The sequence below is a fragment of the Actinomycetospora chiangmaiensis DSM 45062 genome, assembly GCF_000379625.1.
GTDB classification, from domain to species: domain Bacteria; phylum Actinomycetota; class Actinomycetes; order Mycobacteriales; family Pseudonocardiaceae; genus Actinomycetospora; species Actinomycetospora chiangmaiensis.
The window spans coordinates 57,054-287,739 of the sequence record NZ_KB903240.1 but is presented as its reverse complement, the minus strand read 5'-3'; the positions used below and the strand labels follow the sequence as shown (position 1 = coordinate 287,739).

At 74.1% G+C, this 230,686-nt stretch carries 211 protein-coding genes, 1 tRNA gene and 5 pseudogenes (2 of these 217 only partly in view); 154 read left to right on the top strand and 63 right to left on the bottom strand.

Annotated elements, in window-relative coordinates:
• Positions 1–256: the 3' end of a histidinol-phosphate transaminase gene (locus A3CO_RS0118415; protein ID WP_018333715.1), read on the top strand. 860 nt of this gene lie to the left of the window's left edge; only the last 256 of its 1,116 coding nucleotides appear in the window; its start codon lies off the left edge, out of view; the stop codon is at positions 254–256.
• Here the strand turns inward: A3CO_RS0118415 and A3CO_RS0118410 are convergent.
• Entirely contained in the window at positions 247–819 is a 573-nt protein-coding gene (locus A3CO_RS0118410) for a helix-turn-helix domain-containing protein (RefSeq protein WP_018333714.1), read from the bottom strand. The genes A3CO_RS0118415 and A3CO_RS0118410 overlap by 10 nt on opposite strands.
• 59 nt (positions 820–878) lie before the next feature.
• Here A3CO_RS0118410 and A3CO_RS0118405 point away from each other — a divergent pair, with 59 nt between their 5' ends.
• From A3CO_RS0118405 to hisI, 11 genes are all read left to right on the top strand, one after another.
• Positions 879–2,453 carry a bifunctional NAD(P)/FAD-dependent oxidoreductase/class I SAM-dependent methyltransferase gene (locus tag A3CO_RS0118405; protein WP_018333713.1) on the top strand — a complete coding sequence of 525 codons (1,575 nt, stop codon included), beginning with the start codon at positions 879–881 and terminating at the stop codon, positions 2,451–2,453.
• A gap of 23 nt (positions 2,454–2,476) precedes the next feature.
• Complete coding sequence (gene hisB / locus A3CO_RS0118400) at positions 2,477–3,082, top strand: imidazoleglycerol-phosphate dehydratase HisB (RefSeq protein ID WP_026204744.1); 606 nt, start codon at positions 2,477–2,479, stop codon at positions 3,080–3,082.
• A 30-nt stretch (positions 3,083–3,112) separates the two neighbouring features.
• Entirely contained in the window at positions 3,113–3,274 is a 162-nt protein-coding gene (locus tag A3CO_RS38755; protein WP_018333711.1) for a hypothetical protein, read from the top strand.
• 90 nt (positions 3,275–3,364) lie between these two features.
• Positions 3,365–4,036 carry a class I SAM-dependent DNA methyltransferase gene (locus tag A3CO_RS36060; RefSeq protein WP_051085995.1) on the top strand — a complete coding sequence of 224 codons (672 nt, stop codon included), beginning with the start codon at positions 3,365–3,367 and terminating at the stop codon, positions 4,034–4,036.
• A gap of 24 nt (positions 4,037–4,060) precedes the next feature.
• The gene (gene hisH / locus A3CO_RS0118385; protein ID WP_018333709.1) at positions 4,061–4,699 is read left to right on the top strand and encodes an imidazole glycerol phosphate synthase subunit HisH; all 639 of its coding nucleotides are present in this window, start codon (positions 4,061–4,063) and stop codon (positions 4,697–4,699) included.
• 99 nt (positions 4,700–4,798) lie between these two features.
• Positions 4,799–5,236, top strand: a complete 438-nt coding sequence (locus A3CO_RS0118380) for a YciI family protein (RefSeq protein WP_018333708.1) — start codon at positions 4,799–4,801, stop codon at positions 5,234–5,236.
• Between the two features lie 22 nt (positions 5,237–5,258).
• On the top strand, positions 5,259–5,690 hold the full coding sequence (locus A3CO_RS0118375) for a YciI family protein (RefSeq protein ID WP_018333707.1): 432 nt from the start codon (positions 5,259–5,261) through the stop codon (positions 5,688–5,690).
• Positions 5,687–6,976, top strand: a complete 1,290-nt coding sequence (locus A3CO_RS0118370) for an RNA polymerase sigma factor (RefSeq protein ID WP_018333706.1) — start codon at positions 5,687–5,689, stop codon at positions 6,974–6,976. Before A3CO_RS0118375 ends, A3CO_RS0118370 begins: the two co-directional genes overlap by 4 nt.
• A 19-nt stretch (positions 6,977–6,995) precedes the next feature.
• Positions 6,996–7,739, top strand: coding sequence for a bifunctional 1-(5-phosphoribosyl)-5-((5-phosphoribosylamino)methylideneamino)imidazole-4-carboxamide isomerase/phosphoribosylanthranilate isomerase PriA (gene priA / locus A3CO_RS0118365; RefSeq protein WP_018333705.1), 744 nt, complete (start codon positions 6,996–6,998; stop codon positions 7,737–7,739).
• Positions 7,740–7,761: 22 nt separating this feature from the next.
• Positions 7,762–8,535 carry an imidazole glycerol phosphate synthase subunit HisF gene (gene hisF / locus A3CO_RS0118360; protein WP_026204743.1) on the top strand — a complete coding sequence of 258 codons (774 nt, stop codon included), beginning with the start codon at positions 7,762–7,764 and terminating at the stop codon, positions 8,533–8,535.
• A 41-nt stretch (positions 8,536–8,576) separates the two neighbouring features.
• Positions 8,577–8,918 (top strand): phosphoribosyl-AMP cyclohydrolase, encoded by a 342-nt coding sequence (gene hisI, locus A3CO_RS0118355; RefSeq protein WP_033414663.1) that lies wholly within the window; start codon positions 8,577–8,579, stop codon positions 8,916–8,918.
• Here the strand turns inward: hisI and A3CO_RS0118350 are convergent.
• Complete coding sequence (locus A3CO_RS0118350) at positions 8,902–9,867, bottom strand: LysR family transcriptional regulator (RefSeq protein WP_018333702.1); 966 nt, start codon at positions 9,865–9,867, stop codon at positions 8,902–8,904. The two genes, hisI and A3CO_RS0118350, sit on opposite strands and share 17 nt — an antisense overlap.
• Before the next feature lie 72 nt (positions 9,868–9,939).
• Between A3CO_RS0118350 and A3CO_RS0118345 the strand changes: the two genes are divergently transcribed.
• The 9 genes from A3CO_RS0118345 (at position 9,940) to A3CO_RS0118305 (ending at position 23,563) form a co-directional block, all read left to right on the top strand.
• Positions 9,940–10,893 carry a DMT family transporter gene (locus A3CO_RS0118345; protein ID WP_245561530.1) on the top strand — a complete coding sequence of 318 codons (954 nt, stop codon included), beginning with the start codon at positions 9,940–9,942 and terminating at the stop codon, positions 10,891–10,893.
• A 23-nt stretch (positions 10,894–10,916) separates the two neighbouring features.
• Positions 10,917–12,491: an anthranilate synthase component I gene (locus tag A3CO_RS0118340; protein ID WP_018333700.1), complete on the top strand. Its 1,575-nt coding sequence runs from the start codon at positions 10,917–10,919 to the stop codon at positions 12,489–12,491.
• On the top strand, positions 12,488–13,108 hold the full coding sequence (locus tag A3CO_RS0118335; protein ID WP_018333699.1) for a Trp biosynthesis-associated membrane protein: 621 nt from the start codon (positions 12,488–12,490) through the stop codon (positions 13,106–13,108). Before A3CO_RS0118340 ends, A3CO_RS0118335 begins: the two co-directional genes overlap by 4 nt.
• Positions 13,109–13,201: 93 nt before the next feature.
• Positions 13,202–14,011, top strand: a complete 810-nt coding sequence (gene trpC, locus A3CO_RS0118330) for an indole-3-glycerol phosphate synthase TrpC (protein ID WP_018333698.1) — start codon at positions 13,202–13,204, stop codon at positions 14,009–14,011.
• Positions 14,011–15,306: a tryptophan synthase subunit beta gene (trpB, locus tag A3CO_RS0118325; RefSeq protein ID WP_018333697.1), complete on the top strand. Its 1,296-nt coding sequence runs from the start codon at positions 14,011–14,013 to the stop codon at positions 15,304–15,306. Before trpC ends, trpB begins: the two co-directional genes overlap by 1 nt.
• Positions 15,303–16,124, top strand: a complete 822-nt coding sequence (gene trpA / locus A3CO_RS0118320; protein WP_018333696.1) for a tryptophan synthase subunit alpha — start codon at positions 15,303–15,305, stop codon at positions 16,122–16,124. The genes trpB and trpA overlap by 4 nt, the downstream gene beginning before the upstream one ends.
• A gap of 74 nt (positions 16,125–16,198) precedes the next feature.
• Entirely contained in the window at positions 16,199–17,290 is a 1,092-nt protein-coding gene (gene lgt, locus A3CO_RS0118315) for a prolipoprotein diacylglyceryl transferase (RefSeq protein ID WP_084682072.1), read from the top strand.
• Between the two features lie 173 nt (positions 17,291–17,463).
• On the top strand, positions 17,464–22,062 hold the full coding sequence (gene gltB, locus A3CO_RS0118310; protein ID WP_018333694.1) for a glutamate synthase large subunit: 4,599 nt from the start codon (positions 17,464–17,466) through the stop codon (positions 22,060–22,062).
• Entirely contained in the window at positions 22,055–23,563 is a 1,509-nt protein-coding gene (locus A3CO_RS0118305; protein ID WP_018333693.1) for a glutamate synthase subunit beta, read from the top strand. Before gltB ends, A3CO_RS0118305 begins: the two co-directional genes overlap by 8 nt.
• A 113-nt stretch (positions 23,564–23,676) precedes the next feature.
• Here A3CO_RS0118305 and A3CO_RS0118300 read toward each other — a convergent pair whose 3' ends face one another.
• Complete coding sequence (locus A3CO_RS0118300) at positions 23,677–24,477, bottom strand: peptidylprolyl isomerase (RefSeq protein WP_018333692.1); 801 nt, start codon at positions 24,475–24,477, stop codon at positions 23,677–23,679.
• A 106-nt stretch (positions 24,478–24,583) separates the two neighbouring features.
• Between A3CO_RS0118300 and A3CO_RS0118295 the strand changes: the two genes are divergently transcribed.
• Together A3CO_RS0118295 and hisS are read left to right on the top strand one after the other, a co-directional pair.
• On the top strand, positions 24,584–25,276 hold the full coding sequence (locus tag A3CO_RS0118295) for an MBL fold metallo-hydrolase (protein ID WP_018333691.1): 693 nt from the start codon (positions 24,584–24,586) through the stop codon (positions 25,274–25,276).
• A 13-nt stretch (positions 25,277–25,289) separates the two neighbouring features.
• A complete protein-coding gene (gene hisS / locus A3CO_RS0118290) occupies positions 25,290–26,558 on the top strand; it encodes a histidine--tRNA ligase (RefSeq protein WP_018333690.1) in 1,269 nt (422 codons plus the stop codon).
• Positions 26,559–26,568: 10 nt separating this feature from the next.
• Here the strand turns inward: hisS and A3CO_RS0118285 are convergent, their stop codons facing one another.
• Entirely contained in the window at positions 26,569–27,450 is an 882-nt protein-coding gene (locus A3CO_RS0118285) for a hypothetical protein (RefSeq protein ID WP_018333689.1), read from the bottom strand.
• Between the two features lie 211 nt (positions 27,451–27,661).
• Between A3CO_RS0118285 and A3CO_RS0118280 the strand changes: the two genes are divergently transcribed.
• Positions 27,662–29,329, top strand: a complete 1,668-nt coding sequence (locus A3CO_RS0118280; protein ID WP_018333688.1) for an NAD-dependent malic enzyme — start codon at positions 27,662–27,664, stop codon at positions 29,327–29,329.
• Between the two features lie 63 nt (positions 29,330–29,392).
• Here the strand turns inward: A3CO_RS0118280 and A3CO_RS0118275 are convergent, their stop codons facing one another.
• Together A3CO_RS0118275 and A3CO_RS0118270 are read right to left on the bottom strand one after the other, a co-directional pair.
• Positions 29,393–30,778, bottom strand: a complete 1,386-nt coding sequence (locus A3CO_RS0118275; RefSeq protein ID WP_018333687.1) for a hypothetical protein — start codon at positions 30,776–30,778, stop codon at positions 29,393–29,395.
• Positions 30,779–30,852: 74 nt separating this feature from the next.
• Entirely contained in the window at positions 30,853–32,220 is a 1,368-nt protein-coding gene (locus A3CO_RS0118270) for an acyl-CoA dehydrogenase family protein (protein ID WP_018333686.1), read from the bottom strand.
• Positions 32,221–32,305: 85 nt separating this feature from the next.
• Here A3CO_RS0118270 and A3CO_RS0118265 point away from each other — a divergent pair, with 85 nt between their 5' ends.
• The 4 genes from A3CO_RS0118265 (at position 32,306) to A3CO_RS0118250 (ending at position 37,765) form a co-directional block, all read left to right on the top strand.
• The gene (locus tag A3CO_RS0118265) at positions 32,306–33,895 is read left to right on the top strand and encodes an Rv2578c family radical SAM protein (RefSeq protein WP_245561529.1); all 1,590 of its coding nucleotides are present in this window, start codon (positions 32,306–32,308) and stop codon (positions 33,893–33,895) included.
• 122 nt (positions 33,896–34,017) lie between these two features.
• Entirely contained in the window at positions 34,018–34,431 is a 414-nt protein-coding gene (locus A3CO_RS0118260) for a PPOX class F420-dependent oxidoreductase (RefSeq protein WP_018333684.1), read from the top strand.
• Positions 34,432–34,478: 47 nt separating this feature from the next.
• Positions 34,479–36,341, top strand: a complete 1,863-nt coding sequence (gene aspS / locus A3CO_RS0118255) for an aspartate--tRNA ligase (RefSeq protein ID WP_018333683.1) — start codon at positions 34,479–34,481, stop codon at positions 36,339–36,341.
• 173 nt (positions 36,342–36,514) lie between these two features.
• Positions 36,515–37,765: a hypothetical protein gene (locus tag A3CO_RS0118250; RefSeq protein WP_018333682.1), complete on the top strand. Its 1,251-nt coding sequence runs from the start codon at positions 36,515–36,517 to the stop codon at positions 37,763–37,765.
• An 11-nt stretch (positions 37,766–37,776) separates the two neighbouring features.
• Here A3CO_RS0118250 and A3CO_RS0118245 read toward each other — a convergent pair whose 3' ends face one another.
• Together A3CO_RS0118245 and A3CO_RS0118240 are read right to left on the bottom strand one after the other, a co-directional pair.
• A complete protein-coding gene (locus A3CO_RS0118245) occupies positions 37,777–38,967 on the bottom strand; it encodes an aminotransferase class I/II-fold pyridoxal phosphate-dependent enzyme (protein ID WP_018333681.1) in 1,191 nt (396 codons plus the stop codon).
• Positions 38,967–39,446 carry an Lrp/AsnC family transcriptional regulator gene (locus A3CO_RS0118240; protein WP_018333680.1) on the bottom strand — a complete coding sequence of 160 codons (480 nt, stop codon included), beginning with the start codon at positions 39,444–39,446 and terminating at the stop codon, positions 38,967–38,969. Before A3CO_RS0118240 ends, A3CO_RS0118245 begins: the two co-directional genes overlap by 1 nt.
• A 106-nt stretch (positions 39,447–39,552) precedes the next feature.
• Here A3CO_RS0118240 and A3CO_RS0118235 point away from each other — a divergent pair, with 106 nt between their 5' ends.
• From A3CO_RS0118235 to A3CO_RS0118175, 13 genes are all read left to right on the top strand, one after another.
• Positions 39,553–40,986 carry a replication-associated recombination protein A gene (locus tag A3CO_RS0118235; RefSeq protein WP_018333679.1) on the top strand — a complete coding sequence of 478 codons (1,434 nt, stop codon included), beginning with the start codon at positions 39,553–39,555 and terminating at the stop codon, positions 40,984–40,986.
• Between the two features lie 259 nt (positions 40,987–41,245).
• Positions 41,246–41,650 carry a DUF948 domain-containing protein gene (locus A3CO_RS0118230; RefSeq protein ID WP_026204739.1) on the top strand — a complete coding sequence of 135 codons (405 nt, stop codon included), beginning with the start codon at positions 41,246–41,248 and terminating at the stop codon, positions 41,648–41,650.
• Positions 41,647–41,961: a hypothetical protein gene (locus A3CO_RS0118225; RefSeq protein ID WP_018333677.1), complete on the top strand. Its 315-nt coding sequence runs from the start codon at positions 41,647–41,649 to the stop codon at positions 41,959–41,961. The genes A3CO_RS0118230 and A3CO_RS0118225 overlap by 4 nt, the downstream gene beginning before the upstream one ends.
• A gap of 126 nt (positions 41,962–42,087) precedes the next feature.
• Entirely contained in the window at positions 42,088–44,814 is a 2,727-nt protein-coding gene (gene alaS, locus A3CO_RS0118220) for an alanine--tRNA ligase (protein ID WP_018333676.1), read from the top strand.
• 2 nt (positions 44,815–44,816) lie between these two features.
• Positions 44,817–45,266, top strand: coding sequence for a Holliday junction resolvase RuvX (ruvX, locus tag A3CO_RS33000; protein WP_018333675.1), 450 nt, complete (start codon positions 44,817–44,819; stop codon positions 45,264–45,266).
• Entirely contained in the window at positions 45,263–46,909 is a 1,647-nt protein-coding gene (locus A3CO_RS0118210) for an endolytic transglycosylase MltG (protein WP_018333674.1), read from the top strand. The genes ruvX and A3CO_RS0118210 overlap by 4 nt, the downstream gene beginning before the upstream one ends.
• The gene (locus tag A3CO_RS0118205) at positions 46,909–47,769 is read left to right on the top strand and encodes a shikimate dehydrogenase (RefSeq protein ID WP_018333673.1); all 861 of its coding nucleotides are present in this window, start codon (positions 46,909–46,911) and stop codon (positions 47,767–47,769) included. Before A3CO_RS0118210 ends, A3CO_RS0118205 begins: the two co-directional genes overlap by 1 nt.
• Positions 47,770–47,869: 100 nt before the next feature.
• On the top strand, positions 47,870–48,478 hold the full coding sequence (locus A3CO_RS32995; RefSeq protein WP_033414653.1) for a prepilin peptidase: 609 nt from the start codon (positions 47,870–47,872) through the stop codon (positions 48,476–48,478).
• Positions 48,479–48,503: 25 nt separating this feature from the next.
• Entirely contained in the window at positions 48,504–49,739 is a 1,236-nt protein-coding gene (aroC, locus tag A3CO_RS0118195; protein WP_169510961.1) for a chorismate synthase, read from the top strand.
• Positions 49,736–50,260 carry a shikimate kinase gene (locus A3CO_RS0118190; RefSeq protein ID WP_018333670.1) on the top strand — a complete coding sequence of 175 codons (525 nt, stop codon included), beginning with the start codon at positions 49,736–49,738 and terminating at the stop codon, positions 50,258–50,260. The genes aroC and A3CO_RS0118190 overlap by 4 nt, the downstream gene beginning before the upstream one ends.
• A complete protein-coding gene (gene aroB, locus A3CO_RS0118185) occupies positions 50,253–51,347 on the top strand; it encodes a 3-dehydroquinate synthase (protein ID WP_018333669.1) in 1,095 nt (364 codons plus the stop codon). The genes A3CO_RS0118190 and aroB overlap by 8 nt, the downstream gene beginning before the upstream one ends.
• A 31-nt stretch (positions 51,348–51,378) precedes the next feature.
• Complete coding sequence (locus A3CO_RS35015) at positions 51,379–51,948, top strand: protein-L-isoaspartate O-methyltransferase family protein (protein WP_018333668.1); 570 nt, start codon at positions 51,379–51,381, stop codon at positions 51,946–51,948.
• A gap of 16 nt (positions 51,949–51,964) precedes the next feature.
• A complete protein-coding gene (locus tag A3CO_RS0118175) occupies positions 51,965–52,672 on the top strand; it encodes a DUF2267 domain-containing protein (protein WP_026204737.1) in 708 nt (235 codons plus the stop codon).
• On the opposite strand, the gene A3CO_RS0118170 is transcribed toward A3CO_RS0118175, so the two are convergent.
• The gene (locus tag A3CO_RS0118170; protein ID WP_018333666.1) at positions 52,669–53,559 is read right to left on the bottom strand and encodes an EamA family transporter; all 891 of its coding nucleotides are present in this window, start codon (positions 53,557–53,559) and stop codon (positions 52,669–52,671) included. The two genes, A3CO_RS0118175 and A3CO_RS0118170, sit on opposite strands and share 4 nt — an antisense overlap.
• A 76-nt stretch (positions 53,560–53,635) precedes the next feature.
• Here A3CO_RS0118170 and A3CO_RS0118165 point away from each other — a divergent pair, with 76 nt between their 5' ends.
• Entirely contained in the window at positions 53,636–54,523 is an 888-nt protein-coding gene (locus tag A3CO_RS0118165) for a LysR family transcriptional regulator (RefSeq protein WP_018333665.1), read from the top strand.
• Positions 54,524–54,526: 3 nt separating this feature from the next.
• Here the strand turns inward: A3CO_RS0118165 and A3CO_RS36055 are convergent, their stop codons facing one another.
• Entirely contained in the window at positions 54,527–55,360 is an 834-nt protein-coding gene (locus tag A3CO_RS36055) for a hypothetical protein (RefSeq protein WP_157647679.1), read from the bottom strand.
• Positions 55,361–55,412: 52 nt separating this feature from the next.
• Here A3CO_RS36055 and A3CO_RS0118155 point away from each other — a divergent pair, with 52 nt between their 5' ends.
• From A3CO_RS0118155 to nusB, 3 genes and pseudogenes are all read left to right on the top strand, one after another.
• Complete coding sequence (locus tag A3CO_RS0118155) at positions 55,413–56,540, top strand: M24 family metallopeptidase (protein ID WP_245561528.1); 1,128 nt, start codon at positions 55,413–55,415, stop codon at positions 56,538–56,540.
• A 51-nt stretch (positions 56,541–56,591) separates the two neighbouring features.
• Entirely contained in the window at positions 56,592–57,155 is a 564-nt protein-coding gene (efp, locus tag A3CO_RS0118150; RefSeq protein WP_018333662.1) for an elongation factor P, read from the top strand.
• Positions 57,155–57,577, top strand: a pseudogene (gene nusB / locus A3CO_RS0118145) (transcription antitermination factor NusB); the annotation flags it as partial. The gene efp and the pseudogene nusB, both read left to right, overlap by 1 nt.
• A 233-nt stretch (positions 57,578–57,810) precedes the next feature.
• Here the strand turns inward: nusB and bldD are convergent.
• On the bottom strand, positions 57,811–58,299 hold the full coding sequence (gene bldD, locus A3CO_RS0118140) for a transcriptional regulator BldD (protein WP_018333660.1): 489 nt from the start codon (positions 58,297–58,299) through the stop codon (positions 57,811–57,813).
• Positions 58,300–58,644: 345 nt separating this feature from the next.
• On the opposite strand from bldD, the gene pyrR reads away from it, so the two are divergent.
• The 34 genes from pyrR to tpiA all read left to right on the top strand — a co-directional run bounded on the left by pyrR (position 58,645) and on the right by tpiA (position 96,753).
• Positions 58,645–59,229 carry a bifunctional pyr operon transcriptional regulator/uracil phosphoribosyltransferase PyrR gene (gene pyrR, locus A3CO_RS0118135; RefSeq protein ID WP_018333659.1) on the top strand — a complete coding sequence of 195 codons (585 nt, stop codon included), beginning with the start codon at positions 58,645–58,647 and terminating at the stop codon, positions 59,227–59,229.
• A gap of 29 nt (positions 59,230–59,258) precedes the next feature.
• Positions 59,259–60,215, top strand: a complete 957-nt coding sequence (locus A3CO_RS0118130) for an aspartate carbamoyltransferase catalytic subunit (RefSeq protein WP_026204736.1) — start codon at positions 59,259–59,261, stop codon at positions 60,213–60,215.
• Positions 60,212–61,507, top strand: coding sequence for a dihydroorotase (locus A3CO_RS0118125; protein WP_018333657.1), 1,296 nt, complete (start codon positions 60,212–60,214; stop codon positions 61,505–61,507). The genes A3CO_RS0118130 and A3CO_RS0118125 overlap by 4 nt, the downstream gene beginning before the upstream one ends.
• Positions 61,504–62,634: a glutamine-hydrolyzing carbamoyl-phosphate synthase small subunit gene (gene carA / locus A3CO_RS0118120; RefSeq protein WP_033414598.1), complete on the top strand. Its 1,131-nt coding sequence runs from the start codon at positions 61,504–61,506 to the stop codon at positions 62,632–62,634. The genes A3CO_RS0118125 and carA overlap by 4 nt, the downstream gene beginning before the upstream one ends.
• Before the next feature lie 4 nt (positions 62,635–62,638).
• Positions 62,639–66,001, top strand: coding sequence for a carbamoyl-phosphate synthase large subunit (gene carB / locus A3CO_RS0118115; RefSeq protein WP_018333655.1), 3,363 nt, complete (start codon positions 62,639–62,641; stop codon positions 65,999–66,001).
• Positions 65,998–66,942, top strand: a complete 945-nt coding sequence (pyrF, locus tag A3CO_RS0118110) for an orotidine-5'-phosphate decarboxylase (RefSeq protein ID WP_018333654.1) — start codon at positions 65,998–66,000, stop codon at positions 66,940–66,942. The genes carB and pyrF overlap by 4 nt, the downstream gene beginning before the upstream one ends.
• Before the next feature lie 193 nt (positions 66,943–67,135).
• Positions 67,136–67,453, top strand: a complete 318-nt coding sequence (gene mihF / locus A3CO_RS0118105; RefSeq protein WP_018333653.1) for an integration host factor, actinobacterial type — start codon at positions 67,136–67,138, stop codon at positions 67,451–67,453.
• Positions 67,450–68,106 (top strand): guanylate kinase, encoded by a 657-nt coding sequence (gmk, locus tag A3CO_RS0118100; protein ID WP_018333652.1) that lies wholly within the window; start codon positions 67,450–67,452, stop codon positions 68,104–68,106. The genes mihF and gmk overlap by 4 nt, the downstream gene beginning before the upstream one ends.
• Positions 68,103–68,387 carry a DNA-directed RNA polymerase subunit omega gene (rpoZ, locus tag A3CO_RS0118095; protein ID WP_018333651.1) on the top strand — a complete coding sequence of 95 codons (285 nt, stop codon included), beginning with the start codon at positions 68,103–68,105 and terminating at the stop codon, positions 68,385–68,387. The genes gmk and rpoZ overlap by 4 nt, the downstream gene beginning before the upstream one ends.
• Positions 68,388–68,428: 41 nt before the next feature.
• On the top strand, positions 68,429–69,646 hold the full coding sequence (gene coaBC, locus A3CO_RS0118090; RefSeq protein WP_018333650.1) for a bifunctional phosphopantothenoylcysteine decarboxylase/phosphopantothenate--cysteine ligase CoaBC: 1,218 nt from the start codon (positions 68,429–68,431) through the stop codon (positions 69,644–69,646).
• A gap of 186 nt (positions 69,647–69,832) precedes the next feature.
• Positions 69,833–71,011, top strand: a complete 1,179-nt coding sequence (metK, locus tag A3CO_RS0118085; RefSeq protein WP_018333649.1) for a methionine adenosyltransferase — start codon at positions 69,833–69,835, stop codon at positions 71,009–71,011.
• Between the two features lie 198 nt (positions 71,012–71,209).
• Positions 71,210–73,270: a primosomal protein N' gene (locus A3CO_RS0118080; protein ID WP_051086002.1), complete on the top strand. Its 2,061-nt coding sequence runs from the start codon at positions 71,210–71,212 to the stop codon at positions 73,268–73,270.
• Positions 73,271–73,328: 58 nt separating this feature from the next.
• Positions 73,329–73,907 (top strand): peptide deformylase, encoded by a 579-nt coding sequence (gene def, locus A3CO_RS0118075; RefSeq protein WP_018333647.1) that lies wholly within the window; start codon positions 73,329–73,331, stop codon positions 73,905–73,907.
• Positions 73,908–74,864 carry a methionyl-tRNA formyltransferase gene (gene fmt / locus A3CO_RS0118070; RefSeq protein WP_018333646.1) on the top strand — a complete coding sequence of 319 codons (957 nt, stop codon included), beginning with the start codon at positions 73,908–73,910 and terminating at the stop codon, positions 74,862–74,864.
• Positions 74,861–76,321 (top strand): RsmB/NOP family class I SAM-dependent RNA methyltransferase, encoded by a 1,461-nt coding sequence (locus A3CO_RS0118065; protein ID WP_018333645.1) that lies wholly within the window; start codon positions 74,861–74,863, stop codon positions 76,319–76,321. The genes fmt and A3CO_RS0118065 overlap by 4 nt, the downstream gene beginning before the upstream one ends.
• A gap of 24 nt (positions 76,322–76,345) precedes the next feature.
• Positions 76,346–77,035 (top strand): ribulose-phosphate 3-epimerase, encoded by a 690-nt coding sequence (gene rpe, locus A3CO_RS0118060; protein ID WP_018333644.1) that lies wholly within the window; start codon positions 76,346–76,348, stop codon positions 77,033–77,035.
• Between the two features lie 122 nt (positions 77,036–77,157).
• Positions 77,158–77,802 (top strand): riboflavin synthase, encoded by a 645-nt coding sequence (locus A3CO_RS0118055; RefSeq protein WP_018333643.1) that lies wholly within the window; start codon positions 77,158–77,160, stop codon positions 77,800–77,802.
• Entirely contained in the window at positions 77,799–79,064 is a 1,266-nt protein-coding gene (locus tag A3CO_RS0118050) for a bifunctional 3,4-dihydroxy-2-butanone-4-phosphate synthase/GTP cyclohydrolase II (protein ID WP_018333642.1), read from the top strand. The genes A3CO_RS0118055 and A3CO_RS0118050 overlap by 4 nt, the downstream gene beginning before the upstream one ends.
• Positions 79,061–79,567, top strand: coding sequence for a 6,7-dimethyl-8-ribityllumazine synthase (gene ribH / locus A3CO_RS0118045; protein ID WP_018333641.1), 507 nt, complete (start codon positions 79,061–79,063; stop codon positions 79,565–79,567). Before A3CO_RS0118050 ends, ribH begins: the two co-directional genes overlap by 4 nt.
• Positions 79,564–80,046, top strand: coding sequence for a PH domain-containing protein (locus A3CO_RS0118040; RefSeq protein WP_157647678.1), 483 nt, complete (start codon positions 79,564–79,566; stop codon positions 80,044–80,046). Before ribH ends, A3CO_RS0118040 begins: the two co-directional genes overlap by 4 nt.
• Positions 80,043–81,059: a quinone-dependent dihydroorotate dehydrogenase gene (locus tag A3CO_RS0118035; protein ID WP_018333639.1), complete on the top strand. Its 1,017-nt coding sequence runs from the start codon at positions 80,043–80,045 to the stop codon at positions 81,057–81,059. Before A3CO_RS0118040 ends, A3CO_RS0118035 begins: the two co-directional genes overlap by 4 nt.
• Before the next feature lie 49 nt (positions 81,060–81,108).
• Positions 81,109–81,801 carry an HAD family hydrolase gene (locus tag A3CO_RS0118030; RefSeq protein WP_018333638.1) on the top strand — a complete coding sequence of 231 codons (693 nt, stop codon included), beginning with the start codon at positions 81,109–81,111 and terminating at the stop codon, positions 81,799–81,801.
• Positions 81,802–81,864: 63 nt separating this feature from the next.
• Positions 81,865–82,338, top strand: a complete 474-nt coding sequence (locus A3CO_RS32980) for a Rieske (2Fe-2S) protein (protein ID WP_018333637.1) — start codon at positions 81,865–81,867, stop codon at positions 82,336–82,338.
• Between the two features lie 16 nt (positions 82,339–82,354).
• Positions 82,355–85,432 (top strand): DEAD/DEAH box helicase, encoded by a 3,078-nt coding sequence (locus tag A3CO_RS0118020; RefSeq protein ID WP_018333636.1) that lies wholly within the window; start codon positions 82,355–82,357, stop codon positions 85,430–85,432.
• Positions 85,422–86,270, top strand: coding sequence for an SWIM zinc finger family protein (locus tag A3CO_RS0118015; RefSeq protein ID WP_018333635.1), 849 nt, complete (start codon positions 85,422–85,424; stop codon positions 86,268–86,270). The genes A3CO_RS0118020 and A3CO_RS0118015 overlap by 11 nt, the downstream gene beginning before the upstream one ends.
• A gap of 18 nt (positions 86,271–86,288) precedes the next feature.
• Positions 86,289–87,014, top strand: coding sequence for a PIG-L deacetylase family protein (locus A3CO_RS0118010; RefSeq protein ID WP_245561527.1), 726 nt, complete (start codon positions 86,289–86,291; stop codon positions 87,012–87,014).
• A 751-nt stretch (positions 87,015–87,765) separates the two neighbouring features.
• The gene (locus A3CO_RS32975) at positions 87,766–88,326 is read left to right on the top strand and encodes a MarR family winged helix-turn-helix transcriptional regulator (protein ID WP_018333633.1); all 561 of its coding nucleotides are present in this window, start codon (positions 87,766–87,768) and stop codon (positions 88,324–88,326) included.
• 134 nt (positions 88,327–88,460) lie between these two features.
• Entirely contained in the window at positions 88,461–90,515 is a 2,055-nt protein-coding gene (gene uvrC, locus A3CO_RS0118000; protein ID WP_018333632.1) for an excinuclease ABC subunit UvrC, read from the top strand.
• Entirely contained in the window at positions 90,512–91,393 is an 882-nt protein-coding gene (gene rapZ / locus A3CO_RS0117995; RefSeq protein WP_018333631.1) for an RNase adapter RapZ, read from the top strand. Before uvrC ends, rapZ begins: the two co-directional genes overlap by 4 nt.
• On the top strand, positions 91,390–92,541 hold the full coding sequence (locus A3CO_RS32970) for a gluconeogenesis factor YvcK family protein (RefSeq protein WP_018333630.1): 1,152 nt from the start codon (positions 91,390–91,392) through the stop codon (positions 92,539–92,541). The genes rapZ and A3CO_RS32970 overlap by 4 nt, the downstream gene beginning before the upstream one ends.
• Entirely contained in the window at positions 92,532–93,545 is a 1,014-nt protein-coding gene (gene whiA / locus A3CO_RS0117985) for a DNA-binding protein WhiA (RefSeq protein ID WP_018333629.1), read from the top strand. The genes A3CO_RS32970 and whiA overlap by 10 nt, the downstream gene beginning before the upstream one ends.
• A 126-nt stretch (positions 93,546–93,671) precedes the next feature.
• Complete coding sequence (gap, locus tag A3CO_RS0117980; protein WP_018333628.1) at positions 93,672–94,688, top strand: type I glyceraldehyde-3-phosphate dehydrogenase; 1,017 nt, start codon at positions 93,672–93,674, stop codon at positions 94,686–94,688.
• Positions 94,689–94,725: 37 nt separating this feature from the next.
• Positions 94,726–95,970, top strand: coding sequence for a phosphoglycerate kinase (locus A3CO_RS0117975; protein WP_018333627.1), 1,245 nt, complete (start codon positions 94,726–94,728; stop codon positions 95,968–95,970).
• The gene (gene tpiA, locus A3CO_RS0117970) at positions 95,971–96,753 is read left to right on the top strand and encodes a triose-phosphate isomerase (RefSeq protein ID WP_018333626.1); all 783 of its coding nucleotides are present in this window, start codon (positions 95,971–95,973) and stop codon (positions 96,751–96,753) included.
• 150 nt (positions 96,754–96,903) lie between these two features.
• Here the strand turns inward: tpiA and A3CO_RS39695 are convergent, their stop codons facing one another.
• Complete coding sequence (locus A3CO_RS39695) at positions 96,904–97,086, bottom strand: hypothetical protein (protein ID WP_018333625.1); 183 nt, start codon at positions 97,084–97,086, stop codon at positions 96,904–96,906.
• A gap of 143 nt (positions 97,087–97,229) precedes the next feature.
• A pseudogene (locus A3CO_RS39690) lies at positions 97,230–97,616 on the bottom strand (hypothetical protein); the annotation flags it as partial.
• Positions 97,617–97,654: 38 nt separating this feature from the next.
• Here A3CO_RS39690 and secG point away from each other — a divergent pair.
• From secG to A3CO_RS0117950, 3 genes are read left to right on the top strand one after another with little or no spacing between them, the layout of a single operon-like run.
• Positions 97,655–97,891, top strand: a complete 237-nt coding sequence (secG, locus tag A3CO_RS0117960; protein ID WP_018333624.1) for a preprotein translocase subunit SecG — start codon at positions 97,655–97,657, stop codon at positions 97,889–97,891.
• 47 nt (positions 97,892–97,938) lie between these two features.
• Positions 97,939–98,283, top strand: coding sequence for an RNA polymerase-binding protein RbpA (locus A3CO_RS0117955; protein WP_018333623.1), 345 nt, complete (start codon positions 97,939–97,941; stop codon positions 98,281–98,283).
• A gap of 20 nt (positions 98,284–98,303) precedes the next feature.
• A complete protein-coding gene (locus A3CO_RS0117950; protein ID WP_018333622.1) occupies positions 98,304–99,584 on the top strand; it encodes a TrpB-like pyridoxal phosphate-dependent enzyme in 1,281 nt (426 codons plus the stop codon).
• 28 nt (positions 99,585–99,612) lie between these two features.
• Here the strand turns inward: A3CO_RS0117950 and A3CO_RS36050 are convergent, their stop codons facing one another.
• Together A3CO_RS36050 and yczR are read right to left on the bottom strand one after the other, a co-directional pair.
• Positions 99,613–100,377, bottom strand: a complete 765-nt coding sequence (locus A3CO_RS36050; RefSeq protein ID WP_169510960.1) for a class I SAM-dependent methyltransferase — start codon at positions 100,375–100,377, stop codon at positions 99,613–99,615.
• A gap of 115 nt (positions 100,378–100,492) precedes the next feature.
• Positions 100,493–101,968, bottom strand: coding sequence for a MocR-like transcription factor YczR (gene yczR / locus A3CO_RS0117940; protein WP_018333620.1), 1,476 nt, complete (start codon positions 101,966–101,968; stop codon positions 100,493–100,495).
• 116 nt (positions 101,969–102,084) lie between these two features.
• Here yczR and A3CO_RS0117935 point away from each other — a divergent pair, with 116 nt between their 5' ends.
• Positions 102,085–102,351 (top strand): hypothetical protein, encoded by a 267-nt coding sequence (locus tag A3CO_RS0117935; RefSeq protein WP_157647677.1) that lies wholly within the window; start codon positions 102,085–102,087, stop codon positions 102,349–102,351.
• Positions 102,352–102,413: 62 nt separating this feature from the next.
• Here A3CO_RS0117935 and pgl read toward each other — a convergent pair whose 3' ends face one another.
• Genes pgl through tkt form a run of 6 tightly spaced genes read right to left on the bottom strand, consistent with a single transcriptional unit; the run spans position 102,414 to position 110,542 of the window.
• Complete coding sequence (pgl, locus tag A3CO_RS0117930; protein WP_018333618.1) at positions 102,414–103,193, bottom strand: 6-phosphogluconolactonase; 780 nt, start codon at positions 103,191–103,193, stop codon at positions 102,414–102,416.
• Positions 103,190–104,143, bottom strand: a complete 954-nt coding sequence (locus tag A3CO_RS0117925; RefSeq protein WP_018333617.1) for a glucose-6-phosphate dehydrogenase assembly protein OpcA — start codon at positions 104,141–104,143, stop codon at positions 103,190–103,192. The genes pgl and A3CO_RS0117925 overlap by 4 nt, the downstream gene beginning before the upstream one ends.
• A complete protein-coding gene (gene zwf, locus A3CO_RS0117920; RefSeq protein ID WP_018333616.1) occupies positions 104,140–105,675 on the bottom strand; it encodes a glucose-6-phosphate dehydrogenase in 1,536 nt (511 codons plus the stop codon). The genes A3CO_RS0117925 and zwf overlap by 4 nt, the downstream gene beginning before the upstream one ends.
• Entirely contained in the window at positions 105,672–107,318 is a 1,647-nt protein-coding gene (locus A3CO_RS0117915) for a glucose-6-phosphate isomerase (protein WP_245561526.1), read from the bottom strand. The genes zwf and A3CO_RS0117915 overlap by 4 nt, the downstream gene beginning before the upstream one ends.
• Positions 107,315–108,436, bottom strand: coding sequence for a transaldolase (tal, locus tag A3CO_RS0117910; RefSeq protein ID WP_018333614.1), 1,122 nt, complete (start codon positions 108,434–108,436; stop codon positions 107,315–107,317). Before tal ends, A3CO_RS0117915 begins: the two co-directional genes overlap by 4 nt.
• 30 nt (positions 108,437–108,466) lie before the next feature.
• Positions 108,467–110,542, bottom strand: coding sequence for a transketolase (gene tkt / locus A3CO_RS0117905; RefSeq protein ID WP_026204733.1), 2,076 nt, complete (start codon positions 110,540–110,542; stop codon positions 108,467–108,469).
• A gap of 511 nt (positions 110,543–111,053) precedes the next feature.
• Between tkt and A3CO_RS0117900 the strand changes: the two genes are divergently transcribed.
• Positions 111,054–112,010 carry a heme o synthase gene (locus A3CO_RS0117900; RefSeq protein WP_018333612.1) on the top strand — a complete coding sequence of 319 codons (957 nt, stop codon included), beginning with the start codon at positions 111,054–111,056 and terminating at the stop codon, positions 112,008–112,010.
• 66 nt (positions 112,011–112,076) lie between these two features.
• Here the strand turns inward: A3CO_RS0117900 and A3CO_RS0117895 are convergent, their stop codons facing one another.
• The 5 genes from A3CO_RS0117895 to mptB are packed head-to-tail and all read right to left on the bottom strand — an operon-like array spanning position 112,077 to position 117,331.
• Positions 112,077–113,039, bottom strand: a complete 963-nt coding sequence (locus tag A3CO_RS0117895) for a quinone oxidoreductase family protein (protein WP_026204732.1) — start codon at positions 113,037–113,039, stop codon at positions 112,077–112,079.
• Positions 113,040–113,050: 11 nt separating this feature from the next.
• Complete coding sequence (locus A3CO_RS32960) at positions 113,051–113,977, bottom strand: COX15/CtaA family protein (protein WP_018333610.1); 927 nt, start codon at positions 113,975–113,977, stop codon at positions 113,051–113,053.
• A gap of 58 nt (positions 113,978–114,035) precedes the next feature.
• The gene (locus A3CO_RS0117885) at positions 114,036–114,815 is read right to left on the bottom strand and encodes an ABC transporter permease (RefSeq protein ID WP_018333609.1); all 780 of its coding nucleotides are present in this window, start codon (positions 114,813–114,815) and stop codon (positions 114,036–114,038) included.
• Positions 114,812–115,735 (bottom strand): ABC transporter ATP-binding protein, encoded by a 924-nt coding sequence (locus tag A3CO_RS0117880; protein ID WP_018333608.1) that lies wholly within the window; start codon positions 115,733–115,735, stop codon positions 114,812–114,814. Before A3CO_RS0117880 ends, A3CO_RS0117885 begins: the two co-directional genes overlap by 4 nt.
• Positions 115,736–115,744: 9 nt before the next feature.
• Positions 115,745–117,331 carry a polyprenol phosphomannose-dependent alpha 1,6 mannosyltransferase MptB gene (gene mptB, locus A3CO_RS0117875; protein ID WP_245561524.1) on the bottom strand — a complete coding sequence of 529 codons (1,587 nt, stop codon included), beginning with the start codon at positions 117,329–117,331 and terminating at the stop codon, positions 115,745–115,747.
• Between the two features lie 176 nt (positions 117,332–117,507).
• On the opposite strand from mptB, the gene A3CO_RS0117870 reads away from it, so the two are divergent.
• From A3CO_RS0117870 to A3CO_RS0117840, 7 genes are read left to right on the top strand one after another with little or no spacing between them, the layout of a single operon-like run.
• Positions 117,508–118,284 carry a helix-turn-helix transcriptional regulator gene (locus tag A3CO_RS0117870; protein ID WP_051085994.1) on the top strand — a complete coding sequence of 259 codons (777 nt, stop codon included), beginning with the start codon at positions 117,508–117,510 and terminating at the stop codon, positions 118,282–118,284.
• Positions 118,281–119,714 carry a Fe-S cluster assembly protein SufB gene (gene sufB, locus A3CO_RS0117865; protein WP_018333605.1) on the top strand — a complete coding sequence of 478 codons (1,434 nt, stop codon included), beginning with the start codon at positions 118,281–118,283 and terminating at the stop codon, positions 119,712–119,714. The genes A3CO_RS0117870 and sufB overlap by 4 nt, the downstream gene beginning before the upstream one ends.
• The gene (gene sufD, locus A3CO_RS0117860; RefSeq protein WP_018333604.1) at positions 119,711–120,967 is read left to right on the top strand and encodes a Fe-S cluster assembly protein SufD; all 1,257 of its coding nucleotides are present in this window, start codon (positions 119,711–119,713) and stop codon (positions 120,965–120,967) included. Before sufB ends, sufD begins: the two co-directional genes overlap by 4 nt.
• 36 nt (positions 120,968–121,003) lie before the next feature.
• Entirely contained in the window at positions 121,004–121,783 is a 780-nt protein-coding gene (sufC, locus tag A3CO_RS0117855) for a Fe-S cluster assembly ATPase SufC (RefSeq protein WP_018333603.1), read from the top strand.
• On the top strand, positions 121,780–123,087 hold the full coding sequence (locus A3CO_RS0117850) for a cysteine desulfurase (RefSeq protein ID WP_018333602.1): 1,308 nt from the start codon (positions 121,780–121,782) through the stop codon (positions 123,085–123,087). Before sufC ends, A3CO_RS0117850 begins: the two co-directional genes overlap by 4 nt.
• Positions 123,088–123,102: 15 nt before the next feature.
• Positions 123,103–123,576 carry a Fe-S cluster assembly sulfur transfer protein SufU gene (gene sufU / locus A3CO_RS0117845; protein ID WP_018333601.1) on the top strand — a complete coding sequence of 158 codons (474 nt, stop codon included), beginning with the start codon at positions 123,103–123,105 and terminating at the stop codon, positions 123,574–123,576.
• Positions 123,573–123,971 carry a metal-sulfur cluster assembly factor gene (locus A3CO_RS0117840; protein ID WP_018333600.1) on the top strand — a complete coding sequence of 133 codons (399 nt, stop codon included), beginning with the start codon at positions 123,573–123,575 and terminating at the stop codon, positions 123,969–123,971. The genes sufU and A3CO_RS0117840 overlap by 4 nt, the downstream gene beginning before the upstream one ends.
• A gap of 253 nt (positions 123,972–124,224) precedes the next feature.
• On the opposite strand, the gene A3CO_RS0117835 is transcribed toward A3CO_RS0117840, so the two are convergent.
• From A3CO_RS0117835 to A3CO_RS0117820, 4 genes are all read right to left on the bottom strand, one after another.
• Positions 124,225–125,217: an adenylate/guanylate cyclase domain-containing protein gene (locus A3CO_RS0117835; protein WP_018333599.1), complete on the bottom strand. Its 993-nt coding sequence runs from the start codon at positions 125,215–125,217 to the stop codon at positions 124,225–124,227.
• The gene (locus A3CO_RS0117830; RefSeq protein ID WP_018333598.1) at positions 125,214–125,660 is read right to left on the bottom strand and encodes a universal stress protein; all 447 of its coding nucleotides are present in this window, start codon (positions 125,658–125,660) and stop codon (positions 125,214–125,216) included. The genes A3CO_RS0117835 and A3CO_RS0117830 overlap by 4 nt, the downstream gene beginning before the upstream one ends.
• A gap of 93 nt (positions 125,661–125,753) precedes the next feature.
• Positions 125,754–126,992: a lycopene cyclase family protein gene (locus A3CO_RS32955; protein WP_018333597.1), complete on the bottom strand. Its 1,239-nt coding sequence runs from the start codon at positions 126,990–126,992 to the stop codon at positions 125,754–125,756.
• Positions 126,968–127,351, bottom strand: coding sequence for a hypothetical protein (locus tag A3CO_RS0117820; RefSeq protein WP_018333596.1), 384 nt, complete (start codon positions 127,349–127,351; stop codon positions 126,968–126,970). Before A3CO_RS0117820 ends, A3CO_RS32955 begins: the two co-directional genes overlap by 25 nt.
• Positions 127,352–127,479: 128 nt before the next feature.
• Between A3CO_RS0117820 and A3CO_RS0117815 the strand changes: the two genes are divergently transcribed.
• The 9 genes from A3CO_RS0117815 (at position 127,480) to A3CO_RS0117775 (ending at position 137,757) form a co-directional block, all read left to right on the top strand.
• Positions 127,480–129,102, top strand: coding sequence for an ABC-F family ATP-binding cassette domain-containing protein (locus tag A3CO_RS0117815; protein WP_018333595.1), 1,623 nt, complete (start codon positions 127,480–127,482; stop codon positions 129,100–129,102).
• A 194-nt stretch (positions 129,103–129,296) separates the two neighbouring features.
• Positions 129,297–129,509 (top strand): helix-turn-helix domain-containing protein, encoded by a 213-nt coding sequence (locus tag A3CO_RS0117810; RefSeq protein ID WP_026204731.1) that lies wholly within the window; start codon positions 129,297–129,299, stop codon positions 129,507–129,509.
• Positions 129,510–129,769: 260 nt separating this feature from the next.
• On the top strand, positions 129,770–131,617 hold the full coding sequence (locus tag A3CO_RS0117805) for an ABC transporter ATP-binding protein (protein WP_425393418.1): 1,848 nt from the start codon (positions 129,770–129,772) through the stop codon (positions 131,615–131,617).
• A 163-nt stretch (positions 131,618–131,780) separates the two neighbouring features.
• Entirely contained in the window at positions 131,781–133,157 is a 1,377-nt protein-coding gene (gene egtA / locus A3CO_RS32950; RefSeq protein ID WP_018333592.1) for an ergothioneine biosynthesis glutamate--cysteine ligase EgtA, read from the top strand.
• Positions 133,154–134,488: an ergothioneine biosynthesis protein EgtB gene (egtB, locus tag A3CO_RS0117795; protein WP_018333591.1), complete on the top strand. Its 1,335-nt coding sequence runs from the start codon at positions 133,154–133,156 to the stop codon at positions 134,486–134,488. Before egtA ends, egtB begins: the two co-directional genes overlap by 4 nt.
• A 5-nt stretch (positions 134,489–134,493) precedes the next feature.
• Positions 134,494–135,252 (top strand): ergothioneine biosynthesis protein EgtC, encoded by a 759-nt coding sequence (gene egtC, locus A3CO_RS0117790; protein WP_026204730.1) that lies wholly within the window; start codon positions 134,494–134,496, stop codon positions 135,250–135,252.
• Between the two features lie 93 nt (positions 135,253–135,345).
• Entirely contained in the window at positions 135,346–136,329 is a 984-nt protein-coding gene (gene egtD / locus A3CO_RS0117785; RefSeq protein ID WP_018333589.1) for an L-histidine N(alpha)-methyltransferase, read from the top strand.
• Complete coding sequence (locus tag A3CO_RS0117780) at positions 136,329–136,844, top strand: class I SAM-dependent methyltransferase (protein WP_018333588.1); 516 nt, start codon at positions 136,329–136,331, stop codon at positions 136,842–136,844. Before egtD ends, A3CO_RS0117780 begins: the two co-directional genes overlap by 1 nt.
• Positions 136,807–137,757: a DMT family transporter gene (locus A3CO_RS0117775; RefSeq protein ID WP_018333587.1), complete on the top strand. Its 951-nt coding sequence runs from the start codon at positions 136,807–136,809 to the stop codon at positions 137,755–137,757. Before A3CO_RS0117780 ends, A3CO_RS0117775 begins: the two co-directional genes overlap by 38 nt.
• Here the strand turns inward: A3CO_RS0117775 and A3CO_RS0117770 are convergent.
• The 3 genes from A3CO_RS0117770 to A3CO_RS0117760 form a co-directional block, all read right to left on the bottom strand.
• Positions 137,738–138,139, bottom strand: coding sequence for a hypothetical protein (locus tag A3CO_RS0117770; RefSeq protein WP_026204728.1), 402 nt, complete (start codon positions 138,137–138,139; stop codon positions 137,738–137,740). The genes A3CO_RS0117775 and A3CO_RS0117770 overlap by 20 nt on opposite strands.
• A gap of 42 nt (positions 138,140–138,181) precedes the next feature.
• Entirely contained in the window at positions 138,182–139,408 is a 1,227-nt protein-coding gene (locus A3CO_RS32945) for an FAD-dependent monooxygenase (RefSeq protein ID WP_018333585.1), read from the bottom strand.
• 155 nt (positions 139,409–139,563) lie between these two features.
• Positions 139,564–140,136, bottom strand: a complete 573-nt coding sequence (locus A3CO_RS0117760; RefSeq protein ID WP_018333584.1) for a TetR/AcrR family transcriptional regulator — start codon at positions 140,134–140,136, stop codon at positions 139,564–139,566.
• A 161-nt stretch (positions 140,137–140,297) separates the two neighbouring features.
• On the opposite strand from A3CO_RS0117760, the gene A3CO_RS0117755 reads away from it, so the two are divergent.
• From A3CO_RS0117755 to A3CO_RS0117735, 5 genes are all read left to right on the top strand, one after another.
• Positions 140,298–141,788 (top strand): aldehyde dehydrogenase family protein, encoded by a 1,491-nt coding sequence (locus tag A3CO_RS0117755; RefSeq protein WP_026204727.1) that lies wholly within the window; start codon positions 140,298–140,300, stop codon positions 141,786–141,788.
• The gene (locus tag A3CO_RS0117750; protein ID WP_033414637.1) at positions 141,785–143,350 is read left to right on the top strand and encodes an APC family permease; all 1,566 of its coding nucleotides are present in this window, start codon (positions 141,785–141,787) and stop codon (positions 143,348–143,350) included. Before A3CO_RS0117755 ends, A3CO_RS0117750 begins: the two co-directional genes overlap by 4 nt.
• Before the next feature lie 4 nt (positions 143,351–143,354).
• A complete protein-coding gene (locus A3CO_RS0117745; protein WP_018333581.1) occupies positions 143,355–144,923 on the top strand; it encodes a GMC family oxidoreductase in 1,569 nt (522 codons plus the stop codon).
• Between the two features lie 190 nt (positions 144,924–145,113).
• The gene (locus tag A3CO_RS0117740; RefSeq protein WP_018333580.1) at positions 145,114–145,962 is read left to right on the top strand and encodes a siderophore-interacting protein; all 849 of its coding nucleotides are present in this window, start codon (positions 145,114–145,116) and stop codon (positions 145,960–145,962) included.
• A gap of 71 nt (positions 145,963–146,033) precedes the next feature.
• The gene (locus A3CO_RS0117735; RefSeq protein WP_157647675.1) at positions 146,034–146,732 is read left to right on the top strand and encodes a hypothetical protein; all 699 of its coding nucleotides are present in this window, start codon (positions 146,034–146,036) and stop codon (positions 146,730–146,732) included.
• A gap of 54 nt (positions 146,733–146,786) precedes the next feature.
• Here A3CO_RS0117735 and A3CO_RS0117730 read toward each other — a convergent pair whose 3' ends face one another.
• Entirely contained in the window at positions 146,787–149,609 is a 2,823-nt protein-coding gene (locus tag A3CO_RS0117730) for an aconitate hydratase (protein ID WP_018333578.1), read from the bottom strand.
• A gap of 345 nt (positions 149,610–149,954) precedes the next feature.
• Between A3CO_RS0117730 and A3CO_RS40105 the strand changes: the two genes are divergently transcribed.
• The 6 genes from A3CO_RS40105 (at position 149,955) to fabI (ending at position 156,222) form a co-directional block, all read left to right on the top strand.
• Positions 149,955–151,286 (top strand): NlpC/P60 family protein, encoded by a 1,332-nt coding sequence (locus tag A3CO_RS40105; protein ID WP_157647674.1) that lies wholly within the window; start codon positions 149,955–149,957, stop codon positions 151,284–151,286.
• 78 nt (positions 151,287–151,364) lie between these two features.
• Entirely contained in the window at positions 151,365–152,432 is a 1,068-nt protein-coding gene (locus A3CO_RS0117720; protein ID WP_018333576.1) for an AAA family ATPase, read from the top strand.
• 191 nt (positions 152,433–152,623) lie between these two features.
• Positions 152,624–153,583 carry a DUF58 domain-containing protein gene (locus A3CO_RS0117715; RefSeq protein ID WP_157647705.1) on the top strand — a complete coding sequence of 320 codons (960 nt, stop codon included), beginning with the start codon at positions 152,624–152,626 and terminating at the stop codon, positions 153,581–153,583.
• On the top strand, positions 153,583–154,551 hold the full coding sequence (locus A3CO_RS0117710; RefSeq protein WP_018333574.1) for a VWA domain-containing protein: 969 nt from the start codon (positions 153,583–153,585) through the stop codon (positions 154,549–154,551). Before A3CO_RS0117715 ends, A3CO_RS0117710 begins: the two co-directional genes overlap by 1 nt.
• Positions 154,552–154,662: 111 nt before the next feature.
• Complete coding sequence (fabG, locus tag A3CO_RS0117705; RefSeq protein WP_018333573.1) at positions 154,663–155,367, top strand: beta-ketoacyl-ACP reductase; 705 nt, start codon at positions 154,663–154,665, stop codon at positions 155,365–155,367.
• A gap of 87 nt (positions 155,368–155,454) precedes the next feature.
• The gene (gene fabI, locus A3CO_RS0117700; RefSeq protein ID WP_018333572.1) at positions 155,455–156,222 is read left to right on the top strand and encodes an enoyl-ACP reductase FabI; all 768 of its coding nucleotides are present in this window, start codon (positions 155,455–155,457) and stop codon (positions 156,220–156,222) included.
• A gap of 152 nt (positions 156,223–156,374) precedes the next feature.
• Here fabI and A3CO_RS0117695 read toward each other — a convergent pair whose 3' ends face one another.
• Positions 156,375–157,076: a M50 family metallopeptidase gene (locus A3CO_RS0117695; protein ID WP_018333571.1), complete on the bottom strand. Its 702-nt coding sequence runs from the start codon at positions 157,074–157,076 to the stop codon at positions 156,375–156,377.
• 146 nt (positions 157,077–157,222) lie between these two features.
• On the opposite strand from A3CO_RS0117695, the gene A3CO_RS0117690 reads away from it, so the two are divergent.
• Positions 157,223–158,293, top strand: coding sequence for a ferrochelatase (locus A3CO_RS0117690; RefSeq protein ID WP_018333570.1), 1,071 nt, complete (start codon positions 157,223–157,225; stop codon positions 158,291–158,293).
• A gap of 69 nt (positions 158,294–158,362) precedes the next feature.
• Here the strand turns inward: A3CO_RS0117690 and A3CO_RS0117685 are convergent, their stop codons facing one another.
• A complete protein-coding gene (locus A3CO_RS0117685; protein WP_084682037.1) occupies positions 158,363–159,154 on the bottom strand; it encodes a hypothetical protein in 792 nt (263 codons plus the stop codon).
• 211 nt (positions 159,155–159,365) lie between these two features.
• Here A3CO_RS0117685 and A3CO_RS0117680 point away from each other — a divergent pair, with 211 nt between their 5' ends.
• Genes A3CO_RS0117680 through A3CO_RS32940 form a run of 6 tightly spaced genes read left to right on the top strand, consistent with a single transcriptional unit; the run spans position 159,366 to position 165,586 of the window.
• Entirely contained in the window at positions 159,366–160,157 is a 792-nt protein-coding gene (locus A3CO_RS0117680; RefSeq protein WP_033414636.1) for a DUF3097 family protein, read from the top strand.
• Positions 160,158–160,182: 25 nt separating this feature from the next.
• Positions 160,183–160,614, top strand: coding sequence for an NfeD family protein (locus A3CO_RS0117675; protein ID WP_018333567.1), 432 nt, complete (start codon positions 160,183–160,185; stop codon positions 160,612–160,614).
• 2 nt (positions 160,615–160,616) lie between these two features.
• Positions 160,617–161,801, top strand: a complete 1,185-nt coding sequence (locus A3CO_RS0117670) for an SPFH domain-containing protein (protein ID WP_018333566.1) — start codon at positions 160,617–160,619, stop codon at positions 161,799–161,801.
• Between the two features lie 9 nt (positions 161,802–161,810).
• The gene (locus tag A3CO_RS0117665; protein WP_018333565.1) at positions 161,811–163,466 is read left to right on the top strand and encodes a glutamate--tRNA ligase; all 1,656 of its coding nucleotides are present in this window, start codon (positions 161,811–161,813) and stop codon (positions 163,464–163,466) included.
• 27 nt (positions 163,467–163,493) lie between these two features.
• Positions 163,494–163,988, top strand: a complete 495-nt coding sequence (locus tag A3CO_RS0117660; RefSeq protein ID WP_245561521.1) for a PH domain-containing protein — start codon at positions 163,494–163,496, stop codon at positions 163,986–163,988.
• Positions 163,985–165,586, top strand: a complete 1,602-nt coding sequence (locus A3CO_RS32940) for a PH domain-containing protein (protein WP_018333563.1) — start codon at positions 163,985–163,987, stop codon at positions 165,584–165,586. The genes A3CO_RS0117660 and A3CO_RS32940 overlap by 4 nt, the downstream gene beginning before the upstream one ends.
• Here A3CO_RS32940 and A3CO_RS40100 read toward each other — a convergent pair.
• The 4 genes from A3CO_RS40100 to A3CO_RS0117635 form a co-directional block, all read right to left on the bottom strand.
• Positions 165,559–167,517, bottom strand: coding sequence for an HNH endonuclease signature motif containing protein (locus A3CO_RS40100; protein WP_084682035.1), 1,959 nt, complete (start codon positions 167,515–167,517; stop codon positions 165,559–165,561). The genes A3CO_RS32940 and A3CO_RS40100 overlap by 28 nt on opposite strands.
• 60 nt (positions 167,518–167,577) lie before the next feature.
• Positions 167,578–168,306, bottom strand: coding sequence for a TSUP family transporter (locus tag A3CO_RS0117645; RefSeq protein WP_018333562.1), 729 nt, complete (start codon positions 168,304–168,306; stop codon positions 167,578–167,580).
• Positions 168,307–168,396: 90 nt separating this feature from the next.
• Entirely contained in the window at positions 168,397–169,863 is a 1,467-nt protein-coding gene (locus tag A3CO_RS0117640; RefSeq protein ID WP_018333561.1) for an NAD-dependent succinate-semialdehyde dehydrogenase, read from the bottom strand.
• A gap of 69 nt (positions 169,864–169,932) precedes the next feature.
• Positions 169,933–171,384 (bottom strand): NAD-dependent succinate-semialdehyde dehydrogenase, encoded by a 1,452-nt coding sequence (locus tag A3CO_RS0117635; RefSeq protein ID WP_018333560.1) that lies wholly within the window; start codon positions 171,382–171,384, stop codon positions 169,933–169,935.
• A gap of 101 nt (positions 171,385–171,485) precedes the next feature.
• On the opposite strand from A3CO_RS0117635, the gene A3CO_RS32930 reads away from it, so the two are divergent.
• Positions 171,486–173,018, top strand: coding sequence for an FAD-dependent oxidoreductase (locus A3CO_RS32930; protein WP_157647673.1), 1,533 nt, complete (start codon positions 171,486–171,488; stop codon positions 173,016–173,018).
• 43 nt (positions 173,019–173,061) lie between these two features.
• Positions 173,062–173,379, top strand: coding sequence for a hypothetical protein (locus tag A3CO_RS0117625; RefSeq protein ID WP_026204723.1), 318 nt, complete (start codon positions 173,062–173,064; stop codon positions 173,377–173,379).
• A gap of 135 nt (positions 173,380–173,514) precedes the next feature.
• Here A3CO_RS0117625 and A3CO_RS32925 read toward each other — a convergent pair whose 3' ends face one another.
• Both A3CO_RS32925 and A3CO_RS32920 read right to left on the bottom strand, forming a co-directional pair.
• Entirely contained in the window at positions 173,515–174,174 is a 660-nt protein-coding gene (locus A3CO_RS32925; RefSeq protein ID WP_018333558.1) for a TVP38/TMEM64 family protein, read from the bottom strand.
• A 42-nt stretch (positions 174,175–174,216) separates the two neighbouring features.
• Entirely contained in the window at positions 174,217–174,828 is a 612-nt protein-coding gene (locus A3CO_RS32920) for a putative glycolipid-binding domain-containing protein (RefSeq protein ID WP_018333557.1), read from the bottom strand.
• 62 nt (positions 174,829–174,890) lie between these two features.
• Here A3CO_RS32920 and A3CO_RS32915 point away from each other — a divergent pair, with 62 nt between their 5' ends.
• From A3CO_RS32915 to A3CO_RS0117590, 5 genes are read left to right on the top strand one after another with little or no spacing between them, the layout of a single operon-like run.
• The gene (locus tag A3CO_RS32915) at positions 174,891–176,072 is read left to right on the top strand and encodes a hypothetical protein (protein ID WP_018333556.1); all 1,182 of its coding nucleotides are present in this window, start codon (positions 174,891–174,893) and stop codon (positions 176,070–176,072) included.
• Between the two features lie 7 nt (positions 176,073–176,079).
• Complete coding sequence (locus A3CO_RS32910; protein WP_018333555.1) at positions 176,080–176,703, top strand: DUF4129 domain-containing protein; 624 nt, start codon at positions 176,080–176,082, stop codon at positions 176,701–176,703.
• Positions 176,700–177,827, top strand: a complete 1,128-nt coding sequence (locus A3CO_RS0117600) for a DUF4350 domain-containing protein (RefSeq protein WP_018333554.1) — start codon at positions 176,700–176,702, stop codon at positions 177,825–177,827. Before A3CO_RS32910 ends, A3CO_RS0117600 begins: the two co-directional genes overlap by 4 nt.
• A complete protein-coding gene (locus tag A3CO_RS0117595; protein ID WP_018333553.1) occupies positions 177,824–178,774 on the top strand; it encodes an AAA family ATPase in 951 nt (316 codons plus the stop codon). The genes A3CO_RS0117600 and A3CO_RS0117595 overlap by 4 nt, the downstream gene beginning before the upstream one ends.
• Positions 178,774–180,096 (top strand): DUF58 domain-containing protein, encoded by a 1,323-nt coding sequence (locus tag A3CO_RS0117590; RefSeq protein WP_018333552.1) that lies wholly within the window; start codon positions 178,774–178,776, stop codon positions 180,094–180,096. Before A3CO_RS0117595 ends, A3CO_RS0117590 begins: the two co-directional genes overlap by 1 nt.
• Here the strand turns inward: A3CO_RS0117590 and A3CO_RS0117585 are convergent.
• On the bottom strand, positions 180,093–181,055 hold the full coding sequence (locus A3CO_RS0117585) for a stage II sporulation protein M (RefSeq protein ID WP_018333551.1): 963 nt from the start codon (positions 181,053–181,055) through the stop codon (positions 180,093–180,095). The genes A3CO_RS0117590 and A3CO_RS0117585 overlap by 4 nt on opposite strands.
• A 35-nt stretch (positions 181,056–181,090) precedes the next feature.
• Between A3CO_RS0117585 and A3CO_RS32905 the strand changes: the two genes are divergently transcribed.
• Positions 181,091–181,840: an RDD family protein gene (locus tag A3CO_RS32905; RefSeq protein WP_018333550.1), complete on the top strand. Its 750-nt coding sequence runs from the start codon at positions 181,091–181,093 to the stop codon at positions 181,838–181,840.
• A 4-nt stretch (positions 181,841–181,844) separates the two neighbouring features.
• Here the strand turns inward: A3CO_RS32905 and A3CO_RS0117575 are convergent, their stop codons facing one another.
• A complete protein-coding gene (locus tag A3CO_RS0117575; protein WP_026204722.1) occupies positions 181,845–184,049 on the bottom strand; it encodes a heavy metal translocating P-type ATPase in 2,205 nt (734 codons plus the stop codon).
• Positions 184,050–184,107: 58 nt separating this feature from the next.
• Here A3CO_RS0117575 and A3CO_RS0117570 point away from each other — a divergent pair, with 58 nt between their 5' ends.
• The 3 genes from A3CO_RS0117570 to A3CO_RS0117560 all read left to right on the top strand — a co-directional run bounded on the left by A3CO_RS0117570 (position 184,108) and on the right by A3CO_RS0117560 (position 187,726).
• Positions 184,108–184,548, top strand: coding sequence for a hypothetical protein (locus A3CO_RS0117570; protein WP_018333548.1), 441 nt, complete (start codon positions 184,108–184,110; stop codon positions 184,546–184,548).
• Entirely contained in the window at positions 184,545–186,386 is a 1,842-nt protein-coding gene (locus tag A3CO_RS0117565; RefSeq protein ID WP_018333547.1) for a cytochrome c oxidase assembly protein, read from the top strand. The genes A3CO_RS0117570 and A3CO_RS0117565 overlap by 4 nt, the downstream gene beginning before the upstream one ends.
• Positions 186,387–186,532: 146 nt before the next feature.
• Positions 186,533–187,726, top strand: a complete 1,194-nt coding sequence (locus tag A3CO_RS0117560; protein WP_018333546.1) for an MFS transporter — start codon at positions 186,533–186,535, stop codon at positions 187,724–187,726.
• On the opposite strand, the pseudogene A3CO_RS40230 reads toward A3CO_RS0117560, so the two are convergent.
• The 3 genes and pseudogenes from A3CO_RS40230 to ilvA all read right to left on the bottom strand — a co-directional run bounded on the left by A3CO_RS40230 (position 187,721) and on the right by ilvA (position 189,887).
• A pseudogene (locus A3CO_RS40230) lies at positions 187,721–188,184 on the bottom strand (VOC family protein). The gene A3CO_RS0117560 and the pseudogene A3CO_RS40230 sit on opposite strands and share 6 nt — an antisense overlap.
• Complete coding sequence (locus A3CO_RS0117545) at positions 188,181–188,615, bottom strand: helix-turn-helix transcriptional regulator (protein WP_018333543.1); 435 nt, start codon at positions 188,613–188,615, stop codon at positions 188,181–188,183. Before A3CO_RS0117545 ends, A3CO_RS40230 begins: the two are co-directional and overlap by 4 nt.
• A 3-nt stretch (positions 188,616–188,618) precedes the next feature.
• Entirely contained in the window at positions 188,619–189,887 is a 1,269-nt protein-coding gene (gene ilvA, locus A3CO_RS0117540) for a threonine ammonia-lyase IlvA (protein WP_018333542.1), read from the bottom strand.
• Between the two features lie 171 nt (positions 189,888–190,058).
• Here ilvA and htpG point away from each other — a divergent pair, with 171 nt between their 5' ends.
• From htpG to A3CO_RS0117525, 3 genes are all read left to right on the top strand, one after another.
• Positions 190,059–191,978, top strand: coding sequence for a molecular chaperone HtpG (gene htpG / locus A3CO_RS0117535; RefSeq protein ID WP_018333541.1), 1,920 nt, complete (start codon positions 190,059–190,061; stop codon positions 191,976–191,978).
• Positions 191,979–192,042: 64 nt separating this feature from the next.
• Positions 192,043–193,068, top strand: a complete 1,026-nt coding sequence (locus tag A3CO_RS0117530) for an LLM class flavin-dependent oxidoreductase (RefSeq protein ID WP_018333540.1) — start codon at positions 192,043–192,045, stop codon at positions 193,066–193,068.
• Positions 193,069–193,140: 72 nt separating this feature from the next.
• Entirely contained in the window at positions 193,141–193,989 is an 849-nt protein-coding gene (locus tag A3CO_RS0117525; RefSeq protein WP_157647672.1) for an NUDIX hydrolase, read from the top strand.
• Here the strand turns inward: A3CO_RS0117525 and A3CO_RS0117520 are convergent.
• The 5 genes from A3CO_RS0117520 to A3CO_RS0117500 all read right to left on the bottom strand — a co-directional run bounded on the left by A3CO_RS0117520 (position 193,973) and on the right by A3CO_RS0117500 (position 198,392).
• Positions 193,973–194,362: a tautomerase family protein gene (locus A3CO_RS0117520; protein ID WP_018333538.1), complete on the bottom strand. Its 390-nt coding sequence runs from the start codon at positions 194,360–194,362 to the stop codon at positions 193,973–193,975. The two genes, A3CO_RS0117525 and A3CO_RS0117520, sit on opposite strands and share 17 nt — an antisense overlap.
• 40 nt (positions 194,363–194,402) lie before the next feature.
• Positions 194,403–195,623: a cytochrome P450 gene (locus tag A3CO_RS0117515; protein WP_018333537.1), complete on the bottom strand. Its 1,221-nt coding sequence runs from the start codon at positions 195,621–195,623 to the stop codon at positions 194,403–194,405.
• 70 nt (positions 195,624–195,693) lie between these two features.
• On the bottom strand, positions 195,694–196,389 hold the full coding sequence (locus A3CO_RS0117510; protein ID WP_018333536.1) for an alpha/beta fold hydrolase: 696 nt from the start codon (positions 196,387–196,389) through the stop codon (positions 195,694–195,696).
• 138 nt (positions 196,390–196,527) lie between these two features.
• A complete protein-coding gene (locus A3CO_RS0117505; protein ID WP_026204720.1) occupies positions 196,528–197,304 on the bottom strand; it encodes an enoyl-CoA hydratase/isomerase family protein in 777 nt (258 codons plus the stop codon).
• Entirely contained in the window at positions 197,301–198,392 is a 1,092-nt protein-coding gene (locus A3CO_RS0117500) for a cation diffusion facilitator family transporter (protein WP_018333534.1), read from the bottom strand. Before A3CO_RS0117500 ends, A3CO_RS0117505 begins: the two co-directional genes overlap by 4 nt.
• Here A3CO_RS0117500 and A3CO_RS39660 point away from each other — a divergent pair.
• Positions 198,391–199,128, top strand: a pseudogene (locus A3CO_RS39660) (DUF899 family protein); the annotation flags it as partial. The gene A3CO_RS0117500 and the pseudogene A3CO_RS39660 overlap by 2 nt on opposite strands.
• 34 nt (positions 199,129–199,162) lie before the next feature.
• Here the strand turns inward: A3CO_RS39660 and A3CO_RS39655 are convergent.
• Genes A3CO_RS39655 through A3CO_RS0117480 form a run of 3 tightly spaced genes read right to left on the bottom strand, consistent with a single transcriptional unit; the run spans position 199,163 to position 201,839 of the window.
• Positions 199,163–199,957, bottom strand: coding sequence for a YwaF family protein (locus A3CO_RS39655; protein WP_018333532.1), 795 nt, complete (start codon positions 199,955–199,957; stop codon positions 199,163–199,165).
• A complete protein-coding gene (locus tag A3CO_RS39650) occupies positions 199,954–201,144 on the bottom strand; it encodes a hypothetical protein (protein ID WP_018333531.1) in 1,191 nt (396 codons plus the stop codon). Before A3CO_RS39650 ends, A3CO_RS39655 begins: the two co-directional genes overlap by 4 nt.
• On the bottom strand, positions 201,141–201,839 hold the full coding sequence (locus tag A3CO_RS0117480) for a LysR substrate-binding domain-containing protein (protein WP_084682029.1): 699 nt from the start codon (positions 201,837–201,839) through the stop codon (positions 201,141–201,143). Before A3CO_RS0117480 ends, A3CO_RS39650 begins: the two co-directional genes overlap by 4 nt.
• On the opposite strand from A3CO_RS0117480, the gene A3CO_RS0117475 reads away from it, so the two are divergent.
• Positions 201,838–202,227 carry a DUF5997 family protein gene (locus tag A3CO_RS0117475; protein WP_018333529.1) on the top strand — a complete coding sequence of 130 codons (390 nt, stop codon included), beginning with the start codon at positions 201,838–201,840 and terminating at the stop codon, positions 202,225–202,227. The two genes, A3CO_RS0117480 and A3CO_RS0117475, sit on opposite strands and share 2 nt — an antisense overlap.
• Before the next feature lie 50 nt (positions 202,228–202,277).
• Here A3CO_RS0117475 and A3CO_RS40225 read toward each other — a convergent pair whose 3' ends face one another.
• Both A3CO_RS40225 and A3CO_RS0117465 read right to left on the bottom strand, forming a co-directional pair.
• A complete protein-coding gene (locus tag A3CO_RS40225; RefSeq protein WP_026204719.1) occupies positions 202,278–203,201 on the bottom strand; it encodes a cold shock domain-containing protein in 924 nt (307 codons plus the stop codon).
• Positions 203,202–203,288: 87 nt separating this feature from the next.
• Positions 203,289–203,372, bottom strand: a tRNA-Leu gene (locus A3CO_RS0117465).
• Between the two features lie 75 nt (positions 203,373–203,447).
• On the opposite strand from A3CO_RS0117465, the gene A3CO_RS0117460 reads away from it, so the two are divergent.
• The 3 genes from A3CO_RS0117460 to A3CO_RS0117450 are packed head-to-tail and all read left to right on the top strand — an operon-like array spanning position 203,448 to position 206,466.
• Positions 203,448–204,764: a M20/M25/M40 family metallo-hydrolase gene (locus tag A3CO_RS0117460; protein ID WP_018333528.1), complete on the top strand. Its 1,317-nt coding sequence runs from the start codon at positions 203,448–203,450 to the stop codon at positions 204,762–204,764.
• Positions 204,758–205,513, top strand: coding sequence for an SDR family oxidoreductase (locus A3CO_RS0117455; RefSeq protein ID WP_018333527.1), 756 nt, complete (start codon positions 204,758–204,760; stop codon positions 205,511–205,513). The genes A3CO_RS0117460 and A3CO_RS0117455 overlap by 7 nt, the downstream gene beginning before the upstream one ends.
• A 2-nt stretch (positions 205,514–205,515) precedes the next feature.
• Positions 205,516–206,466: an NADPH:quinone oxidoreductase family protein gene (locus A3CO_RS0117450; protein ID WP_018333526.1), complete on the top strand. Its 951-nt coding sequence runs from the start codon at positions 205,516–205,518 to the stop codon at positions 206,464–206,466.
• A 146-nt stretch (positions 206,467–206,612) separates the two neighbouring features.
• On the opposite strand, the gene A3CO_RS0117445 is transcribed toward A3CO_RS0117450, so the two are convergent.
• Complete coding sequence (locus A3CO_RS0117445; RefSeq protein ID WP_026204717.1) at positions 206,613–206,828, bottom strand: DUF5703 family protein; 216 nt, start codon at positions 206,826–206,828, stop codon at positions 206,613–206,615.
• Between the two features lie 68 nt (positions 206,829–206,896).
• Positions 206,897–207,883: an aldo/keto reductase gene (locus A3CO_RS32885; RefSeq protein WP_018333524.1), complete on the bottom strand. Its 987-nt coding sequence runs from the start codon at positions 207,881–207,883 to the stop codon at positions 206,897–206,899.
• Positions 207,884–207,966: 83 nt separating this feature from the next.
• Between A3CO_RS32885 and A3CO_RS0117435 the strand changes: the two genes are divergently transcribed.
• The 6 genes from A3CO_RS0117435 (at position 207,967) to A3CO_RS32875 (ending at position 213,209) form a co-directional block, all read left to right on the top strand.
• Positions 207,967–208,800, top strand: a complete 834-nt coding sequence (locus A3CO_RS0117435) for an undecaprenyl-diphosphate phosphatase (protein ID WP_026204716.1) — start codon at positions 207,967–207,969, stop codon at positions 208,798–208,800.
• A gap of 33 nt (positions 208,801–208,833) precedes the next feature.
• A complete protein-coding gene (locus tag A3CO_RS0117430; protein ID WP_018333522.1) occupies positions 208,834–209,556 on the top strand; it encodes a histidine phosphatase family protein in 723 nt (240 codons plus the stop codon).
• A gap of 70 nt (positions 209,557–209,626) precedes the next feature.
• The gene (locus A3CO_RS0117425; RefSeq protein WP_026204715.1) at positions 209,627–210,196 is read left to right on the top strand and encodes a DUF3090 domain-containing protein; all 570 of its coding nucleotides are present in this window, start codon (positions 209,627–209,629) and stop codon (positions 210,194–210,196) included.
• A gap of 10 nt (positions 210,197–210,206) precedes the next feature.
• Complete coding sequence (locus A3CO_RS0117420) at positions 210,207–211,037, top strand: SCO1664 family protein (RefSeq protein WP_018333520.1); 831 nt, start codon at positions 210,207–210,209, stop codon at positions 211,035–211,037.
• Position 211,038: 1 nt separating this feature from the next.
• Positions 211,039–211,974: an MBL fold metallo-hydrolase gene (locus A3CO_RS32880; RefSeq protein ID WP_018333519.1), complete on the top strand. Its 936-nt coding sequence runs from the start codon at positions 211,039–211,041 to the stop codon at positions 211,972–211,974.
• Positions 211,971–213,209: an MFS transporter gene (locus A3CO_RS32875; protein ID WP_018333518.1), complete on the top strand. Its 1,239-nt coding sequence runs from the start codon at positions 211,971–211,973 to the stop codon at positions 213,207–213,209. The genes A3CO_RS32880 and A3CO_RS32875 overlap by 4 nt, the downstream gene beginning before the upstream one ends.
• A gap of 270 nt (positions 213,210–213,479) precedes the next feature.
• On the opposite strand, the gene A3CO_RS38225 is transcribed toward A3CO_RS32875, so the two are convergent.
• Positions 213,480–213,641, bottom strand: a complete 162-nt coding sequence (locus A3CO_RS38225) for a hypothetical protein (RefSeq protein ID WP_157647671.1) — start codon at positions 213,639–213,641, stop codon at positions 213,480–213,482.
• 254 nt (positions 213,642–213,895) lie between these two features.
• Here A3CO_RS38225 and A3CO_RS0117400 point away from each other — a divergent pair, with 254 nt between their 5' ends.
• The 5 genes from A3CO_RS0117400 to eccB all read left to right on the top strand — a co-directional run bounded on the left by A3CO_RS0117400 (position 213,896) and on the right by eccB (position 220,661).
• Positions 213,896–215,350, top strand: coding sequence for an ATP-binding protein (locus tag A3CO_RS0117400; protein ID WP_051086001.1), 1,455 nt, complete (start codon positions 213,896–213,898; stop codon positions 215,348–215,350).
• Entirely contained in the window at positions 215,340–217,319 is a 1,980-nt protein-coding gene (locus tag A3CO_RS0117395) for a VWA domain-containing protein (protein WP_018333515.1), read from the top strand. The genes A3CO_RS0117400 and A3CO_RS0117395 overlap by 11 nt, the downstream gene beginning before the upstream one ends.
• A gap of 285 nt (positions 217,320–217,604) precedes the next feature.
• The gene (gene mshC / locus A3CO_RS0117390; protein ID WP_026204712.1) at positions 217,605–218,855 is read left to right on the top strand and encodes a cysteine--1-D-myo-inosityl 2-amino-2-deoxy-alpha-D-glucopyranoside ligase; all 1,251 of its coding nucleotides are present in this window, start codon (positions 217,605–217,607) and stop codon (positions 218,853–218,855) included.
• 27 nt (positions 218,856–218,882) lie between these two features.
• Complete coding sequence (locus A3CO_RS0117385; RefSeq protein ID WP_018333513.1) at positions 218,883–219,239, top strand: DUF2237 family protein; 357 nt, start codon at positions 218,883–218,885, stop codon at positions 219,237–219,239.
• 3 nt (positions 219,240–219,242) lie between these two features.
• Complete coding sequence (eccB, locus tag A3CO_RS0117380) at positions 219,243–220,661, top strand: type VII secretion protein EccB (RefSeq protein WP_018333512.1); 1,419 nt, start codon at positions 219,243–219,245, stop codon at positions 220,659–220,661.
• A gap of 22 nt (positions 220,662–220,683) precedes the next feature.
• Here eccB and A3CO_RS0117375 read toward each other — a convergent pair whose 3' ends face one another.
• The gene (locus A3CO_RS0117375) at positions 220,684–221,541 is read right to left on the bottom strand and encodes a PAC2 family protein (protein ID WP_084682065.1); all 858 of its coding nucleotides are present in this window, start codon (positions 221,539–221,541) and stop codon (positions 220,684–220,686) included.
• 127 nt (positions 221,542–221,668) lie between these two features.
• Here A3CO_RS0117375 and metH point away from each other — a divergent pair, with 127 nt between their 5' ends.
• The 4 genes from metH (at position 221,669) to hisG (ending at position 227,313) form a co-directional block, all read left to right on the top strand.
• Complete coding sequence (gene metH / locus A3CO_RS0117370) at positions 221,669–225,214, top strand: methionine synthase (protein ID WP_026204711.1); 3,546 nt, start codon at positions 221,669–221,671, stop codon at positions 225,212–225,214.
• Complete coding sequence (locus tag A3CO_RS0117365; protein ID WP_018333509.1) at positions 225,211–225,891, top strand: HAD family hydrolase; 681 nt, start codon at positions 225,211–225,213, stop codon at positions 225,889–225,891. Before metH ends, A3CO_RS0117365 begins: the two co-directional genes overlap by 4 nt.
• Before the next feature lie 104 nt (positions 225,892–225,995).
• The gene (locus A3CO_RS0117360) at positions 225,996–226,277 is read left to right on the top strand and encodes a phosphoribosyl-ATP diphosphatase (protein ID WP_084682025.1); all 282 of its coding nucleotides are present in this window, start codon (positions 225,996–225,998) and stop codon (positions 226,275–226,277) included.
• Between the two features lie 52 nt (positions 226,278–226,329).
• Positions 226,330–227,313 carry an ATP phosphoribosyltransferase gene (gene hisG, locus A3CO_RS0117355; protein WP_018333507.1) on the top strand — a complete coding sequence of 328 codons (984 nt, stop codon included), beginning with the start codon at positions 226,330–226,332 and terminating at the stop codon, positions 227,311–227,313.
• Positions 227,314–227,517: 204 nt separating this feature from the next.
• Here the strand turns inward: hisG and A3CO_RS37060 are convergent.
• Together A3CO_RS37060 and A3CO_RS0117345 are read right to left on the bottom strand one after the other, a co-directional pair.
• Positions 227,518–228,207, bottom strand: a pseudogene (locus A3CO_RS37060) (thioesterase family protein); the annotation flags it as partial.
• Between the two features lie 113 nt (positions 228,208–228,320).
• Positions 228,321–229,199 (bottom strand): RecB family exonuclease, encoded by an 879-nt coding sequence (locus A3CO_RS0117345; RefSeq protein ID WP_018333505.1) that lies wholly within the window; start codon positions 229,197–229,199, stop codon positions 228,321–228,323.
• A gap of 153 nt (positions 229,200–229,352) precedes the next feature.
• On the opposite strand from A3CO_RS0117345, the gene A3CO_RS32870 reads away from it, so the two are divergent.
• Together A3CO_RS32870 and A3CO_RS37055 are read left to right on the top strand one after the other, a co-directional pair.
• On the top strand, positions 229,353–230,267 hold the full coding sequence (locus A3CO_RS32870) for a DUF559 domain-containing protein (RefSeq protein ID WP_157647670.1): 915 nt from the start codon (positions 229,353–229,355) through the stop codon (positions 230,265–230,267).
• 323 nt (positions 230,268–230,590) lie between these two features.
• Positions 230,591–230,686, top strand: partial view of a tRNA (adenine-N1)-methyltransferase gene (locus A3CO_RS37055; protein WP_425393417.1) — the start only. Its footprint extends 816 nt past the window's final position; the window shows 96 of its 912 coding nt (coding positions 1–96); its start codon is at positions 230,591–230,593; its stop codon lies off the right edge, out of view.

Below are 230,686 nucleotides of genomic sequence, written 5' to 3'. Positions count from 1 at the left end.
GACGCTGTCCCGCGAACGCGACCGGATCGCGGCGGCGCTGACGGAGCTGGGGTACGCGGTGGTCCCGTCCACGGCGAACTTCCTGCTCTTCGGTGGCCTGCCGCACGCCGACGCGCACGCCACGTGGCAGGCCTTCCTCGACGCGGGGGTGCTGATCCGCGACGTGGGGATCCCCGGGCACCTGCGGGTCACCGTCGGGACCCCCGCGGAGAACGACCGGTTCCTCGAGGTGAGCGCCGCCCTGCGTCAGGTCTGACGCGTCCGGATGTGCGCCCGCTCGCCCTGGGGCCCGAACAGGGCGAGGATCTCCGCCGGCTCGTCCCCGCCGTTCGCCATCGCGTGCGGGACGTGGGTGTCGAACTCGACCACCTCGCCCGGACGCAGCACGACGTCGTCGTCACCGAGCCACAGCCGCACCTTCCCCGACAGCACGTAGGCCCACTCGTACCCCTCGTGGGACTGCTGCTCGAGGTCCCGCCCGGGATGGCCCACGGGCATGATCAGCTTGTAGGCCTGCAGGCCCCCGGGCCGACGGGTGAGCGGGAGCATCGTCAGGCCGCCCCGGTGCACGGGCCGCATCCGTACCCGCGGATCGCCCGTGGGCGGCGCGTCCACGAGCTCGTCGAGCGCCACCTGGAACGCGCGCGCCAGGGGGAGCAGCAGCTCCAGCGTCGGCTTGCGGCCGCCCGACTCCAACCGCGACAGCGTCGACAGCGAGATGTTCGTCGACGCGGCCACGTCGGTCAGCGTGAGGTTGCGCGCCGTGCGCAGCGCCCGCAGCCGCGGACCGACGTTGTCGAGGATGTCGGCGTCGTCCATGTTGCCGTTATAGCAAGAACATTTGCCGATCGGCCACGGTCGGGCGCAGAGTCGTCGCCATGACCGAGAACTGGGACGTGATCGTGGTCGGCGGCGGGACCGCCGGCCTGGCGGCGGGGCTGACGTTGGCCCGTTCCCGACGGCGGGTGCTGGTCGTCGACGCGGGCGAGCCGCGCAACGCCCCCGCCGCCCACATGCACAACTACCTCGGCCGCGAGGGTGCCTCGCCGGCCGCCCTGCTCGCCGACGGGCGGGTGGAGGTCGAGTCCTACGGCGGGGTGGTCCGGCGCGGTGTGGTCACCGCCGCCGCATCGTCGGCGGCCGGCGGCTTCGAGGTGACCCTCGACGGCCCGGGCGAGCGGAGCGACGGGGGGACGACGCGGAGCGCCCTCCACGCCCGACGGTTGGTCCTCGCCACCGGGGTCGTCGACGAGCTGCCCGACGTCGAGGGCCTGGCCGCGCGGTGGGGCCGCGACGTCCTGCACTGCCCGTACTGCCACGGCTGGGAGGTCCGCGACCGGCGGATCGGGATCCTCGCGACGAGCCCGCTCGCACTGCACCAGGCGCAGCTCTTCCGGCAGTGGAGCGACGACGTGGTGCTGTTCGCGAACGACGCCCTCGACCTGGGCCACCACGCCCACGACGAGCTCGCCGCCCGGAACATCGAGGTGGTCGGGGGCAAGGTGACCCGGCTCGTCGTCGGGGACGCCCTCGAGGGCGTGGAGCTCGCGGACGGCTCCCGGGTGGCGGTCGACGCGCTCGCGGTGGCGACGGTCGTGCACGCCCGCGGCGAGGTCGCCGCGATGCTCGGGCTGCCGCTGGTCGAGATGCGGACGGGGGACGTCGTCGTCGGCGAGCACGTCGCGAGCGACGCGCAGGGCCTCACCGCGGTGCCCGGGGTCTGGGCGGCCGGCAACATCACCGACCTGCGCGCCACCGTGATCGTCGCGTCGGCGCAGGGGGTGGCGGCCGCGGCGGCGGTCAACGCCGACCTCGTCGCGGAGGACGTCCGGCTCGCCCTGCACGCGGGCCGGGACGGCAGCCCGGAGTTCTGGGAGCGGTTCTACGCCGAGCGCGACCAGGTGTGGAGCGGGCGGGTGAACGCCGCCGTGGCGGCGACGGCGGAGGCGCTCACCCCGGGCCGGGCGCTCGACCTCGGCGCCGGGGAGGGCGGGGACGCACTGTGGCTCGCCGAGCGGGGGTGGGAGGTCACTGCCACCGACGTCTCGCAGACCGCCTGCGACCGGATCGCCGGGCGTGCGGGCGACCGGCCCCTCACCACCGAGCGGCACGATCTGACCGAGACCTTCCCGGCGGGGGAGTTCGACCTGGTGACCGCGTCGTTCCTGCACTCGCCGCACCCCGACTTCCCGCGCACCGCCATCCTGCGGCGCGCGGCCGCGGCGGTGGCGCCGGGCGGGACGCTGCTGGTGCTCGGGCACGGCCGGCTCGCCCCGTGGTCGTGGGACCCGTCGCTGCGCCTGCCGACGGCGCCCGAGGTCCTCGCGTCGCTGGAGCTCGGGCCGGAGTGGGAGGTCGTGCGGGCGGCATCGCCGGAGCGGGTGGCCACCGGGCCCGACGGGCAGGAGGCGACGATCACCGACGAGATCGTGGAGGTCCGGCGGCGGCCGTGAGCCGGTGCGTCACACTGGAGGGCATGAGCCGCACCGGGCGCGTGGAGCGCGTGACCAAGGAGTCGAGCGTCCTCGTCGAGATCGACCTCGACGGGACGGGACGCACCGAGGTCGCCACCGGGGTGCCGTTCTTCGACCACATGCTCGACGCGCTCGGCAAGCACGGCAGCTTCGACCTCGTGGTCCGGGCGACCGGCGACGTGGAGATCGACGCGCACCACACGGTGGAGGACGTCGCGATCGTCCTCGGGCAGGCCCTGCGGCAGGCCCTCGGCGACAAGTCCGGCATCCGCCGCTTCGGCGACGCCTGGATCCCGATGGACGAGGCGCTCGCCCAGGCCGTCGTCGACGTCTCCGGTCGCCCGTACTGCGTGCACACCGGGGAGCCCGAGCTGATGACGGGCTTCGTGGTCGGCAACAACTACCCGACGGTGCTCAACCGGCACGTGTTCGAGTCGATCGCCTTTCACGCCGGCATCGCGCTGCACGTCCGGGTCACCGGTGGGCGGGACCCGCACCACATCACCGAGGCCGAGTACAAGGCGATCGCGCGGGCCCTGCGCGCGGCCACCGAGCCCGACGCCCGGTTGCACGGCGGGACCGCGTCCACCAAGGGCGTCCTGGGTTAGGCGAGCGAAGCGACGGGAGGGAGATTCAGCGTGAGCGGGGCCCAGCTCCTGGCCCTCGGCCTGCTCCTCCTCGCGGGTTTCCTCATCGGCGGCGTCATCAGTTTCGGCCGCGAGCGGCGCTGGATCCCCGCCGTGGTCCTGACCCTGCTGGCGGTCGTCGCGGCGGTCGCCGGAGTGCTGCGCCTCGTGTGATCCGGCTCCCCGGGTGGTGGTCGGTGGTGCGCGGTTGAAGTCCCGTCCCCGGGGAACCAGGAACGGGACGCGAGGCACGGGGTGGTGGGCGTGGAGACGCAGCAGGGCGGCCGGAAGGCCGAGCACTTCGGGGCGCGGGCGCGCGCGGCCACGGACGCGTCCGAGGCCCGTGAGGTCTACGACGAGTGGGCCCCGACGTACGACGAGGACCTCGGCGGCCCCCACGGCGACGACTACCCGCTGCCGGGGATCGTGGCCGACGTCGTCGCCCGGCTCGACGAGCCCGAGACCGACGTGCTCGACGCGGCGTGCGGCACCGGCCTGGTGGGTGCGGCCCTCGCCCGTCATGGGTTCACCTCGGTCGACGGGCTCGACGTCTCGCCGCGGATGATCGCCCACGCCCGGCACCGCCGCGTCTACCACGACCTCGGGCCGGCGGACCTCACGCAGCGGCTGCCCGGCGCCCCCGACAAGTTCGGCGTCGTGACGTGCGTGAACGCCCTCGAGCCGGGCCACCTCCCGGCCTCGGCGCTCGTGGAGTTCGCCCGGGTGGTGCACCGGGGCGGGCACATCGTCCTCACGGTGCACACCGAGGGCTGGGCCGAGATCGAGCACCACCTGCGCCGCCTCGCCGCACGCCGGATCGCCCGCATCGTCGAGACCGGCGAGCAGCCCCTGCACCCCTCGACGGGCGCGTCCCACGTGGTAGCCGTGCTCGAGGTGGTGGCGGCGTCGGCCCCGACGACGGGCCCGGGCTGGTAGGTCCGCGCCGCTAGGCTGGGGACCATGTCGACTCCACCCCACGTCGTCGTCCTCGACTACGGGTCGGGCAACCTGCGGTCCGCGGAGCGGGCGCTGGAGCGGGCGGGCGCCAAGGTCGAGGTGACCGCCGATTCCCGGGCCGCCATCGACAGCGACGGGCTCGTGGTCCCCGGGGTCGGCGCGTTCGCGGCCTGCGCGGCCGGGCTCCGGGCCGTCGGCGGCGAGCGGATCCTCGAGCAGCGGCTCGCGGGCGGCCGCCCGGTGCTGGGCATCTGCGTCGGGATGCAGGTGCTCTTCGAGCGCGGCGTCGAGTTCGGCGAGGAGGCCGCCGGGGCCGGGCAGTGGCCGGGCACCGTCGAGAAGCTCCACGCCGACGTGCTGCCGCACATGGGCTGGAACACCGTCTCGGCCCCCGCGGACTCGCAGCTGTTTGCCGGCATGCCCGCCGACGAGCGCTTCTACTTCGTGCACTCCTTCGCCGCGCGGCGCTGGGAGCTCGAGCCCGTCGAGCCCTTCACGCCCCCGAAGGTGACGTGGGCGCACCACGGCGAGGACTTCGTCGCCGCCGTCGAGAACGGGCCGCTGTGGGCCACGCAGTTCCACCCCGAGAAGTCCGGCGACGCGGGGCGTCGGCTGCTGGAGAACTGGCTCGCGGTGCTCTAGGAGTTCTCCCGACGCCGGGTGTCGAAGGCCGGTCCGCCCGTTCGACGTGGGGGTGCGGGCCGGGAGTCACCCGGCCGCCGAGGACGCGAGGAGCATCCGATGCGCTACATGATGATCATCCAGGCCCCCGAGTCGGCCTTCCCGACCGACCCGGCCGCCATGAACGAGTCCTTCGAGTCCATGGGTCGGTACAACACCGAGCTGGTCGAGGCCGGGGTGCTGCTCGCCGCCGAGGGGCTCGCATCGAGCGCCGAGGGCTTCACGGTGACGAAGGACGACCCGGCCTCGGAGTCCGCGATCGTCACCGACGGGCCGTTCACCGAGGCCAAGGAGCTCATCGCGGGCTTCTGGATCCTCGACGTCGCGTCCCGCGTCGAGGCCGAGCAGTGGGCGCGGCGCTGCCCGGTCGGTCCGGGGGTCACCCTGGCGGTGCGGCGGGTCCACGAGTTCCGCGAGTTCGCCGACATCGCGCCCGCCGAGGTGATCGACGGCGAGGCGGCGCTGCGGCAGCGCATCGCCGAGCGCAACGCGCGTTGACGGACCGGGCAGGATGCCGCCCATGCGTTTCATGCTCGTCCTGACCTACGACGAGGCCGAGGCCGCCGGCCGCCCGCCCGAGCCGGAGATCTTCGAGGAGATGGGCCGCTTCAACCAGGCGATGGTCGACGCGGGCGTCCTCCTCGCCGGTGAGGGCCTGGCCCCGAGTGCCCAGGGCGCGATCGTGGCGTTCTCAGACGGCGAGGAGGAGCCCACCGTCACCGACGGCCCGTTCACCGAGCTCAAGGAGCTGATCGGCGGCTTCTGGATCCTGCGGGTCGACTCCCTCGACGAGGCCGTCGGCTGGGCCCGTCGTGCCCCCTTCCGACACGGCGAGCGCGTGCAGATCCGGCGCGTGTTCGACCCCGAGGACTTCGCGGGCGTGGCCCCGGAGGAGGTCATGGAGTCCGAGGAGCGGATGCGGGCGCAGGTGGCCGAGCAGCACGGGTCATGACGACGACGGGGCCGCGCGATCCGTTCGCCGTCCTCGACGCCGTCTGGCGAACCGAGTCGGCGCGGATCGTGGCCGGGGTCGCCCGCGTGGTGCGCGACGTGGGCCGGGCCGAGGAGCTCGCGCACGACGCCCTCGTCGCGGCCCTCGAGCAGTGGCCCGGCGAGGGCGTCCCCGACAACCCGGGCGCGTGGCTGGCCGCGACGGCGCGGCGCCGGGCGATCGACACGATCCGCCGCGAGCAGACGTTCGCCCGCAAGGCCGAGGAGGTCGGTCGGGCGGAGTCGCACCGGGTCGCCCCGGACGCGGCGGACGTGGTCGCCGACCCGACCCGGACGGTCGGCGACGACGTGCTCGCGCTGCTGTTCGCGACGTGCCACCCGGTGCTCGCCCGGGAGTCGCGGGTGGCGCTGACGCTGCGGCTCTTCGGCGGTCTGACCACCGACGAGATCGCCCGCGGCCTGCTCATCGCGTCCACGACCGTCGGGCAGCGCATCTCCCGCGCGAAGAAGCGGCTCTCCGCCCAGGGGGTCGAGCTGGAGATCCCCTCGGCGGAGGAACTGCCCGCCCGGTTGGGCGCCGTGCTGGAGGTCGTCTACCTCGTCTTCAACGAGGGCTACACCGCGACGGCGGGCGCCGACTGGGTCCGTCACGACCTCTGCGACGAGGCCATGCGGCTGGGTCGCCGCCTGGCGGCGCTGCTGCCCGACCGGGCCGAGGTGCACGGCCTGCTCGCCCTCATGGAACTGCAGGCCTCGCGGTTGCGGGCGCGCACCGGCCCCGACGGCCGTCCGGTCCTGCTGGCCGACCAGGACCGTGGGCGCTGGGACCGGCTGCTCATCGGGCGCGGGCTCGCGGGACTGGCACGCGCCCGGGCGCTGGGCGGCGCCGACCCGTACACCCTGCAGGCCGCGATCGCCGCCGAGCACGCACGGGCCGGCAGCGTCGACGCCACCGACTGGGCCCGGCTCGCGGAGCTCTACGGGGAGCTGGCGGCGGCGTCCCCGTCCCCGGTGGTGGAACTCAACCGGGCGGTCGTCGTCGGGAAGGCGTCGGGTCCGGCCGCGGCGCTGGCGATCGTCGACGGGTTGCGGGAGACCCCTGCCCTCGCCCGCTACCACCTGCTCCCGGCCGTCCGGGCGGACCTGCTCGTGCAGCTCGATCGCCCCGCCGAGGCCGCCGCGGAGCTCGAGCGCGCGGCCGGGCTCGCGTCCAACCAGGCCGAGCGGGATCTCCTGCGACGACGGCTCGAGGATCTGCGGGAGGCCTCGCTCGGGGGTCGGGCGTGACCACTAGGCTCACGGACCCGTGAGCTTCGACCTGCTGCCCGCCGTCGACGTCGTCGACGGCCAGGCCGTCCGCCTCGTCCAGGGCGAGGCGGGCACCGAGACCGGCTACGGCGATCCCCTCGACGCGGCCCGCGGCTGGGTCGACGACGGCGCGGAGTGGATCCACCTCGTCGACCTCGATGCCGCGTTCCGGCGGGGCTCGAACGCCGAGCTGCTGGCCGCCCTCGTCGAGCAGGTGCCGATCAGGGTCGAGCTGTCCGGCGGCATCCGGGACGACGACTCGCTGCGCCGGGCCCTCGACACCGGCTGCGCCCGGGTCAACATCGGGACCGCCGCGCTCGAGGACCCGGCCTGGTGCGCGAAGGCGATCGCGGAGTTCGGGGACCGCGTGGCGGTCGGCCTCGACGTCAACATCCGGGACGGGGAGCACCGGCTCGCCGCCCGCGGGTGGGTGTCGGACGGCGGGGACCTGTGGGACGTCCTCGCCCGTCTCGACGCGGAGGGGTGCGCCCGCTACGTCGTCACCGACGTGGGCCGCGACGGCACGCTGACCGGCCCGAACACCGACCTCCTGGCGGCGGTCTGTGCGCGGACCGACGCGCCGGTGGTGGCCAGTGGCGGGGTCGCGACCCTCGACGACGTGCGGGCGCTCGCGGCTCTCGCCCCGCAGGGTGTGGAAGGCGCGATCATCGGCAAGGCCCTCTACGCGGGGGCCTTCACCCTGCCCGAGGCACTCGACGCCGCGGCCCGTCCGGCCCGGTAGGCCGACTCAGTAGGCTGATCGCATGGGTGTGGCCGTCCGTGTGATCCCGTGCCTGGACGTCGACGCCGGGCGCGTGGTCAAGGGCGTCAACTTCGTCGACCTCCGCGACGCCGGGGACCCGATGGAGATGGCGCGGCTCTACGACGCCGAGGGCGCCGACGAACTGACCTTCCTCGACGTGAGCGCGTCGTCGGGGGAGCGGGAGACGACCTACGACGTGGTCCGCCGGACCGCCGAGCAGGTGTTCATCCCGCTGACGGTCGGCGGCGGGGTGCGGACGAACGAGGACATCGACAAGCTGCTGCGGGCCGGCGCGGACAAGGTCGGCATCAACACCGCCGCGATCGCCCGCCCGGAGTTCCTCGGCGAGTCCAGCCGCCGGTTCGGGTCGCAGTGCATCGTGCTGTCCGTGGACGCCCGGCGGGTGCCGGCGGACGGGAGGCCGACGCCCTCGGGGTTCGAGGTGACGACCCACGGTGGCCGGCGCGGCACCGGCATCGACGCGCTGGAGTGGGCGCAGCGGGGGGCGGAGCTCGGCGTCGGGGAGATCCTGCTCAACTCGATGGACGCGGACGGCACGAAGAACGGCTTCGACCTGGAGATGCTCCGGCGGGTGCGGTCCCTGGTGGACGTGCCGGTGATCGCGTCCGGGGGAGCGGGCGCGGTCGAGCACTTCGCCCCGGCGGTCGAGGCGGGCGCGGACGCCGTGCTGGCCGCCAGCGTGTTCCACTTCGGCATGATGCGGATCGGCGAGGTCAAGGACGCGCTGCGGGAGTCCGGGGTGGAGGTCCGATGACCACGACCGGAGACGCGGCGCAGCGGAGCTCGACCGGCGTGATGACGCCCGAGCTCGCCGCCCGCGTGCGGTGGAACGCCGACGGCCTGGTGTGTGCCGTGGTGCAGCAGTACGACACCCGCGAGGTCCTCATGGTGGCGTGGATGTCGGACGAGGCCCTCACCCGCACCCTGGAGACCCGCGAGGCCACCTACTGGTCCCGGTCCCGCCAGGAGCTGTGGATCAAGGGCGCCACGAGCGGGCACACGCAGGCCGTGCACGAGGTGCGGCTCGATTGCGACGGCGACACCGTGCTGGTGCTGGTCGACCAGCAGGGCGCGGCGTGCCACACCGGCGACCGGACCTGCTTCGACGCCGACGTGCTGCTCACCGACGAGGGCTGAGCGGGGACTCCCGGGCGGTGGTGCCCGGGACGTGCGGGGCGTACGGCGCCGTGGCGGCCACCGTCGTGCGCAGCGCCGCGACGGCCGCCCGCACCGCCGGGGTCTCACGGTCCGACCGCCACACGGCGTCGACCGTGCGGGCGAGCACCGGGGTCGTCGTCAGCATCCGCACCCGCGACGGCACGGCGGGCCGGGCGAGGCGGGGCACCATGGCCGCCAGCCCGGCCCCGGCCACCAGCTCGAGGTGGATCGCGAAGCCGCAGACCCGGCTCGTCACCCGGGGCTCGACGCCGGCCCGACGCAGGGTGTCGAGCAGCCAGTCGTGCGCCCGCGAGCTCCGGGTGTCGGCCACCCACTCGAGATCCGCGTCGGCGAGCTCGACGAGGGCGACGTGCCCGGCGGCGGCCAGCGGGTGTTCCCGGGGGAGGGCGAGGTCGAGGACGTCGTCGCAGAGCTTCGTGCGGCTCGTGCCCGCCGGTGAGGGCGACGGCAGGCCCTCCCAGTTCTCGACGACGGCGAGGTCGAGATCGCCCGCGAGCAGCGCCGGCATCGTCTCCTCGGCCTCGCCGTCGTCGAGCAGCACGGTGAGGTCGGGGTGCGCGGCCCGCAGCCGGGCGAGCGTGGCGGGTGCGAGGGCGTGGGCCGACGTCGGGATCGCGCCGATCCGCAGCGGGCCGACCACCTCGTCGTCGAGGCGGTCGAGGTCGCGGCGGGCGGCGGCCATCCGCGCGAGCAGCGCGGCGGCGTGGCCGGCCAGGACCAGGCCCGCCGGCGTGAGGCGGATGCCGCGGCCGGCCGGCTCGGTCAACCGGTGGCCCGCCTCGCGTTCGAGGGTGGCGAGCTGCTGGGACACCGCCGAGGGCGTCAGGTGCAGGGCCGTGGCCGCCCGGCCGACGGTGCGGTGGGTCGCCACCGCGTCCAGCGCCTGCAGCCGCGCGATCCCGAACATGCAGCAGAGCTTACGATTCCCGGCGAGGAGAAGTCGCTGGTCCTGAACGGTGCCCCGTCGCAGGCTGGTCCCGTGGCCGTTCCCGGGATGCTCGCGAGCTCGACCCCCGTCCGCCGTCGCGCCGTCGACCCACGGGTGATGGCCGTCCTCGGCAGCCTCTGCATCGCGCTGTCGCCGATCCTCATCGCCCTCTCGGGCACCTCACCGGGCACCGCGACGGTGTTCCGGTGCCTGCTCGCGCTGCCGGTGCTGATCCCGATCGCGGTGCTGGAGCGGCGTCGCACCCGGCGGGTGCAGCTCGGGGGCGGCCGGCTCGGCCGGCCGTGGCTCGTCGTCGTCGGGGGCCTGCTGCTCGGGCTGGACATGACCCTGTGGACGGGGGCGATCCACGCCGTCGGGGCCGGCGTCTCGACGGTGCTGGTCAACGCCCAGGTGGTCATCCTCCCGCTGCTCGCGTTCCTCGCGCTCGGCGAGCGCATCCGGACGGGGTTCCTGCTGACGGTGCCGGTGATGCTGATCGGCGTCGCGCTCGCGGGCGGCCTGGTCGACAGCGACCCGTCGACGGCGCCGGACCCGGTGCTCGGCACCGTGCTCGCCCTGCTCGCGGCGTTCGCCTACGCCGGCTACCTGTTGTTCCTGCGGCTCGGGGCCGCGCCGGGGGAGAAGGCGGCACCGGTGACGGTGGCGACGGCCGCGGCGGCGGTCAGCTCGTTCGTCCTCGGCTCGCTCTGGCAGGGCGTCGACCTGACCCCGGGGTGGACCGCGATCGGCTGGCTGGCCCTGCTCGCGGTGATCGGCCAGTCGATCGGCTGGGTCCTCATCGCGGGCGGGATGGCGGCGCTGCCCTCGTCCACCGGGGCCTCGATCCTGCTGCTCCAGCCCGTCGGGGCCGTGCTCCTCGGGATGGCGGTGCTCGGCCAGTTCCCCACCACCTGGCAGCTCGTGGGCTGCGCGGTCGTCATCGCGGCCGTCGCGGTCGCCGTCCGGCGCCGGGTCGAACCGGCCCCGGAGGAGGCCGCCGCCTGAGAGTGTCGGACCCGGCGTCCACAATGGGCGGCGTGTCCGTGACCGACCCGCCGACCACCCTCGGCTCCGTCCAGCCGAGCCGCGAGCAGTTCCACCGGCTCGCGGCGCACCACCGCGTGATCCCGGTGGTCCGGCGGCTGCTCGCCGACGACGAGACGCCGCTCGGGGTGTACCGCAAGCTCGCGGGCCGACGCAGCGGGACCTTCCTGCTCGAGTCGGCCGCGAACGGCGAGTCCTGGTCGCGCTGGTCGTTCGTCGGGGCGCGGAGCGCGGCGGCCCTCACCGAGCGCGGCGGCCGGGCGCACTGGACCGGGACCCCGCCGGTCGGTCTCCCCGGCGACGAGGAGAACCCGCTCGACGCGCTGCGCGAGACCCTCGAGCGGCTGCGGACCGACTCGCTGCCGGGGCTGCCGCCGCTGACCGGCGGGCTGGTCGGGTACGTGGGGTACGACGCGGTCCGCCGCCTCGAACGCCTCCCCGAGCTGACCGAGGACGACCTGCGGATCCCCGAGCTGGTCATGCTGCTCGCCACCGATCTCGCCGCGCTGGACCACCACGAGGGCACCGTCACCCTCATCGCCAATGCCGTGAACTGGGACGACAGCCCGGAGCGCGCCGACGCCGCGTACGACGACGCGGTCGCCCGGCTCGACCGGATGACCGCCGAGCTCGGCGCCCCCGCGCCCTCGACGGTCGCGCAGTACGACCCGACGGCGGGAGGCTCGCCGCAGGTCCGGCGCCGGTTCGACCGCGACGCCTACCTCGCGGCGGTCGCGTCGGCGCAGGAGCGCATCCGGGCGGGCGACGCCTTCCAGGTGGTGGTCAGCCAGCGGTTCGAGTCCGACACCGACGCCGACGCGCTCGACGTCTACCGGGTGCTGCGCGCCACCAACCCGAGCCCGTACATGTACCTGCTGCGGCTCACCGACGCGGCCGACCGCCCCTTCGAGATCGTCGGGTCGAGCCCCGAGGCCCTGGTGACGGTGCGCGACGGCGTTGCCACGACGCACCCGATCGCCGGCACCCGGTGGCGGGGGACGGACGCCGAGGAGGACCTCCTGCTGGAGAAGGACCTCCTGGCCGACGAGAAGGAGCGCGCCGAGCACCTCATGCTCGTCGACCTCGGGCGCAACGACCTCGGGCGGGTCTGCGTGCCCGGCACGGTCAAGGTGCACCGGTTCTTCGACATCGAGCGCTACAGCCACGTGATGCACCTGGTGTCCACCGTGAGCGGCCGCCTGCGCGACGACCGCAGCGCCTTCGACGCGGTCGCGGCGTGCTTCCCCGCCGGCACGCTCTCCGGCGCCCCGAAGCCGAAGGCCATGGAGATCATCGAGGAGCTCGAGCCCACCCGGCGCGGGCTCTACGGCGGGATCGTCGGCTACCTCGACTTCGCCGGGGACGCCGACACCGCGATCGCGATCCGCACCGGGCTGCTGCGCGACGGTGTCGCCCACGTGCAGGCGGGCGGCGGCATCGTCGCCGACTCCGACCCGGTCGCCGAGGACACCGAGGCGTCGAACAAGGCCCGGGCGGTGCTCGCGGCGGTCGCCACGGCGGCCACGCTGCGCGCCCCGGAGCCCGGGGCCGCGACGTGAGGGGCCCGCGGCTGCTCGGGGCCGCCGTGGTCGGGCTGCTGCTCGCCGCCGCGGCGCTGTGGGGAGCGTCGCGCGGGACCTGGCTGACCGCGACGTGGGACGTCCCGGTACGCGGCCGGGTCGTCGTCAGCGCCACCGGCGCGGACACCGAGCCGGTCCTCGTACCGTGGGCGCTGCTCGCCCTCGCCGCCATCGGCGGGCTGCTCGCGACGTCGGGGTGGGGCCGGCGGGCGGTCGGGGCCGTCGTCGGGATCGCCGGGTTGTGGGCGCTGCTGGGCTCGCTGTCCGGACTCGCGGCGCCCGCGCCCGACGCGCTGCCCGCCGCCGCACGCCAGGCCGGTCGCGCGGTGGGCGTCGAGCCCTCGGTGGTGTGGCCGCTGCTCGGCGGCCTGGGCGGGCTCCTGCTCGTCGCCGTGGGCCTGCTCGTGGCGCTGCGGGGGGCGGCGATGCCACGGCTGGGCGCGCGGTACGACGCGCCCGGCGCCCGCACCCGTCGTCGGGACGACGACGAGGAGCGCTCCCTCTGGGAGGCGCTCGACGCCGGGGAGGACCCCACGGCGCGTCCGCAGAGCCCGACACCGAGGGCACCGGACGGAACCGACGGGACCGGGAGTTAAACTCCCGGTGTACTCGCCAGGGACCGGATCCGGCGCCCCGCACGCGCGGGAAGCCGGCTCGATCAGAGCCCGAAGGATGGGGGCAGCACCCGCGTGAGCGTCCTGGAGCAGATCCTCGAGGGGGTCCGGGCCGACCTCGCCGCCCGCGAGGCCGCCGTCGGATTCGACGAGGTCAAGGCCGCGGCCGCCGCCGCACCGCCCCCGAAGGACGCGCTCGCGGCCCTGCAGGGCCAGGGCATCGGGGTGATCGCCGAGGTCAAGCGGGCGTCGCCGTCGCGCGGCCACATGGTCGACATCCCCGACCCCGCGAAGCTCGCCCGGCAGTACGTCGAGGGCGGCGCCCGGATCATCAGCGTGCTGACCGAGCAGCACTACTTCGAGGGGTCGCTGACCGACCTCGACGAGGTGCGGGCCGCCGTGGACATCCCGGTGCTGCGCAAGGACTTCGTGGTCGGCACCTACCAGGTGCACGAGGCGCGGGCCCACGGCGCCGACCTGGTGCTGCTCATGTGCTCGGTGCTGGAGCAGAACGCCCTCGACGCCCTCGTCGACCGCGTGCACTCCCTCGGGATGACCGCGCTCGTCGAGATCCACGACGAGATCGAGGCGGACATGGCGCTGCAGGCCGGCGCCAAGCTCGTCGGCATCAACGCGCGGAACCTCAAGACGCTCGACGTCGACCGCGAGGTGTTCAGCCGGCTCGCCCCGGGCCTGCCCGGCGAGGTGCTGCGCGTCGCGGAGTCGGGCGTGCGCGGCCCCGGCGACCTCATGACCTACGCCGGCCTCGGGGCCGACGCGGTGCTCGTCGGCGAGTCGATGGCCACCGCGGAGGACCCGCGGGCCGCCGTGCGCCAGCTGGTCACGGCCGGCTCGCACCCCGCCTGCCCGAAGCCCGCCCGCTGATGGGCCCGCTGCCCAGCGCCTCGGACGGTCTCGCCCGCCACGCGCACGACCCCGACGTCGGCGGACACTTCGGCCGCTTCGGCGGCCGGTACATGCCCGAGGCCCTCATCGCGGCCGTCGACGAGGTCGCCGCCGAGTACGAGAAGGCGCGGCAGGACCCGGAGTTCCTCGACGAGCTCGACCGGCTGCAGCGCGACTACGCCGGCCGCCCGTCCCCGGTCACCGAGGCGCGGAGGCTCTCCGAGCACGCGGGCGGGGCGACGATCCTGCTCAAGCGCGAGGACCTCAACCACACCGGCTCGCACAAGATCAACAACGTGCTGGGCCAGGCGCTCCTGACGGTGCGCATGGGCAAGACCCGCGTGATCGCCGAGACCGGGGCGGGCCAGCACGGCGTCGCCACCGCCACGGCCGCGGCGCTGCTCGGCCTCGAGTGCGTCGTCTACATGGGCGAGGTCGACACCGAGCGACAGGCCCTCAACGTGGCCCGGATGCGGCTGCTCGGCGCCGAGGTGATCCCGGTGACCACGGGCTCGCGGACGCTCAAGGACGCGCTCAACGAGGCCTACCGCGACTGGGTCTCCTCGGTGGGGCACACCCACTACGTGCTGGGCACGGCCGCCGGGCCGCACCCGTTCCCGATGATGGTGCGCGACTTCCACCGCGTGATCGGGCTCGAGGCCCGCGCCCAGGTGCTGGCCAGCCACGGCCGGCTGCCCGACGCGGTGCTCGCCTGCGTCGGGGGCGGCTCGAACGCGATCGGCATCTTCCACCCGTTCCTCGACGACGAGGGCGTCCGGCTCGTCGGGTGCGAGGCCGCGGGCGACGGGGTCGACACCGGCCGCCACGCCGCCTCGATCACGGGCGGGTCCCCGGGAGCCCTGCACGGCGCGCTGACCTACGTGCTGCAGGACGAGGACGGGCAGACGGTCGAGTCGCACTCGATCTCGGCGGGCCTGGACTACCCGGGCGTCGGGCCCGAGCACTCGTACCTCGCGGAGATCGGCCGCGCGGAGTACGTGCCGGTGACCGACACCGAGGCGATGGAGGCGTTCCGGCTGCTGTGCCGGACCGAGGGGATCATCCCGGCCATCGAGACGGCGCACGCGATCGCGGGCGCGCTGCGCCTGGGCCGCGAGCTCGGGCCGGACGCGACGTTGCTGGTGAACCTCTCCGGGCGCGGCGACAAGGACGTCGAGACCGCCGCCCGGTGGTTCGAGGTGGTCGACCCTGCGGCCCTGCCCACCACCGAGCCGGTGCCCGACGACGCCGCGGCGGGGGAGCGGGAGCTGTGAGCACCGGGGCGGGCGCCCGGACGGGCCTCACCGTGCTCGACGAGGTCTTCACCACCGCGCGGGCGGAGGGCCGGGCCGCCCTGATCGGCTACCTGCCCACCGGCTACCCGACGGTCGCCGGCTCGAAGGGGCTGCTCGCCCAGACGCTCGACGCGGGCGCCGACCTCCTGGAGGTCGGGCTGCCCTACTCCGACCCGGTGCTCGACGGGCCGGTCATCCAGCACGCCGTGGAGACCGCCCTGCGCGGCGGCGTACGCACGCGGGACACCCTCGAGGTGATCGAGTCGATCGCCGCCCGCGGGGGACGGGCCGTCGTCATGACGTACTGGAACCCGGTGCTGCACTACGGGGTCGAGGCGTTCGCCCGCGATCTCGCGGCCGCGGGCGGGCTCGGGATCATCACGCCCGACCTCGTCCCCGACGAGGCGGGGGACTGGCTCGACGCCGCCGACCGGTACGGCCTCGGGCGCACCTTCCTGGTGGCCCCGTCCTCGACCGAGCAGCGCATCGCCTCGACGACGGCGGCCACGAGCGGCTTCGTCTACGCCGCCTCCACGATGGGCGTCACGGGTGCCCGCGACGCGGTGTCGGACACCGCCCCGGCCCTGGTCGCCCGCACCCGGGCGCACACCGACCTGCCGATCGGGGTGGGCCTCGGGGTGCGGTCCGGAGCGCAGGCGGGCGAGGTCGCGCAGTTCGCGGACGGGGTCATCGTCGGCTCCGCCCTCGTCTCCGCCGCCGAGCACGGGCGCGCCGCGGTCGCCCGGCTCACCACGGAGCTCGCCGCGGGCGTCCGGGGCAACCACACCGGTCGCTGAGCCCACCTCACCCCGCCTCACGGACGGTGTCGGGGGTGACCGATAGCGTGGCGCGCGTGCTCTCGTCGCTGCCGATGACCATCCCCAGCCCGCCCCAGGGCGTCTGGGAGCTCGGTCCGATCCCGCTGCGTGCCTACGCGCTGTGCATCATCGCGGGCATCGTCGTGGCGGTCTGGCTGACCGAGCGGCGCTTCGTCGCGCGCGGTGGCGCGCCGGGGTTCGTCATCGACGTGGCGGTCTGGGCCGTGCCCTTCGGCCTCGTCGGCGGCCGGCTCTACCACCTCGCCACCGACTGGCGGACCTACTTCGGCCCGGGCGGCGACCCGGTGGCCGCGCTGTACGTGTGGAACGGCGGGCTCGGCATCTGGGGCGCGATCGCGCTCGGCGGCGTGGGCGCGTGGATCGCCTGCCGGCGGCGCGGCGTGCCGCTCACCGCCTTCGCCGACGCCGCGGCGCCCGGCATCGTGCTGGCCCAGGCGATCGGCCGGCTGGGCAACTGGTTCAACCAGGAGCTCTACGGCGCACCGACCACGCTGCCGTGGGGCCTGGAGATCTACCGGCGGATCGACCCGGCGACCGGCGCCGTGGACAACCTCAACGGGGTGGCGGTCGACCGCACCCCCGTCGAGATCGTCCAGCCGACGTTCCTCTACGAGCTCCTGTGGAACGTCGCGGTCGCGCTCGTCGTGCTCTGGGCCGACCGGCGCTTCACGCTCGCCCGCGGTCGGGCGTTCGCGCTCTACGTCGCGGGCTACACCCTCGGGCGCTTCTGGATCGAGATGTTGCGCACCGACCCGGCGCTCACGCGCGTCGACGGCGTGCGGGTGAACGTCATCGTCGCCGCCGTCGTCTGCGTCGCGGCGCTGCTCTACCTGGCCCTGGCGCGAGGCCCCCGGGAGGACCTGTCGGCATCCATGCCGACGGAGTCCACCGGTTCGTCGGGTCACGTCGCGGGTACGCCCGATCCCGTGACGGCCGACGAGAAGGACCAGCGCACGGACGACGCGGATCTCGCCCGCGAGAAGCGTCACGAGGTCTCGGCGCCGGATCGCGACCCGAGCCACGGCGGGGCCGAGCCGTCCGGTGTCGACGCCGAGCCCGAGGGCACGCAGCCCGAGGAGGAGGCCTCGGCGGCGCCGCCGTCGGCCGCGGGCGGATCGTCCTGATCCCGGCCACGGCGGCCGTCTCGGACACCGCCGTCGCCCGCTGCGCGGGCTAGAATCCAGCCGGGCCATCGTCGTCCCGGATACCACCATCCGGCTCGCGACGATCGCCGAGGGGCCTTGCGCCCGTCGCCGTCCGCCGGGCTGCCAGCCCCGGCGACCAGGAGGCCTGCCCAGTGCTGTTCTCGTCCGTTCCGGGGCCCCAGGGCCTCTACGATCCCGCCTTCGAGCACGACGCCTGCGGCGTGGGCGCCGTCGTCGACTCCCAGGGTCGTCGCAGCCACGGCATCGTGGCCGACGCCCTCCAGGTGCTGCACAACCTCGACCACCGCGGCGCCGCCGGCAGCGAGCCCACCAGTGGGGACGGTGCCGGCATCCTGCTCGGCATCCCGGACGAGCTCCTGCGCGCCACGGTCGACGTGGAGCTCCCGGCACCCCGGCCCTCGGCCGACGGCGGGCAGGACGAGTACGCGTACGCCTGCGGGCTGATCTTCCTGCCCGCGGACGACGACGCCTACGCGAAGGCCGTTTCGCTGCTGGAGCGGATCACCGCCGAGGAGGGCCTCGAGGTCCTCGCCTGGCGCGAGACCCCGGTCGACCCGGACGGCGCCGACGTCGGCTCGGTGGCCCGCTCCGCGATGCCCCGCTTCGCGCAGGTGCTGGTCGCGCACCCCGAGCGGACGCTCGCCGGCATCGAGCTCGACCGCGTCGCGTGGATCGTGCGCAAGCGCGCCGAGCGGGAGTCCGTCGAGCAGGGCTGCGGGCTCTACGTGACGTCGCTGTCCAGCCGCACCGTCACCTACAAGGGCATGCTGACCACCGACCAGCTGCCCCTGTTCTTCCCCGACCTGCGCGACGAGCGCCTGCGCAGCGCGGTCGCCGTGGTGCACAGCCGGTTCTCGACGAACACGTTCCCGAGCTGGCCGCTCGCCCACCCTTACCGCACGATGGCGCACAACGGCGAGATCAACACGATCCGCGGCAACCGCAACCGCATGCGCGCCCGCGAGGCGCTGCTCGGCACCGAGAACTTCCCGGGTGACCTGCAGCGGGCGATGCCGGTCTGCCCGCCGGACGCGTCCGACTCGGCGAGCTTCGACGAGGTCCTCGAGCTGCTCACGCTGGGCGGCCGGTCGCTGCCGCACGCCGTGATGATGATGATGCCCGAGGCCTGGGAGAACCACGCCGAGATGCCCGCCGACCAGCGGGCGTTCTACCAGTTCCACGCGAGCCTCATGGAGCCCTGGGACGGCCCCGCCGCCGTCGTCTTCTCCGACGGCACGCTCCTGGGCGCGACCCTGGACCGCAACGGTCTGCGACCGTGCCGCTGGTGGCAGCTCGCCGACGGCCGGGTGGTGCTCGCGAGCGAGTCCGGGGTGCTGGACGTGCCGGCCGAGGACGTCGTCGCGAAGGGGCGACTGCGGCCGGGGCGGATGCTGCTCGTGGACACGCGGGGGCGGGGCCTCGTCGACGACGACGCCTTCAAGTCCGAGCTCGCCGCGGCGGAGCCGTACGCGGAGTGGCTGCACGCGGGCCTGGTGCGGCTCGACGAGCTCCCCGACCGGGAGCACGTCGTGCACACCCACGAGTCGGTGATGCGCCGCCAGCAGACGTTCGGCTACACCGAGGAGGATCTCCGGATCCTGCTCGCCCCGATGGCGACGACGGGTGCCGAGCCGCTGGGTTCGATGGGCACCGACACCCCCACCGCGGCGCTCTCGCGGCGGGCCCGGCTGCTCTTCGACTACTTCGTGCAGCTGTTCGCGCAGGTGACGAACCCGCCGCTGGACGCGATCCGCGAGGAGCTCGTCACCTGCATGTCGCGGCCGATCGGCGCGGAGCAGAACCTGTTCCACCCGGGCCCGGCCAGCTGTCGGCAGGTCGTCCTGCCCTACCCGGTGATCGACAACGACGAGCTCGCGAAGCTCATCCACATCGACCACGACGGGGACATGCCCGGGTTCGCGGCGACCGTGCTCTCCGGGCTCTACGAGGTCGACGGCGGCGAGGCCGCGCTGCGCGAGGCACTGGACCGGATCCGCCGTCAGGCGAGCGAGGCCATCGCCGACGGCAAGCGGATCCTCGTGCTCTCCGACCGCGATTCCGACGCCCGCTGGGCGCCGATCCCGTCGTTGCTGCTGGTCTCGGCGGTGCACCACCACCTCGTCGCGACCCGCGAGCGGACCCAGGTGGCGCTGATCGTCGAGGCCGGCGACGCCCGCGAGGTCCACCACATGGCGCTGCTGCTCTCCTACGGCGCCGCCGCGGTGAACCCCTACCTCGCGTTCGAGTCGATCGAGGACATGATCGCCTCGGGCTGGCTCGACCACCTCGAGGTCGACCAGGCGATCGCGAACTACGTGAAGGCGTGCGTCAAGGGCGTCCTCAAGGTGATGTCCAAGATGGGCATCTCGACGGTGTCGGGCTACACCGCCGCGCAGGTCTTCGAGGCCATCGGGCTCTCCCAGGACTTCCTCGACGAGTACTTCCACGGCACGTCGTCCAAGCTCGGCGGGGGCGGGCTCGACGTGCTCGCCGCCGAGGTCGGCGCCCGGCACGCCGCGGCCTATCCCTCGAACCCGACCGAGCGGGCGCACCGCCGGCTCGACGTCGGCGGGGAGTACGCCTACCGGCGCGAGGGTGAACTGCACCTGTTCACCCCGGAGACCGTCTTCCTGCTGCAGCACTCGACGCGGACCAAGCAGCGCGACGTGTTCCGGAAGTACACCGCGGAGGTCGACCGCCTGACCCGCAGCGGCGGCCAGCTGCGCGGCCTGTTCCGGCTGCGCTTCGAGGACCGCACCCCGATCGACCTCGACGAGGTCGAGCCGGCGACCGAGATCGTCAAGCGCTTCGCGACCGGGGCGATGAGCTACGGCTCGATCTCCGGCGAGGCGCACACCGACCTCGCGATCGCGATGAACAACATCGGCGGCAAGTCGAACACCGGCGAGGGCGGGGAGGACCCGGTCCGCCTCGTCGACCCGTCGAAGCGCTCGGCCATCAAGCAGGTCGCCTCGGGCCGCTTCGGGGTGACCAGCGAGTACCTGGTCAACGCCGACGACATCCAGATCAAGATGGCGCAGGGCGCGAAGCCGGGCGAGGGCGGCCAGCTGGCGGGCAAGAAGGTCTACCCGTGGATCGCCGAGGTGCGGTACTCCACGCCCGGCGTGGGGCTGATCTCCCCGCCGCCGCACCACGACATCTACTCCATCGAGGACCTCAAGCAGCTCATCCACGACCTGAAGAACGCCAACGACGCCGCGCGGATCCACGTCAAGCTGGTCAGCTCGGTCGGCGTCGGTACCGTCGCGGCCGGGGTGAGCAAGGCCCACGCCGACGTCGTGCTCATCTCCGGCTGGGACGGCGGCACGGGTGCGGCGCCCCTGACGAGCCTCAAGCACGCCGGGGCGCCGTGGGAGATCGGGCTCGCCGACACGCAGCAGACGCTGATGCTGAACGGGCTGCGCGACCGCATCTCGGTGCAGGTCGACGGCGCGATGAAGACCGGCTACGACGTCATGGTCGGGATGCTCCTCGGCGCCGAGGAGTACGGCTTCTCGACGGCGCCGCTGGTGGTCAACGGCTGCATCATGATGCGCGTCTGCCACCTCGACACCTGCCCGGTGGGCGTCGCGACCCAGAACCCGGAGCTGCGCAAGCGCTACACGGGCAAGCCGGAGTTCGTCGAGAACTTCTTCTGGTTCATCGCCGAGGAGGTCCGTGAATACCTCGCGAAGCTCGGGTTCCGCACGATCGACGAGGCCGTCGGCCACTCGGAGCTGATCGACGCGGGCGAGGCGGTGGACAACTGGAAGGCGCAGGGCATCGACCTGACGCCGCTGTTCACGGTGCCGGACGTCCCCGAGGGCGCCTCGACCGACCGGCGCCGGACGAAGTACCAGGACCACGGGCTCGACGAGGCGCTGGACCGCACCCTGATCCAGCTCGCGGAGGGTGCGCTCGACGACGCCGTGCCGGTCGGGCTCGAGATGCCGATCCGCAACGTCAACCGCACCGTGGGCACGCTCCTCGGCGCGGAGGTCACCCGGCGCTACGGTCGCGACGGGCTCGCCGACGACACCATCCGGGTCACCTTCACCGGCTCGGCCGGCCAGTCGTTCGGCGCGTTCCTGCCGCGCGGGGTGACGCTCGACCTCGTCGGCGACGCCAACGACTACGTCGCGAAGGGCCTGTCCGGCGGGCGGGTCATCGTGCGGCCGCCGGAGGGCGCCCCGTACACCGAGGACCCCGACTCCGACCGCGACGAGCAGCAGGTCATCGCCGGCAACGTCATCGCCTACGGCGCCACCTCGGGCGAGGTGTTCCTGCGGGGTCAGGTGGGGGAGCGCTTCTGTGTCCGGAACTCGGGGGCCCTCGCGGTCGTCGAGGGCGTGGGCGACCACGCCTGCGAGTACATGACCGGCGGCCGCGTCGTGGTGCTCGGCAGCACCGGTCGCAACCTCGGCGCCGGCATGTCCGGCGGCATCGCGTTCGTGCACGAGCTGCCGGAGATCCGGGTCAACCAGGAGATGGTGGACCTGCTGCCGGTCGACGGCGAGGACGCCGAGTGGCTCCGGCACGTCGTGGAGCGCCACCTGGAGCTGACGGGCTCACCGAAGGCCGCCCGGCTGCTCGACGAGTGGGAGACCCAGGTCGGGCACTTCACCAAGGTCATGCCGACCGACTACCAACGCGTGCTCGACGCCGAGCAGCGCGCCGCGACCGAGGGTCGCGACCCGAACGAGGTCATCATGGAGGTGGCGGGTGGCTGACCCACGCGGTTTCCTCACCTATCCGCGCGAGGACAACCCCAAGCGGCCGGTCGAGGTCCGACGGACCGACTGGCACGAGATCTACGCCGACGTCACCGACCCCGACGTCGAGGCGGAGACCCGTCGTCAGGCCGCGCGCTGCATGGACTGCGGCATCCCGTTCTGCCACTCCGGCTCCGCGGGCTGCCCGCTGGGCAACCTGATCCCGGAGTGGAACGACTTCGTCCGCCGCGGTGAGTGGGGCCGGGCGAGCGAGCGGCTGCACGCCACCAACAACTTTCCGGAGTTCACCGGCGCGCTGTGCCCGGCGCCGTGCCAGGAGGCGTGCGTCCTCTCGATCACCGAGCAGCCGGGGTCGGTGGCGATCAAGCGGGTCGAGTGGTCGATCGCCGAGGTCGCCTGGCGCGACGGGCACGTCGCACCGCAGCCGGCCGCGGAGTCGTCGGGCAAGCGGGTCGCCGTCGTCGGCTCCGGGCCCGCCGGCCTCGCCGCCGCCCAGCAGCTGACCCGCGCGGGCCACGACGTCACCGTCTACGAGCGCGACGACCGGCTCGGTGGGCTCATGCGCTACGGCATCCCGGAGTTCAAGTTCGAGAAGTGGGAGCTGGACCGCCGCCTGGAGCAGATGCGGGCGGAGGGGACGCGCTTCGTCGTCAACTGCGAGGTCGGCGGGGACGGCCTGCCCGTCGAACGGCTGCGCGCGGAGAACGACGCCGTGGTGCTCGCCGTCGGCGCGCTGCAGGGCCGGGACGACCGCACCCTCGAGGGGCGTGACCTCGAGGGCATCCACCTGGCCATGGAGTACCTCACGCCGGCCAATCGTGAGTGCGAGGGCGACGGGCCCTCGCCCATCAACGCGCGGGGCCAGAACGTCGTCGTGATCGGCGGCGGGGACACCGGCGCCGACTGCTACGGCACCGCGACCCGGCAGGGCGCCATCGGCGTGCACCAGCTCGACCAGTACCCCGCCCCGCCGCAGACCCGCGACGAGGCGCGCTCGCCCTGGCCCACGTGGCCGCTGGTGTACCGCACCCCGCCGGCGCTCGAGGAGGGCGGCGAGCGGCTGTTCGCCACGGCGGTGAAGCGCTTCGTCGGCGACGACCGCGGTCACGTCCGGGCCGTCGAGCTCTCGACGGTGGAGGTGCGCCGGAACGAGAACGGGGAGCGCGAGGTGGTGCCGACCTCCGAGGAGATCCACACCCTCCCGGCCGACCTCGTGCTGTTCTCGATCGGCTTCACCGGCCCCGACGACGGCGCGCTCGTCCCCGGCCTCGGGATCGAGCGCACCCCCAAGGGCACGATCGGCTGCGGCTCCGACTGGCAGACCGACGTCCCGGGGGTGTTCGTCTGCGGCGACGCCCACCGGGGCGCCTCGCTGATCGTCTGGGCCATCGCCGAGGGCCGGTCGGCCGCCGCGGCGGTCGACGCTCACCTCTCGGGCGACGGCCGGACCGACCTCCCGGCGCCGGTCCACCCGGGAGCGCTGCCGCTCAGCGTCTGAGCCGCCCTCGCGACGGCGGGTCGTGCCGATCCGCCGTCGCGAGGTGTCCGTCGGGCAGGTACCGGGGCGTCCGGAGACTGCCTGACGTCACCCTCGGCGGCGGGGACCCGCCGTCAGGGCTGGACCTGGGCCTGCTGGATCTGCACGGCGGTACGCGGCTTGCCGTCGCCGTCACCGTTCGAGTTGTCGGTCCCGCCCGCGGCGACCTTGTCCAGGACGGCGAGGCCCTCGGGGGCGATCCGGCCGACGACGGTGTACTGCGGCGGCAGCGCCGAGTCGGCGTAGACGAGGAAGAACTGGCTGCCCGTGGTGTCGGGCTGCGAGGTCTTGGCCATGGCGACGAGGCCGCGGGCGTAGTTCGCGGCGCCCTGGCCGAGCGGGGACGGCGCGAGGTTGGCCGGCGGCTCCTCGGCGTAGCGGAAGCCCGGGCCGCCCGAGCCGGTGCCGCTCGGGTCACCGCACTGCAGCACCTTGAGGCCCTCGCCGGTGGTGAGGCGGTGGCACGGCGTGTCGTTGTAGAAGCCCTGCTGCGCGAGCGAGGTCACGGCGTTGACCGCGCAGGGCGCCTGGGCGCGGTCGAGGGTCAGCGGGATCGCACCCTGCGAGGTCTGCAGGGTGAGCCCGACGACCCCGGTGCGCGCCGGGTTCGGGTCCGGCGTCTGCACGGGCCGGGAGGCCTGGCCGTCGGGGGTGTAGGTGCAGGCCCCCGACGCGGCCGCCGCCGGGGACGCCACGGTGTCCGAGGGACGGGTGGCAATGTAGATCGCGATGCCGGCGGCCAGCACGGCGACGACGGCGCCGACGGCGATGATCGCCAACCGCTGCCGGCGCCGCCGCGCCCGCTCGGCCCGGCGCTCGATCTGTCGCTCCAGCTTGCGCTTGGCGGCCTTGCGGCGCTGCTCGTTGGTCGGCACGGCCGCATCCTAGGAAGTCAGGCCCCGGTGAGTTCGGGCAGGTCAGGGGACACCGGGCGGTGCCGACTAGGCTGGACGCCAGTCGTCTCGAGGAGGGTGGACCGACGTGCTGGTCGCCGGGTTCCCGGCCGGGAGTTTCCAGACCAACTGCTTCGTGATCGCGCCCGACGAGGGCGGTCCGTGCGTGGTCGTCGACCCGGGGCAGGACGCCGAGGAGCCCCTGCGCAGGGTGCTCGCGGAGCGGCGGCTGAGCCCGGTCGCGGTGCTGCTCACCCACGGGCACCTCGACCACATGTGGTCGGTGACCCCGGTGTGCGACGGGGACGACATCCCGGCGTGGATCCATCCCGAGGACCGGTCGATGCTCGCCGACCCGTTGTCGGGGGTCGGCCCGATGGGCGCCCAGCTGGCCGCGATGTACCCGGGCCTGGAGTTCCGGGAGCCGCGGCGCGTCGAGACGCTCGCCGACGGGGCCACCCTGGAGCTCGCGGGCATCAGCCTCACCGTCGACCACACGCCCGGCCACACCCGCGGCTCGGTGGTCTTCCGCAGCGCCACCGAGGACGGCGCGCCGTTCGTGCTGGCCGGGGACACGCTGTTCCAGGGCAGCATCGGGCGCACCGACCTCCCCGGCGGGTCGCTCGAGGAGATGATGACGAGCCTGCGGACCAAGCTCCTGACGCTGCCCGACGAGACGGCGGTGCTGCCCGGCCACGGGCAGCCGACCACGATCGGCGACGAGCGGCACACCAACCCGTTCCTGCAGGGGCCGCAGCACGCGCCCGGCCGGAACCTCTAGAGAGAACACCGAATTGGCCGAGATCCCGCCCGGCGGCTTCGCCGCGCCCAAGGGCATCCCCGAGTACGTCGGGCCCGACTTCGTCGCCGTCCGCGACACCCTCGTCCGCGAGGCCGACCGCGCCGGGTACGCCCACCTCGAGCTGCCCGTCTTCGAGGACACCGCGCTCTACGCCCGCGGGGTCGGCGAGTCCACCGACGTCGTCTCGAAGGAGATGTACACCTTCGCCGACCGTGGCGGGCGCAGCGTCACGCTGCGCCCCGAGGGCACCGCGGGCGTCGTCCGCAGCGTCATCGAGCACGGCATGGACCGCGGCACGCTGCCGGTGAAACTGCGCTACGCCGGGCCGTTCTTCCGCTACGAGCGCCCGCAGGCCGGGCGGTACCGGCAGCTCCAGCAGGTCGGCGTCGAGGCCATCGGGGTGGACGACCCCGCGCTCGACGCGGAGGTGCTCGCCGTCGCCGACGCCGGGTTCCGCGCCCTGGGCCTGACCGGGTACCGCCTGGAGCTCACCTCGCTGGGCGACGCCGAGACCCGGCCCGCCTACCGCGCCGAGCTGCAGGCGTTCCTGGAGAAGTGCGATCTCGACGAGGCCACGCGCGAGCGGGCCAGGATCAACCCGCTGCGGGTGCTCGACGACAAGCGCCCGGAGGTCCGCGAGCAGCTCGCGGACGCACCGCTCATGGTCGACCACCTCTCGGACGCGGCGGCGGCCCACCACGCGAAGGTCAAGCAGTACCTCGACGAGCTCGGCGTGGCCTACACCGAGAACCCGCGCATGGTCCGCGGGCTGGACTACTACACGAAGACGACGTTCGAGTTCGTCCACGACGGGCTCGGGTCGCAGTCCGGGATCGGGGGCGGCGGCCGCTACGACGGGCTGATGGCCGAGCTCGGTGGGCAGGCGCTGTCCGGGGTCGGGTTCGGGATCGGCGTGGACCGCACCCTGCTGGCGTGCCGGGCCGAGGGCCTGGAGGTCGCGCCGGCGCGCCGGGTCGAGGTGTTCGGCGTGCCGCTCGGCGAGGCGGCACGCGACCACCTCGTCGGGCTGATCGGGCAGCTCCGTCGGGCCGGGATCCGGTCCGACCTCGCCTACGGCGGCCGCGGGCTGAAGGGCGCGATGAAGGCGGCGGACCGGTCGGGGGCGCGCTACGCCCTCGTGCTCGGCGACCGTGACCTGGAGGCCGGCACCATCCAGCTCAAGGACCTCGGCGACGGCAGTCAGACCGAGGTCGCGCTCCTCGACGCCGCCGCGGCGGTCGACCGCGCGGTGCACGGCTGACCCGTCGGCCTCACGGTCGGGGGATGGGCCGGGTGAGGTCGGCGTCGGACCCCGCCATGGTCGGCGTCGACCCCGTGGGCGCGGCGTGGCGCCCGGCGGTGACCCGCAGCGGCACGCGGCCCGACGCCGTCGCGGGGGCACCCGTCGTCGGGACCCCGGCCCGCTCGACCGCCTCGCGGGCGGCCTTCTCGGTGGCCGCGGCGAGGGTGCGCGCCATGACGCGGTGCGCGAGCAGGACGCAGAGGTGGCACATCGCCGCGTAGGCCAGGAACTTCACGACGTCCTCGGCGTGCCCGAGAACGGTCGCGACGCCGGGGTGGTCCGCCTCGAACAACGACTCCAGCACGTCGCCGGCGAGGGAGCCGCCGAGCAGGGCGAGGCCGGCGAGGAAGGTCAGGCCGAGCCGCTCGGCGAGCAGCGGCCGGAACGCCCGGGCGACGAGGGCGAGGCCGACGAGCGCGTAGACGCCGAGCGCGGCGTCCTCCGGGATCCCGGCGCCCGGGAGCACGGCGTCGTGGACCATCATCATGTCGTCGAAGCCGAGGAAGATGCCGAGGACGGCGACGGCGAGCCCGGCGGTCAGGGCGGGCGAGGTCGCGGTCGCCTCCCCGGTGGTGCGGGACCACGCGCGGGACACCACGAGGGACCCGAGCGCGATGCCGGCGCAGACCATGAGGGCGCTCGAGAACGCGATCGTGACGAGCCCGGAGTACTCGGAGTCCTCGGGGAAGCGGTCCTGCAGCACGATCGTGAGGTCGTGCCCCGTGCCGCCGTAGACGGCGAGCGCGAGCCCGAGCAGGACCCCGACCGGCAGCACGGTGCGCACCAGCATCCGGACGGCCTCGGCCAGGTCGGTCCGGTCGGCCGGGACCGGCCCCGCGGGGTGCGTCATCGTGAGGCCTCCGTCCCACCCCGGGACCGCTCCGACCGAACGGGCCCCGCCATGATCACGACGATCAGGTGAACAGCACGATAACGACACCAAAGGGACACCGGTGATCGCCCCAGGCTCAGCATCTCCTCAGAACCCCCGGTCGATACCGGTGGGTAGGGCGTTCGAGGGAGGACGCTGATCAACGACGACCGTGAGGGAGGAGCACGCCATGGGGGCGACCGGGACGGGTGACGAGGGCGTCATCCTCGACGACCCGATGCGCACGAAGGGGACCGCGTTCACGGCCGAGGAACGCGTCGAGCACGGGCTGCTCGGGTTGCTCCCGTACGCCGTGACCACGCTCGAGGACCAGGTGCGACGCTGCTGGGGCGAGGTCGACCGGCAGGCGACGGACCTCCAGCGCTACGTCTACCTGCGCTCCCTGCAGGACCGCAACGAGCACCTCTTCTACTCCGTGCTCGCCGCCGACGTCCCCACCGCGCTCCCGCTCGTCTACACGCCCACCGTCGCCGAGGGCTGCAAGCGGTTCTCCGAGCTCTGGCGCCGCCCCCGCGGGCTCTACCTCGCGTGGCCGGACCGCGGCGACCTGCGCGCGATGCTGCGCAACCGGCCCCACGCCGAGGTCGACGTCATCGTCGTGACCGACGGCCAGCGCATCCTGGGCATCGGCGACCAGGGCGTCGGCGGGATGGGCATCCCGGTCGGCAAGCTGTCGCTCTACACCCTCATCGGGGGCATCGACCCGGCGCGGACCCTGCCGATCCTGCTCGACGTCGGTACCGACAACGCCGACCTCCTCGACGATCCCTTCTACCTCGGCTGGCGGCACCGCCGGATCGACGACGAGGAGTACTTCGCCTTCGTCGAGGACTTCGTCGCCGCTGTCGAGGCCGAACTCCCGGACGTGCTGCTGCAGTGGGAGGACTTCGCGACGCCGCACGCCGCCCCCGTCCTCGCCCGCTACCGCGACCGGCTGCTCACCTTCAACGACGACATCCAGGGCACCGCGGCGGTGGCGCTCGGGGCGCTGCAGGGGGCGTCGGAGGTCGCCGGGACCCGGCTCGCCGAGCAGCAGGTCGTGATGCTCGGTGCCGGGTCGGCCGGCATCGGGGTCATGGAGATGGTCCGCCAGGAGATGGTGGACGAGGGGCTGTCCGAGGCGGACGCGCGCGCCCGCTGCTGGGTGGTCGACGTCCGCGGCCTCCTGACGACGGACCGGGACGACCTCTCCGACGACCAGCGGGCCTTCGCCCACGACCCGGCCGACGTCGCGGACTGGGGCCTCAGCCGGGAGGAGGGACAGGGGGGCCTGCCCGGACTCGCGGACGTCGTCGAGCACGTGACCGTCGGGGTGCTCCTGGGCCTGTCCACCGCCCAGGGCGCGTTCACCGAGGACATCGTCCGCACGATGGCGGCGAAGGTCGACCGGCCCGTCGTCTTCCCGCTGTCCAACCCGACCGCGAACGCCGAGGCGCGCCCGGCCGACCTCGACGACTGGACCGACGGACGGGCGCTCATCGCCACGGGCTCGCCCTTCCCGCCGCTCGCCCGGCAGGAGGGCGACGACGTCCCGGTCGCCCAGTGCAACAACGTCTACATCTTCCCCGCCGTGGGGCTCGCGGTGACCGCGGCGCGGGCCACACGGGTCACCGACGCGATGATGCGCGCCGCCGCCCGCGCGTTGGGCGACGCCTCACCCGCCCTGCAGGACTCCCGCGCCCCGCTGCTGCCCGCGTGGGCCGAGGTGCGGGACGTCGCGGACGACATCGCGCTCGCCGTGGCCCGGCAGGCGGTCGCCGACGGGGTCGCCCCCCAGGCCTCCGACGACGAGCTCCGCGCCGCGATCCGCGACACCCGCTGGGACCCGGCCTACTGAGCGAGGGGGCCCCTCGCTCGATCTACCCGACCGAAGGGGCCTCTCGCCCCGAACCGGACCGGTTCAGCCCTCGACGGCCTTCTGGCGCCGGCCTGCGGGCAGGCGGTCGACGAGGCGGCCGAGGCGCTCGGTGGTGCCCTGCAGGGGCGCGAGGGCGTCCGCGAGGACCTTGATCGCACCGTCCAGGTCCTCGATGCGGCCCGCGACCGTGCGCAGGTCGGGAGCGACGCGGACGAGCTCCGACGCCGCGACCGAGAGCGACGAGTCGAGTGTCTCCAGGCGCGGCGGCAGCTCGGGGAACGTGGTGTCGGCGTGGTGGGCGAGCGTCTCGACGTGCTCGATCGCGGCCGTCAGCTTGCGCACCTCGGGCACCGCCTCGGCGAGCGCCCGGATCGTCGGCACCGCCTCGGCGAGCTGCGCGACGGTGGGCACCGCGTCGGCGAGCGCCCGCACCGTCGGGACCGCGTCGGCGACCCGCCCCACCGTCGGGACGGCCGCGGCGAGCTGGTCGAGGGTGCCGGTGGCCTCTGCGAGGCGCTCGAGCGTGGGCACGGCCGCGGCGAGCTGCTCGACGGTGCCCACGGCGTCGGCGAGGCGCTCGACGGTCGGCACGGCCGCGGCGATGGCCTCGACGGTGCCGACGGCCTCCGCGATGCGGTCGATCGTCGGGATGGCGCCGGCGATCTGCTCGACGGTGCCGACCGCCCCGGCGATCGTCGTGACGTCGTCGGTGGCTGCGGCGATGCGACGGAGGTCGTCGACCGCCCCGCCGAGGCGGGCGAGCGAGTCGACGGCGCCGGTGAGGAGGTGGATGTCGGCGGCGGCGCCACCGAGCTGCTGCAGGGCGGGGACGGCCTCGCGCAGGGCGTGGATGTCCTCGGCGGCCCCGCCCAGCTGTTGCAGGGCGGGGACGGCGGCGGTGAGGGCGTGGATGTCCTCCGCCGCGCCACCGAGCTGCTGCAGCGCCGGGACGGCGGCTGTGAGCGCGCGGATGTCCCCGGCGGCGCCACCCAGCTGCTGCAGGGCGGGGATCGCCTCGCGCAGGGCGTGGATGTCCTCGGCGGCACCACCGAGCTGCTGCAGCGCCGGGACGGCCGTCGCGAGCGCGTGGATGTCCGGCGCCGCTGAGGCGAGCCGGTCCAGCGACTGCTGCAGGTCCTGGGCCAGCGGGAGCAGCTGCTCGAGCACCGTCACGACGCGCGGCAGTGCCCGCAACGCGTCGCCGACCAACGGGGTCACCTCGACCGACACCGTGTGGGCGGCCGACGCGAGCCCCCGCACGATCGAGGGCCCGCGCAGCGTGAGCTCGACGGCGGTGCGCGCCGAGGCCGCGGCCAGGGCGTACACCGTGTCGAGCACGCCGGGAGCGGGCTCCTGCGCCCGCGGTGCCGGACGGACCGACCGGGCGTTGGGGCGGTCGCCCGACGGCGGCGTCGTCGACTGCGTCATCGGGCCCTCGCTACGGCATCCGGGGGACGGGTGTGTGAGCGCACCCTAGAGGGTCCCCGCCCCCGACGTCGTGATCAACGCCCGGGCGAGGCGAGGCGACCGCCCAGCTCGAGCAGCCGGTGGGGCGCCTTCTGGGCGAGCTTGAGGAAGGCCTCCCCGGCCCGGGCGCGCGCGAGCGACCCGTGCCCGAACTTCCGCGAGAGCCCGGCGTGGTCGCCCGGCAGGAGGTGGTGCTGCGGGGTCTGGGAGGCCTCGGTGGCGAGCGTGCGGCCGATGACCATCCGCTGGATCTCGCTCGTGCCCTCGAAGATCGTGTAGAGCTTCGCGTCCCGGTACCACTTCTCCACCGGCAGGTCGCTGACGTAACCCCAGCCACCGCAGGTCTGGATGGCCTGCTCGGCGGCGCGGACCGCGACCTCGGAGGCCTTGAGCTTCGACATCGACCCCTCGCCACAGTGGAAGGGGACGCCGTTCGCGGCCATCCAGGAGGCACGCCAGGCGAGCAGGCGCGCGGCGTCGATGTCCGCGGCGAGGTCGGCCAGCGGGAACGCGACGCCCTGGTTCTCGATGATCGGGTGCCCGAAGGCCTCGCGCTTCGAGGCGTAGTCGCACGCGTACTCGAACGCCGCCCGCGCGACGCCGAGCGCCATCGCGGCGACCATCGGGCGGGTCTGCTCGAACGCGCCGAGGGCGGCGGAGCGGGTGTGGTCGCCGCGCCGGGCCTTGTCCAGCTTGTGGTTGAGCTTGTCCTCGCCGCCGAGGAGCTGGTCACCGGGGATGCGGCAGTCGGTGAACGACAGCTCCGCGGTGTGCGACGCGCGGTGCCCGAGCTTGTCGAGGCGCCGCACCTGGTCCATGCCCGGCGTGCCCTTCGGCACGAGGAACATGGCCTGGCCCCGGGTGCCGAGGTCGGGGTCGACGACGGCGTTGACCACCGTGACGTCGGCGATCCCTCCGTTGCCGATCCAGATCTTGGTGCCGTCGAGCACCCAGTCGTCGCCGTCCTTGACCGCCCTGGTCTGCAGGTTGGAGACGTCGCTGCCGCCCTGCGGCTCGCTGACGGCGAGGGCGGCGAGCTTGATGTCGCCGGGGGTCCCGAACATCTCCGGGGCCCACGTGGCGATCTGCTCGGGGGTGCCGGCCTGGTTGAGCGCGGAGAGGGCGAGGGCCGGCAGGACGATCGTCAGACCGATCCCCGCGCACCCCCAGAAGATCTCCTCCAGGAACAGCGGCAGGGAGAGCCCGGTCGGGTCGGCGATCAGGTCGGCGTAGAACAGCGCGTTGTAGAAACCCTCCCGCGAGGCCGCGTCGACGATGTCCCAGGGGCACTCCTGCAGCTCGTCGTACTTCGGGGCGGCCGGCCGGATCACCTCCTCGGCGAAGGTGTGCGCGCGCCGCACCAGTTCGTGGTGCGCCGGTGTGAGCTCGAGGGTGAACGACATGACGCGGGCCTCCTGTCCGGGTGTGATCTGCAGTACCGCGTACCGACGGTACCGAAACCAGGCGGGCCACTCGAACTTGCGTTCGATGCGAACACGTGTTCGACTGCTGCTCATGCGGTGGGCGGGTCAGCAACTGGACGACGACGGGGCGCTGCCGGGGATGCCGGCCCTCAAGGGCCTCGTCCGGAGCGTGCAGACGCCCGAGTTCGCCGGGATCACGTTCCACGAGGTGCGGGCGCGCTCCGTGCTCAACCGGGTCCCGGGCGGCTCCCCGATGCCCTTCGCCTGGACCGTCAACCCGTACCGCGGCTGTTCCCACGCGTGCACCTACTGCGTGGCGGGCGGGACGCCGGTCCTGCGGGCCGACGGCGGGACGGTGCCCATGGCCGATCTGCGCGTCGGGGACGCGATCGTCGGGACCGTCGAGGAGGGCGGGGTGCGTCGGCTCGTGCGCACCCACGTCCTCGCCCACTGGTCGAGCCGGCGTTCGGTGGTGCGGGTGCGGGTCGTCGACGGGACGTCCGTCCTCGTCGGGGCCGACCACCGGCTGCTGGCCCGCACCGGCTGGCGGCACGTCTCCCGGTCGGGGGCCGACGGTCACGGGGGCACCTGGCTCGTGCCGGGCGACGCCCTGGTCGGGGCCGAGACGTTGCCCGCCCCCGGGCTCGCCGGGGTCCGTGACGTGCTCGACGAGTCCCGCGGCGCCGACCGGACGCTCGTCGCGGTGGAGCCGGCGGGGGAGGGCACCGTCTACGACGTCACCACCACGGCCGGGGACTACGTCGCCGTCGGGCTGGTGCACCACAACTGCTTCGCCCGCAACACCCACACCTACCTCGACCTCGACGCGGGGGAGGACTTCGACCGGCAGGTCGTGGTCAAGCTGAACGCCCCCGAGGTGCTCGCCCGGGAGCTGCGCTCGTCCCGCTGGACCCGCGAGCACGTGGCCATGGGCACCAACACCGACCCCTACCAGCGGGCCGAGGGCCGCTACCGGCTGATGCCGGGCATCATCCGGGCGCTCGGCCGCTCGGGGACCCCGCTGTCGATCCTCACCAAGGGCACGCTCCTTGCGCGGGACCTGCCCGAGATCACCGCGGCGGGGCGCGACGTCCCGGTGGGGGTGGGCGTGTCGCTCGCGCTGCTCGACCCCGACCTGCACCGCTCGGTCGAGCCCGGCACCCCGACCCCGCGGGCCCGCCTCGACCTCGTGCGGCGCCTCGCCGACGCCGGACTCCCCGTCGGGGTCTTCGTGGCACCCGTCCTGCCGGGGCTCACCGATGCCGACGCCGCCCTGGACGCCCTGCTCGGCGAGATCGCGGCCGCCGGGGCGAGCGGTGCGTCGGTGCTGGCCCTGCACCTGCGGCCCGGCACGCGCGAGTGGTTCCACGGCTGGCTCGCCCGCGAGCACCCGCACCTGCTCGAGCGCTACGCGGAGCTCTACCGCCACGGGGCGTACGTGCAGCGGGCGTACCGGGACGACCTCGCCGCGCGCGTCCGGGTGCTGCTGCGCCGCCACGGCCTCGACGGCGGCGGGCACCACATGGGCGGGCGGCTGGACGGCGGGAGGGGGGCGCAGTCCGACAACCCGGAACCGTGGCCGGACGGAGCGCTGCCGCGGGTGCCGGCGGCGCTGGTCGAGTCGGCGCCGCCGGAACAGCTCTCGTTGCTGTAGCGACCACCGCTCCACCGACGCCACGGGTCGACGGCCCCTCCGACGCGTCCGGTGCGACGGATCGGCCACCGACCCCGACCAGCGCCCGGACGACGGGTGGGCTCCCGGGGTACTCCCCGGGCATGGACCTCGACCAGGCTCGCACCTACCTCCGCGAGCACCACCACGCCGTGCTCGCCACCACCCGCTCCGACGGTGCCCCGCAGCTCTCGCCCGTCGTCGTCGGGATCGACGACGACGGCGCGGCGGTGATCAGCACCCGGGAGACCGCGGTGAAGGCGAAGAACCTGCGGCGGACGCCGCGGGCGTGGGTGTGCGTCTTCCCCGACGCCTTCTTCGGGGAGTGGGTGCAGGTCGAGGGCGACGTCGAGATCGTCGACCTGCCCGCGGCCCACGAGCCACTGCGGACGCTCTACCGCCAGGTCACCGGCGGTGAGCACGACGACTGGGACGAGTTCGACGACGCGATGCGCCGCGAGCGGCGGGTGGCGGTGCGGATCCACCTCGACCGGGCGGGGCCGACCGTCAGCGGCTAGATAGCCTGGGTGTCTCCCACCCGACGCGACCAGGAGATTCACCGCAGATGATGCGCACGCACCCCGCCGGCACGCTGCGCGCCGAGCACGTCGGCGCCACCGTCACCCTCGCCGGATGGGTGGCCCGTCGCCGCGATCACGGCGGCGTGGTGTTCATCGACCTGCGCGACGCCTCCGGGGTCGTCCAGGTCGTGTTCCGGTCGGGCGAGGTCGCCGAGGCGAGCCACCGGCTGCGCGCCGAGTACTGCGTGCAGGTCGTCGGCACCGTCGAGGCCCGCCCGAGCGGCAGCGAGAACGCCGACCTGGCCACCGGCGCCGTCGAGGTCAGCGCGACCGAGCTGACGGTGCTCTCGGAGTCCGCGCCGCTGCCGTTCCAGATGGACGAGACGCCCGGCGAGGACGTGCGCCTGCGCTACCGCTACCTCGACCTGCGTCGCGAGGGCCCGGCGCACGCGATCCGGCTGCGCTCGCGCGCCAACAAGATCGCCCGCGACGTGCTCTCCGACCGCGACTTCGTCGAGGTCGAGACCCCGACCCTGACCCGGTCGACCCCCGAGGGCGCGCGCGACTTCCTCGTGCCGGCCCGCCTGCGCCCGGGCAGCTGGTACGCGCTGCCGCAGTCACCGCAGCTGTTCAAGCAGCTGTTGCAGGTCGGCGGCCTGGAGCGCTACTTCCAGATCGCGCGCTGCTATCGCGACGAGGACTTCCGGGCCGACCGCCAGCCGGAGTTCACCCAGCTCGACATCGAGGCGAGCTTCGTCGACCAGGACGACGTCATCGCCCTGGGCGAGGCGATCATCGGCGCGCTGTGGTCGGAGCTCGCGGGTTACGAGCTGCCGACGCCGGTGCCGCGGATGACCTACGCCGACGCGATGGCCCGCTACGGCTCGGACAAGCCCGACCTGCGCTTCGGCATCGAGCTCACCGAACTCACCGACTACTTCGCCGAGACGCCCTTCCGCGTCTTCCGGGCGCCCTACGTCGGCGCGATCGTCATGCCCGGCGGCGCCTCCCAGGCCCGCCGCACGTTCGACGGCTGGCAGGAGTGGGCCAAGCAGCGCGGCGCCCGCGGACTGGCCTACGTGCTCGTCGGCGACGACGGCGAGGTCGGCATGGGTGGCCCCGTCGCGAAGAACCTCTCCGACGCCGAGCGCGAGGGCCTCGCGAAGGCCGTCGGCGCCAACCCCGGCGACTGCATCTTCTTCGCCGCCGGGCCCCGGTCGTCGTCGCGGGCGCTGCTGGGCGCCGCGCGGGGTGAGATCGCCCGGCGCCTGGACCTCATCGAGCCGGGCACCTGGTCGTTCGTGTGGATCGTCGACGCCCCGCTGTTCGAGGCGGCCGACGAGGCGACGGCCGCGGGCGACGTCGCGGTCGGCTCCGGGCAGTGGACCGCGGTGCACCACGCCTTCACCTCCCCGACCCCGGAGTGGATCGACCGCTTCGAGGAGGACCCGGCGCACGCGCTCGCCTACGCCTACGACCTCGTCTGCAACGGCAACGAGATCGGCGGCGGGTCCATCCGTATCCACCGGCAGGACGTCCAGGAGCGGGTGTTCGCGCTCATGGGCCTGTCCCCCGAGGAGCAGCGGGAGAAGTTCGGCTTCCTGCTCGACGCCTTCTCCTTCGGCCCTCCGCCGCACGGCGGGATCGCGTTCGGCTGGGACCGGATCTGCGCCCTGCTGGCCGGGGTCGACTCCATCCGCGACGTCATCGCCTTCCCGAAGACCGGCGGTGGCTACGACCCGCTCACCGCCGCCCCGGCGCCCATCACCGCGCTGCAGCGCAAGGAGGCGGGGGTGGACGCCACGCCTCCGACCGCGAAGCCCGCGGACACCGGGGGGACGCTGCCCGCCAACCCCGTCAAGCCGCCGGAGCGCCCCGTGGACGACCCCGGCGACCGGCCTTCCTGACGCCGGGTCCGGTCCCGTCCCGGCGTTCGGTTGCGCGCCGTCGTTGCCACACACGGTGACGTCGCGCAACCGAATCGTGGGGTGCAGTACACCCACATGCATCGATTCCGAAGCACCCGAGGCCAAGTTACTCGCGAGTAGCGAACGTCCTGGACGGTAGGCTCCATCGTCTGATGACCCCGCTCACGGCCGATGACTCCGACGCCCCCTTCGTCCTCGACCCCGCTACCGGCTCCGACCGTTCGGTCGAGCACACGGTCGCGCTGGCCGAGGAACTCCTCACCCGCCGGGCCGGCGCCCGGGTACGGCTCGCGGATGCGGAGGATCTGGGCGGTAGCAGCCGCTCGCGGGTGGTGCGGGTCCGGGTCGCGCGGAACCCCTTCTCGTTGCCGCGGTCCCTGGTGGTCAAGCACTACCTGGGTGAGGCGACCGCCTCGGCGCGCACCTCGGCGACGGAGCGTGTCGATCCGTTCCCGTACGAGGCGGCCAGCTGCCAGCTCTTCACCGCCATGCCCGCGGACGACCGCGCGACCCCGACCCTCTACGCGAACGACCCGCAGCGGCGGCTCCTCGTGCTCGAGGACCTCGGCCGCGGCGCCACCCTGGCCGACAAGCTCCACGGCGACGACGCCAAGTCCGCCGAACGCGCCCTGCTCGGTGCCACCCGTGCCCTCGGGCGGCTCCAGGCGGCGACCGCGGCCCGCGAGGGCGACTTCGGCGCCCTCCTGCGCCGCTCCGGCGTCCGGCACTGGCGGGACCCGCTGGCCGACGACGCCCGCAGCGCGCTGGCCGAGATCCCCGACCTGCTCGCCGACCGGTTGCGCGTCGAGGCCGCGCCCGCGGCCGTCGAGCACGCGCGTGCCGCCGCCTCGCTGCTCGGCGGCACGCGGTACCGCGCCTTCAGCCCGTCCGAGGTGTCGCCGGAGAACTGCCTGCTGACCGGCGCCGGGGCGCGGTTCCTCGACTTCGAGTGGGGGTGCTTCCGCGACGTCGCCTTCACCGCGTCGTCGGTCCGGCTCCCGTTCCCGGGGTGGGCGGCGCCCTTCGCACTGCCCTCGGGGATGGCCGAGGCCATGACCGCGTCGTGGCAGTCGGAGGTCGCCGGCGTGTGGCCGGAGCTCGCCGACCCCGCCGTCGCCGGGCCCCGCCACCTCGCCGCGACCACGCTGTGGGTGTGGGTGTGCACCCGCTCGCTGCTGCCGGTCGTCGTCGGGGACGGCTCGGTCCCGGAACAGGTCGTCGTCGGACGCCCGCCCGAGCGGGCCGCCGCGGTGCTCTCCGGGTACTGGCAGCGCCTCGCCACCGACGCCGCCCGCCAGCGGGAGCAGGCCGTGCTCGACCTCGCCGAGGCCGTCGTCGGCGCCCTCGCCCCGTACGGCGGCAGCTGCCCCCTGCCGTCGTTCGCGGCCTTCGCGCGCCGCTGATCGACCCGCCGTCAGGCGATGAAGCGGGCGATGCGCTCGAGCGCCTGCTCGAGCTGGGAGAGGGCCGTGGCGTAGGAGCAGCGCACGTGCCCCTCACCCGAGGGACCGAAGACGTTGCCCGGCACCACGGCGACCTTCTCCTGCGTGAGCAGGCCCTCGGCGAACTCCTCCGAGGTCATGCCGGTCGACGCGATCGACGGGAAGACGTAGAAGGCGCCGCCCGGGACGGGGCACGTCAGGCCGAGCTCGTCGAGTCCCTTGGAGAACAGGCGCCGGCGGCGGTCGTAGTCGGCGACCATCTCCTCGACGTCGTCCTGCGCGGTGCGCATCGCTTCGAGCGCCGCGATCTGGGACATGTGCGGCGCGCAGAGCATCGTGTACTGGTGGATGCGGTGCATGAGCTGCGCGAGGGGCTCCGGCGCACAGACGTAGCCGACCCGCCAGCCCGTCATCGCGTACGACTTCGAGAACCCGCCGAGGGTCACCGTCCGCTCGGGCGCCGACGCCGCGACCGGGGTGTGGATCCCGTGGTAGGTCAGCCGGTCGTAGATCTCGTCGGAGAGCAACCACAGGTCGTGCTCGCGGGCGAGGGCCGCCAGCGCCTCGAGGTCGCCGGCGCTCTGGGCGCTGCCGGTGGGGTTCGAGGGCGAGCCGAAGAGGATCGCCTTCGTGTTCTCCGTGACCGCCGCGCCGATGATGGCGGGGTCGAGGCGGTAGGCGTCGCCCGGATCGAGTGCCACCGGCACCGGGATACCGCCCGCGAACGCCACGCACGGCTGGTAGGCGACGTAGCAGGGCTCGGGGACGATCACCTCGTCGCCGGGGTTGAGCAGCGCCCGCAGCGTGAGGTCGAGCCCCTCGGACACCCCGCTGGTGACGAGGCACTCGTCCTCGGCCCGGTAGCGCACCCCGTAGCGGTCGGCGAGGTCGTCGGTGATCGCCTCGCGCAGCGGCAGCAGCCCGCTGTTGGAGGTGTAGGTGGTCGCGCCGTGCTCGAGGGCGTGGATGGCGGCCTCGCGGGCGCTCCACGGCGTCGGGAAGTCCGGCTCGCCGACGCCGAGCGAGATGACGCCCTGCATGCTCTGGGCGAGGTCGAAGAACTTCCGGATGCCCGACGGCGGGATCGCCGCGACGGTGCGGGAGAAGGGCCGCTGCGGCGTCGACCCTCCGGCGCCGTCGCGCTGCCCGTCCGGTGCGCCCATCAGGGCGTCACCGACAGCCGCTGGTCGGGCTCGGGGTCGGTCAGCAGTTGACCGTCGTCCTTGTAGCGGCGCAGCAGGAAGTGCGTGGTGGTCGCGGTGACGCGGTCGATGCCCGAGAGCTTCTGCGCGACGAAGTCGGCGACCTCCTTCATCGACGCGCCCTCGACCTCGACGCGCAGGTCCTGCGCCCCGCTGACGAGGTGCACCGCCCGGATCTCGCGGAACCGCGCGATGCGCTCGGCGACGTCGTCGAACCCGCGCCCACGCTCGGGGGCGACGGTCACGTCGACGAAGGCGGTGACGCGCTCGTCGCCGAAGCGGTCCCAGTCGACCACCGCCTTGTAGCGCCGGATCACCCCGGACGCCTCCCACGCGGCGATGTGCTCGCGCACCGTCGCCTCGTCGATCCCGGTGAGCGTCGCGATGCGCTCGGCGCTCGCGTGCGCGTCGGACTCCAGCACGGTGAGGATCTCCCGCATGGTGTCCGACCCTAGTGGGGCCTCCGCCGCCACCGTGGCTGGCGGTTCCGGGGGAGTGGCAGGAAGGGTCGCCGGACCGTCGGGGGTGGGCAGTAGCGTCGGACGGGTGAGCGAGGAAGGGCTGTTCGACGTGGCGCCGCCGGAGCCCGAGCGGCCCGCCGTCGAGGACCTGCGGCCGGTGACGCGCGGCGTCGTGGAGGACCGGTGGGAGACGCAGCGCAGCGGAGCTCGACCCGCTGAGACCGTGCCGTCCGGCAACGACGTCCGCCCGCCGCTCGCGGTGCGGATGCGGCCCGCCTCGCTCGACGAGGTCGTCGGCCAGGACCACCTGCTGGCCCCGGGCGCTCCGCTGCGGCGGCTCGTCGAGGGCGCCGCGCCCGCGTCGGTGCTGCTCCACGGCCCGCCCGGCACGGGGAAGACCACGCTCGCCCGCCTCATCTCGCAGGCCACCGGGCGCGCGTTCGAGGCGTTGTCGGCGCTGTCGGCCGGGGTGAAGGAGGTCCGCGGGGTCATCGAGGTGGCCCGCCGTCGGCTGGCGGCCAGCGAACCCCGGCGCACGGTCCTGTTCATCGACGAGATCCACCGGTTCAGCCGGACCCAGCAGGACGCGCTGCTCGGGGCGGTGGAGGACCGGGTCGTCCTGCTCGTCGGCGCCACCACGGAGAACCCCAGCTTCTCCGTCGTCGCCCCGCTGCTCTCGCGCTCGCTCGTCCTCGGGCTCCACGCGCTGGAGGACGACGCCGTCGCGACGCTGCTCGACCGGGCGGTCGCCGACGAGCGCGGCCTCGCCGGCACCGTCACCCTCACCGACGAGGCCCGGGCCCACCTGGTGCGGCTCGCGGCCGGTGACGGGCGCCGGTCGCTGACCGCCCTGGAGGCGGCGGCCGACGCGGTGGGCGAGGGCGGCACGATCGACCTCGCCGTCGTGGAGCAGGTCGTGGACGAGGTCGCCGTCCGCTACGACCGGGCTGGCGACCAGCACTACGACGTCATCTCGGCGTTCATCAAGTCGATCCGCGGCTCGGACCCCGACGCCGCCCTGCACTACCTGGCCCGCATGCTCGTCGCGGGGGAGGACCCACGGTTCATCGCGCGGCGCCTCGTGGTGCACGCGAGCGAGGACGTCGGGCTCGCCGACCCGACCGCGCTCCAGGCCGCCACCGCCGCGGCGCAGGCCGTGCAGTCGATCGGCCTGCCGGAGTGCCGGATCGCGCTCGCCCAGGCGACGATCCACCTGGCGACGGCGCCCAAGTCGAACGCCGTGATCACCGCGATCGACGCCGCGATGTCCGACGTGCGCTCCGGCGCCGCGGGCCCGGTGCCGCCGCACCTGCGCGACGGGCACTACGCGGGCGCCCAGAAGCTCGGCAACGCCGTCGGCTACCGGTACCCGCACGACGAGCGCTCGGCCGTCGTCGCCCAGCAGTACCCGCCCGACGAACTGGTGGGCCGCGACTACTACGCCCCGTCCGGGCGCGGCGAGGAGCGGGCGATCGGCGAGCGGCTCGCCCGGCTCCGCGAGGTCGTCCGCGGGCGTTAGGTCGCGAGCCGGTCGGTGTCGGGACTCCCGCGGGACGAACCGGGTCGCGCCGACCCGGATGATCGACCACGGTTCGCCGCGCCGACCTCCGGGCGCGGTCGACGACCACCGGGCCGATCACGGGACGCCGCGGGCGGCGTCGACCGACTCACCCCGTGGCCACCGGACGCACCGGCCCGGGGCTACCGGTAGCCTTCCGCCACCGTTCGGCCCGCGCGCCGAGATCGGTTACACGACCACCAGCGAATGGGGAATGACCGTGTCGGTCGGGCAGATCGCGGCCATCATCGCCGCGGTGGCGTTCGTGATCCTGGTGCTGTTGCTGGCCGTGCCCCTGATCAAGCTGGGACGCACCCTGGACGAGGCGACGATCGCCATCCGCAAGGCGCACGAGGGCTCCGCCCCGCTGCTCGACGACGCCCAGGTCACGCTCACCACGGTGAACACGCAGCTGGAGCGCGTCGACGGCGTCACGGCCAGCGCCCAGGCGGTGGCCGCGAACACCCGGGCGCTGAGCTCGCTGTTCACCGCCACCCTCGGCGGCCCGCTCGTCAAGGCCGCCGCCCTGTCCTACGGCCTGCGCAAGGCCAGCCAGGCGCGCAGGCTGAAGAACGCACCGCCTTCGAAGCGGTCCACCAGGAGCAAGCGGAGTGCCCGCGCATGAAGCGTCTGTTCTGGGTGGGAGTCGGCGTCGCGATCGGCGTCAGCGCCACCCGCAAGGTCAACCAGGTCACGCAGCGGGCCACGCCCGCCGGCATGGGCGCGAGCCTCGGTGAGGGGCTGCGCGAGCTCGGGGCGGGTCTCGGTGCGTTCGGCGCCGAGGTGCGCGCCGGCATGAACGAGCGTGAGCAGGAGCTCTACGCGCTCGTCGAGGACACCACCGAGATCCCGGTCCGTCCCGCGCCGGCCTACGTCGAGCCGACGCCGAGCGGCCGCCACGCGCGAGCGTCCCGGCGGGGACCCGCCGGGCGCTGAGCGCCCGTCGTCGGGAAGTCCCGCACCCCGAGCCACCCACCCCCGGGAGGGTGGCACCCGCCGGTGCCCGTCGGGCACGCGGAATGATGGGTGCTGCCCGCCCCACTGACGACGAGCAGGACTGACGTGCAGACCCACGAAATCCGTCGGCGGTTCCTCGCGCACTTCGAGAACGCCGGTCACACCCCCGTCCCCAGCGCCTCGCTGATCCTGGACGACCCCACGCTGCTGTTCGTCAACGCGGGGATGGTGCAGTTCAAGCCGTACTTCCTCGGCGAGGCCCCGCCGCCGTACCGGACGGCGACCTCCATCCAGAAGTGCGTGCGCACCGGCGACATCGAGAACGTCGGGCACACCACCCGCCACAACACGTTCTTCCAGATGGCGGGCAACTTCTCGTTCGGCGACTACTTCAAGGAAGGCGCCATCCGGCACGCCTGGGCGCTGGTCACCGGCTCCCAGGACGAGGGCGGGTACGGCTTCGACCCGAGGCGCATCTGGGTCACGGTCTACGAGAACGACGACGAGGCCGAGCGCATCTGGCACGACGTCATCGGGCTGCCGAGCGAGCGCATCCAGCGTCGCGACGGCCGCGACAACTACTGGGACATGGGCATCCCCGGCCCCGGCGGACCGTGCTCGGAGATCTACTACGACCGCGGCCCCGAGTTCGGCATCGAGGGCGGGCCGGTCGCCGACGAGGACCGCTACCTCGAGATCTGGAACCTCGTGTTCATGCAGGACGTCCGGGGAGAGCAGAGCCCGAAGTACGGGGCCGCCCCGATCGGCGAGCTGCCCCGGAAGAACATCGACACCGGCATGGGCGTCGAGCGCGTCGCGTTCCTCCTGCAGGGCGTCGACAACGTCTACGAGACCGACCTCGTCCGTCCGGTGATCGACCGCGTCCAGGAGCTCTCCGGCCGCTCCTACGACGACGGGTCCGAGGAGGACGGCGTCCGCTTCCGCGTGATCGCCGACCACGTCCGCACCGGCACGATGCTCATCGGCGACGGCGTCGTCCCCGGCAACGAGGGCCGTGGGTACGTGCTCCGCCGCCTGCTGCGCCGCGTGATCCGCAACGCCCGGCTGCTCGGCATCACGGAGCCGGTGCTGGTGGATCTCGTCGGCATCGTGCGCGACGCCATGGCGCCGTCCTACCCCGAGCTGGAGACCGGGTTCGAGCGCATCGCCGCCGTGGTGCGCCGCGAGGAGGAGGCCTTCCTCGCCACCCTCGCCACCGGGTCGCGCATCTTCGAGTCCGCGGTCGCCGAGACCCGTGCGAGCGGCGCGACGACGCTGCCCGGCGAGTCGGCCTTCGCACTGCACGACACCTACGGCTTCCCGATCGACCTCACGCTGGAGATGGCCGCCGAGGCGGGGCTCGCGGTCGACGAGGGCGCCTTCCGCCTCCTCATGGACGAGCAGCGTGCCCGGGCCAAGGCCGACGCCGCCGCGCGCAAGCACGGCGGGGCCGACGCCAGCGCCTACCGCGAGGTCCTCGAGCGCGCCGGGCTCACGAGCTTCCTCGGCTACACCGACCAGCGGGCCGACGCGACCGTGGTCGGCCTCGTCGTGGACGGCGTGGGCGTGCCCGCCGCCGTCGAGGGCGACCAGGTCGAGGTCATGCTGGACCGCACGCCGTTCTACGCCGAGGGCGGCGGCCAGCAGGCCGACACCGGACGCCTGTTCGGCGAGGGCTTCACCGTCGAGGTCACCGACGTGCAGACCCCCGTTCCAGGCCTCAGCGTGCACCGGGGCCGGGTGGTGCACGGCGAGGTCACCCGCGACGCCGCCGTCTCCGCCCAGATCGACATGGAGCGGCGCGCGGCGATCTCCCGCTCGCACACCGCGACCCACCTCGTGCACGCCGGCATGCGCAAGGCGCTCGGCGACTCCGCCGCCCAGGCGGGCTCGCTCAACGCCCCGGGCCGGTTGCGCTTCGACTTCACCTCGCCCGAGGGCGCCGTCCCGACCTCGGTCCTCGCCGACGTCGAGGACGAGGTCAACTCGGTGCTGCTCGGTGACGACGAGGTCCGCGCCTTCGTCACGAGCATGGACGAGGCCCGCAAGCTCGGGGCCATCGCGCTGTTCGGCGAGAAGTACGGCGACGCGGTGCGCATCGTCGAGGTGGGGGACTACTCCCGCGAGCTCTGCGGTGGCACGCACGTGGGCCGGGCGGGTCAGCTGGGCCTGGTGAAGCTGCTGGGTGAGGGGTCGGTCGGCTCCGGGGTGCGGCGCGTCGAGGCCCTCGTGGGCATCGACGCCTTCCGGTTCCTCGCCCGCGAGCACGTGCTGGTCAACCAGCTCGCCGAGCAGTTCCGCGCCCAGCCCGAGGAGCTCCCGGAGCGCATCTCGGGCATCGTCGACCGCCTCCGCGCCGCCGAGAAGGAGCTGGAGGCCGTCCGCGCGAAGGAGGTCCTCTCCTCGGCGGGCGCGCTGGCCGACGGGGCCGACGACGTCGCCGGTGTCGCGCTCGTCGCCGCCCGCACGCCCGACGGCGTCGGCGGCAACGACCTGCGCACCCTCGCCTCCGACGTCCGCGGGCGCCTCGGCGACCGGCCCGGCGTCGTCGCACTGTTCGCCCCGGACGGAGAGAAGCTGTCCTTCGTCGTGGCGACGACCGCCGCGGGTCGCGACCGCGGGCTCGCCGCCGGCGACCTGGTCAGGGCGTTCGCACCCGCCGTCGGGGGCCGGGGCGGGGGCAAGGCCGACCTCGCGCAGGGCGGCGGCTCACCGTCGGGCGGTCCGGCCGGGATGGACGCCGGGATCGGGGCCGCCATCGACGCGCTGCGGGCGCAGGTGGCGACGAACCCGGCGAGCGGAGCGACGGGCAGCCGGGGCGCAGGTCGCTGACGGTGACCGGCCGCGTGCTCGGGGTCGACGTCGGCGCGGTGCGCGTCGGCGTCGCTCTCTCCGATCCCGCCGGAGTGCTCGCCACACCGCTCGTTACGCTCGATCGCGACGAGACGACGTGGTCCGACCTGGACCAGCTCGCCGATCTCGTCGCGGAGCACGAGGTGGTGGAGGTGGTCGTGGGCCTGCCGCGCACCCTGGCCGGGCGTGAGGGTCCGGCCGCCCGGGCGGCGCTCGGGTACGCCGACGACCTCCGTGAGGTGTTCGACGAGCGCGGGGTGTCGGGGGTACCGGTGACCATGGCCGACGAGCGGCTCTCCACGGTGACGGCGGGGCGCATGCTCTCCGACCGCGGGGTGAAGGGTCGGGCGCAGCGGCGCGTGATCGACCAGGCCGCGGCGGTCGCGATCCTGCAGACCTGGCTGGACGCGCGGCGCGGGACGGCCCCGTGAGCCGGGACGTCGGACGGCCGCGGCTGGTCCCCATGTCGTCCTCGGCCGGGTCCGAGCACCGACGGGACTCCCCGACGACCGGTGGGGCCGGCACCGACGCCGACGTGCGGATCCCGCGGCGCAGCCGCGGCCTGCGCCGCCCGGGGGAGGCGACGGGCGACGGCCCCGCGACCCGGCGTCGGGACTGGGAGGCACCGACCACCGCGCTGGCCGCGCCCGACGGCGAGGACGAGGCGGTCACCGACACGATGCGCCGCGGGCACGCCCCCGAGGTCCCCTCGCGGGTCGCGCTCCCGCATCCCTCCGGGCCCGTCCGGCGCCCCGAGGGCCCCCGGGAGCAGCGCACGCACCCCGTGCCCGCGTCGCCCGCGCGCGCGGCATGGGCCCCCGCCGCGCCGACGGCACCGACCCCCACGAGCGACGGCCGGGACCGGGACCGGGAGACCGGTGCGGGCGACCTGGACGTGCTCGGCGGCCTCGTCCCGGCGTCGGACGCCGCGCGTGACGAGCCGCCGCCCGCGCGGCGGCGCCGGCTGGTGTGGCCGGTCGTGGCCGCGGTCCTGGTCCTCGCCCTGGCCGGCGGTGCCTTCTTCGCGCGCGACCTGTGGGGCGTGGTGTTCCCGCCCGACTTCTCCGGGCCCGGCTCCGGGCACGTCGTCGTGCAGGTCGCCGACGGCGACTCGACCCGCGACATCGGCGCGTCCCTCGTGTCGGCGGGGGTCGTCGCGTCGGCCCGCGGCTTCGGGCAGGCCGCGGAGGACGACCCACGCGGGCGTGGCATCCAGCCCGGTTTCTACGACATGGCGCGGCAGATGTCGGCGGCCGAGGCCGTGACCCGCATGCTCGACCCGGCGGCGCGCCTCGGCCGGCTCGAGGTGCGGGGCGGCACGCAGCTCGACGACACCGCGGGCGTGGGGAACGCGCGGGTGCCCGGCGTGCTGTCGCTGATCTCCGCGGCGACCTGCGTGGTCGACGACTCGGGGCAGCGACGGTGCGTGTCGGTCGACGACCTGCGTCGCGCCATGGTCGGCACGGACCCCGCGCAGCTCGGCGTCCCCGACTGGGCGCTCGACGGCGTCCGCCGCGCGCCGGTCGAGCGGCGCCTCGAGGGGCTCGTGGCCCCGGGGAACTACGACGTGCGGCCCGGCTCGGACGCCGTGTCGGCGCTGGCGACGGTCGTGCGGACCTCGGCGGCGACGCTGGAGTCGGCCGGGGTGGTGACGAAGGCCGCGGCGAACAACGTCACCCCGTACCAGGCGCTGATCGTCGGGTCGATCGCCGAGCGGGAGGGCATCGAGTCGGACTTCCCCCGGATCACGCGCGTGGTCTACAACCGGCTGCCGATCCCGATGCGCCTGCAGATGGACTCGACGATCAACTACCCGCTGGACCGGCAGACGCTGCTGACGACGCCGGTCGACCGGGCCACACCCGGCCCGTACAACACCTACCTGAACTTCGGGCTGCCGCCGACGCCGCTCGGCGCGGTGTCGACCCCGGCGCTGACCGCGGCGCTGACCCCCGACGTGGGGGCGTGGGTGTACTTCGTCAAGTGCGAGAAGGACGGCTCGTCCTGCTTCGCCGTGGCACCCGAGGAGCACGACGCGAACCGCCGGCTCGCCCAGGCCCGCGGGGTCTACTGATGGCCGGACCGCGCCGCGCCGCGGTCCTCGGCTCGCCGGTGGCGCACTCGCTCTCCCCGGTGCTGCACGGCGCCGCCTACACCGCGCTCGGCCTGTCCGGGTGGACCTACGAGCGGCGGGAGTGCACCGCCGAGGAGCTGCCCGGGCTGGTCGGCGCCCTGGACGAGGCCTGGGTGGGGCTGTCGGTGACGATGCCCGGGAAGAAGGCCGCGCTCGCGTTCGCGACCTCGGCGTCGGCCAGGGCGCGCCGGCTCGGGGTGGCGAACACGCTGGTCCGCTCCGACGCGGGCTGGACGGCGGACTGCACGGACGTCGACGGGGTCGTCGGGGCCCTGCGGGGCGCCGGGATCGTCGAGCACGCGGGCCGGCACGACGTGGTGGTGCTCGGCGCGGGGGCGACGGCGTCCGCCGCGGTGGGCGCGCTCGCCGACCTCGGCACCACGGACGTCCAGCTGGTGGTGCGGGACCCGGCGCGGGCGGCGGAGACGACGGCCGTGGTCGACGCGTACGGGATGCGCGGCCGGGTGCGGACCTTCGACGGCCTCGACGACGTCGACCTGTCGCACGCGACCGCGCTGGTGAACACCACGCCCGCCGGCGCCGTCGACGCCGGGGCGGCCGACCGGCTGGCCGGCGGGCTGCCGGGGGACGCCGTGGTCCTCGACGCCGTCTACCACCCGTGGCCGACGCCGCTCGCCGCCGCGGCCGGACGGCGGGGCCTCGCCGTCGCGACGGGGCTGGACATGCTGCTGCACCAGGCCTTCGGGCAGGTCGAGCAGTTCACGGGGTGCAGCGCACCCCGCCGGGAGATGCACCGTGCGCTGGTCCGGGCGACCGGCTTCGACGTCCGTCCGCCGTAACGCTCCGTCCCCACCGGCACCCGGCCACCGGGTTGTCCCCAGGCCCAGCGGCCGGTCGTGACAGCTCCGGGGCCGCACGCCGACCCTCGAGCGCGTGGCGATGTGGGTGGACGTGGTGCTCGGAGTGCTGGTGCCCCTCGGGGCGGGTGCGGTGGTCGGCGCCGGGGTCCGGCGCGGGCTGGCGGCCGTGCGGCGCGGCATCGTCGTCGGACGGGGGTGGTGCGAGGCGGGCGTGGGCTGCGCCTGGGCGACGGTCATGACGGCGGGCGTGGTCGGCCTGGTCGGCGCGGCGTGGGTCCCGGTGCTGCTCGTCGTGTCCGTCGTCGCCGTGGCCGGGTGCGCGACCGATCTGACCGCGGGCCGGCTGCCCGACGTCCTCACACTGCCGGCGATCCCGCTCGGGTGGGCCGCGCTCGTGCCCCTGGGCGGCCGGGCGGTGCTCGCCGGGATCGCGGGCACCCTGGTGCTCGGCGGGCTCCACGTCCTGGTGGCGGTCCTCGCCCCCGGGTCGACCGGCGGCGGCGACGTGAAGCTGGCGGCCGGGCTCGGCGGGCCCCTCGCGGCCGCCGGGTGGTGGGCCGTCGGTCTGGTCCCGGTCGGTGCCGCCGTCCTGCTGGCGGGGTCGGCGCTGCTGCGGGGTCGCCGCGCGCTGCCGCTCGGCCCGCCGTTGCTCGGGGTGAGCTGGATCGTCCTTCTGGCCGCAGGCTGAGGGGCGGCGGACGGGACATGGGACGATGGCGCGCGTGTTGCGGTGGTTGACGGCTGGTGAGTCGCACGGTCCGGCCCTGATGGCGGTGCTCGAGGGCATGGTCGCGGGCGTGTCGGTGTCGTCGAAGGAGATCTCGGCGGAGCTGGCGCGGCGTCGCCTGGGCTACGGACGCGGCGCCCGGATGAGCTTCGAGGCCGACGAGCTGGAGATCCTCGGCGGGGTCCGGCACGGCCTGACCCAGGGAGGGCCGGTCGCCGTGCGCATCGGCAACACGGAGTGGCCGAAGTGGGAGACGGTCATGGCCGCCGACCCGGTCGACCCGGCGCTGCTCGAGGGCCGCGCCCGCAACGCGCCGCTGACCCGTCCCCGCCCCGGCCACGCCGACCTGGCGGGGATGACGAAGTACGGGTTCGACGAGTCCCGCCCGGTGCTCGAGCGGGCCTCGGCGCGGGAGACCGCCGCGAAGGTGGCCCTCGGTGCGGTCGCCAAGGCGTTCCTGTCCCAGGCCCTCGGGGTCGAGGTGCTGTCCCACGTGATCTCGCTGGGCACCGCCGACGCCACGCCCGACGTCATCCCGATGCCCGGTGACGGCGAGCGCATCGACGCCTCCCCGACGCGTGCGGTCGACGAGGCCTCGACCGCCCGCATGGTCGCGGAGGTCGACGCCGCGAAGGAGGAGGGCGACACGCTCGGCGGGGTCGTCGAGGTCGTCGTGCACGGCCTGCCGGTCGGGCTCGGGTCCTACGTGCAGGCCGACCGTCGCCTCGACGCGCGCCTCGCCGCGGCGCTCATGGGGATCCAGGCCATGAAGGGCGTCGAGATCGGGGACGGGTTCGCCACGGCCCGGCGCCGGGGATCGGCCGCGCACGACGAGATCGACCCGGCCCGGGGCGAGTGCAGCGACGGGGGAGCGGGCCGCGGATCCGGGATCGACCGGGCCTCGAACCGGGCGGGCGGCATCGAGGGCGGTATGACGAACGGCGAGCCGCTGCGCGCCCGGGTCGCGATGAAGCCGATCTCCACGGTGCCGCGCGCGCTGCGCACCGTCGACCTGGCCACCGGTGAGGCGGCGACCGCCCACCACCAGCGCTCGGACGTGTGCGCCGTGCCCGCCGCGGGCGTGGTGGCCGAGGCGCTGGTCGCGCTGGTGCTCGCCGACGCCGCGCTGGAGAAGTTCGGCGGCGACTCGCTGGCCGAGACGGCCCGCAACGCCGCCGCCTACCGGTCCGGGATCGACCCGCTGCGGGTCGTCGACCGATGAGCCCCGTGCTGGTGCTCGTCGGGCCGCCCGGGGCCGGCAAGTCGACGGTGGGCCGGCTGCTCGCGCAGCGGTGGGGAGTGGCGTTCGCGGACACCGACACCCTCGTCGAGCAGAAGGCCGGCCGGCCGATCGCCGACATCTTCACCACTGACGGCGAGCCCGTGTTCCGGGCCCTGGAGCGCGAGACCGTCGCCGAGGCGCTGGTCGCCCACGACGGCGTGCTGGCACTGGGCGGGGGAGCGGTGCTGGCCGAGGCCACGCAACGGGTGCTCGTCGGTCACCCGGTGGTGCTGCTCTCGGTCGGCCTCGCCGCCGGGGTGCGCCGCACCGGACTGTCCACGGCCCGCCCGTTGCTGGCCGGGGTGAACCCGCGCGCCACGTTCGCGGCCCTGCTCGCCGAGCGCCTCCCCGTGTACCGCTCGGTGGCCGACCACGAGGTGGCCACCGACGCGTTGGAGCCCGAGGCCGTCGCGGACGCCGTGCACGCCCTGATCGGACCGGAGGTGGCCTCCCGTGGCTGAGGTCGAGACCGTCCACGTCGCCTCGGGGAGCCCCTACGACGTGACCATCGGTCGTGGCGTCACCGGGACCGTGGCCGCGGCCGTCGCCACCGGCGGCCCGCTCGCCGGGGCGACGCGCATCGCGGTGCTGCACCAGCCGGCGGTGGCGGGCATCGCCGGCGACGTGGCCGACGGCCTGCGGGCCGCCGGGGTCGACGTCCACCTCGTGGTGCTGCCGGAGTCCGAGGACGGCAAGGACCTCACCACCGCCGGCTCCTGCTGGGAGGAGCTCGGGCGCATCGGGCTGACCCGCTCCGACGCGGTCGTGGCCGTCGGGGGCGGCGCGGCGACCGACCTCGCCGGGTTCGTGGCCGCCGGCTGGATGCGCGGCGTGCGGGTGGTCCACGTCCCGACGACGCTGCTGGCGATGGTCGACGCCGCCGTGGGTGGCAAGACCGGGATCAACACCGCCGCCGGGAAGAACCTCGTCGGGGCCTTCCACGAGCCCGCCGCGGTGGTCGCGGACCTCGACGGCCTGCGCACGGTCGGCGCCGAGGAGATCGCGGCCGGCATGGCCGAGGTGATCAAGACCGGCTTCATCGCCGACCCCCGGATCCTCGAACTCGTCGAGGCCGACCCCAAGGCCGCCGTGGACCCGGACGGCGACGTGATCGCCGAGCTCGTCACGCGGTCCGTGCGTGTCAAGGCCGAGGTGGTCGCCGCGGACCTGCGCGAGTCGCACCTGCGCGAGATCCTCAACTACGGGCACACCCTCGGGCACGCCGTGGAGCGCCGCGAGCGGTACCGCTGGCGCCACGGCGAGGCGGTGAGCGTCGGGCTGGTGTTCGTCGCCGAGCTCGCCCGCCGCGCCGGCCGGCTCGACGACGCGACCGCGGAGCGCCACCGTGACGTGCTCGCCGCCGTCGGGCTCCCGACCCGTTACGACGCCGACGCGCTGCCCGACCTCGTCGAGCACATGAAGGTCGACAAGAAGAGCCGCGGCGCGACGCTGCGCTTCGTCGTGCTCGACGGCCTCGCCCGGCCGGGGCGGCTGGAGGGTCCGTCGCCCGACGAGCTCGCCGCCGCCTACGGGGCCCTGGCCGGCTGAGGCGGCGGGCGGGCGGAGCGACGGGAGGAGGATGCGGCCCCGCGCCGACGTCGCGACGGCGTTCACCCGCACCGATCCGGAGCACTATCAGCGCGACCCCGACGGGAGCCGCTACCGGCACAGCACCCGCCCCGACGTCGTGCTCGCGATGCTGCGGCTGCTCGACCTGCCGCGCGGCGCCCACGTCCTCGAGATCGGGACCGGGTCGGGCTTCGCCACCGCGGTGCTGGACCGGGCCGTCGGCCCCGGCGGCACCGTGCACTCCGTGGACGTCGACCCGGCCGTCACGGCGCGGGCACGGCGACTCCTCGCCGCCGACGGGCGCGCTGCAGTGCGGCTGACGACGGCCGACGCGCTGCGGGCCCTCGGGCTCGACGAACCCGTGGACCGGCTCGTCGCGTTCGTCTCGGTCGGGTCCACGGTCCCGCCCGGCTGGGCCGCCGCGGTCCGCCCCGGCGGACTGCTCGTGGTCCCGCTGCGCGGCTCGGGACGCGTCGTCGTCCACCGCCGCGACCCGCGCGACGGCTCCCTGCACCCGGGCCGGGCCCTCGACGCCGTCTTCGACGGGGCCGCCGACCCGACGCGTGCTGCCGGTCGCTGACCGGGTAGGCCGGGCCATGCGACACCAGGAGTTCCTCGGCGGCGTGGCCCTCCGCGCCGGACTCGAGCGCACCGACGACGCCCGCGAGGGCGCCACCGCCGCGCTGGCCGCCCTCGCCGACCACCTGCCCACCGACGATCGGGGCGCCCTCGCCGACGCCCTCCCGACCCTGCTCGCCCGCGAGGCGGGCCTCGACGGCGGCCCTCCGCCCGCCACGACCGGCTCGCCGGTGGAGACCGTCGCGCGCCGCACCGGCTGGCCGCCCGAGCGCGCCCGCTACGTCCTCGTGGCCGTCGTCGAGGAGCTGGCGGCCGAGGACACCGACCTGCGGGACCGGTTGCGACGCGCGCTGCCCTACGACCTGCGGCCCACCGGTGGCCCGGCGCTCCCGCCCGACGCCCCGGCGGCAGGCGCGGAGGGACGGCCCCAGCCGGTCGACGAGGACACCGTGGCCCGGGCGCTGCGTCGGCTGACCGACTGGGAGGGCGACGTCACCGGGATCGTCCGCACGATCGTCCTGCCCGCCGAGCGGCTCGACCTCGTGCTGGACCGCGTCCACGGGGTGGAGCGCGAGGTCGGCCAGCGGGCCCGGGTCCTCGAGCGGACCCCGACCTCGCTGACGCTGCGGGCGCGCACCGAGAGCCTCGCGGTGGTCACCGAGGTCGACCTCGCCCTGGCCGCGCGGATCGACGACGTCGTCGCGAGCGTCGGCTCGGGCGGCTAGACCGGGGACGGCTCCCGGGCGACCCGGGCCCCGTCGTCGGGAAGGCGTTCCCCGGTCCGGGCCGCGCCGACCCCCGCCGTGACGACGAGGACGATGCCGACCACCGCGAGGACCGGGGGCAGCTGCCCGAGGACGACCGCCCCGACCAGCAGGGCGATCGCCGGTTCGAGCGCCATCAGCGTGCCGAAGGCGCCTGCGGCGAGGCGGCGCAGCGCGAGCATCTCCAGGGCGAAGGGCACGACGGGGAGCAGCAGCGCGAGGGCGAGGCCGAGGAGCAGCACCGGCCCCGTGAGCGACGCGCCGAGGTCGGGCACCAGGGCCGACGCCACCCCGACGCCGACCACCCCGGCGACGAGCATCGACACCGCGAGCCCCTGCAGGCCGGTGACGGCGTCGCCGACCCGCTGCGTGAGCAGGATGTAGCCCGCCCAGCAGAGGGCGGCCCCGAGCGCGAACGCCACACCGACCGGGTCGGTGGCGCCCTGCCACGGCTCGGTCAGCAGCACCACGCCGCCGCCCGCCAGGACCGGCCAGACGAGCGCGCGGCCCCGGCCCCGGAACACCGCCACCCCGAGCGGACCCAGGAACTCGATCGCGGCCGCCGTCCCGAGCGGGATCCGGGCGACGGCGGCCATGAACAGCATCGTCAGGCCGGCCGTGACCACCCCGAGCAGCACCGCGGCGCCGAACGAGGCGCGCGTGAACGACGAGGGCCGGGGTCGGGCGATCACGAGGAGCAGCAGGCCCGCCCAGCCCAGTCGCAGCGCGGCGACGCCCTCGGGCGGGACGACGGCGAACAGGCCGACGGACGCGGCGAGTCCGAGCTGGACGCAGGACATCGAGCCGAGGGCGAGCAGGGCACCCGAGCGGGCGCGGGGCGTGGTCACGGTCGCCGAGTGAACGTGACCCGACCGTCCGCGTCCACGTGAGAATCGTGGACGATCCGTCCGTAGGATCGCGACGGTGGACACCCGCCGCCTGCCCCACCTGGTCGAACTGGACCGGCTCGGCTCCATGCGCGCCGTCGCGGAGACGCTCGGCACGTCGTCGTCGGTCGTCTCCCAGCAGATCGCGGCCCTCGCCCGGGAGGTCGGGGCCACGCTCGTCGAGCCGGACGGGCGCCGGGTGCGGCTCACCCCGGCCGGTCGGCGCCTGGCCGAGCACGGCCGCGGCATCCTCGCCGCCGTCGACGCCGCCTGCGCCGACCTCGACCCCGCCGCGGAGCCGACGGGCACGGTGCGGGTCGCCGGGTTCGCCACCGCGATCCGCCGCTCGCTCATGCCGATCGTCGCCGATCTCGCGGCCCGCCATCCCGCGCTGCGCCTGACCTTCCTCGAGCAGCAGCCCGCCGAGGCGCTCGCGCTCCTCGAGGCCGACGCCGCCGACCTCGCGCTCGTCTACGACTACGACCTCGCGCCCGCGCCGCCACTCCCGGCCGCGCTGCGGGCGGGCCGCGGGCTGTGGGAGGTGCGCTGGGGCCTCGGTGTTCCCGACGACGGGACGGGGCCGGTCGTCGGGACGACCTCGGCCGAGGTCCTCGCCGCCTACGCCGACCACGCGTGGATCGGCGACTCCCGCAACACCGCCGACGAGGAGGTGCTGCGGCTGCTCGCGTCGCGGGCGGGCTTCGACCTGCGCATCACCCACGAGGCCGACAGCCTCGACCTCGTCGACGACCTGATCGTGGCCGGGCTCGGCGTGGGGCTGCTGCCCCGCGACCGGCCGCCGCGCGCCGGGGTCCGGGTCCTCGACCTGCCCGACCCGCCGGTGCGGTTGCGGTGCCGTCCGGTGGTGCGGCGGGGACGGGAGTCCTGGCCGCCGCTCGCCGCGGTGCTCCGCGCGCTGCGGTGAGCCTCAGGCCTCGTCGTCGCTGGGGCGGCGCAGCCCGAAGCGGCGGCGACCCGACGGGCGCTCCTCGTCGGGCTCGTCGGGCGCCGGGCGCACCGTCTCCGGCAGCGGGGTGACCGGCGGCAGCACGGCGACGACGGGGGAGTAGGAGCCGGAACGCTCCGCGAAGGGCCCGGTGCCGAACGGCAGCCGCGTCGGCTCGTCGTCGGGAACGCGCCGGGTGCGGGTCGGCTCCGCGCGCTGCGGCCCGGGCGAGGTGGGGACGGGCTCCGGCGCGACCCCCCGTCGGGCGCGCCGCGCGGCGACCTTCTCGGTCGTCGACCCGGGCAGCACGGGCGGCGCCGCGGGCTCGCCGGACGCCGTCGCGGGGAGGTCCGGGGCGTCCTCGGCGGGGAGGTCGACGTCGGCGCCCGGGTCGTCGTCGGCCCGCGGGTCGTCGGCGCGGCGCAGCGAGAGCCACCCGAAGCGCGCCCCGAGGGTGACCGAGGCCAGGACCAGCAGGATCGTGAACGACGCGCGCCCCACCAGCGCCGAGCCGAGGTCCTCCACGCCGGTGGCGTCGACGAAGGAGGCCAGCAGCACCCACGTCAGGAGCCCGGCGGCCGGCCCGGCGACGAGCGAGGCCTTCAGCCACGTCCACTCCGGGGGGATGCGGTCCGCGATCACCTCCGCGCCGCCCCACACGAGGCCGACGAGCAGGAGGACGCCGAGCAGCAGGAGGGTCCACAGCAGCGAGAGGGACACGAACCGCGACGACAGCGCGACGAAGGCGGTCTGGCCCACGCCGTAGAGCACGGTCATGATCACGGCACGCAGGACCCAGGGGCTAAGCCGTCGCACGGCTGCCACCGTACGGTGCGGCAGGTCACGCCCCCGCACTACCCTCGGGCCGGTGAGTGCCCCCCACACGACGGCCCGGCCCCGCCCCCACCCGGCGGGCACCCGTCGTCGGGACGCGCTGCGGGCGGTGCTGCGGGAGACCGGCGTCGAGGCGCTGCTGGTCACGGACCTCGTCAACGTGCGCTACCTGACCGGGTTCACCGGCTCGAACGCCGCGCTCCTGGTGCATGCCGAGGACACCGCCGACGCCGAGGACCGCACGGTGCTCGCCACCGACGGCCGCTACACCACCCAGGCCGCGGCGGAGAGCCCCGACCTGCGGCTGCTCGTCGAGCGGCAGTGCGCGCCAGAGCTGCTCGCGGTCACGACGGCGGGTCGGGTCGGCTTCGACAGCGCCCAGGTGACCGTGGACGCCCACGACGTCCTCCTCGCGGCCGCCCGGGGCGAGCTCGTCCGCGCGCCCGGCCTCGTCGAGCGGCTCCGCGCGGTGAAGGACGACGCCGAGATCGACGCGCTGCGCCTGGCGTGCGCGGCGGGGGACGCGGCGCTGGCGGGGGCGATCGCCGACGGCGTGCTCGCCCCGGGGCGCACCGAGCGGGACGTGGCGCACGAACTCGAGGAGCGGATGGTGGCCGCGGGTGCCACCGGGCCGAGCTTCGAGACGATCGTCGCGGCCGGCGCGAACTCCGCGATCCCGCACCACCGGCCCTCCGACGCGCCGCTGGCCGCGGGCGACCTCGTCACCATGGACTTCGGCGCGCTGGTCGACGGCTACCACTCCGACATGACCCGGACCGTGCTGCTCGGCCCCGTGGCGGACTGGCAGCGCGAGATCTACGGGCTGGTGGACGCGGCCGCCGCGGCCGGGCGGTCGGCGCTGCGACCCGGCGTCGCCACCAGCGCGATCGACGCGGCGGCCCGGGAGGTCGTGACCGCGGCGGGGTACGGGGAGCGGTTCGTCCACCCCGTCGGGCACGGGGTCGGGCTGGTCATCCACGAGGCTCCGGCGATGTCGTCGACGGCGACCGCTACCCTGGAGGCGGGCATGACGGTCACCGTCGAGCCGGGCGTGTACCTCCCCGGTCGCGGCGGTGTTCGGATCGAGGACACGCTGGTCGTCACCGATTCCGGCGCCGAACCGCTGACCGCGTCGACGCGGGATCTGGTGGTCCTGGGCTGACGGGTGCCCGGGCCATCACACACGATCACGAGCGCAGGAGACGACGCGGCAGTGGCGACGACGAACGACCTGAAGAACGGCCTGGTGCTGCGGATCGACGGCAACCTCTGGTCGGTCACCGAGTTCCAGCACGTCAAGCCGGGCAAGGGCGGCGCCTTCGTCCGCACCACCCTGAAGAACGTCCTCACCGGGAAGGTCGTCGACCGGACCTTCAACGCGGGCACGAAGGTCGAGACGGCGAACGTCGACCGCCGCGACATGACCTTCCTCTACCGCGACGGCGACGACTTCGTCTTCATGGACTCGAACGACTACGAGCAGATCCCGGTGCCGGCGGGGACCGTGGGCGACAATGCGCGCTTCCTGCTGGAGAACCAGGAGGTGCAGGTCTCCTTCAACGACGGCGTGCCGCTGTTCATCGAGCTGCCGGCCTCGGTCGAGCTGGAGATCACGCACACCGACCCGGGCCTGCAGGGCGACCGCTCGACCGGCGGCACCAAGCCCGCCACGGTCTCCACCGGCGCCGAGATCCAGGTGCCGCTGTTCCTGGAGACCGGGACGATCGTCAAGGTCGACACCCGCGACGGTCGGTACCTCGGCCGCGTGTCGAACTAGTGCCGCAGCACGCCGTCCGCCGGGGATCCCGGTCGAAGGCCCGGAAACGGGCCCTGGACATCCTCTTCGAGTCCGAGGCCCGCGCCGAGGACCCGCTCGAGGTGCTCCGCCGTCGGATCGCCGGGTCGGACGCGCCGCCGGTCTCGGACTTCGCGGCGACGCTCGTCGAGGGGGTCGTGGCGCACCGCGACCACATCGACGTCTCGCTGGGTAAACTGGCCCGCGGCTGGTCGGTGGAGCGCATGGCCGCCGTCGACCGCGCGATCCTGCGGATCGGGGCGTTCGAGATCCTCTTCACCGAGGACGTGGACGACGCCGTGGCCATCGACGAGGCGATCAGCCTGGCCCGGGAACTCTCCACCGACGACTCGCCCCGCTTCGTCAACGGCGTCCTCGCCGCCCTGGCCGCCGGTGAACGCGTGCCGGTCGCGGCCCCGGCCCGCGAGCGGGTCGAGCTGCCCCCGGACGCCGAGCCGGCGGGGCCCGGCGATGCCTCCGACGAGGCGTCCGACGAGTCCGACGAGGCGCGAGGGGAACCCTCGGACCGCTAGAACGACGAAATCCTCCCCTCACGACCGGGCGCCACCGATCGTGAGGGGAGGATTCGAGCGCTCTTGCGGCGTGAGGGTTCCCCTCACGCCGGGGTGGGTCGGGCTCAGTCCTCGCGCGACAGCCGCGCCTCGGGGGGGAGCACGCCCCACTCGACGAGCTGGTCGGACAGGTCGCCCGGCGTCATGTCGTAGATGATCGCGAGCGAGCGCAGGTCCTCGTTGCGGATCGAGAGGACCTTGCCGTTGTAGTCGCCGCGCTGGCTCTGGATGGCCGCGGCGTAGCGGGCGAGCGGCCCGGCCTTGTCCGCGGGCAGCTGCTGGAGCCGCTCCAGGTTGATCACGATCTTGGCCGCCGGCTCGGAGCCCGACGGGATCCGGCCCTCCGGCAGCAGCTCGGCCACCGGGACGCCGTAGAAGTCCGCCAGCTCGGCGAGCTTCTGCACCGTCACCGCCCGGTCGCCGCGCTCGTAGGAGCCGACGACGACCGCCTTCCACCGTCCGCCCGACTTCTGCTCGACGCCGTGCAGCGAGAGCCCCTGCTGCTGGCGAATCCCCCGAAGCTTGGCGCCGAGCGCCTTCGCGTAGTCGCCCATCTGGCGGCACCCCGTTCCCCGCGCGCCGAGCCCTGGGTGCTCCGACGCAGCCATGCTGAAGTCGATACGGAGAGTGATGATGCGCCCTCGGCGATCACGAGGTCAAGCCGGGGTCCGCCGCAGTGCGCTCCGGTGTGTCGCGTGGCACGCCGTCCGGTCGGGTGGATTCGCTTGCGTCCGACCGAATGCCCCCCGTGATCGCTCGGACGCGCTATGCCCGTCGGGGAGACGTCGAGCGTGGCGCAGCCGACGCGATCGGTCGCACACGGTGGCTGATAGTGTCGGTGCCGACCCCACAGACGTCCTTTAAGAGCCGTCCCGCGAGGCGGAGAAGGAGGTCCCCGAGTGCCCACGCGGCGCCGGGGCGGTCCCGTACCGAACGGTGCGTCGAACGCCGAGGGTGAGCGCGAGCTCCTCTCCCCGGCCGACCTCGCCCGGACGGTGGCACGGATCGCCCACGAGATCCTCGAGAAGACCGCGGAGTCCGGAGCACCCGTCGTGCTCCTCGGCCTCCCCACCCGCGGCATCCACCTCGCCCGGCGGCTCGCCGAGCGCATCACGGCGATCGACGCGGACGCGACCGTGGCGGTCGGCACGGTCGACCCGACGCTCTACCGCGACGACCTGCGCCGCCAGCCGACGCGGCCGCTCGCCGAGACGGACATCCCCGCCGGCGGCATCGACGACGTGATCGTCGTCCTCGTCGACGACGTCCTGATGTCCGGCCGTACGGTCCGCGCCGCCCTCGACGCGCTGCGCGACCACGGCCGGCCCCGCGCGGTGCAGCTCGCCGTGCTCGTCGACCGCGGGCACCGCGAGCTGCCGATCCGCGCGGACTACGTCGGGAAGAACGTGCCGACCAACCGCGCGGAGGACGTCGTGGTGTCGCTCTCGGAGTGCGACGGCGCGGACGGGGTGGCGATCCGATGACGGTCCAGCCCGACGCCACCGGGATCGGACTGCGCCACCTGCTCTCCACCGAGGGGCTGCGTCGCGAGCAGGCCGAGGCACTGCTCGACACCGCCGCGAGCATGGAGCAGGCGCTCACCGGCCGGGCGGTCCGCAAGCTGCCGACGCTGCGCGGGCGCACCGTCGTGACGCTGTTCTACGAGAACTCGACGCGGACCCGGGTGTCCTTCGAGGTCGCCGGGAAGTGGATGAGCGCGGACACCATCAACGTCTCCGCGAGCGGCTCCAGCGTGGGCAAGGGGGAGTCGCTGCGCGACACCGCCTCGACCCTCGCGGCCGCGGGCGCCGACGCGATCGTCGTCCGCCACCCGGCGTCGGGAGCCCCCCACCGGATCGCGGGGTGGCTCGACCGCGTGGGCCACTCCCACACCGACGGCCACGTCGCCGTGGTCAACGCGGGCGACGGCACCCACGAGCACCCCACCCAGGCCCTGCTCGACGCCGCGACCCTGCGCAGGCGGCTGGGGGCGGACCTCACCGGGCGCCGGGTCGCGATCGTCGGCGACGTGCTCCACAGCCGGGTGGCCCGCTCCAACGCGCACCTGCTGGCGACGCTGGGGGCGGAGGTCACGCTGGTCGCGCCCCCGACGCTGCTGCCCGCGGGCGTCGACGCCTGGCCGGTGACGGTCACCCACGACCTCGACGCGCACCTCGCCACCGGGCCCGACGCGGTGATGATGCTGCGGGTGCAGGCCGAGCGCATGCACGGCGGCTTCTTCCCGAGCGCCCGGGAGTACGCGGTGCGCTTCGGGCTGAGCGCCCGCCGCGCCGACACGCTGCCCGACCACGCCGTCGTGCTGCACCCCGGGCCCGCGGTGCGCGGCATGGAGATCGCGAGCGCGGTGGCCGACTCGGACCGGGCCGCCATCAGCGAGCAGGTCACCGCCGGGGTCCACGTGCGGATGGCCGTGCTCTACCACCTGCTGGCCGGGGAGGACTCCCGATGACCACCACCACGAGGATCGCGAACGCCCGCCCCTACGGCGAGGACCCGACCGACCTCTACGTCCGCGACGGGGTGCTGGTCGCGCCCGTCGACGAGCCCGACGCGACGGTCGACGCCGACGGCCTGATCGCCCTGCCGGGCCTGGTCGACCTGCACACCCACCTGCGCGAGCCGGGCGGCGAGGAGGCCGAGACGGTCGCGACGGGCTCGGCGGCCGCGGCGTTGGGCGGCTACACCGCCGTGTTCGCGATGCCGAACACGAACCCGACGCAGGACTCCCCGGTCGTCGTCGAGCACGTCTGGCGGCGCGGGCGCGAGGTCGGCCTGGTCGACGTGCACCCCGTGGGGGCGGTCACCGTCGCCCTCGGCGGGGAGCGCCTCGCCGAGATGGGCATGATGGCGGCCTCCGCGGCCGGCGTCCGGATGTTCTCCGACGACGGCCGGTGCGTGAACGACCCGCTGCTCATGCGCCGCGCCCTGGAGTACGCGCGCTCGCTGGACGCGGTGGTGGCCCAGCACGCCGAGGACCACCGGCTCACCGTCGGCGCCCAGGCGCACGAGGGCCCGGTCGCGGCGCGGCTCGGCCTCACCGGCTGGCCCGCGAGCGCCGAGGAGTCGATCATCGCCCGCGACGCGATGCTGGCGGCGGCCGCCGGGGCGCGGCTGCACGTCTGCCACGTCTCGACGGCGGGGTCGGTCGAGGTGCTGCGGTGGGCCCGCGCCACCCTGCTGCCCGGGACGTCGGCCGCGGTGAGCGCGGAGGTCACGCCCCACCACCTGCTGCTCACCGACACCGCGGCCGAGGACTACGACCCGGTGCACAAGGTGAACCCGCCGCTGCGACCCGAGGCCGACACCCTCGCGCTGCGCCGGGCGCTCGCCGAGGGCGTGATCGACTGCGTCGCCACCGACCACGCGCCGCACGCGGTCGAGGCCAAGGACTGCGAGTGGTCGCAGGCCCGGCCCGGCATGCTGGGGTTGCAGACCGCGCTGTCGGTGGTCGCGTCCACCATGGTGACGACGGGTCTGCTCGACTGGCGCGGCGTGGCGCGGGTCTGCAGTGAGGTGCCGGCCGCGATCGCCGGGCTGCCCGACCAGGGCCGCCCGCTCGCCGTCGGCGAACCGGCGAACCTCGTCCTGGTCGACCCCGACGCCCGGTGGACGGTGCGCGGGGCGGACCTGGCGAGCATCGCCGACAACACCCCCTACGAGGGGATGGAACTCGGAGTCTCCGTGGTGCACACCATGCTGCGGGGACGCTGGACCGTGCAGGACGGGAAGGTTGCAGGGTGAGCAGGTCGGACACGAGACCCACTGAGGCGTTGCTGGTGCTGGAGGACGGCACCGTCCATCGCGGGGAGTCCTTCGGGGCGACCGGCCGCACCCTCGGGGAGGCCGTCTTCACCACCGGGATGACCGGCTACCAGGAGACGCTGACCGACCCGAGCTACCACCGGCAGATCGTCGTCGCGACCGCGCCGCACATCGGCAACACCGGCTGGAACGACGAGGACGACGAGTCCACGCGCATCCACGTCGCCGGGTACGTCGTGCGGGACCCGGCGCGGACGCCGTCGAACTGGCGCTCGCGGCGCTCCCTCGACGACGAGCTGGAGCGCCAGGGCGTCGTCGGGCTGGCCGGTGTCGACACCCGGGCGGTGACGCGGCGGCTGCGTGAGCACGGCTCCATGCGCGCCGGCGTGTTCTCCGGCGACGGGCTGGCAGGAGAGCGCGAGATGCTCGACGTGGTCCGCGACAGCCCGGAGATGGCGGGCGCCGACCTCGCGGGCGCGGTGACCACCGCGGAGCCCTACGTCGTCGCCGCCGAGGGCACCCGGCGGTTCTCCGTCGCCGCGCTCGACCTCGGCATCAAGGCGAACACCCCGCGGATGCTGGCCCAGCGCGGCATCGAGACGCGGGTGCTGCCGAGCACCGCCTCCCTCGACGAGCTGCTCGACGGGTCCCCCGACGGGGTGTTCCTGTCCAACGGGCCGGGTGACCCGGCCACCGCCGACCACGCCGTCGCGCTCACCCGCGGCGTCCTGGAGCGCGGCGTCCCGCTCTTCGGCATCTGCTTCGGCAACCAGATCCTGGGGCGCGCCCTCGGGATGGGGACCTACAAGCTGCGCTACGGCCACCGCGGGATCAACGTCCCGGTGTACGACCACCTCACCGGGACCGTGGCCATCACCAGCCAGAACCACGGCTTCGCGATCACCGGGACCCCCGGTGACCACGTCGACTCGCCGTTCGGCAGGGTGCACCTGTCGCACGGGTGTCCCAACGACGACACGGTCGAGGGCGTGACCTGTGCCTCGGTCCCCGCGTTCTCCGTGCAGTACCACCCCGAGGCGGCCGCCGGCCCGCACGACGCCGCAGACCTCTTCGACCGTTTCGCTGCCCTGATGGGAGGGCGCTGAGGACATGCCGCGCCGCGAGGACATCCACCACGTCCTGGTCATCGGGTCCGGCCCGATCGTGATCGGCCAGGCCTGCGAGTTCGACTACTCGGGCACGCAGGCCTGCCGGGTGCTGCGCGAGGAGGGCCTGCGGGTCTCCCTCGTCAACTCCAACCCGGCGACGATCATGACCGACCCGGAGTACGCCGACGCCACCTACGTCGAGCCGATCGACGTCGAGCACGTCACCAAGGTCATCGAGGCCGAGCGCCCCGACGCGCTGCTCGCCACCCTGGGCGGCCAGACCGCGCTGAACACCGCCATCGCGCTGCACGACGCCGGGGTGCTCGAGCGCTACGGCGTCGAGCTGATCGGCGCCGACGTCGAGGCCATCCAGCGGGGTGAGGACCGGCTCAAGTTCAAGGAGATCGTCCGCTCCGTCGGCGGCGACGTCCCGCGCTCCGAGGTCTGCCACTCGATGGAGGAGGTGCGGGCGACGGTGGCCGAGGTCGGCCTCCCCGTCGTCATCCGGCCCTCGTTCACCATGGGCGGCCTCGGCTCCGGCCTCGCCTACACCCACGAGGAGCTCGAGCGCCTCGCCGGCACCGGCCTGGCCGCGAGCCCGGTGCACGAGGTCCTCATCGAGGAGTCGGTGCTGGGCTGGAAGGAGTTCGAGCTCGAGCTCATGCGCGACCACCGCGACAACGTGGTGGTCATCTGCTCGATCGAGAACATCGACCCGATGGGTGTGCACACCGGCGACTCGGTGACGGTCGCGCCCGCGATGACGCTCACCGACCGCGAGTACCAGGTCATGCGCGACATGGGCATCAAGGTGCTGCGCGAGGTCGGCGTCGAGACCGGTGGCTGCAACATCCAGTTCGCGGTGGAGCCGAGCACCGGGCGCCTCGTCGTCATCGAGATGAACCCGCGCGTCTCGCGGTCCTCCGCGCTGGCCTCGAAGGCGACCGGCTTCCCGATCGCGAAGATCGCCGCCCGGCTCGCCGTCGGCTACAGCCTCGACGAGATCACCAACGACATCACCGGCGAGACCCCGGCGAGCTTCGAGCCCACGCTCGACTACGTCGTGGTCAAGGTGCCGCGGTTCGCGTTCGAGAAGTTCCCGGGCGCCGACCCCACGCTCACCACGACGATGAAGTCGGTCGGCGAGGCGATGGCGCTCGGCCGCAGCTTCCCCGAGGCCCTGAACAAGGCGCTGCGCTCCACCGAGACCAAGGACGCGAGCTTCGGCACGCGCCCCGACCCGCTCGGTCTCTCGAAGGACGACGCGCTGAAGCAGGCGGCGCTGCCGCGCGACGGCCGGCTCTACGCCGTCGAGCGGGCCCTGCGTCTCGGCGCCACCGTCGCCGAGGTCAGCGAGGCCTCCGGCATCGACCCGTGGTTCGTCGAGCAGATCGAGGGCATCGTCGCGCTGCGCGGTGAGATCGCCGAGGCGCCCGTGCTCGACGCCGCGCTGCTGCGCCGCGCCAAACGGTCCGGGCTCTCCGACCTGCAGATCGCCACCGTGCGCCCCGAGCTCGCCGGCGAGGCGGGGGTCCGGGCGCTGCGCCACCGGCTCGGGGTGCGGCCGGTCTACAAGACCGTGGACACCTGCGCCGCCGAGTTCGAGGCGCGCACGCCGTACCACTACTCGGCCTACGAGTCCGACCCCGCGGCCGAGTCCGAGGTCGTCGCGCAGACCGAGCGGCCCAAGGTCATCATCCTGGGCTCCGGGCCGAACCGGATCGGGCAGGGCATCGAGTTCGACTACTCGTGCGTGCACGCCGCGACCTCGCTGCGCGCGGCGGGCTTCGAGACGGTGATGCTCAACTGCAACCCCGAGACGGTCTCCACCGACTACGACACCGCCGACCGCCTCTACTTCGAGCCCCTCACCGAGGAGGACGTGCTCGAGGTCGTCCACTCCGAGCGGGCCTCGGGCGGGGGCGACGCGCAGCGACGTCCCGACGGCGGGTACTCGCCCGGCCTGGCGGGCGTCGTCGTCCAGCTCGGCGGGCAGACCCCGCTCAAGCTCGCCGCGGCCCTGGAGGCCGCGGGCGTGCCGATCGTGGGCACCCCGCCGGCGGCGATCGACCTCGCCGAGGAGCGCGGCGCCTTCGGCCAGGTGCTCGACGACGCGGGCCTGCCCGCCCCGCCCTACGGCACCGCGACCAGCTTCGACGGCGCCCGTGACATCGCCGCGGCCATCGGCTACCCCGTGCTGGTCCGGCCGTCCTACGTGCTCGGCGGGCGTGGGATGGAGATCGTCTACGACGACGAGACGCTGGCGGACTACATCGCCCGCGCCACCGAGGTGACCCCCGACCACCCGGTGCTGGTCGACCGGTTCCTCGACGACGCCATCGAGATCGACGTCGACGCGCTGTGCGACGCGACCGGCGAGGTCTACCTCGGCGGCGTGATGGAGCACATCGAGGAGGCCGGGGTCCACTCCGGCGACTCCTCGTGCACCCTGCCCCCGATCACCCTCGGGCTCTCCGACCTCGAGGTGGTGCGCGCCTCCACGGTGGCGCTGGCCCGGCGGCTGGGCGTGCTCGGCCTCATGAACGTGCAGTACGCGCTCAAGGACGAGACGCTCTACGTGCTCGAGGCCAACCCGCGTGCGAGCCGCACCGTGCCGTTCGTCTCCAAGGCCACCGGCGTGCCGCTGGCCAGCGCCGCGGCCCGGGTGATGCTCGAGGCCACGATCGCCGGGCTGCGCCACGAGGGCGTGCTTCCTGCGACCGGGGACGGGGCGCACCTGCCGGCCCAGCACCCGGTCGCCGTCAAGGAGGCCGTGCTGCCCTTCCACCGGTTCCGCCGACCCGACGGGCGGGGCGTGGACTCGCTGCTCGGCCCGGAGATGAAGTCCACCGGCGAGGTCATGGGCATCGACACCGCGTTCTCGACCGCGTTCGCGAAGGCGCAGGCCGCCACGTCGGGACCCCTCCCGACGTCGGGCCGGATCTTCGTCTCGGTGGCGAACCGCGACAAGCGGGCCCTGATCTTCCCGGTGAAGCGCCTCGCCGACCTCGGGTTCGAGATCCTCGCGACGGCGGGGACGGCGAGCGTCCTGGAGCGCAACGGCATCCCCGCCCAGGTGGTGCGCAAGCACTTCGAGGGGCCGGACAACATCGTCGACACGATCCTCGCGGGCGAGGTCGGCATGATCATCAACACCCCGGTCGGGCACACGGGGCCCCGGATCGACGGCTACGAGATCCGGGCCGCGGCGCTCAACGTCGGCGTCCCGTGCATCACGACGGTGCAGGGCGCGGCGGCGGCCGTGCAGGGCATCGAGGCCGTCATCCGCGGGGAGATCACGGTCACCCCGCTGCAGGTGCTCCACGAGCGGCTGGCGAAGGCACGGGCCACGGAGGGCGTGTGACCGGCCCGGCGAGCGGGGCGACGGGGGAGCGGAGCGGGGCCCGGGTGCCCTTCACCGACAAGCTGAGCGGGGCCGTGGCGACCCACGGCCCGCTCTGCGTGGGGATCGACCCGCACCCGGGTCTGCTCGCCCGGTGGGGCCACGAGGACGACGCGGCGGGCGTGGAGCGCTTCGGGCGCGACGCGGTCGCCGCGCTCGCGGGCCACGTCGCCGTCGTCAAGCCGCAGGTCGCGCTGTTCGAGGTGCACGGCAGCGGGGGGGTGCGGGCCCTGGAACGGGTGCTCGCCGACGCCCGCGACGCCGGGCTGCTGACGATCGCCGACGCCAAGCGGGGCGACATCGGCTCGACGATGACCGCGTATGCCCGCGCGTGGCTCGCCGACACCTCGCCGCTCGCGGCCGACGCGGTGACGCTCTCGCCCTACCTCGGGGTCGGGTCGCTGACACCGGCCCTCGACCTCGCCGCCGAGACCGGCCGTGGGGTGTTCGTCCTCGCCCGGACCTCGAACGCGGAGGCGGCGACGGTGCAGTCCGCGCAGTCGTGGACCGCGCTGTCCGACCCGTCGAGCCCGGGGATGCGGGAGGTCGCGCAGGGCGTCGTGGACGCCTGCGGGGCCGCGAACGCGGTGCGGGCCGGGGAGGGCCGCAGCGGGCCCGTGGGCGTGGTCGTGGGCGCCACGGGCGGCACCACCGGCCGGGCGCACGGGTTGGACCTCACGCGCCTGCACGGGCCGGTGCTGGTGCCGGGCCTCGGGGCCCAGGGCGCCACCCCGGAGGACCTGGCCCGTGCGTTCGCCGACGGGACCGGACCCGTCGTCCCGTCGAGCTCGCGGGAGATCCTCGCCGCCGGCCCCGACCCGGAGGCGCTGCGCGACGCGTGTCTCGCGTTGAACGGCGCCCTGCGCGGGCTGGCGCTGCCCGCCGGACCGATCGGCGCGTAGCAGCCGCCGACCGTCCGGTCCGGGCGCTCCGGACGCGGAGCGCGTCGGGTGTCCGCGCACGGCGAGACCGTTCACACCCCGGACACCCGAGGACTGTGGACTCGCACCCCAGACGGTACGTTCGCCAGCGACGAGGGCGCCCGCGAGATGAGTGGGGGCCCGGAGACCCCATCCACAGATATCGGAGGAGACCGTGGCACTTCCCGAGCTGACCGAGGAGCAGCGGGCGGCCGCGCTGGAGAAGGCCGCCGCTGCCCGCCGCGCCCGGGCCGAGCTCAAGGAGCGGCTCAAGCGCGGCGGCACCACCCTCGGTGACGTGCTCGAGCAGGCCGACTCCGACGAGGTGCTCGGCAAGATGAAGGTCTCGGCGCTCCTCGAGGCCCTCCCGGGCGTCGGCAAGGTTCGCGCCCAGCAGATCATGGAGCGGCTGGAGATCGCCCCCAGCCGCCGCCTGCGTGGCCTCGGCGAGCGCCAGCGCAAGGCGCTGCTCGCGGAGTTCGACGGGGAGTGACGCACGACGCGGGAGCGACGGGCGGGCGGGGACGTCTGCTCGTCCTCGCCGGGCCGTCCGGCGTCGGCAAGAGCACCGTCGTGGCCGAGCTGCGCCGGATGGCCGCACCGCTGTGGTTCAGCGTCTCGGCCACCACCCGGGCTGCGCGTCCGGGCGAGGAGGACGGCCGCGAGTACCACTTCGTGTCCGACGCCGACTTCGACCGCATGGTCGCCGACGGCGAGATGCTGGAGTGGGCCTCGATCCACCGCGGTCTGCACCGGTCGGGCACCCCGGCCGCCCCGGTCGAGGCCCACCTCGCCGCGGGGGAGCCGGTGCTGCTCGAGCTCGACCTCGCGGGTGCCCGGGCCGTCCGGTCGCGCCGGCCGGACGCGCTGCTCGTGTTCCTGGAGCCGCCGTCGTGGGAGGTCCTCGTGGACCGGCTCACCGGCCGCGGCACCGAGCCGCAGGACGTGATCGACCGGCGGCTCGCCACCGCCCGGATCGAGCTCGACGCCCGCCGTGAGTTCGACGTGGGGCTCGTGAACCACGACGTCCGGGAGACCGCACGGCGGTTGGTAGACTTGGCCCACCCCGTGGACGCCGCTGCCTGCAAGAACGCGGGCACAGCTGCAGTCACACGGACCCACGATCCCGCAGGAGCCAGTGAATGAGCATCTCCACCAGTCGCGTCACCGGTGGCTTCCACGACGTGCCCGAGGGCATCACCAACCCGCCGATCGACGAGCTGCTGGAGACGGTCAGCTCGAAGTACGCGCTGGTGATCTACGCGGCCAAGCGGGCGCGGCAGATCAACGACTACTACGCCCAGCTCGGCGAGGGCCTGCTCGAGTACGTCGGCCCGCTCGTGGAGCCGGGCCCGCGCGAGAAGCCGCTGTCGATCGCCATGCGCGAGATCCACTCGCACCTGCTCGAGCACACCGAGGGCGAGTAGCACCGCGGTAGCTCCTCCGACGGATCGGGCAACACGCCACCATGGCTGAGATCGTGCTCGGCGTCGCGGGCGGCATCGCCGCCTACAAGGCGTGCGAACTGCTCCGTCGGCTGCGTGAGGCCGGGCACCAGGTGCAGGTGGTGGCCACCCCGAACGCCCTGCGCTTCGTCGGGGCCGCCACCTTCGAGGCGCTCTCCGGCCGTGAGGTCCTCACCGAGGTCTTCGAGCACGTCCCCGACGTCACGCACGTGGCGCTCGGGCGGCGGGCCGACCTCGTCGTCTGCGCCCCCGCCACCGCCGACCTGCTCGCGCGGATGGCGGCGGGTCGCGCGGACGACCTCCTGACCTCGACGTTGCTCACCGCGCGATGTCCCGTGCTCGCCGCCCCCGCGATGCACACCGAGATGTGGGACCACCCGGCGACCGTCGAGAACGTCGCCACCCTCCGCCGCCGCGGCATCGTCGTCCTCGAGCCCGCCTCCGGCCGGCTCACCGGTGCCGACTCCGGGCCCGGCCGGCTGCCGGAGCCCGTCGAGATCGCGGAGTTCGTCCGCCTCCTGCTCGAGGCGCCGCACGCGCTGCCGCGCGACCTCGAGGGACGCCACGTCGTGGTGTCGGCCGGCGGCACCGCCGAGCCGCTCGACCCGGTCCGCACGCTCGGCAACCGCTCGTCCGGGCGCCAGGGCTACGCGCTGGCGCGGGTGGCCGCCCAGCGCGGCGCCCACGTCACGCTCGTCGCCGGGACCACCGCCGACCTCGAACCGCCCGCCGCCGTCGACCTCGTGCGCGTGCGCACCACCGAGGAGATGCGGACGGCCGTCCTCGACGCCGGGAAGGCGGCCGAGGCCGTCGTCATGGCCGCCGCGGTGGCCGACTTCCGGCCCGCGACCGTCGCCGGGTTCAAGATCAAGAAGGGTCCCGGCGAGCCGGACGCGATCCCTCTCACACGCAACCCCGACATCCTCGCCGAACTGGTGGCCGAGCAGGTGCCCGGGCGGCTCGTGCTCGGGTTCGCCGCCGAGACCGGGGACGCCGACCACGACGTCCTCTCCTTCGGTCGCGCGAAGCTCGAGCGCAAGGGCTGCGACTACCTCGTCGTCAATGCGGTCGGCGGCTCCACCGGGCACAACGCCTTCGAGGGCGCCGACAACGAGGGCTGGCTGCTCGGCGCCGACGGCTCGTCCGTGCAGCTGCCGATGGGGTCGAAGGCGGCACTCGCCGCGCGCGTCTGGGACACGGTGGCCGCTCGCTTGGCGTAACGATCCGGCCACGGAGCGTGTCGGGGCCCACGGTCGAAAGCCAATGCCACACCTGGTCACGCTGCACAACCGCGATGTGACGCGCTGCGCAAACCGGCCGGTCAGGGGCCTGCCAGTTGCGCCGGATGCCGTTACTGTTGGCGGGTCCCACTGTCGAGGCAGGGAGAAATTGTGCCCGCTAGGCGTTTGTTCACTTCCGAGTCCGTCACCGAGGGCCACCCGGACAAGATCTGTGACGCCATCTCCGACGGAATTCTGGACGCCCTGCTGGCGCAGGACCCCAAGAGCCGGGTGGCCGTCGAGTCGATGGTGACCACCGGCCAGGTGCACGTGGCCGGTGAGGTCACCACCAACGCGCACGTCAACTACGTCGACATCGTCCGCAAGACGATCCTGGACATCGGCTACGACTCGTCGGCCAAGGGCTTCGACGGCGAGACCTGCGGTGTCTCCATCTCCATCGGCGCGCAGTCCGCCGACATCGCCCAGGGCGTCGACCAGGGCTACGAGTCCCGCGTCGAGGGCTCCGAGGACGAGATCGCGAGGCAGGGCGCCGGCGACCAGGGCCTCATGTTCGGCTACGCCGACGCCGACACCCCCGAGCTCATGCCGCTGCCGATCGGGCTCGCCCACCGGCTCGCGCGCAAGCTGACCAGCGTGCGGCGTGAGGGCGTCCTGCCCTACCTGCGCCCCGACGGCAAGACCCAGGTCACGATCGCCTACGACGGCGACAAGCCGGTCGGCGTCGAGACCGTCGTGCTCTCCACGCAGCACGCCGCGGACATCGACCTCGACGAGATGCTCGCGCCCGACATCCGCTCGAAGGTCATCGCGCCCGTCCTCGAGGGCATCGACCTCGACTCGTCGAACACCCGCGTCCTCGTGAACCCGACCGGTCGCTTCGTCGTCGGCGGCCCGATGGGTGACGCCGGCCTGACCGGCCGCAAGATCATCGTCGACACCTACGGCGGCTACGCCCGTCACGGTGGCGGCGCCTTCTCCGGCAAGGACCCGTCGAAGGTCGACCGCTCCGCCGCGTACGCCGGCCGCTGGGTGGCGAAGAACGTCGTCGCCGCCGGTCTCGCCCGCCGCGCCGAGGTCCAGCTCGCCTACGCCATCGGCAAGGCCGAGCCCGTCGGTGTGTTCCTCGAGACGTTCGGCACCGCGAACGTGGACCCGGCCAAGATCGAGAAGGCCATCGCCGAGGTGTTCGACCTGCGCCCCGGCGCGATCGTCCGCGACCTCGAGCTGCTGCGCCCGATCTACCAGCCGACCTCCGCGTACGGCCACTTCGGCCGCGACGACCTCGACCTCCCCTGGGAGCGCACGGACCGTGCCGACCAGCTGAAGTCGATCGCCGGCTGACGCTCGTCCGACGCCACGGCCCGGTCGCCCCCCACGGGGTGGCCGGGCCGTCGTCGTCCCCAGCTGCAAGCAACGCGTCACCGCTTGCACCCAGTGCCAGGAAATCCGGCATCGTGGTCCGCGCGGTCGGACCGCTCTGGTAGACCGGCGCCCGTGGGCGGATCACCGGGGGACGAGGCGCTGCTGGCGCTGCCCGGCATGCCCACCCCCGCCCGGCCCGTCGTCGAGAAGGCCCCGAAGCACAACGAGCGCCTGCCGGCGGAGCGGGACTCCGTCGCGTCGGTCGCGGTCGACGTCCCGCTCCCGCACCTCGACCGGCCGTTCGACTACCGCGTGCCGGTGCAGCTCGACGAGACCGCCGTCGTGGGTGCGCGGGTGCGGGTGCGCTTCGCCGGCCGGGTGGTCGACGGCTACGTCCTCGCCCGCTCCGACACCACCGAGCACGACGGCCGGCTGCAATGGCTGGAGAAGGTCGTCTCGCCCGAGCCGGTGCTCTCGCCCGAGCTCGCCGCCCTGTGCCGCACGGTGGCCGACCGCTACGCCGGCACGCTGGCTGACGTCCTGCGCCTCGCCCTGCCGCCGCGCCACGCGCGCGTGGAGAAGGAGCCCCGTCCCGACGCCGGGTCGGTGCCGGTCCCGGCGGCGGCTCCCGACGGAGGCCCGGGGTGGGCCGCCTACCCGCGCGGCCCCGCGTTCCTGGAGGCGCTGAGCGGGCAGCGCCCGGCCCACGCGGTGTGGCAGGCGTTGCCCGGCGAGGACTGGGCGCGGCGCCTGGCCGAGGCCGCGCGGGCCACGCTCGCGGCCGGGCGGGGCGCGGTGATCGTCGTGCCCGACCGCCGCGATCTCGACCGGCTGGACGCGGCGTGCCGGGAGGTCGTGGGGGAGGAGCACGTCGCCGCGCTGGCCGCGGACCTGGGCCCGGCCGAGCGGTACCGCCGCTGGCTCGCGGTGTCCCGCGGTCGGCGCCGGCTCGCGATCGGGACGCGGGCGGCGGCGTTCGCGCCGGTGCCCGATCCCGGCCTGCTCGTCGTGTGGGACGACGGGGACGACTCGCACACCGAGCCCCGGGCGCCCTACCCGCACACCCGCGACGTCCTCGTCGCCCGCGCCCACACCAGCGGGGCCGCGCTGCTCGTCGCCGGCATCACGCGCACCGCCGAGGCCGAGGTGCTCGTGCGCAGCGGCTGGGCCCACCCGGTGGTCGCGGAGCGCACCACGGTCCGCGAGCGCGCGCCGCGGGTCACCGCCCTCGGCGAGGACGAGCGGCAGCTGCTGCGCGACCCGACGGCCCGGGCGGCGCGGATCCCCTCCGTCGCGTTCGAGGCCGCCCGCGCCGCACTGGGCGCCGGCCGGCCGGTGCTGGTCCAGGTGCCCCGCCGCGGCTACCTCCCGGCGATCGCCTGCGCGCAGTGCCGGGAACCCGCCCGGTGCCGCCACTGCCACGGGCCGCTGGGCATCCCGGCCGGCACCGGGGACGCGCCCGCCCCGCCGACCTGCCGCTGGTGCGGGCGGCCCGCGACGAACTACCGCTGCCCGGCGTGCGCCTCGCCCCGCCTGCGGGCGACGGTGGTGGGCGCCGGGCGGACCGCCGAGGAGCTCGGCCGGGCGTTCCCGCAGACGGTGGTGCGCAGCTCGGGCGGCGGCGCCACGATCCTGGAGACCGTCGACGCGGCCCCGGCCGTCGTCGTCGCCACCCCGGGCGCGGAGCCCGCGGCCGCCGGCGGGTACGGCGCCGCCCTGCTGCTCGACGGCGCGGCCCTGCTCGCCCGGCCCGAGCTGCGCGCCGCCGAGGACACGGTGCGTCGCTGGTTCGCCGCCGCGAGCCTCGTGCGCCCCGGCCCGGACGGCGGCCGCGTCGTGGTGGTCGCCGAGTCGAACCTCCCCGCCGTGCAGGCGCTCGTGCGCTGGGATCCGGCCGGGCACGCCGGCGCGGAGCTCGACGCGCGCACCGAGCTGGGCCTGCCGCCCGCCGTCCGGATGGCGGCCCTCGACGGCGAGCCCGCCGCGCTGCGCGACCTCGTCGAGACCGCCCGCCTGCCCGACACCGCCGACGTCCTGGGCCCGGTCGAGCTACCGCCCGGGACCCGGCTCCCCGGGGCCGAGGAGCGCACCGAACGGGCCGAGCGCACGCTCGTCCGGGTGCCGCGTCCCGCCGGCCGCGACCTCGCGCGGGCGCTGCAGGAGGCCCAGTCGATCCGCGGTGCGCGCCGCGAGCGCGAGCCGGTCCGCGTGCTGCTCGACCCGCACGACCCGCTCTGATCGCCGAGCACCCCGCACCGATCCGCCCGGACCGGACACGCGCCTAGACTGGACGACCGTGACCGTCCAGCCCGTCCGCTACTTCGGCGACCCCGTCCTGCGGGAGCGCGCCGTCGAGGTGACCACGTTCGACAAGGAACTGCGCGCGCTGGTCGCCGACCTCGACGAGACGATGCGCGAGCAGGGCGGCGCGGGGCTGGCGGCGCCGCAGATCGGGGTCGGGCTGCGCGTCTTCACCTTCCGCACCGGGGAGGACATGCACGGCCACCTGGTCAACCCGACCTGGACCGTCCTCGACGACACCGAGCAGACCGGGCCGGAGGGCTGCCTGTCGATCCCCGGGTTCCGGTGGGACTGCACGCGCTACGACCACGTCGTCGCCACCGGGTGGGACATGCACGGCGAGCCGCTGCGGATCGAGGGGACGGCCATGCTGGCGCGCGCGATCCAGCACGAGACCGACCACCTCGACGGCGTGCTCTTCCTCGACCGGCTCGACGCGGCCACGCGCAAGGAGGCGATGGCGGCGATCCGGCAGGCCGAGTGGTTCGACCCCACGGCGCCGCCGCGCATCAAGCAGAACCCGCACGTGGACCCGTCGCAGAAGGTCAACCCGTTGTTCGGGGGCGTCCGCTAGATGCGGCTCGTCTTCGCCGGCACCCCGGAACCCGCCGTCCCGTCGCTGCGTCGCCTGCTCGAGGGCAGCGCGCACGAGGTCGTCGCCGTGGTCACCCGGCCCGACGCCCCCGCCGGACGGAAGCGTCGACTCCAGCGCTCGCCGGTCGGGCAGCTGGCCGACGAGGCCGGGATCGAGGTCCTCACCCCCGCCAAGGCCTCCGACCCGGAGTTCCTCGCGCGCCTCGCCGCGCTCGCGCCGGACTGCGCCCCCGTCGTCGCCTACGGGAACCTGCTGCGTCCGGCCGCTCTCGCGATCCCGGTCCACGGATGGGTCAACCTGCACTTCTCGCTGCTGCCCGCCTGGCGGGGCGCCGCGCCGGTGCAGGCGGCGATCCGCGCCGGCGACGAGATCACGGGGGCGAGCACCTTCCGGCTCGAGGCGGGCATGGACACCGGCCCGGTGTTCGGCACCGTCACCGAGAAGATCGCCGACGACGACACCGCGGGCGCTCTCCTCGACCGCCTGAGCCACAGCGGCGCGGGGCTGCTGGCCGCCACCCTCGACGGCATCGCCGACGGCTCGCTGCAGCCCGTGCCGCAGCCCGCCGAAGGCGTCTCGGTGGCGCCGAAGGTCACCGTCGACGACGCCCGCGTCCGCTGGACCGATCCGCCGCTCGCCGTCGACCGGCACATCCGCTCCGTGACGCCCGCCCCCGGCGCGTGGACGGAGTTCCGCGGCGCACGGATCAAGATCGGGCCGGTCACGACGACGGGTTTCGACGACCTGGCCCCCGGTGAGATCGTCGTCGAGCGCAAGCGGGTCCTGGTGGGCACCGCCGCGGCCCCGGTCGTCCTCGGCACCGTGCAGCCGGCGGGGAGGCCCGCCATGCCCGCCGTCGACTGGAGCCGCGGGGCGCAGCCGACGGCGGGGGAGCGGTTCGACGCGGACACGGCGGGGGAGGCTGGAGCGCGATGACCGACAGCTCCGTGCCGCCCGGCGGCCACCGCTCCGGGCGGGGGCCGCGCCGTCCCGACCGCCCGCGCCGGTCGGGCCCGCCGCGCGGCCGCTCCGGCCCGAACCGGCCGCCGCAGGGCGACGCCGCCCGCGAGGCCGCCCTCGACACCCTGCGCGCGGTCCGCGAGGACGACGCGTACGCCAACCTGACGTTGCCGAAGCTGCTGCGCGAGCGCCGGGTCACCGGCCGCGACGCCGCGCTCGCCACCGACCTCGCCTACGGGGCGTGCCGCGCGCAGGGCCTCCTCGACGCCGTCCTCGGCGCCTGCGTGGACCGTCCGCTCGACCGGCTCGACGGCGTCGTCCTCGACGCCCTGCGCCTCGGCGCACAGCAGCTGCTCCGCACCCGGATCCCGGCCCACGCCGCCGTGGGCGCCACCGTCGAGCTGGTGCGCTCGCGGGCGGGGTCGAAGCCCACCGGGTTCGTCAACGCCGTCCTGCGCCGGGTCGCCGAGCGCGACGAGGCCGGCTGGATCGACGAGCTCGCACCCGACGCCACCACCGATTCGGTCGGGCACCTCGCCTTCCGCCACGCCCACCCGCGCTGGATCGCCGAGGTCTTCGCCGAGGTGCTGCCGGAGGCGGAGCTCGACGCGGCGCTCGCCGCCGACGACGCCCGGCCCGCCGTGCACCTGGCGGCACGCCCCGGCGAGATCAGCGCCGAGGAGCTCGCCGCGATCACCGGGGGCGACGAGGCGCCGTACTCGCCCTACGGGGTGCTGCTCACCGAGGGCGGCGACCCGGGCGACCTCGAGCCGGTCCGCGAGGGCCTGGCCGCGGTGCAGGACGAGGGCAGCCAACTGGTCGCCCTCGCCGCCGCCCGCGCCCCGCTCGACGGGCGCGACGAGTTCTGGCTCGACCTCTGCGCCGGGCCGGGCGGGAAGGCGGCGCTGCTCGGCGCGCTGGCGGCCATCAGCGGCGCGACCCTCGACGCCGTCGACCGCGCCCCCCACCGGGCCGCGCTCGTGGCGAAGGCCACCGCGGGACTGCCCGTGCGCGTGCACACCGGCGACGCGCGTGAGATCGCGCTGCCCGAGGCGGCCTACGACCGCGTGCTCGTCGACGCCCCGTGCACCGGCCTGGGGGCGCTGCGCCGCCGGCCTGAGGCCCGGTGGCGGCGCCGGCCCGAGGACGTCGCCGACCTCACCGCCCTGCAGCGCGACCTGCTCACCCACGCCCTGGAGCGGGTGCGTCCCGGCGGGGTCGTCACCTACGCGACGTGCTCGCCGCACCCGGAGGAGACGGTCGACGTCGTGCGGGCGGTCGTCGAGGCCACCGGTGCCGAGCTGCTCGACACCGCCGGCAGCCTGCCCGAGCTGACCGGATCCGACGTCGGGAAGGGTCCCGGCGTGCAGCTCTGGCCGCACCGGCACGGGACCGACGCCATGTACTGCGCCACCCTGCGGCGCGGCGCCTGATCACGGGTGCGGGAGACTGGGGACGTGCCCGCCCCGCTCATCGCGCCCAGCATCCTGTCCGCGGACTTCGCGCGGCTCGCCGACGAGGCCGCCGCGGTGCACGGGTCCGACTGGCTGCACGTCGACGTCATGGACGCACACTTCGTGCCGAACCTGACGCTGGGCCTGCCGGTCGTGGAGAGCCTGCTCAGGGCCACCGACATCCCCCTCGACTGCCACCTCATGATCGAGGATCCGGACCGCTGGGCGCCGCCCTACGCCGAGGCCGGCGCCCACAACGTGACGGTGCACGCCGAGGCCGCGCACGACCCCCGCAGGATCGCCCGGGACCTCCGCGCGGCGGGGGCGCTCGCGGGCCTGTCGGTCAAGCCGGACACCCCGCTCGAGGACTGGATCGAGGTCCTCGCCGACTACGACACGCTGCTGATCATGAGCGTGGAGCCCGGGTTCGGCGGCCAGAGCTTCATGCCGCGCGTCCTGGACAAGGTGCGCACGGCGCGGCGGCTCGTCGACACCGGCCACCTGCGGGTGCTCGTCGAGATCGACGGCGGGATCAGCGCCGACACCGTGGAGCAGGCCGCCGAGGCGGGCGTCGACTGCTTCGTGGCCGGCAGCGCGGTCTACGGCGCGGAGGATCCGGCGCGCGCGGTCGCGGCGCTGCGGGAGCAGGCGGCGGCCGTCTCACCGCACCGTTCGCTGACTACCCGCGAGTAACCTGGGCAGTGGCGGTTGTCACCGGGAACCGACCCGGTGGGCGTGGGCCGCACGAGGATGATGCAGGCATCGACGGTCGTTGACGTCACGACGGCCGGAGTCGACGGGCAGGGGAGCCGCGAGTGTTCACGGGGATCGTGGAGGAGGTCGGCGAGATCGTCGACGTCACCCCGCAGGCGGATGCCGCGCGGCTGCGCATCCGCGGTCCACTGGTCGTGTCCGACGCCCGGCCCGGCGACTCGATCGCCGTCAACGGCGTGTGCCTCACCGTGGTCGACCCGGCGCCGGACTCGTTCGCCGTGGACGTCATGGGCGAGACGCTGCGCCGCTCCAGCCTGGCCGACGCGGCCGCCGGTACGCCGGTGAACCTGGAGCGCGCCCTGGCGGCGGGGGCCCGCCTCGGCGGACACATCGTGCAGGGCCACGTCGACGGGACCGCCACGGTCGCCGGGATCGAGGCCTCCGAGCACTGGACGGCGGTCCGCTTCAGCACCCCGCGCGCGGCCGACGGCGGGGTCGGCATCGCCCGGTACATCGTCGAGAAGGGCTCGATCGCCGTGGACGGCGTGAGCCTCACCGTCACGGAGGTCGACGACGACGGGTTCGCCGTCGGGCTGATCCCCACCACCCTCGCCGAGACGACGCTCGGGTCGCGCGAGGTCGGCGCGACCGTGAACCTGGAGGTCGACGTGGTGGCCAAGTACGTCGAACGACTGCTCGGGGCGGGGTCGCTGCAGCGGTCGGAGCGAACGGAGTCGGGAGCATGAACCACGTGGACGGCTTCGAGCACATCGAGCGGGCCATCGAGGACATCGCCGCGGGCAAGGCCGTCGTCGTGGTCGACGACGAGGACCGCGAGAACGAGGGCGACCTGATCTTCGCCGCGCAGATGGCGACGCCGGAGCTGGTCTCGTTCATGGTGCGCTACACCTCGGGCTACATCTGCGTGCCGCTGACCGGCGACGCGTGCGACCGCCTCGACCTCCCGCCGGCGCACTCCATCAACCAGGACCGGCACGGCACCGCCTACACCGTGTCCGTCGACGCCCGCGAGGGCATCGGCACCGGCATCTCCGGCGCCGACCGCGCCCGCACGATCAAGGTCCTCGCCGACCCGTCGTCGGCCGCGACCGACCTCTCCCGCCCCGGCCACGTCGTGCCGCTGCGGGCCCGCGACGGCGGGGTCCTGCGCCGGCCCGGGCACACCGAGGCCGCGGTCGACCTCGCCCGCCTCGCCGGGCTCGAGCCCGCCGGCGCGATCTGCGAGATCGTCTCGCAGAAGGACGACGGCGAGATGGCGCGCTACGAGGAGCTCGCGGTCTTCGCCGACGAGCACGACCTGGCGCTCATCACCATCAAGGACCTCATCGCCTACCGGCGCCGCTCGGAGAAGCAGGTCGCCCAGGTCGCCCACGCGCACCTCCCGACGATCCACGGCGAGTTCGAGGCCTACGGCTACGACTCGCTGCTCGACGGCATCGAGCACCTCGCCCTGGTCTACGGCGACCTCGGCGACGGCGAGGACGTCCTCGTCCGCGTGCACTCCGAGTGCCTCACCGGCGACGTGCTGGGCTCGCGCCGCTGCGACTGCGGCCCGCAGCTCGACGCCGCCATGGCCGCGGTCGCCGAGGAGGGCCGCGGGGTCGTCCTCTACGTGCGCGGCCACGAGGGTCGGGGGATCGGCCTGATCCACAAGCTGCAGGCCTACCAGCTGCAGGACGCCGGGGCCGACACCGTCGACGCGAACCTCGCGCTCGGCATGCCCGCCGACGCCCGGGACTACGGCACCGGCGCGCAGATCCTCGCCGACCTCGGCATCCGGAGCATGCGGCTGCTGACGAACAACCCGGAGAAGCGCGCGGGCCTCGAGGGCTACGGCCTGAAGATCCTCGACCGCGTCGCCCTGCCGCTGCGGGCCACCCCGGAGAACCTGCGCTACCTGCGCACGAAACGGGACCGCATGGGCCACGACCTGGAGGGCCTCGACGTCTACGAGGCCGGCCTCGCGAGCAGCGAGTCGGGCGCATGAGCACCCAGGGACGTCCCGACATCGCGGTCCCCGACGCGACCGGTCTGCGCCTCGGGATCGCGGCCACGCGCTGGAACGCCGAGATCGTCGAGACGATGCTCGAGCGCGCCCTGCTCGCCGCCGAGCGCGGGAACGTGGAGCACCCGACGGTGGTCCGCGTCGCCGGCGCGATGGAACTGCCGGTCGTCTGTCAGGGTCTCGCGGCCGGACACGACGCGGTCGTCGGCCTCGGCGTCGTCATCCGCGGCGCGACGCCGCACTTCGACTACGTCTGCGACGCGGTCACGGCGGGGCTGCTGCGGGTGGGGCTCGACGAGCGCACCCCGGTCGGCAACGGGGTCCTGACGACGGAGAACCTCGACCAGGCCTGGGAGCGTGCCGGAACCCCGCAGTCCACCGAGGACAAGGGGTTCGAGGCCGTCGTCGCCGCGCTCGACGCCGCGATCACACTGCAGAGCCTGCGCGACGGCACGCACCGTGCACCGGTCGGGTTCGCGCGATGAGTGCCGACTCCCCGGTGGTCGTCCCGCCCGAGGGTCTCGAGCTCGGCCCGGTCGAGCTCGAGGTCCGGCCGCGGCGGATCCGCTGGGTCGCCTGGGTGCTGGCGATCCTGCTGTTCGCGTTCTTCGCCACCGGCGCGCTGCTGGTCTACGTCAAGTCGGCGGGCTTCAACTTCCGCCCGGCCGACCAGGTCGCGATGGTGCTCCTCGGCCTGATCCTCGCGGGCTGCGCGCTCCTGTTCACCCGCCCCCGCCTCCGGGCCGGGTCCGGCGGGGTCGAGGTTCGCGCGACGATCCTCACCCGGCGCGTGGCGTGGGCCGACGTCGTCGGCATCAGCTTCCCCGACGGCACCCAGTTCGCCCGCCTCGACCTGCCCGACGACGAGTACCTCGTGGTCTCCGCGATCCAGGCGGTGGACCGGGAGCACGCCGTGCAGGCGGTCCGGCGACTGCGGGAGCTGCGCGCGAAGTACGACGGATGACCCTCTACGAGAACCTGTTCCGCCACGTCGCGGTGCGCGTCCCGGCCGAGCGGACCCACCGCATCGGGCTGCGGGCCCTCGCCGCGGCGACGCCCGTCATCCCGCCGCGGACCCCGGATCCCGCGCTCGCCGTGACGGCGATGGGGCTGACGTTCCCGTCGCCGCTCGGCGTCGCCGCCGGCTACGACAAGGACGCCGAGGGGATCCGCGGCCTCGCCCGCCTCGGCTTCGGCGCCGTGGAGATCGGCACCGTCACGGCGCGACCCCAGCCGGGCAACCCGCGCCCGCGGCTGTTCCGGCTGCCCGACGACCGCGCCCTCGTCAACCGCATGGGCTTCAACAACGCCGGGGCCGACGCGGTGGCGGAGCGCCTCGCCGCACTGCGCGCCGGCGGCCCGCTGGGCACTGTGCTCGGGGTCAACATCGGCAAGTCCAAGGCCGCGACCGGCCCGGAGCAGAGGGTGGCCGACTACCGGTACTCCGCCCGCGTGCTCGGCCCCCACGCCGACTACGTCGTCGTCAACGTGTCCTCGCCCAACACCCCCGGCCTGCGCGACCTGCAGGGCGTCGACGCCCTCGAACCGCTGCTCGCCGCCGTGCGCGAGGAGATCGGCCCGACGCCGCTGCTGGTCAAGATCACGGCCGACCTCGACGACGACGGGGTGGACGCGGTGGCCGACCTCGCCGTCGGCGCCGGCCTCGACGGCCTCGTCGCCACGAACACGACGGTCTCCCGCTCCGGCCTCGTCACCGACCCCGCCGTCGTCGAGGCCGCGGGCCCCGGGGGCCTCTCCGGGGCCCCGCTCGTCGAGCCGGCCCGCGCCGTCCTCGGCCGCCTCGTGGCGCGTGTGGGCGGGAAGCTCACGATCGTCTCCGTCGGCGGCATCGCCGACGCCGCCGAGGCCCGCCGCCGCCTCGAGATGGGCGCGACCCTCGTGCAGTCCTACACCGGCTTCGTCTACGGCGGGCCCGCCTGGCCGGCCCGCGTCAACGCCGAGCTCGCGCGTTCCTGACGACGGGTCGGCGCGCCGACCTCCGGCGCGCCCGGCACGATGGGCGCCCGTGACCGCCCCGCAGCCCGCGCCCGCCCGTCGTCCGAAGGTCGTGCTGTTCGACCTCTTCGAGACCTGCCTGCAGCTCGAGGGCCTGCGGCCGCGTTTCGTCGCGCTGGGCCGCCCGGAGCACGAGCTGGAGCTGTTCTTCGCCCGGCTGCTGCACCAGGGCATGGCGATGACGCTGGCGGGGGAGGCACCGGCGTTCCGGACCGTCGCCACCGACATGCTGCGCCGCACGAGCGGGCGGGACCTCGACGACGACCAGGTCGCCTCCGTGCTGGACGGGTTCCGCGAGCTGCCGGCCCACGAGGACGTCCGCGCGGCGTTCACCCTGCTCCGCGACGCCGGCGTCCCCGCCTACGGCTTCACGCACGGCTCCGCCGCGACGGCGAGCGCGGCCCTGGAGAACGCCGGCGTGCGCGACCTGCTCGAGGACGTGTTCTCCTGCGAGGAGATCGCCTCGTTCAAGCCGCCGCGACGGGTGTACGACTTCGCCGTGCAGCGCGTCGGGGGCGAGCCCGCCCGGACGGCGCTGGTCGCGGTGCACTCGTGGGACGTCCACGGCGCGGTGTCGGCGGGCCTGCTCGGGGGTTACTGCGAGCGCCTCGAGGGCCGGGTCGCCGACGCCGTACTCCGGCCGCACGTGGTGGCCGAGACCCTCGACGACGTCGTCGCCGGACTGCTCGCCCTGCCCGAGTAGCGGTCCCGGTACGTTCGACGACCAGCCGCGAGCACCACCGCGACCCCGACGGAGGCCCCACCCGTGACCACCGAGCCGTCCGCCACCCCGACCGGACTCACCCGTCGTCGTGCCCTGTGCGGTCTCGTCGTCGCCCTCGCCGCGCCCGCGGCCCTCGCCGCCTGCTCGTCCGGCGGCGAGGCGCCTCCGGCCGCCGGCAACGGTGGCTCCGGCCCCGCCACCGGCGGCGCGACCACCACCCCCGCCGCGAGCGGGACGCCGGTCGCGCAGGTGCCGGTCGGGGGCGGCCTCGTCGTGAACGGCCCGAAGGGACCCGTCGTGCTGACCCAGCCCCGGGCCGGCGTCATCAAGGCCTTCGACGCGACCTGCCCGCACCAGGGCACGACGGTCGACCCGCCCGAGGGTGGCACGATCACCTGCCCGAACCACGGCAGCCAGTTCGACGCCACGTCCGGCGCGCTCAAGAAGGGCCCGGCGCAGAGTGGGTTGACCCCCGTCGCGACGACCGTCGTGAACGGGCAGGTGCAGTTCGTCTAGCCGGCAGGACGGTCGCATGCTCGCGCTGCACGCCGCGTGGTCGCCGGGTCGGGGGCTCTGCCTCTGGGCCGAGGACCCGGCGCGCCGCGCGACCGGTGCGGCGCGCAGCCGGGCCCGGGGTGCGCGGCCGCACCCCTTCGCCGCCGACCACGAGCAGCTCCGGGCGGTCGCGGCGGCGCTCGGCGCGACGGGCGGTGAGGGCCAGGCCGTCCTGCACCTGCCGTCCACGGCCGGGCCGACCGGGTCGACGCGCGAGCCGGTGCCCTCCGAGGCCGCCACGACGGCCGCCGCGCTCGCGCCGTGGACGGTCCCGGTGCTGGAGCTCGACCCCGACGTCCTGCTCCGCTCCGAGCCGCTGCCGGGGGAGGGCGAGGAGTTCGCGGTGCTGCGGGCGCTCGGCCGGCTCGCGGCCGACCTCGTCGCGCAGGGCCGGGTCCTCCCCGCGCCGGCACCCGAGCACGAGGACCCGCTCGGCTGGCACCCGGTCCTCCAGGGCCGTGACCTCGTCGCCGCCGACGCCTTCGCCGCGGCCCTGCCGCCCGCCGTCCGCGCCGAGGCCCTCGACGGCCGGCCCGTGGCGGACGGCGTGGGCCCGGACCCCGCGGAGCTCGTCACGGAGGCGCTGACCGCGCTGGTCGACGCCGAGGCCCGCCACCGGCTCCGCGACGAACCGGCCCCGCCGGCCCTGCAGCGGGCCGCCGCGGACGGGGAGCTGGACCCGGGGCTCGCCCGCTGGGAGGTCGTCGGCGCCCCGCACGCCGGTCCGGCCCGCGGCACGTTCCGGCTCACCGAGATCGCGGTCGACGACCTGGGGCACGCCGTCGATGGCGAGCCGCGGTTCTGGCTGGAGTTCTCGCTGCAGTCCTCGCAGGACGCGAGCCTGCGCGTCACCGCGGAGTCGATCTGGCGCGACGCCGGGTCGCTGCGGCGCTGGTTGGACGACCCCAGCGAGATGCTGCTCGCCGAGCTCGGGCGCGCGGCCACCATCTACCCGGAGCTGACCGACGCCCTGCGGGTGCCCCGCCCGACGGGGATGGAGCTCGACCGCGAGGGCACGCACCACTTCCTGCTCCACGTCGCCGCGCCGCTCGACCGGGCCGGGTTCGGTGTGCTGCTGCCCAGCTGGTGGTCCGAGCCCTCCCGGCTGGGCATCACCGCCAACGCGACCGGCGGCGCGGGGCCCGAGGGCGTCGTCGCGCTCCGCGGGCGGCTGCGCAAGGAGGAGCTCGTCGAGTTCTCCTGGAAGCTCGCGGTCGACGGCGAGACGCTCTCCGACGACGAGATGCGCGCCCTGGTGCACGCGAAGGCGCCCCTGGTGTTCCTGCGCGGCCGGTGGGTGGCCGTCGACCCCGACCGGCTGCGGGCCGGCCTCGCCTTCCTCGACCGCGCCCCGGCCGAGGGCACCGTGGGCGACGTCATCGCCCTGCACTCGGCGTATCACGACGACCTGCCGCCCGAGTGGGCCGCACCGCTCCCCGTCGAGGACGTCACGGCCGCCGGGTCGCTCGGCGCCCTCCTCTCCGGGGCGGCCGACGCCCACCTCGAACTGCTCGACGACCCGCCCGCCCTCGAGGCCACGTTGCGGCCCTACCAGCGACGCGGGGTGTCGTGGCTCGCGTTCCTGGCCGGGCTCCGCGTCGGGGGCGTGCTCGCCGACGACATGGGGCTCGGCAAGACGCTCCAGGTGCTCGCCCTGGAGGCCCACGAGCGGGGCGGTCCCGACGACCGGTCCGGGGCGCCGGGGCGACCCACGCTGCTCGTCGCGCCCACCTCCGTCGTCGGGAACTGGCAGCGGGAGGCGGCGCGCTTCACACCCGGGCTGCGCGTCGTCGTGCACCACGGCGCCGGCCGGACGACGGGGGACCTCGGCGAGATGCTCGCGGCCGCCGACCTCGTCGTCACCTCCTACGGCACGCTGACCCGCGACGTCGCGGAGCTGTCGCGCCACTCCTGGCACCGGCTCGTGCTCGACGAGGCCCAGCTGGTGAAGAACAACCGCTCACGGGCCGCCCGGGCCGTGCGCACCGTCGACGCGGAGCACCGGCTGGCGCTCACCGGGACGCCGGTCGAGAACCGGCTCGCCGAGCTCTGGTCGATCATGGACGCCGTGAACCCGGGGCTGCTCGGCACCGTCACGGCGTTCCGGGACCGGTACGCCGTGCCCATCGAGCGGCACGGCCGCGGTGACGTGGCGAAGCGGCTCCAGGCCGCCGTCCGCCCGTTCCTGCTGCGGCGGGTGAAGACCGACCGGACCGTCGTCGACGACCTCCCCGACAAGATCGAGACCGTCGAGCGGTGCGGCCTGACGGCCGAGCAGGCGTCGCTGTACCAGGTGGTCGTCGACGAGATGACCGAGACGCTGTCCGGGTTGGAGACGGCGGGCCGGGAGGGCATCGAGCGGCGCGGGAAGGTCCTGGCCGCGCTCACCAAGCTCAAGCAGGTCTGCGACCACCCCGCGCTGCTGCTGCACGACGGGTCCCCGCTCGCGCGGCGCTCCGGCAAGCTCGCGCGCGTCGAGGAGATCGTCGCGGAGATCCTGGCAGCGGGGGAGAAGGCGCTGCTGTTCACGCAGTTCGCCGAGTTCGGCGACGCGCTCGCCCCGCACCTCGCGCGCCGGTTCGGGGTCGAGGTGCTGTGGCTGCACGGCGGGACCTCCCGCACGGCCCGCGACCGGATGGTCGAGGCGTTCCAGGGCCCCGACGGCCCGCCGTTGTTCCTGCTGTCCCTCAAGGCCGGCGGGACCGGGCTGACCCTCACCGCCGCCCAGCACGTGATCCACCTCGACCGGTGGTGGAACCCGGCGGTCGAGGACCAGGCCACCGACCGGGCGTTCCGCATCGGGCAGAAGCGCACCGTGCAGGTCCGCAAGCTGGTCTGCGGCGGCACCGTCGAGGAGCGGATCGACGACCTCATCGAGGGCAAGCGCACCCTCGCGGGCCAGGTCATCGGCGATGGCGGGGACGACCCCGACTGGCTGACCGGCCTGTCCACGGACGAGCTGCGCCGGATGGTGTCGCTCGGGGCCGACGCCACGGCCGGGACGGACGACACCGAGGACGAGCGCGACCTGGAGGACGACGACGATGCCGCCTAGACGTCGCCGCCCGACGGAGCCGTTCCACGAGAAGTTCGACGAGCCCGGGCGCGCCGGCGGCCGCCCCGAGTACGGCCGCCGCATCGCCGTCGAGGACGGGATCGCCGCGAGAAGCCGGCGCGGGGCGATCGGGGAGTCGTGGTGGTCGGGCCGGTTCCTCGCCGTGCTGCAGAAGCTCGGGGTCGGCGGGCGGCTCGACCGGGGGAAGACCTACGCCCGCGCCGGCCAGGTGATCGACCTCGCGATCGAGCCGGGCGAGATCGTCGCCACGGTGCAGGGCTCCCGAGCGGAGCCCTACCGCGCGCGGATCGGCATCACGACGTTCGCCGACGAGGCCTGGGAGGCCGTCGAGGACGCCTTCGCGGCCGACTCCTGGTACGCCGCCTCGCTGCTCGGCGGGACCGTGCCCGACGACCTCGAGGACGTCTTCGGCCGCGTCGGTCTCTCGCTCTTCCCGACGGGGGCCCGCGAGATGCCCATGGACTGCTCCTGCCCCGACTGGTCCGTGCCCTGCAAGCACCTGGCGGCCGTGGCGTACCTCGTGGCGGAGCGGTTCGACGACGACCCCTTCCTCATCCTGCGCTGGCGCGGCCGGGACCGGGCCACCCTGCTGGCGGGCATCCGCGACCGGCGCGACGACGACGGCCCCGCCGTCACCCCGCTCGCCCGGGTGGTCGACCGCTTCTGGGCCGCGGGCGGCCCGCTCCCGGAGGTCGGGCGGCCGGTGACGGGCAACTCCGAGGAGCTGCTCGACCAGATGCCGCCGCTCGGGGTGACCGTCGACGGCGTCGACGCCCGCGAGGCCCTCCGGCCCCTGTACCGGCGTTTCGGGGCGTGAGCCGGTAGAACGGTGCGCGTGGCTCGCATCCTCATGATCGTCGCGCACCCCGACGACATCGACTTCGGCAGCGGCGGCTCGGTGGCCCGGTGGGTGGCCGAGGGCGACACCGTCGACTACTGCATCGTCACCGACGGCGACGCGGGCGGGTTCGACGAGGCCGTGGGTCGCGTGGAGATGGCCGAGCTGCGCCGCAAGGAGCAGCGCGCCGCCGCCGACGTGTACGGCGTGAACGAGATCGACTGGCTCGGCTACCCCGACGGTCGGCTCTACGTCACCCACGAGCTCCGCCGCGACCTCTCGCGCGTCATCCGGCAGCGCCGCCCCGACCGCTGCGTCGTCCCCTCGCCCACCCGCAACCTGCGCAGCACCTACGGCAGCCACCCCGACCACATCGCCGCCGGCGAGGCCTCGATGTGCGCCATCTACCCCGACGCCCGCAATCCATTCGCCCACCCCGAGCTCCTCGCCGACGAGGGTCTCGAGGCCTGGACCGTGGCCGAGACCTGGATCGCCAACCCCGGCGAGGGCGCCGACCTCTACGTCGACATCACCGACACCCTCGACCGCAAGATCGAGGCCCTGCGCGCCCACGAGTCGCAGACCGCCCACATGACCGACCTCGCCGAGCGCATGCAGATGTGGGGCTACGCCCAGGCCAAGGCCGCCGGCTGGTGCACCGACGGCACCCCCGCCGACGAGCGCCGCTACGCCGAGGGTTTCCTCGTCCTCGACACCAAGTAGCGGGTTCCCGACGACGGGTCGGCGCGGGCGCGCTGCGTCCCGCGCGTCCCGCGCACGGTCGTCGGCTCAGCCAGGGAACCCCTGGGACCCGACGCGTCCCACACCCACTTCCTCCGGCCGGGCGGGAAATTCGCGGGACTTCAGCGCGTCTCGCACACACTCTGGCTGGCCCGGCAAGAAACTCGCGGAACCCCGACGCGTCCCGCACACACTCTGGCCGACCCGGCGGGAAACCCGCGAGACCTCGACGCGCTACGCACACACACCCTGGCCGGCTCGGTGGGAAACCCGCGGGACTTCGACGTGACCCGCACACACTCTGGCCGGCTCGGCGGGAAACCCGCGGGACCTCGACGCGCTACGCACACACTCGCCGACCCGGCGGGAAACCCGCGGGACCTCGACGCGCCACGCATACACGCGCGACCACCCGATCGCATGTGTGCGTCTCGCGCGGGAGTCGGTGGGACTGTCTGATCTCGCGCCTCGGAGTGTGTGTCGCGCGCTGGGGTTGGTGGACCTTCTCCTCTCGCGCCTCGGAGTGTGTGCGTCGCGCGTAGGGGTCGGCGGACCTTCTCGTCCCGCACCCCGGAGTGTGTGCGCCCCGCGCAGGAGTCGCCTCGCCCCGAGGTGGTGCGGCCGGACGCGGCCACTGCCCGTGCGCGTCCCGAGTCCTGCGTCAGGGACCGCGGCGGCGGCAATGTCCCCGAACCGCCCCTGGCGCGTCGGCGCTCCACCTATCGTTCGTCCCGTGGCCGACGAACTCCCGCCGAGGATGCCGCCCTGGGGTGCCGAGCTCGTGGCGGAGAACGCCGAGTTCGCGTCGTCGGTGCTCGACCGGCTCGTGCCGGCGGTCGTGCAGATGTTCCGCGCCGACGCCGCCCGGCTCGGGCTCGATCCGACGGAGCTCGCCATCCTGGAGGTCCTGCGGGCCGTCGACCCGTTGTCGATCTCCGCGCTCGCGGGACGGGTCTCGCTCAGCCACGCCGCGACCGCGCGGGCGGTCGGACGGCTGGAGGACCGGGACCACGTCGCCCGGAACCACGACCCCCACGACGGCCGGGGGTGGCTCGTCTTCCTGTCCCCGGACACCCGGGCCCTGCTGCAGAACGCCCGGGCACGCGTCCGGCACGACCTCGCCGTGGTGGCCGGGGACATGGCCCCGGAGCGTCGGGTCGCCATGCTGCGGGCCCTGGTCCAGGTCACCGACCGCGTGATGCGCTCGGCGCGGGACCAGGCCGAGCAGCGGTGGCAGGAGAACCGGTACCGCCGGTGGCAGGAGCGTCAGCGCACGCCCCACGCTGAACGCTGACGGCCTCGGCCGGCACGAGCCGACACACCGGAGCGCAAGTGTCTCGGGCCGGGACACGCCGAACGACACGCCGACTCCACCCGCTTGGGTGCACGCCGACACGCTGAGGAGACACGCCTACGCTGGTACTCGCCATGGCCGATCCGAGCACCTACCGCCCCGCCCCGGGAACCATCCCGGAGGCTCCTGGCGTCTACCGGTTCTCCGACGCGAGCGGTCGCGTCATCTACGTCGGCAAGGCCAAGAGCCTGCGCAGCCGCCTCAACTCCTACTTCGCCGACCTGTCGGGGCTGCACCCCCGCACCCGCCGGATGGTCACCACCGCGGCGGCGGTGCAGTGGACCGTGGTGGGCACCGAGGTCGAGGCCCTCCAGCTCGAGTACAACTGGATCAAGGAGTACGACCCGCAGTTCAACGTCCGGTACCGCGACGACAAGACCTACCCGGTCCTCGCAGTGACGCTGAACGAGGAGTACCCGCAGCTCAAGGTGTACCGCGGGCCCCGTCGCAAGGGTGTGCGCTACTTCGGGCCGTACGCCCACGCGTGGGCGATCCGCGAAACGCTGAAGCTGCTGACCCGCGTGTTCCCGGCCCGGGTGTGCTCGCCCGGGGTCTTCAAGCGCCACGGCCAGATCGGCCGGCCGTGCATGTTCGGCTACATCGGCAAGTGCGCCGCGCCGTGCGTGGGGCGGGTCTCCGCCGAGGAGCACCGGCAGATCGTGCTGGACTTCTGCGACTTCCTCGCCGGCCACACCGACCAGCTGATCACCCGCATCGAGAAGGAGATGCAGGTCGCGTCGGCCGAGATGGACTTCGAGCGCGCCGCACGGCTGCGCGACGACGCGGGGGCGCTCAAGCGGGTCGTCGAGAAGCAGGCCGTGGTGCTCGGCGACGGGACCGACGCCGACGTCGTCGCGTTCGCGCTCGATCCGCTGGAGGCGGCGGTCCAGATCTTCCACGTCCGCGGCGGCCGGGTGCGCGGGCAGCGGGGCTGGGTGGTGGAACGCGGCGAGGAGGACACGCTCGAGGTCCTCACCGGCCAGTTCCTCTCGCAGTTCTACGGCGAGCAGGCGGCCCTCGCGGGCTCGGCCGACGACGCGGTGCAGCCGGTCCCGCGCGAGGTCCTCGTGCCGGCCCTGCCCGAGGACCACGTGGCCCTGGCGCAGTGGCTGACCGAGCTGCGCGGGAGCCGGGTGAGCCTCCGGGTGGCGCAGCGTGGCGACAAGCGCACCCTCGCCGAGACCGTCGAACGCAACGCGAAGGAAGCGCTCACCCAGCACAAGCTCAAGCGGGCGGGCGACCTCACGGCGCGCAGCGCGGCCCTGGAGGAGATCCAGGAGTACCTGGAGCTCGACTCCGCGCCGCTGCGCATCGAGTGCACGGACGTCAGCCACGTGCAGGGCTCCGACGTCGTCGCGAGCCTCGTGGTGTTCGAGGACGGCCTGCCGAAGAAGTCGGACTACCGCCGGTTCGCGATCCGCGGCGGCGCGGAGGGCGGCGACGTCGCGGCGATCGCCGAGGTGGTGCGCCGTCGCTTCCAGCGCTACCTGCGCGAGACCGCGGCCGACGCCGAGCACGACCCGACGACGACGTCGTGCTCCGGCGAGACCGACGACGGCTCGCCCGCCTCGGGCGAGATCGACCCGGCCGCGATCGACGGCCCGCTGCCCGGAATCGATCCGACGACGGGACGCCCGCGCAAGTTCGCCTACGCGCCGAACCTGCTCGTCGTCGACGGTGGCGCCCCGCAGGTCGCGGCCGCGCAGGAGGTGCTCTCGGAGCTCGGCATCACCGACGTCGCGGTGTGCGGGCTCGCGAAGCGCCTCGAGGAGGTCTGGCTGCCTGGCGACGAGATGCCGGCGATCCTGCCGCGCACCTCCGAGGCGCTCTACCTGCTCCAGCGCGTGCGAGACGAGGCGCACCGCTTCGCCATCACCTACCACCGGCAGAAGCGCTCGGCGCGCATGACGACCTCGGAGCTCGACGGCGTGCCCGGGCTCGGCGCGACGCGCAAGACCGCGCTCATCAAGCACTTCGGGTCGGTGAAGAAGCTGCGGGCGGCGACCGTCGAGGAGATCACCGAGGTGCCCGGCGTCGGGAAGCGCACCGCAGAGGCGGTGCTCGACGCACTGAACGCCGGCGACGCAGCGCAGCCGAGCTCGACCATCGACAAGGGGGAGGCGTCGTGAGTGACAGTGACGGCGGGGTCGAGGTCGCCATCGTCACGGGGGTCTCGGGTGCGGGGCGGAGCACGGCGGCGAAGGTCCTCGAGGACCTGGGGTGGTTCGTCGTCGACAACCTGCCGCCCGAGCTGCTCGAGACCGTCGTCGACCTCGGCGCGCGCTCGCAGGGGCAGGTCACCCGGATCGCGGTCGTCATGGACGTGCGGAGCCGGGCGTTCACCGCGGACCTCGGCGCGGCCATCAAGGAGCTGGACACCCGCGGGGCCCGCCCGCGCGTGGTGTTCCTCGACGCCGACGACAGCGTGCTGATCCGGCGGTTCGAGTCCAACCGCCGCTCGCACCCGCTGCAGGGCGACGGCCGGCTCGTCGACGGCATCGACGCCGAGCGGGAGCTGCTCGCGCCGCTGCGCGACCTCGCCGACCTCGTCGTCGACACCTCGAACCGGTCGGTCCACGAGCTCCGCACGGCCATCGAGCAGGCGTTCCACGAGAGCGCCGCCGAGGTCACGTCCAGCGTCACGGTGCTCTCCTTCGGCTACAAGCACGGCCTGCCGCAGGACGCCGACCTCGTCGTCGACGTGCGCTTCCTGCCCAACCCGCACTGGATCCCCGAGCTGCGCGAGCACGACGGGCGCGAGGCGGTGGTCAGCGACTACGTTCTCTCCCAGGAGGGCGCCGCGGAGTTCGTCGACCGCTACCTCGAGCTGCTCCGCATCGTGGGCGTGGGCTACCGCCGCGAGGGCAAGCGCTACCTCACCGTCGCGGTCGGCTGCACCGGCGGCAAGCACCGCAGTGTCGCCATCGCCGAGGAGATCGCCCGTCGGATGGCCGGTGAGGACGGGGTGCGGGTCACCGTCTCGCACCGGGACGTGGGCCGCGAATGAGCAGCCCGAACGGCCACGGCGAGGCGCCCGGATCCCCGTTCCGCGCGACCGCCCTCGGCGGCGGGCACGGCCTGCACGCCACTCTGCGGGCGCTGCGGCGGCTCACCGACGACGTCACCGCCGTGGTGACCGTCGGGGACGACGGCGGGTCCTCCGGCCGCATCCGCCGCGAGCTCGACATCCTCCCGCTGGGCGACCTGCGGATGGCCCTGGACGCGCTCGCCGAGCGGGACCACGCCGGGCCCACCGACGTGGCCGCGTGGCGGCGCCTGTTCGAGCACCGCTTCGGCGGCTCGGGCGCGCTCGCCGGGCACGCCGTGGGCAACCTCGTGCTCGCCGGCCTGCTCGACGTGCTCGGCGACCCCGTGGCCGCCCTCGACGAGGCCTGCCGGCTGCTCGGGGTCCGCGGCCGGGTGCTGCCGATGAGCCCGATGCCGGTGGACATCGAGGCCGACGTCACCGGGCTCGGCATCTCCTCCTCGGCGGCCCGCGACGACGACGTGGCGCACCGGATCCGCGGGCAGGTCGCGGTCGCGACGACCCCGGGGCACGTCCGGCAGGTCCGGCTCGTCCCGCGCCGCCCGAAGGCGTGCGCCGACGCGGTGGCGGCGATCCGGTCGGCCGACCTCGTGACCCTCGGGCCGGGCTCGTGGTTCACCAGCGTCATGCCGCACCTGCTGGTCCCGGAGCTCTTCACCGCCCTGTGCGAGACCGAGGCGCGGCGCGTCCTCGTGCTGAACCTGGCCCCGCAGCCCGGGGAGACCGCGGGCTTCTCGCCCGAGCAGCACCTCGACGCGCTGGCCGAGCACGCCCCGCGGCTGCGGCTCGACGTCGTGATCGCCGACCCCGACGCGACGCCGGAGCCCGACCGGCTCCGCCGCGGCGCGGAGGCGTTCGGCGCGACCACCCTGTTCACCGCCGTCGGCGAACCCGACGGCGCCCCGCGCCACGATGCCGTGGCACTGGCCGGGGCCCTGCGCGAGGCGGCGGGCAGTGCCGCCTCGCGCGAACGCGTGCCCGACGACGAGTGGGACGCGCGTGTCGAGACCTGGGGGAGAGCGGCACGGCGCCGCCTCGGTGCGGACGTGTTCTTCACGCCCACCGACGGCGCCTACCGCCACGACGAGGAGGACCTACGGTGGCCATGACCGCTGCGGTGAAGGACGAGCTGAGCCGACTCGCCGTCACGAAGACCTGCTGCCGGCGGGCCGAGGTGTCCGCCCTGCTCCGCTTCGGGGGTGGGCTGCACATCGTCAACGGGCGCGTCGTGGTGGAGGCCGAGCTCGACACCGGCAACGCCGCCCGTCGCCTGCGCCGGGAGATCCACGAGCTGTACGGGCACCAGCCCGAGGTGCACGTGCTCTCGCAGGGCAACCTCCGCAAGGGCACGCGGTACGTGGTGCGTGTCGCGACCGACGGGGACTCCCTGGCGCGCCAGACCGGGCTGCTCGACCCGCGCGGCCGCCCGGTCCGGGGCCTGCCGCCGCAGGTCGTCTCCGGTGGGGTGTGCGACGCCGAGGCGGCGTGGCGCGGCGCGTTCCTCGCGCACGGCTCGCTGACCGAGCCCGGCCGCTCGTCCGCGCTCGAGATCACCTGCCCCGGCATGGAGGCGGCGATGGCACTCGTCGGCGCCGCCCGCCGGTTGGGTGTGGCCGCGAAGGCGCGCGAGGTGCGCGGGGCCGACCGGGTCGTGGTGCGCGACGGCGACGCCATCGGCGCGCTGCTGACCCGCATCGGCGCCCACTCCTCGGTCCTCCAGTGGGAGGAGCGCCGGATGCGCCGCGAGGTGCGGGCGACGGCGAACCGGCTCGCGAACTTCGACGACGCGAACCTGCGCCGCTCGGTCAAGGCCGCCGTCACCGCCTCCGCCCGGGTGAACCGCGCGCTCGAACTCCTCGGCGACGAGGTGCCCGACCACCTGATCACCGCCGGCCGGCTGCGGGTGCAGCACGAGCAGGCGTCGCTGGAGGAGCTCGGCCAGCTCGCCGACCCGCCCATGACGAAGGACGCGGTCGCCGGCCGCATCCGGCGCCTGCTCGCCATGGCCGACAAGAAGGCCAAGGACATGCGGGTGCCCGACACCTCCGCGGCGGTCTCCGCCGAGGACCTGGAGGACGACATGGTCGAGGTCCCCGCGGGGCGTGAGCACTGAGCCGTCCGTCACCGGATCTGCTGGTCAGCGCCCGCAGGTGAGGCCTTCGCGACGATGCGTGCCCCGCGCCGCCTTCGTTAGGGTCGGCGCTGCCAGCACGAACACCCCGAAGAGACAGGACTGCGCGTGACCATCAAGATCGGCATCAACGGCTTCGGCCGGATCGGACGCAACGTCTTCCGCGCGCTCGAGGTCCAGCGCGCCGCCGGCACTGCCGACATCGAGGTGCTGGCGGTCAACGACATCACCGACAACAAGACGCTCGCGCACCTGCTGAAGTACGACTCGGTGCACGGCCGCTTCGACGGCACGGTCGAGTACAACGACTCCGCGCTGATCGTCAACGGCACCGAGGTCAAGGCCTTCGCCGAGCGCGACCCGGCCGACCTGCCCTGGGGCGACCTGGGCGTCGACATCGTCATCGAGTCCTCGGGCATCTTCACCGACGCCGACTCGGCCGGGAAGCACCTCAAGGCCGGCGCCAAGAAGGTCGTCATCTCGGCCCCCGCGAAGGGCGAGGACCTGACGGTCGTCATGGGGATCAACGACTCTGTCTACGACGGGTCGCAGAACATCCTCTCCAACGCCTCCTGCACCACCAACTGCGTGGCGCCGATGGCGAAGGTCCTGCACGACGCGTTCGGCCTGCAGACCGGCTTCATGACGACGGTGCACGCCTACACCGGCGACCAGCGCGTCCACGACGCCCCGCACAAGGACCTGCGTCGCGCCCGCGCGGCCGCGGTCAACATCATCCCGACGACGACGGGTGCCGCCCAGGCGACCGCGCTGGCGCTGCCCGCGCTCGAGGGCAAGCTCAACGGCGTCGCGATGCGCGTGCCGGTGCCGGACGGCTCGGTGACCGACCTGACCGCGACGCTCGACCAGGAGGTCACGGTCGAGCAGGTCAACGAGGCGTTCAAGAAGGCCGCCGAGGGCGAGCTCAAGGGCGTGCTGGTCTACACCGAGGATCCGATCGTCTCCACCGACATCGTCGGCACCCCGGCGTCGTGCACCTTCGACTCCGGCATGACGAAGGTCCTCAACGGCAACACCGTGAAGATCATCGGCTGGTACGACAACGAGTGGGGCTACTCGAACCGCGTCGTGGACCTGACCACGCTCGTGGGTTCCAAGCTCTGATGCCGGGACACGCAGCGAAGCGGAGCTGGACCATCTGATGAAGACCGTCGACGACCTCATCGCGGAGGGCGTGCAGGACCGCTACGTCCTCCTGCGGGCGGACTTCAACGTCCCGCTCGACGGCTACTCGATCACCGACGACGGCCGCATCCGCGCGGCTCTCCCGACGATCACGAAGCTCGTCGGGGCGGGCGCGAAGCTCCTGGTCATGGCGCACCTGGGCCGGATCAAGGACCCGGAGCCGCTGGGCCGCGACAAGCGGTCCAGCCTGGCCCCGGTCGCCGGCCGGCTCGGGCAGCTGCTCGACCAGCGCGTGTCGCTGGCCGAGGACGTCGTCGGGCAGTCGGCGCGGGACGTGGCCGGCACCCTGACCGCCGGCGGGGTCGCGATGCTCGCGAACGTGCGGTGCGAACCGCGCGAGACCGGGACGGGCTCGGAGCGCGACGCCCTGGCCACCGAGCTCGCCGAGCTCGTGCCGGGCGGGGCGTTCGTCTCCGACGGCTTCGGCGTGGTGCACCGCGAGCAGGCCTCGGTGTACGAGATCGCGCGGAAGCTCCCGGCCTACGGCGGCGACCTGGTGGCCCGCGAGACCGAGGTGCTGCGTCGCCTGACCGGCGATCCGGCCCGCCCGTACGTGGTGATCCTCGGCGGGTCGAAGGTCTCCGACAAGCTCGCGGTGCTGCAGAACCTGCTGCCGAAGGTCGACACGCTGCTCGTCGGCGGGGCGATGTGCTTCACGTTCCTCGCGGCCGAGGGGCACGACGTCGGCGGGTCGAAGCTCGAGGCCGAGCAGATCGACACCTGCAAGGACCTGCTGTCGCGGTACTCCGACACGCTGGTGCTGCCGGTCGACGTGGTCGTCGCCGACGCGTTCGCGGCGGACGCGAACACCCGCACCGTGCCGGTCACCGAGATCCCCGAGGGCTGGATGGGGCTCGACGTCGGGCCGGAGACGGTGCGGCTCTTCGGCGAGAAGCTCGCCGACGCCGCGACCGTGTTCTGGAACGGCCCGATGGGCGTGTTCGAGATGGAGCCGTTCGCGGCCGGCACCACCGGGGTCGCGGAGGCGGTCGCCGACTCGCCGTCGTTCTCGGTGATCGGCGGCGGCGACTCCGCGTCGGCGATCCGGGCCGCCGGGCTCGACGAGGAGCGCTTCGGGCACATCTCGACCGGCGGCGGCGCGTCCCTGGAGTTCCTCGAGGGTAAGGACCTCCCGGGTATCGCCGTGCTCGAGGAGACGCAGCGCAGCGGAGCTCGACCGTCGAACGAGGAGGGCTCCTAGGTGGCACGCACGCCGCTCATCGCCGGCAACTGGAAGATGAACCTGAACCATCTCGAGGCCATCGGGGTCGTCCAGAAGCTCTACTTCGGGTTGCCGACGAAGTACTACGACCACGTCGACGTGGCCGTGTGCCCGCCGTTCACCGACCTGCGCAGCGTGCAGACGGTGATCGACGCGGACTCCATGCCGATCACCTACGGCGGGCAGGACTGCTCGCCCGAGGAGTCCGGTGCGTTCACCGGCGACGTCTCCGCGGCGATGCTCGCCAAGCTCGGGTGCACGTGGGTGGTGCTCGGGCACTCCGAGCGCCGCACGATCCACGGCGAGGACGACGCCCTGGTGGCCCGCAAGGTCACCAAGGCGCTCGAGCACGGCCTCACGCCGATTCTCTGCCTCGGCGAGGGGGAGGACGTGCGCGAGGCGGGCGACCACGTGTCGTACTGCACCGCCCAGCTCGACGGGTCGCTCAAGGGCCTCTCGTCGGAGCAGGTCGGCCGCGTGGTCATCGCCTACGAGCCGGTCTGGGCGATCGGGACCGGCAAGACCGCGACGGCCCAGGACGCGCAGGAGGTCTGCCGTGCCCTGCGGGCGCGCCTGCGCGAGCAGCACGGTGGCGCGGTCGCCGAGGCGGTGCGCATCCTCTACGGCGGCTCGGTGAAGGCCGGCAACGTCAAGGAGATCGTCGGGCAGGCCGACGTCGACGGCGCGCTCGTCGGCGGGGCCTCCCTCGACCCCGAGGGCTTCGCGGAGCTGTGCGCCCTCGCGGCGGGCGGCCCGCTGTAGCCCACCCCGTTCCGGGCGAAGGGCCCCTGGCGTCGGTCTGTCCGACGTAAGGGGCCCATCGCTCATCTCCGGGCGTGACGGGGACCCTCGGGCGCAGAGAACGCTCGAGGGTTCCCCTCACGCTTCCGAACAACGACGGGTCGGGCGCGGTCAGCCCACCACCAGCGCCTGCGCGGCCGCGAGTTCGGTGCGGCTGCGGAGCCACCGCACCATGCGGGCGGCGTCGCGCGAACCGGTGGCGGCGAGGTCGACGAGGTCCCGGTCGCGCAGGGCCGCCGCGGCCCGGCCGGACTCCGCGAGGGACCGGCGTGACCGGGCGACGACGCGGCCCATCGCGGTCTCCCAGTCGGTCTCACCGGCGCACCGTGCTCGTCACGGACCAGCGGGCGGGTGAGGCGGTCGGGCGAGTGCAGCGCGCGGGTCGACCCGTACAGGCCCTTCGGACCGAGGCGGCCGTGGTTGGCGACGTCGTCCGCGCGGCCGCGGATGCCGACCATCCGGCCGTCGCGCACGGCGATTTCGGCGCCGCAGCCGTTGCTGCAGAGCACGCAGGCGCTGGGGACCCAGCGCTCGACGTCGTCGACGGAGAGCCCGTCGTCGAGGTGCAGGTCCACCCGCACCGGCCACGGGGTGTCGCGGGCGTGGGGCGTATGGGTGCCCCAGATGTCGGCGATGCGATCCGCGCACGTCCTCCGGACGGTGTCGTTCCGATGGTGCGCGACCGGAACCACCCGCCGTCGGGAACCGCAACCTCCGACGCGATCTCGTCGTTCACGGTGTGCGGTCGGCCCACCGACGGTGTGACCACCGGAATCCCCCCGACGGGGGCCGGGTAGTGTGACGCACGAACGCCCGTCCCGCATCCGGGGCGGATGGAGACCTGGAGGTCACGGAGCCCGCGATGCGACTGTTCCTGGAGATCCTGCTCATCGTGTCCAGCGTGCTGCTGGTGCTGCTCGTGCTGCTGCACCGCGGCCGGGGCGGTGGTCTCTCGTCGCTGTTCGGCGGCGGCGTGCAGTCGAGCCTCGCCGGCTCCAGCGTGGTCGAGAAGAACCTCGACCGGCTCACCCTGTTCGTCGGCGCGATCTGGTTGATCGCGATCGTCGGGACGGGCCTGCTCATCAAGATCGAAGGCTGACAGCCCCGGAGCTCGCTGCCGGGTGACGATGCGGAGGTAACGCCGACATGGCCGCTGGCAACGCGATCCGGGGCACTCGGGTCGGCTCGGGCCCGATGGGGGAGTCGGAGCGGGGAGAGAGCGCGGCTCGCGTCGTCGTCTCGTTCTGGTGCTCCAACGGGCACGAGACCCGGCCGTCCTTCGCCCACGACGCCGAGCTGCCCGTCACGTGGGACTGCCCGCGCTGCGGACTGCCCGCGAACACGGACATGAAGAACCCGCCGCCCGCGCGGCGCACCGAGCCGTACAAGACGCACCTCGCGTACGTGAAGGAGCGTCGCAGCGACGCCGACGGCGAGGCGCTCCTCGAGGAGGCGCTCGCCAAGCTGCGCGCACGTCGCGGGGAGAACTGATCCTCTGACAGGGTGTCCGGGTGACCGCAGAGATCACCGACACCCGCTTCTCGTTGAGCCAGGCCGAGATCCCCTCGGCCTGGTTCAACGTCGCCCCGCACCTGTCGAGCCCGCTCGACCCGCCGTTGCACCCCGTGACGCGCGAGCCCGTCGGGCCGGACGACCTCGCGCCGCTGTTCGCGGGCGAGCTCATCGGCCAGGAGATGTCGGCCGACCCGTGGATCGACATCCCCGGTGAGGTGCTCGACGTCCTGCGGTTGTGGCGGCCGACGCCGCTGATCCGGGCCCGTCGGCTGGAGGCGGCCCTCGGCACCCCGGCGCGGATCTACTTCAAGGACGAGTCGGTGTCGCCCGCGGGCTCGCACAAGCCGAACTCGGCGGTGCCGCAGGCGTTCTACAACGCCCGCGAGGGCATCAGGCGCCTCGCCACCGAGACCGGCGCCGGCCAGTGGGGGACCGCCCTCTCCTTCGCCTGCGCGCAGTACGACCTCGAGTGCGCGGTCTACATGGTGCGGAAGAGCTTCGAGCAGAAGCCGTACCGCAAGGTCATCATGGAGACCTGGGGCGGGTCGGTCGTGCCGTCGCCGATCGACGACCCCTCGAACGCCGGGTCGCTCGGCTCCGCGATCTCCGACGCGGTCCGCGACGCGGTGGGCCGCGACGACACCCACTACGCGCTCGGCTCCGTGCTCAACCACGTGCTGCTGCACCAGACCGTCATCGGGCTCGAGGCGCAGCAGCAGCTCGCGCTCGCGGGCGAGACCCGACCCGACGTCGTGATCGCGCCCTGCGGTGGCGGGTCGAACCTCGGCGGCCTCGCCCTGCCGTTCCTGCCCGACCCCGCGGTCCGGCTGCTGGCCGCGGAGCCGGCGTCGTGCCCGACCCTCACGCGGGGCACCTACGAGTACGACTTCGGCGACACGCAGGGCCTCACGCCGATGATGAACATGTACACGCTGGGCCACGACTTCATGCCGCCCGGCATCCACGCCGGCGGGCTGCGCTACCACGGCGACTCGCCGATCATCTCCAAGCTGGTCCACGAGGGCCGGATGGAGGCCGTGGCGCACCGCCAGCAGGCCGTGTTCGAGGCGAACGTGCTGTTCGCCCGCGTCGAGGGCAAGCTGCCCGCGCCCGAGGCCGGCCACGGCATCGCCTCCGCGATCGCCGAGGCGAAGGACGCGGCCGCGAAGAACGAGGAGCGCGTCATCCTCTTCAACTACTGCGGGCACGGCCTGCTCGACCTCAAGGCCTACGAGGACTACCTCGCGGGCGACCTCGGCGAGGAGCCCGAGGACTGACCCCGTCCCGACGCCGGGTGCGGTCGGCTCAGGCGCGTGCGGTCACCACGACGTACGACGCCTCGACGTCGACCGCCCCGCCGTCGGGCGCGAACACCCGCCCGATCGCGGCGAACATGTCGGCCGCCCGCTCGCCCGCGGCCACCTCGGAGGCCATGTGGGCGGGGGAGTGGTGGCGGAAGAACGTCGTGAGGTCGGCGGGGGAGTCGAACCGCCAGGGCAGGGTCCGCCCGGTGACCGTCACGTCGGTGAACCCCGCGTCCCGGAGCGCCTCTCCGGTCGTCCACACCGACCCGTGGAAGCGCTTCGGGGCGCCGTCGGGCGGGGCGGGCATGAACTCGGCCATCACCGCGCCCATCCGGCCGACCACGCCCTCGGGGTCCCAGGCCGTGTAGGCGAGCGTGCCGCCCGGACGGAGCAGGCGGCGGACCTCGGCGAGGGCGGGCGCCGCCTCGACGGTGAAGATCAGCCCGAAGTTGGAGAGCGCGACGTCGGCGGCGTCGTCGTCCAGCGGGACGGCGGCCAGGTCGGCCTCGAGCCAGGTGACGGGCAGGTCGGCGGTCCGCGCCCGCCCGGCGGCCACCATCACGGGGGAGACGTCGACCGCGGTGACCGGAGTGCCGCGCCGGGCGACGATCTCCGCGACCGCACCGTGCCCCGCGGCGAGGTCGAGGACCCGGTCCGCCCGCGTGGGGGCGGCGGTGTCGGCGAGCACCGTCGCGCCCGGCGCGAGCAGGTCGGCGAGGGGTCCGTAGTCGCCGCGGTCCCAGACCGCCCGTGCCGCGTGGGTCACGGCGCCCATCCTCGCCGCCGATCCCGGCGGGGCGCGGCTCGACGGACGAGGTCTTGATCACCGCGGGCACGGTGGAGCCGCGTGCGATCCGGGGTTCGAGCGCCCCGGTGACGTCTCAGACGACGGTGGTGAGCGCGGCGACCGGGCCGGAGCCCAGCGACGCCCACGCGGCGGCCAGCCGTTCCACGGCGTCGTCGAGCACGTCCACCCGGTGGGTGTAGGGCACGCGCAGGAACCCCTCGAAGGCACCGCCGATGCCGAAGCGCGGGCCGGCGGCGAGGTGCAGCCCCTGGCGGGCGGCGGCGTCGACGAGGGCGCTGGATCGAGCCGCCCCCAGGTCGATCCACGTCGAGAGCCCACCAGTGGGGCTGGGCACCGCCCACTCCGGGAAGGTGCGCCGCAGGGCGGCCACGAGGTGGTCGCGCTGCGCGGCGGTGGCCGCCCGACGCTGGGGGAGGAGGTCGTCGAGGCGGGCGAGCAGCGCCGTCGCGACCAGCTGTTCGAGGACGGGCGAGGCGATGTCGTCGGAGGCCCGGCTCGTGGCGATGCGGCGCAGCACCGCGCGCGGCCCGCGCATCCAGCCCATCCGCAGGCCGCCCCACACGGTCTTGCTCATCGAGCCGATGGTGAGCACCGGGGCCTCGCCCGCGGTCGTCGCCCACGCGCCGAGCGGTGGCGGGACGGGCTCGTCGAGCCACATCTCGCGCAGGCAGTCGTCGACCACGAGGGGCACGCCGTGGCGGCGGGCGGCCGCGACGACCGCACCGCGCGTCTCGGCGTCCATCACCGCGCCCGTCGGGTTGTGGTGGTCGGGCACCAGGTAGGCGAGCGCCGGGGCCGACTCGCGCAGGCTCGTGGCGAACGCGCCGACGTCCCAGCGGGTGCGCCCGTGCGGGTCGCGGTCGAGCGCCATCGGGACGGGGCGCGCCGACGTGTGGCGCACGAGGTCGACCGCGCCGGGGTAGGTCGGCTGCTCGATGAGGACGCGGTCCCCGGGCCGCACGAGGGCCCGCACGGCGAGGGAGTGCGCGTGCTGGGCGCCCGCGGTCACCATGACCTCGTCCGGCGCGGTCGGCAGTCCCTGCGCCGTGAGCCGCTCGGCGATCGCGGCGCGCAGCAACGGGGTGCCGAGCAGGTCGTAGCCCGGCCCGACGAGGTGGGTGGGCAGGGCGGCGAGGGCCTCGGCGCCGGCCGCGGCCATCGCGTCGATCGGCGCCGCGGGTGCGGCGTGGGCCAGGTCGATCACCCCGCTGGGCAGATCCGGCGGCACCGCGAAGGCGCCGCTCGGGGCGAAGGGCGCGGGGGAGCCGGTCGGCGCCCTGGACGGCAGGGCGGACCAGGTCCCCGACCCGCGACGGCGCAGCAGGTGGCCGCTCTCGCGCAGCTGCTCGTACGCCGCGGCGACCGTGCCCCGCCCGATGCCCAGCGCGAGCGCCAGTTCCCGCTCGCTCGGCACCCGCGTCCCGACGGCGAGCCGGCCGTCGCCCAGCAGGGTGCGGATGCGTCCCGCGAGCGCCGCGTAGCCCACGGGTCCGTCGGCGAACTCACCGAGGTGTCGGACGAGGGCGTGTCCGCCGAGCTGCTGTTCCACCGCTCACCTGCCACTTCTGCCACTCTGCCTGCCACTGTAGGACCAATGGTCCTGGCAGGGCTGTCACCCGACAGCCACTCTAGCCACATCACCCCGTGTCCCCGAAGGAGCTCGTCATGATCGCCGCCATCGTCACCGTCGTCGTCCTCGCCGTCCTCGGCCTCGCGGTCGTTCGGTACGGCGCGGACACCCGCTCGAACGAGACTCTCGACGCCCGGGACCCGGCCCTGCCGCGGGGGCCGCAGTACGCCCACAACCCGGCGTCGGACCTGCGGCTGCTCGCCGCCCTCGCGCGGAGGGTCGCCGCCCAGCGGCAGGCGTGGGCCGCGTACGACCGGTCGCTCCGGCCGTGGGAGGGACGGTGCACCCGGCCGATCGGCTGATCTCCCCGGGACGACGAACGGCCCCCCGCGGGATGCGAGGGGCCGTTCGGGTGTGTTCGGCGCTAGATCTTCGCCGCGGCCGCCTCGTCGAGCAGCCACAGGGTCCGCTCGGTGCCGGCGAGCCCGGCGAGCGGGACCTCGACCTCGGTCGCCCCGTGAGCGGCCCGGGCCAACGCGTCGGCCTTGCCCTCCCCGGTGGCCACCAGCCACACCTGCCGGGCGGACCGGGCCGCGGCGAGGGTGAGCGAGATCCGGGTGGGCGGCGGCTTCGGGCAGTCCCGGACCGCCACCACCCCGGCCGCCGTCGCGTGCACGGCGGGGGAGTCGGGGAAGACCGAGAGCGTGTGGCCCTCCGGCCCGCACCCGGCGAGCAGCACGTCGAACGCCGGGATGCCGGGCACGCCCTCACCGAGCCGGGTGGCCGCCTCGGTGAGCACCTGGGCGTACGCCTGGGCGCCCTGGTCGGGGTCGGCCGAGTCCTCGGCCTCGAGCGCCGAGGGGCCCGGCGTCGACGAGGCCATCGGGTGCACCCGGGCCGGGTCGAGGTCGACCTCGTCCAGCAGTGCGGCCCGCGCCTGCACGTCGTTCCGGTCCTCCGAGCCGGCGGGCACGAAGCGCTCGTCGCCCCAGAAGACCTCGACCCGCGACCAGTCGACCGAACCGAGGTCCGGCGACGCCGCGACCGCCTCGAGCATCGCGATGCCGATGCCGCCGCCGGTGAGGACGACCGACGCCACCCCGCGCTCGGCCTGGGCGGCCGCGAGGGCGGCGAGCAGCCGCGCCGCCCCGTCCGCCGCCACCGACCCGTCGTCGGGATGGGTGACGATCTCCCGCCCGCTCACGCGCTCACCGTGCCCTTCGCCTCGGGACTGTCCGCCTCGACCCGGGGGATGGCCCCGAGCGCCTCGTGGAAGATCTCGTCGGGATCGAGACGGCGGAGCTCCTCGGCCAGGCAGTCACGCGCGGTCCGGCGGGGGAGCGCGACGCGACGGACCGGCTGCCCGGGTTGGGTGAGCCTCGCCGTCTTGGAGTCCTGCCGCTTGAGCTCGACCGTCCCCGAGGGCCGCTCGAGCCGGACCGCGCCGAGGTGACCCCCCGGCACGTCGACCACGCGGCGTGTCACCGGGACGTCCAACCGCGACGCCAGCCAGCCCGCCAGCAGGTCCGCGGACGCGGACTCGGCGAGCCCGTCCACCTCGGCCCGGGTGACGGCGTCGTAGGGGGGCTCGTCCAGCGCGGAGGTGATCAGCGCCCGCCACCCGGTGATGCGGCTCCACGCCAGGTCGGTGTCGCCCGGCCGGTAGTTCGCACCGAGTTCGAGCAGCGTCCGGGACGGCGTCGCCGTGGTGGAGACGTCGGTGATCCGGCGGCCCGCGACGGCGCCGACCGGGTCCTGCGCCGGCGCGGGCGGAGGATCGCCCGGCCACCAGGTGACGATGGGCGCGTCCGGCAGCAGCAGCGGGACGATGATCGACCCGCCGTGGTCGGCCAGCGGCCCGTACATGCGCAGCACGATGACCTCGCTGGCGCCGGCGTCGCCGCCGATGCGGATCTGCGCGTCGAGCCGCGTGGCGGCCTCCCGCTGCCCGCGCGCCAGGACGAGCACCCGGCAGGGGTGCTCCCGGGACGCGTCGTTGGCGGCCTGGATGGCCTGCTCGGCCTCCGGACCGTCCACCGTGGAGATCACCAGCGTGAGCACCCGGCCGAGGGCGACCGCGCCCGCGGACTCCCGCAGCTGCACCATCTTGCGGTTGACCGCCGACGTGTCCGTCGAGGGCAGATCGACGATCACGGTCGCCTCCAGACCCGGCCGGTGCGCGAGAGCAGCTCGTCGGCCGACCGCGGGCCCCAGGTGCCGGCGGGGTAGCTGTCGGGAGTGCCCTCGCGGTGCCACTTCTCGATGACGGGATCGAGGATCCGCCAGGACAGCTCGACCTCCTTGTTGGTCGGGAACAGCGACGGCTCGCCCAGCAGGACGTCGAGCAGCAGCCGCTCGTAGGCCTCGGGGGAGGCCTCGGTGAACGCGGTGCCGTACCCGAAGTCCATGGTGACGTCGCGGACCTCCATGCCCGACCCGGGCACCTTGGAGCCGAACCGCAGCGTGACGCCCTCGTCGGGCTGCACCCGCACCACGAGGGCGTTCTGCCCGAGCTCCTCGGTCATCGTCTGGTCGAACGGCAGGTGCGGGGCCCGCTTGAACACCACGGCGATCTCGGTGACCCGACGGCCGAGGCGCTTGCCCGTGCGCAGGTAGAACGGCACACCCGCCCAGCGGCGGGTGTTCACCTCGCAGGTGATCGCGGCGTAGGTCTCGGTCACCGAGTCCGGCGGGAAGCCGTCCTCCTGCTGCAGGCCCTTCACCTCGGTGGAGCCCTGCCAGCCGGCGGCGTACTGCCCCCGCGCGGTGGTCTCGTCGAGGGGCTCCGCGAGCTTCGTGGCGGAGAGGACCTTGATCTTCTCCTCCCGCAGGTCGTCCGGGGAGAACGACAGCGGCTCCTCCATCGCGGTCAGCGCGAGGAGCTGCAGCAGGTGGTTCTGGATGACGTCGCGGGCGGCACCGATGCCGTCGTAGTAGCCGGCGCGCCCGCCCACCCCGATGTCCTCGGCCATCGTGATCTGCACGTGGTCGACGTGGTGGGCGTTCCAGATCGGCTCGAACAGCTCGTTGGCGAACCGCAGGGCGAGCAGGTTCTGCACCGTCTCCTTGCCCAGGTAGTGGTCGATGCGGAACACCGAGTCCTCGGGGAAGACGTCGTTGACGATCGCGTTCAGCTCCTGCGCCGAGTGCAGGTCGTGGCCGAACGGCTTCTCGATCACGACGCGCCGCCAGGCGTCCTCCGTCGAGTCCGCGAGGCCCGCGCGCGAGAGCTGCTTGCAGACCGTCGGGAAGGCGTCCGGCGGGATCGACAGGTAGAACGCGTGGTTGCCGTTCGTCCCGCGCTCGTGGTCGAGAGCGGCGACGGTGTCGGCGAGCCGGTCGAAGGCCTCGTCGTCGTCGAAGGTGCCCTGGACGAACCGGAGGCCCTCGGCCAGCCGGTCCCACACCTCCGAGCGGAACGGGGTGCGGGAGTGCTGGCGCACCGCGTCGTAGACGATCTCGGCGAAGTCCTCGTCGGACCAGTTCCGCCGTGCGAAGCCGACCAGCGCGAAGCCCGGCGGCAGCAGACCACGGTTCGCGAGGTCGTAGATCGCCGGCATGAGCTTCTTCCGCGCGAGGTCGCCGGTGATCCCGAACAACACGAGCCCGCTCGGGCCGGCGATCCGCGGCAGTCGCTTGTCGCGCTCGTCCCGTAGCGGGTTGCGCCACGCGGCGGGGGCTGTCACCGCCGGACCTCCCCCACCGCGTTCGTGAGGGCGACGAGCCCGGCGGCGCGGTCCGCCAGGTGCACGCGCAGGACGGGACGGCCGTGCTGGCTGATGACCTGCGCGTCCCCGGCGGCCTGCGCGTGCTGCAGCTCGCCGAAGGTGAACGGCTGGTCCGGGATCGCGAGGTCGTCGGCGACGGACCCCGTGATCTGCAAGAACACGCCGTTCTGGTGCCCGCCCTTGTGGTACTGCCCGGTCGAGTGCAGGAAGCGGGGGCCCCACCCGAAGGTGGTCTGCAGCCCCGTGTGCTTCGCGATCTCGGGGCGCAGCACCTCGGCGGAGGCGTCGTCGAGCCGGTCGAGGTAGGCCTGCACGGCGACGTAGCCGCCCTCGGGGGCCCGGTCGATCAGCTGCTGGATCGCCTCGACGAGGGTGGCGGGCCCGCTCAGCCAGTCGCCGCGCACCTCGACGGCGCCCTCGACGAGCACCGGCGCCTCGTCGGTGCCGGTCGTGCCGTCACCGCCGAGGAGGTCGCGGGTGGCCTGCTTGGCCGACTCGACGTCGGGCTGGTCGAACGGGTTGATCCCGATCAGGCGGCCGGCGAGCGCCACCGCGGTCTCCCAGAGCAGGAACTGCGCCCCGAGCGACCCCTCGGTCGCGATCTGCGCGTTCCCGACGGCGGGTCCGATCGTCACCGTGGTCGCGTCGTGGCCGTGGTCGGCGAACCCGGGCGCGTCGGGGGACTCCACGACGACGGGCAGGAGCCCGAGGCCCTGCTTGCCGGTCGACTCGGCGATGAGCTGCTCGGCCCAGTCGCCGAAGCCGATGAGGCCGGAGCCCGAGTCGGCGAGCACGACCTTCTCGGCGCCCGCGTTGTGCGCCGCCGCGAGTGCGGCGCCCAGCTGGATCGCCGGGTTGTCGGCCGAGTCGCGCTGCAGCTCGGGGGCCGCCGCGGCGGCCTCGTCGAGCAGGCCCCCGACGTCGACGCCCGCGAGGGCGGACGGCACGAGGCCGAACGCGGTCAGGGCCGAGTAGCGGCCGCCGACGTTCGGGTCGGCCTCGACGGTGGTCCGGTAGCCCTGCTCGGCCGCCAGCTCCTCGAGCTTGGTGCCCGGGTCGGTGACGACGACCATGCGGCTCGCGGCGTCGATCCCGTTCGCCGCGAACTGCTCGGCGAACACGCGGCGCTGGCTGTCGGTCTCGACGGTGCCGCCCGACTTGGAGCTCACCACCAGCACGGTGCGCGCGAGGTCGCCGGCGAGGGCGTCGCGTACCTGGCCCGGGTCGGTCGTGTCGAGCACCGTGATCGGGTGGGTACCGCCGACGGCGGAGCCCGAGCGGGTGTGGCAGATGACCTCGGGGGCCAGCGACGAGCCGCCCATGCCCGCGAGGACGACGCGGTCGACGCCCTCGGCGTGCAGGTCACCGCGCAGTGCCGTCAGGCGGTCGACCAGCGGCTTGGACGACTCGTACAGCGTCACCCAGGACAGCCGCTTCGACGCCTCGTCCTGCGCGTCCGGGCCCCACAGCGTGTCGTCCTGCGCGGCCAGCTTCGAGGCGACCTCGTCGGTGACCAGCTTCTCGACGAGGGCCGATGCGGCCTCCGCGAGCTGCGGGTCGACCACCGACACCGTCAGCGGGGCCTCCACGGGCGCGCTCACGACTGCTCCGGGCTGCGCCGGGTCAGCTGCTCGGAGACCGTCTCCAGGAGCTCGGTCCAGGCCTTCTCGAACTTGTCGACGCCCTCGTCCTCGAGGACCTGGAACACATCGGTGACGTCGATGCCCACGTCGGCGAGCGCGGCGAACACCTCGGCGGCCGCGTCCGCGGTCCCGGTGACGGCGTCGCCGTGCAGCTCGCCGTGGTCGGCGAAGGCCTCGAGGGTGGCCTCCGGCATCGTGTTCACGGTGTCGGGCGCGACGAGCTCGGTCACGTAGAGCGTGTCGGGGTAGGCCTTGTTCTTCACCCCGGTCGACGCCCAGAGGGGACGCTGGACCGTGGCACCGGCGCCCTTGAGCGTCGCCCACCGCTCGGTGGAGAACGTGTCGAGGTAGGCCTGGTAGGCCAGCCGGGCGTTCGCGACGGCGGCCGTGCCGCGCAGCGCCAGCGCCGCGTCGGTGCCGATGGCCTCGAGGCGCTTGTCGACCTCGGAGTCCACCCGCGACACGAAGAACGACGCCACGGAGCCCATGACCGACAGGTCGTGCCCGTTGCTGCGCGCCTGCTCGATGCCGGCGAGGAACGCGTCCATCACGGCACGGTGGCGCTCGACCGAGAAGATCAGCGTGACGTTGACGCTGATGCCCTCCGCGAGCACGCGGGTGATCGCCGGAATGCCCTCCGGGGTGGCCGGAATCTTGATCATCAGGTTGGGGCGGTCGACGGTCTTCCAGAGGTCGACGGCCTCGGCGACGGTCTTCTCGGTGTCGTGCGCCGAGCGCGGGTCGACCTCGAGCGAGACCCGGCCGTTCAGGCCGGCGGTCTCGTTGTAGACGTTGCGGAAGATGTCGCAGGCGTGCCGCACGTCGTCCGTCGTGATCTCACGGACGGCGTCCTCGACCGACGCGCCGCGGCGGGCCAGATCGTCGAGCTGCTCGGCGTAGTGGTCGGCGTCCGCGAGGGCCGCCTGGAAGATCGACGGGTTCGACGTGACCCCGACGACGTGCTTCTGCTCGATGAGCTCGGCGAGGTTGCCGCTCATGATGCGCTGGCGCGACAGGTCGTCGAGCCAGATGGAGACGCCGGCGGCGGAGAGGTCCGCCAGGGGAGTGGAGCTCATGATGTCCTCACTTCGGGTCGCGGGGCGTGGTCACTTCGACGCGCGGGCCAGCGAGCGGCGGGCGGCGTCGACCACGGCCTCGGCGGTGAAACCGAACTTCTCGAACAGGGTCTGGTAGTCCGCGCTCGCACCGAAGTGCTCGATGGAGACGGGCTCGCCGGTGGTCCCGAGCAGCCGGTACCAGGGCTGCGCCACGCCGGCCTCGACGGAGACGCGTGCGGTCACCGCGGTCGGGATGACGCTCTCCTGGTAGTCCGCGTCCTGGTTCTCGAACCAGTCGAGGCAGGGCATCGAGACCACGCGGGTGGGAACGCCGTCGGCCTCCAGGGTCTTCCGGGCCTCGACCGCGAGCTGCACCTCGGAGCCGGTCGCCACGATGATCACCTGCGGGTCGCCGGAGGCGTCCTCGAGCACATAGCCGCCGCGCGCGACGCCCTCGGCCGACGTGCCCTCGAGCACCGGGAGGTTCTGGCGCGTGAGCGCGAGCCCGGCCGGCCCGGTCGGGTTGTCCATGACGGCCTTGAACGCGTACGCGGTCTCGTTCGGGTCCGCGGGCCGGACGACCGACATCCGCGGGACGGCCCGGAGGCTCGCCAGCTGCTCGATCGGCTGGTGGGTCGGGCCGTCCTCGCCGAGACCGATGGAGTCGTGGGTCCAGATGTAGGTGGTGTTGAGGTTCATCAGCGCCGCCAGGCGGACCGGGGGCCGCATGTAGTCGGAGAAGATGAGGAAGGTGCCACCGAACACCCGGGTGCCGCCGTGGAGGGCGATCCCGTTGAGGATGGATCCCATCGCGTGCTCGCGGACGCCGAAGTGCAGGACCCGGCCGTAGGGGCTCATGCGGCCCCAGTTGTTCGTCTCGACGCTGTCCGGCCCGAACGACGGCGAGTCGGGGATCGTCGTGTTGTTGCTCTCGGCGAGGTCGGCGGAGCCGCCCCACAGCTCGGGGAGCTCCGGGCCGACGGCGCCGAGGATCTGCTGCAGCGCCTTGCGGGTGGCCAGCGGCTTGTCGTCGGTGGTCCAGGTGGGCAGCTTGTCCGCCCAGCCCGCGGGCAGCTCGCGCTTGGCCATGCGGTCGAACAGCTGCCGGCGCTCGGGGTTCGCCTGCGCCCAGTCGTCGAACTTCTTGGTCCAGGCCTCGTGCGCCTGCCGGCCGCGGTCCTTGACCTCGCGGGCGTGGGCGAGGACCTCGTCCTCGATCTGGAACGACTTCTCGGGATCGAAGCCGAGGATCTTCTTGACCTCGGCCACCTCGTCGTCCCCGAGCGCGGCGCCGTGGGCCGCACCGGTGTTCATCTTCTCCGGCGCGGGATAGCCGATGACGGTCCGCAGCGCGATGAAGCTCGGCCGCCCGGTCTCGGCCTTGGCGTTCTCGATGGCCTCGCGGATCCCGACGACGTTCTCGCCGCCACGCACCACCTGGGTGTGCCACCCGTAGGCCTCGTAGCGGCCGACGACGTCCTCGGAGAGCGCCACCGAGGTGTCGTCCTCGATGGAGATGTGGTTGTCGTCGTAGAAGACGACGAGGTTGCCCAGCTGCTGGCGGCCGGCGATCGAGCTCGCCTCGGCGGTGACGCCCTCCTCGATGTCCCCGTCGGAGGCGATCACGTAGATGAAGTGGTCGAACGGGCTCTCGCCCGGCGCCGCCTCCGGGTCCCACAGGCCGCGCTCGCGGCGGGCCGCCATCGCCATGCCGACGCTCGAGGCGAGGCCCTGGCCGAGCGGCCCGGTCGTGATCTCGACACCGGTGGTGTAGCCGTGCTCGGGGTGACCCGGCGTCCTCGAGCCCCAGGTGCGCAGCTGCTCGAGGTCGGACATCTCGAGGCCGTACCCGGACAGGAAGAGCTGCAGGTAGAGCGTGAGGCTGGAGTGCCCGGCGGAGAGGACGAACCGGTCGCGGCCCGGCCAGTCGGCGTCGGCCGGGTCGTGGCTCATCGTGTGCTGGAAGAGCGTGTAGGCCAACGGGGCCAGCGACATCGCGGTGCCGGGGTGACCGTTGCCGACCTTCTGCACCGCGTCGGCGGCGAGCACGCGGATCGTGTCGACCGTGCGCTCGTCCAGATCCGACCAGTCGTCGGGTCGGTGCGGGGTGGTGAGGGCGGCGATCTCGTCGGGCGACTCACTCGCCGGATGGGTGCTCGCGTCGGTCGTGGTCACGAACCTGCTCTCCCTGTGTCTCGCGTCGTGAGCCGCGCACGCGTGGTTGCGGCCCTCCTGCCCGGATCGAGGCGGTCGCGGGGCGGGCGCCCCGGCATGTCCGGGTCGAACCGGTGCGATCTGGATCGATCCGGAATGTCCGTCGATGCCATGCTGTCACGCCGGGGCGACACCACGGGAACTGTCGGGTGACCAGTCGGGCGACCAGTGCCCCGGCTAGTCGCACAATTACCCGCTCGGCGCGGCACGGACACGCCGCGGCGGGGCCCGACGAGGGGGGACGTGTCGCCCTCTACGATCACGTCCTGCGCTCGCGCGCGTGACGTGCCCCGCACCCACCACCTCCTGCCAGGGGGCGGGCGAGCGCGAGGAGCGCCCGGGGTGCAGACTGCATCCACGACAGCGTGTAGGAGGCGGTCCGGTCGGGGCCGCCGAACGCCTGAGAGGACCGGGTGATCGGGTGAGCACGGCGGTCGGTCCGACGCCGACGGGGGCGAGGACCAGGCTCGGCGGGTACTGGGCCCGCTCCGTGTCCACCGTCCGCGCGTACCTCGCGCTGACGAAGGCCCGGATCATCGAGCAGCTGCTCGTGGTCACCGTGCCGGCGATGATGCTCGCGCAGCGGGCGGTGCCGTCGCTCTGGCTGGTCCTCGCGGTGCTGCTGGGCGGCGCCGCGGCGGCCGCCAGCGCCCACGCGCTGAACTGCGTGATCGACGCGGACATCGACGCCAAGATGGCGCGCACCCGCAAGCGCCCCCTGGCCCGCGAGGCCGTGCCGCGCTCGCACGCCCTGGTGTTCGGCCTCGTCCTCGGTGCGCTCTCCGCCGTGTGGCTGGGCCTGACCGCCAACTGGGTCGCCGCCGCCCTCTCCGTCGCGGCGATCGCCTTCTACATCGTGGTCTACACGCTGGTGCTCAAGCGCCGGACCTCCCAGAACATCGTCTGGGGCGGCGCCGCCGGCTGCATGCCCGTCGTCATCGGCTGGGCGGCCGTCACCGGGAACGTCGGCTGGCCCGCCCTCGTGCTGTTCGGGATCATCTTCTTCTGGACCCCGCCGCACTTCTGGGCGCTCGCCATGCGCTACCGCGACGAGTACGCCGCCGCGGGTGTCCCGATGCTCCCGGTCGTCGCCGCGCCGCAGCGGGTCTCCCGCCAGATCGTCCTGTACTCGTGGGCGATGGTGGCGTGGTCGGTGCTGCTCGTCCCCGCGACCTCGTGGATCTACCTGGTCACGGCCGTCGTCGGCGGTGCCTGGTTCCTCATCGCCGCCCACCGGCTCGACCGGGCCGTGCACCGCGACGAGGTCGTCAACTCGATGCGCCTGTTCCACCTGTCGAACACCTACCTCACGGGCCTGTTCGTCGCGGTGGCCGTCGACTCCGCCTTCGGGTGGCCCGTCTTCGGCTGGCCCTTCTAGCCCTTCCCGACGACGGGTCCGCCGGGCTCGTCCCCGGGTCGCGACGGGACGACGCGCAACGGCCCCCTACGGCACCAGCAGCAGCTTCCCCGTCGTGGCGCGGCCCTCGAGGTCCCGGTGGGCGTCCGCGGCCGCGTCGAGGGCATACCGCCCACCGACCCGCACGGTGAGCGACCCGTCCGCCACCGCCGCGAACACCTCCGCCGCCCGGGCACGCAGTTCGGACGTGGTCCGGACGTGCCAGCCCAACGACGGGCGGGTCAGGTAGACCGAGCCGGCCGCGTTGAGACGCTGCGGGTCCACGGGCGGGACCGGGCCGGAGGCGGCGCCGTAGAGCGCCAGGACGCCCCGCACGCGCAGCGAGGCGAGCGAGCCGTCGAAGGTCGTGGCGCCCACCCCGTCGTACACGGCCGCCACCCCGGCACCCGACGTCAACGACCGCACCTCCTCGGCGAACGACGGATACCCCACCACGTGCGCCGCCCCGGCCTCCCGCGCCAGCGACGCCTTCTCCGGCGTCGACGTCGTCGCGATGACGGTCACCCCGAGCGCCGACGCCAACTGGCACAGCAGCAGGCCCATGCCGCCCGCCCCGGCGTGGACCAGCACGGCGTCGCCGGGCTGCACCGCGTAGGTGTCGTGCAGCAGGTAGTGCGCCGTGAGCCCCTGCAGCAACACGGCCGCGGCCTGCTCGACCGACACCCCGGCGGGCACCGGCACGCACCGCGCCGCCGGGACCGCCGCGACCTCGGCGTACGTCCCCGGGCCGTCGCAGAACGCCACGACGTCGCCCACGGCGACGTCGGTGACCGCCGACCCGACCGCCCGCACCGTCCCCGCGCCCTCGAGCCCCGGCACCGTGGGCAGCGTCGCCGGGTACAGCCCGCTGCGCAGGTAGGTGTCGATGTAGTTGACCCCGGCCGCGGCGACGTCGACGAGCACGTCCTCCGCGCCCACGGTCGGCTCGTCCAGGTCGGCCGGGACCAGCACCTCGGGCCCGCCGTGGGCCTCCACGCGAACGGCACGCATGGCGGTCGACCCTAGGACTGCGCGGCCACCATCGCCCGCGGAGAGGTTCCCGACGACGGGTCCGCGGCCACGGGCCGCGTCGTCCCGGCCCAGAGCCATGCGGTCGCCGCGACGACGAGCATCGAGCCCAGCACGTGCAGGGCCACGAGCACCTCGGGCACGCCGATCGCGTACTGGATGCCGCCGAGCAGCCCCTGGGCGAGCGTCACCACGACGAGGACCCGGAACCGCACCAGCACCGTCCGCGGCGCGGCCACGGCGTGCAGCAGGAACCCGAGGCCGACCAGCAGTCCGAGGAACGCGAACAGCAGGTGGGCGTGGGCCATGGCGAGGTCGGCCACCGAGAAGGTCGTGAGTCGGGGCGTGGCCGGGTCGCCCGCGTGGGGGCCCGCCGCCGTGACCAGCGTGCCCGCCACCACCAGCGCGGACAGCACTGCCGCGCTGACCCCGATCAGCCCGCGCACCGCCCGCGGGACCACTGTCTCGCGCCGCTCACCGGCGTCCGGCAACGCCCACGCGTCGCGGGCCAGCAGGACGGCGAGCCACACGAGCGGTACGGAGACGACGAAGTGCGGCGCCACCGTGTACCAGGCGAGGCCGGTCAGCACGGTGATCCCGCCCAGCACGGCCTGCGCCACCACACCGAGCGGCATGGTGCAGGCCAACCACAGCAGCCGCCGGCGGCGCGGCCGCACGAACAGCGCGGCGATCACGCACGCCGCCGTGACGAGCACGAGCGCGATGCCCAGCAGCCGGTTGCCGAACTCGATCCACTGGTGCAGCACCGCCACCTCGGCGTGCGCGACCGGGACCATGCTGCCGGGGAAGCACTGCGGCCAGGTCGGGCAGCCGAGGCCGGATCCCGTGACGCGCACGGCGGCGCCGGTCACCGCGATCCCGCCCTGGCCGACCACGGCCGCGACGGCGAGCCCTCGCATCAGCGCCGGGGGAGTCCTCACGCCGGCCAGCCTACGACAGCGGGTAGTGGAGCACCCGTCAGTCCCACTTCAGGGTGCGGCCCGCCACGAGGCCGGCGACGACGCCCCACACGAGCAGGACCACGACGTGACCGAGGCCCGGGGTCCCGCCGAGCATCACGGCGCGCAGCCCCTCGGCGAGCGCACCGCTGGGCAGCAGCACGACGACGTCGCCGAGGGCGCCCGGCAGCTGGCCCGCCGGCACGACGATGCCGCCGACGAACAGCAGCACGAACCAGACGACGTTGGCGATGACGAGCACGAGGTCCGCCCGCACCGACCCGCCGAGCAGCAGCCCGCAGGCCCCGAACGCACTCGCCCCGAGGACGACCAGCAGCAGCGCCCAGCCGAGCGACCCGGCGTCGGGACGCCATCCCAGCGCGAGCGCGACCCCGCCGAGCACGACCACCTGGATCACGACGACGGCCGCCATCCCCCCGAGCCGGCCCGTGACGACGAGCCAGCGCGGGATCGCCGTCGCGGCGAGCCGGCGCATGAGGCCGTAGCGGCGGTCGAAGCCGAGCGCGATCGCCTGCGAGGTGAAGCCGGTCGACATCATCGCGAGGGCGAGCACCGTGCCGAGCGCGGCGTTCACGCGTGGCTCGGGGAGCTCCACGAGCCCCTGGAGCAGGGTCAGCCCGACGAGCAGCGCGAGCGGGATCACGAGCGTGAGCAGCAGCTGCTCGGAGTGGCGCAGGGCCAGCACCGTCTCGGTGCGGGTGTGCACGGCGAGCATCCGTCCGCGCGAGCCCGCGCCGGGGTCGGGGGAGAAGGTCCCGGTCTCGAAGGACGTGCTCACGAGCGCAGTTCCCGTCCGGTGAGGTCGAGGAAGACGTCCTCGAGGCTGCGGCGCCCGACGCGGACGTCGTCGGCGAGCACGCCCTGGCGGGCGCACCACGCCGTGACGGCGGCGAGCATCTGGGGGTCGATGCGGCCCGACACCGTGTAGTGCCCGGGCGGGCCCTCCTCGGAGAGGTAGCCCTCGGGGAGCACGTCCTCGAGCAGCGTGAGGTCCATGCCGGGCGGTGCGCGGAAGCGCATCGTGTCCTCGGCGCCGGAGGTGGTGAGCTCGTCGGGCGAGCCCGCGGCGACGACCCGGCCGTGGTCGACGATCACGACGTCGTCGGCCAGTGCCTCGGCCTCCTGCATGAAGTGGGTGGTGAGCAGCACGGCCACCCCGTCGGCCCGCAGCGCCCGCACGAGGTCCCACACGAGGTGCCGGCCCTGGGGATCCAGGCTGGAGGTGGGCTCGTCGAGGAACACCAGCTCGGGGCGCCCGACGATCGCGCAGGCCAGGCTGAGCCGCTGCTGCTGCCCGCCGGAGAGCCGCTTGTAGGGCAGCTTCGCGCAGCTCTCCAGGCCGAGGGTGTCGATCAGCCAGCCGGTGTCGAGCGGGTGGGCCGAGCAGGCGGCGACCAGGTCGAGCATCTCGCGCACCCGCACCATCGGGTACGCCCCGCCGCCCTGCGGCATGACGCCGATCCGGGCGCGCAGCGACTCCGGGGCGCCCGCCGGGTCCTCCCCGAGGACCCGCACCGCACCCGCCGTCCGGGAGCGGAAGCCCTCGCACACCTCGACCGTGGTCGTCTTGCCGGCCCCGTTGGGGCCGAGCAGGGCGAGGACCCGGCCCCGGTGCAGGTCGAGGTCGAGTCCGTCGACGGCGGTCGTCGCGCCGTAGCGCACCACGAGGTCGCGCACCTCGACGGCCGGTTGACTCACCCCACCAGCCTAGGTGCGACCGTCGATCCCGGTGCGGGGAGGGATCCGCGGCGTGTTCCCCCGGGAGGCGAGCAGCGGCACGACCGCCACGAGCAGCGCGGCCGTGATCGCCATCGGGAGCTGGTAGGCCCGGAACGTGAAGTCGTTCCCGGTCGGCGGCACGAGCAGCGAGACCGCGGCGCACACCGCGACCGCGCACCCGCGGACGCGCGGCCCGGTCACCGAGCAGGCCAGCGGGACCATCAGCCACAGCAGGTACCACGGGTGCAGCACCGGCCCGGCGAGGAACACCGCGCCGAAGCCGAAGGCGACGCCCGCCACCGGGTGGAGCCGTCCGCGCAGCACCGCGAACACGAGCAGCACGCAGACCAGCGCGGCGACGCCGAGCCCGGCCGAGCGGGTGAGCGAGAGCACCGCGTCGGTGTGGTCCCCGAGGCCCAGCCCCATGCCGATCTGACCGCCCAGCACGCCGAGGTCCGTCGTCACCGACAGCCAGGAGCGCAGCAGGTTCGGCACCGACAGCGCGGTGATCCACCCGAAGCCGAGCCCGGACCCGACCGACACGGCCACCACGACGGCGAGCCCCGTCCCGGCCACGGCCGCGCCGTACCGGAGCAACGCGATGACCCCGTCGCGCCCGCACGGGTCCTTCCCGGCGGCCAGACAGCGCTCCCGGGCGACGTGGGCGCCGAGGAAGGCGAGCGCCAGGATCGCGGGGATCTTCCCGGAGGCCCCGAGCCCGATGAGCAGGGCGCCGACGAACCAGGAGTACCGGAAGCCGATCTCCAGGCCGAACAGGACGACGCCCATCATGATCGCGTCGTTGTGGATGCCCGAGACCAGGTGGAAGAGCACCAGGGGGCTCACCGCGAGCCACAGCGCCGCGATGGGCTCCACCCCGGCGCGGCGGGCCAGGTGCGGCGCCGCCCAGATCACGAGCCCGAGCCCGACCAGCGCGAGGAGCCGGTGCAGGTACACGCCGAGCACGATGTTCTCGCCCGCGACGGCGGTGACGAGGCGGCCGAAGGTCAGGAAGCCGGGGCCGTAGGGCGAAGGCGTGGTCCGCCAGATCGTGGGGATCGAGGCGACCAGCGGGTCCTCGAGCCCGAGGGCCTGGGCCGCGCCGAAGACGTAGGGGTCGAAGCCCCGCGAGACGACCTCGGCCTGCGAGAGGTAGCCGTAGACGTCGGTGGAGAACAGCGGCGGCGCGACGGCCAGCGGCGCGCACCACATGACGAGGATGCGCGAGAGCTGGCGCACCGTCAGACGCACGCGCCCGGGCCACGCGAGCCGGCCCAGCCAGAGCCAGGCGAGCACGACCATGCCCATCCCGACGTAGGCCATCGCGAGCGAGACCGTGGGCATGCGGCCCGGCAGGCCGAGGACCCGCGTGCCGAGCAGCGGGTTGTAGGCCGAGGCCGGCGTCGCCCCGCAGCCGAGGGCGCCGATGGCCATGAGCAGCGCCCCGGTGAACCCGAAGCGGCGACAGAACCGCAACCGCCGTCGTTCGTCGGGGGTGGCGGGCGCCTCGGGGGCCGACCGGGTCCCGGCCGACGGCTCGGGCCCGGGAGGAGCCGTCGGGGCCGTCGCGGTCACCTCGGGAACGATACCGAGGCCCGTCCCGACGCCGGGTCGGGCCCGGTCGGGCGTGACCCGTGCCACCCGGCCCGGCCTGCCTTTGCCGGTCCGGGCCATATAGGCAAGACTGGTGTTGTCAAAAGCGATGACCGGTGTGTCATGATCGGTCCGACCCGATCGAACGGAGGTGGGAGATGAGCCAGGGGAGCGCACACGACGTGCACCCGGCGCACGCCCGCTCCGCCGCCGACGGGCGCACGCGCGACGCGGTGGTCCGGCTCCTGCTCGAGCGTGGACCCACCACCGCGGCGACGCTCGCCGACCAGTTGCAGCTCTCGGGCCCGGGGGTCCGGCGCCATCTCGACGCCCTGTGCGCCGAGGGCACCGTGTCCACCCGCGACGCCCCGGCCTCGGGCAAGCGCGGCCGTCCGGCCCGGCAGTTCCTGCTCACCACGAGCGGGCGCACCCGCGCCGGGCGCGGTGAGCACGGCCCCGCCGAGCTCGCCGTCGCCGCGTTGCGCCGCCTCGGCGACGCCGCCGGGGACGACGCCGTGCGGGCCTTCGCCCGCGAGCGCGCGCTGGCCATGGTCGGCGCGCACCGCGAGCACATCGTGTCCGGCGCCGACCGGGCCGAGAAGGCGCAGCGCCTCGCCGGGGCACTGACCGCCGAGGGGTACGCGGCCACCAGCCGCGGCGCCACCACGAGCGGTGCCGGCGAGCAGCTGTGCCAGCACCACTGCCCGGTCGCGGACGTCGCGGCCGAATTCCCCCAGCTCTGCGAGGCGGAGGCCGAGGTCTTCGCCGAGCTGTTGGGCACGCACGTGCAGCGCCTCGCCACCATCGCCCGCGGCGATGCGGCGTGCACCACCCACGTGCCGGCCCAGCGGGCCCAGCGGACGGGCACCACCGAACCTCCCTCCGCCGCCACCACCGGCGGAGCACCGAAGAACCAGGGAAGGCAGGTCGTATGACCACCGCGCCGGAGAAGGAGACGCTGACCCAGGAGGAGACCCTCGCCTCCCTGGGCAGCTACCAGTTCGGGTGGCACGACAGCGACAACGCGGGCGCCAGCGCCCAGCGTGGTCTGAGCGAGGCGGTCGTCCGCGACATCTCCGCCAAGAAGAGCGAGCCGGACTGGATGCTCCAGCTGCGCCTCAAGGCGCTCGGCATGTTCGACAAGAAGCCGATGCCGAACTGGGGCTCGGACCTGTCGGGCATCGACTTCGACAACATCAAGTACTTCGTGCGGTCGACGGAGAAGCAGGCACAGAGCTGGGACGACCTGCCCGACGACATCAAGTCGACCTACGACAAGCTCGGCATCCCGGAGGCCGAGAAGGCCCGCCTGGTGGCCGGTGTCGCGGCGCAGTACGAGTCCGAGGTCGTCTACCACCAGATCCGCGAGGACCTGGAGCAGCAGGGTGTCATCTTCATGGACACCGACACCGGTCTGCGCGAGCACCCGGAGCTGTTCGAGGAGTACTTCGGCTCGGTGATCCCGGCCGGGGACAACAAGTTCTCCGCCCTGAACTCGGCGGTGTGGTCCGGCGGCTCGTTCATCTACGTGCCGAAGGGTGTCCACGTCGACATCCCGCTGCAGGCCTACTTCCGGATCAACACCGAGAACATGGGCCAGTTCGAGCGGACGCTGATCATCGTCGACGAGGACGCCTACGTCCACTACGTCGAGGGCTGCACGGCGCCGATCTACTCGAGCGACTCGCTGCACTCCGCGGTCGTCGAGATCGTCGTGAAGAAGGGCGGCCGCTGCCGCTACACGACCATCCAGAACTGGTCGAACAACGTCTACAACCTGGTCACCAAGCGCGCCAAGGCCGAAGAGGGCGCGACCATGGAATGGGTCGACGGCAACATTGGCTCCAAGGTGACCATGAAGTACCCGGCCGTCTGGCTGACCGGCCCGCACGCCAAGGGCGAGGTGCTCTCGGTGGCGTTCTCCGGCGAGGGTCAGCACCAGGACGCCGGCGCCAAGATGGTGCACCTGGCCCCGCACACGTCCTCGACGATCATCTCGAAGTCGGTGGCGCGCGGTGGCGGCCGCACCTCCTACCGCGGCCTGGTCCGCGTGAACAAGGGGGCGCACCACTCGCGGTCGACGGTGAAGTGCGACGCGCTGCTGGTCGACACGATCAGCCGCTCGGACACCTACCCCTACGTCGACGTCCGCGAGGACGACGTGACCATGGGCCACGAGGCGACCGTCTCGAAGGTCAGCGAGGACCAGCTCTTCTACCTGATGTCCCGCGGCCTCACCGAGGACGAGGCCATGGCGATGATCGTGCGCGGGTTCGTCGAGCCCATCGCGCGCGAGCTCCCCATGGAGTACGCGCTCGAGCTCAACCGCCTGATCGAGCTGCAGATGGAGGGCGCTGTCGGATGACCGACGCACCAGTCGCTTCGTCCGGGGGCGGTTCGACGACCGCCCCCGGCGCCCCGGTCCTCGACGTGGACCCGGGCATCAGGACCGCCTCGTCGCCGAAGATCGCGCCGTGGGAGGAGCGGTTCACCTCCTACGACGTCGAGGCCTTCGAGGTCCCGCGCGGTCGTGAGGAGCAGTGGCGGTTCACGCCGCTGCGTCGGCTGAACGGTCTGCACGACGGGGCGACCGCCGACGGCGAGGTCGCCGTCACGGTCCGTTCCGGCTTCGGCGACTCCGCCTCCGACGACCTCGGGGGCGTCCGCGTCGAGCACGTCGGGCGGGACGACGCGCGCATCGGCGACGGCGGCATCCCCGCCGACCGCGTCGCCGCGCAGGCGTGGTCCGCCTTCCCGACGGCGACCGTGGTCACCGTGGACCAGCCGCGCTCGGACGACGAGCCGCTGACGGTCCTCCTCGAGGGACCCGGCGTCGGGAAGACCGCGTACACGCACCTGCAGCTGCGCCTCGAGCACCAGTCCGAGGCCGTGGTCGTGCTCGACCACCGCGGCTCCGGCACGGTGGCCGCCAACCTCGAGCTCGTGGTCGGCGACGGCGCGAAGCTGCTGGTCGTCGAGGTCCACGACTGGGCGGACGACGCCGTGTTCGTCGGCGCGCAGCACCTCTCGGTGGGGCGCGACGCGACGATCCGGCACACCTCGGTCACCCTCGGCGGCGACCTGGTCCGGCTCTCGCCGACCGTGAACTACCGCGCTCCCGGCGGCGACGTCGAGCTCGACGGGCTGTACTTCGCCGACGGCGGGCAGCACCTCGAGCAGCGGCTCCTGGTCGACCACACGGCGACCCACTGCCGCTCCCGGGTGACGTACAAGGGCGCGCTGCAGGGCGCCGAGGGCGACAAGGCCGCGCACACCGTGTGGGTCGGCGACGTCCTCATCCGCAAGGAGGCCGAGGGCACCGACAGCTACGAGCTGAACCGGAACCTGCTGCTCACCGACAACGCGCGCGCCGACTCGGTCCCGAACCTCGAGATCGAGACCGGCGAGATCGCCGGTGCCGGCCACGCCTCGGCCACCGGCCGGTTCGACGACGAGCAGCTCTTCTACCTGATGGCCCGGGGCATCCCCGAGGCCCAGGCCCGCCGGCTCGTCGTCCGCGGCTTCTTCGGCGAGGTCATCGCCAAGGTCCGCGTGCCCGCCCTGCGCGACCGGCTCGAGGCGGCCATCGAGGCCGAGCTCGAAGCCATCGGCAACTGACCACCACCACGTAGAGCTTTCGACGGAAGAGGATTGATGTCCACCCTCGAGATCCGCGACCTGCACGTCGAGGTCGAGACCGAGTCGGGTCCCAAGGAGATCCTGCGCGGCGTCGACCTGACGGTGAACTCGAACGAGACCCACGCGATCATGGGTCCGAACGGCTCCGGCAAGTCGACCCTGGCCTACTCGATCGCCGGCCACCCGAAGTACACGGTGACCCGCGGCGAGGTGCTCCTCGACGGCGAGAACGTCCTGGAGATGGCGGTCGACGAGCGGGCCCGCGCCGGTCTGTTCCTCGCCATGCAGTACCCGGTCGAGGTCCCCGGCGTCTCGATGTCGAACTTCCTGCGTTCGGCCGCGACCGCCGTGCGCGGCGAGGCGCCGAAGGTGCGCCACTGGGTCAAGGAAGTGAAGTCGGCGATGACCGACCTCGAGATCGACCCGACGTTCGCCGAGCGCAGCGTGAACGAGGGCTTCTCCGGCGGTGAGAAGAAGCGGCACGAGGTGCTGCAGCTCTCGCTGCTCAAGCCGAAGTTCGCGGTGCTCGACGAGACCGACTCCGGTCTCGACGTCGACGCGCTGCGCGTCGTGTCGAAGGGCGTCAACGACTACAAGGCGCAGTCCGACGTCGGCGTCCTGCTCATCACGCACTACACCCGCATCCTGCGTTACATCGCGCCCGACCGCGTCCACGTGTTCGTGAACGGCCGCGTCGCCGAGTCCGGCGGGCCCGAGCTCGCCGAGGAGCTCGAGGCGAACGGCTACGAGCGCTTCACCAGCGCGGCGGCGGAGAAGGAGGAGCAGCCGGCATGACCTCACTCGCATCCGTCCCCACCACGGCGGGTGCGACCCTGGATGTCGAGAAGCTCCGCGCGGACTTCCCCATCCTGAGCCGCACCGTCCGGGACGGGAAGCCGCTGATCTACCTGGACTCGGGCGCCACCTCGCAGCGCCCGCGCCAGGTCCTCGACGCCGAGCGCCACTTCCTGGTGACCTCGAACGCCGCGGTCCACCGTGGGGCGCACGCGCTCTCCGAGGAGGCCACCGACGCCTACGAGTCCGCCCGCGAGCGCATCGCGGCGTTCGTCGGCGCGGACTACGGCGAGGTCGTGTTCACCAAGAACGCGACCGAGGCGCTCAACCTCGTGGCGTACGGCATGTCGAACGCGCTGACCTCCGACGACCCGAAGGCGGCGCGGTTCCGCGTCGGCCCCGGCGACGAGGTCGTCGTGACCGAGATGGAGCACCACGCGAACCTCGTGCCCTGGCAGGAGTTCTGCCGGCGCACCGGGGCGACGCTGCGGTGGTTCGGCGTCACCTCCGACGGGCGGCTCGACCTCGACCCGTCGGTGATCACCGAGCGCACGAGGATCGTGGCGTTCACCCACCAGTCCAACGTCCTCGGCACGGTCACGCCGGTGGAGCAGATCGTCGCGATGGCGAAGGCGGTCGGCGCCTACACGGTCCTCGACGCCTGCCAGTCGGTGCCGCACGCCCCGATCGACCTCCACGCCCTCGGCGTGGACTTCGCGGCGTTCTCCGGGCACAAGATGCTCGGCCCGTCGGGGATCGGCGTGCTCTACGGGCGGCGCGAGCTGCTCGAGGCGCTCCCGCCGTTCCTCACCGGCGGATCGATGATCGAGCTGGTCCGCATGGAGGGCTCGACCTACGCCGCCCCGCCGGCGCGGTTCGAGGCCGGCGTCCCGATGACCTCGCAGGCCGTCGGGCTCGGTGCCGCTGTGGACTACCTGAACGCGCTGGGCATGGAGAACGTGCACGCCCACGAGAACACCCTCACGGCCGCCGCGCTCGAGGGCCTCGCCGGCATCGACGGCGTGACGATCATCGGCCCGCGCAACACCGAGTCGCGCGGGGGAGCGGTGTCCTTCGAGATCGACGGCGTGCACCCGCACGACGCGTCGCAGGTGCTCGACGACTCCGGCATCGCCGTCCGCGTCGGCCACCACTGCGCGTGGCCGCTGCACCGGGCGTTCGGCGTGCAGAGCTCGATCCGCGCGAGCTTCTACGTCTACAACACCCTCGACGAGGTGCAGGCCCTCCTCGACGGGGTGCGCCGGGCCCAGGACTTTTTCGCCCACGACGGCGTTTCCCTCTAGGAGGAGGTCACCGGCGTGAAGCTCGAGACGATGTACCAGGAGATCATCCTGGACCACTACAAGAACCCGCACGGCAAGGGCCTGCGCGAGCCCTACGAGGCCGAGGTCCACCACGTGAACCCGACCTGCGGTGACGAGGTCACCGTGCGGGTGCACCTGGAGGGCTCGGGCGCGGACGCCAAGGTCGTCGACCTGTCCTACGACGCGCTCGGCTGCTCCATCAGCCAGGCGGCCACGTCGGTGGCCTACGACCTCGTCGTCGGGCACACCGTCGGCGAGGCGTTCGACGTGCTGTCGGCCTACCAGGAGATGGTGCAGGGCCGTGGCAAGGTCGAGCCCGACGAGGACGTCCTGGACGACGCCGTGGCGTTCGCGGGCGTGGCCGCCTACCCGGCGCGCGTGAAGTGCGCGCTGCTCGGGTGGATGGCGTTCAAGGACGCGGTGGCCCAGGCTGACGACAACGCCCCCGAGCTGGAGGGACAGCGATGACCGAGACCGAGACGCCCCGTGGCGCCGAGGGGATGCCGGACGCGCCGGCCCCGAAGGCCGACACCCCGTCGATCGACGACCTCGAGGAGGCCATGCGCGACGTGGTCGACCCCGAGCTCGGGATCAACGTCGTCGACCTCGGCCTGCTCTACGGCATCGACGTGCACCACGAGGACGCCGGCACCGTCGCCACGCTGGACCTGACCCTGACGTCCGCGGCCTGCCCGCTGACCGACGTCATCGAGGACCAGTCCCGCGCCGCCCTGACGAAGGGCCCGGGCGGCGGGCTCGTCGACGACGTGCGGATCAACTGGGTCTGGATGCCCCCGTGGGGCCCGGACAAGATCACCGACGACGGCCGCGAGCAGCTGCGGGCACTCGGCTTCACGGTGTAGGTGGCTTCGCCTCGTGAGTACTCATCCGTGCTGGGGCACGGATGAGTACTCACAACTGCGCCGTCGAGCAAGTCCTGGCGGGTCATTCCTGACGGACGCTGGTCACCTCGAGAGCCAACGAACGGGCCGTTCATCACCGAAGACCGTGATGAACGGCCCGTTCGTCACTGACTGAGCAGCTCGGTCGGCGTGACGATGTGGCGTTCCTGCCACTGGATGCACGCAACGACGCGTCGCTGCCACAGAGCACCCCTCAGGACGTGCGGCGCACCACGTGCGGCTTGAGGTGCTTGTAGCCGCGCACGTGCAGCGGCGGGACCGTGCGGAGTTCGACGTCGAGCTCGGCGGCGCGGACGGCCTCGGTCATCTCGTCGTCGAGCAGGGTCGTGCCGGGGCGGGCGTGGGAGGTCAGCCGGCTGGCGATGTTCACCGTAGGGCCGTACACGTCGCCGTAGCGGGGGAGCACGTCGCCGTAGGCCAGGCCGATGCGCAGGGCGAGGCGCTCGTCGGGGTCGGGGACCTCGTCGTGCAGGGCGAACGCGATGTCGCACGCGGCCCCGACGTCGCCGCAGACGAACAGCACCTCGTCGCCGAGGGTCTTCACGATCCGCCCGCCGTACCGCGACACGACGTCGTTGGACACGCTCTCGAAGCGCTCGAGCAGCGACCGCAGCTCGTCGGCGTCGATCCGGCGCGACAGCGACGTGAACCCGACGATGTCGGCGAACCCGACCGCGGCGGTCGTCGTCCGGCCGTCGTCGGCACCCTCCTCGGTGGCGAGCGCCGACATCATCCGCCCGGCGGTGACCAACAGGTGGCGACGCCAGGTGTAGGCCTGCAGCTGCTCGATCAGCGGCACCAGCGAGCGCACCGACTCGACGACCGCGGCGGGGTCGTCGGCGGACCCGCGCTCGGCGATCACCCGGCGCAGCAGGTTCGCCTGCCACTCCGCGAGACGCGCCATGCTCTGCCCGAGGGTCCGGGCGATGGCCAACGCCTCGGCCTCGTCGAACGCGTCCTGCGAGAGCAGGTCCTCGACGTACCCGAGGGCCTCGAGGTCGGACTCCGCGAAGGCCTCGACGTCGTCGGGCACGCGCGGGAAGCCGAGCGCGCTCCACAGGCGGCCGGTCTGCTCGAGCGGCACGCCGGCCTGCTCGGCGACGTCCGCACGCCGCAGCGTGCGGTCGCCGCCGATCAGGAAGTCCTCGACCTCGCGTCGCGCCTCCGACCAGGAGGTGTCGCTCACGTGGTGTGGACGATGAGCACGTCGGTCGGAGCCTTCCGGGAGATGCCCTGCGGCACGGAGCCGAGCAGGCGCCCGGAGAGGCTGTTCAGGCCGCGGTTGCCGATGACGAGCAGGTCGGCCTTCTTGTCGTTGACGACGGAGGTGACGATGTCGATCGGGTCGCCCTCCTTCGCCACGGTCTCGATGTCGGCGACGCCCTTGGCCGACGCGCGCTCCTTGGCGGTGCGCAGCGCCTCCTCGGCCGGGGTCGAGCCGACCACGTGGTAGGCCGCGTCCTCGCCGAGGGCCTGCTCGGCCTGCCCGGTGTTCTTGGCGGGGTGGTACGCGCTGATGATCAGCAGGGTGGCCCCGGCGTCCGCCGCGACGGTGGCCGCGCGGTCGACCGCGCGGAAGGAGGAGTCGGACCCGTCCGTGCCGACGGCGACGAGCTGGTAGGCGCCCATGGTGGTGTGCTCCGTTTTCTGGCGGTCCCATCCCGCCCGTCCACGGAACGAGCGGGGAGGGCGGATGGTAACGCGATGCTCCGTCCGGACGGCCTAGTACCCGTCCTCACCCGATCGACCGCGTCCGGCACCCAGAAGTGATCCGGCGATCAGGTGACGCCGCAGGCGCGGCGAGAGGTGGACGAACACCGAGAGCATCGCCCGCATCGACGCGGCGACGTCGTCGTGCGCGCCGAGGTAGCCGCGCTGCGCCGCGGCCGGGAGGCTGAAGAACCGCTCGAAGAACTCTGGGACGTCGGCCGGGGGCATCCGCAGCAGCACGTCGAGGCCCCGTCGGCGCATGGCGTGGACGACGTGCCCGGCGGCGGGCCGCACCGCTCGACCGGCCGCGTCGACCCGGTCTGCATGGTCTCGTCGAGTGGCCAGTGCGTCCGCCAGTCGAGTGGCGATCGCCAGCGAGTGCGTCAGGGAGTAGCCGGTGGCGGGGTGCACCAGCGACGCCGCGGCGCCCAGCGGGACGACGCCGGCGGGGGAGCGGTGCGTCGGGGTGTCCACCGCGAAACGGACGTGCTCGACCCGGGTGCGGTCGTCGAGCGGGATCTCGTCCGCGGTGAGCCCGCAGGCGAGCAGCCGCCGTCGCAGTCGCTCGGTGAGCTCGGGCAGGGGCAGCCCCGGCCGGCGGGCGAGCGAGGTCTCCTCGAGCAGCCAGTCGTCGCCGCCGAGGGGGATGGCGTAGAGGAAGGTCGGCCACCCGGGGTGGCCGTGCAGCGGACGCCAGTCCATGAAGACGAGCCGCCCGCCAGTCACCCGCGCCGCGACCGACGCCGGGACCACCACCCCGACCGCGGTCTGCTCGGCGGGAGGGGAGACCCGTCGTCGGGAACGGGAGAGGACCTGCGCCGCGCCGGTGGCGTCGAGGACCAGCGGGGCGGCGAGGCGCCCGCCGCCGTCGAGCACGGCCGCGCCGTCGGACACGGCCACGACGCGGTCCCGGTGCACCTCGACGTCCGGGTGGCACAGGGCCTCCTGGAGGGCGCCGGTGTCGAGGACGGCGTAGCTCCCGGCGAGCGTGTGCTCCTGCCGGGCGATGGCGAAGCCGGGGCCGGAGGTGGCGACCACGTCGCCGGGGAGCGCGTCCGGCCCGGTCAGCGGCACCTCGTCGGCCCACGCGCCGTAGGTGTGGCGCCACCGCCGCCCGGGGTGCGGGTCGACGAGGGTGACGGCGAGCCCTCGGCGCGCGCACGCCCGGGCCGCCGACCACCCCGCCGGGCCGCCTCCGGCGACGAGGACGTCGGTCCTGCGTCCGCTCAGTCGCCGATCTCCCGCTCCCACGCGGCGAGTCTTTCGCGATCAGCCTTCGCCCGCGCGTTCCAGTCCCGCATGGCCTGCGGGTAACCGGTCACCTGGACGTCGTAGACCGGCACCTTGCACCTGCGGGCGAGCCGCTCCGCGGCACGCGGCGTCCCCACCCGACGGCGGGTCCACTCGCCGTCCCTCGCCACCGCGACGACGGTCGTGTCGGTCGCCGTGGTCTCCGGCTCGACGAAGAACTCCACCCCGGTGCGGCTCCCCGCGAACAGGCGCAGGTGCTCCAGGTCGGCCGGGCCGCCCTCGCGGTCGAGGACCTGGCGTCGTCCGTCGGCCCCGAGGCCGGACGACCCCGTGCGGCGAAACCAGCTGAACAGGCCCATACCCGCCATTATCCGGGGTCGGTGTGAAGCAGCCCTACGTGCGTCGGGCTGTCGTGGTCGTCACTCGCGGCGCCGGAACCTCACGGGCGGCCGGATCGGGCGCAACGCCTCGCCTACACTGGACCCCTGTGATCACCGCGACCGACCTCGAGCTGCGTGCCGGCTCCCGCGTCCTGCTCGGCGGGGTGACCCTGCGCGTGCAGCCGGGCGACCGCATCGCCTTCGTCGGTCGCAACGGTGCCGGGAAGACGACGTCGCTGCGGGCCATCGCCGGGGAGTCGGAGCCGTACGGCGGCACGATCCGCTCCACCGGTCCGGTCGGCTACCTGCCGCAGGACCCCCGGGAGGGCGACCTGTCGGTGCTCGCGCGGGACCGGGTGCTCTCCGCCCGCGGGCTCGACCAGATCCTCCGCGACATGGAGAAGGCCCAAACGGCGATGGCCGAGCTGGCCGACGACGCCGAGCGCGACCGGGCGATCGCCCGGTTCGGCCGCCTCGAGGAGCGCTTCGCCGACCTCGGCGGGTACGCCGCCGAGAGCGAGGCCGGCCGTATCTGCTCGAACCTCGGCCTGCCCGACCGCGTGCTCGCGCAGCCCCTGGAGACCCTCTCCGGCGGCCAGCGGCGCCGCGTGGAGCTCGCCCGGATCCTCTTCGCCGCGTCCGGCGACGGCGGGAACGCGGGCACCACGCTGCTGCTCGACGAGCCCACCAACCACCTCGACGCCGACTCCATCGGCTGGCTGCGCACCTTCCTGCGCGCCTACGACGGCGGGGTCGTGGTGATCAGCCACGACACCGACCTCCTCGCGGACGTCGTGAACAAGGTGTGGTTCCTCGACGCGACCCGCGGCGAGCTCGACGTCTACAACATGAACTGGAAGAACTACCTGCAGGCCCGCGCCGACGACGAGGCGCGGCGCCGGCGGGAGCGCGCCAACGCCGAGAAGAAGGCGTCGGCACTGTCGGCCCAGGCCGCGAAGATGGGCGCGAAGGCCACCAAGGCCGTCGCGGCGAAGCAGATGCAGCGCCGCGCCGACGCGCTGCTCGCGAACCTCGACGAGGAGCGGGTGGCCGACCGGGTCGCCGCGATCCGGTTCCCCACCCCCCAGGCCTGCGGGCGCACCCCGCTCACGGCCTCGGGCCTGTCCAAGAGCTACGGGTCGCTCGAGGTGTTCACCGGCGTCGACCTCGCGGTCGACCGGGGGTCGCGGGTGGTGATCCTCGGGCTCAACGGCGCCGGGAAGACCACGTTGCTGCGCATCATGGCGGGCGTCGAGACGCCGGACACCGGAGGCGTCACGCCCGGGCACGGGCTGCGCCGGGGCTACTTCGCCCAGGAGCACGACACGCTCGACATGGACCGCTCCGTCTGGCAGAACGCCCGCTCCGCGGCGCCCGACACCCCCGAGCAGCAACTCCGCACGCTCCTCGGCGCCTTCCAGTTCACCGGGGAGCAGCTCGACCAGCCCGCCGGCACCCTGTCGGGCGGCGAGCGGACCCGGCTGGCGCTCGCCGGGCTGGTCTCCAGCGCGGCCAACGTCCTGCTCCTCGACGAGCCGACGAACAACCTCGACCCGGCCTCCCGGGAGAAGGTGCTGGACGCGCTGCGCCACTACGAGGGCGCCGTGGTGCTCGTGACGCACGACCCCGGCGCCGTCGAGGCGCTCGAGCCGGAACGGGTCATCCTGCTCCCCGACGGCACCGAGGACCACTTCAACGCCGAGCACCTGGAGCTCGTCGAGCTGGCGTGATCACGGCCCCGCGAGGCAGTTGATCGTCGAACAGCCTTGCTGAGCAGCGACGATGCTCGTTGGTCCGCCCGGAGGTGATCTCGCTCCGATCGGCCCAACCGCTCACCGATCATGTGGATTGTGCCGTGGCGCACACCGCCTCCGGCGATCATCATGGGTCGACCGGGCACCGTCCGGGAGAGGGGTGGATGAACATGGCCGACCTGAAGAAGGGCGCCCGCATCACGGGTGACCAGCGGGACAAGCTCGCGACCGACCTCAAGAAGAAGTACGAGAAGGGGGCGAGCATCCGCTCGCTCGCCGAGTCCACGGGCCGGTCCTACGGCTTCGTGCACCGGGTGCTCTCCGAGTCCGGGGTCACCCTGCGGGGTCGCGGCGGCGCGACCCGCACCAAGAAGACGTCCTGACGACGAGTCGTCGCGGGTTCTCCCGGGTCCGTCCAGCAGCGGGCGGGTCGGGTCCGCGGCGCATACCGCTCTCAGCGAACACCGCGTGGTGCTCGCGCATCGTCACGCCCCCCGGCGGATAATCGGGAGCCGGACCGGCGGACCACCACCCGCCGCGGCCGACCGGACGTCCGCTTGACCTCGACCTTCCTCGAGGTCGCACGCTCGGAGCCAGGTCCGAGCGAGGTGGGGAGAACGGCGTGGAGAACGCCTGGATGTTGATGATGTCGATGTCGCGGAGCGAGAAGCTGCCGCGATCGGTGCCGAAGGGCACCCTGCTGCGCATCTGGCGCTTCGCCGCGGGGCACCACCGGATGCTGTACGCGTTCCTCGCGCTGACCACGGTCTCGGCCGTGATCGCGGTCGGGGTGCCGGTGCTGGCCGGCCGCGTGGTGGACGCGATCGTCAACCGCACCGGGCTCTCCACGGTCATCTGGATCGCGGGGGCCATCGCCGGGCTCGCGGTCGCCGACGCCCTGCTCGGGCTGGCCGAGCGCTGGATGAGTTCCCGTATCGGCGAGGGCCTGATCTACGACCTGCGCCGCGCCGTGTTCGGGCATGTGCAGGGGATGCCGGCCGCCTTCTTCACCCGCACCCGCACCGGGTCGCTGGTGAGCCGCCTCAACAACGACGTCATCGGGGCGCAGCGGGCCTTCACCTCGACCCTGTCCGGCCTGGTCACGAACGTGATCCAGCTGGTGCTGACGATCGCCGTGATGATCACGTTGGCCTGGCAGATCACGCTGCTCGCGCTCGTCCTGCTCCCCATCTTCATCCTCCCCGCCCGTCGGATGGGCCGGACGATCGCCGCGCTGCAGCGCGAGTCGGCCGACCTCAACGCCGCGATGACCGGGCAGATGACCGAGCGGTTCTCCGCGGGCGGCGCCACGCTGGTCAAGCTCTTCGGGCGGCCGACGGCCGAGGCCGCGGAGTTCGGGGACCGGGCCGACCGGGTCCGGAACATCGGCGTGCGCACCGCGATGGCCAACCGCGTCTTCATGACGAGCCTGACCCTCGTGAGCGCGCTGGCCCAGGCCATGGTCTACGGCGTCGGCGGCTGGCTCGCCTTCACCGGGCGGATCGAGGCCGGCACCGTCGTCAGCCTCGCGCTGCTGCTCACCCGCCTCTACGGGCCGCTGACCCAGCTCGCCAACGCCCGTGTCGACGTCATGAGCGCGCTGGTCAGCTTCGAGCGGGTGTTCGAGGTGCTCGACCTCGAGCCGACGCTCACCGAGCGCCCGGACCCGACCCCGCTGCCCACGACGCCGCTCGGGGTCCGCCTGCGCGACGTGCGCTTCACCTACCCCGACGCCTCGACGATCTCGCTCGCCAGCCTGGAGGAGGTCGCGACGCTGGAGCACACCGAGAACCACGAGGTGCTCCACGGTGTCGACCTCGAGGTGGCGCCGGGACAGATGCTGGCGCTCGTCGGGCCCTCCGGGGCGGGCAAGTCCACGATCGCCTCGCTGGTGCCACGGCTCTACGACGTGGACTCGGGGGCGGTCGAGGTGGGCCGCCCCGGGGCGTGGACCGACATCCGCGACGCGAGCTTCGCCGACCTGCGCGGGGCGATCGGCGTCGTCACCCAGGACGGCCACCTCTTCCACGACTCCATCGCGGGGAACCTCCGCTACGCGAAGCCGGAGGCCACGGACGCCGAACTCGTCACGGCGCTGCACCGCGCCCGGCTCGGTGCACTGCTGGCCGACCTGCCCGACGGGTTGCAGACCGTGGTCGGCGAGCGCGGCTACCGACTGTCCGGCGGGGAGCGCCAGCGGCTCACCATCGCGCGCCTGCTCCTCGCGGCGCCGCGTGTGGTCATCCTCGACGAGGCGACCGCGCACCTGGACTCCGAGTCGGAGGTGGCGGTGCAGGAGGCGCTGACGGAGGCGCTGGTCGGACGCACCGCCATCGTCATCGCGCACCGGCTCTCGACCATCCGCAGCGCCGACACGATCGCCGTCGTCGAGGACGGCCGGGTCGTCGAGCAGGGCTCGCACGACGTCCTGCTGGCGCGCGCGGGGCGCTACGCGGACCTCCACCACACGCAGTTCGCCGGCGCCGCCTGATCACCGAGGGTGACGTTGTCGGGGGTGCGTGATACGCCGGACACCGGCGAGCGAACCCCTGCACCGGCCGGTGCCCGCGTGTAGCGTCGTTCGCCGTGCCTCACGGGACGCGTGGGGCACGAGGTGACCGACCCACGTGCACCGAGGGGAGAGTGAGACCCCGATGGCCGCCCCCGCGATCGAGCTGGACCCGGCTGCACCGGTTCCCGACCGTGCCGCTGCCGCCGCCTACGTCGCGTCCGTGTGCTTCAAGCACGGGCCACCGCGACTGCTGGGCGCCGAACTGGAGTGGCTGATCCGCTCCGCGTGGCGCCCCGCCGACGAGATCGATCCCGCCCAGCTGCTCCGGGTCCTCGGACCCCACGCGCCGAGCACGCTGCGCACCTCCGTCCCCACCGTCACCGGCGCGCCCCCCGCGCCCCTGGCCCCCCGGGCTCCGGAACCGCTCCCCGCCGGGAGCACCGTCACCGTCGAGCCGGGTGGACAGGTCGAGATCGCCACCCCGCCCCTGGACTCCCTGTCGGCGCTGGTCGCAGCGGTCCGGACGGACGCCGCCGCCATCCGCGAGCGCCTCGCCACCGAGGGCCTCACCCTCGTCGACCGCGCGGCCGACCCGCTGCGGCCCCCGCGCCGGATCCTCCGCGTGCCGCGCTACGCGGCGATGGAGGCGGCGTTCGACCGCGTCGGCCCGCACGGGCGGACGATGATGTGCTCCACCGCGGCCGTCCAGCTCTGCCTGGACGCCGGCGAGGGGGCGCAGGTCGCCGCCCGCTGGCAGCTGCTGCACGAGATCGGCCCCACGCTCGTCGGGATGTTCGCCAACTCGCCCGCCGCGCACGGCCGGCGGACCGGGTGGAAGTCCTCGCGGATGGCGGCGTGGCTCTCGCTCGACCCCGACCGCACGCGGCCGCCGACGGACCTCGGGGACGACCCGGCCGTCGAGTGGGCCGAGCGCGCCCTCGCCACGCAGCTGCTGTGCGTCCGCCGCCACGGGCACTGGAACGCGCCGCCGGCGGTCACCTTCGGTGACTGGATCGACGGTCGCGGTGGCCTCGACGTCGCCCCCACGTGGGACGACCTGGACTACCACCTGACGACGCTGTTCCCGCCGGTCCGGCCGCACGGACACGTCGAGGTCCGCTACGTCGACCAGCAGCCGGGCGAGGAGTGGGCGGTCCCGCTGGCCCTCATGACGGGCCTGCTCGCCGACCCGACCACCCTCGACCGCGCCCGCGAGGCCGTCGCCCCGGTCACGCGCCGGTGGGTCGCCGCGGCCCGGCACGGGCTGGAGGACGACGCGCTGCGCCGCGCCGCCGCCCGCCTCGTCGAGCTCGCGGTCGCGAGCCTGGGGGAGACCGACGCCGGGCTGGCCGCCCTCGTCGCCGACGTGGCCGAGCGCCGGACGCTGCGTGGCCGCTGCCCGGCCGACGACCCGACCGTCGAGCCCGGCGAGGGCGAGCTCGGACCCGCCGTCGAGAACCCCTACCCGTACCCGCGTGACCCGGACGAATCGGCCCTCCCCGGAGGCGATCCCGCATGACCCGCTACCCCGAGACCCTGCGCACCCGCCTCGCCGACGAGCTCGCCACCGCCCGGCGCCGCACGCAGGCGCTGACCGACGCCGTCGACGACGTCGAGCTGACCCGGCAGCACTCGCCGCTGATGTCCCCGCTGCACTGGGACGTCGCGCACATCGCGAACATGGAGGACTTCTGGCTGGTCCGCCGCGCGACCCCGGGGGACACCGTCACCCCCGGGGTCCGGGAGGACATCGACCACCTCTACGACGCGTTCACCAACCCCCGGGCCGGTCGCCCGCAGCTGCCGCTGCTCGACCCCGTCGAGGCCCGTGCCTACGGGCAGACGGTGCGGGAGCGGACGCTCGAGATCCTCGACGCCGCCGGACCCGACGGGCGCCCCCTGCTCGAGGACGGCTTCGTCTACGGGATGATCGCCCAGCACGAGCAGCAGCACGTCGAGACGATGCTGGCCACCCACCAGCTGCGGGTCGGTCCGGCGGCGCTGCACGCCCCGCCGCCGCCCGCCTCCGACCGGGCCGACGAGCTCGTCGGCACCGACGTGTTCCACCCCGGCGGCCGCTTCACCATGGGGGTCGACGCGACCGGCGCCGACGTCTACGCCCTCGACAACGAGCGGCCCGCGCACGCGGTGGACGTCGAGCCGTTCTTCCTCGGCGCCGTGCCGGTGACCAACGGCGAGTACGCGCGGTTCGTCGACGACGGCGGCTACACCCGCCGCGAGCTGTGGTCCGACGCCGGCTGGGAGCAGATCACCGCCGAGGGCTGGTCCGCCCCGATGACGTGGGAGACGGTCGACGGTGCCTGGCACCGGACGAGCTTCGGGCAGCGGCAGGCGATCGCCGACGTGGCCGACCAGCCGGTGCTGCACGTCTGCTTCCACGAGGCCGACGCCTATGCGCGGTGGGCCGGGAAGCGGCTGCCGACCGAGGTCGAGTGGGAGTACGCCGCCCGGTTCGACCCGGCGACGGGGAAGACCCGGCGGTTCCCGTGGGGCGACGAGGACCCGACGCCCGAGCGCGCCAACCTCGACCAGCGCCACCTGCAGCCCGCCCCGGTGGGGGCCTACCCGCAGGGTGCCTCGCCGCTCGGGGTGCACCAGTTGATCGGCGACGTCTGGGAGTGGCTGGACTCCGGGTTCGAGGGGTACCCGGGGTTCGCCCCGTTCCCGTACAAGGAGTACTCCGAGGTGTTCTTCGGCGGGGACTTCCGGATGCTGCGCGGCTCGTCCTTCGGCGTCGGCTCGATCAACGCCCGCTCCACGTTCCGCAACTGGGACCTGCCGATCCGCCGCCAGATCTTCTCGGGCTTCCGCCTCGCCCGGGACGCCTGAGCGCGATGTGCCGACATCTGGGCCACGTGGGCCCGCGGCCGGTCACCCTCGCCTCGCGGGTGACCGAGCCCTCGCACTCGCTGCTCGTGCAGTCCTATGCCCCCGCGGACATGCGCGGCGGCGGCACGGTGAACGCCGACGGCTTCGGGGTCGGCTGGTACTCCGACCGGCCCGACACCGCGCACTCCTACCGCCAGCCGGTCCCCATGTGGACCGACGCCTCGTTCCTCGACCTCGCCGGGGCCGTGTCCTCGACGGCCTTCGTCGCGGCGGTGCGCTCGGCGACCGTCGGCATGCCGGTGTCCACCGGCGCCTGCGCCCCGTTCCGCGACGGGACCCGCATCTTCAGCCACAACGGCGTCGTCCGCGGCTGGCCCGGCTCGCTGCGCGACCTCGCCGCCGAGCTCGACACCGAGACGCTGATGACCCTCGAGGCACCGACCGACTCGGCGGTGCTCTGGGCCCTGGTCAAGCGTCGGCTCGACGCCGGCAAGGACCCGGCCGACGCCGTCGCCGACGTCGTCACCCGCACGCTCGCCGCGGCCCCCGGCTCCCGGCTCAACCTGATGCTCCTGACGCCGTCCGTGAGCGGGGCACCGACGCTGGTCGCCACCGCGGTGGACCACGCCCTGTCCTGGCGCTCCGATGCCGACGGCGTGACCGTGGCCTCCGAGCCGCTCGACGAGCAGGACTGGACCGCGGTCGACGACCTGCACCTCCTCGTGACCCGTGACGCCACCACCGTCGAGGTCGCGGCCCTGTAGCCCACCTGCACGTTCGCCCTGATTCCCGACGCCGTGAACCAGGCCCTCCTCACCACGAGGTGGGCCGCGACCGATCGGACGTGAACTCCCGCCGTGAGCACGCATGGCACTCTCCCCACCGTCGACGTCCACCTCACCGAGGCGGACGCCGACGCCGCGCTGCGCGCCGACGCGCGGCGTGGACTGACCTCGACGCCCAAGGTCCTGCGCCCGCAGTGGCTCTACGACGCGCGCGGGTCGGAGCTGTTCGAGCAGATCACCGCGCAGCCCGAGTACTATCCGTTCGTCGCCGAGCGCGAGGCCCTCGCGCTGCACGCCGACGAGATCACCCGGATCGCCGGGGCCGACACCTTCGTCGAGCTCGGCTCCGGCTCGTCCACGAAGAGCCGGCTGCTCCTCGACGCCATGTCGCGGACCGGCCGGCTGCGCCACTACGTCCCCGTCGACGTCTCCGCGGCGGCCCTCGAGGACGCGGTGCCCGGCCTGATCGAGGGCTACCCCGACCTCGACGTGCACGGTGTCGTCGGCGACTTCATCGCGGACCTCCGCAGCATCCCCGCCGTGGGTCGGCGGCTCGTCGTGCTGCTCGGCGGCACGATCGGCAACTTCGAGCCCGAGGACCGCCGCGACTTCCTCACCGCGCTGTCGGAGACGCTGTCCTCCGGCGAGCACTTCCTCGTCGGGACCGACCTCGTCAAGGACGAGGCGACGCTCGTCGCCGCGTACGACGACCGCGCCGGGGTCACCGCCGCCTTCGAGCTCAACGCCCTCACGGTGCTCAACCGCGTGCTCGGCGCCGACTTCGACCTCGACGGCTTCGACTACGTGGCCGCCTGGGTGCCGCAGTCGAGCCGGATCGAGATGCGGGTGCGGGCCCGTCGCGCGATGACCGTGCGCGTCCCGGCGCTCGACCTGACCGTCGAGTTCGCGGCGGGGGAGGAGATGCGCACCGAGATCTCCACGAAGTTCACGCGCGCGGGGATCGCCGCCGAGCTCGACGCGGCCGGCTTCGACGCGGTCGGCTGGCTGCCCGACCCGGCCGAGCGGTTCGGGCTGACGTTGGCCCGCCGCCGGTAGTGGACTGGAACGACCGCTTCGCGGCCTCGACGGTCGGGCGCCCCGGCCCGCCGTCGGTGCTCGTCGGCCGCGAGGACCTCGTCCCGACGACCGGTCGGGCGCTGGACGTCGCATGCGGTCGCGGCACGGTCGCGGTGTGGCTCGCCGCCCGCGGCCTCGACGTGGACGCGGTGGACGCCGCCCCGGCCGGGCTCGCGCTCGGCCGGGAGCTCGCGGCCGCCGAGGGCGTGTCGGTGCGCTGGATCGAGGCGGACCTCGACGACGGCCTGCCGGTCACCGGCGCCTACGACGTCGTCGTCCAGCAGCGGTTCCGTGACCCGCTGCTCTACCCCACCCTGGCGGGACTGCTGGCGCCCCGCGGACTGTTGGTGCTCACGGTGCTGTCGACGGTCGGCGACACCGGCGGCCGCTTCCGCGCCGCCCCCGGGGAACTGCGGGCGGCCTTCGGCCACCTCGACGTGCTCGTCGACGAGGAGGGTGACGGTGAGGCGCACCTGGTGGCGCGGCTCGGGTGACCTGAGCTGGCTGGTCGCGCTCGGCGCGGCGCTCTGGGGCACGGACGCCCTGCTCCGCGCACCGCTGGCCGACGCCCTGCCCGCCGCGAGCATCGTGTTCTGGGAACACCTGATCATCGTCGTGGTGCTCGTCCCCTGGCTGCCGCGGGCCTGGCGGGCGTTCCGGACGATGCCGGTGCGCGCCCGGTTCGCGATGGCGGTCATCGGGGCGGGATCGTCCGCGCTCGCCACCGTGCTCTTCACCGAGGCCCTCACCCTCGGCGACCCGATCACGCCGCTGGTCCTACAGAAGATCCAGCCGCTCGTCGCCGCGCTCGGGGCCGCCTGGCTGCTGGGGGAGCGACTGCGCCGCGGCTACTGGGCCTACGCGGTCCCCGCGCTGGTGGGGGCCTGGCTGCTGGCGTTCGCCGACCCGTTCGCGGTCCACGTGCAGGCGGTCGTCGCAGCGCTGCTCGCCGCCGCGGCCGCGGTGCTCTGGGCCGCAGGCACGGTGTTGGGTCGCTTCGTAGGTGCGGCGTCGGACGCGACGCCGTGGGAGATCACGGTGCTGCGGTTCGCGATCGGCCTGCCCGCGGCGCTCCTCGTGCTCCTGGTCGGCGGCGGACCGGTCGCGGTCACCACGGCCCAGCTCCCGCCCCTGGTGGCGCTCGCGCTGGTCCCCGGACTGCTCGGGCTCGCCCTCTACTACCCGGGCCTGCGCCGCACCCCGGCGGCCCGCGCGACGCTCGCCGAACTCGCCTTCCCGCTCACCGCGACCGTCCTCGGCGTCACGCTGCTCGGCGGCACGCTCACCGCGACCCAGATGGTGGGTCTCGTCGTCGTCGCGGCCTCGGTCACCGCGCTCGGCCTGCGGGAGCGTTCCCGACGACCGGTGGTGGCGGCGGAGGCGGGCCTCAGCCTGCCCGGCAGATGACGTCCTGCCCGGGCACGGACACGGTCTGCGCCGCGACCGTCTGTCCGTCGACCGTGATCTGGCAGGACAGACGGGATCCGGGGGGCACGCCGACGGCGCTCGCCTGCAGCGCGGGGGCCGGGGGATAGGGCACGGTCAGCCGCTCGGAGAACGGCACGCCCGCGAACGTCGTCTCCTCCGTGCTGCCCAGCTGGCCCACGGTCACGTAGCGCCCGAAGACGTTCCCGCCCGAGGTCCCGGAGACCGAGAACTGGACCGTGTACTGCCGCGCGGGTGGGGGCGGATCCGACGAGCAGGCGCCCGCCCCGACGAGAACCACCGACGCCCCCAGCAGCGCTCCCGCCGCCCGGCACCACCGCGTGCGTGCCGCGTCCATCGCCATCGACCCATGCCCTCCTCGGTGAGGGCGGCAGCCTATGCGGTGCTACCCGGCGGCGGTCCACCGCGTGGCCGACACGTCCGGTGGGGTCCAGCCGAGGACGCCGTCGAGTGCCCCGACGGTCAGCGCATCCGGCACCAGCCGCCCCAGGACGTCGCGACCCGCCGTCGGGACGGCGCCCGACAGCCCCGCGACGAGGCCGGCGAGCCGGGCGCGTCGGGTGAGACGCGCGGTCCGCGGCCGGCGGAGGCGGTCGTAGCGCGGGAGGTCGTCGGCGCAGCGGGAGAGCACGGCGGCGTCCTCGAGGGCGAGGCAGCCGCCCTGGCCGAGATTGGGGGTCATGGCATGGGCGGCGTCGCCGACCAGGACGTGGCGGCCGCGCACGAACGTCCGCAGCGGCGGCAGCCAGGCGAGCTCGGTGACGTGCGCGGACGCGGGGTCGGCGGCGGCGAGCAGCGCGGGGATCGGGTCGTGGAAGCCGGCGAAGCGGCGTCGGAGGGCGTCGAGATCCGTCGCGGCGGGCTCGTCGTCCCGGACGACGGCCCACAGGTTGACGCGCCCGTCGCGTAGCGGCGCCACGCCGGCGTAGCACCCGTCGCCCCAGGTCTCGCCGCCCTCGTCCGGCGGGTCCGGGACGTGCGCCGCGAGTCGCCAGGCCACCGTGCCGGTGCCACGCGGCCGTGCGTCCGGTGCGACCAGCCGACGGACCACGGAGCCGATGCCGTCCGCGCCGACGACGAGGTCGGCCTCGATCCGCGCCGGGTGCTCCACCGCCGAGCCCGTCCGCACGACGGCGGGTGGGAGCGCGTCGCGCAGGATCGCCAGCAGCCGGGCCCGGGGGAGCACCGTGATGCCGTCGCCGTGGCGGGCGATCATGCGTCGGTTGTCGCTGCGCACGATCCAGCGGCCCCGCCGCTCGCGGATCCCGCCCGCGGCCTGCACCAGCCCCTCGGCGCGGACCGCGTCCCCGAGCCCGAGCACGTCGAGGGCGCGCAGCGCGTTCGGCCAGATCGAGATCCCGCCGCCGAGCCGGCTCGCGGACCGGTCGGAGCCGTCAGGGCTGTCGCCGGTGCCGTCAGGGCTGTCGCCGGTGCCGTCAGGGCTGTCGCCGGTGCCGTCAGGGCTGTCGCCGGTGCTGTCGCGGTCCGTGCCGTCCGGGGCCCGGTCGTCCAGCCGCTCGAGGACCTCGACGTCCCAGCCCGCGAGGACGAGCCCGCGCGCGGCCGCGAGGCCACCGATCCCGCCCCCGACGACCACCGCGCTGCGCCCCACGGGCCACGCATCCCCGGGCCGACGGTGTCGCAATCCCGGTCGGCGCGTGGGGGCCGGCCGGTGGGCGCCACGGGGGGAGTGGCACCCGCCGGCCGGTATGGACGAATGTACGCGTTGTGCGTACAGATGTCCAACGCCAGCGTCAGGCGGCAGTGTCAGGCGCCCCCGGGACCGTCGATGACCCGCCGGAACATGCCCCGGAACTGCTCCACGGAGAGGGGCGGGTCGGCGATCGCGCCCTGCATGAGCAGCCCGCAGAACATCGCCGCCAGCACGCGGCCGGTGACGGCGTCGGTCCTCGCGCTGAAGATGTCGATCAACGCCTCGTCCCACGCGTTGCTGAGGGCGCGCAGCCGCGGCCGGTGCAGCGCGGCGATGTAGAGGTCGTACTCGACGACGGTGTGGGGGCGCTGGTCGGCGAGGTGCTCGACGACGAGGTCGGCCAACGCGTGCGCCAGGTCGGCGTCGACCGGCAGGCTGCTCGCCCACGTGCGGACGAGGCGGATGTTGTCGTCCGCCGCGCGCTCCAGGGCGACCGCGAGCAGGTCGTCAAGGGTGGCGAAGTGGTACGTGGTCGAGCCGAGGGGGACCTCGGCCTCGGCCGCCACCGCCCGGTGGGTGAGCCCGTCGACGCCACTGCGGGAGATCACGCTCATGGCCGCCCGGGCGATGCGTTCCCGCCGGTCCGGGTCGCTCGTGCGGCTGCGACGGACGCCCGGGCTGTTCACGTGGTCATTATGGACACCTGTCCGCACTCGGTGTACACCTGTACGAATTCTTTTTCACCGGGTGCCCACACGGCCCGCGTCGGCCCGACCCGGGGCACCCGTCGTCGGGAACGGCGAGGGACCGCACGCGGGACCGCGTGCAGACCGAGGAGGCAGCCCCGGTGGGCCAGCTCTACATCGACGGCACGTGGACCGACGCCCTGGAGGGCGGGGTCCGCGAGATCCGGTGCCCGGCGGACGGGCGGCTCGTGGGCGAGGTCAGCGAGGCGACCGCGAAGGACACCGAGCGCGCCGTCGCCGCGGCCCGGACCGCCTTCGACGACGGGCGCTGGTCGACCGTGCCCCCGGCCGAGCGCGGCGCCCTGCTCCTGCGGGTCGCGGACCTGCTGCAGCGCGACCGCGACCGGCTCGCCCGGGCGGAGACGCTGGACACCGGCAAGCGCCTGGTCGAGTCCGAGATCGACATGGACGACATCACGAACTGCTTCCGCTGGTTCGGCCACCTGGCCGCCACCGGCGACGGCCGACTCGTCGAGACCGGGGTGCCGAACGCGCGCAGCAAGGTCGTGTACGAGCCCGTCGGCGTGTGCGGGCTGATCACGCCCTGGAACTACCCGCTGCTGCAGACCGCGTGGAAGGTCGCGCCGGCGATCGGGGCCGGGTGCACGTTCGTCCTCAAGCCGAGCGAGCTCACCCCGCACACCTGCATCATCCTCATGGAGCTGCTCGCGGAGGCCGGTCTCCCCGACGGCGTGGCCAACCTGGTCCTCGGGGCCGGCGCCACCGCGGGCGCCCCGCTCTCGACCGACCCGCGCATCGACATGGTCAGCTTCACCGGCGGCCTCGCGACCGGGCGCACGATCATGGCGAACGCCGCCGCGACCGTGAAGAAGGTGGCGCTGGAGCTGGGCGGCAAGAACCCGTTCGTCTGCTTCGCCGACGCCGACCACGACACCGCCGTCGACAACATCCTCACCGGGATCTTCCTGCATTCCGGCCAGGTGTGCTCCGCGGGCGCCCGACTCGTCGTCGAGGAGTCCGCGCACGACCGGATCGTCGACGACCTCGTCGAGCGCGCGCAGCGCATCGTCCTCGGGGGCCCGGACGACCCGGGCACCGAGACCGGCCCGCTGATCTCGGCCGCGCACCGGGAGAAGGTCGAGGCCTACGTGGCGCGCGGCGTCGCCGAGGGCGCGGTGCTGCGGTGCGGTGGTGAGCGCCCGACCGACGACCACCTCGCCGACGGCTTCTACTACCCGCCCACGATCCTTGACCGCTGCACCCAGGACATGTCCGTGGTGCACGACGAGTCGTTCGGGCCGGTGCTCACCGTGGAGACCTTCACCGACCTCGAGGACGCCGTCCGCATCGCCAACGACACCGAGTACGGCCTCGCCGGCGCGGTGTTCTCGGCCGACACCGGGACGTGCGAGGAGGTCGCAGCGCGGCTGCGGCACGGCACCGTGTGGATCAACGACTTCGGCCCGTACGTGCCCGCCGCCGAGTGGGGCGGCTTCGGCCACTCCGGCGTCGGACGCGAGCTCGGGCGCGCCGGCCTCGCCGAGTACCAGGAGGCCAAGCACATCTGGACCAACACCCGGCCGGCGCCGACCGGGTGGTTCCCCTCCTCCAGCACCGGGAGCGGCTCATGAGCACGACCAACGACCGGAACACCGACAGCACCGACAGCGCGGACATCGACGAGTTCGGTTACCGGCCGAGCCTCGTGCGCTCGCTCGGCAGCTTCCACACCTTCGCGGCCGGGATCAGCTACATCTCGATCCTCACCGGGGTGTTCCAGCTGTTCTACCTCGGCTACGCGGAGGGGGGTGCCGCGTACTGGTGGACGTGGCCGATGGCCTTCGCCGGGCAGACGCTGGTCGCGCTGTGCTTCTGCGAGCTCGCGGCCCGCTACCCGGTGGCCGGGTCCATCTACAACTGGACCAAGCGGCTCGCCAGCCCGCACACGGCGTGGCTGGCCGGGTGGGCGATGCTCGCAGCGTCCGTGGTGTCGGTGTCGGCCGTGGCGCTCGCGCTGCAGGCCACGCTGCCCTCGCTGTGGAGCGGGTTCCAGATCGTGCCCGACGCGGGCGGGACGGACACCGAGGCGCAGGCGGTGAACGGCGTCATCCTGGCGACGGTGCTGATCGTCCTGACGACGCTGATCAACGCCTTCGGCACGACGCTCATGGCCCGGATCAACTCGACCGGCGTCTTCACCGAGATCATCGCCGCGGTGGTGCTCATCGTCGCGCTGCTCGTCCACGCCGTCCGTGGTCCGCAGATCGTGTTCTCGACGGAGCACGCGACCGTCGACGGGCGGCCCTTCGGGTACCTCGGGGCGTTCATGGTCGCGGCGCTCGCCTCGTTGTACGTGCCGTACGGGTTCGACACGGCGTCGTCGCTGGCGGAGGAGTCGCACGACCCGCGGCGCAACGCCCCGAAGGCGATCCTGCGCGCGGTGTTCTGGTCGTTCGTGCTCGGCGGCCTCGTCATCCTCTTCGCGCTGATGGCGGCCCCCGACCTCGGCGACCCGAGCCTGGGCCAGATCGGCGGCCTGCAGACGCTCGTGCTCAACGTCCTCGGCTCCGAGCTCGGCACGGTCATCCTGGTCGCCGTGGCGGTCGCGGTCGGGGTGTGCACACTCGCCGTGCACGCGGCGGCGGTACGGCTCGCCTTCGCGATGTCGCGCGACAACAACCTCCCGGCGGGGGAGACCCTCTGCCGCATCAGCCCGCGGTTCGGGACGCCGGTGGTCGCCGCCGTCGCGGTCGGCGTCGTCGCGATCGTGCTGCTCCTGATCACGCTCAGCCCGCAGATCTACACCGTGGTCACCTCCATCGCGATCATCGTGATCTACCTGGCCTACCTGCTGGTGACGGTGCCGATGCTCATCTCGCGGCTGCGCGGGACCTGGCAGCCGCATCCCGACGGCTTCTCGCTCGGACGCTGGGGCCTCCCGGTCAACCTCCTGGCCGTCCTCTGGGGCATCGCCATGACGGTGAACCTCGCCTGGCCGCGCAACGAGATCTACAACGCGACCGAGCCGTTCCACTGGTACCTGCAGTGGGGCGGGGTCCTGCTGCCGGCGATCATCCTCGGCGTCCCCTTCGCCTACTACTGGTTCGTGCAGCGCCACAAGACCGGGGTCGTCGCCGCGCACGCACGCGAGAGCGCCCCGGAGTCCACCACGCCCGTCGTCGGGGAGGCCTGATCCCGTGGAGACAGAGTTCGACTACGTCATCGTCGGGGGCGGCACCGCCGGCTGCGCCGTCGCCGCCCGGCTCTCCGAGGACGCCGACGTCAGCGTCGCGCTGATCGAGGCGGGCCCCTCCGACGTCGGGGACGACGCGATCCTCGACCTCTCGCGCTGGATGGAGCTGCTCGAGTCGGGCTACGACTGGGACTACCCCATCGAGCCGCAGGAGTCGGGCAACTCGTGGATGCGCCACGCGCGCGCCAAGGTGCTCGGCGGCTGCTCCTCGCACAACTCGGCGATCGCGTTCTGGGCGCCGCGCGAGAACCTCGACGCGTGGGCCGCGTCCGGGGCCACCGGCTGGTCGGCCGACGAGTGCTACCCCTTCTACCGCAAGCTCGAGACCGCGCTGGACACCCTCGACGAGGCCGAGGCCCCCGGACGCGGCACCGACGGCCCGGTCACGATCCGCACCGTGGGCGACCTCGACCCGTGCGGCGAGGCGCTGCTGCGGGCCTGCGACCAGGTCGGCCTGCCGACCACGCCCTTCAACACCGGACGCACCGTGGTCCGCGGCGCCAACTGGTTCCAGGTCAACGCGAAGCCGGACGGCACCCGGTCCTCGGCGTCGACCGCCTACATCCACCCGAACCTCGACCGGCCGAACCTCACGGTGCTGACCGGGTACCGGGCGGAGAAGCTCACGGTCGACACCTCCGGGCCCCGCCCGCGCATCACCGGCGCGCGCCTGCGGACCCCCGACCAGCGCCGCGCCGTGGAGGTGACCGCCCGCCGGGAGACCGTGCTCTCGGCCGGCGCGATCGACGGCCCCAAGCTGCTGATGCTCTCGGGTATCGGGCCGGCCGAGCACCTGCGCGAGGTCGGCATCGAGGTCCTCGTCGACGCACCGGGCGTCGGGGAGAACCTGCAGGACCACCCCGAGGGCCTCGTGCAGTGGGAGGCGCTGCAGCCGATGCCCGAGGCGTCCACGCAGTGGTGGCAGATCGGCATCTTCGCGGGCTCCGAGGGCCGGGCCACCCCGGACCTGATGTTCCACTACGGCTCGGTGCCGTTCGACCTGAACATCGTCCGCTACGGCTACCCGACCGCCGAGAACACCTTCTGCCTGACCCCGAACGTCACCGGGGCGCAGTCCAAGGGCACCGTGCGGCTGGCCTCGCGCGACTTCCACGACAAGCCCAAGGTCGACCCCCGCTACTTCACCCACGAGCACGACCGTGAGGTGATGATCCGCGGGATCCGGGTGGCACGGGAGATCGCGGCGGCGCCGGCTCTGCAGGAGTGGGTGGGCAAGGAGCTCGCGCCGGGGGAGCAGGACTCGACCGACGAGGAGCTCTTCGAGTACATCCGCAAGACCCACAACACCGTCTACCACCCCTCGTGCACCGTGAAGATGGGCGCCGAGGACGACCCGATGGCGCCGGTGACCCCGACGCTCCGGGTCAAGGGCGTGGACGGGCTGCGGGTGGCGGACGGCTCGGTGATGCCGGACCTCATCACCGTCAACCCCTGCATCACCACGATGATGATCGGCGAACGCTGCGCCGACTTCATCCGCCGCGGGGTCTGAGCACACCGGTGTGAGACGGCGGGGGTGAGCCCGCGACGCGGTCCCGGCCGGACCCGGGTGCGCAGCGCCGAGGAGGCGCCGCCGCCGGGTGTGCCGGTGGCCCTCCCCGCGACGGCCTCGGTGCGATCGCGGTCGCCGCGCGGGAGCAGGTTAGGTTAGCCTCACCTCGTTCTCGACGAGAAGGGGTGCGATGACCACCGAGGCCGCCCGGACCGGCACGCCGTACGCGCTGCGGCGCGCCGAGGTGCTCGACACCCGGCGCATCACCCCGGGGGTGGTGCGCGTGACGCTCGGCGGCCCGGATCTCGTCGACCTGCCGCGCGCCGCCCCCGACGGCTACCTCAAGCTGTTCTTCCCGCGGCGACGCGGGGAGGAGCCGACGCTCCCGGCGATCCCGGCGGACGGCGACATCGGGCGCTGGTACCGCACCTACCTCGCGATGCCCGACGGCGAGCGCCCCGCGATGCGCACGTACACGCTCCGCCGCCGACGCGACCACCCCGGTGGGGTGGAGATCGACGTCGACCTGGTGCTGCACGGCGACGGTCCCGGCTCGACGTGGGCCCGCGACGCCGCGCCCGGCGACCGCATCGCGTTCACCGGCCCCTACGGCATCTACGGGCCGCGTCCCGAACACGACGCCGTCCTCCTCGTCGGCGACGAGACGGCCGTGCCCGCGATGGGGGCGATCGTCGAGTCGCTCCCGGCGGGCACCCGTGCGGAGGTCGTCGCTGCCGTGTCCTCGGGGGCGGAGGTCACGAGCTTCACGACGGCGGGTCGGGTCGAGGTGAGCTGGGTGCACGGCGGCCCGACCCTGCTCGACGTCGTGACCGCGACCGACCTGCCCGGCGAGCGGCCCTACGTCTGGCTCGCCGGCGAGGCGGGCACGGTGAAGGATCTCCGCCGGCACCTCACGCGCGAGCGGGGCGTGGACCGGCGGGACATCCAGTTCTGCGGCTACTGGCGCCGCGGACGGACCGAGGAGCAGGCCGCGGCGGAGGCCGTCCTGGCGGCAGGGGCGACGGGGGAGGACGACTGAGCCGCGACCGGGCGCGGTGGCCGGGCGGGGTGGCGAACCGGCCGCGTGAGGCTCGTGTCAAGGTGACCCCCGTGCGCGAGCTGCTCTGGTCGACCTTCCTGCCCTGGGCCCGCATCCCCGGTACGCCGTCGTACCGCGCGGTGGAGGCCCCCGCCGACCTGCCGGGCTACCACCCGTATGCCGGGGACCACGAACTCCCCGGCGCCACGATCGACGACACCCGGGCCCGGCGGGTCTGCACCCGCATCCTGGGTGCCGAGGCCGAGCGGGTCCCCGAGGTGAGCGCCCTGCTCGACTGGCTCGGCCTCGAGCACGGACCCGACGACGAGGCCTGGCGCGCCGTCGGCGGATGGTTCGCCGACCGCCCCGTCGACGACGCGACGCCCTCGCTCGCGCTGGACCTCGGGCTGCTGCTCGGCCGCCGCATCATCGACGCCCGCGAGGGGGCGCGTTGGGACGCCGACGCCGACAGCGTGCAGGCCTACCCGCAGGTCGTCCTCGGGGCCACCGTCATCGCCCTGCCGCTGCAGGCCGTGGAGAACCACGCCGACCTCGGCGAGGTCCTGACGACGGGTCTCGAGACCACCGAGGCCGACGCCGCCGCGGACTTCACCGCCTGGCTGCAGGAGGTGCTGGCCGAGCGCGACGAGCCCCTCGACGACGACGAGCTCGCCTGGATGCTCTCCGAGAGCGGGCTCGCGGAGCTGCCCGAGGAGGCGCGGGAGCTGCTCGGGACCCGCACCGACCCGTCGTCGGGAACGGACTCCTAGAGACGCCGACGGGCGGCGCCCCTCGTCGAGGAGCACCGCCCGTGGGTGTGGGTCCTAGCCCAGCATCTTGCGGAGCACGAACGGCAGGATGCCGCCGTTGAGGTAGTACTGCGCCTCGCCGGGGGTGTCGATCCGCAGCCGCGCGTCGAACTCGATCGGGTCGCCGTCGCCGGTGGCCTTCACGTGCACGGTCTCGGGCACGCCGCCCTCGTTGAGCTTCTCGACGCCCGTGATCTCGAAGGTCTCGGTGCCGGTCAGGCCCAGCGAGTCGGCGCTCTCGCCCTGCGGGAACTGCAGCGGGAGGACGCCCATGCCGACCAGGTTCGAGCGGTGGATGCGCTCGTAGGACTCGGCGATGACGGCCTTGACGCCCAGGAGCGTCGTGCCCTTCGCCGCCCAGTCGCGCGAGGAGCCGGAGCCGTACTCCTTGCCCGCGAGGACCACCAGCGGGGTGCCCTGCTCGGCGTAGTGCTGCGCCGCGTCGTACACCGCGGCCTGCTTGCCGCCGTCGGTGTAGTCGGCGGTGTAGCCGCCCTGCTCGAGCGACCCGCCGTCCTCGGTGGGGAGGAGGTTGCGCAGCCGGATGTTGGCGAACGTGCCGCGGATCATCACCTCGTGGTTCCCGCGCCGGGAGCCGTAGGAGTTGAAGTCCTTGCGGTCGACGCCGTGCTCCTGCAGGTAGCGCCCGGCGGGGGAGTCGGCCTTGATGGAGCCGGCGGGGGAGATGTGGTCGGTGGTGACCGAGTCACCCAGCTTCAGCAGCACCCGCGCGCCGCTGATGTCCGAGACCGCCGACGGCTCGCGGTCCATCCCCTCGAAGTACGGGGGCTTCCGGACGTAGGTCGAGTCCTCGTCCCACGTGAAGGTCTCGCCCTCGGGGGTCGGCAGCGAGGTCCAGCGCTCGTCGCCGGCGAAGACCTCGCTGTAGCGCGAGGTGAACTGCTCGGCCGAGAGCGAGGACTCGATGACCTCCTGGATCTCCTGCGGCGAGGGCCAGATGTCGGCCAGCGTCACCGGGTTGCCCTGCGCGTCGTGGCCGAGCGGCTCGGTCGACAGGTCGAGGTCCATCGTCCCGGCGAGCGCGTACGCCACCACGAGCGGCGGGCTGGCCAGGTAGTTCATCTTGACGTCGGGGTTGATGCGGCCCTCGAAGTTCCGGTTGCCGGAGAGGACCGCGGTGACCGCGAGGTCGTTCTCGTTGACGGCGGCCGAGATCTCCTCGGGCAGCGGGCCCGAGTTGCCGATGCAGGTGGTGCAGCCGTACCCGACGAGGTTGAAGCCGAGCTTCTCCAGGTAGGGCAGCAGACCCGAGCGCTCGTAGTAGTCCATGACGACCTTGGACCCCGGCGCGAGGGAGGTCTTCACCCACGGGCGGCGCTCGAGGCCCTTGTCGACGGCGTTCCGCGCGAGCAGGGCCGCGCCGATCATCACCGACGGGTTCGAGGTGTTGGTGCACGAGGTGATCGCGGCGATCGTGACGGCGCCGTGGTCGAGCTCGAGTTCCGTGCCGTCCTCGAGCGTGACCGGCACCGGGTTCGACGCGCGCCCGCCCGGGTCGGACGGCTGCTTGTGCACCGAGGGCTTGTCGTCCTCGCCGTTGGGGTGCTCGGCGGGCGGGTCGGAGGCCGGGAACGACTCGGAGTCGGACTCCTCGGACTGCGAGCGCGCCGCCCCGTCGTCGTCGACGTAGTCGGGCAGCGACGAGCGGAAGGACTCCTTCGCGGCGTCGAGCTGGATGCGGTCCTGCGGGCGCTTCGGGCCGGCGATGCTCGGCACCACCGTCGAGAGGTCCAGCGACAGCGTCTCGGAGTAGTCCGCCTCGTGCGACGGGTCGTGCCAGAGACCCTGCTCCTTGGCGTAGGTCTCGACGAGCTTGACCTGCTCCTCGTCGCGGCCGGTGAAACGCAGGTAGGTCAGCGTCTCGTCGTCGATCGGGAAGATCGCGCAGGTCGAGCCGAACTCCGGGCTCATGTTGCCGATCGTGGCGCGGTTCGCCAGCGGCACCGCGCCGACGCCCTCGCCGTAGAACTCGACGAACTTCCCGACGACGCCGTGCTCGCGCAGCATCTCGGTGATCGTCAGCACCAGGTCGGTGGCGGTGGCGCCCGCGGGCAGCTCGCCGGAGAGCTGGAAGCCCACGACCTTCGGGATCAGCATCGACACCGGCTGGCCGAGCATGGCCGCCTCGGCCTCGATGCCACCGACGCCCCAGCCCAGCACGCCCAGGCCGTTGACCATCGTGGTGTGCGAGTCGGTGCCGACCAGCGTGTCGGGGTAGGCCTGGCCGTTCCGGGTCATGACCACGCGTGCCAGGTGCTCGATGTTGACCTGGTGGACGATGCCGGTGCCGGGCGGGACGACCTTGAACTCGTTGAACGCGGTCTGGCCCCAGCGCAGGAACTTGTAGCGCTCCTCGTTGCGCTGGTACTCCAGCTCCACGTTCTTCTCGAACGCGTCCGGGGTGCCGAAGAGGTCGGCGACGACCGAGTGGTCGATGACCAGCTCGGCCGGGGCGAGCGGGTTGACGCTGTTCGCGTCCCCGCCCAGCTCCGTGACGGCCTCCCGCATGGTGGCGAGGTCGACGATGCAGGGGACACCCGTGAAGTCCTGCATGACCACGCGGCCCGGCACGTACTGGATCTCGGTGTCGGGCTCGGCCTGCGGGTCCCACTGCGCGAGAGCGTTGATCGAGTCCTGGGTGGTGACGAGCCCGTCCTCGGTGCGGAGGAGGTTCTCGAGCAGCACCTTGAGGCTGAACGGCAGACGCTCGTGGCCCTCGACCGCGCTCAGGCGGAAGATCTCGTACGAGTTGCCGTCGACCTCGAGGGTCCCCTTGGCGCCGAAACTGTCGACGCTTCCGCTGGCCTCTTCGCTCACGCGTCTCCTCCTCGTCCGGGCGGCTCGTGGTGGGAGCCCGACCCGATGGCGGCTCTGGCGGCCGGTCTGCTGATGTGGTGCCCGGCGCCGCGGCCGGTCAGTCATGGGTCCGAGGTGGGGCGGCAGCGGCGCGCGAGGGCCGCGCCGACCCCTCTCGCGGGGAGTCTGTCGCACACCCCCGGACGGCGCACCCGCACCCCCGGACCTGCTGCGACCAGGTTACGACGATCACGTCGGGCGGGCTCGGTGCCCTCCGACACGCCCACGGGCGCGTGGTGGCGCCGCGCCGGGGCCGCGGGCTGATCGACTACCGCGGCCGACGACGGGGCTGGGGGGTGGACGGTGGTGCGAGCGGTCGTCCTGACCGGCGTGCTGCTGCTCGCGCTCGCCACCCCGGCGCTCGCGCAGGCCCCACCACCGCCGCCCCCGGGCGGCACGGGGGGCGCCGCGTCCGAGGTGGGCCGGCTGGTCGGGCAGCTGTCCACGCTGTCGACGCAGCTCGACGACCTGGCCGCCACGGCCGGGCACCGTCGGGAGCTCGCGAACCGCGCCGTGGCCGACGAGAGTTCCGCGCAGGCCCGGGTGGACCGGACGAGGGCGGCGGCCGCGACCACGCGCCAGGACGCCGATCGGGTGGCGGGGGAGGCCGAGCAGGCCCGGGCCCGGGTCGACGCCTGGGTCGCCGCCCAGTTCCAACAGGCCGACTCGTCCAGCGTCGTCGCGGCCCTGGCGGGCACGAACGGGCCCGACGACGTCGCCGAGCGGCTGCAGCTGCAGGGCCTGGTCGCCGACGAGCAGACCGCCGCCCTCGACGGCTACGAGCGCATGCGCGTCGACGCGGCCAACGCCGACTCCCGCGCCCGGCAGGCCGCCGCCGACGCGCAGGCCGCCGCGGACACCGCCCGGAGCGCCGCCGACGCCGCCCGCACCCAGCTCGCCGCCGCCCAGTCCGCCGTCGTCGCCACGCAGCAGCGGATTGCCGGGGTCACCGCCCAGCGCGACGCCGCCCGGGCCCGCCTGGCCACCCTCGAGGCCTCCGACGCGACCCTGGCCGCCCAGCGCCAGCGGGCGGAGGCCGCCGAGGCCGCCCGGACGCAGGCCCAGGCGGCCGCCGACGCCGCCGCGCGGACGGCGGCCCAGCAGCGGCTCGCCCGCGCCGTGCCGAAGCCCGCCGTGACCACACCGGACCCGGGCCCGCCGTCGGGAACGGGGCAGCCGGCACCGGACGCACCCACCGCGCCGGCCGCCCCGGCGGACCCGGTCGAGGTCGTCATCGACCGCGCCCTCTCCGAGCTCGGCACCACCTACGCGTGGGGCGGCGGGAACGGCCAGGGGCCGACCCGGGGGATCCGCGACGGCGGCGTCGCGGACGCCTTCGGCGACTTCGACCGGATCGGCTTCGACTGCTCGGGGCTGATGGTCTACGCGTTCGCGGGGGTCGGGAAGCAGCTCCCGCACTACTCGGGCTACCAGGCCGACGCGGGGCCGAAGTTCCCGCTCGCGCAGCGGCAGCCCGGCGACATGCTGTTCTGGGCCGACGGCGAGGGCATCCACCACGTGGCGCTCTACCTCGGGGACGACAAGATGGTCGAGGCGCCGGAGTCGGGGAAGGTCGTGCGGGTCGTCCCCGTCCGCTTCGACGACGGGATCCTGCCGACCGTCACCCGCCTGCTCTGACGGCGTCGACGCCACCTCACCCCGGGTTGTCGGTGGGGGTGGGTACCGTCACCTCCGATGTCCGACGAGGGAGAAGTTGTGTCTGCTGCCCAGGGCCCCGCGACGCCCGCGCACGACGCCGAGCAGCTCGAGCGTCTGGTGGTGGAGGTCAAGCGGGTCATCGTCGGCCAGGATCGTCTGGTCGAGCGGATGCTCGTCGGCCTCCTCGCCCGGGGCCACCTGCTGCTCGAGGGCGTGCCGGGCGTGGCGAAGACGCTCGCGGTGGAGACCTTCGCGACGGTGGTCGGCGGGTCGTTCGCCCGCATCCAGTTCACGCCCGACCTCGTGCCGTCGGACATCCTCGGCACCCGCATCTACCGGCAGGGTCGCGAGGCGTTCGACGTCGAGCTCGGCCCCGTCGTGTCGAACTTCGTCCTGGCCGACGAGATCAACCGCGCGCCGGCGAAGGTCCAGTCCGCGATGCTCGAGGTGATGGCGGAGCGGAAGGTCTCGATCGGCGGCGTCAGCCACCCGATGCCCGACCCGTTCCTCGTGCTCGCCACGCAGAACCCGATCGAGAACGAGGGCGTCTACCCGCTGCCCGAGGCCCAGCGCGACCGGTTCCTGTTCAAGATCCTCGTCGAGTACCCCACCGCCGAGGAGGAGCGCGAGATCGTCTACCGGATGGGCGTGAGCGCGCCGCAGCCGCACACGGTGCTCGACCCGGCGGAGCTGCGCCGCCTCCAGGACGTTGCCTCGCAGGTCTTCGTGCACCACGCGCTGGTCGACTACGTGGTGCGTCTCGTCGTCGCCACCCGGTCACCCGCGGAGCACGGGATGTCCGACGTCGCCGGGTGGGTGGCCTACGGCGCCTCGCCTCGCGCGTCGCTCGGCATCATCTCCGCCTCCCGTGCGCTCGCCCTCGTTCGCGGCCGTGACTACGTGCTGCCCCAGGACGTCGTCGACATCGCGCCCGACGTGCTGCGCCACCGCCTCGTGCTCTCCTACGACGCCCTCGCCGACGGGGTCCCGGTCGACCACGTGGTCACCCGGCTGCTCCAGACGGTGCCGCTGCCGCAGGTCAGCGCGCGGCCCGTGGCGGTCACCGGGCCGGCCGCGCAGGCCCCGCAGCACGGGTCCGCGCCGCAGGCGGCGGCCGGCTCGTGAGCTCGGCGCAGTCGCCCTCGGGGCAGTCGGGGCAGTCGGATCAGTCGGGGCCGTCGTGGTGGCCGCGGCTGCTCGGACGGCTCGGGGTGGCGCCGGAGGAGCGGGGTCCCGACGACGGGCCGGCGCCGGTGGCCGGGGAGGTCCCGTCCCGGCGCCGGGAGGGCGCCGGCGCCCAGCCGCACCCGCCGTCGATGGCACCCGACGGGGCCCACCTGCAGGCGGCGCTGCGCACGCTGGAGCTCACGGTGCGACGCCGGCTCGACGGGCTGCTCCAGGGCAACCACCTGGGCCTGGTCCCCGGGCCCGGGTCCGAGGCCGGGGACGCCCGCGTCTACCAGGCCGGGGACGACGTGCGGCGGATGGACTGGTCGGTCACGGCCCGCACCTCCGAGCCGCACATCCGCGAGACGATCGCCGACCGCGAGCTGGAGACGTGGCTCGTCGTCGACCTGTCGCCGAGCCTCGACTTCGGCACGGGCGGCTGCGAGAAGCGCGACCTCGCCGTGGCCGCCTGCTCGGCCGTGGTGCACCTGACCCGCGGCGGCGGCAACCGCATCGGTGCGATCGTCGCGAACGGCACCGGGCTGGTCCGGCTGCCCGCCCGCGGCGGGTCGGCCCACGCGCATGGGCTGATGCGCCGGATCGCCGGCACCCCGCGGGCCCCCGAGGGCACGCGCGGCGACCTCGTCGGCGCCCTGGAGGCCCTGCGCAACCCGCCCCGGCGTCGGGGGCTCGTCGTCGTGGTGTCGGACTTCCTCGGCGACCCCGACTGGAGTCGTGCGCTGCGGGCCCTCGGCGTGCGCCATGACGTGCTCGCGATCGAGGTGGGCGACCTGCGCGACGAGGAACTGCCCGACGTCGGCACGGTCGTGCTCGCCGACCCGGAATCCGGCCACTCGCGCGAGGTGACCACCACGCCCACACTGCGGCGCCGCTTCGCCGCGGAGGCCGCCGCCCACCGCGACCGCGTGGACACGGCGATCCGGGCCGCCGGGGCCGGGCACCTGAAGCTGCGCACCGACCGCGACTGGATCGCCGACGTGGTGCGCTTCGTGGTCGCCCGCAAGCGGGGCTGGTCGGGGCAGGGGACGACGGCGTTCGGGAGACGCGGCGGAGCGGAGCTCGACCGGGCGATCGGGGGACGTGGCTGATGTTCTCGCACCCCTGGTGGCTGCTCGCCCTCGTCGTCGTCGTGGGGCTCACGGCCGCGTACGTCTGGAACGAGCGCCGGCGTCGCCGCAACACGATGCGCTTCACCAACCTCGGCGTGCTCGAGAAGATCGCGCCGAAGCGGCCCGGGCGGCTCCGCCACGCCCCGGTGGCGCTGGTGCTCGTGGCGCTGACCTGCCTCGTCGTCGCCCTCGCCGGGCCGCTCGCCACCGAGCAGGTGCCGCGCAACCGCGCCACGGTGATGCTCGCGATCGACGTCTCGCTGTCGATGCGCGCCACCGACGTCAGCCCGAGCCGGCTGCAGACTGCCCAGCAGGCGGCCACCGAGTTCGTCGACCAGCTGCCGCCCGGCATCAACCTGGGGTTGGTGTCGTTCGCCGGCACCGCGACCGTCCTGGTGTCGCCGACCCGCGACCGGGAGACCGTCAAGCGCGGGATCGCGACGCTGCAGCTCGCGGAGTCGACGGCGACCGGCGAGGCGATCCAGGCCTCGCTCGCCTCGATCCGGTCGGTGGCCAACCAGATCACCGGACCCGAGGAGCCGCCGCCCGGGCGGATCATCCTGCTCTCCGACGGCAAGCAGACGATCCCGTCGGACCTCGAGGCCCCGCGCGGTGCGTTCACCGCGGCCGACCAGGCCAAGCAGCAGAGCGTGCCGATCTCGGCGATCTCCTTCGGCACCGAGTACGGCGAGATCGAGATCGAGGGCCGCCCGGTCCCGGTCCCCGTGGCCGACTCCGACATGCAGGAGATCGCCCGCCGCTCCGGCGGCGACTTCTCCAAGGCGGCGACGCAGCAGGACCTCCGCGCCGCCTACGACACGCTGCGCGAGCAGATCGGCTACGAGTCGCAGGACGTCGACACCGGCGGGGACTGGTTGCTGGCGGGCGCGATCCTCGTCGTGATCGGGCTCGGGACGGCCTTCGCGCTCGGCGCCCGCTTGCCCTGACTCACAGCGCTCGCCCCTACCGCGGGGTAGCCGATAGCGTTCCCGCGCCGAGGGGTCGGGCTCCGCTGCGCTCCGTCTCCCGGTGTCGCCGATGACCGTGGGAGGACATGCGTGAGCCGGGTCGTGCTCGTGACCGGAGGCAACCGGGGCATCGGCCTCGCGATCGCGAAGGAGCTCGCGGCCCGCGGTGACACCGTCGTGGTCACCCACCGCAGCGGCGAACCGCCGGAGGGCCTGCACGGCGTGATCTGCGACGTCACCGACTCCGCCGCCGTCGACGCCGCGTTCTCGCAGGTCGAGTCCGAGCACGGACCGGTCGAGGTCGTCGTCGCGAACGCGGGCATCACGCAGGACGGTCTGCTGATGCGGATGCCGGAGGACGCCTTCACCGGTGTGCTCGACGCCAACCTGACCGGCGCGTGGCGGGTCACCCAGCGCGCCACCCGCGGGATGATGAAGGCCCGCTTCGGCCGGCTCATCTACATCTCCAGCGTCGTCGGTCTGACCGGGGCACCGGGCCAGGTCAACTACGCGGCCTCGAAGGCGGGCCTGGTCGGCATGGCGCGGTCCGTCGCGCGCGAGCTCGGCGGACGCGGCATCACCGCCAACGTCGTCGCGCCGGGCTACGTCGACACCGACATGACCGCCGACCTCACCGACAAGCGCCGCGAGGAGATGATGGCGGCGATCCCGCTCGGGCGGACCGCCCAGGCCGACGAGATCGCCAAGGCCGTCGCCTTCCTCGCCTCCGACGACGCCGCGTACATCACCGGCGCGGTCCTCCCGGTCGACGGTGGCGTCGGCATGGGCCACTAGGGGCCTTCGGCAGGTGAGCGCTTTCCGTCGTCATGACGACGGAAAGTGCTCACGGGGCCTCCGGCCACATCGAACCAAGGAGAATTCGTGGGTCTGCTCGACGGCAAGCGCATCCTGATCACCGGGATCATCACCGACGCGTCGATCGCGTTCCACGTCGCGAAGGCGGCGCAGGAGGCGGGCGCCACGGTCGTCGTCACCGCCTTCGGGCGGGTGTCGCTGGTCAAGCGCATTGCGCAGCGTCTCCCGGAGCCCGCTCCGGTGATCGAGCTCGACGTCCAGAACCAGGAGCACCTCGACGGCCTCGCCGACGCGGTCCGCGAGCACGTCGACGGTCTCGACGGGGTGCTGCACTCCATCGGCTTCGCGCCCGCCTCCGCACTGGGGGAGGGGGCGTTCCTCAACGCCCCGTGGGCGGACGTCGCGACCGCCATCGAGGTGTCGGCGTACTCGCTCAAGTCGCTCGCCGTCGCCTGCAAGCCGCTGCTGGGCCGCGGGTCGAGCATCGTCGGGATGGACTTCGACAACCGCGTCGCGTGGCCGGCCTACGACTGGATGGGCGTCGCGAAGTCCGCCCTCGAGTCGACGACCCGCTACCTCGCGCGCGACCTCGGCCCCGATGGCATCCGCGTGAACCTCGTCGCCGCCGGCCCGCTCAAGACCATGGCCGCCAAGTCGATCCCCGGCTTCGCCTCCTTCGAGCAGGCCTGGACCGACCGTGCCCCCCTCGGCTGGGACCTCTCCGACCCGACGCCGGTGGCGAAGACCGCCTGCGCGCTCCTGTCGGACTACATGCCGACCACCACGGGCGAGATGGTCCACGCCGACGGCGGGTTCCACGCGGTCGGGGTCTGATCCTTCCCGACGACGGGTCGCGGGCTCGGGTGCCCGCCGTCAGGGCCGGCACGCGCTTCCCGGGGCCCGGTTCATGATCACGTCGAGTGGACCGTCATGGCTGTCGGAGCCGGTCCCGGACAGCCATGGGCGTCCCCTCGACGTGATCATGGTCAGGCGCGCTCGTCGAACGGCCACACCCCGTCCGGCCACGCGTCCCCGACGAGCAACAGCCGCCCACCGGCGTAGAGGCACACGACGGAGACGCTGATCCAGAACAGCTTCCAGACCGACCGCGGGACCAACGTGACGCGCATGAGCCGGGCTGCGTCCGTCCCGTCGGCGAGGCTCATGACCCAGGCCGCCCGCACTCCTCCGAGCAGCAGCACCCAGACCGCTCCCGCCGCGAGAGCGACCTGCACCGTCGTCGACCCCCGCCAGAGGGCGTAGACCACACCGATCGCCAGAACCGCGGTGACGACGTTCGCGAGCCCACCCTTCGCGTACAGGAAGGCGAGGACGAGAACGAGGAGGCTGATCGCCAGGACGCCCCAGGGGTTCCCGGAGGCGAGGACGGCCGCCAGACCGAGGCCGACGAGTGGCGCGCTGAGATACCCGGCCACCACCGTGATGGCATAGCCGACTCCAGCGGACCTGCCGCCCACCATGGTGCCTGCGTTGTCCCCGTCGTCCATCGACCACGAGGAGAAGCCGCGGAAGGTCAGGACCGACATCACCATGTGGCCACCCTCGTGGACGACGGTCACCCAGGAACCCGCCCAGTCCCGCGTGAACACCACCAGCAGCAGTGCGATGAAGGCAGCTCCGTAGACCACCGGCTGCCCCACGATCGACACGTCGATCAGCTCGTCCACGAACGCCCCCCGGCGACCCGTCCGGCGAGCCCCCCTCGCCGTGCGTGAGCAGAAGATAGGGCGACTCACCCGTTCGTGGAGATAGGCCGATCGGGCGGGTGTGCGTCACAGGTGGCAGGACCGGCCGGAGCGGGAACGATGAGGGTGTGAGCACCACCCCGTACGACGCCGTTCTCGTCCTGTCCTTCGGTGGCCCCGAGGCCCCCGACGAGGTCCGTCCGTTCCTGGAGAACGTGACGCGCGGACGCGGTGTCCCGCCCGAGCGGCTCGACGCGGTCGAGGAGCACTACCAGCACTTCGGCGGGGTCAGCCCGATCAACGCCCTGAACCGGGAGCTGGTCGCGGCGCTGCGCCGGGAGCTCGCCGAGGCGGGCCTCGACCTGCCGGTCTACTTCGGCAACCGGAACTGGCACCCGTTCGCCGAGGACACCGTCACCGAGATGGCACAGGACGGGATCCGCAACGCCCTCGTGTTCGCGACCAGCGCGTACGGCGGGTACTCGGCCTGCCGGCAGTACCACGAGGACATCGCGCGGGCCCGCGAGGCGGCGATCGAGCGCACCGGGAGCGCCCCGGACCTGACGAAGCTGCGCCACTTCTACGACCACCCACTGTTCGTCGGCGCGGTCGCCGACGGCGTGCGGGCCGCCCGGGAGAAGCTCGACGCCGGGCACGAGGCACGGCTCGTCTTCACCGCCCACTCGATCCCGGTCTCGGCCGACGAGACGGCGGGCCCGCCCGACGAGGGCGGCCACCGCTACTCCCGGCAGATGGCCGAGGCCGCCCAGCTCGTCGCGGACGCGGTCGGCGCCGAGGACCACGACCTGGTCTGGCAGTCCCGCTCCGGCCCGCCGCAGATCCCGTGGCTCGAGCCGGACATCGTCGACCACCTCGACACGCTGCACGAGAAGGGCGTGCCCGCGGTCGTCGTCAGCCCGGTGGGCTTCGTGTCCGACCACCTCGAGGTGGTGTGGGACCTCGACAACGAGGCCTCCGAGCACGCCGAGGAGATCGGCATGGGCTTCGTGCGCGCGGCGAGCGCCGGGTCGGACCCGCGCTTCGTGACGATGGTCGTGGAGCTGATCACCGAGCAGGTCGGCGACACCGCGCCGCGCGCCCTGGGGTCGGTCCCGCGTGCAGGCGTCGGCTGCAACGGCGCCCTGTGCGCCCCGGGCTGCTGCGAGCCACCCGCCCGCCGCCGGCCGGCCGCCTCCTGAACCTGACGAACGGGTCGTTCGTGCCGATAGGAGCCACGAACGACCCGTTCGTCAGCCATGCGGCGACTGTCAGGCCGCGCTGAGCACCCGGACGGTCTCGGCCACGGCGGCCACCCGCGCGGCCCGGACGGCCGTCGCGAGCGGACGCAACGCGTCGGTGCGCGCGAGGGCCGCGCCGGAAGTCAGCGCGCCGCCCGGGTCGTCCCCCGAGGCCGCCACGAGGATCGCCTCCACCTCGTCGGCGTGCTGGAGCACCCGCAGCGGCCGCCCGGGCGTGCCGGTCGGCCACGACGCGTGCGGCCGGCCGCGCAGCCGCGCCGCGATCTCCTCGCGCACCCCGGCGCGGGGGCGGGCGACGTCCATCTCGGCCAGCGTCGACGCCGCGTCCCGGACACCCGAGCGCAGATCGGCCTCGGCATCGGCCAGCGACGGATGGGCCTGCGGGGGGACCGCGTCGACCTCGTGGACCGTCCAGCGCAGCACCCCGTCGGCCACCACGGACGGCACGACGGCGAGCCCCGCGCCGGCGAAGACCGCGCACTCGCCGACCGTCAGCGCCGCGGCGCGCAGGGCGTCGGGGCCGGGCAGTCCGCGTACGTCACCGGGCGCCGGGAGCACGACCCGCGCGTCGAGGCCCAGCGGGCCGCATCGCTGCCGCAGCAGCACGAGCAGCGTCCCGAGGCCGTCCCCGGCGTGGTCGGGCGTCGGCAGGTCCGTCGACACGGCGACCCCGACGTCGGCCGCCACCACGTCGTGCGCCTCCGACCACGGGGCCAGGGCGTCGAGGACGTCGTCCGCCGCGGCGGCGCCGGCGATCCAGGCCGCGCTCCACACCGCCAGGGATGCGCTCGCAGCAGGCATGCCGACCAGGGTAAGCAGGCGTGTCGGTGGCCGCGCTCCCGCGCTCGGACAACTACCGTCACCGTCCGTGGCGAGGACCCAGGGTCGAGGCATGAACGGGTCGGGCGGCGACAACGCGTTCCGGACGACGGGCGGTGCCGGCCGGGCCCCGATGGGACCCCGGGCGGGTGGCCCGTCGTCGGGACGGGGCCGGACGGGCGGCCTGCCCGGCATGGCGAGCCACAAGCCCAAGGTCGAGATCCTCACCGTCGAGGCGGAGCCCGGACTCGTCGTCGAGGACGCCACCGGGAGCTTCTGCGGGGCGGTGATCCGCGCCGACGTGCGGGAGGTCGTCCTCGAGGACCGCGAGGGTCGGCGCCGGCTGTTCCCGATGAAGCCCGCGTCGTTCCTCTACGAGGGCCGGCTGGCGACGCTCACCCCGCCGCGGCCGCGGCAGTCCCCGGAGCAGCAGCGCTCGGCGTCGGGGTCGGTGCGGGGCGACGACCGCCGGGCGAAGGTGGCGCTGCCGCACCGCATCTGGGTCGAGGGGCTGCACGACGCCGCGATCGTGGAGCGGGTGTGGGGCCACGACCTGCGGGTCGAGGGCGTCGTGGTCGAGCCGCTGCACGGGGCCGACGTGCTGGTGGAGGCCGCGCGGGAGTTCGGGCCGGGACCGCAGCGCAAGCTGGGCGTGCTCGTCGACCACCTCGTGACCGGCTCCAAGGAGTCCCGCATCGCCGAGGGGCTGCGTCGCGATCTCGGGCCGGCCGCGCAGTACGTGCAGATCCTCGGTCACCCCTACATCGACATCTGGGAGGCCGTGAAGCCCTCGGTCGTCGGTATCCGGGAGTGGCCGACGATCCCGCGCGGCATCGAGTGGAAGAAGGGCGTCTGCGACGTCCTGGGCTGGGGCGACGAGCGCGACGGGGCCCGCCGGGTGCTCGGCGCGGTGTCGGACTGGAACGACCTGCAGACCCCGCTGATCACGGCGATGGAACAGCTGATCGACTTCGTCACCACGTAGGGGTTTCCGGGGGCACACTGGACGTGTGATCCCGCTCATCTGGGCGATCGCGGGGGTCCTACTCGTCGTCGCCGAAGTGCTCTCCGGCGACCTCGTGCTGGTCATGCTCGGCGCCGCCGCCCTCGGGGCGGCCGGTGCATCGGCGCTCGGCGTCCCCCTCGGCCCGGACGTCGCGGTGTTCGCGGTGCTCGCGGCTCTGCTGGTGCTGCTCGTGCGGCCGCAGGTGAACCGTCGGCTCCGGGTGCAGGACCCGGTGAACACCGGGACGCGCGCTCTGCTCGGCGCGGAAGCCGAGGTGGTGGAGCCGATCGGCGCCCGGGGCGGCACGGTGCGCCTGCGCGGCTCCCTGTGGTCGGCCCGCGCCCTGCACGACGACGAGCTCGCGGCCGGGACCGCGGTCGTCGTCGTCGAGATCTCCGGGGCGACGGCCGTCGTCACCCCGCACGGAAGGAGCTAGGGATGGGAACCGTCCTGCTCGTGTTCCTGGTGCTCGTGGTGATCCTCGTGATCACCACGGTCGCCAAGAGCGTGACCGTCGTCCGTCAGGCCGAGGCCGCCGTCGTCGAGCGCCTCGGCCGCTACCAGCGCACCGCCGAACCGGGGCTCACGTTCCTGGTCCCGTTCATCGACCGCATCCGCGAGCGGGTGGCGCTGTGGGAGCAGGTCGTCTCGTTCCCGCCACAGCCGGTGATCACCCAGGACAACCTGACGGTGTCGATCGACACGGTCGTCTACTACCAGGTCACCGAGCCCCGCAACGCCGTCTACGAGATCAACGACTACATCAACGGTGTCCAGCAGCTGACGACGACGACGCTGCGCGACGTGGTCGGCGGAATGAGCCTCGAGGAGGCCCTGACCTCGCGGGAGACGATCAACAACGGCCTGCGCCGTGCCCTGGACGACGCGACCGGCCCGTGGGGGCTGCGCGTGGTCCGCGTGGAGCTCAAGGCGATCGACCCGCCGCCGTCGATCCAGGACTCCATGGAGAAGCAGATGCGCGCGGACCGGGAGAAGCGCGCCATGATCCTCACCGCCGAGGGGCACCGCGAGGCGTCGGTGGCCGAGGCGCAGGGCAACAAGCAGGCCGCCATCCTCAACGCCGAGGGCGCGAAGCAGGCGGCGATCCTCGAGGCGGAGGCCGACCGGCAGTCGCGCATGCTGCGCGCGCAGGGCGAGCGGGCGGCGCGGTTCTATCAGGCCCAGGGCCAGGCCAAGGCGATCGAGAAGGTCTTCGCGGCGATCAAGGCGGGCAAGCCGACGCCGGAGCTGCTGGCCTACCAGTACCTGCAGACGCTGCCGCAGATGGCGCAGGGCGACGCGAACAAGATGTGGGTGGTGCCGAGCGACTTCGGCAAGGCGCTCGAGGGCTTCACCCGCATGCTCGGGGCGCCCGGCGAGGACGGCGTGTTCCGGTTCCAGCCCTCGCCGGTCGACGACGAGACGGTGGCGAAGCGGGCCGGCGACCACGACGAGGACGTCGCCGACTGGTTCGACACGCGGACCGATCCCGAGATCGCGGCCGCCGTCGCGAAGGCCGAGGCGATCGCGACGCAGGGGGTCACGGGAGACGCAGCGGAGCGGAGCTCGACCCCGGTGGGCGACCCCGGGTCGAACGGGGGACCGTCCCCGGCCGACCACTAGCCTGGGGACATGCTGGATCGCGCGACCGTCGACTCCCTCTTCCCGGCCGACCTGCCCGAGACCGAGGAGTGGGAGCGGCGGTACCCGCCGCGCGAGGTGCCCGACGGCGCGTTCGTCACCCGGTTCGGCCCGAGCCCGACGGGGTTCGTCCACATCGGCGGCATCTACACCGCGATGGTGTCGCGCGACCTCGCCCACTCGACCGGCGGCACGTACTTCCTGCGCATCGAGGACACCGACCAGGCCCGGGAGGTCGCGGGCGCCGACGTCCAGTTCGCGCGGGCGTTCGACGCCTTCGGGCTGCGGCCCGACGAGGGGCCGCTCTCCGGCGTTCCCGACGACGGGCCCTACGGCCCGTACCGGCAGTCGCAGCGCTCGGAGATCTACCTCAGCTTCGTGCGCGAGCTCATGCGTCGGGGGCTCGCCTACCCGGACTTCGCGACGAAGGAGGAGCTCGCCGAGATCTCCGACGCGCAGCGGAAGCTCAAGCTGCCGACCGGCTACTACGGCCGGTGGGCGCCGTGGCGCGACGCCGACGAGGGCGAGGTCACCCGCCGTCTGGAGGCGGGGGATCCGTACGTGGTGCGGTTCCGGTCCGAGGGCAAGGTGGGGGAGCGGGTCGCGTTCACCGACCGGCTGCGCGGGCGCGTCGAGGCCGAGGACAACCACAACGACGTCGTCATCCTCAAGACCTCGGCGACCGAGCCACGCCTGCCCACCTACCACTTCGCCCACGTCGTCGACGACCACCTGATGCGGACGTCGCTGGTGGTCCGCGGCGACGAGTGGCTGTCGTCGGTGCCCACGCACCTGCAGCTGTTCACCGCGCTCGGTTTCCCGCAGGTCGAGTACGCCCACCTCGCGCCGCTGATGAAGCAGGAGGGCAGCTCGCGCCGGAAGCTGTCGAAGCGCAAGGACGACGAGGCGTCGGTCGACTTCTACCTGCAGGCCGGCTACCCGACCGAGGCGGTGCTCTACTACCTGCGCGGCCTCGCGAACTCGCCGCTCGCCGAGGTCCCGCTGGCCGAGGCGCTGGCGACCCCGCTGCAGCTCGACCGGTTCCAGTCGGCCGGCCCGCTGGTCGACATGGTCAAGCTCGCGGACATCTGCGCCGACCACATCGCGACGCTGCCGGCCGCCGACGTCCTCGCCGGGGTCCGCGGTTGGGCCGACGAGTACGACTCGGCGCTGGTCGAGGTGCTCGAGGAGAACGAGAAGCTGGCCCTGGCCGCGATCGACGTCGAGCGCGTCGGGGTCGACAACCCCCGCAAGGACCTCGCCTGCTGGTCGGACTTCCGCACCGCCTACGGGTTCTTCTTCCCGGCGCTGTTCACCGACGTCACCGACCCGGCCGACGAGCGCTTCGGCGGCCTCGACCCGTCGCTGGTGTCGCGGCTGGCGGAGGACCTGGCGGCGCGCTACGTCCACGAGGGCGACCAGCCGACCTGGTTCCAGCAGATCCGCGACCTCGCCGAACGGCACGGGTTCGCGCCGAACCCGAAGACGTACAAGAAGGACCCCGACGCCTACCCGGGGATGCTGCGCGATGCCGCCAACGTGATCCGGGTGCTGGTCACCGGCGCGCAGCGCAGCCCCGACCTCTACGAGGTGACGCGGGTGCTCGGAGCCGACGAGGTGGTGCGCCGGATCCGCGCGGTGGCCTGAGATCCGGTGCTGCCCCAGGGTGGGCCCGTGTCCGGATCGGCGATCCCGCTCCGACCGCCGCGCGAGTCCCTCGACCCGCGTGCGCGGCTGTGGTGGCGGGTGCACGGCCTCGTGTGGCCCGTGCTGCTCGCCGCCGGGCTGACGGGGCTCGGGCTGCTCTTCCCCTCGGCAGCGTGGTTCCTGCCGGCGGCGGGGGTGGTGGTCGCCGTCGGGCTGCTGGTGGCGCTGCTGTTCCCGGCGTACTGGTACCGGATCCACCGCTGGGAGCTCACCGACGACGCCGTCTACACCCGGTCCGGGTTCGTCTGGCAGGAGTGGCGGGCGGCGCCGCTGTCGCGGATCCAGACGGTCGACACCACACGCGGCCCGCTGCAGCAGGCGCTCGGACTGGCCACCCTCGTCGTCACGACGGCCTCGTCGAAGGGCGCCGTGCGGATCGCGGGTCTCGACCACGAACGTGCGGCAGAGATCGCCGGCGCCCTCACCCGCGCCACGCAGGCGGTGCCGGGGGACGCCACGTGACCACCGGTCCCGACGACGGGTGGCGTCGGCTGGACCCGCGGACGGTCCTGGCCGCGGCGGTCCTCGCCCTCGGTGGGTGCCTGGCCGCCGGGGTGCCGGTCCTGCTCGGGCAACGCGGGCGGGACACGTTCCCGTTCACGGTGGGGCTGGTCGGCACCGGCGTCGTCCTGCTCGTCGTCGCGGCCACGATCGTCGAGTACGTCCGGCTCGCGCGGACCCGGTTCCGCGTCGGCCCGGAGCGGGTGGAGCTGCACACCGGGGTCCTCGTGCGGGCGCGGCAGGGACTGACGCGGGACCGCGTGCGGACCGTGGAGGTGTCCGCCGACCCGGTCCTGCGGGTGCTCGGCCTTGCGACGGTGCGGATCGGGACCGGGCAGCACGCGTCGACCACCGGTCGGCCCCTCGAGCTGCGCGCCCTGCGCCGACCGGAGGCGGAGGCGCTGCGGCACGACCTGCTGGAGCGAACCCGTGTCGGCGTGCTGTCGGGAACTCCTGTCGGGAACGCGCCGGAGGCCCCCATTCCGCGGGACGCGACCCTCGCCGTCCTCGACCCCGGGTGGATCCGGTTCGCGCCGTTGTCGGCGGTCACCCCGGCGCTGGGGGTGGCCGCGTTCGGGTCGCTGCTGCAGGGTTCGGACTGGCTCGGGCTGCAGCAGACGGTGCTCGACGACACCGCGGCCCTGGCGCTGGCGCTCGGGGCGGTGATCTCGCTCGTCGTCGGGCTGGTGGTGGTGGCGGTCGCGGGGACGGTCGCGTCGCTGGCGGTCTTCGTGGAGTCCTGGTGGGGCTACCGGTTGACCCGCGAGTCGCGCACCGGGGCACTGCACGTGCGACGCGGTCTCTTCACACGCCGCTCGACGACCCTCGAGGAGGACCGGCTGCGCGGCGTGACCGTGGTCGAGTCGGCGGTGGCACGCCTCGTCGGCGCGGCCCGTGTGGACGCCGTGGCCACCGGGCTCTCGCACGGGAAACGGCAGCGCTCCGACCCGCGGGCGCTGCTGCCGGTCGCACCGGCGGCGGTGGTGGACCGGGTCGTGGCCGAGGTCCTGCAGGAGCCGGCGGCGCCCACCACCCAGGTCGATCTGCTCGCGCACCCTCGCACGGCGCGGACGCGACGGGTGCGGCGGGCCTCGGCGGTCTGCCTGGTGCCGGCGGTCGTGACGGCGGCCCTGGCGCTCGCCGGGGCCGACGGGCTGTGGTTCACGGCCGCGGTGCTGGCCGTCCTCGGTCTCGGGGCCGGCGTCGGGCTGGGACGGCTCGCCTACCGCAACCTCGGCCACGGGGTCGTCGGGCGCTACGTCGTGACGCGGCACGGGGTGCCCGGGCGGCGCACGGTCGCGCTGCGCCGCGACGGGATCCTGACCTGGACGCTCACCCGCACCCCGTTCCAGCGCCGTGCCGGCCTGGTGACCCTGTGGTTCACGACGGCGGCCGGCGACGGGGCCTACGGCGTGTACGACCTCGGCGTCGAGCAGGCGATGGCCCTCGCCGCGGAGACGTTGGGCGAGCAGTTCACGCCGTACCTGGACGACGCGAGGACGGCAGCGGCTCCGGAACGCTCGTCGGTGGCTCAGAAGGGCGGGTCGGCGGTGGCGTAGCCGGTGCGGTCGGCGCGGGTGACGAGGTGCCAGGCCGTGTCGGTGGCGGCGTCGGTGATCTGGCCGTGCCGGTTGGGGCGGGGTGCACCGGGGCGCGGCGGTGTCATCGAACCGTGGTCGCGGAGGCGTCCCCGGGATCCGGTCCGGGCGACGGGCGAGGGCATCGGGCGGTAGCGATGGGGCAGGACGGTGTGGACGCGACCGGTGGGCGAGGTCCACTCGAAGTGCCCGGGTCGGGGTTGTCGGAGGGTCCAGCCGCTGTCGGGATCGCCCTTGAGCAGGTGGTCACGGCGGCACAGGGCGCCGAGGTCGTCAGCAGCGGTCCGTCCGCCGGCGGTGACCGGCACGGTGTGGTCGAGGTCGGTGCCCAGGGCGTCGACGGCGCAACCGGGAGCACGGCAGGTGTGGTCCCGGCTCTGCACCCAGTCGCGCAGCCGGGTCGAGGGGAACCGGTGGGAGGCTTCGGCGCGCGTGAGGGCAGGGTGCTCCCGAGGCGGCCGACCGCGTTCGTGGTCGAGCGCGCGACGGGCGCGGCGCAGCAGGTCGAGGGCGTCGGCACCGGGATCGGGGACGACACCGGCACGGACGCGGTCGACGGTGTACGCGGTGGCGAGGGCGTCGAGCTCATGCGTGTGGGCGGTCAGCTCGACGACCTGCGCTCGACGACGCCCGCCGACGGGAGGCGGGCCGCCACGGGGAGGCCGGATCGACAGGACGTGCTCCAACTCGCCGTGCTCGTCGTAGAGCCGGATGCGCCAGCGGCCGTGGGTGCGGGCCCAGGCCATCGCCAGGGCGGCAGGATGGGTCAGCGGACCGCGGCCGGGCGACTCCCCGGGGGAGTGGTCGCATCCGATGACCGCACGCAACTCGAGGCGCACCACCGTGCGCGGACGGAACGCCACCGCTGCACGCCGACGGTCGGCGTTTCGGGCGACGGGTCCGCCGGCCGGTGCCGCACCCGGCTCCGACGTGGCACCGCGGCCGGGTCGGCCCCTGTCAGGGCCCTCGTCAGAGCCCTCGTCGGGAACGTCGTCCGACCCGTCGAGGCCGGGGCCGTCATCAGGGCCGGGATCGTCGTCAGGCACGTCGTCGGGGCCGTCATCAGGGCCGAGGCCGTCGTCGGGCTCGGACGCGGGGCCGCCGAGGAGCGTGGTGACGTACTTGACGACGTCGAGGTCGTACATCCCAGCTCCGGCCGGGCCGGTCAGGGTCAGCATCACCTCGGACTCCGCGGTCCCCACCGACACCGAGGTGATCCCGGCCCGCGTGAGGCGGCGCAGGACCGCGTGGGCCAGGGCGACGATCCGGTCATGGGCGTCCTGGGCCGGGTCCTCGGGCAGATCGAGCCCGCACAGTTCGGCCGCACCCGAGGGCGCCGAGCGCAGGGCGACCCGCCGCCGAGCCACCGCGGCCGCACGACGCCGCTCGGCCCACCCGGGGTCGACCGCCATGGCCACCCGACCCACGAGCCGACGCAGCTCGGTGTAGCCCAGCGATGGTGCCTGCTCGAGGACCTCCTCGACCACCGCACGGGCCTGGGCATCGTCGAGATCGGCGACCAGGTCCACGACCGAGGAAGCCTTGCGCTCCTCCAACACCCCGGCCTGCATCGCGGCACCGAGACGCGGGAGCCGCTCGAGGACCTGGCGGGCGAACTCGATCCGTGACGCCCCATAACTCTCCGACCAGCCCAACGACGCCGCCACGGCCTTCCCCGCCCGCGGCCGGGAGGCCACCCGCTCCGCGGTCCCGGCCTTCGCGCGTGAGCACTCCAGCACCCAGCGGCACAGCTGCCAGGCCGCGACGTTCGACAGCGCGAACTGCACGCTCAGGCCGGCGTCGACCCACTGTCCCGGCAACCCCTCCGGACCGACGTGCGGACGCGGCGCAGCCTCGTCGTGCCCGCGCTCCGGGTCCACCGCCGTCGTCATGGTTCGAACACTAGTACGAACCCCCGACAGTCACGGTCGGCGCAGGTCGGGGCCGATCGCTCACCAGGTGAGCAGGCCCCGCACCACGGTGGCCGCCGCCCCGACCGCGGCGACCGCGAGCATGAGCCGCCGCCCCACCACCGGGTCGAGACGACGCTGCACCGGGCCGCCGAGCAGCACCCCGGCCGTGATCGCGACGAGGCCCGCCACCCAGGTGGTCGTCGCGAGGTCCGGCATCCCCTTGACCAGGAGCGCCGTGAGGTTGACGGCGAGCAGCACGGCCTGGGCGGTCGGCACGAACACCCGCGGCTCGATCCGCTGCGACGCGCCGTAGGCGGAGATCAGGGGCCCGCCCACCCCGGCCGTGGCGTTGACGAACCCGGCCGCCACCCCGGAGCCGACCGCCCCCACCGGCCCGCGCAGCGCCGCTCCGGCCGCCGGCACGACCGACAGCGCCACCCCGAGCAGCGCGAGCACCCCGACCACCACGAGCAGCGGAGCCTCGGGGAGCGTCGTCGCGACGAGCGCACCCGTCGGGACGCCGACCGCCGCCCCGAGCAGCAGCAGCCCCACCGCCGACCAGCGCGCGTCCCGCCAGGTCTGCACCAGCACGAGCGTGCACAGGACGCTCTGCAGCGCGTTGCCGAACGACACCCCGTCGCGCGGGCCCAGCACGGCGACGAGGAAGGGCGCGCCCACCAGGGCGAGCCCGAGGCCGGTGGTGCGCTGCAGGGTCGCGCCCGCCATCACCGGCACCCCCACGAGGAGGGCCACGACGACGGGGCTCATGCCCCGCATCCTGGCACTGCGTGCGGGCGATGCCCTCGTGAGCAGGACGTGGGGCTGCCGGCCCACGTCCTGCTCACGAGGCGCAGCCGACTAGACGTTCATCGCGACGTACTTGATCTCCAGGTACTCGTCGATCCCGACGTCGCCGCCCTCGCGGCCGAGGCCGGACTGCTTCACGCCGCCGAAGGGGGCGCCGGCGTTGGACACCATGCCCTGGTTGAGGCCGACCATGCCGGCCTCGAGGCGCTCGGAGAGCCGGATCGCCCGCTGCAGGTCGCGGGTGTAGAGGTAGCTGACCAGGCCGAACTCGGTGTCGTTGGCGGCGCGGATGGCCTCGTCGTCGTCGGTGAAGGTGAAGATCGGGGCCACCGGGCCGAAGATCTCCTCCTTGACCAGGCGCGCGGAGGTCGGCACGTCGGCGAGCACGGTCGGCGGGTAGAAGTAGCCGGCGCCGTTGGGGATCTCCCCACCGGTGCGGATCTTCGCGCCCTTCTGGACGGCGTCGTCGACGAGCTCGGCGACCTTGTCGCGCTGGTCGGCCTCGACGAGCGGGCCGACCTCGACGCCCTCGTCGGTGCCGCGGCCGATCGTCATCGACCCCATGCGGTCGACCAGCTTCTTCGTGAACTCCTCGGCCACGTCGGCGTGCACGTAGAACCGGTTGGCCGCGGTGCACGCCTCACCGATGTTGCGCATCTTCGCGAGCATCGCGCCCTCGACCGCCGCGTCGACGTCGGCGTCCGCGCAGACCACGAACGGCGCGTTGCCGCCGAGCTCCATCGAGGTCTTGAGCACCTGCTTCGCCGACTGCTCGATGAGCTTCTGCCCGACCTCGGTGGACCCGGTGAACGACAGCTTCCGGATGCGGCCGTCCTCGATCAGCGGCCCCATCACCTTGCCGGTGGACTTGGTGGTCACGACGTTGAGCACGCCCTCGGGCAGGCCCGCCTTCGCGAGGATGTCGGCCAGCTTGAGGATGGTCAGCGGGGTGAGCGAGGCCGGCTTGATCACCATGGTGCAGCCCGCCGCGATCGCCGGGCCGATCTTGCGGGTGCCCATGGCCAGCGGGAAGTTCCACGGCGTGATCAGCAGGCACGGGCCGATCGGCTGGCGCATCACCAGCACGCGGCCGGCGCCGGTGGCGTTGACCTTCCACTCGCCCTGGATCCGCACCGTCTCCTCGGAGAACCAGCGGAAGAACTCGGCGGCGTAGCTGATCTCGGCCTTGGACTCGGCGAGCGGCTTGCCCATCTCGAGGGTCATGAGCATGGCGATGTCGTCGGCCTGCTCGGTGATCATCTCGAAGGCGCGGCGCAGGATCTCGCCCCGCTCGCGGGGGGCGGTCGCCGCCCACTCGGCCTGCTTGTCCGCGGCGGCGTCGAGCGCCGCCATGCCGTCCTCGGGGGAGGCGTCGGCGACCTCGCAGAGGATCTCGCCGGTGGAGGGGTCCTCGACGGGGAAGGTCTTCCCCTCGGCGGCGTCCCGCTCACGGCCGCCGATCAGCAGCTTCTTCGGAACGTCCTCGATGACCCGTCGCTCACGGTCGGCGTCGCTCATCTGAAGCGCTCATCTCCTCGTTCGTGCTCGTTCGGTCAGGCACAGGTGCCCGTAGCGTCGCCCCGCTACTCACAGCGTGACGGCGAGGTACTTCGTCTCCAGGTACTCGTCGATCCCGACGCGACCGCCCTCCCGGCCGAGGCCGGACTGCTTCACGCCGCCGAAGGGCGCGGCGGGGTTGGACACCATGCCCTGGTTGAGCCCGACCATCCCGGCGTCGAGCCGCTCGGAGAGCTCGAAGGCCCGCCGCAGGTCCTGGGTGTAGAGGAAGGCGACGAGGCCGTACTCGGTGTCGTTCGCGAGCCGGATCGCCTCGTCCTCGTCGGTGAACGTGAAGATGGGCGCGACCGGGCCGAAGATCTCCTCGTGCGCCAGCCGCGTCGACGGCGGGACGTCGGCGAGCACCGTGGGCGGGTAGTAGTAGCCCTCACCGTCCGGGACCTCGCCGCCGAGCCGCACCGTCGCACCGTCGGACACGGCCTCGGACACCAGCCCGGCGACCTTGTCGCGCTGCACGCCCGAGATCAGCGGCCCGACCTGGACGCCCTCCTCCGTCCCGCGCCCGACCGTCTGTGCACCCATCCGCTCGGTCATCTTCGCGGTGAACTCCTCGGCCACGTCGGCGTGGACGTAGAAGCGGTTGGCCGCCACGCAGGCCTCGCCGATGATCCGCATCTTCGCGACCATCGCGCCGTCGACGGCCTTGTCGACGTCGGCGTCCGCGCAGACGATGAACGGCGCGTTCCCGCCGAGCTCCATCGAGGTCCGCAGCACGGTGTCGGCGGCCTGGGCGAGGAGCGTGCGCCCGACGGCGGTGGAGCCGGTGAAGGAGAGCTTGCGCAGCCGGGGGTCGCGCAGCAGCGGCTCGACGACGCCGCCGGGGTCCGTCGTCGTGACGACGTTGAGCACGCCCGCGGGCAGGCCCGCCTCGGCCAGCACGTCGGCGAGGTAGAGCATCGTCAGCGGCGTGAGGTCGGCGGGCTTGACCACCATCGTGCAGCCCGCGGCGATGGCCGGACCGATCTTGCGGGTGCCCATCGACAGCGGCATGTTCCAGGGGGTGATGAGCAGGCACGGGCCGACCGGGCGACGCATGACGATCATGCGCTTGCCGGAGGGGTCGGTCGCGAAGTCGCCGGAGATCCGCACGGCCTCCTCGGAGAACCAGCGGAAGAACTCGGCCGCGTAGGTCACCTCGGCCGCCGACTCGGTGACCGACTTGCCCATCTCCAGCGTCATGAGCACGGCGAGCTCGTCGCGGCGTTCGACGAGGATCTCGAAGGCGCGTCGCAGGATCTCCGAACGCTGCCGCGGCGGGGTGGCCGCCCACTCGTCGGCGGCCGCGACGGCCGCGTCCAGGGCGGCGCGCCCCTCGTCGGGCCCGGCGTCGGCGACGTGGGCGATCGTGTCGCCGGTCGACGGGTCCTCGACCGGGAACGTCCGGCCGGTGTCCTGGGACTTCCCCCCGATCCGCAACCCCGTCCCGACCGCTTCGACGATGGCCTTCTCGTTGTCCTGCACGGCGCCTCCTGCACTCGTCCTCGGGTCAGCAGTGCCCCGGGGAGGGAGGCCACAACCGCCAGCGGGGGCGCGTCTCCCGCCGGGTCCCTACGCTCGCGGACGTGTTCTCTCCGCACGTCGTGGTCGCTCCCCGCCCGGACCTGCCCCAGCGCGTAGCTCCCGACAGTGGGGACGAGCACGCCGATAGGCGGTCGGGGAAGGTCGTGGTGGTCGGCGGCGGCCTCGCGGGCGTGACCGCGGCCACCGTCCTCGCCGAGCGGGGGATGGCGGTCGAGCTGCTCGAGGCGGCGCCGCGCCTCGGCGGCCGGCTCGGCACGTGGCCGCGGACGCTGCCCGACGGGACCGCGGTCACCGTCGAGCACGGCTACCACGGGTTCTTCCGGCAGTACTACACGTTGCGCGACGTGCTGCGGCGCATCGACCCGGACCTCGCCTTCCTGCGCGACGTCGGCGGCTACCCGGTGGAGAGCCGGGAGTGGGAGTCCGAGGACTTCAGCGACCTGCCCACCACGCCGCTGGCCAATCTCGCCGCGCTGGTGTGGAAGTCGCCCAGTTTCCGGCTGCGCGACCTCCGCAAGGTCGACGGCCGCGAGGCGCTCGCCATGCTGCGCTACGACCCGGTGCGCACCTTCGCCGAGCACGACCACCGCACCACCGCCGAGCTGCTCGACGCCTTCGGCTTCTCCGAGCGCGGCCGGGCCATGCTCTTCGAGGTCTTCGCGCACTCGTTCTTCAACACCGAGCAACGCTACTCGGCCGCCGAGTTCCTCGCGATGTGCCACTTCTACTTCACCGGCAACCCCGAGGGCCTCGGGATGGACGTGCCGACCGACCACTACGACGCCACGCTCTGGTCGCCGTTCGCGGCGCTGCTGGAGAAGCACGGCGCCACGGTGACGACGGACGCGCGGGCCACCGTCGTCGTCGACGGGCCCGGCGGCTGGTCCGTCGGCGTCGAGGGCGGACCGTCGCGGACCGCCCGCCACCTCGTCGTCGCCACCGACGTGCCCGGGACCCGCGCGCTGTTCGCCCGCTCACCCGGCTTCGCGACGACGGCCCCGCGGCTCGCCGCGCAGGTGGCCGAGCTGCCCGGGGGCGAGCCCTACGTCGTCGCGCGGCTGTGGTGCCGGGGCGACGTCGACGCCCGCCACGCCGACTTCACCGGCGTCACCCGCGAGCGCATCCTCGACTCGGTCACGCTCTTCCACCGCATCGAGGCGGAGTCGGCGGCCTGGGCGGCCCGGACGGGCGGCTCGGTGATCGAGCTGCACTCCTACGCCTGCCCGCACGACGCCTCGCGCGACGAGCTGGTCGCCGAGATGCGCCGCGAGCTGGAGGGGCTCTGGCCCGAGTTCGCGGACCTCGAGGTGCTCGACGTCGACGCCCACCTCTACGCCAACGCGCCCGGTTTCGACCCCGGCTACCACGCGCACCGACCCGGCGTCGTGACCGACGCCCGGGGCCTGCGGCTGGCGGGGGACTGGGTGGCCACCGACGTCCCCTCGGCGCTCATGGAGCGGGCCGCGGTGACCGGGGTGCTCGCCGCGAACGACGTCCTCCGCGAGGAGGGCGTGGCGCCCGAGCCCATCCGGTCGATCACGCCACGCGGCGTGCTCGCGGGGCGTAGGCGATAGGGTGCGCGCCGTCAGCGGTTCACAGCTCGAGGAGAGGGACAGCGTGCAGACCCGACGGGTGGCGTCCTTGCTGGTCATCGCGGCGGCCTCGGTCGCCGTGCTGTCGGGGTGCGTGTACAACGCCGAGCCCGCGCCCGGCTCGGCCTCCAACCCCAACGTGTTCTCCACCGACGGCTTCCCGCCGCCCGGTCCGGCGCCGGTCCCCGGGCAGATCACGCCCGGCGCGGTCGCCCCGCCGGCTCCGGCGAACTCTCCTCGCCCGGCCACCGGCCCGCAGGGTCCGCAGCCGACCCCGTCGCCGCAGACCTCCGAGGTCACGCCGCGCCCGACGAGCGCGCCCGCCCCCGCGCCGGGCAGCTAGCACCTCCCGGTGCCAGCAATGCGTCACTGCGTGCACCCAGTGCCAGGAAAGGCCACATCGTCAGGCCCACTCCGACGGTGTGGCTCGTCTGACGTCCAGTGCCAGCAGTGACGCATTGCCGGCACGCGGGGCGTGCTACGCCGCCGACCCGTCGTCGGGAAGGACCACCCGGCGACGACGGCCGCGGGCGGAGATCAGGATCCCGACCAGGCCGAGCCCGCCGGAGATCCCGAACGCGATGAACGACTGCGGCGAGATTCCGCCGGTCACGGCGTCGCCGAGGAACACCACCGCCGCCGTCCCCGGGACGAGGCCCACGAGCGTGCCGATCAGGTACGCGTGCCAGCGCACGCTGGTGACGCCGAGGGTGTAGTTCAGCGGTGCGAACGGGATGCCGACCAGGCGCGACGAGGTCACGGTCAGCAGCTCGCGCTCGCACAGCCGCTCCTCGAGCGCCCGCACGCGCGCCGGGCCGAGCCGGGCGATCGCGCGGCCGCCGAGGCGGCGGGCGATCCAGAACCCGACCAGCGCCGAGACCATGGACGCCGCGACGGCGATCGCGATGCCCCAGACCGGGCCGAACATCAGCCCCGCGGCGAGCGTGAAGGCGGTTCGGGGGATCGGTGTGGTGGTGATGATCGCGTGCACGAGGAAGAAGATCAGCGGCGCGGTGGGGCCGACGGCGAGCACCCACTCGCGCAGCTCGGTCGGCGTCGGCAGCGGCACGACGAGCGCCACCACCACGGCCGCGACGAGCAGGCCGAGTGCCAGCAGGCCCCGTGTCCGGTTGCGCACGCCACCCCTTTGCTCGCCGGCCCCGACGGGGCCCCAGACTACTCAGCCGACCCGCGCGAACAGCCCCTGGTATTCCCGGACGAGCCCGAGCGGGTCCACGGTGAAGCCGAAGGCGCCGTACTGCGGGTCGGCGTAGACCCAGCGGTCCACGGTCTCCCGGCGGTAGGTCTGCGCGACGCGCCGCACCGCCAGCGACGGCACGTCGACCCACGCGACGTCGACGGTGCGCTCCTCCCCGACGGCGAGGTCGAGGCGCCGGACCACCAGGGTGTTGGTCAGCGGGGAGATCGAGATGTCGACGTCGTGGCAGCCCTCGAGCTCGGGCCACGGCCGGCCGTCGAGCGTCCACCGGCCCAGGGCGTCGGCGGTCAACGTGACCCGGTCCAGCCCGTCGCCACCGAGCGCCTCGAGGAAGCACGCCCGGGTCTGCCACCGCGCGTCCACGACCACCGAGAACCGCGCCGACCACGGGCGCGGGGCCTGCTGCTCGCCGATCGGGCCGGTGTCGTCGGGGGAGTCGGCGCCGAGCGCGGCCCCGTCCAGCAGGAACGCCGCGTCGGGCTGCTCGGGGGTCGGCGCCATCTCCGAGATCACGCCGTGGACGAGCCCGTGCGGCTCGTCCAGGCGACGCCAGAGCGCGGTCCCGAGAGGCATCGCGCCATCGTGGCACGATCGGGGGTGACGAAGTCGATCAGGTCGGACCGGGAGAGGACACCGTGGGCGAGCCGCAGGACCGCAGGAGCCCCGACGACGGGGCGGGGTCCGGCTCGGACGGCGTCCCGCCCTGGGAGCCGACCGGCCCGGCGAGCGAGCGGCCGGCCGAGCAACCGACCGGCGGGTGGCAGAGCCCGGGCTCGACGCCGCCGGGGCCGCCGCGGCCGCCTCAGGGGCCCCCGCCGGCCCAGGTGCCGCGCACGGCCCCGCCGGCCGGTGACCCGTGGGGCTTCGGCGGCCCGGTCGCCTCGCCGCGGCCCGGGATCGTGCCGCTGCGCCCGCTCGCGCTGGGCGAGCTGCTCGACGGCGCGTTCCAGTACATCCGGGCGCACCCGAGGGTCGTGCTCGGGGTGTCGGCGGTGGTCGCGGTGGTCACCACGCTCATCCAGGCCCCGTTCCAGGCCTTCTACGGGCAGTCGCTCGAGGCCTTCGTCGGCCCCGCGGGCACGACGCCGGACCTCGCCCGCCTCTCCGGGGTGATCGGCGGGGCGGCGGCGCTGCTCGGGGCGTCCGCCGTGGTGGGGCTGCTCGCCAACACGGTGCTGACGGGCCTGCTCGTGGTCGTCCTGTCCCGCTCGGTACTCGGTGCCCCGGTCGACGCCCGGGAGTGCTGGAACGCGGCCCGGCCCCGGCTGCCCGGGCTGCTCGGCGTCGTCGTGCTCGTGGCCTTGGTGGGGGCGGCCGCCTTCGTGGTGTGCCTCGTGCCCGCCGGCCTCGCCTACCTGGCCGGATCGACGACGCTCGCCGCCGGGCTGCTGGTGCTCGGGATCCTGGTGGGCGCCGTCGCGTCCCTCGTCGTCGGTGTCCTGCTCTCCCTCGCGGCCCCGGCCTACGTCCTCGAGGGCGTCGGGGTGGTCGCCGCCCTGTCCCGCTCGCGCACGCTCGTCAGCGGCCGCTTCTGGGCGATCCTCGGCACGCTGCTGCTGACCTACGTGATCGTGCTGATCATCGCCGGGATCATCGGCATCCCGTTCGGGGGCGGTGCCGCCGCGGTCGCGGCCGCGGTGGGCACCAGTCCCTACACGGTCGGGCCGCTTCTGATCTCCTCCGTGGGCAGCGTGATCGGCACCGCGCTCACCGCCCCGTTCCAGGCCGGCGTCACCGGCCTGCTCTACATCGACCAGCGGATGCGCCGCGAGGGCTTCGACATCGAGCTGCAGCGGGCCGCTCACGGGCTGGCGTGAGCGGGACGTGACCCGGCCTCCGCCGCCCTTCACCCCGACGGCCGACCAGGCGCGGGAGCTGGCGGCGCGCGAGCTCGCGAAGGCCGCGTACGCCGGCCGCGAGCCCGGGCTGCTCGCGCGGGTGGGTCGGTGGCTGCTGGACCGGCTCGACGACCTCGTCGGCCTGTTCACCGCCCAGCGGCTCGGGGGCGCGGGCGGGGTGCTCGTCGTCGTCGCGCTCGTGGTCGTGGCGGTCGCCGTGGTGCGGTGGCGGCTGGGGCGCTCGGCGCGCACCGCGGGGTCGGGGTCGGCCCCGCTCGACGCCGTGGGTCTCACCGCCGCCGACCACCGGCGCCGCGCCGAGGAGCAGGGCGACGCCGGGCGGTACGACGAGGCGGTCCGCGAGTGGATGCGCGCCCTCGTCCGCGACCTGGAGGAACGCGACGTGCTCGCCGCCCGCCCGGGCCGGACCGCGGGGGAGGCGGCGCGGGAGGCGTCGGCGGTGCTGCCCGCGGCCATCGGGGCCCTGACGGACGCGGCCCGCTGCTTCGACGAGACGGTCTACGGCGGCCGCCCCGCCGACGCGGGCTCGGTGGACCGGATGCGGTCCGCCGACCGCGCGGTCCGCGAGCTGCCGGTGGTCGCCGGGTGACCCTGCGCGTCCGCGCCCGTCGCGCCCGGGGGCCGCTCGTGGTCGGGGCGCTCGTGCTGCTCGCCGCCGTCGTGCTCGCGATCGCCGGGGCCCGGGCCGGGCAGGGGCTGCTGGAGCCCGACGGCGTCGACGCCGCGGGCAGCGGGGCCCTCGTGGCGGTCCTGCGCGAGCAGGGGATCCGGGTGGATGCGGTCACCCGGCCCGAGGACGTCGTCGCCGCCGGGCCCGACACCACGGTGCTGGTCGCCCTCCCCTCCCGCCTCGGGACGACGGGCCGGATCGCGGTGGCCCACAGCGGCTCCGACGTCGTGCTGGTCGCCCCGGACGCCGCGACCCTGGAGGCCCTCGCGCCCGGGGTCCGCGGCACGCAGTCGCCGCCGGACCTGCTCACCACCGGGGTCGTCCCGGCGCCGGCCTGCCCGCTCCCGGCCGCACTCGCCGCCGGCCCGCTCACCCTGGACGGGGCGGTCTACGCGGTCACCCCGCCCGCCGTCGGCTGCTACCCGGCCGCCGGGGTCGCCCCGGTCGCGGTCAGCGGCCGTACCGTCGTGGTCGGCAGCGCGACCCCGTTCACCAACGAGGCGCTCGACCGCGCGGGGAACGCCGCCCTGACGACGACGCTGCTCGGCGCCCACCCGCGGGTGCTCTGGTACCTGCCCGCGCCCGGGGCCGACGGCGAGGCGTCCCTGGTCGACCTCGTCCCGCGCGGCTGGCTCTGGGGCACCGTGATGCTCCTGGTCGCCGGCGGTGCGGCCGCGCTCTGGCGGGGCCGACGCCTCGGCCCGGTGGTCGCCGAACGGCTGCCGGTCCGGGTCCCGGCGGCCGAGACGACGCGGGGGCGCGCGGCCCTGTACCGCCGGCTCGGTGCCCGCGGGCGGGCCGCGGCGATCCTGCGCGCGGACGCCCGACGCCGGCTCGCGGCCCGGCGCGGCCTCCCACCGGACGCCCCCACCGAGGCGCTCGCCCCTGCGCCTGAGACCCTCCGGGCTGCCGCGAAGGATCTCCTCGACGGCCCCGACCCGGCCGACGACGCGGCCCTCGCGCGGCTGGCCGACGAGCTCGACGACCTGCTGGGAGACGCGGCGCCGCGGAGCTCGACCCGACAGGAGAGGAGCGCCCCGTGACCCCCGACGAGGCCCGCGAGGCCCTGACCGCGCTGCGGGGCGAGGTGGCGAAGGCGGTGGTCGGGCACGACGCGGCGGTCACCGGCCTCGTGATCGCCCTGCTCTCGCGACGGCACGTGCTGCTCGAGGGCGTGCCGGGCGTGGCGAAGACGCTGCTCGTCCGCGCGGTCGCCGCGGCGAGCTCGCTGGAGAACCGCCGCGTGCAGTTCACGCCCGACCTCATGCCCGGCGACGTCACGGGCTCGCTGGTCTACGACGCGGGGACCTCGGCGTTCGACTTCCGGCCCGGCCCGGTGTTCACCAACCTCCTGCTCGCCGACGAGATCAACCGGACGCCGCCGAAGACGCAGGCGTCGCTGCTCGAGGCCATGGAGGAGTTCCAGGTGTCGGTGGACGGCACGCCACGCCCGCTGCCCGACCCGTTCGTCGTCGCGGCCACCCAGAACCCCGTCGAGTACGAGGGCACCTACCCGCTGCCCGAGGCCCAGCTCGACCGGTTCCTGTTCAAGCTCGTGCTGCCCCTGCCCGGGCGCGACGACGAGATCACGGTGCTCGAGCGGCACGCGGGCGGGTTCGACCCGCGCGACCTGTCCGCGGTGCACCCCGTCGCCGGGGCCGAGCACCTGACGGTGGCCCGGGCGGCGGTCGGCGCGGTCGCGGCCCGGCCGGAGGTGCTGGCGTACGTGGTCGACGTGTGCCGGGCGACCCGGACCTCGCCCTCGGTCGCCCTCGGCGCCTCCCCGCGCGGGGCGACGGCGCTGCTGGTCGCCGCCCGGGCCTGGGCGTGGCTCTCCGGGCGCGACTACGTGACCCCGGACGACGTGAAGTCGTGGGCGCTCCCCGTCCTGCGCCACCGGCTCGCGCTGCGCCCGGAGGCCGAGCTCGAGGGCGTGACCACCGACGGCGTCGTCACCGGGGTGCTCGACTCGGTGGCCGTCCCGCGCTGATGGCGATCTCGGGTCGGCTGGCGCTGGCGGCGGTCGTCGGAGCCCTCGTCGTCGGGCTGGCCGTGCCCTCGCCTGCCGGCGTGCTCGGGATCCTGGCCGCGCTGCTCGTGGCGGTGGTGATCGACCTCGCGCGGGCCGGCTCGCCCGCCGCGCTGCGCCTGGAGCGCGCCGAGGAGACCGTGCAGGTACGCCTCGGCGAGGAGGTCGCGACCACGCTCGTCGTCGTGAATCCTTCCCGACGACGGGTGGTGGGGCTCGTGCGCGACGCGTGGCCGCCGTCGTGCGGCGCCCGTCCCGACTCCCACCGGCTCGACGTCCCGGCGGGGGAACGGCGACGGGTCACGACGACGCTGGTGCCCGCCCGACGCGGTGAGCTCGCCGCGGCCGCGGTGACGGTGCGCGCGTGGGGCCCGCTGGGGCTGGCGGGCCGGCAGGGCACGCGGAGGGTCGGCGGGCGGGTGCGGGTGCTGCCCGAGTTCGCGTCGCGACGGCACCTCCCGGCCCGGCTGGCGCGGCTGCGGGAACTGGACGGCCTGCGGGCGGTGCAGGTCCGCGGCGCGGGCACCGAGTTCGACTCGCTGCGCGAGTACGTCGGGGGCGACGACGTGCGGTCGATCGACTGGCGGGCCTCGGCGCGGTCCTCGGACCTCGTCGTCCGGACCTGGCGCCCGGAGCGGGACCGGCACGTGCTGGTCGTGCTCGACACCGGCCGGACGTCCGCGGGCCTGGTGGAGGCGAGCGCAGCGACGGGGAGAGGCAGCGGGGAGGCGCCCCGGCTCGACGCCGCCCTGGACGCGGCGCTGCTGCTCGCGGCGCTGGCGGCCCGCGGCGGGGACCGCGTCGACCTGCTCGCGCTCGACCGGGCCGTGCGCGCCTCGGTGATCGGCGCCCGCGACCCGCTGCCCGCGATGACGACGGCCCTGTCCGGCGTCGAGCCCGCGCTGGTGGAGACCGACATGCGGCTGCTCGCCGCGACCGTGCTGACGCGGGCGTCCCGGCGGTCACTGGTCGTGCTGTTCACCGGGCTCGACGACGCGGCCGTGGCGGAGGGTCTGGAGTCCGTGCTCGGCCCGCTGCTGCACCGGCACACGATGCTGGTCGCCGGGGTGGCCGACCCGGCCGTGGCGTCGCTCGCGACCGGCCGCGGCTCGGGGGAGGCGGTGTACGGCGCGGCCGCGGCGACGGTGGCGCGGGAGGAGCGCCGCGCCGTGGTGGGGCGGCTGCAGCGCCGGGGCGTCGAGGTGGTCGACGCCCTGCCCGACGACCTCGCCCCCGCCGTCGCCGACCGGTACCTCGCGTTGAAGGCGCGGGGGCGGCTCTAGCTTGCGTCGAGCACGTCCGCCCGCGTCCGCAGCACCCGGCGGCCGTGCAGGACGTAGGCGACGAACAGCAGCCACGCCAGGGCGCCGATGCCGATGCGGGCCCAGGTGGGGAGGCCGGACGGCGTCACGAACGCCTCGATGAGCCCGGAGACGAGCAGGACCCCGACGAGGCCGAGCGCGATGCCGACCGTGATGCGGGCCTGCCGGGCGAGGGACCGGGCGCGGGTGAGCGGGCCCGGGTCGATCCACGACCAGCCCAGCTGCAGCCCGGCCCCGGCCGCCACGAACACGGCCGTGAGCTCGAGCAGTCCGTGCGGGGTGATGAGCCCGAGGAACAGGTCGAGCCGGCCGTTCGCGGCGAGGATGCCGCCGGAGATGCCGACGTTGACGACGTTCTGGAACAGCACCCACAGCACCGGCAGCACGAGCACGCCCGTGACGAGGCAGGTGGCGGCGACCAGCGCGTTGTTCGTCCAGACCCGCGCGGCGAACGAGGCGGCCGGGTTCGACGAGTAGTACGAGGCGAACGCCTCGTCGACCAGACGGCGGGTCTCCTCGGGCGAGGCGATCGCCCCGGCGACGTCGGGACTCCGCGCCACCCAACCGCCGACCACGACCATCAGCGCGATCGAGAGCAGCGCCGTCGGCATCCACCAGCGCGCGGACGCGGCGAGGGCGGCCGGGAACTCCTCGGTGACGAACCGCCGGACGACGCCCCAGCTCCACGGCGTCGTGCCCAGCACCGCGGACCGGGCCCGGGCGACGAGCGAGGAGAGTCGGGCGACCAGGGCCGGGTCGGGGGAGGAGGAGCGCACGACCGAGAGGTGCGTGGCGGTGCGGCGGTAGAGGTCGAGCGCCTCGTCGGCCTCGTCGGCGCTCCACCGTCGCCTGCCCCGGAGCAGTCGCTCCAGGCGCTCCCACTCCGCGCGGTGGGCGTCGGTGTAGGCGTCGACGTCCACTCGCGGTACCCCTCCTGGTGGCAGCATGTCCGATCATGACCCCACCGGATCCCGGCGTCGTGATCGGCGAGGCGGTCGAACTCGATCTCGCTCCCGCCAAGCTACCGAGCCGGGCCCTCGCGTTCGCCCTGGATCTCGCGATCGTCGGGACGCTCATGGTGGCGGCGCTGGTCGCCGTGGTGGTGAGCGGGGCCGATCTCGACGTGGCGCTGGCCGCGACGGTCGGCGTCGTCCTCGCGGTGCTGGGGTTCGTGGTGTGGCCGACCGCGTGGGAGACGCTCACCCGGGGTCGGACGCCCGGGAAGCTGGCGTTCGGGCTGCGGGTGGTCTCCGACGACGGCGGGCCGATCCGGTTCCGGCAGGCCCTTGTCCGCGCCCTGGCCGGACTGTTCGTCGACTTCGGCCTCGCGAGCGGGGTCGTCGCGATCGTGGTCTCGGCGTGCACCCGGCGCGGCCAGCGGGTCGGCGACCTGCTCGCGGGCACGATCGTGCTCCGCGACCGGGTCCCGCGGTCCACCCGCCACCCGACGCTGCCCGCGCCCGACCCCGCGCTCGCCGGCTGGGCCTCGACCCTCCAGCTCGCCGCCCTGCCCGACGACCTCGCCCTCGCCGCCCGGCAGTTCCTCGCCCGCGCCGGCGACCTGGACCCGGCGGTCCGGCGCACGCTGGGCGAGCAGCTCGCGACGGACGTCGCCGCGCGGGTCGCGCCCGACCCGCCGTCGGGAATCCCGGCCGAGACCTACCTGACGGCGGTCCTGGCCGAACGGCGTCGGCGGGCGTCGTAGGGGCTCAGTTCCGCAGCCGCACGCTCGAGGTCACGACGAGCACCGAGGACAGCGCCATCGTCAGGCCCGCGATGAGCGGGCTGAGCAGGCCGAGGGCGGCCAGCGGGATCGCGGCGACGTTGTAGCCGAAGGCCCAGACCAGGTTCCGGCGGATCGTGGTGGCGGTACGCCTGGCGAGGTCGAGCGCGTCCGGGACGGCGCCGAGGTCGTCGCGCACCAGGATGACGTCGGCCGCGTCGAGGGCCACGTCGGTGCCGGCACCCACCGCCAGCCCGAGGTCCGCGGCGGCGAGCGCGGGACCGTCGTTGATGCCGTCGCCGACCATCGCGACCCGGCGGCCCCCGGACTGCAGCGCCGTCAGCGCCTCGACCTTGCCCGCGGGCAGGACGTCGGCGATCACCTCGTCGACCCCGACGGCCGTGCCGACGGCGGCGGCGGCCTCCGACCGGTCGCCGGAGAGCAGGACGGTCCGCAGCCCGGCCGCGCGCAGGCGGGCGATCGCGGGGGCCGCCGAGGGCTTCACCTCGTCGGCCAGCTCCAGCACCGCGGCCTCCGTGCCGTCGAGGGTCACGACGACGAGCGTCGAGTCCGCCGCGGGCGCCGGGGCCCACACGGGCAGGGCCGTCTGAGGCTTCCCCAGCCGCACCTCGACGCCGTCGACGACCCCGCGGGCCCCGAGTCCGGGCAGCGCCTCGAAGCCGTCGACGGCCGGGAAGTCCGGGACCTCCGCCCGGGCACACGCCACCACCGCCCGCGCCACGGCGTGCTCCGATGCGTCCTCGACCGCGCCCGCGATCTCGAGCACCCGCCGTCGGGAACCGTCGTCGACGAGGTGCACCGACCGCACCGTCATCGCGCCCGTGGTGACCGTGCCGGTCTTGTCGAACACCACCGTGTCGACCACGCGCGAGGTCTCCAGCGCCTGGTGGCTCTTGAGGAAGATGCCCTCGCGGGCGCCACGTCCGGAGGCGACGAGCATCGCGGTGGGCGTCGCGAGGCCGAGTGCGCACGGGCAGGCGATCACCAGGACGGCGAGGGCTGCGGAGAACACGTCCCCGGCGGTGCCGCCGGCGACCCACCAGCCGAGCGCCGTCAGGACCGCGAGCCCGATGACGATGGGGACGAAGACGGAGGAGATGCGGTCGACCAGCCGCTGCACCGACGCCTTCGATGCCTGCGCCGACTCGACGAGCCGGATCATCCCGGCGAGCTGCGTCGCGCCGCCGACCGCGGTGGCGGTGACGACGAGGCGGCCGGAGGTCGCCACGGTCCCGCCGGTCACGGCGTCGCCCGCGCCGACCTCGAGGGGCACGGTCTCACCGGTGAGCATCGACCGGTCCACCGCGGAGGCGCCGCCCTCCACCGTCCCGTCGGTGGCGATCTTCTCGCCGGGCCGGACCACGAAGCGGGTCCCGACGGCGAGCGAGGCGGCCGGGATGCGCGCCTCGGTGCCGTCGGGGAGCAGGACGGCGACGTCGCGTGCGGCGAGGGCGGCCAGTGAGGCGAGCGCGTCGCCGGCGGAGCGCTTGGCGCGGGCCTCGACGTAGCGCCCCGCGAGCACGAACGTCGTCACCGCGGCGGCGACCTCGAGGTAGAGCGGGCCGACCGGGTCGAGGAAGACGCGCAGCGCGCCCGCCGACGGGTCGGGCAGCTGTCCGGTGAGGATCGAGCCGAGCGACCACACGGTCGCCGCGATGACGCCGAGCGAGATCAGCGTGTCCATCGACGACGCGCCGTGCCGGGCGTTGACGAACGCCGCCCGGTGCAGCGGCCACGCCGACCACAGGACGACGGGTGCCGCGAGCGCTGCGACGACCCACTCCCACCCGGGGAAGCGCGCCGCGGGCAGGACCGAGAGGACCAGCGGCAGGTCGACCATCGGGACGAACAGCACCGCCGCGACCACGAGGCGCCGCCAGAGGTCCGCGACCCGGTCGTCACGGACCGCCGCGACGTCGTCGAGCTCGGCCTCGGGCACGGACAGCGGTGTCGCGCCGTAACCCAGCTTCGCGACGACGTCGACGACCGTCGAGCGCTCCACGTCGGGACGCAGCGTGACCGTCGCCCGCTCCGTCGCGTAGTTCACCTGCGCGATCACGCCGTCGACCTTGTTGAGCCGCCGCTCGATCCGCGACGCGCACGCGGCGCACGTCATCCCCGTGAGCAGGAAGTCCTCGCTCCGGTCCTCCCGGGCGGGTGCGACGGTCATGCTCCGATGGTGCGCCCCCCGCGCGGGTCCTCGCACACCGGGTGTCACCATCGGGCCCGTGAGCAGCACGAGCTCGGCGGCCCCGGAGACCGTTCCCGACGACGGCTCCGGCGGCTCGGGCGCGACCGGCGCGGCCACGTTCGCGCTGGTCGTGGCCGCGATGGCCCTGGTCAGCGCCTGGACGGGCTGGGGCGGCATGGCGCTGGGGCTCGTCGCGCTGGTCGCCGCGGTGGTCGCGCTGATGCGGGTGCGGTCGGGCCGCGCGTCAGGTCGCGGTAAGCCGCTGGCCGCCCTGGGTGTGGCCCTGATCGCCGTGGTGATCGGCACGGTGATCGAGTGGCCGACCCTCGAGTCCGCGGTGACCTACCTGCACGCCTCGCAGGCCCGCACGCTCGACGAGTGCATGCGCCAGGCCATCAACGAGAAGGAACAGCACGTCTGCAAGTCCCAGCACCTGGACGAGTACCGCGCCCGGTTCCCCGGCCGCCTCGATCCGTGAGGCGCCTCGTCCCCGCAGGCGCCGCGGGCCTGGTGACGGTCCTCGTCGCCGCGCTGCTCCTCGGCCGCTCCGCCTATCCCGTGCTCGGCCTCGTCGACCCCGGCGAGCTCGTCCAGCTCGGGCTGCCGCTGCTCCGTGTCCTGACGGCGGGTGCGGCGGCGGTCGTGCTCGGGGCCCTCGTGCACGGACTGGTGGTCGCGCCCGGGACCGGCGGGCCGTCGGCGTCGGTGCGGGTGGTGGCCTCCGGGGCCGCCTGGGCCTGGGCCGCGCTGGCCGCGGGGACGGCGGTGTTCACCGTCGCGGACGTCTCCGGCGGGTTCGTCGCGCCAGGACCGGACCTCGTCGTCGGGATGGTGGTGCGCGCGGCGCCGATCGGCTGGCTGGCGTGCGCGATCGGCGCGGCCGTGGTGGCGGTGTGGGTGCGCGAGGCGCGGACCTGGTCCTCCACGCTCGGCGCCGGCGTGCTCGCGGGCGTGGCCCTGCTCGGGCCGGTGATGACCGGGCACGCGATCGACGGGGTCGGCAAGGACCTCGGCACCCCGGCGGTCGCCCTGCACGTGATCGCGGCGACCGTCTGGCTCGGGACCGTCGGCGCCCTGCTCGTGGCCCCGGCCTCGCCCGCGCGCAGCGGCACGGTGTCCACGATGTGCGCGGTCGTGACGGTGGCGAGCGGCGTGCTCGCGTCGGCGGTGCTCGTCCCGTCGTGGGGTGAGCTCGCGACGGCCTACGGGGTGCTGGTGCTGCTCGCCGCGGCCGTGACGGTCGTGGGGCTGGGCGTGCTCGTGCGGCGGCGGGTGGGCGGCTCGCGGCGCGTGGTGCTGCTGGAACTGACCCTGCTCGCCGTCGTCACCGGTCTGTCGGTGGCGATGACCCGGGCGGTGCCGCCGGTGCAGGCCCCGTTCCACACCACCCCGACCGAGGCGGTGCTCGGCTTCGGCATCCCCGACCCGCCGACACTCGGGCGCCTGCTCGGGGACTGGCGGCCCGACGTGTGGTTCCTCGTGCTCGTGGCCGTGCTGGTCGTCGGCTACGCCCGCTGGCTGCGGCGCGTGGACGGCTGGCCGAGGGCGCGGGCGTTCTCGTGGTTCGCGGGCTGCGCGCTGCTGGTCGTGGCGACGTCGTCCGGGATCGGCCGCTACGCCGACGCGCTGTTCAGCGTGCACGTCGCCGAGCACATGCTGGTGAGCATCGTGGTGCCGGTGCTGCTCGTGCTGGGTGGCCCGGTGTCGCTCGCGCGGCGGGCGCTGCCCGAGCAGGGCGACGCCCGGGACCGGCTCGAGGCCGTGCTCGACGCCCCGCTGCTGCGGTTCCTGACCCACCCGGCCGTCGCCGCCGTCGTCATGGTGGGCTCGCCGTTCGCGTTCTACCTCACGCCGCTGTTCTCGCTGCTCCAGCCGTTGGGCTGGCTGATGCCGGCGATCTCCGCGTGGTTCCTGACGGCGGGCTACCTGTTCTTCTGGGTGCTCGTCGGCGTCGACCCGACGCCCGGCCAGAAGCTCCCGCACGTCGCGCGGCTCGCCGTCCTCATCGCCTCGATGCCGTTCCACGCGCTGTTCGGCGTGATCCTGCTGGCCGCGGACACCCCGGTGGCGCAGACGCCGTCGACGCTCGCCGCCGACGGCGGGGGCGGCCAGGTGTTCGTCACCGACTTCTACTCCCGGCTGCGCCTGCCCTGGGCGCCGGACCTGCTCGCCGACCAGCACCTCGCCGCCCTGCTGTCGTGGGGCATGGGCGACCTCCCGCTCGTCGGCGTCCTGGTGATCCTGCTGGTGCAGTGGCACCGGGCCGGGCTGGCCGAGGACCGGGCCGCCCGGGATCTGCTGGCCGCCCGTCGCTGAGGCGGCTCGTTCGTACCTGACGAACGGGTCGTTCGTGGCCCCTAGCTGCACGAACGACCCGTTCGTCAGGTCAAGGGCCGCCACGCTTCCCACATGATGGGACAGCGTCTCGCCTGCTGGGCGATCGTGAGGCATGCTGACGAACCGTGAGCACGGAGACGAGCGCCCCCGCCCGCCCGCGACGCCGCTGGGCGATCCTCGTGGTCGGTGTGCTCGCCCAGACCGCCGCCTCGTCGTTCGTGTACGGCATCCCGTTCCTCGTGCCGACCCTGCGCGACGAACGCGCCCTGTCCCTGGCGCAGGTCGGCATCGTCGTCGCGGCGCCGACGACAGGGCTGCTGCTCGCCCTGGTCGCGTGGGGGTTCGTGGTCGACCGGGTGGGGGAGCGGGTGCCGATGGCGACCGGCCTCGCCGTCGCCGGCCTCGTCGTCGGGGGCGTCGCGCTGGAGACGCCGTCCTCGCTGGTGACGATCGTGGTGCTGCTCGCCGTCGGCGGCCTCGGCGCCGCGTCGGTGAACGCGGCGAGCGGTCGGCTGATCATGGGCTGGTTCAGCGCCGACGAACGCGGCATCGCGATGGGCATCCGGCAGACGGCACAGCCGCTCGGGGTCGCGCTCGCCGCGCTCGTGCTGCCGGTCCTCGCGACCACCCAGGGCCCGTTCGTCGCCCTCGGCTGGACCGGGCTGGCGTGCCTGCTCGCGGCAGGCCTCGTCGTCGGGATCGCGCAGGACGCCCCGCGGCGGCCGCCGGAGCCGCACGAGCCCACCGGCAACCCCTACCGGACCCCGACGCTGTACCGCCTGCACGCGGCGTCCGCGCTGCTGGTGCTGCCGCAGTTCGCGATCTCGGCGTTCGCGCTCGAGTACCTCGTCCGCGAGCTGGGGTGGTCGCCGGGCGTGGCGGGCGTCTTCGTCGCGGTCTCGCAGATCGCGGGGGCGGCCGGGCGGATCGCGACCGGCTGGTGGTCGGACCGCGTCGGCTCCCGGCTCCGCCCGATGCGGCAGCTGGCGGTGGCCTCGGCGCTCGTGATGCTGGGCTTCGCGGCGGGATCGGTGTGGGTGCCGGTGATCGCGGTGGCGGGCATCGCGGTCGGGGCGATCGTCACGGTGGCCGACAACGGGCTGGCCTTCGTGTCGACCGCGGAGATGGCCGGGCAGGCGTGGTCGGGACGCGCCCTCGGCGTGCAGAACACGACCCAGAACATCGTCGCCTCCCTGGCCCCGCCGGTGCTCGGCGCGATCATCGGCGCGACGAGCTACGGCGTCGGGTTCACCGCGGCCGCCCTGGCGCCGCTGGCGGCGATCGCCGTGACGCCGGTGCGGGCCGAGCGGCGGTCATGACCCGTCGGGCCCCCACTCGGCGTCGTGGAGCTCGGACGGCGTGAAGGCGCGGGGCTCGACGAGGACGAGCCAGTTGCCGGAGTTGTCGCGCATGACCGCCTCCACGCCGTAGGGGCGCTCGGACGGCGGCTGCAGGAACTCCACCCCGAGGTCGACCAGGCGGGCGTACTCGGCGTGGCAGTCGTCGGTCGAGGACCGAACCCGCCCATGGTGCCCGCGGCCAGGGACCGTCGGACGGCGTCGGCCATGTCCTCGGTCAGCGGCGGCCCCGGGACCATCAGCGTGACCTCGAGCTCGGGCTGCGCGGGGTGCTTGACGGTGACCCAGCGGAAGCCCTCGCCCATCGTGACGTCGGTGCCCTCGACGAAGCCGAGGACCTCGCAGTAGAACTTCTTGGCGTCGTCCTGGTCGGTGACGTGGAGCGTGACCAGCGAGATGTTGGTGAGCACGAGGCTCATCCTCCCGCCGGGTCGGGCCCCGACGGCTTCTCCGGGATTGCGCGGTCGGAGAGCCCGTGCATGAGCACGAAGCAGCCGGGGATGCGCGGCGCCCCGGAGGCCCAGCGCGCCTGGTAGGCCGACGGGCTGACCCCGACGAGCCGCCGGAACCGCGAGGAGAACGACCCGAGCGAGGCGTACCCGACGAGCCAGCACACCTCGGTGACGGTCAGGTTCGTCGCGCGCAGCAGGTCCTGGGCCCGCTCGATCCGGCGCTCGGTGAGGTAGGCGGCCGGGGTGCGGCCGTAGGTCCGGGCGAAGCACCGCAGGAAGTGGTACTTCGACAGCCCCGCGGTCGCGGCGAGGGCGTCGAGGTCGAGCGGCTCGGCGTACTCGCGGTCGATCCGGTCGCGGGCGCGGCGCAGGCCGACCAGGAGGTCGTGCGCGACCATGGCCTACACCAGGAAACGGAAGGCCGGCGAGCCCGGCTCGAGGACCTCGATCTGCAGCGGCGAGCGGGCCATGCGCTCCAGCAGCGGCTCGTAGTCCTCGCGCCGCCCGATCTCGACGCCGACGAGCGCCGGCCCCGACTCCCGGTTGTCGCGCTTGACGTACTCGAAGCGCGTGACGTCGTCGTCCGGGCCGAGCACCTCGTCGAGGAAGCGCCGCAGCGCGCCGGGCTCCTGGGGGAACTCGACGAGGAAGTAGTGCTTGAGCCCCTGGAAGCGCAGCGAGCGCTCGATGACCTCCGCGTAGCGCGAGACGTCGTTGTTGCCCCCGGAGAGGATGACGACGACCGTCTCGCCCGGCACGAGGTCGAGCTCCGGCCCGTCGGAGCGCACCGCCGCGCCGGCGAGCGCGCCCGCGGGCTCCGCGATGATGCCCTCGGTCTGGTAGAGCGCGAGCATCTCGGTGCAGACGAGGCCCTCGTCGACCGCGAGGAGCTGGGCCCCCGAGCGCCGGATCAGCGGGAACGTCACGGCGCCCGCCTTCCGGACCGCGGCGCCGTCGACGAACCGGTCGAACCCGTCCTCGTCGAGCACCACGGGGGAGCCCGCGTGCAGCGCCGCCGCGACGTTGCGCGCCCCGGCCGGCTCCACCCCGATCACCCGCGTGCGCGGGTAGGTCGCGGCGAGCCAGGTCGCGGTGCCGGCGAGGAGGCCACCGCCCCCGACCGGCACGACGACGACGTCCGGCGCGTGCCCGAGCTGCTCCACGACCTCGGCGATCACGGTGGCCTGCCCGGCCACGGTGCGGGAGTCGTCGAAGGCGGGGACCAGGGTCGCGCCGGTCTCCTCCGCGTACGCCGTGGCCGACGCGCTCGCCTCGTCGTAGGTGTCGCCCTGCACCACGAGCTCGACCATGTCGCCGCCCAGCGCCGCGATCCGCTCGCGCTTCTGGCGGGGCGTGGTCGACGGGATGACGACGCGTCCGCGCACCCCGTGCGTCCGGCACGCGAAGGCGAAGCCCTGGGCGTGGTTGCCGGCGGACGCGCACACCACGCCGGTGGCGCGTGCCTCGTCGTCCAGCTGGGAGATGAGGTTGTACGCGCCGCGCAGCTTGTAGGAGCGCCCGACCTGCAGATCCTCGCGCTTGAACCACACGTTCGCGCCGGAGTCGGCGGAGAGCCGCGGGTTGTACTGCAGCGGGGTCAGCTCGGCGATGCCGGTGAGACGCTCCGCGGCCTCGAGTACCTGCTTCTCGAACGCGGTCCCGCCCGTCATCGCCCTGCTCCTCCGTGCTGCTGATCCGAACAGCTCATCGTAGGTCCGCCCTTCCCGACGACGGCTCACCGGGCTTCGTCGACCCGGGGCACGGTGTCGGGATGGCTGTCGGGGGGTCCGTTTATCGTGGTCATCGACCCGTCGTGGACCCCGGAAGGATGCAGGACAGCGATGACCGAGACGATCGAGTTCCAGGCCGAGGCCCGTCAGCTGCTGCAGCTGATGATCCACTCGATCTACTCCGACAAGGACGTGTTCCTCCGCGAGCTGATCTCCAACGCCAGTGACGCGCTGGACAAGCTGCGGATGGAGTCCTACCGGGACAAGGACCTCGGGGTCGACACCTCGGACCTGCACGTCGAGCTGCGCACCGACGCCGCCGCGCGGACGCTGACGATCACCGACAACGGGATCGGCATGAGCCGCGACGACGTCGTGAACCTCATCGGCACGATCGCGCGCTCGGGCACGGCGGAGACGCTGTCGAAGCTGCGCGAGGCGCAGGCCTCCGGCAGCGAGGAGGCCACCGCCGAGCTCATCGGGCAGTTCGGCATCGGCTTCTACTCGAGCTTCATGGTGGCCGACCGGGTGGAGATGACCACGCGGCGCGCGGGCACCGACGGCGGCGTGCACTGGGAGTCGGCGGGGGAGGGCACCTACGAGCTCTCCGAGGTCGCCGACGCGCCGCAGGGCACGAGCATCACCGTGTACCTCAAGGCGGAGGACGCCGAGGACAACCTGCACGACTACGCGGATCCGTCCGTCGTGCGCCGCATCGTCAAGCGCTACTCGGACTTCATCACCTGGCCGATCCTGCTCAACCCGAGCGGGGCGACCGACACGGTCGTCGAGGGCGCCGAGGAGGACTCCGAACCCGACACCTCGAACGAGCCGATCAACTCCCGCAAGGCACTGTGGGCGCGCCCGCGCTCCGAGGTGAGCGACGAGGAGTACGCCGAGTTCTACCGCCACGTCTCGCACGACTGGCAGGAGCCGCTCGAGACGATGCGGTTCACCGGCGAGGGCACCTTCGAGTACCAGGCGCTGCTGTTCCTGCCGGCCCACGCGCCGATGGACCTGTACTACCGCGACGCCAAGCGCGGCGTGCAGCTCTACGTCAAGCGCGTCTTCGTCATGGAGGACTGCGAGGCGCTCGTCCCCGAGTACCTGCGGTTCGTCAAGGGCGTCGTCGACGCACAGGACCTCTCGCTCAACGTCTCGCGCGAGATCCTCCAGCAGGACCGCCAGATCCAGCTGATCCGCAAGCGTCTCGTCAAGCGCGTGCTGCAGACGATCACGGGGCTGCGCGGGGAGGACGCGGAGAAGTACGGGACGTTCTGGCGCGAGTGCGGGCGGGCGCTCAAGGAGGGCCTGCTCTCCGATCAGGACAACACGCAGGCGATCCTCGAGGCGTCCAGCTTCGCCTCGACGCACGACCCGGAGAAGCTCACCACGCTCGCCGACTACGTCGCGCGGATGCCGGAGGGCCAGGAGTCGATCTACTACGTCACCGGCGAGTCCCGCACCGCCGTCGAGAACTCCCCGCACATCGAGGCGTTCCGGGCGAAGGGCTACGAGGTCCTGCTGCTGACCGACCAGGTCGACGAGGTGTGGGTCGGGATGGTGCCGTCCTACGGCACCGGCGACACGGCGAAGCCGTTCGCGTCGATCGCGCAGGGCGACGTCGACCTCTCGGACGACGCGGAGAAGCCCGAGGGCTTCGACGACCTGCTCGCCTGGATGACGACGACGCTCGCCGACGACGTCTCCGAGGTGCGGCTGTCCACCCGCCTGACGACGAGCCCCGCGTGCCTCGTGGGCGAGGTCGGGGGTCTCCCGCCGCAGCTCGAGCAGATGATGCGCTCGATGGGCCAGGAGATCCCGGTGCAGAAGCGGGCGCTCGAGCTGAACCCGAAGCACCCGCTGGTGGAGAACCTGCGGGCCGCGCACGCCGCGAAGCCCGACGACGCCGGCATCGCCGACACGGCGTCCCTGCTCCACGACATGGCGCTGCTCGCGGAGGGCGGGGAGCTCAAGGAGCCCTCGGCCTTCGTCGGGAAGCTGGCCCAGCGCCTCGCCGCCACGCTGTAGCCGGAATAGGGTCACCGACCCGGAGGTTGGTCGTTGAACGTGAAACGACCTGGGAGGTAGTGCCGTGCACATCGGCGTCGACAGCTTCGTCGCGAAGGTCACCGACCCCGACACCGAGCACGTGGTCGGGCCGGTCGAACGGTTCGCGCACCTGCTCGAGGAGATCGAGACCGCCGACCGGGTGGGCCTCTACTCCTACGGCATCGGCGAGCACCACCGCAGCGAGTACTACGACGCCGCGCCCGCCGTGATCCTCGCGGCGGCCGCGGCGCGGACGCAGCAGATCCGCATGCGCTCGGCGGTCACCGTGCTCTCGGCCGCCGACCCGGTACGGGTCTGGCAGGAGTACGCGACGGTCGACCTGATCTCGGGCGGCCGCGTCGAGCTCGTCGTCGGGCGGGGGTCGTTCACCGAGGCGTTCCCGCTGTTCGGGCTGCCCTTCTCCGACTACGACGAGCTCTTCACCGCCAAGCTCGACCTGCTGCTGCAGATCCGGGACCACGAGCGCGTCACCTGGTCCGGGCCGCACCGCCCGGCGCTGCGGGACCAGCCGGTGTACCCGCGGCCCGCGCAGGACCCGTTGCCGATCTGGATCGGCGTCGGCGGCTCGCCCGAGTCGTTCTACCGCGCCGGCGCCCTGGGGCTGCCGCTGATGATCGCCATCATCGGCGGGGCGCCCGCGCAGTTCGCACCGCTGGTCGACCTGTACCGCCGCGCCGGTGCCGAGGCCGGACACCCGCCCGAGCAGCTCAAGGTCGGGCTGCACTGCTTCGGCTTCCTCGGCGACGACGTCGCGCAGGCGACGAACGCCTTCTACCCGGGCTGGGAGGAGATGTTCACGACGATCGCCCGCGAGCGCGGGGGCATGCCGCCGTCGCGGCGCCAGTTCGACGCCACCCGCGGGCCCGACGGCGCCTACTTCATCGGTGACCCCGACATGATCGTCGAGAAGGCGACGCGGGTGGCCGAGCAGCTGGGCGGGGTCGACCGCATCAACCTGCAGATGACCAACCCGCGCCTGCGCCACGCGGACCTGCTGCACTCCATCGAGCTGCTCGGGGAGGCCGCGCCGAAGCTCGCCGACGTGTGAGCGGAACGGCGAGCAGCGGACGCCGCGTCCGACGCGGTCGCGCCGTGGGGCCGATGTGATCAGATGGGCGCCATGGACCCCACGGCGCTCCCGCCCGGCTTCGCCGACCAGCTCGCCGACTTCCGCGCGCGGGCCGCGGACCCGGTGACGCCCAAGGTGGCGGCCTCGACGATCCTGCTGCGCACCGGCGCGTCCGGCCCGGAGGTCTTCCTCCTGCGCCGGCGCACGCAGATGGCGTTCGCGGGCGGGATGGTCGTGTTCCCGGGCGGCGGGGTCGACCCGCGCGACGCGACCGATGACATCGGGTGGGCCGGGCCGGCCCCGGAGGTCTGGGCCGAACGCCTGGGGCTCGCGGTCGACCAGGCCCGCGCGGTGGTCTGCGCCGCGGTGCGGGAGACGTTCGAGGAGTCCGGGGTGCTCCTCGCGGGTCCCGACGACGGGTCCGTGGTCCCGTCCACCTCCGGCGGGGAGTGGGCCGAGGCGCGCCGGGCGCTGGAGGCCCGCGAGATCGCGTTCTCCGAGCTGCTGCGCGACCGCGGACTCGTGCTGCGCACCGACCTGCTCCGCGGCTGGACCTGCTGGATCACCCCGGAGTTCGAGCCGCGCCGCTACCGCACGTTCTTCTTCGTGACGGCGAGCCCCGACGGACAGGAGGCCGCGGGCGTCTCCACCGAGTCCGACGCCGCCGCGTGGCTGGCGGTCGACGCGGCGATCGCGGCGGCGGGCGACACCGTGATGGTGCTGCCGCCGCAGTACTGCACGTTCCTCGAGCTCGCCCAGTACGGCACGGTCCCGCAGATCCTCGCGGCGGCCGACCGCCCGATCCCGGAGCCGATCATGCCGGGCCTGGAACCGGACGGGTCGGCGCTGACCCTGCCCGCGCGCTACCGCGAGCTGAACGCGGCTACAGCTCGCCGGTGAGGAACTGCGCGCGGCCGTGCCCGAACGACCAGTCCTCCTGCTCGTTGCGCACCAGGGAGACGATCAGGTCGGTCGGGCGCACCAGGCCCTCCTCGTCGAGCCGCTTCGCGAGCGCGGCGTAGAGGGCCTCCTTCTGCTCGCGCCCCCGGCCCTGCTGGGTGACCTGGATGATCGTCACCCCGTCGGTGCGCTCGATGCCGAGCCCGGTGTCCTCGGCGATGATCTCGCCGACCTCGTGCTGGTGGATCACCTGGTAGCGGTCGCCGGGCGGGGCGGCGAACACGTCCAGCATGACCTCCTGCACGGTGTCGGCGAGACGGCGGACCTCCTCCGGCGAACGGCCGCGGACGAGGTCGATCCTGACGAGAGGCATGGCGCCCGGGTGCCCGCACCCGTCGTCGGGAACGCCTCCCTCACCACGTGACGGGCAACGCCTCCACGCCGTGGATGAGGTTCTCGTGGCGGAAGTCGATCCGGTCCCCGCCCAGGGCCAGACCCGGGAAGCGGCGCAGCAGGGCCCGGAAGGCGATCCGCAGTTCGATGCGGGCCAGCGGGGCGCCCAGGCAGTGGTGGATCCCGTACCCGAACGCGACGTGGGGCAGCGGCGCCCGGGTGACGTCCAGGTGGTCGAGGCCCTCGCCCAGGGCCGGGTCGCGGTTGGCGGCGCAGAGCGAGGCGGTGACGACGGAGCCCGCCGGGAACGCGTGGGAACCCACGGTCACGTCCGTCGTCGCGACCCGCGGGAAACCGGCCGAGACCGGGGAGACGTGCCGGAGCAGTTCCTCCACGACGCGGCCGAGCGCGGCGTCGTCGTCGAGTGCGGCACGGGTCGCGGCGAGCTGGGCCGGATCGCGCAGCAGCTCCAGGGTGCCGAGGGCGATGACGTTGGACGTCGTCTCGTGGCCGGCCACCAGGAGCAGGTTCGCCAGCCCGGCCAGCTCGTCGTCGTCGATCCCGCCCTCGGCGGCGGAGCGGTCGCCGTGCTCGCGGACGAGCATCCCGATGAGGTCGTCGCCCGGATCGCGCCGGGCCCGCGCGACCAGCGTCGCCATGTACTCCCGCGAGTCGCGGACGACCTGCAGCCGCTGCTCCAGGGGGAGGTCGGAGCGCAGGGTGAGCTCGGCCCGCTCCTGGAAGCCGTCGCGGTCCGCGTAGGGGACCCCGAGCAGTTCGCAGATCACCAGGGACGGCACCGGGAGTGCGAAGTCCGCGACGAGGTCGCCGGGGGAGCCGGCCCTCTCCATCGCGTCGAGCGCGTCCTCGACGATCGCGACGATGCGCGGTTCGAGCGCCTTCATGGCACGCACCGTGAAGCGCCCGGTGAGCATCCGCCGCAGCCGGGTGTGGTGGGGCGGGTCCAGGGCCAGCAGCATCCCGGTCCGGCGCCGCCGCATGTCCTCGACGTCGACCTCGCCGGGCGGCAGCGGCAGGCCCCCGAAGCCGAACGCCGGATCGCCGTGCACCGTGCGCGCCTCGGTCCAGCCGGCGACGAGCGTCGCCTCGTGGCCGACCAGCGTGGTCACCGGGCACGTCCCGCCGGCTTCCCGCAGGGCGGTGACCTGCGGGTCCGGGTCGAGCCCGGCACGGCGCAGCCCGAGCCGCGGCGGTCGTTCCGTCGTCTGGTCGATGCCCATGCTCACGACCCTGCCGTACCACCGGTCGTCGGCGGAAGTGGGCCGACTGTCGGGGTGCCCTGATAGGCACTCAGTCCGCGGCGGCCTCGGCGATGATCGCGGCGAGCTCGGCCGGCCGGGAGAACATCGGGAAGTGCGAGGTGGCGATGTCCACGCTCCGGGTGGCGCGCGCGGCCATCGTGCGCTGGAGGTCGGGGGAGAAGACGGTGTCCTGGGTGGTCACCACGTAGGTCGACGGGTGCTCGCGCCAACCGAAGCCCGTGGCCTCCTGCTCGAAGACGGCCATGTTGTGCTCGCCGGTCAGCGGGAGCTTCTCGTCCATCACCGCCTCCGGTACGTCGTGGCCGGGCACCGATCGGGCGGTCTCCGGGTCCAGCGTGGCCATCGGGCCCTCGCCGATCATCCGGATCCCCTCGCCGAGGGTGGTGGGGTGCGGGTCCGTGGCGAGCAGCGAACCGACGTGCTCGCCCTCGACCGGCAGCGCCGCGCACACGTAGACGAGGTGGGCCACGTCGTCGTTGCCCGCGGACGCCTCGGTGATCACCATGCCGCCGTAGGACTGCCCGACGAGGACGGCGGGCTGTCCCAGGGACGCGAGCGCGCCCCGCACCAGCGTGGCGTCGCCCGCGAGCGAGCCCTCCGGCGTCCGGCAGGTCAGGTCGACCGCCGAGGCCTCGACGCCCTGCGCCTCGAGGGCCTCGATCACCTCCTGCCACGCCCACGCACCCAGGAACGCTCCGTGCACCAACAACACCGGCTTCGCCATACGCGTGATCCTCTCGGGCGCCACCCGATGGCGCGAGCGGGACGCCCGCCCTTCGGAGGGGCCGACGGGATCGGCCGGGTCAGCGGCCCGCGAGCAGCCTCCTTAACGCCGCGACGGTGGCGAGGTCGACGGCACCTGTCAGCGGCCGCGGAACACGGCGGTCCGCTTCTCCAGGAACGCCGCCCGGCCCTCGGCGAAGTCCGCCGTCTCGAACATCGTCACCTGCGTCGTCTCCTCGACGTGCAGCGCCTCGGCGAGGCTGGTCGGTGGGTCGGCGAGGATGCGCTTGGTCGCCGCGAGCGCGAGCGGCGCGGCCCGCGCCATCTCCCGTGCCCGCTCCACCGCGACCGCGAGCGCGGACCCGTCGTCGACCAGCTCGTCGACCAGCCCGAGCCGCTCCGCCTCCGCGGCGTCGATCAGCTGACCGCGCAGCAGCAGCCGGCGCGCCGGGCCCGCCCCGACCTTGCGGGGCAACGTCCAGAAGAGGCCGGAGTCGGCGACCAGCCCGAGCCGGCCGAAGATCGCCCCGTAGCGCGAACCCCGACCCGCCACGACGTAGTCGCACGCCGCGACCAGTGAGGTCCCCGCACCGACCGCGGCGCCCTCGACGGCGGCCACCACCGGCAGGGGGCCCTCCACCAGCAGGGAGATCACGTCGGCGATCAGGTGCAGCCGGTCGCGGGCGTCGGCGCGGTCGCCCTGCGGCATCGACGAGACGTCGCCGCCCGAGCTGAAGTGCTTCCCGGCGCCCGTGACCACCAGCGCCCGGCACCCGTCTTCGGCGTGGGCGGCCTCGAGGGCGGCGCGCAGGTCGCGGCGCAGGGGCACGGTGAGGGCGTTGCGACGGTCGGGGACGTCGAGGGTGAACACCCGAACCGACCCGTCGTCGTGGACACCCAGCGGAGCATCGGTCATCGGCCGAGTCTGTCCTGCTCGGCGCGCCAGTCCGCGAGGGAGCTCCCGAAGCGGTCGAGGACGGCCTGGCGGAGGTCCTCGTCCTCGCGGGGGACGGGCTCGAGGAAGACCTGGTCGAGGTCGGAGAAGCGCTCCCGGAGCTCGTCGTCGAGCCGGACGCAGGCCCGCTCGAGGTCGCCGACCGTCAGCTCGTCCCGGAAGTCGACGCGCGCGCAGAGCAGGACGCTGTCGGTGCCGGTGAGCATCGTCTGCAGGTCGACGACCTGGGTGACCTCCGGGGCGGCCTCCAGGTAGTCGTAGATCGCGCGGGTCACCCGCGGCTCGGCGGCGCGGCCGATGAGGAGGTTCTTGTTGGTGCGCCCGAGGAGCAGGGCCACGACGGCGAGGAGCACACCGATCATGATCGAGGCGATGCCGTCCCACACCGACGAGCCGGTCTGCTGGTGGAGCACCACGCCGACGGCGGCGAAGAGCAGCCCGAGCAGTGCCGCGGTGTCCTCGAAGAGCACGCTCTTCACCGTCGGGTCGTCGGACAGGTACAGGTAGCGCGCCAGGGTGAGCTTCAGCTCCGTGCGCTCGCGCAGGCACTGCCGCAGGGCCTGCTGCCAGGAGATCCCCTCGATGATCGCCGAGAGGCCGAGGACGGAGTAGGCGACCCAGGCGTACTGCTCCTCGGCCGGGTCGGGGGCGTTCTCGATGATCGTCGTGATGCCCTCGTAGACCGAGTACGTCGCGCCGACGACGAACACCGAGACCGAGGCGATCATCGCCCAGAAGAAGCGTTCCTTGCCGTAGCCGAACGGGTGCGCCCGATCGGCCCGCTTGCCCGAGCGGCGCAGCGCGGTGAACAGCAGCACCTCGGTGACGCAGTCGGCCGCCGAGTGCGCCGCCTCGGCGAGCATCGCCGACGACCCGGTGAGCAGGCCCGCGACCAGCTTGAGGACGCCGACCGCCGCATTCGCCGCGAGCGCGAGGATCACGGAGAGCGTGCTCTGCCCGGACGACGAGTCCTCGGGGTCACGCCCCTCGTCGGTCGGGTCCTCCGGGGGCGGCACGAGTGCCGACGGCGCGTCGTTCCTCGCGGTCATGGCGGGGGGTTTCCTTCCTGGGGCGAACGAATCGGGTCGTACCCGCTTCACCTGTACCTCACCCGCCACTGGCCTCCCGTTGACCATCATTCGCTCCGCTCAGTCGAACGGGCGCGTCCAATCGCCAGCGAGGACGCCGAGGGCCTTGTGGCAACCCTTCGGTTGCGTCACGATGGCAACTCCTCAGTTGCCACCGGAGGTCGGCATGACGTTCCCGGACCGTATGACCACCGCCCTGCCACCCGTCGTCGACGCCGCCACCTGGGCGCGGGAGCGCGCCGCGCTGCTCGCCGCCGAGAAGGAGCTGACCCGGGCCCGTGACGCCCTCGCGGCCCGCCGGCGGCGGCTGCCGATGACCCCGGCCACGAACCACACGTTCCTGACGACGGCCGGTCCCCGGACCCTGCTCGACCTCTTCGGCGAGCACCGGACCCTCGTCGTCTACCAGTTCATGGACCACGGCTCGGAGCGCTACTGCGGCGGGTGCACCTGGTTCGCCGAGAACATTCCCGCGACGGCGCCGCAGCTGCTCGCCGAGAACGGCGTGGCGTGGGCGCACGTGTCCGACCTCCCCCTCGAGCGCCTCACCACCTACTGGGCGGCCCGGGGCTGGACGATGCCCTACGCCTCGTCGCGCGGGACGACGTTCGCCGCGGAGACCGGCTCGTGGCTGACGGTGTTCGTGCGGGACGAGGCCGCCGTGTACCGGACGTGGGGGACCGCCGGACGCGGCCTGGAGGAGGTCACCTTCGTGACCTCGCTGCTCGACCTCACTCCGTACGGTCGGCGCGAGGACTGGGAGGACTCGCCGTCGGGCTGGCCGCAGGGTCCGGCGTGTCCGGAACCGCCTCTGCTCGCGCCCGAGGACGTGGCCGTGGGCTTCGGCCGCTACCGGTCCACGGCGGGCTCCACACCACGGTGATCACCGCCCACACCGCGAGCACGACGACCGCCTCGACCAGCAGGTACACCGGGTACGGGCCGAACAGGTCGAGGACCGAGGCGGCGTCGGGCTTCCGGTCGAGGTAGCCGTAGTTCGCGCCGGTGAGCAGGTTCGCCGGCTGCGCGACGGCGGCCCAGATCAGCGTGGCGGCCACCGTCCGCCCGTAGTCGGCCCAGGTCGGGCGTCGTCCCCGACCCCAGGTCAGCAGCACCGCCGCCCAGATCGGCAGCACGTGCGCGGTGAAGAAGGCGAGGAAGCTCGGCGCCGGGAAGTCCGGGCCGGCGAGGGCGGGCGTGGCGATGGCCTGCACGGTGAGCGTCAGCGCCCAGTAGTAGGTCATGCCGTAGGCCCACTGCCGCCCGGTCCACAACGCGTACGCCGCGACGTAGGGCACGAGGTCGGAGAGCCACAGCGGCAGCGTCTGCCCCGCCCGGCCCGGCTCGAACGCGTAGACCTGGTAGGCGAGGGTCGTGACGACGAGCAGCACCGCGAGGGCCTTCTCGGCCTTCCCGACGACGGCTGCGGGCGCCCTCCGCCCGAACGGCACCAGCGCGACCGCACCGACCACGGTGAGGACCACGACGACGACGTGCGAGGTGCCCCACGGCACGAAGACGCTCACGCGCGCACCCTCCTCCGGCGTGAGGGGAACCCTCGCACCACATGAGCGCTCGGATCCTCGCCTCGCGAACGGGCGAGTGCCCACGCGGCGAACGGCACCGCGCCGGCCCCGAGGGTCAGGTCCGCCTGCGACACGCCGCCGGTGAGCAGGAGCCAGAACCCGGCGGAGAGCACGGTCGGGGCGATCAGCACGGCCGCGGCGCACCAGCCGACCGCGCTCTCGCTCGTCGGGCGCACCCGGAGCAGCGCCGCGACCAGGACGATCAGCGCCACGAGGGCGATCACGACGATGGCCGGGTGCAGGCCGCGCTCGCCGGTCACCTTGGCGCCCACGTGCAGCGGGGAGAACCGGTCGGTCCCGCCGAGCAGGAACGGCACGATCAGCACGGCCCACGTGAGCGCGCCGATCCCGCCGACGAGCAGGCCCCTCCTCCATGACAGGAAAGCGTCGTTGCTGTCACTGGGTGCAAGCAACGACGCTTTCCTGTCATCGGGGCGCAGCCCCACCGCCACGGCCACGATCACGACGACGAGCGCCAGGTGCGGCCGGGTGCAGGTCGCGATGCCCAGGGCGACCGCACCCGTCGTCAGGACCAGCGGGGACCGGGCGCGCAGGACCCACGCCGCGGCGGCGACGGCGGGGACGACGCTGGTCACGAGGTCGTCGCCCACGAGGTACTCCCGCAGCACCTCGGGGGTGATCACGACGAGCGTCCACAGCAGCGTCGGGGCCGGGCGCAGCCGCCACCCGCCGTTCAGGACCGGGAGCAGCACGAGGGTCCACAGGACGTTCTGCCCCGCCGCGTGCCCGGTCAGCGCCCAGACCGGCGCGGCGAGCACCAGCGACCCGGGGAGCGGGGTGATCGGGTTCCCCAGGTACGTCACGCCGGTGTACGGGTAGAGCCCGCCGGCGAGCCGGGTGAGGGCGACGTCGAGGGCGTCGGCACGGTCGCTGCCCACCCCGGGCACCCATGACGGCGGCCCCAGCACGAACGCGACCACCAGCGCTGCGACGACGACCGCGACGAGGGCGGCCGGCACCTGCCGTCGTACCGGCAGGCGCACCGCGGCGAGCGAGAGCAGCCCGAGGGCGGCGACGACGGCCACGACGGCGGGCGGGCCACCGAGGGCCATCGCCGGGAAGGTCGAGACCACGGCCAGGATCGCGGCCAGGACCAGGGGGCTCATCGTCGGCGGCCCGTCCGGCGGGGCGGCTGCTTGCGCACGGGCTGTGTCTTCACCGGCCGAGGCGTGCGTGAGCTGTTGACCGTGCGCCCGCGGACGATGCCGATGAACTCCTCCATGTCCTCGGAGTTCTCGGCGTCGGGCCAGGTCAGCACGATGCCGGACTGCGGGGCGTCGCGCAGCGGCCGGTGGGTGAGGTCGCGGCGGTGGTGCAGCCGGGCGAGCGACAGGGGGAGGACCAGCACCCCGACGCCGGCGGCGACGAGTTCGATCGCGTCGGCCGTGGTCTCCGGGTCGGACACCGCGGCGCGGCCCGGGCGGTCGGTCCAGGGGAGGGTGTCGTCCTGCGGGCGCTGGACGATCTCGTCGGCGAGGTCGTCGAGCGTGGCCTCGTCGGCCGCCGTGACGACGTGGTCCTTCGGCACGACGACGACCGTGGTCTCGGTGTACAGCGGGATCGCGTGCAGCCCGACGCGGTCGATCGGCGCCCGGACCAGCCCGGCGTCGAGCTCGGTCGCGCGGACGGCCGTCACGACCTCGTCGGTCGGCGCGAGGGTCAGCTCCAACGGGACGTGCGGGCGGCGCTCGGCCCACATCCGCGCCCACTTGTCCGGCGTGACTCCCGGGACGTAGCCGAGCCGGAAGGCGCGCTGCTCGGTCACCGGTGCAGGGTAGCGAGCCCGATATCGTGGTCCCATGAGCCGCCAGACCCAGACGATGAAGCCCGCGACGGCGGCGAAGAAGCTCGGCGTGCTCCTCGACGCGACCCCGGCCGAGTTCCGGGAGGGCGTCGTCTCCCGCGAGGAGCTCGACGCCCTGCAGGCCGACCCGCCGGAGTGGCTGCGCGACCTGCGCCGCGACGGCCCGCACCCGCGCCCCGTCGTCGCCGATCGCCTGGGCGTCTCGATCTCCGGGCTGGCCCGGGCGGAGATCACGGAGCCGCTGACGACCGCGCAGATCGCGGCCATCAAGGAGGAGCAGCCGGAGTGGCTGCGGAACGAGCGCAACCTGCGCGCCGAGACGCAGCGCGAGGAGGCCCGGCTCAAGGCCGAGCGGACCGAGCGGCCGAAGAAGATGAAGGCCTGATCCCGGCCACCTGCGCGACGTCGTCGCGCGCGCCCCGTGAGGCCGGGACCTCAGAGACGCTCGACGCGGTCGGCCTGCGGGCCCCGGTCGCTCTGCCGCACCTTGTAGCGGACCCGGTCGCCCTTCTGCAGCGGCTCCGACCCCACGATCACGGACACGTGGAGGAAGAGGTCGTCGCCGCCGGTGTCCGGGGTGATGAAGCCGAAGCCGCGCTCGTCGTCGAAGCGCGCGACGACACCCTCGCCGCCCCGGGCGGGGGCGTTCCGCGTCGCGGGCTTCGCGGGCGCGGCCGGTGCCGCCTGGGGGCCGGCGCCCCGGACCAAGCCCACCTTGCGGGCCTGCGGACCCCGGTCGCCCTCGGCCACCTCGAAGGCGACCCGGTCGCCCTCCGCCAGCCACGTCAGGCCCTCGTCCAGGGCGCGGACGTGCACGAAGACGTCCCCGTCGCCGGAGTCTGGGGTGATGAAGCCGAACCCCTTGTCCTCGTCGTACCAGGCCACCGTGCCGTCGGCGCCGTCGCCGGTGCCGGTCGCGGCGGGCGGGGCGGCGTCGGGTCCCAGCGGGATCACGTGCCCGGCCTGCGGACCGCGGTCGCCCTCGACCACCACGAAGGCCACCCGCTGTCCCTCGGCGACCACCCCGCCGGTCACGATCGCGGAGCTGTGCACGAAGACGTCCGCGCCGCCGCCGTCCGCCTTCGCGAAGCCGTACCCTATGGACGGCTCGTACCAGGTGACGGTGCCGAGCAGACCGACGGCGTCGGCGGCCGCATCGGCGGTGACGCGGACCCGGAGCGCCTGGGGTCCGCGGTCGTTCTCGCCGAGCTCGAACTCGACGGCCTGGCCCTCGCGCAGGACCGTCCCGTCCCCGAGGACCTCCGAGGCGTGCACGAACACGTCCGGCGAGCCGTCGTCGGGGGCGAGGAAGCCGAAGCCCCGCTCCACGTCGAACCAACGGACGGTTCCCTGCGGCATCGAAGGCTCCGGTTCGGAGGGTGGACGGGTGCGCGACCCGTCGTCGGGAATGAGAAAAGGGCCGTCTGATCGACGGCCCTTCGTGTGTGTCCGAGGGGGGACTTGAACCCCCACCCCCTACTCGGGGACTAGCACCTCAAGCTAGCGCGTCTGCCATTCCGCCACTCGGACCTGCAGGAAAGAGCCTACGACACCGGTCCCGCGGCGATCACACGGGGTGCCGGTTCGACTGGCAGGATGCGCCGCATGGGTGCCGCCGAGGACGAGGTCGTGCAGCTCACGAGCGAGCTGATCCAGATCGACAGCAGCAACACCGGCGAACTGGAGACGACGACGGGGGAGGCCGAGGCCGCCCGGTACGTCGACGCGAAGCTGCGCGAGGTCGGGTACGAGACCGAGATCGTGGAGTCCGGCGCACCGGGCCGCGACAACGTCTTCTGCCGCCTCGAGGGGGCCGACCGATCGCGGCCGGCGCTGCTCGTGCACGGCCACCTCGACGTCGTGCCGTTCAACGCCGAGGAGTGGTCGGTCCACCCGCTCTCGGGCGCGGTCCAGGAGGGCTACGTCTGGGGCCGCGGCGCGGTCGACATGAAGGACATGGACGCGATGATCCTGGCGCTCGCGCGTCAGTTCAAGGCCGAGGGGACGGTGCCCCCGCGGGACATCGTCTTCGCCTTCCTCGCCGACGAGGAGGCCGGCGGCGCGTACGGCTCGCACTGGCTCGCCGAGCACCGTCCCGACCTGTTCGAGGGCTGCTCCGAGGCGCTCGGCGAGGTCGGCGGCTTCTCGGTGACCCTCGGCGAGGACGTCCGGGTCTACCCCGTCATGACGGCGGAGAAGTCGATCGCGTGGATGAAGCTCCGGGTGCGCTCGCGCCCCGGGCACGGCTCGATGATCCACGACGAGAATGCCGTGACGATCCTGTCCGAGGCCGTCGCCCGGCTCGGCCGGCACCGGTTCCCGCTGACGCTGACCGAGTCGGTCCAGGGCTTCTTCGACGAGGTCACGCGCCTGACCGGCATCGAGTTCCCGACCGACTCGGCCGCGGCCCTCGACGGCGCCGTCGCGAAGCTCGGGGGCGTGGCCCGCGTGGTCGGCGCGACGACCCGCGACACCGCCAACCCGACGATGCTGCAGGCCGGCTACAAGGCCAACGTCATCCCGTCGACCGCCGAGGCCACCGTCGACTGCCGCGTGCTGCCCGGCCGTCAGGAGGCCTTCGAGCGGGAGCTGGACGAGATCCTCGGGCCCGACGTCGAGCGGGAGTGGATCCGCAACCTCCCCGCCGTCGAGACCGAGTTCTCCGGCGAGCTGGTCGACTGCATCACCGCCGCGGTCCAGGCCGAGGACGGCGACGCCCGCACGCTGCCCTACATGATGTCCGGCGGCACCGACGCGAAGGCGTTCGAGCAGCTCGGGATGCGCTGCTTCGGGTTCGCGCCGCTGCGCCTGCCCCCGGACCTCGACTTCACCGCGCTCTTCCACGGCATCGACGAGCGGGTGCCGGTCGACGCGCTGCACTTCGGCGTCCGCGTGCTGGAGAGGATCCTGAAGACGTGCTGACCGCACTGGTGACCGGTGGCGCCTCGGGGATCGGCGCGGCGGTGTCCCGTCGGCTCGCCGCGGCCGGGGCGAAGGTCGGCGTGGTGGACCGCGACGCCGTCGCCGCCGCGAAGGTGGCCGCGGAGATCGACGGGCTGGCCGTCGCGTGCGACGTCACCTCCGAGTCGGCGCTCTCGAGCGCGTTCGGCGAGGTCGAGTCGTGGGGCGGGCGGCTCGACGTCGTGCACCTCAACGCCGGGTCGGTGGGGGGCCAGTCCGGGATCACCGATCTCGACGTCGAGGCCTACCGCCGCGTGGTGGGGGTCAACGTCGACCACGTGGTGTTCGGGCTCAACGCCGCGGTCCCGGCCCTGCGCCGCGCCGGGGGCGGCACGATCATCGCGACGGCGTCGCTCGCGGGCCTGGTCCCGCTGCCGGGCGACGCGATCTACACGCTGACCAAGCACGCCGTCGTCGGCTACGTCCGCTCCGCCGCGGCGACGCTCGCGCCCGAGGGCATCCGCGCGATGGCGCTGTGCCCGGGGTTCGCCGACACCGCGCTCATCGCCCACGTCAAGGAGCAGTTCGGCGGCTTCCCGCTCCTGAGCGCGGACGACGTCGCCGACGCCGTCGACGCGATGCTGGACCGCGGCGAGCCGGGGGAGTGCTGGTACGTGCAGCCCGGGCGCGAACCCGGGCCGTACGGCTTCCGCGGCGTGCCGGGGCCGCGGACCGGGGACGCCCCGCCGTCGTTGTCCTGGGAGGGCTGAGGGTGCGCGGCTGGACCGTGACGTCGTTCGGGGAGCCGCGGGAGGTCCTGTCGCTCACGGACCTGCCCGAGCCTGCTGGTTCCGGACGGCGGGTGGTGCGGGTCGCGGCGTCCTCGGTCAACTTCGCCGACATCCTGTACTGCCGCGGCACGTACCAGGAGAAGCCACCGCTGCCGTTCACGCCGGGCCTCGAGGTGGCGGGCGAGGACGTCGAGACGGGGGAGCGGGTCTTCGGCCCGGCGGCCATGCCGCACGGCGGGTACGCGGAGTACGCCTCGCTCGCCTGGGCGTACCCGTGGCCCGAGGGGATGTCGGCCGCGCAGGCGTCCGGCTTCTGGGTGGCCTACCAGACGGGCTGGTGCGCGCTGCACCACCGGACGACGCTCTCGGCGGGCGACACGCTGCTCGTGCACGCCGCGGCCGGGGGCGTGGGCGCGGCCGCCGTGCAGCTGGGCAAGGCTGCGGGCGCGCGGGTGATCGCGACCGTGGGGTCGGCGGACAAGGCGGCCGTCGCCCGGTCGCTCGGGGCGGACGAGGTGCTGGTGGTCGGGGAGGCCTCGGACCTCATCGCGCCGGTGAAGGAGCTGACCGACGGTCGGGGCGTGGACGTGGTCTACGACCCGGTCGGCGGCGACACCTTCGACGCCTCCCGCCGCGTCGTGGCGTGGGAGGGCCGCATCCTCGTGATCGGGTTCGCGAGCGGGCGGATCGCCGACGCCCCGACCAACCACGCGCTGGTGAAGAACTACGACGTGGTCGGCGTGCACTGGGCGGCGTACCAGAAGCGCGCGCCCGAGCTGGTCGACGCGTGGCAGCGGGAGCTCGAGGCCCTGTGGGCCCGCCGCGCCATCGACCCGCTCGTGGGCGCCGAGTACTCGCTGGAGCAGCTGCCCGAAGCGCTCGACGCCATCGCGGCCCGGACCACGACGGGCCGGGTCGTCGTCGTGCCATGAGCGGCCCAGCTGACCGAAGGGTCCCTTCGGTCACGTAGACGGGCGCTCCGGAGCCGGCCACACCCGTCGTCGGGAAAGCGGCCTTCCTGCCACTGGATGCACGCAACGACGCTTTGCGACCACCGGAGCACGCGGCGCCCCCGGACTCACACCGTCACGGCCTCGCGCATCCGCGAGAGCTTGCGGCGCAACCACACCTTGCGCGTGCCGTCGGCGTAGAGCAGCGTCCGCGCGAGCTCCCAGCCGCCGAACTGGGCCCGCAGGCCGAGCTCGGCGGTGGCGTTCAGCCGCGACACGTCGCGCGGCAGGCGGATCGGCTGGTACTCCCAGTCGCCGTCGACGACGCCGGCCTCGAGGGTCATGCCGGCGGGGACGGACCGCTGCGGGTCACTCACGTGCAACCTCCTGGTCGACCGCCGACCACCGTACGTCAGGTCCAGGGTGCGGGGGCATCCTCGATCGACTCGCCGCCCACCGCGACCAACGGCGAGGACGAGACGTCGTCGAGCGCGCCCCGGATCGCCGGCGGCAGCGTGAGCTCCTCCGCCTCGAGCGACCCGAGGAGCTGCGCGCCGTCACGGGCGCCGACGACGGGGGCGACGACACCGGGCCGGTCGCGCACCCAGGCCAGCGCCACCGCCAGGGGCGACGTGCCCAGCCCGTGCGCCGCCGTCACGACGGCCTGCACGATCCGCGCGGCCCGTTCCGTCCGCCGCTGGGCGACGTAGGAGCCGAGGTGCGCCGAGGCGCCGCGGGAGTCGGCGGGTGTGCCGTCGCGGTACTTGCCGGTGAGCACCCCGCGCCCGAGCGGGCCCCACGGGAGCAGCCCGAGACCGTGGTACTCCGCGGCCGGGAGCACCTCGTCCTCCACCCCGCGATCGAGCAGCGAGTACTCCGACTGCACGCTGACCAGCGGCAGCCCCGCCGAGCGGGCGGCCGCCGCGATCTGCCAGCCCGCGTAGTTGGCGACCCCGGCGTAGCGCACCCGGCCCGAGGACACCGCGAGGTCGACCGCGGAGAGCGTCTCGTCGAGGGGCACGTCGGGGTCCCAGGCGTGGAGCTGCCAGAGGTCGACGTAGTCGGTGCCCATCCGCGCGAGGGAGGCGTCGAGCGAGGCGAGCAGCGAGGACCGGGAGGCGCCGCCGCCGAAGGGGCCGTCCTCGCGGCGGGCGCCGGCCTTCGTGGCCACCACCACCTCGGTGCGCGGGATCACGTCGGCGAACAGTCCGCCGAGGATCGCCTCCGCCTCGCCGTCGGCGTAGACGTCGGCGGTGTCGACGAGCGTGCCGCCGGCGTCGAGGAAGGCCAGCAGGGACGCCCCGGCCTCGTCGGCGTCCGTGTCGCGTCCCCAGGTCATGGTGCCGAGGGCGAGGCGCGAGACCCGTAGCCCGCTGGCACCGAGTCGTCGCTGTTCCACGGGCCCGGAGCGTAGGGGGAGCTACGGGCCGACCGACCGGCGACACCCGCAGCGACGTCCGATACCGTCCCGTTCCCGTGCAGATGACCTGGTTGGAGTCGATCACCCTCGGTCTGGTCCAGGGGTTGACGGAGTTCCTGCCCGTCTCCTCGTCGGCCCACCTGCGGTTCACCTCGGCTTTCTTCTTCGGTCACGACGCCGGGTCCGCGTTCACCGCGGTCTCGCAGCTCGGCACCGAGTTCGCCGTGCTCCTCTACTTCTGGCCGGACATCAAGCGGCTGGTGCGCGCCTGGTTCCGCGGCCTGCGGAACCGGGACGAGCGCGGGTACGACTACCGCCTCGCCTGGTACGTCGGGCTCGGCTCGCTGCCGATCGGCGTGGCAGGCCTGCTCTTCCAGGACCTCATCGACGGCCCGGCGCGCAACCTCGCGCTCAACGCCTCCGTGCTGATCATCTTCGGCCTGGTCCTCGCGGCGGCCGAGAAGTACGGCCGGCAGCGCCGCGGCGCCGACCAGCTCACCCTGCGCGACGGGGTGCTCATGGGCCTCGGGCAGATGCTCGCCCTGATCCCGGGCGTCTCGCGCTCGGGTGCGACGACGAGCGCGGGGCTCTTCCTCGGGCTGGAGCGGGCCGTCGCGGTGCGGTTCTCGTTCCTGCTCGCGCTGCCCGCCGTGTTCGCGTCGGGCCTCTACAAGCTCAAGGACATCGGCGAGCCGGCCCTGCCGGGCCAGGTGACGTCGAGCTGGGCCCAGATCCTCGTCGCGACCCTCATCGCCTTCGGCGTCGGTTACGCGTCGATCGCCTGGCTGCTGCGCTACGTGGAGAACCACACCATCTACGTGTTCGTCTGGTACCGCGTGCTGCTCGGTCTGGTCGTGCTCCTCGCCGTCCTGGGCGGCGTCGTGCCCGCCACCTGATCACCGCGCCGAGCAGGGATAGGGTGGGCGAACGTGACCACGGTGATCCTCCTGCGACACGGACGCTCGACGGCGAACGTCTCGGGGGTCCTGGCCGGCCGTTCCCCGGGCGTCGGGCTCGACGACACGGGACGTGCCCAGGCCGAGAAGCTCGTCGACCGGCTCTCGCAGCTGCCCCTCGCCGCTGCCGTCCGCTCGCCGCTGCAGCGCTGCGAGGAGACGCTCTCGCCGCTGCTGGCCGCCCGCGGGCTCGACGCGGTCGTCGAGGACGACCTCGCGGAGGTCGACTACGGCGACTGGACCGGCAAGACACTCGGCGAGCTCGGCAAGGAGGACCTGTGGAAGGTCGTCCAGGCCCATCCGTCGGCCGCGGTCTTCCCCGGCGGCGAGGGGCTCGCGACGGTGCAGCACCGCTCCGTCGCCGCGATCCGTCGGCACGCCGCGCGGATCGCCGAGGAGCACGGGCCGAAGGCGATCTGGGTGGCCTGCAGCCACGGCGACGTCATCAAGTCCGTGATCGCCGACGCCCTCGGCCTGCACCTCGACTCGTTCCAGCGCATCACGGTCGACCCGTCGTCGATCAGTGTGATCAGCTACACGCCCACCCGGCCCTTCGTGGTGCGGGTCAACGACACCGGGGGCGACCTCGCCTCCCTGGTGCCGAAGCCCGATCCGGAGCCCGACGCCGAGGGCGGTGAGGGGACGGCCGAGGCCTCCGCCGACGCGGTGGTCGGCGGGTCGACCGGCGTAAACTGACCGCGCGCATGCCGAGCCGTCACGCCGGGAATCCGATCCCGGCCCGATCAGCACGACCAATCGAGGGGCCATGCCCAGGGTGATCCACGTCTTCCGCCAGCCCGACCGGTTCGTCGCCGGCACGGTCGGCGAGCCCGGCGACCGCTCCTTCTACCTGCAGGCCACCGAGTCGGCCCGCCGGGTGTCGGTCCTGCTGGAGAAGCAGCAGGTGTCCGTGCTCTCGGAGCGGATCGGCACCCTGCTCGAGGAGGTCTCGCGGCGGTTCGGGGCCGAGGTCCCGCCGACCACGCCGGAGAACGAGGTCGACACCTCGCCGCTCGAGGTCCCGGTCGAGGAGGAGTTCCGCGTCGGCACGATGGGGCTGGGCTGGGACGCCGAGTCCCGCAACGTCGTGGTGGAGCTCCTCGCGGTCACCGAGGAGGAGGTCGACGAGTCGGTCGTGCTCGACGACACCGACGAGGGCCCCGACGCGCTGCGGGTGTTCCTCAGCCCCGAGCGGGCCCGCGCCTTCGCCACCCGCGCCGAGCGGGTCGTCTCCGCCGGGCGCCGGCTCTGCCCGCTCTGCACCCAGCCGCTCGACGCCGCCGGTCACGTGTGCCCGCGTCAGAACGGCTTCCGTCGCGTCGCCGCCGAGTCGTGACGGCGAACGCTTGACCGACACCCAGAGCACACCGGACCCGGTCGACGTCGACCGCATCGAGGACCTGCTGCGGCGGGGAACCATCGACGTCGAGGGCCGCCTGACCGACGCCTCGAACACGACACTGTTCTGCTCCGTGACCCTCGACGGGGTCTCCGACCACTGCGTCTACAAGCCGGTGCGCGGCGAGCGCCCGCTGTGGGACTTCCCCGACGGCACGCTGGCGGGCCGGGAGGTCGCGACCTACCTGGTCAGCAAGGCGGCGGGCTTCCACGTCGTGCCCCCGACGGTGCTGCGCGACGGCCCGTTCGGCCCCGGCATGGTCCAGCGGTGGATCGAGACCGACGACGAGCGCGAGCTGGTCGACATCGTCGAGCCGAAGCACGTCGAGCCGGGCTGGCGGACCGTGCTGCGGGCCCGCGGCGCGGACGGTGAGCCCGCCCTCCTGGTCCACGCCGACGACCCGGGGCTGCGCCGCATGGCCGCCCTCGACGTCGTGGTCAACAACGCCGACCGCAAGGGCGGCCACGTGCTCGCGGGTGCCGACGGCCGCACCTACGGCGTCGACCACGGCATCTGTCTGCACCAGGAGACCAAGCTGCGCACCGTGCTGTGGGGCTGGGTCGGCGAGCCGCTCGACGAGGACGTCACCGACGGGCTGAAGCGACTGCGCGCGGCCCTCTCGCCCGGCAACGCCGCGGAGCTCGGCGACGCGCTGAACGACCACATCACGCTGCGCGAGGTCAAGGCGCTGCGCTCCCGCACCGACCGCCTGCTGCACGAGGCCGAGCTGCCCTCGCCCTCGGGCGGCTGGCCGCCGATCCCGTGGCCGGCGTTCTGACGTGGTCGTCCCGGACTTCCGTCACCGCCTCGACTCGACGCTGCTCGGTCCGGTCGGGGCCGCCCGGCTGTGGTGGTCCTACCCCGACGACGCCGACGCGCGCCGCGACGCGGCGCGCATCCCGGTGACGCCGGAGGCGCCGCTGCCCGACCCGTCGTCGGGAACGCTGGGGGTGACCTGGCTGGGGCACGCGTCGGCGCTGCTGTGGGTCGACGGCGTCACCGTGCTGGTCGACCCGGTGCTGTCGCCGGGCATCCCCGGGGCCGCCCGGCGCCTGACGCCGCCGGGTCGGACGGTCGAGACGCTCCCGCGGATCGACGCGGTGCTGATCAGCCACGACCACTACGACCACCTCGACGTGCGCACCCTCGGGGCGATGCCGCGCTCGACGCGGATCGTGGCCGGGCTGAACACGGCCGCGTTCTTCCGGGCCCGGGGGTTCACCGACGTCGTCGAGCTGAACTGGTGGTCCTCGGTCGGGTTCACCGGGCTGTCCGGCGAGGTCCGGGTCGAGTTCGTCCCCGCCCGGCACTGGTCGCGGCGCACCCTCACCGACCTGTGCCACCGCCTCTGGGGCGGGTGGGTGGTCACCGCCCCGGACGGTCGGGCCGTCTACCACGCGGGCGACACCGCGACCGGGCCGTTCCTGCGCCGCATCGCCGGGCGGCACCGGCACATCGAGGTCGCGGTACTCCCGGTCGGGGCGTATGCGCCGCGCGAGCTGCTGCGCACCGTGCACATGGATCCGGTCGAGGCCGTGCGGGCCGCCGGGACGGTCGGGGCACGGCGGATGGTCCCGGTGCACTGGGGCACCTTCGTGCTCTCCGGGGAACCGACCCTCGAACCGATCGAGGCGACCCGCCGGGCGTGGGCCCGTGACGGCCGCGACCGCGACGACCTGTGGGACCTCGCGATCGGGGGCTCCCGGACGCTGTGAGGCTGCTCGTCTGGGGCACCGCGGTCGTCGCGTACGTCTGCTCGGTGACGGGTCGCTCGGCCCTGGCGGCGACGGGGCCGGTCGCCGCGGAGCGCTTCGGCGTCTCGGCCGGCGTGCTCTCGCTGCTCGCCGTGCTCTCGCTCGGGGTGTACGCCGCGCTGCAGATCCCCGCCGGGATGCTCGTCGACCGGTTCGGGCCGAGACGGCTGATCGCGGGCGGGGCCGTGCTCGTCGCGGTCGGGCAGGTGCTGCTCGCCGTCGCGCCGTCGTTCCCCGTGGCCGTGGTGGGGCGGGTCCTCGCCGGGGCCGGCGACGCGGTGATGTTCGTCAGCGTCCTGCGGCTGGTGCCGACCTGGTTCGCCCCGCGTCGGGTCCCCGTCGTCAACCAGCTCTCCGGCATCCTCGGCCAGTTCGGGCAGGCGGTGTCGGCCATCCCGCTCGCCGGCCTCGTCGTCTCCTCCGGCTGGACCGCCGCCTACCTCGTCGCGGGCGGCGCGACCGGAGTCGTGGCGGTCGCCGCCGCGCTGATCGTGCGGCCGGGTCCGCTCGAGGTCGCGGGCGCCGCCGAACCGGGACGGATGCGCGAGGTCGTCGCGAGCCCCGGCGCCCGGCTCGGCTTCTGGTGCCACTTCGCGTCACCGTTCTCGGCGAACGTCTTCGGCCTGCTCTGGGGCTTCCCGTTCCTGACGGCGGGTGAGGGCGTCCCGGTCGGCCCGGCGCGGGTGATGACCAGCGGCGTCGTGCTCGTGACCATCCTCTTCGGCCCGCTGTTCGGGCTGTTCTCCGGCCGGTTCCCGCACCGCCGGGTCATGCTGGTCACCGGCTCGGTGGTGGCGCAGGCCGTCGCGTGGTGCGTGGTGCTCGCCTGGCCCGGACCGGTGCCGTTCGCGCTGCTCGTGGTCCTGGTGGTGATCCTGGCCAGCGGGGGGTCGGCGTCGCTCGTGGCGTTCGACGTCGCCCGCTCCGCCGTACCGCCCGCGTCGATCGGCCGCGCCTCGGGGATGACGAACGTGGGCGGCTTCGTGTCGTCGCTGCTGGTCGTCGCCCTGGTCGGGGTGCTGCTCGACCTGCAGGGCGCCGGCTCACCCGCCGCGTGGGACACCGGTGTCTTCCGCGTCGCCATGGCCGTGCACGTCCCGGTGCTCCTGGTCGGACTGCTGGGGATGTGGTTCTCCCGACGCCGGGTCCGCCTTCCCGACGACGGGTCGCGCCTCCCGGTGGGCGCCGCGCGCTGAGGTGGCGCCGTGGTGTGTCAGCGGTGGCACACGGCTGACGCCGGACGTCAGCAGCGCGCCACGCTCGTGCCGGCCCGCGAGACCTGCTCATCGACCCATGATCACGTCGGGGGGACCACCATGGCTGTTGTCGATCTTCGGAACAGCCATGAGCGTCCCCTCGACGTGATCATGCCGAGGGCCGAGACGCCACCTGTCCGGCTCCGGCTGCCCCCGGGAGCCGGTTGAGTGACGCCTCGTCTACGAGTCAGACCCGGGTGCGGGCCCGCATCAGTGGTGCGACATGGTGCGACGGATCCACACCGCGATCCCGGCGAACAGCGCCAGCACCGCGGCGCCGCCGAGGGTCATGCCCAGGGGGCCGTCGCCGCTCCCGGGCACCAGCACGAGGGCGACCACCACCGCCGCGGCCGCCACCAGTGTCGTCTTCATCGCGAGCCCCCCGACCCGGTCGAAAGCCGACGAACCGGCTGGTTCGTCGCAGGGCGGGGAGTCAACTCGTGTGGGTGTCGAGACCCGGGGAGATCCGTCCTCGCCGCGCCGGACCCGTTCGTGCGGTCACCGGATCCGGCGCCCGGACCCGTCCACCGGGCGGCGACCGCGCGGCGCGCGGCCCGACCCGTCGTCGGGAAGGTGGGACCGCGTGGGCCAGGCAGAGGAGCCGATGCCGTCGTAGCGTGGTGGAGGTGAGCACCCCGCGCCCGACCGAGGCCACCGCTCCCGGTACCACCCCGCCCCCTCCCGAGGGGCTCCCGACCACCCTGGGTGAGCTCCGCGCGAGCGACCACCCGGCGAAGACCCCGCGCGGCGTCCGTGACGAGCTGCGCGACAACCTGCTGTCCGCGCTGCGGGCCGGCGAGAACCCGTGGCCCGGGATCGTCGGGTTCGAGCGCACCGTGCTGCCGCAGTTCGAGCGCGCGATCATCGCCGGGCACGACGTCGTGCTCCTGGGCGAGCGCGGCCAGGGCAAGACCCGCCTGCTGCGCAGCCTTGTCTCCCTGCTCGACGAGTGGACGCCCGTCATCGCCGGCTCCGAGCTCGGCGAGCACCCCGAGCAGCCGATCATCCCGGCGAGCATCAGGCGCGCGACGCTCGAGGGCGACGCGCTGCCGATCGGCTGGCGCCACCGCTCCGAGCGCTACGCCGAGAAGCTCGCCACGCCCGACACCTCCGTCGCCGACCTCATCGGCGACGTCGACCCGGTGAAGGTCGCCGAGGGCCGCTCGCTGGGCGACCCGGAGACGATCCACTACGGCCTCGTGCCGCGGGCGCACCGCGGCATCGTGACGATCAACGAGCTGCCCGACCTCGCCGAGCGCATCCAGGTCGCGCTGCTCAACGTCATGGAGGAGCGCGACATCCAGGTCCGCGGCTACACGCTGCGCCTGCCGCTCGACATCCTCCTCGTGGCGAGCGCCAACCCCGAGGACTACACCAACCGCGGGCGGATCATCACCCCGCTCAAGGACCGCTTCGGCGCCGAGGTGCGCACGCACTACCCGCTGGAGGTCGCCGGCGAGGTGGCGCTCATCCAGCAGGAGGCGGACGTCGTCGCCGAGGTCCCCGACCACCTGCTCGAGGTGATCGCCCGCTTCACCCGCAACCTGCGCGGTGCCAGCGCGATCGACCAGCGCTCCGGCGTCTCGGCCCGGTTCTCCGTGGCGGCCGCGGAGACCGTCGCGGCCGCGGCGCTGCGCCGGGCCGCGGTGACGGGGGAGGACACCCCGGTGGCCCGCCCGGTCGACCTCGAGGCGGTGCCGCCGGTGCTGCGCGGCAAGCTCGAGTTCGAGTCCGGCGAGGAGGGGCGCGAGGAGGAACTGCTGACCCACCTGCTGCGCCGCGCCGTCGCCGAGACCGCCCGCAAGCGGCTCGCCGGGGTGGACCTCGGCCCGCTCGCCGACGCCGTCGCCGAGGGTCGCCGCGTGGTGACGGGGGAGCGGGTCCCGGCCCGCGAGGTCGTCGCGACGCTGCCGGCGATCCCCGTCGTCCGGACCGTGGCCGACCGCCTCGGCGCCGGCGGCACCGAGGCGCCCGGGCCGCTCGCGTCCGCCGTCGAGCTGGCCCTCGAGCACCTCTACCTCACCCGCAAGCTCGCCAAGGACGACGACGAGGACGCCGGGACGGTGGCCTATGGCGGCTGACCCCGACGGCGGGTCCGGCTGGAAGCCGCGACCCGGTCGCTACTCCTACGGCCGGTTCTACGACGGACCGGACCCGCTCGCCCCGCCGTTCGACATCCGCGAGGCGATGGACCAGCTCGGCCGCGACGTCATGGAGGGCACCAGCCCCCGCCAGGCGATGCGCGAGCTGATGCGGCGGGGGCTGCGCGACCAGCAGGGTCTCGACGACCTGCAGCGCCGGCTCAACCAGCAGCGCCGCAGCCTGCAGCGCGAGAACCGGATCGACGGCACGCTGCAGGAGATCCGGGAGCTGCTGGAGCAGGCGCTCGAGGCCGAGCGGAACTCGCTGCAGGCCGAGGACTCCGACGACGCGCGGTTCCGGGAGATGTCGCTCGACGCGCTCCCGGACTCCACCGCCGGCGCGGTCAACGAGCTGCAGAACTACGACTGGCGCAACGCCGAGGCGCGCCAGGCCTACCAGCAGATCCAGGACCTGATGGGCCGCGAGGCCCTCGACCAGCGTTTCCAGGGCATGAAGGAGGCGATGCAGAACGCCACCCCCGAGGACGTCGAGGAGGTGCGCGAGATGCTCTCCGACCTCAACGACCTGCTGGAGTCGCACGGCCGGGGCGAGGACACGGCCGAGCAGTTCTCCGACTTCATGGGCAAGCACGGGCGGTACTTCCCGGAGAACCCGAAGAACGTCGAGGAACTGATCGACATCCTGGCGCAGCGGTCGGCGGCCGCCCAGCGGATGATGAACTCCCTGTCGGCCGAGCAGCGGGCCGAGCTCGAGGGCCTCATGCAGTCCGCGTTCGGCGACCCGCGGCTGGCCGAGCAGCTCTCCCGGCTGGACTCCCAGCTGCAGGCCATGCGTCCGGGCGAGGACTGGGACGGGCAGGGCCGCTTCCGGGGCGACAACCCGATGGGCATGGGCGAGGCGACGCGGGCGATGGAGCAGCTCGCGCAGCTCGACTCGCTCTCCGAGCAGCTCTCGCAGAGCTATCCGGGTGCCCGCATGGAGGACATCGACCTGGAGGCGCTCGAGGCGTCGCTCGGCCGCCAGGCCCGCGTCGACGCGCAGCGCCTCGCCGAGCTCGAACGGGAGCTCGAGCAGCAGGGCGTGTTCGAGCGCGGGCCGGACGGGTCGCTGACGCTGTCGCCGAAGGCGCTGCGCCAGCTCGGCCAGTCCGCGCTGCGCGACGTGGTCGGTTCGCTGTCGACCCGCCGCGGGGAGCGGGAAACGCAGCGCTCGGGGGCGGCGGGGGAGGCGAGCGGGGCGACCCGCCCGTGGGCCTTCGGCGACACCGAGCGTTGGGACACCTCCCGCACGCTGCTCAACGCCGAGCTGCGCAAGGCCGGCGGCGACGACCGCGCGCTCGACGTCACCGACGTCGAGATCGTGGAGACCGAGCAGCGGACGCGGGCAGCGGTCGCGCTGTGCGTCGACACGTCCTGGTCGATGGTGGCCGACGGGCGCTGGGTGCCGATGAAGCGCACCGCGCTGGCCCTGCACCACCTGGTCTCGACACGCTTCCGCGGCGACGCGCTGCAGATCATCACCTTCGGGCGGCACGCGCAGGAGGTCGACCTCGCGCAGCTGACCGGCCTGGAGGGGGTGTGGGAACAGGGCACGAACCTGCACCACGCGCTGCTGCTCGCGGGCCGGCACCTGCGCCGGCACTCCGACGCGGCGCCGGTGGTCCTGGTGGTCACCGACGGCGAGCCCACCGCCCATCTGGAGCCCGACGGGCACGCGGTGTTCGACTACCCGCCGACCCCGGAGACGCTGCGGGCGACGCTCAACGAGGTCGACGCGATCGCGCGCCTGAAGGCCGCGCTGACGGTGTTCATGCTCGGGGAGGACCCGCGCCTGGAGGCCTTCGTGGACATGGTCGCCCGACGTAGTGGCGGACGGGTCGTCGCGCCGGACCTCGACGGGCTCGGGGCCGCGGTGGTGAGTGACTACCTCCACAGTCGGCGACGGTGAGCGCACGGAGACAAACGATCTCCTGATGGCTCACGGTGACGAATGTGCGAGAGATAACCGGTTGCGCTGAACCCGTGACCCGTTCGGGTCTAGCGCGTCGGTTACGCTGGGATACGGCAGGAGTCGATCCCCCCCGCGACTCCCGCCATCCCCGGCCGGGCTCCGTTTCCGTCAGGACGGGCCCGTCGTGCTCGCCCGCGACGGGCCCGACACGGGGCCCGGCCGGGACCCACGACGGTCACGTTCGCCACCGGTCGGAGCGTGCGTGGGCATAAGGTCGGCGGCATGCGTTCGTGGTCTGGAGTCGACGTCCCCCCGGTGCCCGGCACCCCGCCCCCGCTTCGGTTGTTCGACACCTCCACCGGCGACGTCCGGCCGACCGCCCCGTCCGCGTCCGGGGCCCGGATGTACGTCTGCGGGATCACCCCCTACGACGCGACCCACCTCGGCCACGCGGCCACCTATCTCGCCTTCGACCTCGTCAACCGCTGCTGGCGCGACGCGGGGCACGACGTGCACTACGTCCAGAACGTCACCGACATCGACGACCCGCTGCTCGAGCGGGCGGAGCGGGACTCCGACGACTGGGTCGTCCTCGGCATGCGCGAGACCGCCCTCTTCCGCGAGGACATGGAGTCCCTGCGGGTGCTGCCCCCGCGCGACTACATCGGCGCGGTCGAGGCGATGGACGAGATCACCGAGCTCGTCGGGAAGCTGCTCGCCGCCGGCGTCGCCTACCGCGCCGACGACCCCGAGCACCCCGACGTCTACTTCGACCACACCGCCACCCCGGACTTCGGCTACGTCTCCCGCTACTCGACGGCGGAGATGGAGCGGATCTTCCCGGAGCGCGGCGGCGACCCCGACCGGCGCGGCAAGCGCCACCCGCTCGACGCCCTGCTGTGGCGCACCGCCCGCGACGGCGAGCCTTCCTGGTCCTCCGACCTCGGGGACGGCCGCCCCGGCTGGCACGTGGAGTGCACCGCGATCGCGATGAACCGCCTCGGCGACGCCTACGACGTGCAGGGCGGCGGGTCCGACCTCGCCTTCCCCCACCACGAGTTCGGCTCCGCACACGGCGAGGCCCTCACCGGCATCCACCCCATGGCCCGTCACTACTGCCACGCCGGGATGATCGGCCTCGACGGCGAGAAGATGTCGAAGTCGAAGGGCAACCTCGTCTTCGTCTCCCGCCTGCGCGCCGACCGGGTCGACCCGATGGCCGTCCGCCTCGCACTGCTCTCCGGCCACTGGCGCACCGACCGGTCCTGGACCGCGGAGCTCCTGACGGGCGGCCAGGCGCGCCTGCACCGCTGGCGCGAGGCGACCTCGCTCGACGCGACGCCCGACCCCGGGGAGACGATCGAGAAGGTCCGCGGCCACCTCGCGGACGACCTCGACAGCCCCGGCGCGCTCGTCGCGGTCGACGCCTGGGTCGACGAGGCGCTGCGGCGCCCCGGCTCGGGGACCGTTCCCGACGGCGGGTCCCGCGCCGCCGACGCGATCGACGCGCTGCTGGGCGTCACCCTGCGCTGAGCACCCCCCGACCGCGAGGAGGAACCCATGGCCCGCAACGTCCTGGGCGGCGAGCTCGCCGACTGCAGCCACGACCCCGTCACCGGCTTCTACCGGGACGGGTGCTGCGAGACCGGCGTCGACGACGACGGGGTCCACACGGTGTGCGCGCGCGTCACCGCGGAGTTCCTGGAGTTCTCGGCGGCGCGCGGCAACGACCTCACGCGCGCCGACACCGGGTTCCCGGGGCTGACCCCGGGCGACCGCTGGTGCCTGTGCGCGGGCCGGTGGAAGGAGGCCCTCGACGGCGGGGTCGCCCCGCCCGTCGTCCTCGAGGCCACCCACGCCCGCACCCTGGAGTGGGTCGACCTCGACGACCTGCGCGCGCACGCGATCGCCGAGTAGCGGGTGACCCGCCCCGCGCCCCCGGCGACGGCCGCCCAGGCCCGGGCGCGGCGGAGGGCGGTGCGGCGGCTGGACGAGGCCCTCGTCGAACGGGACCCGCACGCCGAGCGCGATCCCGAGCACACCCGTCGTCGGGCGGTGGTGGTCGGGGCCGTGGTCGCGGCGCTCGGGCTGGCGGCGGCGGCCGTCGTGGGCCTGGTGCGCGGCGACACCGACTGGCGCGCCGCGACCGTCGTCCGCGGGGTGCCCAGCGGGGCCCTCTACGTCGTGGCGCGCGACCCCGCGCGCCTGGTGCCGACGACGGACCTCACGTCGGCGCGGCTCCTCGCGGCGGACCTCGACCCGCGTCGGGCCGACCCGGCCGAAGGCCTCCCACCCGCCGACCCGACCCCGGTGCGCGACGACGCCCTCGTCGGGGTCGCGCGCACCGTGCCCGTCGGCCTCGCCGGAGCACCGTCGGTGCTGCCCGACACCGCGAGCCCGCCGCCGAGCGACGTGTGGGCGGTCTGCGACGTCCCGGCCGGGCCCGGAGTGCGCGGCATCGTCCTCGGCGGCGGGAGTTCGCCCGGCCGGCCGGTCGCGGCGGGGGAATCACTGCTGCTGCGCGGCGACGACGGGCGGACCTGGCTGGTCGTCGACGGCCGCCGCGCCGCGTTCGACCCCGCCGCCGGCGCCGTGGTCCGCGGCCTCGACCTCGCGGGCGCGCCCGCGCGGGCGGCCGGTGAAGCCCTGCTCGGCACCCTGCCCGAGGGGGCACCGCTCGTGCCGCCGCGCATCCCCGGCGCCGGGCTCGGACCCACCGACCCCGGGACCCGTGCGCTCGGGCTGCCGGTCGGGGCGGTCGCCCGGGTCGCGGGCGGGGTCGCCCGGTTCCTGGTGGTGCTCGACGGCGGGGTGCAGGAGGTGCCCGACGTCGTGGCCGAACTCGTCCGCTTCGCCTCGCCCGGCGCCGACCCCCGCGTCGCCGAGATCCCCGCCGCCGTCGCCGACGGCCTGCCGCGTGCCGTCGGGGTCGACCTCCGCGCCTACCCCCGCACGTTCCCGCGCGTGCTGGGCGTCCAGGACGCGCCGGTCGCGTGTGCGGCCCCCGCGGCCGACGGGACCACCACCGTCTCGGTCGCCGGCACCCTGCCCTCGCCCGTGCCGCCGACCCCGCTGGGCGAACCCGGTGCCGCCGGCCCGGTCACGGCCGTGCGGATCGCCGGGGCCGGGGCGTACGTGGTGCCGGTGGGCCCCGGGGAGGCGTCCGACCCGGACCGCGGCGTCGTCGTCGACCAGGTCGGCCGCGTGTTCCCCGTCGCCGGTCGGGGCGCGGCCGCCGCCCTCGGACTGGGCGACCCCCGACCGGCCCCGCGCAGTGTGGTCGGCCTGCTCCCGCGCGGTCCCGTGCTCTCGGTGGAGGCGGCCCGGACCCTGCGCTGAGCGGGCCCGACGTCGGGACGAGCTAGCGCTCCCAGGGGCCGCCGAGGCTCGGGCCGCCCGCGACGTCGCCCGGACCGCCCGGGTCCCGGCGTCGCAGGTAGCGCTCGAAGTCGGCGGCGATCTCGTCGCCCGAGGCCTCCTGGAGGTCGGACTCCGCGTCGCCGGCCTCCTCGAGGGCCTTGACGTACTCGCGGACCTCGTCGTCCTCGTCGGCCATCTCGGAGACCGTTCGCTCCCACTTCTCGGCCTGCTCCGGGAGCGCCCCGAGCGGGACCTCGACGTCGAGGACCTCCTCGACGCGCTGCAGCAGCGCGATCGTGGCCTTGGGGGCGGGCGGCTGCGAGACGTAGTGCGGCACCGCGGCCCAGAACGAGATGGCAGGGATGCCCGCCTGCACGCAGGCGTCGTTGAGCACGCCGGTGATGCCCGTCGGGCCCTGGTAGCGCGAGCTGGAGAGGCCGTAGCGGGCGGCCGACTCCTTGTCGAACGACGAGCCGGTGACCGGGACGGGCCGGGTGTGCGGGGTGTCGGCCAGGAGCGCACCGAGAGTGATCACGGTGGTGACGCCGAGCTCCTCGGCCTTGGCCACGATCTCGCCGACGAAGGAGCGCCACCGCATGTTGGGCTCGATGCCGCGCACGAGGACCAGGTCGCGGTCGGAACCCGGCGGGCGGCAGAGCGTGAAGCGGGTGGTGGGCCAGTCGATGGCCCGGCTGATCCCGTCGACCAGGCGCACGGTCGGCCGCGAGACCTGGAAATCGTAGTAGTCCTCGGGGTCGATCGCACCCAGCTCGGTGGCGTCCCAGTTCAGGGCGAGGTGTTCGACGGCCGTGCTGGACGCGTCCCCCGCGTCGTTCCAACCCTCGAACGCACACAGCATGACCGGGTCGTTCAGCTCACGAGCAGGGATTCCGGCGTCGTCGGAGGCGGACACCGGCCCAGCTTACGGGTCGTGACGAGGCTCGCAGGCCGGACGGTTGACCCCTACGTCACGTTACGATCGTGTGATGGCAACCGAGAGTGAGTCACCGTTCCTGACCGCACTCCACGAGCGTGTCCTCATCGGCGATGGTGCCATGGGCACCGCGTTGCAGGACCAGGACCTCTCCCTCGAGGACTTCCAGGACCTCGAAGGCTGCAACGAGATCCTCAACGTCTCGCGCCCGGACGCCGTCAAGCAGGTCCACCTCGGCCACCTGGACGCCGGTGCCGACGTCATCGAGACCAACACCTTCGGCACCAACTGGCCGAACCTCAACGAGTACGACATCCCTGAGCGCATCCGTGAGCTCTCGCTCGCCGGGACCCGGATCGCGCGCGAGGCGGCCGACGAGTACGCGACGCCGGACCGGCCGCGCTTCGTCTTCGGCTCCAACGGCCCGGGCACCAAGCTCCCGACGCTCGGTCACGCTCCGTACGCGAAGCTCCGGGACGCGTACGTCGAGTCCGTGCTCGGCCAGCTGGAGGGCGGCGCCGACGCGATCCTCGTCGAGACCTGTCAGGACCTCCTGCAGTCGAAGGCCGCCATCCTCGGCGCCTACCGCGCCATGGAGCAGTACGGCCGCCGCGTCCCCGTCATCTGCCACGTCACCGTCGAGCTCACCGGCACCATGCTGGTCGGCTCCGAGATCACGGCGGCCCTGACAGCGCTGGAGCCGCTCGGCATCGACGGCATCGGCCTGAACTGCGCCACCGGCCCCGCCGAGATGAGCGAGCACCTGCGGGCGCTCTCGCGGCAGTCGCGCATCCCGGTCACGGTGATGCCGAACGCCGGCCTGCCCGAGCTCGGCCCGAACGGCCCGGAGTACCCGCTGCAGCCCCAGGAGCTCGCGGACTACTGCGCCTCGTTCATCACCGACTACGGCCTGCAGCTCGTCGGCGGCTGCTGCGGCACCACGAACGAGCACGTGCGCGCGTTGGCCGAGACCTGCCGCGACCTGACTCCGGCCGTCCGCGACCCGAAGCCCGAGCCGGGCATCTCGTCGATGTACCACTCGGTGCCGTTCCGCCAGGACACCGGGCTGCTGATGATCGGCGAGCGCTCGAACGCCAACGGGTCCAAGGCCTTCCGCGAGGCCATGGTCGCCGAGGACTACGAGAAGTGCGTGGACATCGCGAAGGCGCAGACCCGCGAGGGCGCGCACTGGATGGACCTCTGCATCGACTACGTCGGCCGTGACGGCACCGCGGACATGGACCGCCTCGCCCACGACGTGTCGACCGCCTCGACGCTGCCGGTGGTCCTCGACTCGACCGAGCCCGAGGTGCTGGAGGCCGGCCTCGAGCAGCTCGGCGGCCGCAGCGCGATCAACTCGGTGAACTACGAGGACGGCGACGGCCCGGACTCGCGGTTCCAGAGGATCATGCGGATCGCGAAGGAGCACGGCGCCGCGATCGTCGGGCTCTGCATCGACGAGGAGGGCCAGGCCCGCACCGCGGAGTGGAAGACGCGGATCGCCTTCCGCCTCATCGAGGACCTCAACACCAACTGGGGCATCCGCACCGAGGACATCATCATCGACTGCCTCACCTTCCCGATCTCCACCGGTCAGGAGGAGGTCCGCAAGGACGGCATCGAGACGATCAACGCGATCCGCCAGCTCAAGGAGCGCTACCCCGAGGTCCAGACCACCCTGGGGCTCTCGAACATCTCGTTCGGCCTGAACCCCGCGGCGCGCCAGGTGCTGAACTCGGTGTTCCTCTCCGAGTGCGTCGACGCGGGCCTCGACACCGCGATCGTGAACTCGGCGAAGATCCTCCCGATGTCGCAGATCCAGGAGGACCAGCGCCAGGCCGCGCTGGACCTGGTCTACGACAAGCGGACGCCCGACCACGACCCGCTGCAGCACTTCATGAACCTCTTCGAGGGCGTGTCGGCGCAGTCGGCGAAGGACCAGCGCGCCGAGGAGCTCGCGGCGATGCCGCTGTTCGAGCGGCTCGCGCAGCGGATCGTCGACGGCAACCGCAACGGTCTCGAGGAGGACCTGAACGCGGGCATGGAGGAGAAGGACCCGCTCGAGATCATCAACACCGACCTGCTCGGTGGCATGAAGGTCGTCGGCGAGCTCTTCGGTGCCGGCAAGATGCAGCTGCCGTTCGTCCTCGCGTCGGCCGAGGTGATGAAGGCGGCCGTGGCGCACCTCGAGCCGCACATGGAGGCGACCGAGAACTCCGGCAAGGGCAAGATCCTGCTGGCGACGGTCAAGGGCGACGTCCACGACATCGGCAAGAACCTCGTCGACATCATCCTGTCGAACAACGGCTACGACGTGGTCAACATCGGCATCAAGCAGCCGATCAACGCCATCCTCGAGGCCGCCGACGAGAACAGGGTCGACGCCATCGGGATGTCCGGGCTGCTGGTCAAGTCGACCGTGGTCATGAAGGACAACCTGAAGGAGATGAACGACCGCGGGGTCGCGCAGAAGTACCCGGTGCTGCTCGGCGGCGCCGCGCTGACCCGCTCCTACGTCGAGAACGACCTCGGCGAGCTCTACGAGGGCGACGTCCGCTACGCGAAGGACGCCTTCGAGGGCCTGCGGCTCATGGACTCCGTCATGACCGGCGAGGGCCCCTCGGAGGACGAGAAGGCGAAGGCGGCCGAGCGCAAGGAGCGCCGGGAGCGCTCGGAGCGCATCAAGGCCAAGCGCGAGGCCGAGAAGGACGAGGCCGACGCCGTCGACCCCGACGCCATCTCCGACGTCGCCCGGCGCATCGAGGTCCCGCAGCCGCCGTTCTGGGGCACCCGCGTGGTCCGCGGCATCCGCCTCGCCGACTACTCCGCCCTGCTCGACGAGCGCGCGACGTTCTTCGGGCAGTGGGGGCTGCGCGGCGCGAAGGGCGGCGAGGGCCCGTCGTACGAGGAGCTCGTCGAGACCGAGGGCCGGCCACGCCTGCGCTACTGGCTCGACCGGCTGCAGTCCGAGGGCATCCTCGCCCACGCCGCGGTCGTCGCCGGCTACTTCCCGGTGATCTCCGAGGGCCAGGACGTCGTCGTGCTCGACGAGGCCAAGCCGGACGCGAACGAGCTGCACCGCTTCTCGTTCCCGCGCCAGAAGCGCGACCGCCGGCTGTGCCTCGCCGATTTCTTCCGCACCCGGGAGGAGGCGACGGAGCTCGGCAGCGTCGACGTCATGCCGATGAACCTCGTGACCATGGGGCAGCCGATCGCCGACTTCGCCAACGAGCTGTTCGCGGCGAACTCCTACCGCGATTACCTCGAGGTCCACGGCCTCGGCGTGCAGCTCACCGAGGCGCTGGCGGAGTTCTGGCACCGCCGCGTTCGCGAGGAGCTCACCTTCGCCGACGGCTCGACGATGGCCGACCAGGACCCCGCCGACGTGCACGAGTTCTTCAAGCTCGGCTACCGCGGCGCCCGGTACTCGCTCGGTTACGGTGCCTGCCCGAACGTCGAGGACCGGGCCAAGATCGTCGAGCTGCTCGACCCGAGCCGCATCGGCGTCGAGCTGTCCGAGGAGGACCAGCTCCACCCGGAGCAGTCCACGGACGCGCTGGTGGTCCACCACCCGGAGGCCAAGTACTTCAATGCGTGATCTCCGTGCCTGACCTGGCGGCCGTCCTGTGGGACATGGACGGCACGCTGGTCGACTCCGAGGGACTCTGGTCGATCACGATGACGGAGCTCGCCGCCCACCTGGGCGGCGAGCTCTCCCTCGCGACCCGCGAGGAGCTGACCGGGTCCAGCCTGCGTCGGACGTCCGCCACGGTGCTGCGCGAGGTCGGTCTTCCCGACGACGAGGCCTCCGTCGAGAAGGCCGGTCGCTGGCTGCTCGACCGCACCCACGAGGTCTTCGCGGAGGGCCTGCCCTGGCGGCCCGGGGCACGCGAGGCCCTGGAGACGGTCCGCTCGGCGGGGGTGGCCACGGCACTGGTGACGAGCACCTACCGCGAGCTCACCGAGGTGGCGCTGGACCAGATCGGGCGCGGGTGGTTCGACGTGACCGTGTGCGGCGACGAGGTGTCGGCCACCAAGCCGGATCCCGCGCCCTACCGGCGGGCGTGCGAGCTCCTCGGAGTCGACCCGGGCGCGTGCGTCGCCGTCGAGGACTCGCCGACCGGCACGGCGTCCGCGGCGGCGGCCGGGGCCACGGTGCTCGTCGTGCCGGCTGGACCGTCGGTGCCGGAGGGAGCGCGGCGGGTGTTCCGGGAGTCCCTGGAGGGGCTCACGGTGAGCGACCTGCGGCTGCTCCGATCGGCGAGCGTGCGATGACCCCATCGGTGGATCGATCGTCCGGAGAGCCTTGACGCGTCCGTCGATCGGATACGGCCGTTCGGAGCAGTACCACCCGTCCATGCACACGAGGGGCCCGGAAGATGCAAGCATCGGTGAACGTGAAGACGTTCGACGGGCTCTTCGAGGAGCTCAGCACCAAGGCGCGCGACCGTCCCGAGGGCTCGGGCACCGTCGCCGCACTCGACGCCGGAGTCCACTCCCAGGGCAAGAAGGTGTTGGAGGAGGCCGGTGAGGTCTGGCTGGCCGCCGAGCACGAGACCGACGACAAGCTCGCCGAGGAGATCTCCCAGCTGCTCTACCGGACGCAGGTGATCATGCTCGGTCGCGGCCTGACGCTCGACGACGTGTACAAGTACCTCTGAACCATCGAACTCGGGTACCGCGCAGCGTGCGTGGTGCCGCCAGGAGAGAGCCATGCTCCGCGTCGCCGTCCCGAACAAGGGGTCCCTCGCCGAGGAGGCGTCCCGCATGCTGCGTGACGCCGGGTACCGGCAGCGGTCGGACAGCCGTGACCTGTCCCTGCACGACCGCAACAACGGGGTGCAGTTCTTCTACCTGCGCCCCAAGGACATCGCGACCTACGTCTCCGAGGGCCAGCTCCACCTGGGGATCACGGGCCACGACCTGACCGAGGAGTCGTCGGCCTCGGTCAACGAGGTGCTCAAGCTCGGGTTCGGCAACTCGGCGTTCCGCTACGCCGCCCCGATCGCCAAGGGCTGGACCGTGCAGGACCTCGCCGGCAAGCGGATCGCGACCTCCTTCCCGCGGCTGGTGCGCGCGAACCTCGCCCAGCAGCGCATCTCGGCCAAGGACGTCATCCGGCTCGACGGGGCCGTCGAGGTGTCGATCGAGCTCGAGGTCGCCGACGCGATCGCCGACGTCGTCTCGACCGGTCGCACGCTCGCCCAGCACGGTCTGGAGCCGATCGGCGACCCGATCCTCGAGTCCGAGGCCGTGATCGTCGACCGCAACGCCAAGTTCGACCAGCAACCCGACTCCGCCGAGGTCACCAAGGCCAAGTACCGCTTCATCGAGCGGCTGCGCGGCGTCGTGTTCGCCCGGCAGTACGTGATGCTCGACTACGACTGCCCGCAGGTCGTCCAGGACGAGGCCGTCCAGATCACCCCCGGGGTGCAGTCGCCGACCGTCGCGCCGCTCTCCCTCGACGGCTGGGTGGCCGTCCGGTCGATGGTGCGCCGCAGCCGCGTCAACGACGTCATGGACGAGCTCGCCGACCTCGGCTGCACCGGCATCGTGACCTCCTCCCTCCAGTCCTGCCGCGCGGTCCTCCCGGGGCACGGCGGCGTCAGCTCGATGCCGGGTGCGGCCCCGCCGCCGGCCGAGTCGCCCTCGTCGTCCGACCCCGCCGTGGCGCGGATGGGCGTGGCCGGCCGCTGAGCCGGTGCCCAGGCGGCGCTCCCGAGCGCCAGCGGAGCCGGACGGCGCCAGCGGGGCCGCACGGCGCCAGCGGGGCCGGATGGTGCCAGCGGGGCCGGATGGTGCCAGCGGGGCCGGATGGTGCCAGCGGGGCCGGACGGTGCCAGCGGGGCCGGACGGTGCCAGCGGGGCCGGACGGTGCAAGCGGGGCCGGACGGTCAGCGCCTGCGCGGCGCGCCCGACCGGCCCCTGCTCGTCGTGCACCACCGAGTACGCGGTCCCGGTGCCCTCGGGGCCGATCACGCTGTCGGCGTCGAGCCCGGTCCACTCGCCCTGCGGCGCACGGTGCAGGTGCAGGGTCAGGTCGGTGTTGACGAACAGCCACCGCCGCAGGTCGAGCCGGCTGGCACACCCGTTCGTCGAGTCGGCAACGGCCGCAAGCCGCTGCGCGGGTGACGGCTCCTCGCCCTCCACCACCTGCCCCCGCAGCCGTCCCCACGCCTGCCCGGGCCCGGCGACCTCGAGACCGCCGGAGATCCAGCGCCAGTCCACGGACGTCAGGTAGCCCGGCAGCCACCCGTCGGGGATGTCCCGCGACGACCCGGTGTCTGGACCGGGCAGGCGCGGCATGGCCGTCCCCGGCACGGTGACGACGTCCGCGGTGTCCCCGACGCCGTGGAACCACGCGTGGGCCCGCGCGACCGCCCGGGTGGTCCCCGTGGCCGGGTCGGGCGCGGCGAGCTCGGCGGTGACCAGCTCGATCGTCCGCCCGGACCGGGTCACCTCGGCGCGCACGACCAGCTCGCCGACCGGCACCTTGCCCAGCACCTCCACCGTGACCCGGGCGAGCCGCACGTCGTCGCGCCCGGACCGCCGTTCCAGGGCCCGGACGAGCAGTGCGCTCGGCGGACCCATGTGCTGGGCGTCGGCGAACCACGGGCCGGCCGTCGAGGCGGTCGCCTCGACCCGCGTGCCGTCCTCCCGGTCGTCGTCGAGGAGACGGAAGTAGGGCTCGGGCACGGGGGCGGTCATGGGGGAGCGGTCTCCAGGGCGTCGTCGGGGCTCGCGTCGGGGCTCGTCCCGGGCCAGCCGGGGTAGTCCGGGGGCGTGCCACCGAACGCCGGGCAGACTGCCTGGTGCGGGCACCAGCTGCACGTCCGGCCCGGGTTCGGACGGAAGTCCCCGGTCGGCGCCGCCCGCAGGATGGCGTTCCACAGCGCCACGACCGTCCGCTCGAACCGCTCCAGCTCCGCCACGGTGGGGGAGTGGGTGAGGCTCTGCCCGTCGGCGAGGTACATCAGCCGCAGCTGCCGGGGCAGCACACCGCGGGCCCGCAGCAGGACCAGCGCGTAGAACTTCAGCTGGAACAGCGCCCGGGCCTCGAAGACCTCGCGGGGCGCCGAGCCGGTCTTGTAGTCGACGATCCGCACGTCGCCCTCCGGGGACACGTCGAGCCGGTCGACGTAGCCCCGCAGCCCGACCCCGTTCGCGAGCTCCGTCTCCAGGAACAGCTCGCATGCTTCGGGCCGCAGCCGTCGCGGGTCCTCCATGGCGAAGTAGGCGTTGACGAGGGCGCCCGCGGCCGCCGGGTCGCCCAGCAGGGCCCGCTCCTCCTCGTCCAGCTCGGCCACCACGTCGGCCAGCAGCCCGTGCGCCCGCTCGGGGCGACGCAGCGGCGGGTCGAGCGCGAAGAGGCGTTCCAGCACCGCGTGCACCACGATCCCGCGCAGCTGGGCCGTGCTACGCCGCTCCGGCAGCCGGTCCACCGCACGGAAGCGGTAGAGCAGCGGGCACTGCTTGAAGTCCCCGGCCCGGGACGGGGACAGCGCGGGCCGCCGTCGGGTCCGGCCCTCCTGGGACGCACGCGGGGCGGGAAGGGTGGGGGAGGAGGTCGTCGTCTCGATCATGTCCCGCACGGTAGAGGTGGCCCCCGACAGCCTCGGTCCGCTTCCGCGGGACATCGATGGATCCGTGGCGGCCCGAGCTGCGTCCGAGCCCGTGTGGGACACCTCAGCCCGGACGACCGGGCACGAACGCTCTTCCGCACCCAGGACGGCCTGATGGCCGTGTCGCAGGCGGAGGAGGCCGGCTTCACGCGCGCCCAGATCGCGGCCCGGGTCAGGAAGGGGGAGTGGCTGCGGGACCAGCGCGGTGTCCTGCGCGCCGCCGACCACCCCGTCACGCCGCGGTCCCGGGTCCGTGCGGCGATGTTGTCGGTCGGGTCGGACGCGACGCTCGTGGGCCGGTCGGCCGCCTTCTGGTGGCGTCTCACGGACGTGGCGCCGCACGACGTCGAGATCGCGGTCGACCACGCCCGTCAGCCCCGTCCGCGGACCGGCGTCCGCCTCGTCAGGCGTGCGATACCGCCGGAGGACCGCGTCGTCGTCGACGGCGTCGCCGTGACGAAGAAGCCGGCGACCGTGCTCGCCGCCGTGGCATCGCTCGGGCTCGACCTCGGCGCGCAACTCATGGACCGGGCGCTGCAGGCCGGGGTCGGTCTCGAGGCAATGCGCGAGGTGCACCGGAGAACGGTGGGGCGTCACGGCGCCGTGGTGGCCCTGCAGTTGCTGCTGCTCGCCGCCGGCGGTGCGCGCTCCGAGGCGGAACGGACCGCGCACCGCCTCCTGCGCGGCGCGGGGATCGGCGGCTGGACGGCCGACCACGAGGTCGTGCTGCGTGGCTATGGGCTCGCCGTCCTCGACATCGCCTTCACCGACCGGAGGGTGCTCGTCGAGATCGACGGGTGGGCCTACCACCGGGACCTGCGGGCGTTCCTCCGGGATGCCCGGCGACAGAACGCCCTGATGCTGGACGGGTGGGTGGTGATCCGCACGAACTGGTTCGAGCTGCGCGACAGCCCGGATCTCTTCGTCCGCACCGTGGCCGAGGCGCTCGCGGTCCAAGCGCCCGTCCTCGGTCTGAACTTCGGCGGCGAGTCGGGTCAGATCTTGCGCGTGTCGCCACCGAAGTCGTGATCATGGTCCGGCGAGGGCGCGATCCGGCCGCCCGCCTAGGGTGGTCCGTCGTGCAGCACCCGACCGACGCGACCGCCGAGCAGCCCGACGACGGGTCGGTGCAGGACGAGCAGGCCACCCCCGCGCAGGCCACCGACGAGCAGGCCACCCCCGACGGGCAGGCCACCTCCGGGCAGGCCACCCCCGAGCAGGCCACCCCCGGGCAGGCCACCGACGAGCAGGCCACCCCCGACGGGCAGGCCACCCCCGGGCAGGCCACCCCCGGGCAGGCCACCGACGACCTGGCTCAGGCCACCGACGACCTGGCTCCGGACCACACGGCGGTGCAGGACCACGTGGCCGCCGTCCCGGAGGACGCGCCCGAGGCGACCACACCCGACGTCGGGACCGAGACCGACCGGCGCGGGCCGGCCCGGTCG

Excerpts from the sequence above, each read along its gene's own strand:
- A3CO_RS0118410 (WP_018333714.1), bottom strand. The coding sequence starts at position 819 with ATGGACGACGCCGACATCCTCGACAACGTCGGTCCGCGGCTGCGGGCG.
- A3CO_RS0118405 (WP_018333713.1), top strand. The coding sequence starts at position 879 with ATGACCGAGAACTGGGACGTGATCGTGGTCGGCGGCGGGACCGCCGGC.
- hisB (WP_026204744.1), top strand. The coding sequence starts at position 2,477 with ATGAGCCGCACCGGGCGCGTGGAGCGCGTGACCAAGGAGTCGAGCGTC.
- hisH (WP_018333709.1), top strand. The coding sequence starts at position 4,061 with ATGTCGACTCCACCCCACGTCGTCGTCCTCGACTACGGGTCGGGCAAC.
- A3CO_RS0118380 (WP_018333708.1), top strand. The coding sequence starts at position 4,799 with ATGCGCTACATGATGATCATCCAGGCCCCCGAGTCGGCCTTCCCGACC.
- A3CO_RS0118375 (WP_018333707.1), top strand. The coding sequence starts at position 5,259 with ATGCGTTTCATGCTCGTCCTGACCTACGACGAGGCCGAGGCCGCCGGC.
- A3CO_RS0118370 (WP_018333706.1), top strand. The coding sequence starts at position 5,687 with ATGACGACGACGGGGCCGCGCGATCCGTTCGCCGTCCTCGACGCCGTC.
- hisF (WP_026204743.1), top strand. The coding sequence starts at position 7,762 with ATGGGTGTGGCCGTCCGTGTGATCCCGTGCCTGGACGTCGACGCCGGG.
- hisI (WP_033414663.1), top strand. The coding sequence starts at position 8,577 with ATGACGCCCGAGCTCGCCGCCCGCGTGCGGTGGAACGCCGACGGCCTG.
- A3CO_RS0118350 (WP_018333702.1), bottom strand. The coding sequence starts at position 9,867 with ATGTTCGGGATCGCGCGGCTGCAGGCGCTGGACGCGGTGGCGACCCAC.
- A3CO_RS0118340 (WP_018333700.1), top strand. The coding sequence starts at position 10,917 with ATGGGCGGCGTGTCCGTGACCGACCCGCCGACCACCCTCGGCTCCGTC.
- trpB (WP_018333697.1), top strand. The coding sequence starts at position 14,011 with ATGGGCCCGCTGCCCAGCGCCTCGGACGGTCTCGCCCGCCACGCGCAC.
- lgt (WP_084682072.1), top strand. The coding sequence starts at position 16,199 with ATGACCATCCCCAGCCCGCCCCAGGGCGTCTGGGAGCTCGGTCCGATC.
- A3CO_RS0118285 (WP_018333689.1), bottom strand. The coding sequence starts at position 27,450 with ATGACGCACCCCGCGGGGCCGGTCCCGGCCGACCGGACCGACCTGGCC.
- A3CO_RS0118280 (WP_018333688.1), top strand. The coding sequence starts at position 27,662 with ATGGGGGCGACCGGGACGGGTGACGAGGGCGTCATCCTCGACGACCCG.
- A3CO_RS0118275 (WP_018333687.1), bottom strand. The coding sequence starts at position 30,778 with ATGACGCAGTCGACGACGCCGCCGTCGGGCGACCGCCCCAACGCCCGG.
- A3CO_RS0118270 (WP_018333686.1), bottom strand. The coding sequence starts at position 32,220 with ATGTCGTTCACCCTCGAGCTCACACCGGCGCACCACGAACTGGTGCGG.
- A3CO_RS0118265 (WP_245561529.1), top strand. The coding sequence starts at position 32,306 with ATGCGAACACGTGTTCGACTGCTGCTCATGCGGTGGGCGGGTCAGCAA.
- A3CO_RS0118260 (WP_018333684.1), top strand. The coding sequence starts at position 34,018 with ATGGACCTCGACCAGGCTCGCACCTACCTCCGCGAGCACCACCACGCC.
- aspS (WP_018333683.1), top strand. The coding sequence starts at position 34,479 with ATGATGCGCACGCACCCCGCCGGCACGCTGCGCGCCGAGCACGTCGGC.
- A3CO_RS0118250 (WP_018333682.1), top strand. The coding sequence starts at position 36,515 with ATGACCCCGCTCACGGCCGATGACTCCGACGCCCCCTTCGTCCTCGAC.
- A3CO_RS0118245 (WP_018333681.1), bottom strand. The coding sequence starts at position 38,967 with ATGGGCGCACCGGACGGGCAGCGCGACGGCGCCGGAGGGTCGACGCCG.
- A3CO_RS0118240 (WP_018333680.1), bottom strand. The coding sequence starts at position 39,446 with ATGCGGGAGATCCTCACCGTGCTGGAGTCCGACGCGCACGCGAGCGCC.
- A3CO_RS0118225 (WP_018333677.1), top strand. The coding sequence starts at position 41,647 with ATGAAGCGTCTGTTCTGGGTGGGAGTCGGCGTCGCGATCGGCGTCAGC.
- A3CO_RS0118205 (WP_018333673.1), top strand. The coding sequence starts at position 46,909 with ATGGCCGGACCGCGCCGCGCCGCGGTCCTCGGCTCGCCGGTGGCGCAC.
- A3CO_RS32995 (WP_033414653.1), top strand. The coding sequence starts at position 47,870 with ATGTGGGTGGACGTGGTGCTCGGAGTGCTGGTGCCCCTCGGGGCGGGT.
- aroC (WP_169510961.1), top strand. The coding sequence starts at position 48,504 with ATGGCGCGCGTGTTGCGGTGGTTGACGGCTGGTGAGTCGCACGGTCCG.
- A3CO_RS0118190 (WP_018333670.1), top strand. The coding sequence starts at position 49,736 with ATGAGCCCCGTGCTGGTGCTCGTCGGGCCGCCCGGGGCCGGCAAGTCG.
- A3CO_RS35015 (WP_018333668.1), top strand. The coding sequence starts at position 51,379 with ATGCGGCCCCGCGCCGACGTCGCGACGGCGTTCACCCGCACCGATCCG.
- A3CO_RS0118175 (WP_026204737.1), top strand. The coding sequence starts at position 51,965 with ATGCGACACCAGGAGTTCCTCGGCGGCGTGGCCCTCCGCGCCGGACTC.
- bldD (WP_018333660.1), bottom strand. The coding sequence starts at position 58,299 with ATGGGCGACTACGCGAAGGCGCTCGGCGCCAAGCTTCGGGGGATTCGC.
- A3CO_RS0118125 (WP_018333657.1), top strand. The coding sequence starts at position 60,212 with ATGACCACCACCACGAGGATCGCGAACGCCCGCCCCTACGGCGAGGAC.
- carB (WP_018333655.1), top strand. The coding sequence starts at position 62,639 with ATGCCGCGCCGCGAGGACATCCACCACGTCCTGGTCATCGGGTCCGGC.
- rpoZ (WP_018333651.1), top strand. The coding sequence starts at position 68,103 with ATGAGCATCTCCACCAGTCGCGTCACCGGTGGCTTCCACGACGTGCCC.
- coaBC (WP_018333650.1), top strand. The coding sequence starts at position 68,429 with ATGGCTGAGATCGTGCTCGGCGTCGCGGGCGGCATCGCCGCCTACAAG.
- A3CO_RS0118080 (WP_051086002.1), top strand. The coding sequence starts at position 71,210 with ATGCCCACCCCCGCCCGGCCCGTCGTCGAGAAGGCCCCGAAGCACAAC.
- fmt (WP_018333646.1), top strand. The coding sequence starts at position 73,908 with ATGCGGCTCGTCTTCGCCGGCACCCCGGAACCCGCCGTCCCGTCGCTG.
- A3CO_RS0118065 (WP_018333645.1), top strand. The coding sequence starts at position 74,861 with ATGACCGACAGCTCCGTGCCGCCCGGCGGCCACCGCTCCGGGCGGGGG.
- A3CO_RS0118050 (WP_018333642.1), top strand. The coding sequence starts at position 77,799 with ATGAACCACGTGGACGGCTTCGAGCACATCGAGCGGGCCATCGAGGAC.
- ribH (WP_018333641.1), top strand. The coding sequence starts at position 79,061 with ATGAGCACCCAGGGACGTCCCGACATCGCGGTCCCCGACGCGACCGGT.
- A3CO_RS0118040 (WP_157647678.1), top strand. The coding sequence starts at position 79,564 with ATGAGTGCCGACTCCCCGGTGGTCGTCCCGCCCGAGGGTCTCGAGCTC.
- A3CO_RS0118035 (WP_018333639.1), top strand. The coding sequence starts at position 80,043 with ATGACCCTCTACGAGAACCTGTTCCGCCACGTCGCGGTGCGCGTCCCG.
- A3CO_RS0118020 (WP_018333636.1), top strand. The coding sequence starts at position 82,355 with ATGCTCGCGCTGCACGCCGCGTGGTCGCCGGGTCGGGGGCTCTGCCTC.
- A3CO_RS0118015 (WP_018333635.1), top strand. The coding sequence starts at position 85,422 with ATGCCGCCTAGACGTCGCCGCCCGACGGAGCCGTTCCACGAGAAGTTC.
- uvrC (WP_018333632.1), top strand. The coding sequence starts at position 88,461 with ATGGCCGATCCGAGCACCTACCGCCCCGCCCCGGGAACCATCCCGGAG.
- A3CO_RS32970 (WP_018333630.1), top strand. The coding sequence starts at position 91,390 with ATGAGCAGCCCGAACGGCCACGGCGAGGCGCCCGGATCCCCGTTCCGC.
- A3CO_RS0117975 (WP_018333627.1), top strand. The coding sequence starts at position 94,726 with ATGAAGACCGTCGACGACCTCATCGCGGAGGGCGTGCAGGACCGCTAC.
- A3CO_RS39695 (WP_018333625.1), bottom strand. The coding sequence starts at position 97,086 with ATGGGCCGCGTCGTCGCCCGGTCACGCCGGTCCCTCGCGGAGTCCGGC.
- secG (WP_018333624.1), top strand. The coding sequence starts at position 97,655 with ATGCGACTGTTCCTGGAGATCCTGCTCATCGTGTCCAGCGTGCTGCTG.
- A3CO_RS0117955 (WP_018333623.1), top strand. The coding sequence starts at position 97,939 with ATGGCCGCTGGCAACGCGATCCGGGGCACTCGGGTCGGCTCGGGCCCG.
- A3CO_RS0117935 (WP_157647677.1), top strand. The coding sequence starts at position 102,085 with ATGATCGCCGCCATCGTCACCGTCGTCGTCCTCGCCGTCCTCGGCCTC.
- tal (WP_018333614.1), bottom strand. The coding sequence starts at position 108,436 with ATGAGCTCCACTCCCCTGGCGGACCTCTCCGCCGCCGGCGTCTCCATC.
- A3CO_RS0117895 (WP_026204732.1), bottom strand. The coding sequence starts at position 113,039 with ATGCGTGCCGTTCGCGTGGAGGCCCACGGCGGGCCCGAGGTGCTGGTC.
- A3CO_RS32960 (WP_018333610.1), bottom strand. The coding sequence starts at position 113,977 with ATGCGAGGGCTCGCCGTCGCGGCCGTGGTCGGCCAGGGCGGGATCGCG.
- A3CO_RS0117870 (WP_051085994.1), top strand. The coding sequence starts at position 117,508 with ATGAGCCAGGGGAGCGCACACGACGTGCACCCGGCGCACGCCCGCTCC.
- sufB (WP_018333605.1), top strand. The coding sequence starts at position 118,281 with ATGACCACCGCGCCGGAGAAGGAGACGCTGACCCAGGAGGAGACCCTC.
- sufD (WP_018333604.1), top strand. The coding sequence starts at position 119,711 with ATGACCGACGCACCAGTCGCTTCGTCCGGGGGCGGTTCGACGACCGCC.
- sufC (WP_018333603.1), top strand. The coding sequence starts at position 121,004 with ATGTCCACCCTCGAGATCCGCGACCTGCACGTCGAGGTCGAGACCGAG.
- A3CO_RS0117850 (WP_018333602.1), top strand. The coding sequence starts at position 121,780 with ATGACCTCACTCGCATCCGTCCCCACCACGGCGGGTGCGACCCTGGAT.
- A3CO_RS0117840 (WP_018333600.1), top strand. The coding sequence starts at position 123,573 with ATGACCGAGACCGAGACGCCCCGTGGCGCCGAGGGGATGCCGGACGCG.
- A3CO_RS0117830 (WP_018333598.1), bottom strand. The coding sequence starts at position 125,660 with ATGGGCGCCTACCAGCTCGTCGCCGTCGGCACGGACGGGTCCGACTCC.
- A3CO_RS0117820 (WP_018333596.1), bottom strand. The coding sequence starts at position 127,351 with ATGGGCCTGTTCAGCTGGTTTCGCCGCACGGGGTCGTCCGGCCTCGGG.
- A3CO_RS0117810 (WP_026204731.1), top strand. The coding sequence starts at position 129,297 with ATGGCCGACCTGAAGAAGGGCGCCCGCATCACGGGTGACCAGCGGGAC.
- A3CO_RS0117805 (WP_425393418.1), top strand. The coding sequence starts at position 129,770 with ATGATGTCGATGTCGCGGAGCGAGAAGCTGCCGCGATCGGTGCCGAAG.
- egtA (WP_018333592.1), top strand. The coding sequence starts at position 131,781 with ATGGCCGCCCCCGCGATCGAGCTGGACCCGGCTGCACCGGTTCCCGAC.
- egtB (WP_018333591.1), top strand. The coding sequence starts at position 133,154 with ATGACCCGCTACCCCGAGACCCTGCGCACCCGCCTCGCCGACGAGCTC.
- egtC (WP_026204730.1), top strand. The coding sequence starts at position 134,494 with ATGTGCCGACATCTGGGCCACGTGGGCCCGCGGCCGGTCACCCTCGCC.
- A3CO_RS0117770 (WP_026204728.1), bottom strand. The coding sequence starts at position 138,139 with ATGGCGATGGACGCGGCACGCACGCGGTGGTGCCGGGCGGCGGGAGCG.
- A3CO_RS0117750 (WP_033414637.1), top strand. The coding sequence starts at position 141,785 with ATGAGCACGACCAACGACCGGAACACCGACAGCACCGACAGCGCGGAC.
- A3CO_RS0117740 (WP_018333580.1), top strand. The coding sequence starts at position 145,114 with ATGACCACCGAGGCCGCCCGGACCGGCACGCCGTACGCGCTGCGGCGC.
- A3CO_RS0117715 (WP_157647705.1), top strand. The coding sequence starts at position 152,624 with ATGGCACCCGACGGGGCCCACCTGCAGGCGGCGCTGCGCACGCTGGAG.
- A3CO_RS0117710 (WP_018333574.1), top strand. The coding sequence starts at position 153,583 with ATGTTCTCGCACCCCTGGTGGCTGCTCGCCCTCGTCGTCGTCGTGGGG.
- A3CO_RS0117685 (WP_084682037.1), bottom strand. The coding sequence starts at position 159,154 with ATGCCTGCTGCGAGCGCATCCCTGGCGGTGTGGAGCGCGGCCTGGATC.
- A3CO_RS0117680 (WP_033414636.1), top strand. The coding sequence starts at position 159,366 with ATGGCGAGCCACAAGCCCAAGGTCGAGATCCTCACCGTCGAGGCGGAG.
- A3CO_RS0117670 (WP_018333566.1), top strand. The coding sequence starts at position 160,617 with ATGGGAACCGTCCTGCTCGTGTTCCTGGTGCTCGTGGTGATCCTCGTG.
- A3CO_RS0117665 (WP_018333565.1), top strand. The coding sequence starts at position 161,811 with ATGCTGGATCGCGCGACCGTCGACTCCCTCTTCCCGGCCGACCTGCCC.
- A3CO_RS40100 (WP_084682035.1), bottom strand. The coding sequence starts at position 167,517 with ATGACGACGGCGGTGGACCCGGAGCGCGGGCACGACGAGGCTGCGCCG.
- A3CO_RS0117645 (WP_018333562.1), bottom strand. The coding sequence starts at position 168,306 with ATGAGCCCCGTCGTCGTGGCCCTCCTCGTGGGGGTGCCGGTGATGGCG.
- A3CO_RS0117640 (WP_018333561.1), bottom strand. The coding sequence starts at position 169,863 with ATGAGCGACGCCGACCGTGAGCGACGGGTCATCGAGGACGTTCCGAAG.
- A3CO_RS32920 (WP_018333557.1), bottom strand. The coding sequence starts at position 174,828 with ATGCCTCTCGGGACCGCGCTCTGGCGTCGCCTGGACGAGCCGCACGGG.
- A3CO_RS0117590 (WP_018333552.1), top strand. The coding sequence starts at position 178,774 with ATGGCGATCTCGGGTCGGCTGGCGCTGGCGGCGGTCGTCGGAGCCCTC.
- A3CO_RS32905 (WP_018333550.1), top strand. The coding sequence starts at position 181,091 with ATGACCCCACCGGATCCCGGCGTCGTGATCGGCGAGGCGGTCGAACTC.
- A3CO_RS0117575 (WP_026204722.1), bottom strand. The coding sequence starts at position 184,049 with ATGACCGTCGCACCCGCCCGGGAGGACCGGAGCGAGGACTTCCTGCTC.
- A3CO_RS0117545 (WP_018333543.1), bottom strand. The coding sequence starts at position 188,615 with ATGGTCGCGCACGACCTCCTGGTCGGCCTGCGCCGCGCCCGCGACCGG.
- ilvA (WP_018333542.1), bottom strand. The coding sequence starts at position 189,887 with ATGACGGGCGGGACCGCGTTCGAGAAGCAGGTACTCGAGGCCGCGGAG.
- htpG (WP_018333541.1), top strand. The coding sequence starts at position 190,059 with ATGACCGAGACGATCGAGTTCCAGGCCGAGGCCCGTCAGCTGCTGCAG.
- A3CO_RS0117525 (WP_157647672.1), top strand. The coding sequence starts at position 193,141 with ATGGACCCCACGGCGCTCCCGCCCGGCTTCGCCGACCAGCTCGCCGAC.
- A3CO_RS0117520 (WP_018333538.1), bottom strand. The coding sequence starts at position 194,362 with ATGCCTCTCGTCAGGATCGACCTCGTCCGCGGCCGTTCGCCGGAGGAG.
- A3CO_RS0117515 (WP_018333537.1), bottom strand. The coding sequence starts at position 195,623 with ATGGGCATCGACCAGACGACGGAACGACCGCCGCGGCTCGGGCTGCGC.
- A3CO_RS0117510 (WP_018333536.1), bottom strand. The coding sequence starts at position 196,389 with ATGGCGAAGCCGGTGTTGTTGGTGCACGGAGCGTTCCTGGGTGCGTGG.
- A3CO_RS0117505 (WP_026204720.1), bottom strand. The coding sequence starts at position 197,304 with ATGACCGATGCTCCGCTGGGTGTCCACGACGACGGGTCGGTTCGGGTG.
- A3CO_RS0117500 (WP_018333534.1), bottom strand. The coding sequence starts at position 198,392 with ATGACCGCGAGGAACGACGCGCCGTCGGCACTCGTGCCGCCCCCGGAG.
- A3CO_RS39650 (WP_018333531.1), bottom strand. The coding sequence starts at position 201,144 with ATGAGCCCCCTGGTCCTGGCCGCGATCCTGGCCGTGGTCTCGACCTTC.
- A3CO_RS0117475 (WP_018333529.1), top strand. The coding sequence starts at position 201,838 with ATGAGCCGCCAGACCCAGACGATGAAGCCCGCGACGGCGGCGAAGAAG.
- A3CO_RS0117480 (WP_084682029.1), bottom strand. The coding sequence starts at position 201,839 with ATGGGACCACGATATCGGGCTCGCTACCCTGCACCGGTGACCGAGCAG.
- A3CO_RS40225 (WP_026204719.1), bottom strand. The coding sequence starts at position 203,201 with ATGCCGCAGGGAACCGTCCGTTGGTTCGACGTGGAGCGGGGCTTCGGC.
- A3CO_RS0117460 (WP_018333528.1), top strand. The coding sequence starts at position 203,448 with ATGGGTGCCGCCGAGGACGAGGTCGTGCAGCTCACGAGCGAGCTGATC.
- A3CO_RS0117445 (WP_026204717.1), bottom strand. The coding sequence starts at position 206,828 with ATGACCCTCGAGGCCGGCGTCGTCGACGGCGACTGGGAGTACCAGCCG.
- A3CO_RS0117435 (WP_026204716.1), top strand. The coding sequence starts at position 207,967 with ATGACCTGGTTGGAGTCGATCACCCTCGGTCTGGTCCAGGGGTTGACG.
- A3CO_RS0117425 (WP_026204715.1), top strand. The coding sequence starts at position 209,627 with ATGCCCAGGGTGATCCACGTCTTCCGCCAGCCCGACCGGTTCGTCGCC.
- A3CO_RS38225 (WP_157647671.1), bottom strand. The coding sequence starts at position 213,641 with ATGAAGACGACACTGGTGGCGGCCGCGGCGGTGGTGGTCGCCCTCGTG.
- A3CO_RS0117395 (WP_018333515.1), top strand. The coding sequence starts at position 215,340 with ATGGCGGCTGACCCCGACGGCGGGTCCGGCTGGAAGCCGCGACCCGGT.
- mshC (WP_026204712.1), top strand. The coding sequence starts at position 217,605 with ATGCGTTCGTGGTCTGGAGTCGACGTCCCCCCGGTGCCCGGCACCCCG.
- A3CO_RS0117385 (WP_018333513.1), top strand. The coding sequence starts at position 218,883 with ATGGCCCGCAACGTCCTGGGCGGCGAGCTCGCCGACTGCAGCCACGAC.
- A3CO_RS0117375 (WP_084682065.1), bottom strand. The coding sequence starts at position 221,541 with ATGCTGTGTGCGTTCGAGGGTTGGAACGACGCGGGGGACGCGTCCAGC.
- metH (WP_026204711.1), top strand. The coding sequence starts at position 221,669 with ATGGCAACCGAGAGTGAGTCACCGTTCCTGACCGCACTCCACGAGCGT.
- A3CO_RS0117360 (WP_084682025.1), top strand. The coding sequence starts at position 225,996 with ATGCAAGCATCGGTGAACGTGAAGACGTTCGACGGGCTCTTCGAGGAG.
- hisG (WP_018333507.1), top strand. The coding sequence starts at position 226,330 with ATGCTCCGCGTCGCCGTCCCGAACAAGGGGTCCCTCGCCGAGGAGGCG.
- A3CO_RS0117345 (WP_018333505.1), bottom strand. The coding sequence starts at position 229,199 with ATGATCGAGACGACGACCTCCTCCCCCACCCTTCCCGCCCCGCGTGCG.
- A3CO_RS32870 (WP_157647670.1), top strand. The coding sequence starts at position 229,353 with ATGGCCGTGTCGCAGGCGGAGGAGGCCGGCTTCACGCGCGCCCAGATC.